Origin of the sequence: Aquincola agrisoli, from assembly GCF_036621135.1 — a bacterium.
Classification (GTDB): Bacteria; Pseudomonadota; Gammaproteobacteria; order Burkholderiales; family Burkholderiaceae_C; genus Aquincola; species Aquincola agrisoli.
In genome coordinates this window covers 166,744-389,104 of the sequence record NZ_JAZIBG010000028.1, presented here as the reverse complement: position 1 = coordinate 389,104, position 222,361 = coordinate 166,744, and the positions used below count along the sequence as shown (strand labels likewise).

Genomic DNA, 222,361 nt, shown 5'->3' with positions numbered 1-222,361 from the left:
CCCGCATGCCCCGCGACGCGGAACTCCACCGACTCGAGGCCGTAGGACTGCGGAGCCTCCTGCGGCAGCAGCGCCACCTCGAAGCGGCCGCCGCCCATGCCGAGCTGCTGCATGGCGAGCGTCACGGCCTCGCCCAGCGGGCCGGCGGCCGCCGCACGGGCACGGCTCACGCGCCGGGCTTCGTCGAGGTAGGCGCGGTGGGCTCCCTCATGGGCCCGCTGCAGCGCCTCGAGGTCGGCCGCGGCGTCGAGCGCGGCGAGTTCGGCGCGCCATTGGCTGAGCAGCGCGGGCAGTTCGGACGGCGGGCGGCGGTAGCGCCGCGCCAGGCTCATCCAGGCGCCCATGCGCTCGTCGAGCGCGGCCAGCCGCTGCGGATCGACCTCCGTGCGGCCCAGGTAGACGTGCAGCGTGTGCGCCGCGTCCTCGAGCTGGGCCTGCGCGCCGCGCAGCACCTCGATCACGTCGGCCAACTGGGGATCGTGGTGCACCACGTCGGCCAGCGCATCGAGGGCCCGCGAGGTGAGGCCGTCGGCGCTGGTGTCGGCCTCGGCGACCGCGTCGAGGGCCTGCCGCGCGGCGTCGAGCAGCGCCTGCGCATGGGAAGAGCGCTGGTGCTCGGTGCTGATCTCGTCCCATTCGCCCTCGCCCGGGGCGAGCTTGGCGACCTCGCCGATCTGCCAGGCGAGCCGCTCCCGTTCGCGTTCGATGCCGTCGTGCTGCGCACGCGCCGCTTCCAGCGCATCCGCCGCCGCACGCACCGCGGACCAGGCATCAGCCAGCGGCCGGGGGTCGACGCCGGCCTGCGCATCCAGCAACGCACGCACCGCCGCCGGCCGCGTCAGGCTCTGCCAGGCGTGCTGGCCGTGGATGTCGAGCAGGTGCTCGGCGGCCTCACGCAACTGCGCCAGCGTGGCCGCGTTGCCGTTGACCCATGCCCGGCTCTTGCCCTGCGCGTCGATCGAGCGGCGCAGCAGCAGCAACCCTTCGTCGGCGCCGGCATCGAAGCCCGCCTGCACCAGCCAGCCGGCCAGCGAGGCAGGCAGGTCGAACTCGGCGGTGATGTCGGCGCGGGCGGCGCCTTCGCGCACCACGCCGGCATCGCCGCGGCTGCCCAGCGCCAGCTGCAGCGCGTCGATCAGGATGGACTTGCCCGCGCCAGTCTCGCCGGTGAGCACGGAGAAGCCGGGCTCGAGGTCGATCTCCAGGGCGGGGACGATGACGAAGTCGCGCAGGGCCAGGCGGCGCAGCATGGGCGGTCAGACCCCTTCGTACCAGCGCAGCTTGCGCCGCAGCGTGGCGTAGTAGCTCCAGCCGCGCGGGTGCAGGAAGCGCACCTTGTGCGCCGAGCGCTGCACACGCACCTCGTCGCCGTGCAGCAGGCTGGTCAGGCTGTGCATGTCGAAGTTGGCCGAGGCGTCGCGGCCGGCGACGATCTCGACCGCGATTTCCGCCGCGTCGGGCAGCACGATCGGCCGGTTGCTCAGCGTGTGCGAGGCGATCGGCACCAGCACCCAGCCGGCGATGCCCGGATGCAGGATCGGCCCGCCCGCCGACAGGGCGTACGCGGTCGAGCCGGTGGGCGACGCGATGATCAGGCCGTCGGCCCGCATGTTCGCGACGAACTCGTCGCCGATGTGGATGCGCAGCTCCACCATGCTGGCCGTCGCGCCCCGGCTCACCACCACGTCGTTGAGCGACATGCTCTCGAAGATCGGGCGTTCGTCGCGCCAGACGCCGCCCTCGAGCATGCTGCGGTGCTCTTCCTCGTAGTCGCCGTCGAGCATCGGCGCCAGCGCCTCGCGGAACTGGCCGACGGTGATGTCGGTGATGAAGCCCAGCCGCCCCTGGTTGATGCCGACCAGCGGCAGGTTGTGCCGGGCCAGCTCGCGGGCGATGCCGAGCATCGTGCCGTCGCCGCCAACCACGACCGCCAGGTCGCAGCGCTCGCCCATCTCCGCCGTGGACAACGCACCGTAGTCGGCCGAGAGGCCGGTGTTGTGCGCCGTGTCACGTTCCATCGAGACTTCGAGGCCGCGGCTCAGCAGGAACTGGGCGATCTCCTCCAGCAGCGCACGCATGCCCTGCGCCTGGTACTTGCCGACGATGGCGGCGTGACGGAAGCGGTTCCCCATAGCGCGTCGATTACACCATCACCGTGTGGCGGCTCCGGGGCGCGGCGCGCTTCCGTACAATGAAAAATCATGCTCGACGAGCGCGCCAAAACCCTCTTGAAGACCCTGGTCGAACGCTACATCGCGGACGGCCAGCCTGTGGGCTCGCGCACGCTGTCCCGCGCCTCGGGCCTCGACCTCTCGGCGGCCACCATCCGCAACGTGATGGCCGACCTGGAGGACATGGGCCTCATCGCCAGCCCGCACACCAGCGCCGGCCGCGTGCCCACGGCGCGCGGCTACCGGCTCTTCGTCGATGCCATGCTGACCGCGCGGCCCCTGGGCCTGGGCGACGTGCCGGCCGACATGGCCGCGGCAAGCGGCCATCTGCAGCCGGACCAGCCCAAGCGCGTGATCGCCACGGCCGCGCAGATGCTGTCCAGCCTGTCGAACTTCGTCGGCGTGGTGACCGCGCCGCGCAAGACCAGCGTCTTCCACCACATCGAGTTCCTGCGGCTGGGCGAGCGGCGCGTGCTGCTCATCCTGGTGGCGCCCGATGGCGACGTGCAGAACCGCGTGATCTTCACCGCGCGCGACTACAGCCAGAGCGAGCTGGTGGAGGCCACCAACTTCCTCAACGCGCACTACGCCGGCCTGACGATCGAGGGCGTGCGCGAGCGCCTGCAGCACGAGATCGAGGCCCTGCGCGGCGACATCGCCGCGCTGATGAAGGCGGCCGTGCAGGCCGGCGGCGAGGCGCTGGAGGAAAACACCGACCGCGTCGTCGTCAGCGGCGAGCGCAACCTGCTGGCGGTGCAGGACTTTGGCAACGACATGGGCTCCTTGCGCAAGATGTTCGATCTGTTCGAACAGAAGACGCAGCTGATGCGCCTGCTCGACGTCAGCAGCCGGGCCGAGGGCGTGCGCATCTACATCGGCGGCGAGAGCCGCGTCGTGCCGTTCGAGGAGCTGTCGGTCGTCAGCGCGCCCTACGAGGTCGACGGGCAGGTGGTCGGCACGCTGGGCGTGATCGGCCCCACGCGCATGGACTACGACCGCATGATCCAGATCGTCGACATCACGTCCCGGCTGGTCGGCAACGCGCTGTCGCAGCCTCGCTGAAGGCCCGCGCCGGCGCTCCTACAATCCGCGGCTTTCCCCAGGGGGCCGTTAGCTCAGTCGGTTAGAGCAGAGGACTCATAATCCTTTGGTCGTTGGTTCAAGTCCAACACGGCCTACCAATAGCGCTGGACGCAGCTCGGCCACGTGCCGTACTTCCGAGCTGGCGGCGTCGGTTGCCAGCGCGTCAACGGCACGCCGCCAAGCACGCCTCCGCGGTTCCATGCCAGGCAAATAGTGGCACGGCTCATCTATGAGACCGGACCGTAACATCTGGTTGCGCCGGAGGGGCGTCAATGGAACTGGCCGACAGCCAGCACGTGCATGAAAAAAATAGTTGGAGCCGCGGCCGCCGTCGTTCTCCTCAACGGCTGCGCATCGATCACCGATGGCACGTCGCAGTCCATCATCATCTCGATGGACCCGAAAGAAGCGCGTTGCGTGGCTTCGCGCGAGGGCGTTGAACTGGGCACCGTCACCCGCTCGCAGCAGACGCTGACGGTGGGCAAGGGAGCGCGCGACATCATCCTGCTCTGCAAGGCGCAGGGCCATGAAGACAAGACCCTTCGTCTGGTCAGCAAGACGCAGGCAGCAGGGGTGGTCGGCGGGATCTTTCTCGACCTCGGCATCGTGGACATGATGACCGGCGCGATGTGGAAGTACCCGGAGTCGGTCAACGTCGTGCTGGATCCGGCTGCTGCCACGGTGCCGGCAGCCCCTGCGCCCGTGGCATCGGCACCTGCGGCCACGGTCGCCGTGCAAGACGGCGCGGCGACCAAGCCATAAGGGTGGGGCTCGACCTCCGGACGGCGCCAAGCCCGGGGTGTTCGCGTCTGTCTGCGGCCCTGGCCGAGCCGGGGCGCTGGGTGGCCGTCCAGCGCCGAGGCGCCCCCGCTACTTCGGCAGCAGATCGTCCAACTGGCCGCTGTTGCGCAGCTTGAGGTACGCGGCGTTCAGCCGGGCCAGCGCGTCCTTCTTGTTCATCGACTTGGGAATGGCCAGGTACAGCGGATCCACGGTGACCGGCCTGGGCAGGACCACGAGCTGTTCCTCCAGCGCCTGGGGCTGCGGCGCTGACTCGACCATCGCCTTCACGCCCGGACGGCCGGTGCCCACGAAGATGGCGTCCACCCGGCCCGCGAGCAGCTTGTTCAACCGGCTCAGCTGGTTCGGGTCGCGGTCCACCTTGATCAGGCCGCTGGCGATCGCTTGGTCCACCTCGTCGCGGTAGCTCGATCCCAGCCCGGCGCCGATGCGCTTGCCGTGCAAATCGGACAGTTTCGTGAACGGGAATTCCTGGCCCTTCTTCACCACGAGCACAACCTCCGCCGGGTAGATCGGCACGGAGAAGTCGAGGAACTTCTCGCGCTCGCTGTTCCAGGAGATGTTGGCGACGGCGCCCTTGCCCTGTTCCGCCATCCAGTAGGCCCTGGCCCAGGGCATGAGCTTGATGTCGTAGCGGTCCCCGGTTTCCTTCTCGAGGCGGGCCAGGATGGCCGGAAACACGCCCTCGGCCTTGCCCTCGGCCAGGTAGGAGACCGGCGGGAACTGGTCGCTGCCGTACACCACGATCGTTTCAGCCCCGGCTTGCGCCTGCGGCGGTCCGGCCACGAGCATGACGGCCAGCGCGAGCATCCTGGCCCAGCCCGATGGCGAGCCGACCAGCCGGGATCGCTTGGTGGTGGGGGAAGGCATCGACACCTCCTGGTGGACCGGTTCATCCATCTTAGGGCCCGCGGCGTGCGGTCCGTGGCTGCTCAAGCCGCCTGGAGGCGGAACACCGTGACCGCCTCGGCCAGGCGCCCGGCCTGCTGCCGCAGGCTGTCCGCGGCGGCGGCCGTTTGCTCGACCAGCGCGGCGTTCTGCTGCGTCGTGGCGTCGAGTCCGGTGACGGTGGCATTCATCTGGCGCACGCCGTCGTCCTGCTGGCCGCTGGACGCCGCGATGTCGGCGATCAGCCGCGTCATGCCCTGCACCTGCGCCACCACGTCGTCCATCGTCCGCCCCGCGCTGCCCACCAGCGCATGGCCGGCTTCCACGCGGGCGTTGCTGGTGTCGACCAGCCGCTTGATCTGCTTGGCCGCCTCGGCGCAGCGCCCGGCCAGCAGGCGTACTTCGCCGGCGACGACGGCGAAGCCGCGCCCCTGCTCGCCGGCCCGGGCCGCCTCCACCGCCGCGTTGAGCGCGAGGATGTTGGTCTGGAACGCGATGCCGTCGATCACGCCCGTGATCTCTGCGATGTGGCGGCTGGCGTCGCGGATCTCGGCCATGGTCGACACGACGCGGCCGACCACCTGCCCCGCCTCGCCCGCCACCCCGCAGGCATTGACCGCGAGCTCGTTGGCACCGCGGGCACGGTCGGCGTTGGCGCGCACCGCGCAGGCCATCTCGTCCATCGACGAGGCCGCCTGCTGCAGCTGCCCCGCCTGCTGCTCGGTGCGCGCACTGAGATCCTGGTTGCCATGCGCGATCTGCGCGGAGGCGGCGGCGATGGCGTCGATGCCGTTGCGCACGTCGCCCACGATGTGCGCGAGCTGCCCCGTCATCTCGTTCAGCGCGGACTGCAGGGCGCCGATCTCGTCGGCCCGCACCACCTGCACCGTGGCGCAGAGGTCGCCGGCGGCCACCGCCCGGGCCTGCGCGGCGCTCTCGCGCAGCGGCGCCAGGATGCTGCGCCGCGACAGCAGGTAGCAACCCATGGCCATGACCACCAGCAGCAGGGTGGTCAGCGGCATCGTGCGCGAACCGTGCAGGCGCGTCTGCTGGAAGCCCGCCATGTTGCGCGTGGCGAAGTCGGTGGCGAGGCGGACGGTCTCGTCGACGCTGGCCCGGTGGGCGCGGTACAGCGCATCGGCTGCGGCCAGGCCGCGGCCCGCCTCGGCGCCGCGGCCTTGCGCCAGCGGCGCCAGCACCTGCTGCCGGGCGGTGTCGATGAAGCGCTCGGCCGTCTCGTGCTGCCGCACCAGCAGCTGGTGGTCGATCTCGGGCGGCAGGCGGCCCTGCCAGTAGGCCACGCGGGCGCCGTAGTCCCGGGTGATCTGCTCGACCTGCTGTTGCGCCTGGCGCAGGCCCATCGTGCCCTCGACCACCTGCGACAGCACCAGGCGCAGCTCGATCAGGTACATCGGCGGCGGCAGGATATCCGCCACCACGTCCTTGCCCAGCAGCGCGGCTTCGGCAGAATCGTTCAGCCGCTCGAAGCTCCACAGCGCCTGGGCCAGCACGCACACCGCGGCCGCCACGCCGGCCAATCCGATCGACAACAGGGACCAACGCAGGGATCGGAACATGGCAGGGCTTTCCACAAGGCTTCACACGGGTTTCGGCGGCATTCGATAGAAGTGAAGGGGTGATTTGCCCGAAGTGGCGGTCTATGTGCCAATCAATGAACCGCCGCGCCGTGCCGCGGCAGGCTGGCGCCTCGGTTCCTGCAGCGCTTATCCTCGGAGGCATCCGTACTCGCTCCAAGGCCCTGCCCATGCAAAAGCCCGCCAGGTTCCTCGTCATCATCGATGCCGGCGGCTCGATGGTGGCCCGGCTCTTCGACGACACCCGTGCGCTGGTTTCGGAGATCGACGCCTCGACGGAAGAGGTCGCCGTGATGACCGCGGCCCTCACCCCGACGCGCACGGCACTCGACGCCGACTGGGACGAGGCGCTGCAAGGCCACAGCCGCGCCGAGCGCGCGGGTGCGGAGGTCTACACGCTCGACGTGTGAGGCCGACGCGAAGGGCCGGTGCCGTCAGTAGCCGCCGGCCGTCGAGCCCGTGCGGTAACGGTTGACCTCGAACGTCGTGATCGGCGAGGCCTGGTGGCCCCAGGCGCTGCGCAGGTAGGTGATGACCGCGGCGATGTCCTCGTCCGGCAGCACGGTCGCGAAGGGGGGCATGCCATAGGGCCGCGGATTGCCTGCCGTGGCCGGCGGAAACCCGCCGCCCAGCACGATGCGCACGAGGTTGGCCGGCGGTTCCATCGTCACCGCGCGGTTGCCCGCCAGCGGCGGGTAGATGCCGGGCGCGCCTTCGCCGCGCGCGCCGTGGCAGGCGACGCAATGGCGCTCGTAGACCGCCTGGCCGCGGGCCTGGCGATCGGCGTTGCGCTCGGCAGGGACGCCGGGGCGTGGGCCGGACGCCCGCTGCGGCAGCGCGCGCAGGTAGGTGGCGATGGCGCCGAGGTCGGCATCGCTCAGGTATTGGGTGCTGTGCAGCACCACCTCGGCCATCGGGCCGATCACCGATGCCTGCCGGGTGCTGCCGGTCTTGAGCAGCTGCACGACGTCGGCCACCGGCCATTCGGCGACGCCGGCTTCGTGCGCGGCGTCGAGCGCCGGTGCATACCAGTTCTGCATCGGTATCAGGCCGCCGCCGAGGTCGAGTGCACTGCGCGTGGCGCCCAGCACGTTGCGGCTGGCATGGCAGGCGTTGCAATGGCCCAGCCCCTGGACGAGGTAGGCACCGCGGTTCCACTCCGCCGGCTGTGCCGGATCGGGCTCGAAGGCGGCCGGGCGGAAATACAGCGTGCGCCAGGCGGCCAGCGCGATCTGCGTGTTGTACGGGAAGCGCAGCGTGTGCGCGGGTGCCGGCTGGTTCACCGGCGGCAGCGTCTGCAGGTACGCGTAGATCGCGTCGGCGTCGGCGCGGGTGGTGTGCGTGATGTTGGGATAGGGAAACGCCGGGTACAGCAGCCGCCCGTCGCGTGACCGGCCTTCGTGCAGCGCATGCCAGAAATCGTCGGCACTCCATCGGCCCAGGCCGGTCGCGGGGTCGGGCGTCAGGTTGGACGCGTACACCGTGCCGAAGGGCGTCGGGATGCCCGCCCCCCCGGCGCCGGGGGCGCCGCCGCGCGCGGTATGACAGGCCAGGCAGTTGCCGGCGCGCGCGAGGTACTCGCCGCGGGCGATCACGTCGGCCGGCGCGTGGGCTGCCGAGGCGGGCGTCGTCGCCGAGGTGGGGCGGGTTTCGCGGGTGTCGCGCAGTTCCAGCACGATGCGCCCGGCCAGCAGCGCCAGCGCGAGGACGAGCAGGCCCAGCAGGGCCCACAGGAGCCGTTTCAGCGACGTCATGGCGTGGCTCCGGGGACGCCGCCGCAGGGCAGGGGCCAGGCCGACGGCGCCTCGACCGCCGGATGCGGGTTGGCCGGCAGCGGCTGGGCCGCCAGCCAATGCGACAGCGAGCCGATGTCTTCCGGTGCCAGCCGCTGCGCGATCTGCGCCATGCAGTCGGGGGCGTGCGCCTTGCGCTGGCCGGTGCGCCAGGCGCCGAGCTGGCCGTTCAGGTAGTCCCGCGGCAGGCCGAGCAGGCCCGGCACGGCCGGCGCCACGCCGGTCAGTGCCGCGCCATGGCAGCTGGCGCAGGCCGGGATGCCGCGCGAAGGATCGCCCTGCAACACCAGGCGCTGCCCGCGGGCACGCTCCTCGGCGCTGCCGGTGGGGGCCTGCGGTGGCGGGTAGGGCAGGTCGAGCGACGCGAAATAGGCGGCGATCTCCTGCAGGTAGGCATCGCTCAGCGGCGCGAGCAGCTCGCCCATCAGCGCGTAATGCCGGCGGCCGTCGCGGAAGTTGGCGAGCTGGTGGTAGAGGTAACCGGCGGGCTTGCCGGCGATGCGGGGGTAGTAGCCATCGCGTGCGGCGCGGCCTTCCTTGCCGTGGCAGGCGGTGCAGGCCTGCATGCGCTGCGCCATCGAGTCTTCGACGCGCGGCGCGGCCTGTGCAGCCGCACTCGCGGTCATGGCGGCTGCGACGAACAGCCCACCCAGGGAACGTATCAGCATGGGCGGGAGGTTAACCCGCCGGCGCAGCGCGCTGGCCGCGTCAGCTGCGCGTGCCGGGGCCGACGGGCGAGTACATCGGCGCCACCGAAGGGGTCGCTGCGGGCGCGTTTGGCGAATACACCGGCGCCGGCGCGCTGCGCGCAGGCACGGTGCCGGCGGGTGCGCGGGTCACGCGGGTCTTGCCGCTGGTGGTGACCAGGATCACCGGATCGCCCGCCTGCAGCGTCTCGTTGCCGCGCGCCTGGACGATGGCGCGCCGCTCGCCGCTGGGCAGCTGCACCAGGATCTCGTAGGCGTCCTCGCGGGTGGCGGTGCGCTCGATGGTGTTGCCGATGACGGCGCCGGCCACCGCGCCGATCACGCCGATCACCGCGGCTTCGGTGCCGTGGCTGCGCGATGCGCCCAGCGCGCCGCCGACGACGGCACCGGTCACGCCGCCGCCGCCACTCTGGCTGCCGTCGACCCTGACCTGTCGGACGGACAGCACGACGCCGTCCTGGACCTGCGACAGGCGCTGCGCGTCACCGCGCTGCACGACGTCGGGGCTGGTGGTGGAACAGGCGGCCACGAGGGCGGCCAGGGTCAGGGCCGTGACACCGGCCAGGCGGCGCGGGGGGCGGGTGCGAAACATCTTGGGTTCTCCGGAACGTGCATGCCCAACGGGCAGAGGCCTCGTGGAGTTGACCTCAACCGGCCGGCGTCGTTCGTTGCCGCCCGGTAAGGGAATGTTGTCGGCGTGGGGCCGCCATCCGAAGGCCGGTTACGTATGGAGCCGGCTGGAGCGGGGCACGCTGGCGAGCAGGAACTCCATCTGGTCGGCCAGGATCCGGCGGCCGCGCAGGATCATGTCCTCGTGCAGGCTCGGCACGTAGGGCAGGTACAGCAGCGTCATGTGCGCCTCCTCGGGCATGCGGTTGCCCTTGCGGCCATTGCAGGCGCGGCATGCGGTGATGCAGTTCATCCATGTGTCGTGCCCGCCGCGCGAGGTGGGCACGATGTGTTCGCGCGTCAGGTCGTCGATCGCGAAGTGCCCGCCGCAGTAGGCGCAGACCTGGCGGTCGCGCGCGAACAGCTTGTGGTTGGAGAGCGCGGGCGACTGCCGCCATGCCCGGCTCGGGATCGCACCGCGCACCGCGATGATGGAATGCACCTCGATCGTCGACTGGCGGCCGGTCGCGCGCTGGATGCCGCCGCGCAGCACCTGCATGGGGTCGCCGAGCGTCCAGGCCACGCCGTCGCTGGCATAGATCACCGCGGCTTCACGCGCGGTGATCCAGGCTTGCGGGCGTCCAGACACATCGAGCTGCAACACGTCCATGGTGGCGAACCTTCCACCGCGCAGGATAGCGCGTCGCTGTGACAGGACTCAACATCAGCTGAATCATCCCTACCACAGCGCTCGGCCTCGGCCCGGCTGGGACGAGAATGCGGCCATGCAGTTCATTCAACGTGCTGCCCTCGCCGCGGCAGTGGCAGCGGTGCTGCCGGCCTGGGCCCAGGGGCCGGCGAGGGGGGAGCCGCCCGCGCCGGCGGCGTCGGCCGGGGGCGCGCCCGCGGCATCGGCAGGCGGGCAGCGGGTCTACGATAGCGCCCGCCAGCGGCTGGTGCAGGTGCGCACGCTGCTGCGTTCGCAGGACAGCCAGGCGTCGGTCGGCTCGGGCTTCCTGGTCAGCGCCGCCGGCCACTTCATCACCAACTACCACGTCGTCAGCATGATGGCGTTGCAGCCGCAGCGCTACCGGCTGGTCTACAGCACCGACGACGGGCAGCGCGGCGCGCTGCAGCTGCTGGCGGTCGATGTCGTCAATGACCTGGCCCTGCTGCGCGCGGTCGATCCGGCGCCGCTGGCCGTGCGCGGCGTGCTCGACTTCCGCGCGGCGCAGCAGCCGCTGGCCCGTGGCGAACGCATCTTCTCGCTCGGCAATCCGCTCGACGTCGGCTTCGCGGTGGTGGAGGGCGCCTACAACGGCATGGTCGAGCGCAGCTTCGTGCCGACGATCTTCTTCGGCGGCTCGCTCAGCTCCGGCATGAGCGGGGGGCCGGCGCTCGACGACCGCGGGCGGGTCATCGGCGTCAACGTCGCTTCGCGGCGCGATGGCGAGCAGGTCAGCTTCCTGGTCCCCGCCGCGCCGGCCCGGGCCTTGTTCGAAGGCCACCGGGAGGCCGCGCCGGTGACGCAGCCGATGGAAGGCGAGATCGCCCGGCAGCTGCTCGTGCACCAGCAGCGGCTCACCGATGCCTTCATCGCGCGGCCGTGGCGCCAGGCCGGCCACCCGCGGTACGCGATCCCGGTGCCGCAGGAGGACTTCATGCGCTGCTGGGGCGGCAGCACGCCGCCGGGCAACCGCGGGCTGGAGTTCGAGCGCTCCGATTGCGCGATGGACAGCCGGGTCTACATCGACGGCAGCCTCTTCACCGGGCACCTGTCGGTGCGCCATGAGGCCTACGACGGCCGGGCGATCGGTGCGTTGCGCTTCGCGGAACGGTACAGCGGGAGCTTCCGCAACGAGTCCTTCGGCCACAAGACGCGGCAGCTGACCGCGCCGGCCTGCCGCGAGGGCGAGGTCCGCGACGGAGCACAGGGCCTGCCGCTGCGGTCGGTGATCTGCCTGCGCGCCTACCGCAAGCTGCCCGGCCTCTACGACGTGAGCGTGCTGGCGGCGACGCTGGACGCCCGGACGTCCGGTGCGCAGGGCCGCTTCGACGCGCACGGCGTGAGCTGGGACAACGCCCAGCGCCTGGCCGACCACTACCTGAAGGGATTCACATGGCTGCCGCCGAAGCCCGCCTCGCACTGATCGAGGTCTTCGACCGCGACGGCCGCCTGCTCCGCCAGCACGACGTCGTGGCCTGGCCGGCATCGATCGGCCGCGGGCTGGACTGCAGCATCGTCCTGGACGACCCGCACGTCGCCGCGCGGCATGCCTGGATCGAGGCCGACGGCGACAACCGGCTCTGGCTGGTGGCGGGGCCGTCGGTCAATGGCGTGTGGGCCGGCCGGCGCCGCCTGCGCGACGGGGCGCGCATGCCGCTCGACGAAGCACGCGGCGGCTGGCAGATCGGCCTGACGCGGGTGCGCGTGCGGCTGGCGGGCGACGTGCTGGCCCCCGAGCAGCCGCTGGCCGGCAGTGCCGCGGGCCGGCGGCGCGCGCTGGCCACGACGGGCTATGCGCTGGCGCTGTGGGCGATGCTGCTCGGCGAGCACTGGGTCCGGCTCGATCCGGGCAGCCGGCCGTCCGACTGGCTGTCGGTGGTGTTCGCGCCGCCGCTGGCCTTGTCGCTGTGGTCGGCGCTGTGGGCGCTGGCGTCCAAGCTGTTCCGCCACCGCTTCGATTTCGAGTCGCATTGGGCGCTGTCGGTGCGTTTTGCGTTCGGCCTGACGCTCGCCGGAACCGTGCTGCCGCTCGCGGCCGCGGCGTTGGCGTGGCCGGGCCTCTTTCGCTGGATCGACCCGCTGATGGCCGTCGGCGCCGTGGCCTGGCTGGTGTGCCATGCCGCGCTGGTGCTGCCGCAGCGCCGGCGCACCCTGACGGCGATGGCCGCGGGCATGCTGGCGGCTGCCGGGGCGGTAGGGATGACGCTGCGCCACCAGAACGAGGCGCCGTGGGTGGGGCCGCTCTACATGAGCGTGCTGCCGCAGCCGGGGTGGCGCCTCGCGCGCCCCGTCGAGTCGTCGGCGTTCGTCGAGTCGACAGGATCGCTACGCGCCACGCTCGACGCCCGCGCGCATGACGAGCCGGACGAGCCGGACGAGGCAGAGCCCGCTGAATCGGAGTGACCGCCCCGTCCGCGTAAAAAAATCCGAAGGGGCCTGTTCACGAGCATCGAATGCCTGCAAAATAGAACGATCGTTCGTTTCTTTTGCCCGCCGTGCCTCCAGCCGTACCGCCGCCTTCGCCCAGCACCGCCGCGCCCTCCCTGCGCTCGGCCCGCGCGCCCTTGCAGAAGGGTCAGCAGACACGCGCGGCCATCCTTGATGCCGCGTTGGGCCTGGCCTCGAGCGCGGGGCTGGAAGGGCTGTCGATCGGCGTGCTCGCCGAAGTGATGCAGATGAGCAAGTCCGGCGTCTTCGCGCACTTCGGATCGCGCGAGGAGTTGCAGATCTCGGTCATCCGCGAGTACCACGCCCGTTTCGAGGAAGAGGTCTTCTACCCGGCGATCCGCGAGCCGCGCGGCCTGCCGCGCCTGCGGGCGCTGTTCGAGCGCTGGGTGCGGCGCGTGTCGGTGGAGGTCGACTCCGGCTGCATCTACATCAGCGGCGCGGTCGAGTTCGACGACCGCCCCGGCCCTGTGCGGGACGCGCTCGCCGACATGGTGCGTTCCTGGCAGGGCGCGCTCGACCGTGCGATCCGGCTGGCGATCGACGCGGGCCACCTGCGCCCCGAGACCGATGCGCTGCAGATGCTGTTCGAGGTGCACGGCCTGATCCTGGCGCTGCACCACGACGCCCGCTTCCTGCGCATTCCAGGCGCGGTGGAGCGCGCGCGCACCGCCTTCGAGCGCATCGTCGACCACTACGCCGCGCCTGCCGGCCCTGCCGCTGCGCCGGGCCGCTGAAGCCCCGCCGCGCGCGCCTGTTCTTGAGCTTCCAGCCACCCCTGTCGAGGAGACACCGCCCATGCCTCAGTACACCCCCCCGCTGCGCGACATGCAGTTCGTGCTCCATGAACTGCTCGACGCCGAAGGCAGCTTGAAGGCCTTGCCCCCGCATGCCGAGATCGACGCGCAGACGATCAACGCCGTGCTGGAGGAGGGGGGCAAGTTCGCATCGCAGGTGCTGTTTCCGCTCAACCAGTCGGGCGACCGCGAAGGCTGCACGCTGGACAAGGCCACGCACGAGGTCCAGGCGCCCGCCGGGTTCAAGCAGGCCTACGCGCAGTACGTGGAGGGGGGATGGCCTTCGCTGAGCTGCGACCCGGCCTACGGCGGGCAGGGCCTGCCGGTGACGCTCAACCAGTGCCTGTACGAGATGATGAACTCGGCCAACCAGGCCTGGACGATGTACCCCGGCCTCTCGCACGGCGCCTACGAGGCGTTGCACGCCCATGGGTCGCCCGAGCTGCAGCAGCGCTACCTGCCCAAGCTCACCAGCGGCGAATGGACCGGCACCATGTGCCTGACCGAGCCGCACTGCGGCACCGACCTCGGCCTGCTGCGCACCAAGGCCGAGCCGCAGGACGATGGCAGCTACCGGATCAGCGGCAGCAAGATCTTCATCTCCGCCGGCGAGCACGACCTGGCCGCCAACATCGTGCACCTGGTGCTGGCCCGCCTGCCCGACGCACCGGCCGGCAGCAAGGGCATCTCGCTCTTCGTGGTGCCCAAGTTCCTGCCGAAGGACGACGGCAGCCTGGGCGAGCGCAACCCGGTGTTCTGCACCGGGCTCGAGCACAAGATGGGCATCCACGGCAACGCCACCGCGCAGATCACGCTCGAAGGCGCGAAGGGCTGGCTGGTCGGCCAGCCGCACAAGGGCCTGGCCGCGATGTTCGTGATGATGAACGCGGCCCGCCTGGGCGTGGGCAACCAGTCGCTGGGCCTCACCGAGGTGGCCTACCAGAACGCGGTGGCCTACGCGAAGGACCGCATCCAGATGCGTGCGCTGTCGGGCCCCAAGGCGCCCGACCAGCCGGCCGACCCGATCATCGTGCACCCCGACGTGCGCAAGATGCTGCTCACCGCACGCGCCTTCGCCGAGGGCGGCCGCGCGATGGCCATCTACACCGCGCTGCAGCTCGACACCGAGCTGGCCAGCAGCGACGACGCGGAGCGCCAGGCCGCGGCCGACGAGGTGGCGCTGCTCACGCCCATCATCAAGGCCTTCATCACCGACAACGCGTGGCTCGCCACTTCGCACTGCATGCAGGTGTTTGGCGGCCATGGCTACATCGCCGAATGGGGCATGGAGCAGTACGTGCGCGATGCGCGCATCAACATGATCTACGAGGGCACCAACACCATCCAGTCGCTCGACCTGCTGGGGCGCAAGGTGCTGGCCGACGGCGGCAAGAAGCTCAAGGCCTTCGGCAAGAAGGTGGCGCAGTTCGTCGAGGACGAAGGCGTGAGCGAGGAGATGCAGGAGTTCATCAACCCGCTGGCCGACCTGGGCGACAAGGTCACCAAGCTCACCACCGAGATCGGCATGAAGGCAATGCGCAACCCCGACGAGGTGGGCGCCGCCGCGGTCGACTACCTGCGCGTGGCCGGCCACCTGGTGTTCGCGTACTTCTGGGCGCGCATGGCCAAGGTGGCGCTGGAGAAGCAGGGCAGCGGTGACCCGTTCTACACCGCCAAGCTGCACACCGCGCGCTTCTACTTCGCCAAGCTGCTGCCGGAGACGGCAGGCCTGATCCGCAGCTGCCGCGCGGGGCTGGAGCCGCTGATGGCGATGGACGAGGCGCTGTTCTGAGCGGCCGCAGGTGCCGGAGACAAGACATGAACCACAAGAAGTTCTGGAGCGGTGCGCTGCTGGCCTGCATGGCTTCGCTGGCGGCCGCGCAAGCAACGCCGGTGGGGCTCTGGAAGACGATCGACGACGCCAGCAAGCAGGAAAAGGCTGTCGTGCGCATCGCGGATGCGGCCGGTGTGCTCAGCGGTCGCATCGAGAAGCTGATGGACCCCGCCAGGCAGGAGGTCGTGTGCGACAAGTGCAGGGGCGACGATAAGGACAAGCCCATCCTCGGCCTGGTGATCGTGCGCAACGTGAAGTCGATGCCGAGCGAGCCGGGTCTGTGGGACGGCGGCGAGATCCTCGATCCCGAGGACGGCAAGACGTACAAGGTGCGCCTCAAGCCCGTCGACGGCGGCAAGAAGCTGGAGGTGCGTGGCTACATCGGCACACCGCTGCTCGGCCGCACCCAGACGTGGCTACGCGTGGAATAACAGGAGAACCCATGACTCGATTCAATGTCCGCAAGGTGGCCGTGCTCGGCGCCGGCGTGATGGGCGCGCAGATCGCCGCCCACCTCGTCAACGTGAAGGTGCCGGTGGTGCTGTTCGACCTGCCCGCCAAGACGGGGCCGAAGAACGGCATCGTCATCAAGGCGATCGACAACCTGAAGAAGCTCAAGCCCGCGCCGCTGGGCGTGCCGGAGGACGCCGCGCTGATCCAGCAGGCCAACTACGAGGAGCACAGCGAGCTGCTGAAGGAATGCGACCTGGTGATCGAGGCGATCGCCGAGCGCATGGACTGGAAGCTCGACCTGTACCAGAAGATGGCGCCGTTCCTGGCGCCGCACGCCATCGTGGCGTCGAACACCTCGGGCCTGTCGATCACCCAGCTCAGCGAGGTGCTGCCCGAGGCCATCAAGCCGCGCTTCTGCGGCATCCACTTCTTCAACCCGCCGCGCTACATGGCGCTGGTGGAGCTGATCCCCACGCCCACCACGCAGCCGGAGATCCTCGACCAGCTGGAGAGCTTCGTCACCACCGCGCTCGGCAAGAGCGTGGTGCGCGCGATCGATACGCCCAACTTCGTCGCCAACCGCGTGGGCGTGGCCGGCATGCTGGCCACGATGATCGAGGCCGAGAAGTTCGGCCTGAGCGTCGACGTGGTGGACGACCTCACCGGCAAGAAGCTGGGCCGCGCCAGCTCGGGCACTTTCCGCACGGCCGACGTGGTGGGCCTCGACACGCTGGCCCACGTCATCAAGACGCTGCAGGACAACCTGAAGGACGACCCGTTCTACGCCAGCTACGCCACGCCGCCGGTGCTGGGCCAGCTGATCGAGCAGGGCGCGCTGGGCCAGAAGACCGGCGCCGGCTTCTTCAAGAAGGAGGGCAAGAACATCCTGCGGCTGGACGCGGCGCAGGGCACCTACGTGCCTTCGGGCGGCAAGGCCGACGAGATCGTCGTGCGCATGCTGAAGAAGCCCGCGGCCGAGCGGCTGAAGCTGCTGCGTGAATCGAAGAATCCGCAGGCGCAGTTCCTGTGGGCCATCCTGCGCGACGGCTTCCACTACGCTGCGGTGCACCTGGCCGACATCGCCGAATCGGCGCGCGACATCGACTTCGCGATGCGCTGGGGCTTTGGCATGAGCCAGGGCCCGTTCGAGCTGTGGCAGTCGGCCGGCTGGCTGCAGGTGGCCGGGTGGATCCAGGAAGACATCGAGGCCGGCAAGGCGCTGTCGAACGCGCCGCTGCCGTCGTGGGTGTTCGAGGGGCCGGTCGCCGAGCGCGGCGGCGTGCACCAGCCGGAGGGCTCGTGGAGCGCGTCGCAGGGCCGCTTCGTGCCGCGCAGCACCTTGCCGGTCTACCAGCGCCAGCCATTCCCCGAGGCCGTGTTCGGCAGCGGCGCGCCCGAGGCGCTGAAGAGCGGCACCGAGGAATTCCGCAACGACGAGATCCGCGTCTGGTCGCTCGACGGCGAGGTGCTGATCGCCAGCATCACCGCCAAGCTGCACCTCATCAGCCCCGCCGTGACCGAAGGCCTGCTGAAGGCGGTGGACATCGCCGAGGCGAAGTACCAGGGCCTGGTGATCTGGTCGCCCGACGACGTGTTCTCGGCCGGCGCCAACCTCGAGGCGCTGATGCCGGTGTTCATGAAGAGCGGCGGCAAGGGCATCGCGCCCGAGGAGAAGAAGCTGCAGGACGCGATGCTGCGCATCCGCTACGCCGCGGTGCCGGTCGTCGCGGCCGTCCGTGGCCTGGCGCTGGGCGGCGGCTGCGAGCTGGCCGTGCACTGCGCCAAGCGCGTCGCGGCGATGGAGAGCTACATCGGCCTGGTGGAAGTGGGCGTGGGCCTGATCCCGGGCGGCGGCGGCCTGGCGTACATCGCCCGCCGCGCGGCGGAGACGGCCGAGAAGGCGCCCGGCACCGATCTGCTCGCCTTCCTGAAGGAGGGCTTCACCGCCGCGGCCACCGCGCGTGTCGCCACCAGCGCGAACGAGGCCCGCAAGATCGGCTACCTGCTCGACGACGACGTGATCGTGCCGCACAAGGACGAGTTGCTGTCGGTGGCCAGCACGCAGGTAAAGGCGATGGCCGCCAGCGGCTGGCGGGCCCCGCAGAAGAAGCCTTTCCCCGTGGCCGGCCGCTCGGGCATCGCGACGATCAAGGCGCAACTCGTCGGCATGCGCGATGGCGGCTTCATCAGCGCGCACGACTTCCACATCGGCAGCCTGATCGCCGAGGTGGTCTGCGGCGGCGAGGTGGACGGCGGATCGCTGGTGACCGAGGAGTACCTGATGACGCTGGAACGCCAGCGCTTCTGCGCGCTGCTCGACCACCCCAAGACGCAGGAACGCATCATGGGGATGCTGCAGACCGGCAAGCCTGTGAGGAACTAGCCCACCCCCGGAGCGCCCAAGGGCGCTTCCCCTCAAGGGGGCGCCATCGACAGACCGGCGCAGAGCCGGATCCGTGACGGCCGCTTGAGAACCCGCAACCGAGCGAAGGACGAACATGAAACAAGTACAGGACGCCTACATCGTCGCCGCGGCGCGCACGCCGATCGGCAAGTCGGGGCGCGGCGCGTTCCGCAACACGCGGCCGGACGACCTGCTGGTCGCGGCCATCCATGGCGCGCTGAAGCAGGTGCCCGGGCTCGACCCGAAGGCGATCGAGGATGCGATCGTCGGCTGCGCCATGCCCGAGGGCGAGCAGGGCCTGAACGTCGCACGCGTCGGCGCGCTGCTGGCCGGCCTGCCCAACACCGTGGGGGGCGTCACCGTCAACCGCTTCTGCGCCTCGGGCCTCACGGCCGTGCAGATGGCGGCCGACCGCATCCGCGTCGGCGAGGCCGACGTGATGATTGCCGGCGGTGCCGAGAGCATGAGCATGGTGCCAATGAGCGGCAACAAGCCGTCGTTCAACCCGGCGATCTTCGAGCGCGACGAGAACGTCGGCATCGCCTACGGCATGGGCCTGACGGCCGAGAAGGTCGCGCAGCAATGGAAGGTGAGCCGCGAGCAGCAGGACGAGTTCGCGCTGCAGTCGCACCTGAAGGCGCTGGCCGCGCAGCAGGCCGGCGAATTCACCGACGAGATCGTGCCGGTGGAGGTGCTCGACCGCCTGCCGAACCTGGCCACCGGCGAGGTGGATGTGCGCACCCGCACGCTGTCGCTCGACGAAGGCCCGCGCCCCGATACCTCGCTGGAAGGCCTGGCCAAGCTGCGCGCCGTGTTCGCGGCCAAGGGCAGCGTGACCGCGGGCAACAGCTCCCAGACCAGCGACGGCGCGGGCTGCCTGATCCTGGCGTCGGAAAAGGCGGTCAAGCAGTTCAACCTGACGCCGCTGGCGCGTTTCGTCAGCTTTGCGTCGAAGGGCGTGCCGCCGGAGATCATGGGCATCGGCCCGATCGAGGCGATTCCCGCGGCGCTGAAGTCAGCCGGCCTGTCGCTCGACGCGATGGACTGGATCGAGCTGAACGAGGCCTTCGCCGCGCAGGCGCTGGCCGTCATCAACACCGTGGGTCTCGACAAGAGCAAGGTCAACCCGATGGGCGGCGCGATCGCACTCGGCCACCCGCTGGGCGCCACCGGGGCGATCCGTGCCGCCACCGTGGTGCACGCGCTGCGCCGGCGCCAGCTCAAGTACGGCATGGTCACGATGTGCGTCGGCACCGGCCAGGGCGCCGCCGGCATCTTCGAGCGGGTGTAAAGGCCCACCCCCGGAGCGCCTTCGGCGCACCCCCTCGAGGGGGCCGCACCAGCGTACCGGCGGAGCCGGATCCGCGGTGCGTGCTGGCGCAGCATCCGTTCCCTGCACGCGTCGTGTGGGGACCGACAGTCGAGCTGAACAGGAGAATGCGATGAGCATCAAGACCGCGATCGTCGACGGCGTGGCGACGCTGGAGATCGCCCGCCCCGAGAAGAAGAACGCGCTGACGCAGGCGATGTACGAGGCGCTGACCGACGGCCTGGCCGCGGCGCAGGCCGACACGTCGGTGCGCGCGCTGCTGATCACCGGCCAGCCGGGCATCTTCACCTCGGGCAACGACCTGGAGGACTTCATGGCGCGTCCGCCGCAGGGCGAGGCATCGGCCGTCTTCCGCTTCATGAAGGCGCTGGCGGCCTTCGACAAGCCGGTGGTGGCCGCCGTCACCGGCGCGGCCATCGGCATCGGCACCACGCTGCTGCTGCACTGCGACTTCGTCTACGTGGCCGACGATGCGCGGCTGGCCATGCCCTTCACGGGCCTGGGCCTGGTGCCGGAGTTCGCATCGAGCCTGCTCGTGCCGCAGCTCATGGGCCACCGTCGCGCTGCCGAGAAGCTGCTGCTCGGCGACCCCTTCACCGGCGAGCAGGCGGTGGAGTGCGGCATCGCCAACGCGGTGCTGCCGGCCTCGGAGGTACTGAAGCACGCACGCCGCGTGGCCGAGCGCTTCAACACGCTGCCGCCCGGCGCGGTGCGCGAGAGCAAGCAGTTGATGCGCCGCTGGTCCGCCGAAGCGGTGCAGCAGGCCATCGGCACCGAGGCGGGCCTCTTCGGGCAGCGCTTGCGCAGCCCGGAGGCGATGGAAGCGTTCCAGGCCTTCTTCCAGAAGCGCAAGCCGGACTTCTCGAAGTTCTGATTCGGCGCGGATTTGCCGGTCCGGGGAACCCCGGCGGCATCCCCCGGTCGCACCTTGCTTGTAGAAACACAGAGGAGGACGACCGGATGGCCGGATTGCCGTTGAACTGGACGCCATGGCTGCAGCCCTTGATGGCTGCGACGGTGGCGGTATTGATCGCGCTCGTCGTGCACCGCCTGGGCCGTGCGGTGCTGCGCCGGGTGACGCGCCCGTCGCGGGTGCTGAGCGCCGTGGTGGCCCAGGCCGACGCGCCCGCGCGCTGGGTGCTGCCATTGGCGGCGCTGCAGGTGGTGTGGCAGGGCGCACCCGATGCGCTGCCCCTGATCGGCAGCGTGCGGCACCTCAACGGCGTGCTGCTGATCGTCGCCCTGACCTGGCTGGCGCTGCGCGCGGTGCGGGGCGTCGCGCAGGGCGTGATCGACCTCTATCCCGCCGATGTCCAGGACAACCTGCAGGCGCGTCGCATCCACACGCAGGCGCGTGTGCTGTCGCGCACGGTGATGGTGGCCGTGCTGCTGGCGGGCCTGTCGTTGATCCTGATGACCTTCCCGGGGGCCAAGCAGGTCGGCGCGAGCCTGCTGGCCTCCGCGGGCGTGGCCGGCCTCGTGATCGGCATCGCGGCCAAGCCGCTCTTCAGCAACCTGATCGCCGGCCTGCAGATCGCGCTGGCCCAGCCGATCCGCATCGACGACGTGCTCATCGTGCAGGGCGAGTGGGGCCGCGTCGAGGAGATCACCGGCACCTACGTGGTGCTGCGCATCTGGGACGAACGGCGGCTCATCATCCCGCTGAACTGGTTCATGGAGAACCCCTTCCAGAACTGGACCCGCAGTTCTTCGCAGATCATCGGCACCGTGTTCCTCTACGTGGACTACGCCATGCCGCTGGAGCCGCTGCGCGCGGAAGCGCAACGCCTGTGCGAATCCTCGCCGCACTGGGACGGCCGCCTGTGCCTGCTGCAGGTGACCGAGGCCGCCGAACGGGCGATGCAGCTGCGCGTGCTCGTCACCGCAGCGGACTCGGGCAAGGCCTGGGACCTGCGCTGCCATGTGCGCGAAGGGCTGCTGACCTTCATCCAGCGCGAGCATCCGCAGCACCTGCCGCTGTGGCGCACGCACCTGTCGCGCGAGGTCGTCCCGGGCGGTGACGACAGTTTCCGCCTGCCCGCCGACGCCCTGCAGGCCCCGGCACCCACGGTGTCGCCCGCGCCATGACGGCCCCGGTCCCGCCCCTCCCGCAGCAGGCGCTGCGCGCCGGGCCGCCGCCCCTGCCGGCGCAGGCGGCCTTGTTCATCGACTTCGACGGCACGCTCGCGCCGCTGGCTCCCCGCCCGCAGGACGTGGTGGTGCCGATCTGGGTGCAGCCGACGCTGCAGCACCTGCACGCCGCGCTGGGCGGGGCGCTGGCGATCGTCAGCGGCCGGCCGGTCGAGCAGATCGACGGCTTCCTCGCGCCGTTGCAGCTGCCCGCCGCGGGAGTCCACGGCGTCGAGCGCCGCGGCAGCGACGGCCGGCTGCAGGTGCTGGGCGGCGAGCCCCCGGCGGCGCTCGTCGCCGCGGCGCAGGCGCTGGCGCAGCAGCATCCCGGCCTGCTGTACGAGCCCAAGACCGGCGGCTTCGCGCTCCACTACCGCAACCGTCCGCTGCTGGCCACGCTGTGCCACGACACGCTGCACATCTCGCTGGGCGGCCTGCCCGAGGCGGCCGCCTGGCAGGTGATGGGCGGGCACTACGTCTTCGAGGTGAAGCAGCGCCGCGTCTCGAAGGGCGTGGCGCTCGCCGCACTGCAGGCGGATCCCTGCTTCGCAGGCCGCGTGCCGGTCTACGTCGGCGACGACGTCACCGACGAGGACGGCATTGCCGCGGCCCAGGCCGCGGGCGGCTTCGGCATCCGCGTGGGCCCCGGTGACACGCAGGCACACTATTGGCTGCAGGATATCGATGCGGTCGCGCGATGGCTGGGCGAGGCGGTCCAGCGTCTGCCGGCCGTGGTTGCAGACCCTCCACCACATCCCTCGCACCCATGAATGCACCGGCATCCCTGAACCTCGGCATCATCGGCAATTGCTCGATCAGTGCACTCGTCGACGACCAGGCCCGCATCGTCTGGTGCTGCCTGCCGCGCTTCGATGGCGATCCGGTCTTCCATGCGCTGCTCGACTCGGCCAATGGCCTGCAAGAGGACGGCAGCTACCAGGTGCAGCTCGACGACCAGGTACGCAGCGAGCAGGCCTACGAGGACAACACCGGCGTGCTGCGCACCCGGTTGTACGACGCACAGGGCGGTGCGATCGAGATCACCGATTTCGCGCCGCGCTACTTCCAGCACGGCCGCCCCTTCCGTCCGATCATGCTGGTGCGGCGCATCCGCGCGCTGCAGGGAGCGCCGCGCCTGCGCATCGTGCTGCGCCCGCGGTGCGACTGGGGCCGCAACGCGCCGGCCCGCACGCGCGGCAGCAACCACATCCGCTTCGTCGGCCCCGACACCACGCTGCGCCTGACGACCAACGCGCCGATCACCTACGTCCTCGACGAGACGCCGTTCACGCTGACCCGCCCGATCAGCCTGGTCCTCGGCCCCGACGAGATGCTGGACGCGAACATCGAGGACACGGCGCGGCAGCTCGAGGAGCGCACCATCGCCTACTGGCGCTCGTGGTCGCGCGCGCTCGCGCTGCCGCTCGAATGGCAGGACGCGGTGATCCGCGCCGCCATCACGCTGAAGATGTGCCTCTACGAGGACACCGGCGCCATCGTCGCGGCGATGACGACCAGCATCCCCGAGGCGCCGGGCAGCGAGCGCAACTGGGACTACCGCTTCTGCTGGCTGCGCGATGCGTTCTTCGTGGTGCGGGCGCTCAACAGCCTGTCCGAAGTCGGCACGATGGAAGATTACCTGCGTTGGATGCGCGACGCGATCGGCGACATGGCCGGCGGCCACGTGCAGCCGCTGTACGGCATCGGCCTGGAGCGCGAGCTGCCCGAGGCCATCGTCGACCACCTCGCCGGCTACCGCGGCCACCGGCCGGTGCGCGTGGGCAACCAGGCGGCCGAGCATTTCCAGCACGACGTCTACGGCAACATCGTGCTGGGCGCGGCACAGGCCTTCCACGACAAGCGGCTGCTGCGCCGCGGCACGCTGCAGGAGTTCCACCTGCTCGAGGCGGTGGGCGAGCGCGCGTTCCTCATCCATGACCAGGCCGACGCCGGCATGTGGGAGCTGCGCACGCGGGCCCGGGTGCACACCTCGTCGGTGCTGATGAACTGGGCGGCCTGCGACCGGCTGGCCAAGATCGCGCAGGTGTTCGGCGAGGCCGACCGCGTGGCGCTGTGGCGCTCGCGCGCGGAAGTGATCCGCGAGAAGATCCTGACGCAGTCGTGGAACGAGGAGCGCCAGGCCTTCGCCGAAAGCTTCGGCGGCCGCGACCTCGACGCCAGCGTGCTGCTGATGGCCGAGGTAGGCTTCATCGACCCGCGCGACCCGCGCTTCGTCGCGACCGTCGATGCGCTGGAGGCCTCGCTGTGCGACGGCCCCTACATGCGCCGCTACGAGGCGCCGGACGACTTCGGCCGGCCCGAGACCTCCTTCAACATCTGCGCCTTCTGGCGCATCGACGCACTCGCGCGCATCGGCCGCAAGGAGCAGGCGCGCGAGATATTCGAGGCGATGCTGGCCGTGCGCAATCCGCTCGGGCTGCTGTCCGAGGACACCCATCCCACCACCGGCGAGCTGTGGGGCAACTTCCCGCAGACCTACTCGATGGTGGGCATCGTGAACGCCGCGGTCCGCCTGTCGGCGCCGTGGGACTCGCGCATCTGAAGCCGTTCTGCCCTTCAAGCCTTCAAGGAGTACCCCCGTTTTGAGTCGTCTCGTCGTCATATCGAACCGCATCGGAGATCCCCGCAAAGTGGCCGCCGGCGGCCTGGCCGTCGCCCTCGGCGACGCCCTGGCCTCGCGGGGCGGCCTGTGGTTCGGCTGGAGCGGCAAGATCATCGAGGGCGGAGCGACGGGCGAGGGCGACCTGCACCAGCAGCGCGCCGGCAACGTCGACCTGGTCACCATCGACCTCTCTCGCGACGACCACGACGCCTACTACACCGGCTACTCGAACCAGGCGCTGTGGCCGGCCTTTCACTACCGGCTCGACCTGGCGGACTTCGGCAGCGGCTTCTTCGCCGGCTACCAGCGGGTGAACCGGCTCTTCGCGCGCAAGCTCGCGCCGCTGCTGCGCGACGACGACATCATCTGGGTGCACGACTACCACCTGATCCCGCTCGCGTCGGAGCTGCGTGCGCTGGGCTGCCGGCAGCGCATCGGATTCTTCCTGCACATCCCGCTGCCGCCGCCGCCCATCCTGGCCGCCATCCCGGGGCACGAATGGCTGATGCGGTCCTTCTTCGCCTACGACCTGGTCGGCCTGCAGACGAACGCCGACGCCGACCACTTCAGCCGCTTCCTGATCGACGAGGCGCATGCCGAGCGCCTGCCCGATGGCCGGTTCCGCGCCTACGGCAGCACCATGCGGGCGCAGGCGTTCCCAATCGGCATCGACGTCGACGAGTTCCGCGGGCTGGCCGAGTCGCCGGAATCACGCGAGACCGAGGCGACGCTGAAGGCGCAGTATGCGCACCGGCGCCTGCTGGTGGGCATCGACCGGCTCGACTATTCCAAGGGGCTGCCGCGCCGGCTCAAGGCCTTCCGGGAGCTGCTGGCCAACTACCCGGAGAACCGCAACAGCGCGACGCTCATCCAGATCGCGTCGCCCACGCGCGAGAGCGTCGACGCCTATGCCGACATCCGCCGCGAGCTGGAGAGCCTGGCCGGCGAGATCAACGGCAACTACGGCGAGCTGGCGTGGATGCCGATCCGCTACATGCACCGCACCTGGGCCCGCAAGCGCCTGCCAGGGCTGTACCGCGCCGCCTGCGTGGCGCTGGTGACGCCGCTGCGCGACGGCATGAACCTCGTCGCCAAGGAGTACGTGGCGATGCAGGACGAGGACAACCCGGGCGTGCTGGTGCTGTCGCGTTTTGCCGGCGCGGCCGAGCAGATGCGCGAGGCGCTGCTGGTCAATCCGTACGACATCCCGGCCACCGCGCAGACGATCCAGCGTGCGCTGCAGATGCCGCTGGCGGAGCGCCGGGAGCGGCACGCGGCGCTGCTGAAGACCATCCGCGAGTACGACGTGCACGCCTGGCGCAGGGATTTCCTGCGCGTGCTGGACGAGACGGTCGAGCCCGGCGCCCCGCCGGCCGCGGCCTGAGTTCAGCCGGCCGAAGCGGCCGGCTGCGGCGGCACGGCGGCTTCGGCGCGTGTGCCGCACTTCGGGCAGTAGTGGAAGAACGCGTTCTTGCGCGTGTCGCACTGCCCGCAACGGTCGAACAGGCGCAAGCCGCAATGCACGCAGAAATCGGGCACCACCTCGCCGGTGGTCATCACCGGGCGCTCGCAGGCCGGGCAGACGTTGGCGGCCAGGTGCTTCAGCGCGGCCTCCGTGCCGAGCGCCTGGCGGCGCTGCTGCTCGGTCTGCTGCTCGACCTGCGCGCGGCGCGCCAGGTAGCGGCGCATCGCCTTCACCACGTAATGGCCGGCCACGGCGGTGAGCACCACCCCGACGCCGTAGCGCACGTAGCCGCCGTAGCTCGGCAGGTAGGGCACCAGCTCGAAGAAGAACGCAAAGGCGGCGAACAGCACGAAGCCGCGCATCAGCGGCCAGTAGTCGCTGCCGCGCTTCCTGGCCAGCAGCCAGCCGGCGACCAGCAGCAGGGGCAGGGTGAGCGCGAGCCGCAGCCCGAAGATCCGCAGCTCCTGCGCTCGCCAGGCGCTGTCGTAGCCCGCGCGTGCATCGGCGAGCAGCTCGGCTTCGGCGCGCTCCTGCGCCTGCCGGGCCTGGCGGGTGTCGAGCAGCTGTTGGTCGACGGCTTCCAGGGCGGCCTGCGCCTGGCGTTCCTTGTCCTTCAGCGCGTCGAGGTCGCGGGTGCGCCGGATGACCTCCGGATCCTGCTGCGGGTCGGTGGTCGCGGTGCGGGTGGCGAGCCAGTTGCCGTAGGCCGCACGCGCCGATTGGTAGGCATTGGACGCCGCCTGCAGCGCGAGCTGTGCCTGCTCGCGCCGGGCGCCGAGTTCGGTCTCGCGCTTGTCGAGCGCCGCGCTCTCGTCCCGCGCGCGGGCGAGCGCGGCCGGATCGGCCACGAAGTCTTCCAGCCGCAGCGGGGCTTCGGCCTGCGGGAGGTCGGCGACGATCTTGCCGCCGAGGCCCACCAGGAACCCGGCGAACACGAAGGACACCAGCCACATCACCAGCCGGAACAGCCGCTCCGGCACGCGCAGGGACTTGAACATGGCCCGTCCGGGGTCAGGGGGCCTTGCGGGGAACCGGGCGCGGCCGGCCTTCGGCGTCGGTCGCCACGTAGGTCAGCGTGGCCTCGGTGACCTTGACGGTCTCTTCCTTCGGGCGCAGCCGCTGGGCGTAGACCTCGACGTCGACGGTGATCGAGGTGGTGCCGACGCGGACGATCTCGGCATAGAAGCTCAGCAGGTCGCCCACGCGCACCGGCTGCTTGAAGACGAATTCCTTGACCGCCACCGTGGCCATGCGGCCCTGGACGAGGCGGGCCGGCAGCACGGCGCCCGCCAGGTCGACCTGGGCCATGACCCAGCCGCCGAAGATGTCGCCGTTGTTGTTGACGTCGGCCGGCATCGGGATCACCCGCAGCACCAGCTCCTTGTCGTCGGGGAGTTGGACGGGCGCACTGGATTCGTCGGACTTCGGCATCATCTGGCCCTTCTGTTCTCGAAAAATCATTCTCACACGATGCGTGCCGCCGCCGACTCGTCCCGACCCCCGCCGCCGGCAGCCTCCGAGCCCTCGGCGCGACGCTCCGACTGGGGCACGCTCGCGCGCCTGATGCCGTACCTGTGGCGCTACCGCTGGCGTGTCGGGTTGGCGCTGTCGTTCATGGTCGCGGCCAAGGTCGCCAACGTCGGCGTGCCGCTGCTGCTGAAGGAGCTGGTCGACCGCCTGTCGATCGCGCCCGGCTCGGTGCAGGCGATGCTGGTGGTGCCGGTGGGGCTGCTCGTCGCCTACGGGCTGCTGCGGCTGTCGACCTCGCTGTTCACCGAGCTGCGCGAGCTGGTGTTCGCCAAGGCGACCGAGGGCACCACGCGCAGCATCGCGCTGCAGGTGTTCCGCCACCTGCATGCGATGAGCCTGCGCTTCCACCTCGAGCGGCAGACCGGCGGCATGACCCGCGACATCGAGCGCGGCACGAAGGCGGTGCAGTCGCTGTTCTCGTACTCGCTCTACAGCATCCTGCCCACGCTGATCGAGATGGTGCTGGTACTGGCGCTGCTCGGGATTAAGTTCGACGCCTGGTTCGCGGGCATCACGGCCGCCGCGCTCGTCGCCTACATCGGCTTCACCGTGGCGGTGACCGAGTGGCGCACGCAGTTCCGCCGGCAGCTCAACGAGCTGGATTCGAAGGCGCACAGCCGCGCGATCGATTCGCTGCTGAACTACGAGACCGTCAAGTACTTCAACAACGAGGAGTACGAGGCGCGCCGCTACGACGAGAGCCTCGACCGCCTGCGCCGCGCGGCCGTCAAGAGCCAGCGTACGCTGTCGCTGCTCAACGCCGGCCAGCAGCTGATCATCGCGCTGGCGCTGATCGCGATGCTCTGGCGGGCGACGGAAGGGGTGGTGGCGGGCCGCATGACGCTGGGCGACCTGGTGATGGTCAACGCCTTCATGATCCAGCTCTACGTGCCGCTGAACTTCCTCGGCGTCATCTACCGCGAGCTGAAGCAGGGGCTGGCCGATCTCGACAAGATGTTCGTGCTGCTCGAGCGCGAGCGCGAGGTGGCCGACGCCCCCGGCGCCCGGCCGCTGGCGGTGACGCAGGGCCGGGTGCGCTTCGAGAACGTCTCCTTCGCCTACGAGTCTGGCGGCCGGCCCATCCTGCACGACCTCAGCTTCGAGATCCCACCGGGCCGCACGGTGGCGGTGGTGGGGCCCTCGGGGGCCGGCAAGTCGACGCTGGCGCGCCTGCTGTACCGCTTCTACGACGTGCCTGCCGGCGCCGGACGCATCACGGTCGACGGGCAGGACATCCGGGAGGTCACGCAGGCCAGCCTGCGCGCCGCGATCGGCATCGTGCCGCAGGACACCGTGCTGTTCAACGACACGGTGGCCTACAACATCGGCTACGGCCGGCCGTCGGCGACGCCGGCGGAGATCGAGGGCGCGGCGCGCTCCGCCCACATCCACGACTTCATCGCCGGCACGCCACAGGGCTACGCCACCATGGTGGGCGAGCGCGGCCTGAAGCTCTCCGGCGGCGAGAAGCAGCGCGTGGCGATCGCCCGCACGCTGCTGAAAAATCCGCCGATCCTCATCTTCGACGAGGCGACCTCGGCGCTCGACTCGGCCAACGAGCGCGCGATCCAGGCCGAGCTGCAGAGCGCCGCGCGCGGCAAGACCGCGCTGGTGATCGCGCACCGGCTGTCGACGGTGGTCGATGCGCACGAGATCGTCGTGCTGGAGCACGGCCGCGTGGCGGAGCGCGGCTCGCACGCGGCGCTGCTGGCGCACGGCGGCGTGTACGCGCGCATGTGGCAGCTGCAGCACGCGCAGGGCGGCGCGGAAGGGGTCGCGGCGCATTGGGCACAATCGCCGGGTCCGAGCCTGTCCACTGCGCCATGAGCTTCCTCGCCATCGACATCGGCAACACCCGTCTGAAGTGGGCGCAGTACTCGTCACCTCAGCCGGGCGCCGCGCTTCTGGCCCACGGGGCCGCCTTCCTCGAAACCATCGACGAACTCGCCGAGGGCGAGTGGGCGAAGCTCGCCGCGCCGACCAGCATGCTCGGCTGCAACGTGGCCGGCGATGCGGTACGCCGCCGCGTCGAGGAGCAGCTCGAGCTGTGGGACTTCACCCCGCGCTGGGTCGTGCCGGGCGCGAGCGAGGGCGGCGTGGTCAACGGCTACGACCACCCGAGCCGGCTCGGGGCCGACCGCTGGACCGCGCTGATCGGCGCGCACTGGCACATGCGCTCGCGCGGATCGCACCGCCCGGTGCTGGTGGTGATGATGGGTACGGCGGTGACGGTCGACGCGCTGGCGCCCGACGGCCACTTCCTCGGCGGCATCATCCTGCCGGGCCACGGGATCATGCTGCGGGCGCTGGAGAGCGGCACCGCGGGGCTGCGCGTGCCGACCGGCGACGTGCGGGACTTTCCGACCAACACCTCCGATGCGCTCACCAGCGGCGGCACCTTCGCCATCACCGGCGCCATCGAGCGCATGCACCGGCACCTGCGAACGCGCACCGGCAAGACGCCGATCGTGCTGGTGACCGGCGGCGCCGGATGGAAGGTGGCGCCCGACCTCGACGTCGACCATGAGCTGGTCGAGTCGCTGATCTTCGACGGGCTGCTGACGATGCAGTCGCACCGCCTCGCGTTGTGAGGGCCCGCCCCGGCGGCGCGGGTCAGAGGATGTAGCGCGACAGGTCTTCGTTCTTCGCCAGCTCGGCGAGCTTGCCGTCGACGGCCGCCGCATCCAGCGTGACGGTCTGCCCGCTGCGGTTGGGCGCATCGAAGCTCACCTCGTCGAGCAGGCGCTCCATCACCGTCGAGAGCCGGCGGGCGCCGATGTTCTCGGTGCGCTCGTTCACGTCGTAGGCGATCTGCGCCAGCCGGCGGATGCCGTCAGCCGTGATGTCGAGCGTGACGCCCTCGGTGGCCAGCAACGCCTCGTACTGCTTGACCAGGCTCGCGTGGGTGCTGGTGAGGATGGCCTCGAAGTCGTCGACCGACAGCGAGCCCAGCTCGACGCGGATCGGGAAGCGCCCCTGCAGCTCCGGGATCAGGTCGCTGGGTTTCGTCAGGTGGAAGGCGCCCGAGGCGATGAAGAGGATGTGGTCCGTCTTCACCATGCCGTACTTGGTGTTCACGGTGGTGCCTTCGACCAGCGGGAGCAGGTCGCGCTGCACGCCCTGGCGCGAGACTTCGCCACCGCCGCCGCCGTGCTCGCCGCGCGAAGCGACCTTGTCGATCTCGTCGATGAAGACGATGCCGTTCTGCTCGGCGTTCTGCAGCGCGGCCGTCTTGATGTCGTCCTCGTTGACCAGCTTGGCCGCCTCTTCGTCGACCAGCAGCTTGCGGGCTTCGCCGATCCTGAGCTTGCGGGTCTTGCGCTTGGCGCCGCCCATCTGCGAGAACAGGCCCTTGAGCTGCTCGGCCATCTCCTCCATGCCCTGCGGGCCGAGGATCTCGAGCGATGGCTTGGCCTCGGCCAGGTCGATCTCGATCTCCTTGTCGTCCAGCGTGCCTTCACGCAGGCGCTTGCGCATCACTTGGCGGGCGGTGTTGTCGGGCGGGGGAGGCGCAGGTTCGACGTCGAAGCCCACCGACGGTGTGCGGGGCGGCGGTACCAGCGCGTCGAGGATGCGGTCTTCCGCGGCGTCCTCGGCCATGGCCCGCTTGCGGCGCACCTGGAGTTCGCGTTCCTGCTTGACGGCCATGTCGACCAGGTCGCGCACGATGCTGTCGACATCCTTGCCGACGTAGCCGACCTCGGTGAACTTGGTGGCCTCCACCTTGATGAACGGCGCGTCGGCCAGCTTGGCCAGGCGCCGGGCGATCTCGGTCTTGCCCACGCCCGTCGGGCCGATCATCAGGATGTTCTTCGGGGTGATCTCGCCGCGCAGCTTCTCGTCGACCTGCTGGCGGCGCCACCGGTTGCGCAGCGCGATGGCGACCGCCCGCTTGGCGGCGGCCTGGCCGACGATATGGCGGTCGAGTTCGGAGACGATCTCCTGAGGCGTCATGCTCATGTCAGCCCCTCGTCCGACGTGTACGTCGGCCGGCCCGCGACGGGAACGTCTGCGTTCGATTCATCCCAGGACCTCGATGGTGTGATGCTGGTTGGTGTAGATGCACAGGTCGCCGGCGATTTCCAGCGACTTCTTGACCAGTTGCTCGGGCGGCAGCTCGGTGTTGTCGAGCAGGGCCTTGGCCGCGGCCTGCGCGTAGGCGCCGCCGGAGCCGATGGCGATGATGCCGTTCTCGGGCTCGAGCACGTCGCCGTTGCCGGTGATGATCAGCGAGGCGTCCTTGTCGGCCACGGCCAGCATGGCCTCGAGCCGGCGCAGCACGCGATCGGTGCGCCAGTCCTTCGTCAGCTCGATCGCGGCGCGCACCAGATGGCCCTGGTGCTTCTCGAGCTTGGCCTCGAAGCGCTCGAAGAGGGTGAAGGCGTCGGCGGTGGCACCGGCGAAGCCGGCCAGCACCTGGTCCCGGTAGAGCTTGCGCACCTTGCGCGCGCTGGCCTTGACGACGATGTTGCCGAGCGTGACCTGTCCGTCGCCGCCCAGCGCGACGCGGTTGCCGCGCCGGACGCTGACGATGGTGGTGCCGTGAAACACCGGGGTTTGTGAGTCCATGGGCTGCATCTGGCGGTGAAGGGCCGGCATTCAAGCGCCGGCGGTGGAAGCGGGCGGGCCGCCGAAGGCGGACCGCGTCAGTTCGTGCGGACCTTGACCCGCGCGTGCTCGTTGATCCCCATCGCACCGAAGAACAACGCGACCAGGCGGTGCGCGTCGGCGAACACGACGTCGCGGCTCTCGCTGCGCTTGGCGAGCACCCAGTTCAGCAGGTCGCCGGCCGCGATGAAGTCGACCCGGATCAGCTTGCTGCAGTTCACGGTGACGAGCGCGGCGCGGCCCAGCTGCTGGTCCAGCATGCGCAGCGTGGCGCCGATGTCGCCCACGAGCTGGCCGGAGAGTTCCACGGTCGCCACCTGCACGCTGTGCGTGTCGTCGACCAGTCCCGATTCGAGGAAGCTGGTGGAGACTTCGCTGATCTGCGACATCGGCGGCGAGTGGGTGCTGTGGCCGCCGCTGCTGCTGCCGCCGCCGCTGTCGCTGAAGCGCACCTTGCAGCGCACCCGCTCCCACGACGGGGGCGACAGCTCGTAGGTGACGCAGTAGTCGATCGCGGTTTCGTCGAACTGGTCGGCGCGGTTGGCCAGGCGCAGCGCGTCGAGGCGTGCGACCCAGAACGCCGGATCCGCGTCGCGCACGCCGGTCGGGGCGGCTTCGGCCAGCACGGACAGGAAATGCTCGCCCGACAGCCAGCGCATGTCGAGCGGCTCCTCGGCCCACTGGCGGAAGAGTTGCGACAGCAGCGTGGCGGCTTCCGCGTCGACCCATTGCAGGCCGCTCCAGTCGAACACCCACGGCAGCGGCATCTGCAGCGTTTGCGAACGCAGCCGCACGACCGACTCCGCGTCCAGCTGCGCCGGGGCGACCCAGCCCACCTCGCCAGCGGAGCGCAAGGTCGTCGGGCGGTCGTTGGCGGCGGCCGCGTCGGCCACCAGCCGCGGCATCGAGAACCATTGCGGCGCCGACCAGCCGAAACGTGGTGCGTACTCGAACGCCAGCTGCTCGAACTTGTGCTGCTGGCCGGTGGCGCGGTAGAGATCGAACAGCACCAGCCAGGTCTCGCCGTGTTCGAGCCGGCTGCCGTCGCCGCTGGTGAGCTGCGTCAGCGATTGCTCGCATTGGTCGAAGTCGGCGTTGGCGAACGCGATGACGGCCTCGTCCAGCTCCGGGTCGTGGACCGCCTCGCTGACCTCGACCGTGAAGGCGCCGCCGAAGTCGGTGCTGGGGGGCGGGGCGAAGCTGCCCGCCGGCACCGACTTCGGCGGTGGCGTGGGACCCGGCGGTGCCACGGGCGTGCGCGGTGGCCATTCGGCAGGCGCCGGCCGGGCGCCCGACAGCGGCGACAAGCCGGGCGCCATCACGGCGCGGCTGGTGCCGGCAGCACGCTCGGCCTCCAGCCTCGTCGGCGGGAGGTCGGGGGCGTGCGCAATGCCCGGGCGCGGGTTTGCAGGCGCGGCCGGCGCGTCCATCGCCGGCGGCGGGGGCAGCGGCTGCTTCGCCGTCGTGTCGAACTGGGAGCTGGCGCGCCGGGTGGATGCCGGCCCGAACTTGCCGGCGCCGACCATCTGCTGCTCGATCTCGTCGATCTTGGCCTTGACGCCGCCTTCGGCGCGGGCGGACGAGGTCTGCTCGTTCAGCCGCGCTTCCGAGTCGTCGAGCCGCGAGGAGCCGCCGAGCGCCGCCAGCTGCTCCGGCGACAAACCTTCGCGCCGCAGCTTGCGCAGCATGTCGAACTCGCGCTTGCGGACGAAATCGTTGCGCCGCTTGCGCTCCACCATCGCCTTCAGCTCGGAGCGCTCGATCTCGAGGGCGCCGTCCTCGGCCTGGCGTGAGTTGAGGTCGGCCCAGTCGGTGGCAGGGTTGGCCACGAAGCGAACGACCTTGCGGAAGAAGCTTTCGTCCTTGGGGTCCGCCATGAACCTGCCTCGACAGCGGTCAGTCGCCGAACATCTTCTGCTTCATCTCGCGGCGCTGCTGGGCCTCGAGGGAAAGCGTGGCGGTGGGGCGGGCCAGCAGGCGGCCGAGGCCGATCGGCTCGCCGGTTTCGTCGCAGAAGCCGTATTCGCCCGATTCGATGCGGGCCAGCGACTGGGAGATCTTCTTGAGCAGCTTGCGTTCGCGGTCGCGCGTGCGCAGCTCCAGCGCGTGCTCTTCCTCGATGGTCGCGCGGTCGGCCGGGTCCGGAACGATCGTCGTGTCTTCGCGCAGGTGCTCGGTGGTCTCGCCGGCGTTGGACAGCAGGTCGTCCTTGAGGCCCACGAGGCGGGCGCGGAAGAACTCGAGCTGCTTGTCATTCATGTACTCCTCGTCCGGCATGGCGAGCAGTTCGGCTTCGGTGAGCTCGCGGCCACTCTTGCTCTTCCAGGCGTTGGCGAGCTTCGGGTCGTGCTTCACGGCGGGTTTCACGGTGTCCATGTCGAAATCTGAATACGTTCTGGCGGGCGGCTTGGCGGGTGCGAAGCGGTCCGCGAAGCGGCTGGCGCTGTCGGAGGGCAAGGGTGCTGCGACGGGTTCCGAGGCGGCCGCCTTGGCGCCAACCTTGCCTGTGGGCTTGCCTGCGGCCGCGCGGCCGTCGCTCTTGGCTGGGGTCTTGCTCACTTCGCACTCCTCTTCACGGTGTTTGTATCCGCTACGCAGGTCCGAGGTGCGTGGACCGCCGCTCGGGGCGCGCGGATTGTAGCCACGCCCCTGGGCATCCATGGTCTCTCAGACGAGGCACTGCGTCAGCCCTTGTTCGAGGATTTCGCGCGGCAGGTCGATGCCGATGAAGACCATCTTGTTCTGGCGCTTTTCGCCCGGCATCCACTTTGGCCCGAGGTCGCTGCCCATCAGCTGGTGCACGCCCTGGAAGATCACCTTGCGATCGCTGCCCTTCATGAACAGCACGCCCTTGTAGCGCAGCAGCTTGGGGCCGTACACCTGGACGATCGAGCCGAGGAAGTCTTCGAGCTTGGTCGGGCTGAAGGCGCGGTCGGCACGGAAGACGAACGACTTGACGTCGTCGTCGTGCGCGTGATGGTGCGGGTGGTCGCAGTGCTCGCCGTGCTCGTGGTCATGGTCATGGTCGTGGTGGTGATGGCCATGACCGTCGTCGGCGTTCAGGAAGTCCGGGTCGATCTCCAGCTTGCTGTTGAGGTTGAAGCCCTTGAGATCGAAGATCTTGTCGAGCGAGACCTCGCCGAAGTGCACGCGGCTCTGCGGCGCGCGCGGATTCATGTGCTTGATGCGGTGCGCCAGCGCGTCGACGGCCGCCGGGTCGGCGAGGTCGGTCTTGCTGATGAAGATCTGGTCGGCGAAGCCGATCTGGCGGCGGGCCTCCTGGCGCGTGTCGAGCTGTTGCTCGGCGTGCTTGGCGTCGACCAGCGTCAGCACGGAGTCCAGCAGGTAGCTCTCGGCGACCTCGTCGTCCATGAAGAAGGTCTGCGCCACCGGACCCGGGTCGGCCAGTCCGGTGGTCTCGATCACGACGCGGTCGAAGCTCAGTTCGCCCTTGCGGCGCTTCTCGGCCAGGTCGGACAGCGTCGAGCGCAGGTCCTCGCGGATCGTGCAGCAGACGCAGCCGTTGTTCATCTGGATGATCTGCTCGCCCTCGTTCGAGACGAGGATGTCGTTGTCGATGTTCTCCTCGCCGAACTCGTTCTCGATCACGGCGATCTTCTGGCCGTGGGCCTCGGTCAGCACACGCTTGAGCAGCGTGGTCTTGCCGCTGCCGAGGAAGCCGGTGAGGATGGTGGCGGGGATCAGGCCTTGTGACATGGCGGGGCTCGTATGGCTGGGGTGCGACAACCGGCGCAGATGGGGGCGGGCGAATGTCCTGCAAGAGGGCGGGTGTGTCAAGCATGGCGCGGCGGCCGTGGCCTTCGGGTATCCTTTCGTGTCCGCTTCGCTCGCCCACCCAGTGCACAAACCGGTAGACCGCGACGCCGCCGAGCGCCGCAGCCTGTTCGACCGCCTCGTCGAGTTCATCTCGCCGGGGCCGGATTCGAAAGACGAATTGATCGAATCGCTCGCCGATGCCGAGGAGCGCGAGCTGATAGACCCGCAAAGCCGCGGCATGCTCGAAGGCGTGATCCGCATGGCCGACATGAGCGCCGGCGACGTGATGGTGGCCGCGCCGCACATCGACCGGCTCGACATCGACGCCGACTACGACGACCTGCTGGCGCAGGTGATCACCACCGGCCACTCGCGCTTCCCCGTCTACGAGGGCCAGCGCGACAACATCATTGGCATCCTGCTCGCCAAGGACCTGCTCAAGCTGCAGCGCGCGCCGTCGCTGAACCTGCGCACGCTGCTGCGCCCGCCGGTGTTCGTGCCGGAGAGCAAGGGCTTGAACGAGCTGCTGCGCGATTTCCGCAGCAACCGCAACCACCTGGCGATCGTCATCGACGAGTTCGGCAACGTGGCCGGGCTGCTGACGATCGAGGACGTGCTCGAAGAGATCGTCGGCGAGATCGAGGACGAGTTCGACGAGGAGGATGCCGAGTCCGGCATCTACACGCTGGCCGACGGCGCGCAGCGCGTGGCCGGCGACGTCGAGATCGAGCAGGTGAACGAGGCCTTCGCCGTGGCCTTGCCGGACGACGAGTTCGACACCATCGGCGGCCTGGTCGCCCATGAGCTGGGCCGCGTGCCGCGCCGCGGCGAGGCGGTGGAGGTCGGCGGCCTGCGTTTCGAGGTGATGCTCACCCGGGGCGGCGCGGTGCGCTGGTTCAAGGTGGTGCGCGCGCCCGATGCCGGTGCGCCGGCATCGACGCGCTGACCGGCCGATCCTGCGCCGATGATTGCGCGCATCCCGGGCTGGGCGGCAGCGCTGGCCGCCCTGGCGAGCGGTGCGCTCTTCAGCCTTCCCTTCGTCCACACGGCCGGCTGGTGGGCCTCCATCGCATTGCTGGTGCTGCTGGCCTCCGCCGTGCAGCGGGTGCCGCCGCGCCGCGCCGCGTTGCTGGGCTGGGCGTTCGGCACCGGCTGGCTGGCGGCGGGCACGTGGTGGCTCTATATCAGCATGCACGTGTACGGCGGCCTGCCGGCGCCGATGGCGGTCGCGGCGGTGCTGGCGCTGTCGGGCGGGCTGTCGCTGTACCTCGCGCTGGCGATGGCCGTCTTCGCGGGGCTGCGCAGCGGGCGTCCGCTGGCCGATGCGGCGCTCTTCGCCGCGTGCTGGCTGCTGGCCGAGCTGGCGCGGGGCGTGCTCTTCACCGGCTTTCCGTGGATCGCGGCAGGCTATGCGCAGATCGACGGGCCGCTGGCGGCCCTGGCGCCGTGGATCGGCGTCTACGGCATCGGCGCGGTGGCCGCCGGGGCTGCGGCGCTGCTGGCCGCTCCGGCGCGCACGCCGATCGCCCGGGCCGGATGGTCGGCGCTGGCCGTCGCCGTGGTGGCCGCCGCGCCGCTGGCGCAGCGGGAGTTCAGCCGGCCCACGCAGCGGCTGGCCGTCACGCTGGTGCAGACCAACGTCGCGCAGGACGAGAAGTTCGCGGTCGAGCACCTGCCCGAAGCGCTGGCCTGGCTGGGCCAGGCCCTGCATGCCGCGGGCGGCGACCTGGTGATCGCGCCCGAAACCGCGGTGCCGCTGCTGCCGTCGCAACTCGGCGAGGAGGGCTGGCGGGCGCTGGTGGCGCCCTTCGCCGGGGGCGATCGCGCGGCCCTCATCGGCCTGCCGCTCGGCAGCTTCGAGGAGGGCTACACCAACTCGGTGGCCGGCATCTCGGCCGGCGCCGCCGGCCTGCCGGGCGGCTTCTACCGCTACGACAAGCACCACCTCGTGCCGTTCGGCGAGTTCATCCCGGCCGGCTTCCGCTGGTTCGTCGCGATGATGAACATCCCGCTCGGCGACTTCAACCGGGGGCCGCTCGCGGCCCCTTCCTTCGAGGTTCGCGGCGAGCGGGTGGCGCCCAACATCTGCTACGAAGACCTGTTCGGCGAGGAACTGGCCCGGCGCTTCACCGACCCGGCGGCGGCGCCGTCGATCTTCGCCAACGTGAGCAACATCGGCTGGTTCGGCGACACCATCGCGGTGGCGCAGCATCTGCACATCTCGCGGATGCGCACGCTGGAGCTGCAGCGGCCGATGCTGCGCGCCACCAACACCGGCGCGACCGCCTTCATCGACCACCGGGCCCGGGTGCTGGCCGAGCTGCCGCCGTTCACCCGGGGCGTGCTGGCGCACGAGGTCGAGGGCCGGCAGGGCCTGACGCCGTTCGCCGCCTGGGCGTCGCGCTTCGGCCTGTGGCCGCTGCTGGCGGCCGGCGGGGCCGTGGTCGCCGCGGCGGCGTTCGGGGCGAGGCGGCGGGCCGGCACACGTACCGCCTCGTAAACTCGCCGGTTTTCCGCGCATCCGAGTGCCTTCATGAGTACGCTGACGTTCCAGCAGATCATCCTCCGCCTGCAGTCCTACTGGGACGCGCAGGGCTGCGCGCTGCTGCAGCCCTACGACATGGAGGTGGGTGCGGGCACCAGCCACACCGCCACGTTCCTGCGCGCGCTGGGCCCCGAGCCCTGGAAGGCCGCCTACGTGCAGCCCAGCCGCCGCCCCAAGGACGGCCGCTACGGCCAGAACCCGAACCGCCTGCAGCACTACTACCAGTACCAGGTGGTCCTGAAGCCGGCGCCGGCCAACATCCTGGAGCTGTACCTCGGCTCGCTGGAAGCGCTGGGCTTCGACCTGAAGAAGAACGACGTGCGCTTCGTCGAGGATGACTGGGAGAACCCCACGCTTGGCGCCTGGGGCCTAGGCTGGGAGGTCTGGCTGAACGGCATGGAGGTGACGCAGTTCACCTACTTCCAGCAGGTGGGCGGCATCGACTGCCGGCCGATCACCGGCGAGATCACCTATGGCCTGGAGCGCCTCGCGATGTACCTGCAGGGCGTGGAGAACGTGTACGACCTGGTCTACGCGCCCGGCCTGAGTTACGGCGACGTGTTCCACCAGAACGAGGTCGAGCAGAGCACCTACAACTTCGAGCACAGCAACGTCGAGTTCCTGCTGCAGGCGTTCGGCGCGCACGAAGGCAACGCCAAGCACCTGATGGCGCAGCAGCTCGCGCTGCCGGCCTACGAGCAGGTGCTGAAGGCCGCGCACACCTTCAATCTGCTGGATGCGCGGGGCGCGATCAGCGTGACCGAGCGCGCGGCCTACATCGGCCGTATCCGCAACCTGGCGCGCGCCGTGGCTGCGGCCTACCTGGCCAGCCGGGCGCGCCTGGGCTTCCCGATGGCGCCCCGCGACTGGGCCGACGAAGTGGTCGCCCAGATCGAACAACAAGCGAAGAAGGCCGCGTGATGGTCGCCGATGTGAAGAACCTGCTCGTCGAACTCTTCGTCGAGGAACTGCCGCCCAAGGCGCTGAGGAAGCTGGGCGAATCGTTCGCCGGCACGCTGGCCGACAGCCTGCGCGGGCAGGGCCTGGCCGCGGCCGGCGCGGCGGTGACGCCGTACGCCTCGCCCCGCCGGCTGGCGGTGCACGTGGCCGGCGTGGCCGCCAAGGCCGCCGACAAGCCGCTGCAGCAGAAGCTGATGCCGGTGGCGGTGGCGCTCGACGCCTCGGGCCAGCCGACGCCCGCGCTGCTGAAGAAGCTGGCCGCGCTCGGCGCCGACGCGTCGGCCGTGCCCTCGCTGCAACGCAAGCCCGACGGCAAGGCCGAGGCGCTGTTCCTCGACACCGTGGTGCCCGGCGTGTCCCTCGCCGAAGGGCTGCAGAAGGCGCTCGACGAGGCGCTGGCCAAGCTGCCGATCCCCAAGGTGATGACCTACCAGCTGGCCGACGGCTGGCACAACGTGAAGTTCGTACGGCCGGCGCACGGCCTGGTCGCGCTGCACGGTGCCGACGTGGTGCCGATCTCGACGCTCGGCCTGCAGGCCGGCCGCACCACGCACGGCCACCGCTTCGAGGCGGCCAAGCCGCTGATCGAGCTGGCCGACGCCGATGCCTACGCCGAAGCGCTGGCGCACGACGGCGCCGTGATCGCCAGCTTCGACGCCCGCCGTGCCGAACTGGTGCGCCAGCTCCAGGCCGCCGCCGGCCGCGAGGGCCTGAAGCCGATCGACGACGATGCGCTGCTCGACGAAGTGACGGCGCTGGTCGAGCGGCCCAACGTGCTGGTCTGCCGCTTCGAGCGCGAATTCCTCGACGTGCCGCAGGAGTGCCTCATCCTCACGATGAAGGCGAACCAGAAGTACTTCCCGCTGCTCGACGCCGCCGGCAGGCTGACCGACCGCTTCCTGATCGTCAGCAACATCCGCCCCGAAGACGCCAGCGCCGTGACCAGCGGCAACGAGCGCGTGGTGCGCCCGCGCCTGGCCGACGCCAAGTTCTTCTTCGACCAGGACCGCAAGAAGACGCTGGCTTCGCGCGTGGAAGGGCTGGCCAAGGTGGTCTACCACGGCAAGCTGGGCACGCAGGGCGAGCGGGTGGAGCGCGTGCGCGCCATCGCCCGCGCGATTGCGGCTGCGCTGGGCGGTGGTGAACTGGCTGCGCAGGCCGACCGCGCCGCGCTGCTGGCCAAGGCCGACCTGCTGACCGACATGGTCGGCGAGTTCCCCGAGCTGCAGGGCATCATGGGCGGCTACTACGCCCGCCACGACGGCGAGGGCGACGTGGTCGCCGAGGCCGTCGAAGACCACTACAAGCCCCGCTTCGCCGGCGACGAGCTGCCGCGCAACCCGGCCGGCGTGGTCGTCGCACTGGCCGACAAGCTGGAAACCCTGGTCGGCCTGTTCGGCATCGGCCAGCTGCCCACCGGCGACAAGGACCCATTCGCGCTGCGGCGCCACGCGCTCGGCCTGATCCGCATGCTGACCGAGCGGGCGCTGCCGGTCGGCGTCGACGCGCTGGTGCAGGCCGCGGTGCCGGTGTTCGGCGGGCTGATCCAAGACCCGAGCGCGGCGCTGGCCGACTTCGTCTACGACCGCCTGGCCGGCCAGCTGCGCGAGCAGGGCTACGGCGCCCAGGAGGTCGATGCCGTCGTGTCGCTGCGGCCGCAGCGACTGGCCGAGGTCGCCCAACGCCTGCAGGCCGTGCGCGCGTTCTCGGCGCTGCCCGAATCGGCCTCCCTCGCGGCCGCCAACAAGCGCATCGCCAACATCCTGAAGAAGAGCGATGCGGCCCCGGCCGCGGCGGTCGATGCCGCGCTGCTGCGCGAGCCGGCCGAGCAGCAGCTCGGCGCCGCGCTGGCGGCCGTGCAGCCGCAGGCCGACGCGCTGTTCGACGCGGGCGACTACACCGGCTCGCTGAAGGCCCTGGCCGCGCTCAAGGCGCCGGTCGATGCCTTCTTCGACGGCGTGATGGTCAACGCCGACGACGCCGCGCTGCGGGCCAACCGCCTGGCGCTGCTGGCAGCGCTGCACGTGGCGATGAACCGCGTGGCCGACCTGTCGAGGCTCGCGGCGCAGTGAGCGGCATCCACCCGTCCTCCTGCGGCGGCGCGGCCGTCCGGCCTGGCGCGAAGGGCTCCGGCTCCGGATACTCCGCGCCATGACACCGCCCAAGCTCATCATCCTCGGCCGCGACGGCATCCTCAACCATTTCCGGGACGACCACGTCAAGGCGCCCGAGGAGTGGTCGCCGATCCCCGGCGCGCTCGAGGCGGTGGCCCGGCTGAACCATGCCGGCTGGCACACGGTGGTGGCGACCAACCAGTCGGGCATCGGCCGCGGCATGATCGACATGGCCTCGCTGAACGCGGTGCATGCGCACATGATGAAGCTGCTGATGGCGCGGGGCGGGCGCATCGATGCGGTGTTTTTCTGCCCGCACGTGCCGGAGGACCGCTGCGATTGCCGCAAGCCGCTGCCCGGGCTGATGAAGCAGGTGGGCCACCGCTACGGCGTCGACCTGGGCGCCGTGCCGATGGTCTGCGACAACCCGCGCGACCTGGAAGCCGCGCACGCCGCCGGCTGCCCGCCGCACCTCGTCCGGTCGGGGCGGGCCGCGTCGCTGGACGACGCGTCGCTCGCCAGCTGGCTCGCCGCGGCGCCCGAGACCCGGGTGCACCCCGATCTCGCCGCCTTCGCCGACCACCTGCTGCGCGGCGCGGGCGGTGACGCCATCGACCTCGACTCCGGCCCGATGGGGCTCGCCTGATGCTCTCCGTCCTGCGCTCCGCGCTGTTCTTCCTGTGGATGACGCTGACCGTCGTCCCGATCGCGATCGTCGCGCTGCTGGCCTCGATCTTCATCCGCGGCGACCGGCTGTACTGGATCTGCGCGTCCTTCCTGCGCCTGTCGGTCTTCGGCGCGCGGGTCCTCTGCGGCGTGCGCTACCGCGTGCAGGGCATGGAGCACCTGCCGTCGGCCGATCGGCTGGCGCCGCTGATCCTGTGCCCCAAGCACCAGTCGACCTGGGAGACCTTCGCCTTCCCCGCGCTGATGGCGCACCCGCTGGCCTACGTGTTCAAGCGGGAGCTGCTCTACATCCCGTTCTTCGGCTGGGCGATGGCGCGGCTCGACATGATCCACATCGACCGCAGCCGCCGCACGCAGGCCTGGGCGCGTGTCGTCGAGCAGGGGCGCGCGCTGCTCGCCCGCGGCGTGTGGGTGATCATGTTCCCGGAGGGCACGCGTGTCGCCCGCGGCGAGCGCGGCGAATACAAGAACGGCGCCACCCGGCTGGCCGTGACGGCCGGCGTGCCGGTGGTGCCCATCGCGGTGACGTCGGCGCGCTGCTGGCCGCGCAAGAGCTTCGTGCTGCGGCCCGGGCTGATCGAGGTCTCCATCGGCCGGCCTATCCCGTCGGTGGGCCGCCGGCCCGATGAGCTGATGCGGGAAGTGGAAACCTGGATCGAGGCCGAGATGCGCCGCCTCGATCCGCAGGCCTATCCGGACACCGCGGCATGAGCGCGCCGGGCCGCCCCCAAGCGCTCATCCCGGAGCACGCAGTGCGGAGGGTTGTCCGGTGAACGCCGCCCGGCTGTCCGCACGCGCTCGCGCCGCAGCCCGTCAGGGCGAAGGTTGCCGGTGAACCCAGGCGCGCCGCCGGAAGGGCAGCTCGCGCTGTTCGACCCCGGCGGTGCCGAGGACGCGGCGCCACGCCGCGCCGACGCGCCAGCGGCTGCGGGGCTGGCGCCCGCCGTATTCCGCCATCCGTCCGCCACGCACGAGCTGGTGCTCGGCGGCCATGTCGTCGGCTACGCCCTGCGGCGCGCGCGCCGACGCAGCATCGGCTTCGTGGTGAGTGCGGAGGGGCTGACGGTGAGTGCGCCGCGCTGGGTCCGCCAGGGTGACGTCGAGGCGGCGCTGCACACCAAGGCGCCGTGGGTGCTGCGCAAGCTGCAGGAGCAGCGCGAGCGTGCGCACCAGCAACTCGCCATGCGGATCGAGTGGCGCGACGGCAGCGCGTTTCCCTTTCTCGGCGGCACCGTGCGCGTGGTGCTGGACGTGCACACCACCGGTGCCGTGCTGCAGCCAGGTGCCGGCGGGGCTGACGCCCGTCTGCACATCGGCCTGCCGCAGCCGGCCGGCCCGGAGCAGATCCGCGATGCGGTGCAGAGCTGGCTGCAGCGCCAGGCCCGCCGGATCTTCGAGGAACGCTGCGCGCACTTCGCCCCGCGCCTGGGCGTCCAGGTGCGGCGGCTATTGCTCAGCTCGGCGGCCACACGCTGGGGCAGCGCCAGCGCCGACCGATCGATCCGCCTGAACTGGCGGCTCGTCCACTTCTCGATGGCCACCATCGACTACGTGGTGGTGCATGAGCTGGCGCACCTGGTCGAGATGAACCACTCGCCGGCGTTCTGGCGTGTCGTGAGCACCGTGCTGCCCGATTACGAGGCGGCGCGCCACCCCCTCAAATCCACCCTGCTCCCATCGTTCGACTGACCCCCTCCAGGTGAGGGGGGGTGCGCGGACGGCTTCGAGCCATCGGCGATGTGAGCACACGCTCGCTCTGTGAGATCAATCACGTTCGGTTGACCAGAAAACGATAAAAAGCCAATTTGTGAGATTTTGAAACCAAAATGAACTCTGTTTTTGTTCTTTTATTCGGCAATTTGGTGCATGAGAATTGATGCACGTCGCAGTTCGAGGCGGCAATTTCTTGCCCCGTAAGCCAACCCCCTGAGCGTTTCCAGGGGCCTGCTGCGGCGTAACCACAAACCGCAGGAGGAATTTCCATGGCCAGTCCGACGTTCAACAACGTGGTTCGTGTCTGCGAGGACACCGACGGGGAGTTCGACATCCCCGCGCTGCTGCAGGAGGTGGGGTACACGCCCGGCACCGGCTCGCGCATCGTCGAGGCGCATGTCCGGGATGCCAGCGGCAACTACGTGCCGGCGCCGACGACGCTGTTCTCTCTGGTCGACGGCGACACGGTGCGGATCACCGCCAGCAACATGCCCGACTGGTTCGGCAGCTTCGATACCCTGATGCTCGTCATCAACGACGGCCAGAACACGGTCAACCTCGAGCTGCAGGTGATCGTCGAACCGGTGAACGACGCACCCGAAGGCGCGGACAAGTCGATCGCGCTCACCGACGGCCTCGACTACGTCCTGACCGAGGGCGACTTCGGCTTCGAGGATCCCGTGGAACGCAACGGCTTCGAATCGGTGGTGATCAGCAGCCTGCCGGCGGCCGGCTGGCTGCTGCTCAACGGCAGCCCGGTGGCGGCCGGGACCGAGGTCGCCGTCGGCGACATCCGCAGCGGTGCCCTGGTGTTCCGTCCCTGGTCGCAGAGCGCCGGCAGCGTCGCCTTCGGCTTCCAGGTGCGCGACGACGGCGGCACGGAAGGCTGCAACGCCGTCGACCTCGATGCCACGCCCAACTACATCACCTTCGAGGTGCCGACCGCCAGCCTGGGCGACCGTGTCTGGTACGACACCAACGGCGATGGCCGGCAGGGCACGGGCGAAGCCGGCGCCGCCGGCGTGCGCGTCGACCTGCTGGGCGCGGGCGCCGACGGCAGCTTCGGCACCGGTGACGACGTCACCGCCACCACCACGACCGACGCCGGCGGCTACTACCGCTTCGACGGCCTCGCCGCGGGCCAGTACCAGGTGACCTTCGGCGGCAAGGCCGGCTACGACTTCACCACCCAGAACATCGGCACCGACGACGCCCACGACTCCGACGCCAATGGCGTGACCGGCGCCTCGCAGGTCGTCACGCTGGCCGCCGGGCAATCGAACATGACCGTGGACGCCGGCCTCGTCAAGGGCAGCGCCTGCCTGGGCGACCGCGTCTGGTATGACAGCAACGGCAACGGCCGGCAGGACAGCGGCGAGGCCGGCGTGTCGGGCGTGACGGTCACGCTGAAGGGCGCGGGGCGCGACGGCGTCTTCGGCACCGACGACGACGTCGGCGCCACGACCACCACCAACAGCGGCGGCTACTACAGCTTCAACGGCCTCGCCGCCGGCCAGTACCAGGTCATCTTCGGCGCCAGGAACGGCTATGCGTTCACCCAGCGGGACGCCGGCAGCAACGACAGCCTCGATTCCGACGCCGACGCGAACGGCGCATCGCAGGTCGTCACCCTGTCGGCCGGCCAGTCGAACATGACGATCGATGCCGGCCTGCTGTGCAAGCCGGCCGTGCCCTGCGCCAAGATCGTCGGCTGCGATACGCTCTACGAGGGCAGCTACGGCGCCTACAGGGTGCAGCTCGACTTCGCGGTGAAGACCGACACCACGTTCTGGGTCAGCGCCAGCGACGGCAGCGCCGGCCGCACCACCACCTGGGCCGGCAACCAGCAGATCGCCGCGGGCGGCTACTGCACCGGCTACGACCGCTACGGCCGCTTCACCTACTACGACAACCAGTACTACGACGCCAACGGCCGCCTGCAGAAGGCGACCGGCCCCGCCGACCAGCGCTGGGACTACGCGCTGTACGACACGGCGGACAACATCGTCGGTGCCTCGGGCGGCTTCTACGTCACCGTCAAGGCGGGGCAGACCAGTTCCGGCAACTTCTGGGTCGATGCCTGGCAGGAGCAGGTCCATGTCGACCGCCGCGTGATGAGCAGCGGCTACAAGGAAGCCGCCTGGGAGAACTTCTCGCTCACCCTCAGCACGTACAGCAAGGATGTGTCGGTCTGCGAGCCGGCCAAGAAGGTGTCGATCGGCGATACCAGCTGCTACCAGCTGTACAGCCCGATCGTGCTCGACCTCGACGGCAACGGCATCCAGACCACCGCGCTGATCGACAGCCGCGGCAGCTTCGACCTGCTGGGCACCGGCCGCGCGGTGCAGTCGGGCTGGATCTCGGCCGGCGATGCGTTCCTCGCCGTCGATGCCAACGGCAACGGCTGCATCGACGGCATCGGCGAACTGTTCGGCGGCGACAAGGGAGAGGGCTTCGCGAAGCTCGCCACCTACGGCAGCAACCACGATGGCGTGCTGGACGCCAACGACGCCGACTTCGCGAAGCTGCTGGTCTGGCAGGACGGCAACGGCAACCATGCCACCGACGCCGGCGAACTGCGCACGCTGGCCGAGGCCGGCATCGCGAGCCTCGACACGGCCTACACCGACCAGGCGGTCAACCAGCTCGGCAACGTCCTCGGCGAAGCCAGCAGCGCCACGCGCACCGACGGTTCCTCCATCGACATGGTCGACGTGTACTTCAACCTCGCGCTCGAGGGCGACGATGCGGCACCCCTGCCCACGCTGCAGGCGCTGCTCGGCAGCGACGACACGCTGCTCGACCAGGCCTTCGGGGCCGCCCCCGACGTGGCCGGCGCGCCGCTGGAGGCGGTCTCCGCCGCCGCCGAGACCGAGGCGCTGCGTGCGCTGGCCGCGGCGATGAAACACGCAGACGCCGGGCTCTCCGCCGTCTGCTGATCCCTTCACCGGCCGCGGCCGGCAGGCAACGCCACCGCGGTCGGGGAGGCCGCGGTGGCGGGGCGCGGCCCTGTCCGTCCTCCCGTTCAGATCCACAGGAACATACGATGAGATCCCTTTCCAAGTCCAAGACCCTGGTCGCCCTGGCCGTGGCGGCCGCTGCATCGGGCGCCCAGGCCGACCTGCTCCAGACGAACCGTGCCTATGTCAGCGGCGGCCTGCCCTTCGAGAGGACGGTCGACGTGGACGGCTTCGACAGCGTCCAGTCCGCCGGGCTGAAGGAGGTGCTGAACCTGACCACGGGGGGCAGCTTCCTGGCGTACTGCCTGCAGGCCGCCATCGATGTCCCGACCACGTCGGCGCAGTACAGCGCTTCCGTGTACGCCGCCTCGGCCGACGTGCAGGAGCTGTACGACCGCTTCTACGGCAGCGTCACCAGCGGGGTCACGCAGGCGGTGGCCTTCCAGCTCGCGCTGTGGGAGCTGGTGGACGGCCCGGCGGTCTCGGCCGTCAAGATGCCGCTCGACGCCAAGGCGGCCGCCACGCAGATGCTCGACACCGTGCGCGCCAGCGGAACGGTGTCCCAGGTCTACACGCTGACCGCGTGGCGCACCGACGGCTACCAGGACGTGCTGCAGGCATCGATGGTGCCCGAGCCCGAGACCTACGCATTGATGCTGGCCGGGGTGGGGGCGGTGGCCTTCCTGTCGCGCCGCCGCTGGCGCAACGACGAGTAAGCAGGCCGGAACGGCCCGGCGCAGGCGGAGCGCCGCGCCGGGCCTTGCGTTGCGCGGCCTTCCCGGCCCCCTTCCCCATGAGCACCCCCTCTCTTGCCGCCGTGCCGGCGGTCGAACGGCTCGACCCGCCGTCCGACCTGCTGCTGGAGGCCGTCGTCTTCCTCGCCCGGTTCTTCGGCACCGCGGGCGATCACCAGGCGTTGTCCGGCGGATGGCCGGCCGGCACCCGGCTCGACCCCGATGGCCTGGCCGCCTGCTGCGCACGCGCGGGGCTCGCGCTCTCGCCGTTGTCCGCGGCCGATGTGCGCCCTGCCATGCTGCCTGCGTTGCTCACCGGCCGGCAGGGCGCTGTGCTGGTCGTGCTCCAGCGCGAGGGCGATCGCTTCGAATGCCACCTGCCCGGCATCGACGGCACCCGCTGCCTGGACCGTGCCGCGCTCGACGCCGAATGCCCGGGCGCCCGGTGGCAGGCGGTGCGCCCCGCGCTCTTCTTCGACCAGCGCAGCCTGCTCTACACGCTGCCGGCCGCGCAGCGCTGGTTCTGGGATGTGTTCGGCCGCAACCGCTGGATCTTCCAGTGGGCGCTGCTCGGCACGCTGGCGCTCAACGTGTTCGGCGCGCTGATCCCTTTCTTCTCGATGGCGGTGTACGACCGCGTCGTGCCCAACAACGCGCTCGACAGCCTCTGGGTGCTGGCGCTGGCCGCCCTGCTGCTGGTGGGCTTCGAGCTGGGGATGAAGGTGCTGCGCGGCGCGCTGGTGGAATCCGCCGCGCGGCGGATGGACATCGCGCTGTCGGCCGCCATCTTCGCCCGCTGCCTGCGGCTGCGCGCAGCGAGCCGGCCCGCATCGGGCGGCGTGCTGGCCAACGTGGTCCGGGATTTCGAGGCGGTGCGCGAGTTCTTCGCGTCGAGCACGCTGGCCGTGCTGGGCGACCTGCCATTCGTGCTGCTCTTCCTGCTGATGATCGGGCTGATCGGCGGCTGGCTCGTGCTGGTGCCGTTGGCGGCGATCCCGGCGATGCTGCTGCTCGCGTGGGCGCTGCAGAAGCCGCTCGCCCGGCACGTCGCCGCGTCCGCGCAGCAGAGCGCCCAGCGCACGGCCCACCTGTTCGAGACGATGAACGGCCTCGACACCGTCAAGGCCCTGGGCGCGGAAGCGTGGAGCCGGCGCAAGTGGGAGCAGCTCACCGTGGCCATCGCCCGCCAGAGCCTGCACACGCGCGAACTGGTGTCGTTCGGTACCTATGCGTCGGCCTCGGTGGTGATGCTGACCAGCATCCTGCTGGTGGTGCTGGGCGCGGTGATGATCGGCGAGCAGGCGCTGACGATGGGCCAGCTCATCGGCGTGACGCTGTTGTCCGGGCGCGCGCTGGCGCCGGTGGGGCAGGTGGCCGGCCTCGTCGTACGCTGGCAGCAGACCCGCTTGGCGATGGGCGCGATCGACCAGGTGATGGCCGCGCCGACCGACGACGGCGAGGGCCCGGCGCTGCAGGCCCCGCCGCTGGAAGGACGCATCGAGTTCCGCGAGGTCAGCTTCGGCTACCCGAACCGCCCGCTGCTGCTCGACCGGCTGAACCTGCGCGTGCGGCCCGGCGAGCGGGTCGGCTTCATCGGCAAGCTGGGATCGGGCAAGAGCACGCTGCTGAAGCTGCTGGTCAACCTGCATGCGGCCAGCAGCGGCAGCGTGCTCGTCGACGACCTGGTGACCACGCAGCTCGACCCGCTGAGCCTGCGCCGGCAACTCGGCTACGTGCCGCAGGACGTCACCCTGTTCCACGGCAGCGTGCGCGAGAACATCGAGCTCGGCCGCACCAACGGCGGCGATGCGGCGCTGCTGGCCGCGGTGCGCAGCGCCTGCCTCGATGAGACGCTGGCGCAGCTCCCCGCGGGCCTGGCGACGCCCGTGGGCGAACGCGGCGAGCTGTTGTCGGGCGGGCAGCGCCAGGCCGTGGCGATCGCGCGGGCGCTGCTGACGCGGCCGCCCGTGCTGCTGCTCGACGAGCCCAGCAGCATGATGGACCCGGCCACCGAGCAGCGCCTGATCGGCCAGCTGCGCCTGCTGGAGGGCACGACGCTGCTGCTCGTCACGCACCGCATGGCGATGCTGCCGCTGGTCGATCGGCTCGTGGTGCTGGACCGCGGCCGCGTGGTGGCCGACGGCCCGCGTGACGAGGTGCTGCGCGCGCTGGCGCAGAGCGGGGCCGCGGGCCCGGGCAAGGCGGCGGCATGACGGTCGCGCGGGTCGACGATGCGGCGGACCTCGATGCGGGGCCGCGCCGGCTGGCGGTGGTGATGGTCGGGTTGATCGTGCTGTTCGGGGCCGTGGCCCTGGCGTGGATGATGCTCGCGCACATCGACGTCGCGGTGACGGCGCGCGGCGCGGTCGTCGCGCCCAGCCGCGTGCAGGAGGTGCAGAGCCTGGAGGGCGGCATCGTCCGGGCGCTGCGGGTGCAGCCTGGCGACAAGGTGCTGCGTGGCCAGCCGCTGGTGCAGCTCGACCGTGTCCAGTACGACGCCGATCTCGGCGAGAGCCGCGAGAACCAGCGTGCGCTGCAGGCCGCGCGCATCCGCATCGACGCGCTGCTCGGCGGGCACGAGCCGGCGTTCGGTGCGCTGGAGGCCGAGGCGCCCGCGGTCGTGCGCGAGGAGCGCCGCCTCTGGTGGGAGGCGCGGCGCGAGTACCAGGCCGCGGAGGCGGCATCGGCCGAGGGCGTGCGCCGCCACGCGGGCGAGCTGGCGGAAGCGCGGGCGCGCATCCAGGCGCTCGAGCCCGGCGAAGCGGCGGCGAGGGAGTCGCTGCAGATCGAGGAGCACCTCTACCAGGAAGGCGCCGGTGCGCGCGCCGACTACCTCGCGGCCCGCCAGCGCTGGTTGCAGCAGAACGGCGAGCTGGCCGCGCTGCGCGAATCGCTGCCCCGGCTGCAGGCGGCACTGGCGGAGGCCCGTGCCCAGGGCATCGGCGTGCAGGCGAGGGCCAGGGCGCAATGGAGCCAGCAGCGCACCGAGATCGAGGGCAAGCTCGCCGCGCTGGAGACGGCGGTCGCGGGGCGCGCGGACAAGCTCGCGCGGCGCGAGCTGGTGTCGCCGATGGACGGCGTGGTCAACCGTGTGCTGATCCCCACGCAGGGCGGCGTCGCGGCGCCCGGCGCGGCCATCCTCGAGATCGTGCCCAGCGAACCGGCGCTGCGCATCAGCGCCCGCGTGAAGCCCTCGGACATCGGCTTCATCCACGTGGGCCAGCAGGCGACGGTGCGCGTGGCGGCGTTCGATGCGTCCATCTACGGAACGCTCGACGGCGAGGTCGAGCGGGTCGGCGCCGACGTGCTGCTCGACGAGAACAAGCAACCCTACTTCGAGGTGCAGCTGCGCAGCGCGCGCGATCACCTGGCGCACGAGGGCCGGCGGCTCGTGCTGTCGCCGGGCATGCCCACCGATGCGAGCATCCTGACCGGCCGGCGCACGGTCATGCAGTACCTGCTCAAGCCCTTGCTGAAGACGCTGGACGCGGCGCTTCAGGAGCGTTGATGGCGACGCGCTGCCGCATCCCCGTGGACAAGGCCCTTCGCATCGCCGGCTGGTGCTTCGCCGCGATGCTCGCGCTGGGCGGTGCGGCTGCCTGGGCCGGCGACGCCGCGCCCCTCGGCCTGCGCGAGGCGATCGACCGCGCGCTGGCCCACGACCCGCAGCTGCGTGGCGCGCGCGCCCTGGCCGAGGCTGTCGATGCCCAGGGGCGGCAGGCCCGTTCCCGCCTGTGGCCAAGCGCCGGCCTCAGCGCGAACTTCGGCCGCAGCACCGACCTCGATCCGCCCACCGTCGTCGAGCGCAGCACGCGGCGCAGCGAGGCCTTCCTGCGCTGGAACCTCTTCAACGGCCTGGCCGACCGCACGCAGATCGACGCGCTGGCGGCCGAGGCGGCGGCTGCCGGAGCCGACTGGCAGCGAGCACTCGACGAGGCCTGCGAGCGCGTGGGCCAGGCGTACCTTGAGCTGTTGCGCCAGCAGCGGCTGGCCGGCCATGCGCGCCAGCGGCTGGCAGAGATCGAGGACCTGGCCCGCCGTGTGGGGCGGCAGGCGGCGCTCGGCAAGGGCTCCGACGCCGATGCCCAGCTCGCCGAGGCGTCGCTGATCGACGCGCGCGTGGCATCGGAGGCCGTCGCCGCCGACGAGGCCGCTGCGCGGACCCAGTTGCGTGTGCTGATGGGCGAGGGCCCGGCGGACCCTGCCGACGCACTGGTGGTGATGGACCCGAAGCCGGCCTTGGGGCCCGAGGGCACGCTCGTGTCGTGGGGGCAGCGTGCGCAGGCGCGCAATGCGCAGTGGCGGGCCGCCGAGGCCAGGGCCGCTGCGGCGCGTGCGCGGGTGGCCGCCGTGGCGCCGGAGTACCTGCCCCGCGTGGACCTGGAGTTGCGCAAGAGCCTGTCCGACCGGACGACGCCGGCCCCCTCCAGCACGCAGCAACGGGGCTGGGCGGTGTCGATCACCTACGAGGTGCCGCTGGGCGGGGGGGCCGGGGCGCGCCGCGACGAAGCCCGGCACCGCGCCGACGTGGCCGAGGCCGAGCTGCGGCGGATCGGCGATACGGTGCAAGCCGAGGTGGCGGCGCTGTGGCAACGGGCGCGGCAGGCTGCCGACGCGGCGCCGCAGCTGGCGCGCCAGCGCGAGCACCTCGACGCCGTCGTGCGGGCCGGCGAGCTGCAGTACGACGCTGGCCGCCGCAGCCTGATGCAGCTCATCGAACAGCGGGACCGCCGCTACGGCGTCCAGCAACGCGAGGTCGACAACGCCTGGCGCCTGGCCGCCGCGCACTGGCGCCTGCAGGTGCTGGGCGGCGGGCTGGCCGAGGTCCTGGGCATCGCCGCGGTGCCGTAGGCCGGCGGGGGGTTGGCCGGCAGGTGCGGCGCTTCAGTCCGCGGCCGTGAAGGACAGGCCGGCCGCCCAGCCCGCATAGGGCTTGGGCAGCGGCGGTGCGTAGTCGCCCCGGCGCGAGGTGCGCAGGCTGAGCGCCGCCAGCGACTCGGCGAACTTCACCGCAGCGGCCACGCCGTCGATCACCGGCACGCCCAGCCGCTGCTGCAGGCGCAGCGCCAGGTCGGCCATGCCGGCGCAGCCGAGCACGATGGCGCCGCTGCGGTCGCGCTCGAGCGCGGTGCGTGCGGCGGCCTCGATGCGGCCCACCAGCGCCTCGCCCATGCTTTCGAGGTCCAGCACCGGGATGTCGGTGCCGTGCACCCCGCGGCAGCGGCGCTCGAAGCCGTACTTGTGCAGCAGGTGGTCGGCGATCGTGCAGGTGCGCGTCATCGTCGTCACGACCGAGAAGCCCGTCGCGAGGAAGGAGGCCGCGTGGAAGGCCGCCTCCGCGATGCCGATCACCGGCGCCGCCGTGGCCTCGCGCGCCGCGTCCAGGCCGGGATCGCCGAAGCAGGCGACCACCACGCCGTCGGCGTCGGCACCGTGCAGGCGTGCCTGCTGCGCGACGCCCGCGGCGGCGAAGGCATCGTCGAAGTGGCCTTCGATCGACGGCGCACCGAAGTCGGGCTGCACCGCGACGATGTCCGTCCCCGGTGCGGCCGCGGCGCGGGCGGCCGCCGCGATCTGCGCGGTCATGCCGGCGGAGGTGTTGGGGTTGATGACGAGCAGCTTCATCGATGGGTCCGTCCTGGTGCGGTTTGCATACAAAGTTGGGCGCGAAGGGTCTGCGTCGCCATGCGGTGGTGCGCTGGGCGGGCCGGTGCATGGCGCGTGCGCCAAGCCGGCGCAAGACGCGCGCCTGCCGGCGGCTTGGCACATGCATTGCATACAAAGCTGCCCACGATGGAACGCACCGACCTGGAACTCGTCTCGCTGGCCAAGCACTACGGCGACGCCGTGGCCGTGGCCGGCATCGACCTGAAGATCGGCGGCGGCAGCTACTGCTGCCTGCTCGGTCCCTCAGGCTGTGGGAAGACCTCGACGCTGCGCATGATCGCCGGCCACGAGGAACCGACGGAGGGCAGCGTCGTGCTCGCCGGCAGGGAGATCACGCACCTGGAGCCCGCGCAGCGCGGCACCGCGATGATGTTCCAGAGCTACGCGCTCTTTCCCCACCTGACGGTGCTCGACAACGTGGCCTTCAGCGCCCGCATGAAGGGCATCGGCAAGGCCGCGCGGGAACAGCGTGCCCGCGAGCTGCTGGAACTGGTGGCGATGACGCCGTATGCGCACCGCCTGCCGGCTGCGCTGTCGGGCGGCCAGCAGCAGCGCGTGGCGCTGGCGCGCGCGCTGATGACGCAGCCGCGCGTGCTGCTGCTCGACGAGCCGCTGTCGGCGCTCGACCCGTTCCTGCGCATCAAGATGCGCGCCGAACTGCAGCGCTGGCACCGCGAGTTGGGCATGACCTTCGTGCACGTCACGCACTCGCAGGAAGAGGCGATGGCGCTGGCCGACCTGGTGGTGGTCATGAACCAGGGCCGCATCGAGCAGGCCGGCACAGCGCGAGACGTGTTCGAGCGCCCGCGCACCGCGTTCATCGCGCGCTTCATCGGTGCGCACAACGTCATCGAGACGCCGTCGGGCGCCGTGGCGGTGCGCAGCGACCGCATCCAGCTCGGCGCGACCGGCGGCCCCGGCATGGCCGTCAGCGTGCGTGCCGTCGAGTACCAGGGCAGCCATGTGCAGGTGCACCTGGCCTCGGGCGCGCCGGCCGCCGGCAGCGCCGACGACGGCCCCGACATGGGCTGGGTGGCGCTGGTGCCGGACGCGCAGTTCCATGCCCGCCCGCTCGAGCCCGGACAGCGTGTCGCCATGAACTGGCACGAGGCCGACGCACACCTGCTGCAGGCCTGAATTCTTTCCACCGAGGAGTACCCGCGATGACCATCGAGAACGACCCGTCCGCCCCTTCGTCCGCCGCGCTGCAGCGCCGCAGCGTGCTCAAGGCCGCCGCCGGCGTGGGCGTGGCCGCCACCGGCCTCGCCGGCTTCCCGTTCGTGCACGCGCAGGAGAAGATCACGCTGCGCTACCTGGGCACCGCGGTGAACCAGGACAAGGCGATCGCCGAGAAGTTCGAGGCCGACACCGGCATCAAGATCCAGTACATCCCCGTCAACACCGACGTGGTGACGCAGCGCGCGGTGACCTCGCCCAACTCGTTCGACCTGATCGACACCGAGTACTTCTCGCTGAAGAAGATCGTGCCCACCGGCAACCTGAAGGGCATCGACACCAAGAAGATCAAGAACGCCGACAAGATCACCCCGCTGTTCACCACCGGCACGGTGGCCGGCAAGGCGGTGGGCGACCAGGGCACCGCGCCCAAGAAGGTGATCTTCCTGGAAGGCGAGAAGTCGAAGAAGTTCGCCGCCGCGCCCACGCAGTTCATGTCGCTGATCCCGACGGTCTACAACGCCGACACGCTGGGCATCCGGCCCGACCTGATCAAGCGCCCGATCGAGAGCTGGAAGGAGCTGCTGAACCCGGAGTTCAAGGGCAAGGCGGCGATCCTCAACATCCCGTCGATCGGCATCATGGACGCGGCGATGGTGGTCGAGGCGATGGGCCTGTACAAGTACCCCGACAAGGGGAACATGACGAAGAAGGAGATCGACCTCACCATCAAGACGCTGATCGAGGCCAAGAAGGCCGGCCAGTTCCGCAGCCTGTGGAAGGACTTCAACGAGTCGGTCAACCTGATGGCGTCGGGCGAGGTGGTGATCCAGTCGATGTGGAGCCCGGCCGTGACAGCGGTGCGCACCAAGGGCATCGACTGCGTGTTCCAGCCGCTGAAGGAAGGCTACCGCGCCTGGGCCGCCGGCTTCGGCCTGCCGGCCACGCTGAGCGGCAGGAAGCTCGACGGCGCGTACGAGTTCATCAACTGGTTCCTCGACGGCTGGGCCGGCGCGTACCTCAACCGCCAGGGCTACTACAGCGCCGTGCTCGACACCGCCAAGGCCAAGATGGAAGCCTACGAGTGGGCCTACTGGATGGAAGGCAAGGCGGCCGAGAAGGACATCAAGGCCCCCAACGGCGAGCTGCTCGCCAAGGCCGGCGCCAAGCGCGACGGCGGCTCGTACGAGCAGCGCATGGGCGGCATCGCCTGCTGGAACGCGCTGATGGACGAGAACACGTACATGGTCCAGAAGTGGAACGAGTTCGTCGCAGCATAGACCCCCCCGGAGCGCCTTCGGCGCACCCCCCAGGGGGCGCCACCAGCGGCCCGGCAAAGCCGGTTCCGCGGTGGCAGCTTGAGCAATGCGCCTTTCCTTGCTTGGTCGAGGCTTCATGAAATCACGGCAATCGCCGCTCGTCGCGTGGCTGCAGGCCGGGCCGCTGGCCGCGGTGTTCCTGGTCTTCTTCGTGGTGCCGCTGCTGCTCATCCTGATGGTGAGCTTCTGGCAGGCGACCGACTACGAGCTGATCCCCGCGTTCACGTTCCAGAGCTACCGCGACATCTTCAACGGCTGCGGCATCGGGGGCAATGACGGGGACCTCTGTGTCACCTTCAAGACCTACCTGTCGACGCTGAAGTTCAGCTTCATCGTCTGGCTGGTCACCGCGCTGCTGGGCTTCGCGCTGGCGTACTTCATGGCCTTCCATGTGAAGAGCACGCTGGCGCAGACGGTGCTCTTCATCGTCTGCACGGTGCCGTTCTGGACGAGCAACGTCATCCGCATGATCTCCTGGGTGCCGCTGCTGGGCCGCAACGGCCTGGTGAACCAGACGCTGCTCGGCATGGGGCTCGTCGACGAGCCGCTCGACTGGCTGCTGTTCTCCGACTTCTCGGTGATCCTTGCCTTCGTGCACCTCTACACGATGTTCATGATCGTGCCGATCTTCAACTCGATGATGCGCATCGACCGCTCGCTGGTCGAGGCCGCGCGCGACAACGGTGCCACGCCGTGGCAGACGGTGGTGCACGTGATCCTGCCGCTGTGCCGCACCGGCATCATCATCGGCTCGATCTTCGTGATCGCGCTGGTGATGGGCGACTTCGTCACCGTCGGTGTGATGGGCGGGCAGCAGATCGCCTCGGTCGGCAAGGTGATCCAGGTGCAGGCGAGCTACCTGCAGTTCCCTGCCGCGGCGGCCAACGCGGTGATCCTGCTGGCGGTGGTGCTGATGATGATCGCGGCCTTGATGCGCCTCGTGAACCTGCGGAAAGAACTTTGACATGGCCGGCACCCGTGAAAAACGCGCCCCCGGCTTCTGGCCGCTGGCCATCGTGTTCGCGCTCTTCGTGCTGTTCCTCTATGGCCCGATGCTCGCGATCTTCGTGCTGAGCTTCCAGGGGCCCGAGGGCGGACTCACGTTCCCGATGCGGGGCTGGTCGCTGCACTGGTTCCGCACGCTGTGGGAGGGCATTGGCGTCATCGACATCGGCGCGGCCTTCCGCCGCTCGCTGCTGCTGGGCGCGGTGGTGATGGCGCTGACGGTGGTGCTGGCGCTGCTGGCCGGCCTCGCGTACCGCAAGAAGCTGCCCGGCGGCACGCCGCTCTTCTATGCGGTGGTGGCCAGCCTGATCATGCCGTCGATCATCGTGTCGCTGGGCATCGGCCTCTTGTTCCGCCTGCTCGACGGCGGCATCAAGGCGGTGCTGGAGGCCTGGTTCCCGAGTCTCTTCGAGACCTACGCCACCGCGCTGGGCATGTTCACCTCGGGCCTGGGCGCGCAGCTCACCTGGACGCTGCCGTTCGGGCTCTTGATCATGTTCGCGATCTTCAACCGCTTCAACCCGGCCTACGAAGAAGCCGCGCGCGACCTGGGCGCCACGCCGTGGCAGCGCCTGGTGCACGTGGTGCTGCCGCTGATCGGCCCCAGCCTCGTCGGCGTGGGCATGTTCGGCTTCACGCTGAGTTGGGACGAGATCGCGCGCTCGTCGCAGGCCATGGGGGACCTCAACACCTTGCCGCTCGAACTGCAGGGCCTGACGACGACGGTCACCACCCCGGTGATCTACGCGCTGGGCACGGTGACGACGGTGGTGTCGTTCGCGGTGATGGCCTTCACGTTGACCGTCGTCTTCCTGTGGCAAGGCAGGCGCAAGGCCTGAGGCGCGCACCGCCGGCCGAGACGGCGGCGAGGGCGGACACGGCCGCCGCGGCGCCGTCGTCCACGCAGCGCATCTACAACGCGGTGTACGCCGCGATCCTGGAGCACCGCCTGCCCCCGGGCGCGCGGCTGCGCGAGGAGGAGCTGGCCGAATCGTTCTCGGTCTCGCGCACGGTGGTGCGGCAGGCCCTGCACCGGCTGGCGCAGGACCGGGTGGTCGAGCTGCAGCACCATCGCGGCGCCGCCGTGCCGCAGCCGGGCCTGTCGGAAGCGGCGCATGTGTTCGACGCGCGCCGCGTCGTCGAATGCGAGATCGCCCGCCGGCTGGCCGGCCAGCTCGACGCGCAGTCGCTCGCGGGCCTGACGGCGGTGGTCGAGGCCGAGGCGCTGGCGGCCGCGCAGGGCGACCGCTCGGCCACCATCCGCCATTCCGGCGCATTCCACCGCGAGCTGGCGCGCCTGGCGGGCAACCCGCTCTTCGTGCGCATGCTCGACGAGCTGCTGCCCACCACGTCGCTGCTGCTGGCGCTGCACCAGCGGCCGGGCCAGCCCGCCTGCGTCGCGCACCGCCACCAGGAGCTGGTCGAGGTGCTGCGCCACGGCACCCCGGCCGCGGCGGCGGCCGAGATGCGCCGGCACCTGCGCGAGCTGGAGCGCTCGGTCGTCGGCGCTGCCGCACCCCGGGCCGAGCCGTTGCGCGACCTGTTCGCCGCCTACCGCGGCGACTGATCCCCCGCCCCGACTGCTGACCGCAGCTTGCGCGCCGCTTGAGGCGCAGGCCGGCGCACGCCTGCCGTGCGCCGCGTGCCCTCGTTTGGCGCAACACACCCCTGGGGTGGGCGTTCGGCGCCGGCCACGGCCGGAAAAACCCCGATTCGGCGGCTGGCACGGTCCGTGCAAACTGTCGTTTCACCAATTGATCGTGTGTTCACTAATGAAACAAACACCGATCGTGTGATCCATCCGAGCCATCCCCCTGGAGTCCAAGCCCATGAAGTCCCGTACCCGATCCCTTCTGCGCACGCTGGCCGCCGCTGCCGCCGCCCTCAGCGCCGGCACCGCCGCGCAGGCGCAGTCCACGGCCCAGGTGTACGGCCTGGTCGACGTCAGCGCGATGTCGTACAAGGAAAGCGGCGGGCGGCGCGTCCAGCAGGTGGCGTCGGGCCGCATGGCGACCAGCTACCTCGGCTTCCGCGCGACGGAAGACCTCGGCGGCGGCCTGCAGGCGCTGGTGACGCTGGAGCATTTCTTCCGTGCCGACACCGGCGAGGCCGGCCGCTTCGCGGGCGACTCGTTCTGGTCGCGCAACGCCAACGTCGGCCTGCGGGGCGATTTCGGCATGGTGCGCCTGGGCCGCATCGGCACGCCGCTGTTCATCAACACGCTGTCGTTCAACCCGTTCTCCGACTCGTTCGGCTTCTCGCCGTCGATCCGCACCATCTACCAGGGCGGCATCGGCAAGCTGTCGGGCGACAGCGGCTGGAACAACGCCATCGGCTACAGCTCGCCCAAGTTCGGCGGCTTCTCGGGCAGCCTGCTGGTGGCGGCCGGCGAGGGCGCCGGCGGCCCCAACGTGGGCGGCAGCCTGCAGTACGCCAGCGGCCCGCTGGCCATCGGCTTCGCGGCGCAGAAGGTGGAAGCGGCCTTCGCCGACGGCGACGAAACCGCATGGCAGCTCGGCGCCTCGTACGACTTCGGCGCCGCCAAGCTCTTCGGCCAGGTCGGCCGCATCAAGGAGGGCGACACCCGCGTGGCCTCCGGCGCCATCGCCGCGGGCAACGACACGCGCGACCGCACGCTGCAGTTCGGCGCCTCGGTGCCGGTGACCACCGCCGGCAGCATCCTGGCCTCGTACGGCGAAGCCAAGACCACCGGCCGCCTGGACACCAAGCGCTCGTTCACCACCGTGGCCTACGACCACAGGCTGTCCAAGCGCACCGACGTCTACGCGGTGGTGATGTTCGACAAGCTGAAGGGCCAGGACCGCGCGGCGACCACGGCCGTCGGCCTGCGCCACACGTTCTGAGCGGAACGGAACGCAATCCGAAGGAAAGGGAAGGTCGGCACTAGGGTTCACCCTGATGGCCGGCTTTCCAGGGTCAACTAAGGTAGTGTCTGGTTTCTGTAATGAATCACTGTTTTATTAGTGAATCAAAGAAAGTCGACGATGAATGAGATCGAGTTCTGCGGCGTGGTCAAGCGCTTTCCCACGAAGCGCAACCCCAACCCGCCCGCGGCCGTCACCGACCTCAGCCTGCAGATCAAGAGCGGCGAGGTGGTCTCGATCATCGGTCCGTCGGGCTGCGGCAAGAGCACGCTTCTTAACATGGGTTCGGGCCTGTACCTGCCCAGCGAAGGCGAGGTCAGGGTCGGCGGCAAGAAGGTGACGGGCCCGGTGCGGCAGGTCGCCTTCATGCTGCAGAAGGACCTGTTGATGCCCTGGCGCACCATCCGCCAGAACGTCGAGCTCGGCATGGAGATCGACGGCGTCGCCGGTTCGCGCCGCCGCCAGGTGGCCGACGAACTGCTGGCCAAGTGCCACCTCGCCGGCTTCGGCGACCACTACCCGTACCAGTTGTCGGGCGGCATGCGCCAGCGCGCCGCGCTGGCCCGCACGCTGGCCGTCGACCCGCAGGTGCTGCTGCTCGACGAGCCCTTTTCGGCCCTGGATGCGCAGACCAAGATGGTCCTGCAGCAGGACCTGGCCAAGACCCTGTACGAACAGAAGAAGACGGCGCTCTTCATCACCCACGACCTGATCGAGGCCATCGCGCTGTCCGATCGCGTGCTGGTGATGAGCGAGCGCCCGGGCACCATCATCGAGGAGATCGTCGTCGACCTGCCGCTGCGCGAGAACCCGCTGGAGCGCCGCAAGCTGCCCGCCATCGGCCCGCTGCAGGGCCGGCTCATGGAGCTGCTGAAGGTCGGCAAACAGGAAGCGCTGCACTGAAGCGCCCCCCCACGCATCACGCAAGGAACGACATGATCCCCAGCTTCACCCGCCTCGTCGCCGCCGGCCTCCTCGCCACCGTGGCGGCCGCGCCCCTCCTGCCCCTGGCCGCGCACGCTGCGCCGGAGGAGGTGACCTACCTGCTGCCCGCGCCGCCGAACTCGCCGGCCTTCGCGCCCTGGATGCTGGCCCAGCAGAACGGCTACTACGCCGACGAGAACATCAAGGTCGCCTTCGTCGCCGCGCGCGGCGGCGTCGACGTCGCCAAGCAGATCGGCGCCGGCAACGCGGTGATCGGCGGCGCCATCGGCGACACGCCCATCATCGTGCGCGCCAACGGCGTGCCGGTGAAGGCGGTGGCCGTGCTCGGCGCCGGCTCGCTGACGATGATCAGCACCTACGAGGGCAGCGGCATCAACGCCGTCAAGGACCTCAAGGGCAAGACGATGACCGTCATGGCCTACACCGACACCACCTACTACGCGCTGCTCGGCTCGCTGAAGAAGGCGGGCCTGCAGAAGGCCGACGTGTCGGCCCAGGCGGCCGGCCCCACCGGCGTGTGGCAGCTCTTCGCCGGCAAGAAGGCCGAGGCGATGGCCGGCGTGCCCGACTGGGTAGTGAACGCGGAAGAGGCCGGCGTGAAGATCAAGCTGCTGCCGCGCGAGGACCATTTCCAGAGCATGGCGCAGGCCATCCTGGCGTCCGACGAGGTCATCCAGAAGAACCCCGATCTGGTCAAGCGCCTGGTGCGTGCCACGCTGCGCGGCATGCAGGACATCATGAAGGATCCGAAGGCCGCGGCCGCCGCCTACGTGAAGGCCGTGCCCGCCTTCGCCGGCAAGGAAGCGCAGATCGAGCGCACCTTCGCCCTCTACAACCAGTACGTCTACGCCAACCAGAAGGTGCTGGGCCAGATGGACGAGAAGCGCCTGGACACGGTGCAGAAGTTTTACGTGGCCGAAGGCATCGTCAGCAAGGCGCAGCCGCTGGCCGATCTCTACACCAACCAGTTCACCGGCGTGAGCCGCTGAGCCCACGGGCGCCGCACCGATCACCACCATGCGACCGAACCTCTCGACCACCCTGGGCAGCGCTGCCGTGCTGCTCGTCTTCCTGGCGCTGTGGCAGTGGGCCCCCGGCGCGCTGGGCATGCCCGAGTTCGTGCTGCCCAAGTTCACCCGCGTCGTCGAAGAGGCCGGCCGCATGTGGACCGACAGCCAGCTGCTGAAGCACTTCGGCATCACCGCGCTGGAGGTCATCGTCGGCTTCGCGCTCGGCTCGCTGCTGGGCGTGATGTTCGGCGTGGCGCTGGGCCTGTCGCCGCGCACCGAGGCCATCCTGTCGCCGTACATCCTGGCGCTGCAGATCGCCCCGAAGGTGGCGTTCGCGCCGCTGTTCGTGATGTGGCTGGGCTACACGGTCTACCCGAAGATCCTGGTCGCGGTGCTGATCGTCTTCTTCCCCGTGATGATCAACGTGCTGTCGGCCGTGCGCACGGTCGACCCCGACATGGTCAACCTGGTGCGCACGCTCAACGCGGGCCGGGTGCAGATCTTCCGCCTGGTCGAGTTCCCCTCGGCCATGCCCGCGCTCTTCAGCGGCCTGCGCATCGCGGCCACGCTGGCGGTGATCGGCGTGACGGTGGGCGAGCTGGTCGGCGGCAACCTCGGCCTGGGCTACCTGCTGGTCGACTCTGAAGGGCAGGGCAACACCGCCGGCGTGTTCGTCGCGATCGTCGCGCTCACGCTGATCGGCATCCTGGCCTACGCGGCGGTGGTCTGGGCCGAGCGCCGGCTGCTGCACTACCTCCCGCGCGCCAGCGTCACGACCGTCTGAACCAAGCCCTGTCATGACCCAGATCACCGGAACCCCCGACACCGCGGCGCTGCAGACGCTGCTCGACGCGCTGCCGCGCGACCTGCTGGCCGGCCGCCGCGTGCTGGTCACCGGCGCCGCGCGCGGCCTGGGCCTGGCCTTTGCGCAGTGCATCGCCCGGGCCGGCGGGCGCGTGGTGCTGGCCGACATCCTCGGCGACCTGCTGCAGACCGAGGTGCAGGCGCTGCGCACGGCCGGTGCCGATGCACACGCCGTCGTCGCCGACCTGGGCGATCCGGCCTCCGTCACCGCCTGCGCCGAAGCGGCCGTGCAGGCGCTGGGTGGGCTCGACGGGCTGGTCAACAACGCGGCCATCACCAATTCCGGCGGGCGCGACGCGCATGCGCTGGAGGTCGACACCTGGGACCGCGTGATGGACGTCAACGTGCGCGGCACCTGGCTGATGAGCCGCGCCTGCCACGCGGCGCTGAAGGCGAGCGGGCAGGGCGCCATCGTCAACCTGGCCTCCGACACCGCCCTGTGGGGCGCCCCCAACCTGCTGGCCTATGCGGCGAGCAAGGGCGCGGTGATCTCGATGACCCACTCGCTGGCGCGCGAATGGGGCGCCGACGGCATCACCGTCAACGCCGTGGCGCCCGGCCTCACGCTGGTGGAGGCCACCGAATACGTGCCCAAGGCGCGCCACGAGAAGTACCTCGAAGGGCGCGCGATTCCCCGCGAACAGCAGGCGGCCGACGTGTGCGGCCCGGTGCTGTTCGCGCTGTCCGGCCTGTCGCGTTTCGTGACCGGCCAGCTGCTGCCCGTCAACGGCGGCTTCGTGATGCATTGAACCCTGAACCGAGCAGAGGACACCCCATGAGCGACCTGTCTGACCAAGCCAAGGCCCTGGCCGACGCACGCGCCCGCGCGGCCGTGGAAGCCGACACCGTCGAAAGCTGGAAGCGCCCGGAAGGCGCCTCCTTCGAGGAGTGGATGAACACGCGCATCGCGCGCTTCGAGACCCGCCGCTACGACTGGGACGCGCTGAAGTTCCAGGCCGACTTCGACCCCGCCTACCGCCGCGCGCAGATGCGCTACCTGGGCACCGGCGGCACCGGCGTCAACGCCGACAACAACACGGTGCGCAACGAGAACTTCACCTTCTCGACCATGCTGATCCCGGCCGGGAACATCGGCCCCTCGCACCTGCACGTCGACGTGGAAGAAGTGTTCTTCGTGATGCGCGGCAAGATGAAGGTCATCCTCGAGAAGGACGGCGAGCGCTTCGAGGCCATCCTCGGCGAGCGCGACCTCATTTCGGTGCCGCCCGGCGTGTACCGCGAGGAGCACAACATCGGCGAGGAAGACGCGCTGATGTGCGTGATGCTGGGCGCCAAGAAGCCCATCACGCCGACGTATCCGCCGGACAGCCCCCTCGCAAAAATCAAGCGCGAGCCGAAGTAAGCGCGCCATGAGCCTGCCGACCGACGACCTCGCGCTGCCTGCCGCCGAATTGGCGCGGCTGGACGCACGTTTCCCGCTGCAGCGCGTGGCAGTGGGCGAGGGCGCCCAGGTGGCGGTGCGCCGCTGCGGCAACGGGCCGGCGCTGGTGTGCCTGCACGGCATCGGCTCGGGCGCGGCGTCGTGGCTCGATGCGGCGCTGTCGCTGGCCGACGTGGCCGACGTGATCGCCTGGGACGCGCCGGGTTACGGCGAATCGACGCCGCTGCCGATGGACGCGCCCAAGGCGACCGACTACGCGCAGCGCCTGCGTGCGCTGCTCGACGCGCTGGGCATCGGACGCTGCACGCTGGTCGGCCATTCGCTGGGCGCGCTCACCGCGGCGGCCGCGGCGCAGGCCGGCGGGGCGTTGGCGGGCCGCATCGAGCAGCTGGTGCTGATCAGCCCGGCGCGCGGCTATGGCGCGGCCGACCGGGCCGAGCAGGGCCGCCGCGTGCGCGCCGAGCGGCTCGACACGCTGGGCCAACTCGGCATCGAAGGCAGTGCGCGCCAGCGCAGCGGCCGGCTGGTGTCGGAGAACGCCAGCGAGCTGGCCCGTCGCTGGGTGCGCTGGAACATGGCGCGCCTGGACGAGGAAGGCTACCGCCAGGCCGTCGAGTTGCTGTGCGGCGACGACCTGCTGGGCTACCTGCCCCCCGCCGCGCCCGTGCGGGTGGCCTGCGGCACGCTCGACGTGGTGACGCCGCCGGCCGACTGCGCGGTGGTGGCCGCAGCCTGCGGCGTGGCGCTGGCGCCGATCGACGGCGCGGGCCATGCCTCTTACGTGGAACAGCCGCAAGCCGTGGCCGCGCTGCTCCGCGATGGATTGACCTGAGGAGACGAAAAAATGTCCACGTCGACCCCCGACGCGAACGACGACGGCAACGACCGCTACATCGTGCCGGCGTTGGAGCGCGGCCTGCGCGTGCTGTGCGAATTCAGCCGCGAGAACCGCAGCCTCACCGCGCCCGAGCTGGCGCGCCGTTTCGACCTGCCGCGCTCCACCGTCTTCCGCCTGCTGTCCACGCTCGAAAGCCTGGGCTTCATCGAGAAGACCGAGGGCGGCCGTGCCTACCGCCTGGGCCTGGCGGTGCTGCGCCTGGGCTTCGAGTACCTGGCGTCGCTGGAGCTCAACGAGCTGGGCCTGCCGATCCTGGAGCGCCTGAGCGAGGAGCTGCGCTACCCCTGCAACCTGGTCGTGCGCGACGGCCGCTCCATCGTCTACGTGGCCAAGGTGTCGCAGCCCACGCCGTTTGCCAGCTCGGTGAGCGTGGGCACCCGCCTGCCCGCGCACGCCACGGTGCTGGGCCGCGTGCTGCTCGAGGACCTGACGCTGCCCGAGCTGCGCGCGATGTACCCCGAAGAGCGGCTGGAGACCTTCTCGCCCAGCACGCCGCAGACGGTGATCGAACTCTTCAACATGGTGCAGGCCGACCGCGAGCGCGGCTACGTGCAGGGCGAAGGCTTCTACGAGTCGAACATCTCCACCATCGCCGCGCCGGTGCGCGACCACCGCGGCCGCGTGGCGGCGGCGCTGGGCGCCACCATCACCTCGGCCCACATCGACAGCGACCGCCTCGAAGACATGGTGCGCCGCGTGCGCGATGCGGCTGAGGAGCTGTCGGCGCTGCTGAACAACGCCACCGCATCGGCCAACCGCAACGTGGTCCCCTTGCGCGGGCCGAAGTCCGGCACCTGATCGCCATGAACGTTCCTTCCAACTTCTTCGCCCCCGATGCGCTGGCCGGCCGCGTGGCCGTGGTCACCGGCGGGTCGTCGGGCATCGGCCTGGCCACCGTCGACCTGCTGCTGGCCTGCGGCGCGGCGGTGGCGCTGTGCGGCCGCAACGCCGAGCGCCTGGACGGTGCCGTCGCCGGCCTGCGCGAGCGGCATCCCGCCGCGACGCTGTTCGCGCAGACCTGCGACGTGCTCGACGCCGCTTCGGTCAAGGCCTTCGCCGCCGCGAGCGAGGCCGCGCTCGGCCCGGCCGCGATGCTGGTCAACAACGCCGGCCAGGGCCGGGTCTCCACCTTCGCCGACACCACCGACGAAGCCTGGACGCAGGAACTGCACCTGAAGTTCTTCTCGGTGCTGCACCCCACGCGCGCCTTCCTGCCGCAGCTCGTGCGGCAGCGCCAGGCGCTGGGCGATGCGTCGGTCACCTGCGCCAACTCGCTGCTGGCGCGCCAGCCCGAGCCGCACATGGTGGCCACCTCGGCGGCCCGCGCCGGCCTGCTGAACCTGGTGCGCTCGATGGCCACCGAGTTCGCGCCGCAGGGCGTGCGCGTCAACGGCATCCTGATCGGCCTCGTCGAGTCGGGCCAGTGGCGCCGCCGCTTCGAGGCACGTGAAGACAAGTCGCTCGACTGGGCGGCCTGGAGCCGCCAGCTCGCGGCCAACAAGCACATCCCGCTCGGGCGGCTGGGCCTGCCGATCGAGGCAGCCCGCGCGCTCGTGTTCCTCGCATCGCCGCTGGCGTCGTACACCACCGGCGGCCACATCGACATCTCCGGAGGCCATTCGCGCCATGCCTAACTCCAACACCCCCGTCACCGTCGGCGCCGTCGTCTCGGCCTTCCTCGAATCGTGTGGCGTCAAGACGGCCTTCGGCGTCATCTCGATCCACAACATGCCGATCCTCGATGCGTTCGCGCAGCGCGGCAAGGTGCGCTTCGTGCCCGCGCGCGGCGAGGCCGGCGCCGGCAACATGGCCGACGCGTACGCCCGTTCCACCGCCAGCCTGGGCGTGTGCCTCACCAGCACCGGCCCGGCCGCGGGCAACATCGCGGGCAGCCTGGTCGAGGCCTACACCGCCGGCTCGCCGCTGCTGCACATCACCGGCCAGATCGAGACCGAGTTCCTCGACAAGGGCATGTCGTACATCCACGAGGCCCCCGACCAGCTGACGATGCTGAAGGCCGTGTCGAAGGCCGCGTTCCGCGTGCGCAGCGTCGACAACGTGCTGGGCGTGCTGAAACAGGCCGTGCAGTGCGCGCTGACGGCGCCCACCGGCCCGGTCAGCGTCGAGATCCCGATCGACATCCAGAGCGCGTTGACGACGATGCCGGCCGACCTGGCGCCGCTGCCCGTGCAGCCGGTGGTGCCGGCCGCCGCCGCGCTCGACGACCTGGCCACCCGCTTCGCCGCGGCGAAGCGCCCGCTGCTGTGGCTGGGCGGCGGCGCGCGCCATGCCGGCGCGGCCGTCAAGCGCCTGCAGGCGCTGGGCATCGGCGTGGTGACGAGCGTGCAGGGCCGCGGCATCGTGGCCGAGGACGACGCGGGCTCGCTGGGCGCGTACAACATCCACAAGCCGGTCGAGGCGTTCTATCAAACCTGCGATGCGATGCTGGTGGTGGGCTCGCGCCTGCGCGGCAACGAGACGCTGAAGTACGAACTGAAGCTGCCGCGCCCGCTGTACCGCGCCGATGCCGACCCGGCCGCCGAAGGCCGCTGCTACGCGACCGATGCGTTTGTCTGCGGCGATTCGTCGCTGGTGCTGCAAGGCCTGGCCGATCGGCTCGAAGCCCGCGACTGGCGCGCCGACCCGGCCCTGCTGGCCGACCTGCGCGCCGCGCACGAGCAGGCCGTGGGCACGCTGCACGACGGCCTGGGCGCCTACAGCGCGCTGGTGCGCGAGCTGCAGCAGGTGGCTGGCCAACAGTTCAACTGGGTGCGCGACGTGACCGTCTCCAACAGCACCTGGGGCAACCGCGAGCTGCGCATCTTCCACCCGACGGCCGGCGTGCACGCCACCGGCGGCGGCATCGGCCAGGGCATGCCGATGGCGATCGGCGCGGCCATCGGCGCGGCCGAGACGAACTCGGGCCGCAAGACCTTCTGCCTGGCCGGCGACGGCGGCTTCATCCTGAACCTGGGCGAGCTGGCCACGATGGTGCAGGAGCAGTGCGACCTGCTGATCGTGCTGATGAACGACAAGGGCTACGGCGTCATCAAGAACATCCAGGACGCGCAGTACGGCGGCCGCCGCTGCTACGTCGACCTGCACACGCCAGACTACGCCAAGCTGTGCGCGTCCATCGAGCTGCCGCACGCCCGCGTCAGCACCCTGAGCGACCTGCCGGCGGTGCTGGCGCAGGCCGCGGGCCGCAAGGGCCCGTTCCTGCTGGAGATCGACATGCTGTCGATCGGCGGCTTCAAGAGCGCCTTCGCCGGCCCGCCGACCAACACGGTCACGCAGATCCCTGCGCTGTCGCAGGGGGGGCGGGCGTGACGCGGGCCGAGCGCCGGGCCGCTCCCAAGCCGGCCCGCATCCCCTCGGGGGATCGATCGGCGTACCCGCCGGGCGAGGGGCTGACATGCTGAGCATTGCACTCGTCGGCTGCGGCGCCATCGGCACCGCGGTGCTGGAGCTGCTGCAGGCCGACGCCGGCCTGTCGGTGGCGGCCATCGTGGTACCGGCCGCCGGAGCGGTCGACGCGCAGGCGGTGGCCAGCCGCCTGGCGCCGCGGGCCCAGGTGGCCGGCGCGGTGCCCACCGAAGGCATCGATCTGGTGGTCGAGGCCGCCGGCCACGCCGCCATCGAAGCGCACGTGCTGCCGGCGCTGAAGCGCGGCGTGCCGTGCATCGTGGCCTCGGTCGGCGCGCTGTCGGCCGAAGGCCTGCCCGAGCAGCTCGAAGCCGCGGCGCGCGACGGGGGCACGCAGGTGCAGCTCATCGCCGGGGCCATCGGCGCGATCGACGCGCTGGCCGCGGCCCGCGTGGGCGGCCTGGCCCTCGTTCGCTACACCGGCCGCAAGCCGCCCCACGCGTGGAAGGGCACGCCGGCCGAGGAAGGCCGCCAGCTCGACACGCTGGCCGAGGCGACGGTGATCTTCGAAGGCAGCGCGCGCGAGGCGGCGCGGCGCTTCCCGAAGAACGCGAACGTCGCCGCCACGGTGTCGCTCGCCGGCCTGGGCCTCGACGCGACGACGGTGCGGCTGATCGCCGACCCGGCCGTGGCCGAGAACGTGCACACGGTGGAAGCCGAAGGCGCCTTCGGCAGCTTCGAGCTGACGATGCGCAACCAGCCGCTGGCCGCCAACCCCAAGACCTCGGCGCTGACCGTCTACAGCGCGGTGCGTGCGCTGCGCAGCCGCGTCGCGCCGCTGGTCATCTGATTCCGACGAGAGAACACCCCGATGGCGAATCTCGAACTGCTCCCGATCAACGTCGCCGGCGAATGGCGCCTGGGCGGCGGCGATGTGTACGACAGCCTCTACCCCGCCACCGGCGAGCCCATCGCGCGCCTGCGGGCTGCGAGCCTGGCCGATGTGGAAGAGGCCATCCAGCGTGCCGACCACGCCTTCCGCACCAGCGGCTGGGCGCAGAAGCTGCCGCACGAGCGCGCCGCGGTGCTGCACCGCGTGGCGCAGCTGATCCGCGAGAACGCCGAGCGCCTGGCGCAGCAGCAGCGGCTGGACAACGGCAAGCCGATCAGCGAAACCCGCGCGCTGGTGGCCAGCGCGGCCGGCACCTTCCAGTTCTTCGCCGCCGCCTGCGAGACGCTGGAAGAGACGATCACGCCGTCGCGTGGCGCGTTCGTCACGATGAGCGTGCACGAGCCGATGGGGGTGGTGGCCGCCATCACGCCGTGGAACTCGCCGATCGCGAGCGAAGCGCAGAAGCTCGCGCCCGCGCTGGCGGCCGGCAATGCGGTGGTGGTGAAGCCCGCCGAGGTCACGCCGCTGATGGCGCTGGAGCTGGCCAAGCTGTGCGAAGAGGCCGGCGTGCCCAGGGGCATCGTCAGCGTGCTGCCGGGCAAGGGCTCGGTGATCGGCGACGCCATCACCAAGCACCCGCTGGTCAAGCGCGTGTCGTTCACCGGCGGCACCACCACCGGCAAGCACATCGCCCACATCGCGGCCGACAAGATGATGCCGGTGTCGCTGGAGCTGGGCGGCAAGTCGCCCACCATGGTGCTGGAAGACGCCGACCTCGACCACGCCGTGGCCGGCGTGCTGTACGGCATCTTCAGCAGCTCGGGCGAATCGTGCATCGCGGGCTCGCGGCTCTTCGTCGCGCGTTCGATCTACGACGAGTTCCTGACCCGCCTGACCGAAGGCGCCGCCGCGCTGCGCGTGGGCGACCCCGCTTCGGAGCGCACGCAGATGGGCCCGCTGATCACGGCGCGCCACCGCGAAGGCATCGAGCGCTACGTGGAACTGGGCGTGTCCGAAGGCGGCCGCATCCGCACCGGCGGCGTGCGCCCGCATGGTGCAGGCTTCGACAACGGTTACTTCTACACGCCCACCATCCTCGAAGGCCTGGGCAACCAGGCCCGCGTGACGCAGGAGGAGATCTTCGGCCCGGTGCTGGTGGCGATGCCTTTTGATACCGAAGAAGCCTTGATCGAGCAGGCCAACGACAGCATCTACGCGCTGGCCGCGGGCGTGTGGAGCCGCGACTTCAAGCGCGCCTGGCGCCTGGGCCGCGCGGTGCAGGCCGGCACCGTCTGGGTCAACACCTACAAGCAGTTCTCGGTCTCCACGCCGTTCGGCGGCTGGCGCGATTCGGGCCTCGGCCGCGAGAAGGGCCGCGAGGGCATCTTCCAGTACATGGAACAGAAGAGCATGTACTGGGGCACGAATGAACAACCTTTGCCGTGGGCAAAATGAAGGAACAACGATGAGCGTTCTCGGCATTGACCAGATCACCTACGTGTCGGACGACCTGCCGACGAGCCGCCGCTTCTTCGGCGACTGGGGCCTGAAGCTGGCGTCGGAATCGGCCGATGCGCTGGTGTTCGAGTGCCTGAACGGCTGCCGCGTGGTCGTCGCGCGGCTGGGCCTGCCTGGCGTGCCGGCCGGCACCGAGGAAGGCCCGACGCTGTGCGAGGTGGTGTGGGGCGTGGAAAGCGCGGCCGACCTCGACCGCTACGCCTCGGCCCTCGCCGACCAGCCGGGTTTCGTCGACCACGAGGCCGAGGGCGCACGCCGCATCGGCTGCACCGACCCCAACGGCCTGGCCGTGCGGCTTCAGGTCACGCGCAAGCAGGCCATCGACGTCGAGTGCGGCGTGATGAACACCTGGGCCAGCAAGCAGCGCATCAACCAGCCGAGCCCGATCTACGAACGCGCCACGCCGATCGAGGTGGGCCACGTGGTGTTCTTCACCCACGACGTGAACACCACCAGCACGTTCTACCGCGAGCGCCTGGGCTTCGTGCAGTCCGACAGCTACCCGAACCGCGGCGCCTTCCTGCGCTGCGCGCCGGACGGCGGCCACCACGACCTCTTCCTGCTGCAGCTGCCCAGCGGCAAGCGCGGGCTGAACCACGTGGCCTTCACGGTGCGCGACATTCACGAGGTGTTCGGCGGCGGCCTGCACTTCTCGCGCTGCGGCTGGGAAACCCAGCTCGGCCCGGGCCGGCACCCGGTGTCGTCGGCGTATTTCTGGTACTTCAAGAACCCGGCCGGCGGCCTCATCGAGTACTACGCCGACGAAGACCAGCTCACCGCCGACTGGCAGCCGCGCGAGTTCGAGCCGGGCCCGACCGTGTTCGCCGAATGGGCGGTGGACGGCGGCCTCGACGGCCACACCCGCCGCCAGAAGAACGCCGATGCGCCGCAAGGCAAGTTCCTGACCGAGAAGAAGTGAGGTTGTCCGTGATGCATCGTCGTCATGCCTGCGCCGGGGTGGCCGCCGCCGTGCTGGCTGCCACCCTTGCGCCGGCCGCCTGGGCGCAGAGCCCGGCCGAGCAGCAACTGGCCGCGGGCCGCTTCACCATCGTGTCGCCGTTCCCGCCGGGCGGGCCGGTCGACACGCTGTCGCGCATCCTGGCCGACGGCCTGGGCAAGCGCTACGGCCAGACGGTGGTGGTCGACAACGTGGCCGGTGCCGCCGGCAACCTGGGCATCGACCGCGTGAAGCGCGCCAAGGGCGACGGCCACACGCTGCTGGTGGTGCCGGCCGGCAACCTGACGATCAACCCGACCTTGATGCCGAACTTCCCGTTCAACATCGAGAAGGACTTCGTGCCCGTCACGATGCTGGCGAAGGCCCCCAACGTGCTGGTGGCCAGCCCCGCGGCCCAGCTGAAGACGGCCAAGGCGCTGGTGGCCGCGGCCAAGGCCAAGCCGGCCACGCTGTTCTACGCCTCGCCCGGCGTGGGCAGCGGCCTGCACCTGGCCGGCGAGCTGTTCAAGCAGCAGGCCGAGGTCGACATCACGCACGTGCCCTACAAGGGCACCGGCCCGGCGCTGAACGACGTGCTGGGCGGCGTGGTGCCGCTGATGTTCAGCAACCTGCCGGCCACGCTGCCCTTCATCAAGGACGGCCGGCTGGTGGCGCTGGGCGTGACCGAAGCCGCCCGCAGCCCGGCCGCGCCGGACATCCCGACGCTGGCCGAGCAGGGCATCCCGGGCGTGGTCGTCACCTCCTGGTACGGCCTGCTGGCCCCCGCGGGCACGCCCGCGCCGGTGGTGGAACAACTGGCCAAGGACGCGGCGCAGATCCTCGGCCAGGCCGACGTGCGCCAGCGCCTGGAAGGGCAGGGCCTGAGCGACGCCACGATGAAGCCGGCCGACTTCGCCACCCACATCCGCAACGAGACCGCCGTGTGGGCCAAGATCATCAAGGCCCGCGCCATCGTCGCCGAGTGAAGAAGATGAGCTGCATCGACACCTGGGCAGGCTTGGCGTGGTCGCGGGGCGGCGGGGCACTGTGGTCCGCGGATGCGCCCGGCCGTGGACGCGGAGCCGGGCACCCTGCGCCCTCGGCCTGCACGACGCCGGCACCAGGGCTGCTGGAGAACCCACGCACATGAGCAACCTCCTTTTGACCGTGGTCCTCAAGCACCACCCCGGCCTCACGCTCGAAGACGTGCAGGCGCGTATGAAGGCGGCCGACTGGTGGGAGCAGTTTCCGCCCGAGGGCACGCGCATCGTCTCGTGGACGGTGGCGATGGGCCTGGGCCAGATCCTCACGCTGGAGCTGCCGCCCGAGCTGCTGCCCGTCGTGAACGTCGAGCTCGAACGCCGCGCCTGGGGCGTGTTCACCACCGAGTGCCACCCGACCTACGACTTCGTCCCTGTGCGCGAACGCATCCGCGAGCGCGTGCGCAACGGCGGCCAGTGAACGTCCGGCGGCCCGCCCCGATCTCCCACTCCCCCATCCCGTCCCAACGCTGACCGCAAGGAGGCCGACGATGCCCACCGACCGCTACCTCGATCCCCACCAGGCGCGCACCCGCACGCCCACCCCCTACGAAGACCTGCTGGGCGACGCCATCGAACGCGCCTTCGCCGCCGGCATCCACGACCTGGCCGGACTGGTCGAGCACCTGAACCGCAGCCACACCACGACGCCCAGCGGCGTGGCCTGGACCGAAGAGAACTACCGCGCCGAGATGGCCGTGCTCGGCGCCTGAACGCGCCCGGAAGGAAACACCATGATTCCCATCGTTGCGGACCCCGTCGACCAGCTGCTCGAAGTCGGCCTGAAGGACCTCTGGTACCCCATCTGCCCCACTGGCTTCATCCAGGAGCGCCCCGTCTCGCTGCGCCGCCTGGGCCGCAAGCTGGTGTTCTGGCGCGATGCGCAGGGCGTGCTGCACGCGCTGGAAGACCGCTGCCCGCACCGCGGCGCGCCGCTGTCGCAGGGCGTGGTGCTGGGCGACCGCATCGCCTGCCCGTACCACGGCGTCGAGGTGCGGTGCGACGGCGTGGTCACCAGCGTGCCGGGCAGCCCCGGCTGCAAGCTCGAGGGCACACGCGCCACCCGGCATTTCCACGTGAAGGAAGCGGCCGGCGCGGTGTTCCTCTACAACTCGAAGGAGCCGGTGGACACGCCGCCGCCGCTGGTGCTGCCCGAGCAACTCACCGACGACAGCCAGTACTCGGCCTTCCTCTGCTATGCCGAGTGGAAGGGCGACTACCGCTACGTGCTCGACAACGTGATGGACCCGATGCACGGCACCTTCCTGCACAAGCAGTCGCACTCGATGGCCGAGGGTGACTCGGTGGCCAAGTTCGGCGTGCGCGCCACCGACACCGGCTTCGTGTTCGAGAAGGAAGGCCAGCGCAACGTCAACTTCGACTGGACCGAATGGGCCGACACCGGCATCCACTGGATGCGGCTGGAGATCCCCTACCCGAAGACCGGCGGCCCCGGCGGCAACTTCATCATCGTCGGCAGCTACACGCCGATCTCGCCGACGCTGTCGTGCGCGTTCCACTGGCGCGTGCGCAAGCTGGCGCCGGGCTGGCAGCGCGACACCTGGCGCTTCCTCTACAAGAACCGCCTGGAGGCGCGCCACTGGCACGTGCTCGAGCAGGACCGCGTGCTGATCGAGAACATGGAGCCCGACGCCAACCAGCACGAGTCGCTGTACCAGCACGACCTGGGCATCGTGCGCCTGCGCCGCCACCTGAAGGGCCTGGCGCAGGCGCAGCTGGCCGCGCAAGCCGCCGAAGCGCCGGCGGCGCGCTGACATCGCCATGACGACGATCGCGACGATGCCGACGTCCGTCCAAAAAGTGGTGTGCGAGGCGGTGCCGGATCTCGGCCACGCCACCTGGTCCAACGCCCTCGTGGTGGGCCAGGAGGTGGTGCTGTCGGGCCAGACCGGCCACCCCGCCACGCGCGCCGCCGCCGAGGCGGGCCAGCCGCTGGATGCCTACGCGCAGGCGATGGTGGTGCTGCGCAAGATCCAGTCGCTGCTCGAAGCGGCCGGCGGCGGCGTGCACAACATCGTCAAGCTCGTCGTCTACGTGACCGACATCGCCGACAAGGATGCGGTGGGCCGCGCCCGGCGCGATTTCTTCGCGGCCGCGCAGCCCGGCGCGCCGTATCCGGCGTCGACCCTGGTGGGCGTCAGCGCGCTCGTGTTTCCCGAACTGCGGGTGGAGATCGACGCCGTGGCCCGGCTCGACGTCGATCTGCGCCAGGCCGCTTGAAAAGAGGCTCCCATGTCTTCCCCGACCCTGAACGCCCTGGTCTACGCGATGCGCCACGAGGCGGACGGCATCGTCAGCGTCGAGTTCCGCCCCGCCGCGCCGGGCGTCGAGTTCCCGCCGTTCGAGGCCGGCTCGCACATCGACCTGCACCTGCCCAACGGCCTGGTGCGCAGCTACTCGCTGTGCAACCCGAGCAGCGACCGCGGCCGCTATGTCGTCGGGATCCTGAACGACCGCAAGAGCCGCGGCGGCTCGCGCTACGTGCACCAGCAGCTGCGCGTGGGCAGCACGCTGCCGATCTCGACGCCGCGCAACAACTTCAAGCTGCAGGAGGAAGCGCCGCGCTCGGTGCTGGTGTCGGGCGGCATCGGCGTCACGCCCATCTGGTGCATGCTGCAGCGGCTGGTGGCGCTGGGCCGGCCGGTGGAACTGGTGTACTGCGCGCGCACCCGCAAGGAGGCGGCCTTCATCGCCGACATCGAGGCACTGGCGGCCGACAAGGGCGTGGCCGTCACCTGGCACTTCGACGAGGAGCGCGGCGCGCCGCCCGCGCTGGCCGAGCTGCTGGCCGGCAAGGGCGCCGACAGCCACTTCTACTGCTGCGGCCCCACGCCGATGCTCGACGCCTTCGAGAAGACCTGCGAGCAGCTGGGCTACGCCAACGCGCACATCGAACGCTTTGCCGCGGTGCACGTGGAGGCGCCTGCCGCCACCACCACCTTCGTTGTCGAATGCGAGCGCAGCGGCAAGACGGTGGAAGTGCCGCCGGGCAAGTCGATCCTCGACAGCCTGCTCGACGCCGGCCTGAGCCCCGACCACAGCTGCAAGGAGGGCGTGTGCGGCGCCTGCGAGACCGCCGTGATCGAGTTCGACGGCGAACTCGACCACCGCGACGGCATCCTTACCAAGATCGAGCGCGAATCGGGCAGGACGATGATGATCTGCGTGTCGAGCTGCAAGGGCAAGCGCCTGGTGCTCGACGTCTGACGCGGCGCACGGCGCACGGCGCGCCGCGCCCCGCGGGGAGTCAGTCCCAGGCCGGTGCCAGCCCCTCGGGGTTGGCCAGCCGCTCGCCGCGGTCCAGCGTGGCGATCTGCGCCATCTCGGCCTCGCTCAGGCGCAGTTGCTGCGCCTTCAGGTTGCTTTCCAGGTTCGCCCGCTTCGTCGACGACGGAATCACCGCGTAACCTTGCTGCAGCGCCCAGGCCAGCGCCACTTGCGCGGGCGTGGCGCCGTGCGCGTCGGCGATCGCCTGGATCACCGGGTCGCCCAGCACCTTGCCGTAGGCCAGGGTCATGTACGAGGTGACATGCAGGCCCTGGCGCTTCGCGAACGCGGCGGCCGTGCGGTTCTGAAGGTAGGGGTGCAGTTCGATCTGGTTGGTGGCGATCTCGGCCGTGCCGAGGATGCCGATCGCCCGCTGCATCAGCGCCACCGTGAAGTTCGAGATGCCGATCTGCTTCGTCAGGCCCTGGCGCTTGGCTTCGGCCAGCGCACCGAGGTACTCGGCCATCGGCACCGCGCCGTTCGGCGAAGGCCAGTGGATCAGCGTCAGGTCGACCTGCTCGGTACGCAGCTTCACCAGGCTGTCCTTCAGGCTCGCGACGAGCTTGTCGCCGCCGAAGTGGTCGGTCCAGATCTTGGTGGTGACGAAGATGTCGCCGCGCGGCACGCCGCTCTCGGCGATGGCCTGGCCGACCTCGGCCTCGTTGCCATAGATCTGCGCGGTGTCGACCGCGCGGTAGCCCAGCTCCAGCGCCTGGCGCACCGAGTCGATGACGACCGCGCCCTTCAGGCGGAAGGTGCCGAGGCCGAAGGCGGGGAGGGTGTTCGTGTTCATGGGGGAAGTCCTTTGCGGTTTTCGACAGAAGTGCGTCAGTGCCCGGCCGGCACCGGGCCGCCGCGCACCGGGATGCCGGCACGGCGGTCGAGCGTGCCGCTCCATTGCGTCAGCAGCAGCGAGACGAGCACCACCAGCGCGCCGATCCAAGGCGTGTGCATCAGGCCCAGGTGGGTGACGATCAGCCCGCCGGCCCAGGCGGCACCGGCGATGCCGAGGTTGAAGGCGGCGATGTTCAGGCCCGAGGCTACATCCACCGCATGCGGCGTGAAGCGCTCGGCCTGCTTGACCACGTAGACCTGCAGGCCCGGCACGTTGCCGAAGGCGACCGCGCCCCACAGCAGCACCGCTGCCACCGCCAGCCACTTGTGGGGCGCCGCGAAGTTGAAGAGCAGCAGCACCGCGGCCAGCAGCGCGAAGATGATGCGCAGCGCCGGCACCGGCCCGAGGCGGTCGGCCAGCCGGCCGCCCCAGAGGTTGCCCACGGCCACCGACACGCCGTAGACCAGCATCACCCAGCCCACCGCGCCGGCCGAGAAGCCCGATACGTCGGTGAGGATGGGCGCGAGGAAGGTGAAGGGGATGAACGAGCCGCCGTAGCCGATGGCCGTCTTGGCGTACACCAGCAACAGCCGCGGCTCGGCCAGCACCCGGGCCTGCGCGGCGAGCGAGGCCGGCGGCTGGTGCGCGATGCCGCGTGGCACGAACAGCGCGCTGCCCACGAAGGCGATCACGCCGAGCGCCGAGACGGCCAGGAAGGTCTCGCGCCAGCCGAAGTGCTGGCCGATGAAGGTGCCCAGCGGCACCCCGGTCACCAGTGCCACCGTGAGGCCGGTGAACATGATGGCGATGGCGCTGGCGGCTTTCTCCTTCGGCACCAGGCCGGTGGCGATGGTGGAGCCGATCGAGAAGAACACGCCGTGCGCCAGCCCGGTGAGGATGCGCGCGGGAACCAGCGACTCGTAGCCCGGCGCCTGCCAGGCCAGCAGGTTGCCGGCCGTGAACAGCGCCATCAGGCCCAGCAGCAGCGCCTTGCGCGGCAGCTTGCCGGTGAGCGCGGTGAGCACTGGCGCGCCGACGGCCACGCCCAGCGCGTACAGGCTGACCAGCAGCCCGGCCGACGGCAGGCTCACGGCCAGGTCGGCCGCCATGGTGGGGATCAGGCCGACGATCACGAACTCCGTCGTGCCGATGGCGAAGGCGCTGAGGGTCAGCGCCAGCAGGGCGATGGGCATGGGGTCACTCCTTGGGAATGGGGCGGAGTGTGGGCCGGCTTGGTTTGCAGAAAAATGGGGTGATGGGTCAGAGATACTTGCTTCCACGTCAAGAATGGACGGAGCCCGCCATGCATCCCTTGCTCGACAACGTCTTCTGGCATGCCCTGACCGGCCCGCATGCCCGCTTTGCGGTAGGCGACGGCGGCGCGCGCCGCTTCGCGCCCGGCTTCTCGCCCATCGTCGCCTTTGCAGATCCGCAGCGGCCCGACCTCGCGGCCCTGGTGCCGCACTGCGCCGTCGGCGAGCGCTTCTACTGCGCCGGCTGGTCAGGGGCCGCGCCCGCCGGCTGGTGCGTGGAGCTGGAGGCCTCGATGCTGTGCATGGCCTGGCAGGGCGAGACGCCCGCGGAGGACGACGCGCCGGATGCCGTGCCGCTGGGCCCCGCGCACGTGGCCGAGGCGATGGCGCTGGCCGAGCTGACCCGGCCCGGCCCGTTCGGCCCGCGCACGCTCGAGCTGGGCGAGTACTTCGGCTGCTTCGAGGGCGGGCGGCTGGTCGCGATGTCGGGCGAGCGCATGGCCGCCGGGCCGCTGCGCGAGATCAGCGGCGTTGCCACCCACCCCGACGCGCAGGGCCGCGGCTTCGCGCGCCGGTTGATGCGCAAGCTGATCCGCCGCGAGCTGCTGCGCGGCGAGACGCCGTTCCTGCACGTGATGGGGGGCAACGCGGGCGCCGTCGCGTTGTACCGGCGCATGGGTTTCGCCTTGGCGCACGAAACGGTGGTGCGGGTGATCGCGCGCGCCTGATGCGCGGCGAGGTGCGATGAAGACGACCCTGGAGGAACTGCTGGTCCTGCGCACCGTCGTGGACACCGGCTCCATCACCGCGGCGGCCGAGCAGCTGGGGCAGACCGTTTCCGGCGTCAGCCGCGCGCTGCGCCGGCTGGAGGACAAGCTCGACACCACGCTGCTGAACCGCACCACGCGCCGCCTGGTGCTGACCGACGAAGGCAGCGTCTTCCTCGCGAAGGCCCGCGCCATCCTGGCGTCGGTCGACGAGGCCGAGGAGCAGATGGCCGTGCGCCGCGAGCAGCCCGCCGGGCGGCTGCGGATCAACGCCGCGCCGCCCTTCATGCTGCACGTCGTGGCGCCGCTGGTGGGCGAGTTCCGGGCGCGCTACCCGCAGATCGACCTGGAGCTGAACACCGACGACCTGCCGATCGACTTGCTGCAGCAGGACACCGACGTCGCGATCCGCATCGGTCCGCTGGGCGACTCGACGCTGCGCGCCCGGCCGCTCGGCCACAGCGCGGTGCGGGTGCTGGCGAGCCCGGCCTACCTGAAGGCGCACGGGCGCCCGAAGGAGGTAGCGCAGCTCGTCGCGCAGCACACGCTGCTCGGCTTCAACCAGCCCGAGTCGCTGAACCTCTGGCCGCTGCGCGGGCCGCACGGCGACCGGCTGCGTGTGGCGCCGGCCGTCAAGGTCTCCAGCGGCGAGACGCTGCGCCGGCTGGCGCTCGAAGGGGCGGGGGTGGTCAGCCTGTCCGACTTCATGACCGCCGAGGATCGCCGCCTGGGCACGCTGGTGCAGGTGCTGCCGCGCGAGACGGTCGAAGTGCTGCAACCCATCCACGCCGTGTTCTACCGAAACACGCAGCTGTCCTCGCGCATTGCCGGTTTTCTCGATTTCCTGTCGGCCCGTATCGCCCAGGCCGACTGGAGCTAGCGGTTTCAAGCCTCCCGCGCCACAACCCCCCGATGGAGGGGTCGCGTGGTTCTAGGGAGATGTGCATCTCACCTTTCACTTTCACTGCTTAGTGCAAGTCCTTATTTTTGAAGTCATTTTTGCTCTTCCTTACTTGGAAATGCGTCTGTAAGTAGTTGATTTCATTGATTTTTCTGACGCTTTGCGTTGACCCACCCTACACCCTCGGCTAAAGTGGGAGATAGTGGCGAATGGTGGGGGGAATTGGTGAGCTTGGTGTTCCAGGGTGGGTCAGCGTTGACGCTGGATGGCAAGGGGCGGATGACCGTCCCGTCGCGCCACCGCGAGCTGCTGTCCGCCATGGCGCAGGACAAGCTGACCATCACCAAGCATCCCAACCGCTGCCTGCTGGTGTTCCCGCGGCCGGCCTGGGAGCAGTTCCGGGACAAGATCATGGCGATGAACGCCGGCGGCGACGTGCTGCGCAGGTTGTTCGTCGGCAGCGCGGTGGATGTCGAGATCGACAGCGGCTCGCGCGTGCTGATCGCGCCCGAGTTGCGCGCTTGGGCCGGGCTGGAGCGCGAGGTGATGCTGGTCGGCACCGGCCACCGCTTCGAGCTGTGGGATTCGGCGCGCCTGGCGGCGCACGAAGAAGAAGAGCTGGCCAAGGGCGAAGTGACCCAGGCCTTCGCGGACCTGGGGCTGTGATGCAGGTGCCCGCGCTCTCGCACGTCAGCGTGATGCTGGAAGAAGCCGTGGACGGCTGGTTCACCCGGGCCGACGGGGTGTACGTCGACGGCACCTTCGGGCGCGGCGGGCATTCCCGGGCGCTGCTGCAGCGGCTGTCCCCGCACGGCCGGCTGATCGCCTTCGACAAGGATCCAGCCGCCATCGCCGCCGCTACTTCAGAGTCAGCGACGCGGGTTTCAGACCCGCGTTTCGCCATCTTCCACGCCAGTTTCCGCGACATGCGGGAGCGGCTGGCCGAGGCCGGCGTGTCCCAGGTCGACGGCATCCTGCTCGACCTGGGCGTCTCCTCGCCGCAGATCGACGACCCGCAGCGCGGCTTCAGCTTCCGCTTCGACGGCCCGCTGGACATGCGCATGGACCCCACCCGGGGCGAGAGCGCTGCGGATTTCCTGGCCCGCGCCGACCAGCGCCAGATTGCACAGGTGGTGAAAGACTATGGGGAAGAACGGTTTGCTCTGCCGATTGCAAAGGCGCTTGTTGCTCGGCGCGAAAGCGGGAATCCTGTTCGAACCACAGGCGAGCTTTCCGAGGTCGTGGCTCGTGCGGTCAAGACCCGCGAGCCGGGCCAGAACCCTGCAACGCGCACATTTCAAGCTCTTCGGATTTTCGTCAACGCCGAGCTTGAAGAGCTCGAGCAGACCCTGAGCGACACGGTCGACCTGCTCGCCCCCGGCGGGCACCTGGCGGTGATCAGCTTCCATTCGCTGGAAGACCGCATCGTCAAGACCTTCATCGCCCGCGAGAGCAAGGCCGAGTACGACCGCCGCGCGCCCTTCGCCGAGCCCAGGCCGACGCGGCTGGTGTCGCTCGGGCGCATCCGCCCCTCGCAGGCCGAGGTGGAGGCCAACCCGCGCTCGCGCTCCGCGATCCTGCGGGTGGCCGAGCGCAAGCCGGCCGGGGAGCAGCCCGCATGACCCGGCTCAACCTGCTGCTGCTGGCGGCGCTGCTGGCGAGCTGCCTCTACCTGGTGAAGACCACCTACGACACGCGGCGGCTGTTCGCCGAGGTCGAGCGTGCGAAGAACGTGCATGCCCGGCTGGAGGTCGACTTCAAGCGCCTGGAGGCCGAGCGCCAGGCGCAGGCGACGCACCTGCGCGTCGAGAAGGTCGCGCGCGACCGGCTGTCTATGCGCACCGCCACGCCCGCCGTCACGCAGTACGTCGGTGATCCGGGCGCGTCCGCGCCCGCCGCGGCCGGGGAGGGGCGCTGATGGGCCTTTTCCGCAACAAGCAGGGCGGCGATGCCCGCCAGCCGCAGAAGGCGCAGGGCGGCGGCCGGCGCCGCACCGCGGCCAACGTGCGCAGCCTGTCGTACTCGTCGAGCCCGCTGCTGGCGGCCAAGACGCCGCCGGGCCGCAGCAAGTTCCTGGTGGCGCTGGTGGGGCTGGGCTTTTGCCTGCTGGTCGGGCGCGCCGTCTACATCCAGGCCATCGGCACCGATTTCTACCTCGCGCAGGGCGAGAAGCGCTACGCGCACACGCTGGAGCTGCGTGCCAGCCGCGGCCGCATCCTCGACCGCAACGGCCTGCTGCTGGCCACCAGCGTCTCCGTGCCGTCGATCTGGGCCATCCCGCGCGACGTGAAGGCCACGCGCGAGCAGCGGCGGGAGCTGGCGCGGCTGCTGGAGATGCCCGTCGCCGAGCTGGACAAGAAGCTCGACGACGGCAGCCGCTTCGCGTGGCTCAAGCGCCAGGTCGACGACGCGCTGTGGCAGAAGATCCGCGCGCTGAAGGTGGAAGGTGTCTACGAGGTCAACGAGTACCGCCGCAAGTACCCCGAGGGCGAAGCGGCGGCCCACCTGGTGGGCTTCACCAACCTCGAGGACAAGGGCCAGGAAGGCATCGAGCTGGCGTTCGAGGACGCGCTGCGCGGGCGCAACGGCTCGCGCGAGGTCGTCAAGGACCGCCTGGGCCGCGTGGTCGAGGACATGGGCGAGCAGGTGGACGCCGCCAACGGGCAGGACATCCAGCTGTCCGTCGATTCCAAGGTCCAGTTCTTCGCCTACCAGCGCGTGCGCGATGCCGTGGCCGAGCACAAGGCCAAGGCAGGCAGCGTCGTCGTGCTCGATGCGCAGACCGGCGAGGTGCTGGCACTCGCCAACTACCCGAGCTTCGATCCCGGCGACCGCCGCAAGCTCACCGGCGCGCAGCTGCGCAACCGCGCACTGACCGACACCTTCGAGCCCGGTTCGGTGATGAAGCCGCTGATCGTCGCCTGGGCGCTCGAGAGCGGCCGCGTCCGTCCCGACACGCCGATCCAGACCGCGCCGGGGCGCATGACCATCACCGGCAGCACCATCAGCGACTCGCATGCATACGGCGTGCTGACGGTGAGCGAGGTCATCCAGAAGTCGAGCAACGTCGGCACCGTCAAGATGGCGATGCAGATGGACCGCAAGGAGATGTGGGACGTCTTCTCCGCCGTGGGCCTCGGCCAGAAGCCGCAGCTGCAGTTCCCCGGCGCCGTCACCGGCCGGCTGCGCCCCTGGAAGACCTGGCGCCCGATCGAGCAGGCGACGATGAGCTACGGCTACGGGTTGTCGGCCTCGCTGTTCCAGCTCGCGCGGGCGTACACCGTCTTCGCCCGCGACGGCGACGTGATCCCGATCTCGATGCTCAAGCAGGACCACCCGGCCGTCGGCATGCAGGTGTTCAAGCCGGAGGTCGCCCGCACCATGCGCCACATGCTGCACACCGTCACCCTGCCCGGCGGCACCGCGCCGCAGGCACAGGCGGTGGGCTACTCGGTGGGCGGCAAGACCGGCACCGCGCACAAGGTCGAGGGCAAGTCGTATTCCAACAAGTACCGTGCCTGGTTCGTCGGCATCGCGCCGATCAGCAATCCCCGCATCGTCGTCGCGGTGATGGTGGACGAACCCAGCAACGGCCAATATTTCGGTGGGCTCGTCGCGGCGCCCGTGTTCAGCCAGGTGGTGCAGAACACGCTGCGGATGATGAACGTGCCCCCCGACATCGACGTGCGGCCGCAGATCGTCACCCGTGACATCCCGGCCGCCCCTGAAAGTTTCTAAGTGTCCCTGACCCGCCTCAAGACCCCCGACGTCGCAGCCCGCTGGCTGCGCGAGTCGGTGACCGGCACCCTGCGCAGCGACAGCCGCCAGGTGCAGCCGGGCGATGGCTTCATCGCCTGGCCCGGCTACGCCACCGACGGCCGCCAGTTCGCGCGGGCGTCGCTGGTGGCCGGCGCCGCGGCCTGCCTGGTCGAGCACGAGGGCGTCGAGGCCTTCGCGTTCGACCACGAGCGCATCGCGTCGCTGCCGAACCTGAAGGCCGCCGCCGGCCCCATCGCCGACGCCTTCTTCGACCGCCCCAGCGCGTCGATGGACGTGGTGGCCACCACCGGCACCAACGGCAAGACCTCCACCGCCTGGTGGACGGCGCAGGCGCTGGCGATGCTGGGGCGGCGCTGCGGCCTGGTCGGCACGCTGGGCATCGGCGAGCCGCCGTCGCAGCAGGCGCCGCAGGGTGTGGTCGCGTTCACCGGCCTCACGACGCCCGACCCGGTCACGCTGCACCGCGCGCTGCGCGACTTCCACGCGGGCGGCGTGCATGCCTGCGCGATCGAGGCCTCGTCGATCGGCATCGCCGAGCACCGGCTCGACGGCCTGCGCATCCGCGTCGCGCTGTTCACCAACTTCACCCAGGACCACCTCGACTACCACGGCTCGATGGAGGCCTACTGGGCCGCCAAGCGCGCGCTGTTCGACTGGCCGGGCCTGAAGGCCGCGGTGATCAATATCGACGACCCGCAGGGCGCTGCGCTGGCGCGCGACCCGATCGCGGCCGAACGCTGGACGGTGTCGCTGCACCAGTCCGCCCGGCTGCGCGCGCAGAACCTGGTCTATGCGGACGGCGGCCTGGCGTTCGAGGTGCTGGAAGGCGAACGCCGCGTCACGGTGCGCAGCACGCTGATCGGTGATTTCAATGCCTACAACCTGCTGGTGGTGATCGGCGGCCTGCGCGCGCTGGGCATCTCGCTGAGCGACGCGGCCAGCGTGGTGCCGTTCCTCACCCCCGTGCCCGGGCGCATGCAGCGTGTGCATGTCGGCCCCCCGGCTGCCGAGTACGGCAGCCGACCCCCCGCGGGGGTCGAGCCGGGCTTGGGGCGGCCCGGCGCTCCGGCTCGCCCTGTCCTGCTGCCGGAGGTGGTGGTCGACTACGCCCACACGCCCGACGCGCTGGAGAAGGCGCTGCTCGCGCTGCGCCCGCTGGCGCAGGCGCGCGGCGGCCGGCTGTGGTGCGTGTTCGGTTGCGGCGGCAACCGCGACGCCACCAAGCGCCCGCTGATGGGGGCCGTGGCCGCCCGCCTGGCCGACCGCGTGCTGCTGACCAGCGACAACCCGCGCGGCGAAGCGCCCGAGGCCATCCTCGCGCAGATCGCCGCCGGCATCGAGCGCGGCCACCGCGACGCGGCGGTCATCGCCGACCGCCGCACGGCCATCGCCGAAGCCGTGGCCTCGGCCGATGCCGCCGACGTGATCCTGCTGGCCGGCAAGGGCCACGAGGACACCCAGGAGATCCAGGGCGTCAAGCACCCGTTCTCCGACGCCGTCGAATCGCTGGCCGTGCTGCAGGTGCGCGCCGCCGCGGGAGCCCAGCCATGATGACGCTCGCCGAAGCGGCCGCCCTGCTGCCCGACGCCACGCTGGTGGGCGACGGCGCCACGCCCCTGCTGCGGGTGCACAGCGACACGCGCACCCTGCAGCCCGGCGACCTGTTCGTCGCGCTGCGCGGCGAGCGGTTCGACGCGCACGACTTCCTGCCCCAGGCGCGCGCCGCCGGCGCGGCCGCGGCGCTGGCCGAGCACGGCCTCGCGGCCGCCGGCCTGCCCGGCCTGCAGGTGCCCGACACGCAGCGCGCGCTGGAATTCCTCGCCGCCGCGTGGCGCCGCCGCTGCGACCTGCCGCTCATCGCGGTGACCGGCAGCAACGGCAAGACCACCGTCACGCAGATGGTGGCGGCCATCCTGAGGGCCTGGCTGGGCGACGATGCCCTGGCCACCGAGGGCAACTACAACAACCACATCGGCGTGCCGCTGACGCTGCTGCGCCTGCGCCAGGATGCGCAGCGCTGGCACCGCGCCGCCGTGGTCGAACTGGGCATGAACCACCCCGGCGAGATCGCGCTGCTCGCGCGCATTGCGGCGCCGACGGTGGCGCTGGTCAACAACGCGCAGCGCGAGCACCTGGAATTCATGGCGACGGTGGAGGCGGTGGCGCGCGAGAACGGCAGCGTCATCGAGGCGCTCGGCCCGACCGGCGTGGCCGTGTACCCCGCCGACGACGCGCACGCGCCCGTCTGGCACGAACTGGCCGGCCCGCGGCCGCAGATCACCTTTGCGCGCCGGGGCACGGCCGACGTGACCTGCGAGGCCCTGTGGCTCGCCGGCGAGGCCCCGCATTGGGCGGTGACGCTGCACACGCCGGCGGGCCCGGCCTCGCTGGCGCTGCACGTGGCCGGCGAGCACAACGTGAAGAACGCGCTCGCCGCGGCGGCGTGCGCGCTGGCCGCGGGCGCGCCGCTCGCCGCGATCGTGCAGGGGCTGCAGGCCTTCCAGCCGGTCAAGGGCCGCTCGATGGTCAGGCCGGTGCAGATCCAGGGGCGCCCCGTCACGCTGATCGACGACACCTACAACGCCAACCCCGACTCGATGCGCGCCGCCGTCGACGTGCTCGCCGCCTTGCCCGGCCCGCGTGCGCTGCTGATCGGCGACATGGGCGAGGTCGGCGAACGCGGCGCCGAGTTCCATGCCGAGGTCGGCGCCCACGCGCAGGCGCAGGGCATCGACTGGCTGTGGGCGGCCGGCGCGGCCAGTGCCGACGCGGCGCGGGCGCATGGGCAGTCGCGCCATTTCGCCACCGTCGACGAACTCATCGCGGCGCTGGGCGAACTGCCCGCGGCCGCGTCCATCGTCGTCAAGGGCTCGCGCTTCATGCGCATGGAGCGGGTCGTCGCCGCACTGCTGGCAGGGGGTCGCGATGCTGCTTAGCCTGGCCCAGTGGCTGCAGACGCTCTACCCGGAGGACCTGGGGTTCCTGCGCGTCTTCCAGTACCTCACCTTCCGTGCGGTGCTCGCGGCGATGACCTCGCTGCTGATCGGCCTGGCCTTCGGGCCCTGGGTCATCCGCCGCCTCACCGCGCTGAAGATCGGCCAGCCGATCCGCGAGTACGGCGTGCAGACCCACCTCGCCAAGAGCGGCACGCCCACGATGGGCGGCGTGCTGATCCTCATCGGCATCGGCGTGTCGACGCTGCTGTGGTTCGACTGGGGCAACCGCTTCGTCTGGATCGTGATGCTGGTGACCTTCGGCTTCGGTGCGATCGGCTGGGCCGACGACTGGCGCAAGGTCGTGCAGAAGAACCCCGAGGGCATGCCCTCGCGCGAGAAGTACTTCTGGCAGTCGGTGATCGGCCTCGTCGCGGCGGTGTACCTGGCGTTCAGCGTCTCCGAGACCTCCAACCTGCGCGTGCTCGAACTCTTCCTGCAATGGGTGAGCAGCGGCTTCTCGAACGAGCTGCCGCCGAGCGCCGACCTGATGGTGCCGTTCTTCAAGACGGTGAGCTACCCGCTCGGCGTGTGGGGCTTCATCATCCTCACCTACCTCGTCATCGTGGGCAGCAGCAACGCCGTCAACCTCACCGACGGGCTGGACGGCCTGGCCATCATGCCGGTGGTGCTGGTGGGCTCGGCCCTGGGCGTGTTCTCGTACGTCGTCGGCAGCTCGGTGTATTCCAAGTACCTGCTGTTCCCCTACATCCCGGGCTCGGGCGAGCTGATGATCTTCTGCGCCGCGATGGCCGGCGCGGGCCTGGCCTTCCTGTGGTTCAACACGCACCCCGCGCAGGTCTTCATGGGCGACGTCGGCGCGCTGGCGCTGGGCGGCGCGCTCGGCACCATCGCGGTCATTACGCGGCAGGAGATCGTGCTCGCGGTGATGGGCGGCGTGTTCGTCGCCGAGGCCCTCTCGGTGATGGCGCAGGTGGCGTACTTCAAGTACACGAAGAAGCGCTACGGCGAGGGCCGGCGCATCCTGAAGATGGCGCCGCTGCACCACCACTTCGAGAAGAGCGGCTGGCGCGAGACGCAGGTCGTCGTGCGCTTCTGGATCATCACGATGCTGCTGTGCCTGATCGGGCTGGCCAGCCTGAAGCTGCGTTGAGGCGGTGACGACGATGGACCACCTCCAAGACCGCTGCGTCCTCGTGCTCGGCCTCGGCGAATCCGGGCTGGCCATGGCGCGCTGGTGCGCGCAGCACGGCGCGCAGGTGCGCGTGTGGGACTCGCGCGAGCAGCCGCCCGGTGCGGCCGTGCTGCGGGCGGAATGGCCGCAGGTGCGCATCGACGGCGGGGCGCTCGTGCCCGCCGCCGCGCTCGAGGGCGTGGACCTGGTGCTGAAGAGCCCCGGGCTGTCGCCGCTCGACGAGCGCGTGGCGCCGCTGCTGGCCGAAGCCCGCGAGGCCGGCATCGCGGTGCAGGGCGAGCTCGACCTGTTCGCGCGCGCGCTCGCCGAGCTGAAGGCCACGCGCGGCTACGCGCCGCAGGTGCTGGCGATCACCGGCACCAACGGCAAGACGACCACGACCGCGATGACGGCGCTGCTCGTCGAGCGCTGCGACCGGCGCGTGGCGGTGGCCGGCAACATCGGCCCGACGATGCTCGACACGCTGGCCTCGCTGCTGGCGCAGGAGCCGGCGCCCGCCGCCGCGGCGCAGGAGGGGGCGCAGGACGCAGCGTCCGACGCCGGTGCGGCGCCGGAGGCGGAGCCCGTGTCCGGGCCGCTCGACGCCGACACGGCGGCCGATGCGGCTGCCGAGCCCGACTCCGAACCGGCCGCGCTGCCCGACGACGCGCCGCTGCAGCTCGCGCCCCCGCCGCCGGCGGCGCCGGTGTTCGAGGTGCTGCCCGAGGTCTGGGTGCTGGAGTTGTCGAGCTTCCAGCTCGACGGCGTGCGCGGCTTCGAGCCGACCGCGGCGGCGATCCTCAACCTCACGCAGGACCACCTCGACTGGCACGGCCACATGAAGGCCTACGGCGAGGCCAAGGCCCGCATCTGGGGCGAGCACGCGACGCTGGTCGTCAACCGCGACGACCCGGCGGTCGAGGCGCTGGTGCCGGCGCCGCGCAGCGTGAAGGTGGCGAAGGGCCGGCCCGCGCGCGTGATCGAACGCAAGGTCGTGCGCTTCGGCCTGGAGGCCCCCCGAGCGCCGGGCGACTTCGGGCTCGTGACCGAGAACGGCATCGCCTGGCTGGTGCGGGCGCTGGAGGCCGATCCCACCGAGAAGCGCCGCAAGGGCGAGGCGCCCGAGATCCACCTGCAGCGGCTGATGCCGGCCGATGCGCTGCGCGTGCGCGGCCGCCACAACGCCGCCAACGCGCTCGCCGCGCTGGCGCTGGCCACGGCGGCCGGCTGCCCGCTGGCGCCGATGCTGCACGGCCTGCGCGAATACCAGGGCGAGCCGCACCGGGTTGCGTTCGTGGCCCGCATCGGCGAGGTCGAGGCCTTCGACGACAGCAAGGGCACCAACGTCGGCGCGACCGTCGCGGCGCTGCTCGGCCTGGGTGCCGACCGTGCGCCGGGCCGGCTGGTGGCCATCCTGGGCGGCGACGGCAAGGGCCAGGACTTCACGCCGCTGGCCGCGCCGCTGGCCCGCCACGGGCGGGCGGTCGCGCTCATCGGCCGCGATGCCGGCACGATCGCCGCGGCGCTGGCGGGCGGCGCCGAGCCGCTGGCCCTGCCGATGCAGCGCCACGACACGCTCGAGGCGGCGACCGCGTGGTGCTTCGAGCAGGCGCAGCCGGGCGACGCGGTGCTGCTGAGCCCGGCCTGCGCCAGCCTCGACATGTTCCGCAACTACACCCACCGCGCCGAAGTGTTCGTGCAGGCGGTGCAGGCGCTGGCCGCCGAACGCGGGGAGCACCTGTGATGGGCAACAAGGTCCAGGCGATGCCGACGCTGCTGGCCGGCCTGCGCGAACGCCTCGGGGCGCTGCGGCCATCCTTCGGCCGCAAGGGCGACGACGACGGCAGCCACCGCGTGCCGGTACGCGACTGGGTGCCCAGCTCGTCGCGGCCCGCCGCCGTGCACGGCATCGACCGGGCACTGATCTGGGTCGTCGTCGGGCTGCTGGCGCTGGGGCTGGTGATGGTGTATTCGGCGTCGGTGGCGCTGCCCGACAACCCGCGTTTCGCCCGCTATGCCTCCACGCACTTCCTGACCCGGCACGTGGTGTCGATCGTGCTGGCCTTCGTCACCGCGCTGCTGGTGCTGCAGATCCCGATGAGCGTGTGGGAGAAGTGGGCGCCCTGGGTGTTCGTGGCGGCGCTGGTGCTGCTGGTGCTGGTGCTGATCCCCGGCGTGGGCAAGGGCGTGAACGGCGCCCGCCGGTGGATTCCGCTGGGCGTCATGAACTTCCAGCCCAGCGAGCTGGCCAAGCTGGGCATCGCGATGTACGCGGCCAGCTACATGGTGCGCAAGATGGATGCGCGGGAGAACTTCTTCCGCGCGGTGACGCCGATGGCCGTGGCGCTGGCCGTGGTCGGCATCCTGCTGCTTGCCGAGCCCGACATGGGGGCCTTCATGGTGATCGCCGCGGTGGCGCTCGGCATCCTGTTCCTCGGCGGCGTCAACGGCCGGATGTTCTTCCTCAGCGTGGCGGTGCTGGTGGGCGCCTTCGTGCTGATGATCGTGTTCAGCGAATTCCGCAGGCAGCGGATCTTCGCGTACCTCGATCCCTGGAACCCCGACTACGCGCAGGGCAAGGCCTACCAGCTGACGCACTCGCTGATCGCCTTCGGCCGCGGCGAGATCTTCGGCCAGGGCCTGGGCGGCAGCCTCGAGAAGCTGCACTACCTGCCCGAGGCGCACACCGACTTCCTGCTCGCGGTGGTGGGCGAGGAGCTGGGCCTGGTGGGGGTGCTGTCGGTGCTGGCGGCCTTCTTCTGGCTCACGCGCCGCATCTTCCACATCGGCCGCCAGTCGATCGCGCTCGACCGGGTGTTCGCCGGCCTGCTGGTGCAGGGCATCGGCATCTGGATGGGCGGGCAGTCGTTCATCAACATGGGCGTGAATCTCGGCGTGCTGCCCACCAAGGGGCTGACGCTGCCGCTGATGAGCTACGGCGGCTCCGCGATCGTGATGAACCTGATCGCGCTCGCCATCGTGCTGCGGGTCGACATGGAGAACCGGGCCATGATGCGGGGAGGGCGGCCATGAGCCACCTGGTCATCATGGCGGCGGGGACTGGCGGGCACATCATCCCGGGCCTGGCCGTGGCGCGCGAGATGCAGGCGCGCGGCTGGACGGTGAGCTGGCTCGGCACGCCCGCGGGCATGGAGAACACGCTGGTGCCCGCGGCCGGCATCCCGATGGACCGCGTGGGCTTCGCCGGCCTGCGCGGCAAGGGCCTGCTCCACACCGTGACCGGCGTGTTCCGGCTGCTGCGGTCCTTCGCCGAGAGCCTGTCCATCCTGCGCCGGCGCGATGCCGATGCGGTGCTGGGCATGGGCGGCTACGTGTGCTTCCCCGGCGGCCTGGTGGCCGGCCTGCTGCGCAAGCCGCTGGTGCTGGTGAACGCCGACGCGGCGCTGCTGATGTCGAACAAGAGCCTGCTGCCGCTGGCCGACCGCGTGGCCTTCGGCTTCGACGGCGCGGCGGCGGCGCGCACGCGGCGCGCGGTCGTCACCGGCAACCCGGTGCGGGCCGAGATCGAGGCGCTGCCGGTGCCCGCGCAACGCTTCGCCGGCCGCAGCGGCCCGCTGCGGGTGCTGGTGGTGGGCGGCAGCCTGGGCGCGCGCGTGCTCAACCAGACGCTGCCCGCCGCGCTGGCGCTGATCGATCCCGAGCGCAGGCCGGTCGTCACCCACCAGACCGGCGCGGCGCACGTCGAATCGGTGCGCGCGGCATATGCCGAGGCGCGGGTGTCGGCCGAGGTGCTGCCCTTCATCGAGGACATGTCGCGCCGACTCGCCGACTGCGACCTGGTGGTGTGCCGCGCCGGCGCAGTGACGGTGAGCGAACTGTGCGCCGCGGGCATCCCCAGCGTGCTGGTGCCGCTGATCGTCAGCACCACCTCGCACCAGCGCGACAACGCGCAATTCATGGCGCAGCACGGCGCGGCGATCCACCTGCCGCAGGCCGAGCTGTCGCCCGAAAAACTGGCCGCGCTGCTGCAGGAGACCGATCGCACGGCCCTGCAGGCGATGGCCGAGAAGGCCCACACGCTGGCGCGCCCCCGGGCCGCGGCGCGGGTGGCCGATGAGATCGAAAGGCTGGTTCAGCGATGAACAGCATTCACAAAAAAGGCCTGCGGGCCGAGCGCCGGGCCGCTCCCAAGCCGGCCCGAGCCAGCCGCGAGACGCGGCTGGCGCTCCAGGCGTCCATGCCGGCGCAGGCCGGCATGGAGCCGCGCCTGTCTCTCCCCTCGGGGGATCGGCAAACGTACTCGTTTGACGAGGGGCTGTCATGAAACACGCCGTCAAGCACATTCACTTCGTCGGCATCGGTGGCGCCGGCATGAGCGGCATCGCCGAGATCCTGCACAACCTGGGCTACCTGGTGTCGGGCTCCGACCAGAACGACAGCACCGTCGTGCGCCGCCTGGCCGAACTGGGCATCCGCGTGGCGGTGGGCCACGACGCCGCCAACATCGCGGGCGCCGAGGCCGTCGTCACGTCCACCGCCGTGCGCGGCGACAACCCCGAGGTGATCGCCGCGCGCTCGCGCCGCGTGCCGGTGGTGCCGCGCGCGGTGATGCTGGCCGAGCTGATGCGCCTGCGCAAGGGCATCGCCATCGCCGGCACGCACGGCAAGACGACCACCACCTCGCTCGTGACCAGCGTGCTGGCGGAGGCCGGCGTGGATCCCACCTTCGTGATCGGCGGCCGCCTCAACAGCGCCGGCGCCAACTCGGCGCTGGGCGCGGGCGAGTACATCGTGGTCGAGGCCGACGAGTCGGACGCCTCGTTCCTGAACCTGTCGCCGATCCTGTCCGTCATCACCAACATCGATGCGGACCACATGGACACCTACGGCCACGACTTCGCGCGGCTGAAGACGGCGTTCGTGGACTTCCTGCACCGCATGCCGTTTTATGGCGCGGCCATCGTCTGCGCCGACGACCCCGGCGTGCGGTCGGTGATCCCGATGGTGTCGCGCCCGGTCGTCACCTACGGCCTGGGCGAGGACGTGCAGATCCGCGCGGTCGACGTGCAGGCGCTGCCCGGCGGGCAGATGCGCTTCACCGCGCAGCGCCGCAACGGCGTGCGCATGCCCGACCTGGAGATCACGCTGAACCTGCCCGGCGAGCACAACGTGCGCAATGCGCTCGCGGCCGTGGCGGTGGCCACCGAGCTGGAGCTGCCCGATGCGCCGATCGTCAGCGCGCTGGCCAGGTTCGGCGGCGTGGGCCGGCGCTTCCAGCGCTACGGCGAGCTGCCGGCGGCCGAGGGCGGCACGTTCACGCTGATCGACGACTACGGCCACCACCCGGTGGAGATGGCCGCGGTGGTCGCGGCGGCGCGCGGCGCGTTCCCGGGGCGCCGGCTGGTGCTGGCCTTCCAGCCGCACCGCTACACCCGCACGCGCGACTGCTTCGAGGATTTCGTGAAGGTGCTCGGCACGGCCGACGCGGTGCTGCTGACCGAGGTGTACGCCGCCGGCGAAGCGCCGATCGTCGCCGCCGACGGCCGGGCGCTGGCCCGCGCGATGCGCGTGGCCGGCCAGACCGAGCCGCTCTTCGTCGACGACGTGGCCGAGCTGCCCGCCACCATCGCCAAGCAGGCGAAGGACGGCGACGTGGTGATCTCGATGGGTGCCGGCAGCATCGGCGCGGTGCCGGGCAAGGTGGTCGAGCTGGTGGGAGCGGGCGCATGACCATCGACGTGAAGGCGCTGGGGAAAACAGCGGTGCTGATGGGCGGCGATTCGGCCGAGCGCGAGGTCTCGCTGATGTCGGGCACCGGCGTGCTGAACGCGCTGAAGAGCCAGGGCGTGGAAGCCTATGCGTTCGACCCCTCGGTGCGCGAGCTGGCGGAGTTGAAGCACGAAGGCTTCGAGCGCGTGTTCATCGCGCTGCACGGCCGCCATGGCGAGGACGGCAGCGTGCAGGGCGCCCTGGAGCTGCTGGGCATCCCGTACACCGGCTCCGGCGTGATGGCCTCGGCCATCGCGATGGACAAGGTGATGACCAAGCGCGTGTGGCTGGCCGAGGGCCTGCCGACGCCGCGCTACGTCAACCTCGCGCCCGGCCAGCAGGGCCGCGAGCGCGTGCGCGCCGTGCCCGACGAACTGGGCCTGCCGCTGATCGTGAAGCCGCCGCACGAAGGCTCGTCGATCGGCGTGACCAAGGTGCAGGGCTACTCGCAGATGCAGGGTGCGGTCGAGCTGGCCGCGCGCTACGACGCCGACGTGCTGTGCGAGGAGTTCATCGAGGGCGAGGAAGTCACCTGCCCGGTGCTGGGCGAGGGCGACGACGCCCGTGCGCTGCCGGTGATCCGCATCGTGGCGCCCGAGGGCGCCTACGACTACCAGAACAAGTACTTCACCGACGACGTGCACTACCTCGTGCCCAGCGGCCTGCCCGAGGCCGAGGAGCGCGAGATCCAGCGCATCGTGCTCGAGGCCTACCGCACGCTGGGCTGCCGCGGCTGGGGCCGTGCCGACCTGATGGTGCGCGCCAGCGACCGCAAGCCCTTCCTGCTGGAGATGAACACGTCGCCGGGCATGACGGGGCATTCGCTGGTGCCGATGTCGGCCCGTGCCGCCGGCATGAGCTACGAGCAGCTGTGCCTGCACCTGCTGGCGGGCGCGCGGCTCGACGCGAAAGGGAGCGCATGAACCTGCCGCTGCCCAACGACGTCCGGCTCACCAACGCGGTGGCGAACACCGTGTTCGTGCTCGCCGGCCTCGTGCTGGCGGCTGCGGCGCTGGCCTGGGTGGCACGGCAGCCGGTGTTCACGCTGCGCGGCATCGTCGTCGACGGCGACCTGGCCCGCAGCAGCGTGGCGACGATCCGCGCCAACGCGATGCCGCAGCTGGCCGGCAACTTCTTCTCGATCAACCTGGCCGCGGCGCGCGCCGCCTTCGAGACGGTGCCATGGGTGCGGCAGGCCGTGGTGCGCCGCGTGTGGCCCAACCGCCTGGCCGTGACGCTGGCCGAGCACGAGGCCGCGGCGCTGTGGGAGGACGAGGCCGGCGACCAGCGCCTGGTCAACGTGCAGGGCGAGGTCTTCGAGGCCAACCTCGGCGACGTGGAGGACGATGGCCTGCCCACGCTGTCGGGCCCCGAGGGCAGTTCAGCCCGGCTGCTGGCGCTGTACCGCCGCCTCTCGCCCGCGCTGGAGCCGCTGGGCTCGCCGCTGGTGGCGCTGCGCCAGTCGGGCCGCGGCTCGCTCAAGGCCGAACTGGACAGCGGCGCCGCCATCGAGATCGGAAGAGGGACCGACGACGCCGTCGTCGAGCGCGCACAGCGCTTCGTGCGCACGCTGCCGCAGGTGATGGCGCAGTACCCGGGGCGCGCGCTGGAGTACGCCGACCTGCGGCATGCCGACGCCTACGCGCTGCGCATCGAAGGCGTCAGCACGCTCGCCGTGCCGCCGCCGCCGGCGCGGCCCAAGCCCGCCCCGCGGCCCGCGGCGCGGCAACGCTAAGAACATACCGGACACATCAGATGGCCAAGGAATACAAGGATCTCGTCGTTGGACTCGACATCGGCACCGCCAAGGTGATGGCGGTGGTGGCCGAGGTGCTGCCGAGCGGGGAGCTGCGCGTCGCCGGGCTGGGCGTCGCGTCGTCGCACGGCCTCAAGCGCGGCGTGGTGGTCAACATCGACGCCACGGTGCAGAGCATCCAGCAGGCCTTGAAGGAGGCCGAGATGATGGCCGACTGCAAGATCACCAGCGTCTACACCGGCATCACCGGCAGCCACATCCGCGGGCAGAACTCCACCGGCATGGTGATCGTGCGCGACAAGGAAGTGACGCCGGTCGACGTGACGCGCGTGGTGGAGACGGCCAAGGCCATCAACATCCCGAACGACCAGCGCCTGCTGCTGGTGGAGCCGCAGGAGTTCGTGATCGACGGCCACGAGGTGAAGGAGCCGATCGGCATGAGCGGCGGCCGCCTCGAGGTGAAGGTGCACATCGCCACCGGCGCGCAGAGCGCGGCCGAGAACATCATCAAGTGCGTGCGCCGCTGCGGGCTGGAGGTGAACCTGCTGGTGCTGAACCCCAGCGCCTCCAGCCACGCGGTGCTGACCGACGACGAGAAGGACCTCGGCGTCGCGCTGGTCGACATCGGCGCCGGCACCACCGACGTGGCGATCTTCACCGACGGCGCGATCCGCCACACGGCGGTGATCCCGATCGCCGGCGACCTGATCACCAGCGACATCGCGATGGCGCTGCGCACGCCCACGAAGGACGCGGAGGAGATCAAGGTCGAGTACGGCGTGGCCAAGCAGCTGCTGGCCGACCCGAGCGAGAACCTGGAAGTGCCGGGCCTGGGCGACCGCGCGCCGCGCATGTTGTCCCGGCAGGCGCTGTCGGGCGTGATCGAGCCGCGGGTGGAAGAGATCTTTTCGCTGGTGCACCAGGTCATCCGCGACAGCGGCTACGAGGAGCTGCTGTCGAGCGGGATCGTGATCACCGGCGGCTCGGCGGTGATGCCGGGCATGGTGGAACTCGGCGAGGACATCTTCCTCAAGCCGGTGCGCAAGGGGCTGCCGACGTACAGCGGGGCGCTGCACGACATGGTGGCCAACCCGCGCTCGGCCACGGTGATGGGCCTGCTCGAGGAGGCGCGGCTGGGGCGGGCGCGCGGGCACAAGGCGGCGGCGCAGGCGGGGTCGGTCGAGACCCTGTTCGGCCGCATCAAGGACTGGTTTTTCGGGGTGTTCTGAAGAAGAAGTAGGGGCCCGGCATGAGGCCCCGTGAGGTGTAGCAAACAGGCGGGACGCAAACAGCGTCGATTTGGATCAACGGCAACTGCAAGTTCAAGGAGTCAACAATGGCCATCGAAATGATCGAAGAATTCGACCAAGGCACTCAAATTCGCGTGATCGGCGTCGGTGGCGGCGGCGGCAACGCTGTCGATCACATGATCGCCAAGGGCGTGCAAGGCGTGGACTTCGTCTGCGCCAACACCGATGCGCAGGCGCTCAGCCGCAGCACGGCCAACAGCGTCATCCAGCTGGGCACGACCGGCCTGGGCGCCGGCGCCAAGCCCGCGGCCGGCCGCGCGGCCGCCGAGGAGGCGGTGGACCGCATCAAGGCGTCGATCGACGGCGCGCACATGCTGTTCATCACCGCCGGCATGGGCGGCGGCACCGGCACCGGCGCGGCACCGGTGATCGCGCGCGTGGCCAAGGAGATGGGCATCCTGACCGTGGGCGTGGTGACCAAGCCCTTCGAGTTCGAAGGCAACCGCCGCCTGAAGGCCGCCGACGAAGGCATCGCCGAGCTGGAAGCCAACGTCGACTCGCTGATCGTGGTGCTCAACGAGAAGCTGCTCGAGGTGCTGGGCGACGACATCACCCAGGAAGAAGCCTTCGCGCACGCCAACGACGTGCTGCGCAACGCGGTGGGCGGCATCAGCGACATCATCCACGTGCCGGGCCTGGTCAACGTCGACTTCGAGGACGTGAAGACCGTGATGAGCGAGCCGGGCAAGGCGATGATGGGCACGGCGCAGGCCGGCGGCCCCGACCGGGCCACCAAGGCGGCCGAGCAGGCCGTGGCCTGCCCGCTGCTGGAGGGGATCGACCTGTCGGGCGCCAAGGGCGTGCTGGTGCTCATCGCCGCGAGCAAGAACACCTTCAAGCTCGCGGAGAGCCGCAACGCGATGAACACCATCCGCCGCTACGCCGCGGACGATGCACACGTGATCTACGGCACCGCCTACGACGACAGCCTGGGCGACCAGCTGCGCGTGACGGTCATCGCCACCGGCCTGTCGCCGGCCCGCCGCCAGCAGGCGCCGATCACCGTCGTGCACAGCGCCCCGGCGCTGCGCACCGGCACCGACAACCTGCCGATCCTGAACAACGTGGCCCAGATGGGCGCGATGGGCGGCGGCGTGGGCGCGCCGATGCAGCACGACTACAGCCAGCTCAGCACGCCCAGCGTCTGGCGCAACGGCCGCACGCAGGCCGCGGCCAAGGTCGACGCGCTGGCCAGCAACGGCATGGACGAGATCGAAATCCCGGCGTTCCTGCGCAAGCAGGCGGATTGATTCGCCCACCCCCTACGGCCTGACGGCCGCCCCCTCGAGGGGGCAACACCAGCGGACCGGCGAAGCCGGATCCGCGGTGTTCGCTGGGTAGCGCCCGGACAGGCCTGACGAGGTCTGCCCGGGCGCATCTGCTTTGGCAGGCTGCTGTTGGTCGTACAGTGGCTGTTTTGGCGCCGCGTCGGCGCCGTGAGCGTTGACGAATGAGCGACTACGGATTCACCACCCGCACTGTGCATGCCGCATGCGATGCCGGCCAGGAGCACGGCGCGGTGCATGCGCCGATCCACACCTCGGTGCAGTACGGCTTCGAGAAGGTCGAGGACCTGATCGGCGTGTTCCAGGGCCGCATCAAGGGTGGCTTCAACTATGCGCGCCAGGGCACGCCGACGACGGCGATGCTGGAGTCCGTCGTCACCCGCATGGAAGACGGCATCGGCAGCGTGAGCTTCGCCACCGGCATGGCGGCCATCACCGCGGTGTTCCTGACGCTGCTGCGCGCGGGCGACCACATCGTCTCCAGCAAGTTCGTGTTCGGCAACACCAACAGCCTGTACGGCACGCTGGGGGACCTGGGCGTCGCGGTCACGAAGGTCGACACGTCCACGGCGGCAGCGGTGGAAGCGGCGCTGCAGCCGAACACCCGCATGGTGTTCGTCGAGACGCTGTCGAACCCCGGCACCCGCATCCCCGACTTCGACGGCATCGGCCGCCTGTGCCGCGAGCGCGGGCTGGTGTTCGTGGTCGACAACACCGTCACCTCGCCGTGGCTGTTCCAGCCGAAGACGGTGGGCGCGAGCCTGGTGATCAACTCGCTGACCAAGTCGATCGCCGGCCACGGCGACGCGCTGGGCGGCGCGGTCACCGACACCGGCCTCTTCGACTGGTCGGGCTACCCGAACATCTTCGCCAACTACCGCAGCGGCGACGCGCGGCAGTGGGGCCTGCAGCAGATCCGCAAGAAGGGCCTGCGCGACATGGGCGGGGCGCTGTCGTCGGACCATGCACACCGCATCCTCGTCGGTGCCGAGACGCTGGAGCTGCGCCTGCAGCGCACCAGCGCCACCGCGCTGGCGCTGGCCAAGCGGCTGCAGGCGCATCCGGCGATCGCGGCGGTGCACTACCCGATGCTGGAGAGCCACCCGCAGCACGCCATCGCGAAGAAGCACTTCCGCGCCGGCTCGTGGCTGCTGGCCTTCGAGCTGGCCGATCCGTCGCGCCTGGTGCCGGTGATCGACCGGCTGCGCCTACCCGTCAGCGCCACCGGCCTGGCCGACACCCGCACGCTGATCATCCCGGTCGCCCCGACCATCTTCTGGGAGGCCGGCGCCGAGGTGCGCGCCGACATGGGCATCGCCGACGGGCTGGTGCGGCTGTCGGTGGGGCTGGAGGACGAGGCCGACCTGATCGCCGATTTCGAGCAAGCCCTGGCCTGACGCAGGTTGCGGCGTTGCCGGACAATCCCGCCATGCTGCGCCAACGCACCCTCCAGTCCCTCACCCGCGCCGTCGGCGTGGGCGTGCACAGCGGCCGCAAGGTCGAGCTGACGCTGCGGCCGGCGCCGCCGGACCACGGCATCGTGTTTCGCCGCGTCGACCTGCCGCAGCCGGTCGACATCCCGGTGTCGGCGGAGGCGGTCAGCGACACGCGCATGGCCTCGACCATCTCGGCCGGCGGCGACCCGGGCGCGCCGAAGGTGCAGACGGTGGAGCACTTGATGTCCGCCTGCTGCGGCCTGGGGCTCGACAACCTGGTGATCGACATCACCGCCGACGAGGTGCCCATCCTCGACGGCTCGGCCGCGAGCTTCGTCTTCCTGCTGCAGAGCGCGGGCATCGTGCTGCAGGATGCGCCGCGGCGCTTCATCCGGGTGCTCAAGCCCGTGGAACTGCGCGAGGGCGACGGTCCGGCGCTGAAGTGGGCGCGGCTGGAGCCGCACCACGGCTACCGGCTCACGTTCGAGATCGAGTTCAACCACCCGGCGGTGGATGCCACCGGCCAGCGCGTGGTGTTCGAGATGGGCAGCGGCCAGTACAAGAAGGAGATCGCCCGCGCACGGACGATCGGCTTCGCGAAGGACGTCGACGTGATGCGCTCGCGCGGCCTGACGCTGGGCGGTAGCATGGACAACGCGATCGTCTTCGGCGACCGCCAGCTGCTCAATGCCGACGGGCTGCGCTACGACGACGAGATCGCCAAGCACAAGATCCTCGACGCGATCGGCGACCTCTACATGGCCGGCAAGCCGATGCTGGCGAGCTACACGTCGTTCAAGGGCGGCCATGCCCTGAACAACAAGCTGCTGCGCCAGCTGATGGCCGACCGCAGCGCCTGGGACATCGTCACCTTCGACGACGAGCGCGATGCGCCGGCCGGCTTCGCCGAGCTGGCGCCGGCCTGGTGATGCCGATGCCTGCCGCGGCCAGGGGACGGCGATGATGGTCTTCCGCCTCGTGTTCGGGCTGCTGGCGCTCGCCAGCGTGCTGTGCTTTGCGATGTACGTCGGCACGCGCGACGTGCGCTGGCGCCGCCGCGGCTGGATCATCATCAAGTGGACGATCGTCGCCGCGCTGGGCTTCTTTGGCGTGCTGATCCTGGAGCGTCTGGCGCTGGCGCTGTAGGCGCCCCCTGGGGGGCCACCTAGAATGCCCGCCTTCCGAATCTTTCCCCATCAAGGACGCCTGTGGACCTGCAAGTACCGATCAAGATCTTCGACGAACTCGCCGACGAGGTGATCGAGTCCACCGGGCTGCTCGATCTCGCCAGTGGCGAGATCCGCGACGTGAAGTACGCCGACTACGACGTTGCCACGCTCGGCCTGCCGGCCGAGAACCCGGAATACGACTTCACCTGCGGCATGCTCTCGAACAACGGCCATGAGGTCGAGTTCCGCGTCGAGGTCGACGCCGCCGGGGGCAAGTACTCGGTGACGGCCAGCGAACTGCTCGAACTGAAAGGCCGTGCGGCGAAACTCTTCACCGAGGGCGCGCGCGCCGACGCGGCCCGCAAGTCCGGCAAGCGCGGCTGACGCCGCCGTCGCCCGCGAGGGGCGGGCACGCCATGTGCCCCATCGGTGGCCCGAAAGGAGTTGCCGATGAACTTGCACAGCGTGCCCCAGCCTCCCGTCGCGCCGCCGCCGGACGTCCTGCCCATCCCGCCGGACGGCGATCCGCCGAGCGACGCGCCGCCGGTGCAGGAGCCCGACGCCCCCCGGGCACCGCGGCCCGACGAAACGGTGCAGTAGCGGCGCGGGGCGCGGCGCCCGTCAGGGCCGCGCCGCGGGGGCGGCCGCCACCGGCCGGGCGGCGGGCCCGGCTTCCTCCTCGGCGCGGCGCGCATAGCGCTTGGCGAGGCTCGCGCACACCATCAGCTGCAACTGGTGGAACACCATCAGCGGCAGCACCAGCAGCCCGACCGGGTGGCCGGCGAACAGGATCTGCGCCATCGGCACGCCGCTCGCCAGCGTCTTCTTCGAGCCGCAGAACACGATCGCCACCTCGTCCTCGCGGCTGAAGCCCAGGCGGCGGCTCACGAACATCAGCGCCGGCATCACGATCGCCAGCAGCAGCGCGCACAGGCCCACCAGGATGCCCAGCGTCGCCAGGTCGATCTGCCGGTAGAGCCCGCCGACCATCGCCTCGCTGAAGGCCGAATACACGACCAGCAGGATCGAGCCCTGGTCGAACCAGCGCAGCACGCCCCGGTGCCGTGCCACCCAGGGACCGATCCAGCGCTGCGCCAGCTGCCCCGCGACGAAGGGCACCAGCAGCAGGCCGACGATGCCGGCCACCGCCTGCCACGACATCACCGGCGCGCCCTGGCTGCCGGCGCTGCCGGCGGTGAGCAGGGCCACCAGCAGCGGCGTCAGCGCGATGCCGGCGATGTTGGAGGTGGAGGCGCTGCACATCGCGGCCGGCACGTTGCCCTTGCCGATGGAGGTGAAGGCAATCGACGACTGCACGGTGGAGGGCAGCGCGCACACGAAGAGCACGCCGAAGTAGAGCGTGGGCCCGACGAGCGGCTCGAACACCGGCCGCAGCGCCAGCCCCAGCAGCGGGAACGCGACGAAGGTGGCGGTGAACACCGTCAGGTGCAGCCGCCAGTGCAGCAGCCCGGCCACCACCGACGCACGCGAGAGCTTCGCGCCGTGCAGGAAGAACAGCATCGCGACCGCGACGTTGGTCAGCACCTTGACGCCCTGCGCGCCGCTGCCGTGGACGGGCAGCACGCTCGCGAGCGCCACCGTGCCCAGCAGCAGCAGCACGAGGTTGTCGGGAAGGAAGGCGGGGCGGCGCATGGCAGCAGGGGTAGAAGCGGGACGAGCCCCGATTGGAGCGTGCCCGCCGGTGTTTGAGAAATGGATTTGTGGGATCATTTGATTGATCCAGCTTATGAGTACCCACCCCCTCAACATCACGCTCAAGCAGCTGCGCGTGCTGCTGTCGGTGGCCGACGAGGGCGGCTTCCGGCGGGCGGGCGATGCCATCGGCCTGTCGCAGCCCGCCGTCAGCCAGTGCGTGCGTGCGCTGGAGGCGGCGCTGGGCGTCAAGCTGCTCGACCGGACCACGCGGGAGGTGCTGCTGACGCCGGCCGGCGAATCCCTGGTCGGCCCCCTGCGCCGTGCGCTGGACGAACTGCAGGACCTGCTCGCGCGCACCCAGGCCCTCGGGGCCCAGTCGCGCGGTGTGGTGCGCGTGGCCAGTGCGCCCACGGTCTCCGCCGGCCTGATGCCGCGCTGCCTGTCGGCGGCGCTGCGGCGGCATCCGGAGATCCAGGTGCTGCTGACCGACCAGGCGCAGCGGCTGGTGCTCGACAGCGTGCGCAGCGGCGCGGTCGACTTCGCGGTGGTGGTCGGCGGCGAGCGGATGGACGACCTGGAGCAGCAAACCGTGTTCGAGGAGGACTTCGTGCTCGTGTGCCCGGCCGCGCATGCGCTGGCGCGGCGCAGGCAGGTGCCGTTGTCCGCGCTGGCGGACCAGCCGCTGGTGCTGCTGGACCACACGTCGGGCAGCCGCCCGCTGATCGACGATGCACTGCGGCACCAGGGTTCGAGGGCGCGGGTGGTGCTCGACGTCGGCAGCGCCGCCACGGCCTTCCGCATGGTGGCGGAGGGCCTGGGCCTGTCGATCCTGCCGTCGCTCTCGCTGCCGCTGCCGGACGCCTCGGCCCTGCGCGCGGTGCCGCTGGCGCCTGCGCTGCGGCGGCGCATCGCGCTGGTGGCGCGGCGCAACCGCTCGCTGTCGCCCGCGGCGCAACGCATCTGGGCGCTGGTTGCCGAGATCGCCGCGCAGCCGCCTTCACCGGCGGCCGGCGGCCCGGCTCACTTGTCCGCCGAGTAGTCCTTCAGGCGGTTGTAGAGCGTCTTCAGGCTCACGCCCAGCGCCGCCGCGGTGCGTTCCTTGTGGTGGTCGAAGCGCTTGAGCGTCGCGAGGATCACCTCGCGCTCGATGTCGGCTAGCGGCTGGCCGATGCGCACGGTGATCGTGTCCTCGCCGGCGGCCGCTTCCTCGGGCACATCCGCGGCGGCAGCGCCGGTGGTCCGGGCATGCACGGCGGTGTTGGAGGCGCCCGGGTGGATCCACTCGTCGCCGATCTCGCGGCCGTCGGCCATCAGGTAGATGCGCTGCACCACGTTGCGCAGGTCGCGCACGTTGCCCGGCCAGCGCTGGCGGGCGAGCGCGGCGACCGCCGCGGGGCTCAGCCGCTTGGTGACGCCTTCGCGGCGGCAGATGTCCTGCAGGAAGTGCTCGGCCAGCATCGGGATGTCGTCCGGCCGCTCGTGCAGCGACGGCATGCGGATCGGGAAGACGTCGAGGCGGTACATCAGGTCCTCGCGCAGCTTGCCGCTGGCCACCGCCTCGGTCGGGATGCGGTTGGTCGCGGCGATCACGCGAACGTCGGTTTCCACCGGCGTGGTGGAGCCCACGCGCATGAAACTGCCGGTTTCCAGCACCCGCAGCAGCTTCACCTGCAGTTCGGGTGGCATCTCGGTCACTTCGTCGAGGAAAAGGGTGCCGCCGTGGGCGCGCTCGAAGAAGCCCAGGTGCTGCCGGTCGGCGCCGGTGAAGCTGCCCTTCTCGTGGCCGAAGATCTCGCTCTCGATCAGGTGCGGCGAGATCGCGCCGCAGTTCACCGCCAGGAAGGGCTGGTGCCGGCGCCGGCTCAGGTCGTGGATGGTGCGCGCGGCCACTTCCTTGCCGCTGCCGCTCTCGCCGGTGATCAGCACGGTGACGGCCGAGCCGGCGACGCGCGCGATCTGCTCGTACACCTGCCTCATCGGCGCCGAACGGCCCACCATGTGGCCGAAGCGGCCGCTGCGCTCGAGCTCGGCCCGCAGGTCTTCAAGCTCGGCCTTCAGCGTCGACGGCTGCATCAGCCGCGAGAGGATGCCCTGCAGCTGCTTGATGTTGAACGGCTTGACGAGGTAATCCGCCACGCCCAGGCGCAGCGCCTGGATCGACGTCTCGATGCTGGCGTGGCCGGTGACGAGCACCACCTCGGTGTTGGCCAGCTGTTCGGTGTCCCGCAGCAGGTCGAGGCCCTGGCCGTCCGGCAGCTGCAGGTCGAGCAGCACCAGGTCCGGGGCGCGCGTGGCAAGCTGCCTGCGGGCGTCGCGCAACGAACGCGCCGTCACGGCGGAAAAGCCCTCCGCTGCGATCAAGGCCGCCATGGCTTCCGCCACGGCGGGGTCGTCCTCGACGATCAATGCGTGTCCCATAACTACCCGACACGCGGCACAGCCGCGCAAAAGGCCTGATTATGGGACTCGCCGCAGGCCGCCGGGCACATGCGTTGCCCGGACCGGGCACCTTCCCTTCCCAGGAGACGACCCTATGCAAACCATGCCACCCGACGGCGGGACCGGGGCCCGCATCCAGGGCATCGAGCCCCTCCAGGACGCTGCCGGCGCCGGCCCGGCCCTGCTCACCGCCTCGACGCTCACAGGCAACAACGTGGTCAACCTCGCGGGCGACACGCTGGGCGAGATCGAGGAGATCATGCTGGACGTGCAACGCGGCAGCATCGCCTACGCGGTGATGGCCAGCGGCGGGTTCCTCGGCATCGGCGAAAAGCGCTTCGCCATTCCGTGGAGCGCGCTGGTGCTCGACGCGGACCGGCATGTGTTCGTGCTGGACGTCGACAAGTCGCACTTCGACACGGCGCCCGGTTTCGACAAGACGCATTGGCCGACCCAGCTCAACGGCGGCGAGGCCTGGCACCGCGACGTGCACGCCTTCTACCGAACCCCGGTGTACTGGGAGAAGTCATGACGGCGCTGCCTTGGATGTGGCTCACGGGGGCCGCCGCCGCGCTCGCGGGCACCGTGCTGGTCCAGCACCGGCGCCGCGAGGAGGCGCGTGCGCGCCGGCGCTCGACCGCGGCGCCGGCGGCACGGCAGGCGCCACAGGGCGAGGGCGCGGCCGCCCAGGGCGCGACACCTCTGCGCCAGCACGGCGTGCAGCCGGGCGGCAGCGGCGCCTCAGGCTGAGCGCCGCGGCGCCCGCGCGGCGGGGGCGGGCAGGCGGTGCTGCGCCGCCATCAGCGCCAGCAGCCGTCCCTCCCGGGCGAGCAGGCCGCTCGGAGCGCGCCGACCGGCGCGGCACAGCGCGGCGAGGCAGCCCTGCTCGAACCCCTGCAGCACCGCGCCATGCACGTAGGACTGGCGGCACACGGCCACGGTATGGCCCATCTGCGCCGCCACCTCGGAGATCACCTCGCGCGTGACGATGCGCGCCTGCCGCGCGCTCACCGGCTGGCCGCAGGGGAGCAGGCGCTCCAGCGCCAGCGCGCTGGCGTGCCAGGTACGGAAGTCCTTGGCGCTGAAGTCGTCCCCGGCCACCTCGCGCAGGTAGCCGTTGACGTCGGCCGAATCGACGCGGCGCACCTCGCCCGCGTCGTCGAGGTAGGCGAACAGCGACTGGCCCGGCAGCGCCTGGCACCGGCGCACGATGCGCACCAACCGCGGATCGTCCACCTCGACCTGCTGGGGCACGCCGCTCTTGCCGCGGAAGGCCAGCGTCAGCACGCCGCCCCGGACCGTGGCGTGCCTGCGGCGCAGCGTGGTGAGGCCGAACGATCCGTTCTGGCGGGTGTATTCGTCATTGCCGATGCGCAGGTAGGTGGTGTCGAGCAGGTGCACCAGCGCGGCGAGTACCTTGGTGCGCGTGAGCCCCGGTTGGCGCAGGTCGCGCCGCACGCGGCGCCGCAGCGCAGGCAGCGCCATGCCGAAGGCCCGCAGCCTCTCGAACTTGGACTGCCCCTGCTGGGCCTGCCACAGCGGGTGGTAGCGGTACTGCTTGCGTCCGCGCGCGTCGCGGCCCGTGGCTTGCAGGTGGCCGTCGGCACGCGGGCAGATCCACACCGACTGGTAGGCGGGCGGGATGGCGAGCGACCGGATGCGCGCAAGGTGGCCGGCATCGCGCACGGGGTGCCCCGCCTCGTCGAGCACCGTGAAGCCGCGGCCGCGCCGCACGCGTCGCCAGCCGGGCATGTCGTCGCTGACGTAGACGAGCGGAGAGGGGAGAGGGCTCATGGCTCGCCCCGTCGCAGCCAGCGTGCCCGCATGCCGGGCCGCGCCGCGGGCCCCTTGCACGGCACGCCTGCACTTTTTGCAGCAAGCGGTCCAGGCGCTGTCGGAGCATGCCTACAAGAAGCGACCGCATCCGCCTAGGCGTCGGAGGGAGGGGCGCGCTGACACTGTTTGCAACGCCTACCGGCTCAGGAGATTGCATGACCGCCTTGCACATGCGCATCGAGCGCCGCCAGACCCAGACCGTGACCCCCCGACTGCAGCACGCGGTGCGGCTGCTCCAGCTGTCTTCGATGGACTTTGCGCAAGAGGTGCAGCAGGCGCTCGATGGCAATCCGTTCCTGGAGGAGGAGGCCGACGAAGCGCCCCAGGCCGCCGACGGCGGGGACGTCGCGGCGCCGCCGTGGGAAGCCCAGGCCTGGACCGTGTCCGCCGGCGGCGGCAGCACCGGCTCGGCCGACAGCGACGTGTCGCTGATCGACCTGCTGCCGCAGAGCGTCTCGTTGCGCCAGCACCTGCACACCCAGCTCAACGTGATGCCGCTGTCCGAACGGGACCGCGCGCTCGCGGCGATGATCGTCGAGTCGCTCGACGACGACGGCTACCTGCGCCAGGCGCTGGAAGACCTGTGCGCGCTGGCAGAACTCGATCCGCCCACCGGCATCGGCGAGATGCGCGTGGCCCTGTGCCGGGTGCAGGCGCTGGATCCGCTCGGCGTGGGCGCACGCGACCTCGCCGAGTGCCTTCAGCTACAGACCGTCACCATCGAGGATGCGCACCAGCGGGCGCTGGCCCGCCGCATCCTGGCGCAGCCGTTGCAGCGCCTGGCGATGCGCGAGTTCCACAAGCTCGCCACGCTGGTCGACGCCAGCCCGGCCGAGGTGGAAGCCGTGTGCGAGCGCATCCGCCAGTTCGATCCACGCCCGGGCGGACACTTCGACGCCGCCCGCACGCCCTATGTGACGCCCGACGTGATCGTGCGCCGCGGCCGGGGCCAGAACTGGATCACGACGCTGAACCCCGAGGTGGTGCCGCGCGTGCGCCTCAACCGCCTGTATGCCGACCTGTTCCAGCGCCATCGCGACACCGGCCAGACCGATCTCGCCGCGCACCTGCGCGAGGCGCGCTGGACGCTGCGCAACGTGGAACAGCGCTTCGCGACCATCCTTGACGTTTCCAACGCCATCGTGCGGCACCAGCGGCACTTCTTCGAGTACGGCCCGATGGCGATGAAGCCGCTGGCCCTGCGCGACATCGCGCAGGAGGTGGGCCTGCACGAGTCGACGGTGTGCCGGGTCACCAACAACAAGTACATGGCCACGCCGTCCGGCGTCTTCGAGCTGAAATACTTCTTCTCGCGTGCGCTGCCGACCCAGAGCGGCGGGCAGGCCTCCACGACCGCGATCCGCGGCGTGATCCGCGAGCTGATCGACGAGGAATCGCCTGCGCAGCCGCTGTCGGACGTGCAACTCGCCGCGCTGCTGAAGCGGCAGGGCTTCCATGTGGCCCGCCGCACGGTGACCAAGTACCGCCAGCAGCTGAAGCTGCCCGCGGTCGAGCAGCGGCGCCAGCGCGCGGCGGCTCCGGCGATGGCAGGCGCACGCTGCTGACGCATCGCTCGCCGACGCGGGCGCCAGGCCCGCGAGGGCGGCTGTGCCGGGCCGGTGCGGGTCAGTGGCCGTCGGGGCCGAGACGCTGCGGGTCGGGAGGCGGGGACTCGGTGTCCTGCGAGGCGGCAGCGACGCGGTAGCGGTCTTCCGCCCAGGCGCCGAGGTCGGCGGTGCGGCAACGCTCGCTGCAGAACGGCCGCCAGCGGTTCTCCGGCGAGAAGAGGCTGGGGCCGCCGCAGCCGGGGCACTTGACCGTGCGGCCCGCCGGTGCGCTGTTGCCCGTCGTCATGCGCACAGCGTCAGCTCGAAGCTGCAGTCGTCGGCGGCGGGGCGCAGCCGGCCTTCCTCGTCGCTGCGCATCATGCGCACCGACACCATCAGCCGGTGGCCGGTGATCTCGGGCACGAGCTCTTCCTCGGTCAGCGGCATGCGCACGCGCAGCAGGTGGTAGGTCTTGCCGGGAGGCAGCCCGCGCTGGAACTGGCCGCCCACCGCCACCACCTTGTGCGGCACGCCGCTGTCGCGCAGCAGGCCGAGCAGCACGCGCAGGGCGTCGGCCAGCGGCGCCATCGTGCCGGCCCATCCCGCCAGGTCGGCGCGCCGCCGCTCCGGCGAGCGCTGCTGCCACGAGTGGTAGGCGGGGAGATCGAATTCGCAGGTGCCGCCCGGGATGCCGATGCGGCTGCGGATGCTCATCAACCACTCGTTGGCCGTGAGCTGGTGCCCCGCCTTGCCGTTGAGCTCGTTCAGGCCGGTGAATGCGCGATCGAGCCGGGAGGTGACGGCGTCGAGCACTTCCTCGGAGATGGACGGATTGCCGCGGTAGGCCTCGAGCTGCGCGCGGTGGCGGTCGAGCTCTTTCAGCAGGTCGGACTTCAGGTCGGCGCGCGAGGCGACGTCCATGATCTCGAACAGCGTGGCCAGCGCGAAGTGGTGGTCCATCGGGGCCTCGCGCACGATGAGCTGGCCGAGCCTGTTGAACAGGTGCTCCAGGCGCAGCATCGTGCGGATGCCTTCGTTGAACGGGTATTCGTAGAGAACCAAGGTGCAGGCCGGTGAAGTGGCGCTGCTTATTGTTTCACAGGGTCCGCGTGCCAGCAGTGCCACAGGCGGTGTACCTGCGTATCGAGCTGTTCGAGCGTCAATCCTTCGTTGTGGAGGACGGCATCGGCGATCGCCCGGCGTGCGGCCCGCGTGGCCTGCTGCGCGATCACCCGCTCGACGGTGTCCCGCGCCCAGCCGGACCGGCGCATCACCCGGGCGAGCTGCGTGGCTTCGCTGCAGTCGACCACCAGCACCTTGTCGACCCGGCCGCGCCAATGGCCCGACTCGGCCAGCAGCGGCACATCGAAGACGACGGTGTGCTCACCCGCAGCGGCCGCCTGGCGCAGCGTCTCGGCGCCGATCATGGGGTGGAGGATGCCCTCGAGGCGATGGCGTGCCGCGGGGTCGGCGAACACGAGCTGGCGCATGTGGTCGCGGTCGAGCGCGCCGTCGGCGCCGATGGCGGCCGCCCCGAACGCGGCGGCCAGCGCCGGCAGGGCCGCGCCGCCCACGGCAGTGAGCGCGCGGGAGATGGCATCGGTGTCGACCAGGACCGCGCCGCGGGCCACCAACCGGGCCGCGACCGTGCTCTTGCCGCTGCCGATGCCGCCGGTGAGGCCGATCTTCAGGCCCATCCGATCCAGCCCAGCACAGTCCGGGTGCCCGCGAGCATCACCACCAGACCGGCCCCCGCGAGGAACGGGCCGAAGGGCACGTAGCGGCCCTCGCGCAGCGACGAGCGCATCTTCATGCCGATGCCGACCACCGCGCCGAGCACCGACGACATCAGCAGGATGGGCACGATCGCCTGCCAGCCCAGCCAGGCGCCGAGCGCCGCGAGCAGCTTGAAGTCCCCGTAGCCCATGCCCTCCTTGCCCGTGGTGAGCTTGAAGAGCCAGTACACCGACCACAGCGACAGGTATCCGGCGGCCGCGCCGCCCAGCGCGGTCTGCAGCGCGTCGGGCGGCGGCAGCGTCCAGCCGAGGGCCGCGGCGACCAGGCCGGCCCACAGCAGCGGCAGCGTGAGCGCATCGGGCAGCACCGTGGTGTCCCAGTCGATCGCGGCCAGCGCCACCAGCACCGCGGCCACCGCGCACCACAGCAGCGCTGCCGGCTGGGCGCCGAAGCGCCAGCCGATCGCGGCGAACAGCAGGGCGGTGGCCCCTTCGATCACCGGATAGCGGGCCGGGATGCGGCTGCCGCAGGCCGAGCAGCGGCCCTTGAGCCGCAGCCAGCCCAGCACCGGCAGGTTCTCGTGCCAACGGATGGCGTGGCCGCAGGCAGGGCAGCGCGAGCGCGGCCGTGCGATGCCCAAGGGCGGCAGGGCCTCGATCGACTGGGCGAGCGCCGCCGCGGCCTGGTGCTGGGCCGCGGGCGGCTTGGCTTTGCTGCCGAAGACCCGGTGCCACGAGTCCGTGTCGCCCAGTTGGTGCGCGACATCGCCCCACCACTGCCGCTCCAGCATCAGCGGCAGGCGGTGGATCACGACGTTGAGGAAGCTGCCGATGCACAGCCCCAGCAGCGCCAGGGCCCAGGGGGAGAGCAGCAGGTCGAGCGGCAGGCCGGACACCGGGCTCACACCACCGAGCCGAGCTTGAAGATCGGCAGGTACATCGACACCACGATGCCACCGATCAGCGTGCCCAGGATCACGATGATGAAAGGCTCCATCAGGCTCGACAAGCCCTTGACCATCTCGTCGACCTCATCCTCGTAGAACTCGGCCGCCTTGCCCAGCATGTGGTCGAGCGAACCCGACTCCTCGCCGATGGAGGCCATCTGCAGGACCATGTTCGGGAAGACGCCGGTGGCCTGCATCGAGCTGGTGAGGGCCGAGCCGGTGGAGACGTCCTTCTGGATCTTCTCGGTGGCCTCGGCGTAGACCGCGTTGCCCGAGGCGCCGCCGACCGAATCGAGCGCTTCCACCAGGGGCACGCCGGCGGCGAACATCGTCGACAGCGTGCGTGTCCAGCGCGCGATGACCGACTTGTTGATCAGGTCGCCGAACACCGGGATGCGCAGCAGCAGGCGGTCCATCGCCATCTGCATCTTCTCGGAGCGGCGCCACGACTGCATGAACATGTAGCCGCCGCCAAACATCACGCCGAAGATCACCCACCAGTACGCGACGAAGAACTCGGACATCGCGATCACCGCCAGCGTCGGGGCGGGCAGGTCGGCGCCGAAGGAACTGAACACGTCCTTGAACGCCGGGATCACGAAGATCATGATCACCGTGAGCACGACGAAGGCGACGACCATCACCGCCACCGGGTACATCAGCGCCGACTTGATCTTCGACTTGAGCGCCAGCGTCTTTTCTTCGTAGAGCGCCAGGCGGTCGAGCAGCTGCTCCAGGATGCCGCCCGCCTCGCCGGCTTCCACCAGGTTGGCATAGAGCGCATTGAAGTACAGCGGATGCTTGCGGAATGCGGCCGACAGGCTGGTGCCGGTCTCCACGTCGGAGCGGATGTCGTTGAGCAGCCGCGTGAGCTTGGGGTTGGTGCTGCCGCGCGCGACGATGTCGAAGGCCTGCAGCAGCGGCACGCCCGCCTTCATCATCGTGGCGAGCTGCCGGGTGAAGATGGCGATGTCCTTCTGCTTGATGGACTTGCCGCCGGACATGCGGCGCTTCTTCACCTTCGTGATCATCACGCCCTGGCGGCGCAACATCGCGCTGACGGCCGCCTCGCCGCCCGAGCGGATCTCGCCCCGGACGGTCTTGCCGTTCTTGTCCTTGCCTTCCCACTCGAAGACAAATTCCTTGATGTTTCTCGCGGCTGACGCTGTCGCCATACGAAGCCTTCCCGAACGTCTGTCTATTCGTTGGTGACGGTGATTACTTCTTCCAGCGTGGTCACCCCTGCGCGCACCTTCACCAGCCCGGCCTGCCGCAGGTCGCGCACGCCTTCCAGCTGAGCCTGCTTGGCGATGTCGAGCGCGGTGCCTTCGGACAGGATGATCCGCTGGATGGGCTCGGTGATCGGCATCACCTGGTACAGGCCCACCCGGCCCTTGTAGCCGTTGTTGCAGGCCGAGCATCCGATCGCCCGGTAAGGCTTCCAGGTGCCATCGAGTTCTTCGTCACGAAAGCCCGCGCGCTTGAGCGCTTCGCGCGGAAACTCGGCCGGTGCCTTGCAGTTTTCGCACAAGCGCCTCGCCAGCCGCTGCGCGGTGATGATCAACACGCTCGAGGCGATGTTGAACGGCGCGACGCCCATGTTGAGCAGGCGCGTCAGCGTGGTCGGCGCATCGTTGGTGTGCAGCGTCGACATCACCAGGTGGCCCGTCTGGGCGGCCTTGATCGCGATGTCGGCGGTCTCCAGGTCGCGGATTTCGCCGACCATGATGATGTCCGGATCCTGCCGCAGGAAGGACTTCAGCGCAGCCGAGAAGGTCAGGCCGGCCTTCTCGTTGACGTTGACCTGGTTGATGCCGGGCAGGTTGATTTCCGCCGGATCCTCCACCGTGGCGATGTTCACCCCCGGCTGGTTGAGCAGGTTCAGGCAGGTGTAGAGGGACACCGTCTTGCCCGATCCGGTCGGGCCGGTGACCAGGATCATCCCGTAGGGCCGTTGGATGGCGTGCATCAGGCGGTCCTTCTCGGCCTTCTCGTAGCCGAGCGCCTCGATGCCCAGCTTGGCCGAGGACGGGTCGAGGATCCGGATCACGATCTTTTCGCCGAAGAGCGTGGGCAGCGTGCTGACGCGGAAGTCGATCGCCTTGTTGCCGAACTTCAGCTTCATGCGGCCGTCCTGCGGCACGCGTTTCTCGGAGATGTCGAGCCGGCTGATGACCTTGATGCGCGAGGCCAGCTTGTCCTTGATCGCCACCGGCGGCTGCGTGATCTCGCGCAACTCGCCGTCGATGCGGAAGCGCACACGGTAGTGGTATTCGTAGGGCTCGAAGTGCAGGTCGGAGGCGCGGGCGTTGATCGCGTCGATCAGCATCTTCTGCAGGAAGCGCACGACGGGCGCGTCCTCGACTTCGGCCACCACGTCGGCGGCCTGCTCTTCCGGGTTGGCTTCGTCGTTGACGTCGAAGTCGAAGTCGGCGCCAGCCAGGCTCTCCAGGGCTTCGCTGACGGTGGCGCCCTGCGCCTCGAGCAGGGCGGCCAGCTTGTCGTATTCGACCAGCACCCATTCTGGAGAGAGCTGCGTCGCGAACTTGATGCGCTCGATCGCTTCCTGGTCGGTGGGGTCGGCGCCGCCGATGAACAACCGATTGCCGCGACGTCCCAGCACCACCACCTGGTACTGGTTGGCGAGCTTGCTGTCGATGACGTTGCGCGGCAGGCGCTCGAGGTCCAGCGCCTTCAGGTCCAGCAGGGGCACGGCCAGCGCGGTGGACAAGGTGTGCGCGAGGTCGGCCGGGGAGACGGCCCCGGCACCGATCAGCGCCGACACGAAGCTGACGCGCCGCTCCCGCGCCTGGGCCGCCAAAGCCTCGGCCTGCTTGGACGGCAGCTTCCCAGCGTGCACGAGCACGCGGGCGACGCCTGAAAGGCTGGAAGGGGCGGTGTCGGCGAGGGTATCCACAGGCTGCGGGTCGTGTTCCGCCTGCAGTGTAAGACCCACCACCTGCGTCAAGCCCAAGCCAGGGGGCCTCTCTGCGGGCTGCAATGCAAAAGGGCCGCATCGCTGCGGCCCTCTTGGCTTTGGTTTTGGTCGGGGTGAGAGGATTCGAACCTCCGGCCTCTACGTCCCGAACGTAGCGCTCTACCAGGCTAAGCTACACCCCGATGACTGTTGACCGCCTAAAAAGATCGGTCAGCAGACTGAACGCATAAGTCTAACAGGGCTTCACGGAATGCGCTAGTGGGGAGCGCTTCAAGACATGCGCGTGCCTTGTCCGCTTCCTTGCGGGCGGCTTCCCGGGTCACATCGAGCGCGCCCGTGCGCCGGACGATGGCGACGATGTCGTCTAGCCGCTGCACCTCGCCTTGCTCGATGGCGTGGCGGATCAGCTGGCGTTCATCGTCGGTGCCGCGCTCCATGGCCACCAGGAGCGGCAGCGTGGGTTTGCCTTCCCGAAGGTCGTCGCCCACGTTCTTGCCCAGTTCGGCCGTGGCGCCCTGGTAGTCCAGCAGGTCGTCGACGAGCTGGAAGGCGGTCCCCAGGAAGCGGCCGTAGTCGGCGCAGCGCTCTTCCACCTCGCGCGGCGCATCGGCGAGCACCGCGCCCAGGCGTGCGCTGGCTTCGAACAGCTTGGCCGTCTTGTAGCGGATCACGCGCAGGTAATCGTCCACCGCCAGGTCGGGGTCGTGCATGTTCATCAGCTGCAAGACCTCGCCTTCGGCGATCACGTTGGTCGCGTCGGCCAGCACCTCGAGCACGCGCATGCGGTTGACCGAGACCATCAGCTGGAACGCGCGCGAATAGAGGAAATCGCCGACCAGCACGCTTGCGGCGTTGCCGAACACCGCATTGGCCGTCTGCCGGCCGCGGCGCAGCGACGACTCGTCGACGACGTCGTCGTGCAGCAGCGTGGAGGTGTGGATGAACTCCACCGTCGCGGCCAGCGTGAGCCGTTGCGGCCCGGTGAAGCCCAGTGCGTTGGCGAACAGCAGCACCAGTCGCGGCCGGATGCGCTTGCCGCCGGCACTGATGATGTACTGCGAGATCTGGTTGATCAGGACCACATCGGACCGCAGCTGCTCCGTGATGACCTCGTCCAGGGCCTGCATCTCCTTGGCCATCAGGGCGGCAGCGAGCGGCGGTTGAGAGGCGGAGGGGGTCACGGCAAAGGAACGGTGTCGATGGATGAGCCTGCGATTATAGGAACACCGGGTCTTGCAATCAGGGTTGCAGCGCTGCTGACTTGTCCGCTCCACGGCTTCCGCTATAATGCTCGGTTCCGTGCGTGCTGGCTCAGAGGGTTGGCGTGGAGCACGGTACGTTTGAAAGGTCTCACATGTACGCGGTCATAAAAACCGGTGGCAAGCAATACAAGGTTGCTGCCGGCGAGAAGATCAAGGTAGAACAGATTGCTGCGGACGTTGGCCAGGAAATCGTGATCGACCAAGTGCTCGCCGTCGGCAACGGCGCGGAGCTCACGGTCGGCACGCCCCTGGTTGCCGGCGCCAGCGTGAAAGCCACCGTCGTGGCGCAAGGCAAGCACGACAAGGTGCGCATCTTCAAGATGCGTCGCCGCAAGCACTATCAGAAGCACGGTGGTCATCGCCAGACCTACACCGAGCTCGAGATCGGTGCCGTGACGGTCTGATCCGTCGTCGTCAACTCAGGAGCATTTGAACCATGGCACAGAAAAAAGGCGGCGGTTCCACACGGAACGGCCGCGACTCCAAACCGAAGATGCTGGGCGTGAAGGCCTTTGGCGGCCAAGCCGTTTCGGCAGGCTCGATCATCGTGCGCCAGCGCGGTACCAAGTTCCATCCCGGCACGAACGTCGGCATCGGCAAGGACCACACGCTGTTTGCGCTGGTCGACGGCCAGGTGTCTTTCAGCACCAAGGGCTCGCTGAATCGCCAGACGGTTTTTGTCACGCCCGTGTGATGTGTTTCGGGGCTGCGTCGGCAGCCTCGCATGCAGTGAAGCCCCGGCTTGCCGGGGCTTTTTGCTTCTAAGATCGACTGACCATGAAGTTCGTAGACGAAGCCACCATCGACGCAGCGGCCGGCAACGGCGGCGCCGGCTGTGCGAGCTTTAGGCGCGAGAAGTTCATTCCGTTCGGCGGCCCGAACGGCGGCGACGGCGGCCGGGGCGGAAGCGTCTACGCGGTCGCCGATCGCAACCTCAATACGCTGATCGACTATCGCTATGCGCGACGGCACGAGGCCAAGAACGGCGAGGCGGGGCGCGGCTCCGACCAGTTCGGTGCCGCCGCCGAGGACATCGTCCTGCGCATGCCGGTGGGCACGATCATCACGGACCTCGAGACGAACGAGGTCATCGCGGAACTGCTGGTGCCCGGGGAGCCCGTGCTGATCTGCAAGGGCGGCGACGGCGGCTTCGGCAACCTGCACTTCAAGAGCAGCACCAACCGCGCGCCGAGGCAGAAGACGCCGGGCTGGCCCGGCGAGCAGAAGAAGCTCAAGCTCGAACTGCGCGTGCTGGCCGATGTCGGCCTGCTGGGCATGCCGAACGCCGGCAAGAGCACGCTGATCGCGGCCATCTCCAATGCCCGGCCGAAGATCGCGGACTATCCCTTCACGACGCTGCATCCCAACCTCGGCGTGGTGCGCGTCGCGCCGGAGAAGAGCTTCGTCGTCGCCGACGTGCCGGGGCTGATCGAAGGCGCGGCGGATGGCGCTGGCCTCGGCCACCGGTTTCTGCGCCACCTGCAGCGCACGCGCCTGTTGCTGCACCTCGTCGACATGGCGCCGTTCGACGACGCGGTCGATCCGGTGGCCCAGGCCAAGGGCATCGTGGCGGAACTCAAGCGCTACGACGAGGAACTGCACGACAAGCCGCGCTGGCTGGTGTTGAACAAGCTCGACATGGTGCCGGCGGACGAGCGGGCCGCGCGTGTCAAGGACTTCGTCAAGCGCATGCGCTGGAAGGGCCCCGTCTTCGAGATTTCGGCGCTCACGCGCGAAGGCCTGGAGCCGCTGATCCATTCCGTCTATGAGCACGTGGCGGCGCTCAACAACGCGCCGATCCCGGATCCCGATCCGCGCTTCGACACGCCTGGCACCGACCATGAATGACGTGCTGAAGACCGCCCGGCGCATCGTCGTCAAGGTCGGATCGAGCCTGGTCACCAACGAGGGGCGGGGCGTCGACGCCGACGCCATCAGCAACTGGTGCCGGCAACTGGCCGCACTGGCGGACGATGACCGCGAGGTGGTGATGGTGTCGAGCGGCGCGATCGCCGAGGGCATGAAGCGGCTCGGTTGGCGCACCCGGCCGAAGGAACTGCACGAACTGCAGGCCGCGGCGGCAGTCGGTCAGATGGGCTTGGCGCAGATGTACGAGAGCAAGCTCTCGGAGCGCGGCATGGGCAGTGCGCAGGTCCTGCTCACGCATGCCGATCTCGCCGACCGCGAGCGGTACCTCAACGCACGGTCCACGCTGCTGACGCTGCTCGCACTGAAGGTCATCCCCGTCATCAACGAGAACGACACCGTCGTCAACGACGAGATCAAGTTCGGCGACAACGACACCCTCGGGGCGCTGGTCGCCAACCTGATCGAGGCGGATGCGCTGGTGATCCTCACCGACCAGCGCGGCCTCTACACGGCCGATCCGCGCAGCCAGCCGGACGCCCGCTTCGTCGATGTCGCCGAAGCCGGCGACCCGGAGCTCGAGCGCATGGCGGGCGGGGCAGGCTCGAGCATCGGCCGGGGCGGCATGATCACCAAGATCCTCGCCGCCAAGCGCGCCGCGCGCAGCGGGGCCAGCACGGTGATCGCCTGGGGCCGCGAGCCCGACGTGCTGCTGCGGCTGGCCGACGGAGAGCCGATCGGCACGCTGCTCGTCGCGCGCACCGCGAAGCGGGCAGCCCGCAAGCAATGGATGGCCGATCACCTCCAACTCCGCGGCGCCGTCATGGTCGACGAGGGCGCGGCGCGGGCGCTCCTGGGCGAAGGCAAGAGCCTCCTGCCGATCGGCATGCACGAGGTGCAGGGCGAGTTCCATCGAGGTGACGTGATCGCCATCCGCGCGCTCGACGGCCGCGAGATCGCACGGGGCCTGGCCAACTATTCCAGCGCCGAGGCGCGGCTCATCGCACGCAAGCCGTCATCGCAGATCGAGGTGCTCCTCGGGTTCACCAACGAGCCCGAGATGGTCCACCGCACGAACCTCGTGCTCACCTGACGGGCGCCGCCGCGCGGCGCCTCACTCCGGCGCGGTGTGCTTCGGATCGTCTGGCGGCAAGGCGGCGCGTGTGCCGTCGTCGTTGCGATGGGGCCGCATGCCTGAGCGCAGATAGCGGTTGTGGTGGTTCGGCCGCGGCAGGAAGCGGGCCAGCTCGGTCAGGGCCATCTGGTAGACGTCGCGCTTGAATTCGATCACCACGTCGAGCGGCACCCAGTATTCGTTCCAGCGCCAGGCGTCGAACTCTGGATGGTCCGTCGCCCGCAGGTTCATGTCGCTGTCGCGGCCGATGAGCCGCAGCAGGAACCAGATCTGCTTCTGTCCTCGGTAGTGGCCCCGGGCATCGCGGCGGATGAAGTGCTCCGGCACTTCGTAGCGCAGCCAGTCGCGCGTGCGCGCCAGTATCCGCACTTGCTCAGGGAACAGCCCCACTTCTTCATGGAGTTCCCGGAACATGGCCTGCTCGGGCGTCTCGCCGTGCTTGATGCCGCCCTGGGGGAATTGCCAGGAATGCGTGCGAAGGCGCTTGCCCCAGAACACCTGGTTCCGGGCGTTGAGCAGGATGATGCCGACGTTCGGCCTGAAGCCTTCACGGTCGAGCATAATCAAACCTCAAATCTATAAGTTGAAATCATTATTGCACCGGGCCGGTGCGGCGTGCGAAGTCTCGCTTTCCCGCATCCCTGCGCCACGGTGCCGGCAGCGCGCCACGCGTTCGCCCATGACGGATCCAGACCTCCCATGAAAGCCAGCCAGTTCTTCATTTCGACGCTGAAAGAAGCGCCTGCCGATGCGGAAATCGTCAGCCACAAGCTGATGCTGCGCGCCGGCTTCATCAAGCGCCTGGGCGCCGGCATCTACAACTACATGCCCATGGGGCTGCGGGTCATCCGCAAGGTCGAGCACATCATCCGCGAGGAGATGAACCGGGCGGGTGCCGTCGAGCTGCTGATGCCGGTGGTGCAGCCGGCGGAGCTGTGGCAGGAGACGGGCCGCTTCGACAAGATGGGCCCCGAACTGCTGCGCGTCAAGGACCGCCATGAGCGCGACTTCATCATCCAGCCGACCAGCGAGGAGGTCATCACCGACATCGCCCGGCAGGAGCTGCGCAGCTACAAGCAGTTGCCGAAGAACTTCTATCACATCCAGACGAAGTTCCGTGACGAGCGCCGGCCGCGCTTCGGCGTGATGCGGGGACGCGAGTTCACGATGAAGGATGCGTATTCCTTCGACCGCGACGTGGCCGCTGCAGGCAAGAGCTACGACGCGATGTACGCCGCCTACTGCGCCATCTTCGATCGCCTCGGCCTGCAGTACCGTGCCGTGGCCGCCGACACCGGTGCGATCGGCGGCGACCGCTCGCACGAGTTCCAGGTCATCGCCGAGACGGGCGAGGATGCGATCGTCTACTGCCCCACCAGCAGCTACGCGGCCAACATCGAGCTCGCCGAGAGCGTGGCCCTGCTGCCCCAGCGCGCGGCCGCAGCCCAGGCGCTCGAGAAGACGCCGACGCCCGGCAAGAGCACCTGCGAAGATGTCGCCGAACTGCTGGGCCTGCCGCTGGCGCGGACGGTCAAGTCGCTGGTGCTGGCCACCGACGAGTGCAACGAGCAGGGCGACATCGTCAAGGCGACGGTGTGGCTGCTGCTGGTGCGCGGGGACCACGCCCTGAACGAAGTCAAGGCCGGCAAGCTCGACGGGCTGAAGGCCGGCTACCGCTTCGCGACCGCCGCCGAGATCGATGACCACTTCGGCTGCAAGCCGGGCTACCTGGGCCCGATCGGGCTGAAGAAGCCGGTGAAGGTCATCGCCGACCGCACCGTCGCGAACATGAGCGACTTCGTCTGCGGCGCCAACGACGCGGACTTCCACTTCACCGGCGTCAACTGGGGCCGCGACCTGCCCGAGCCCGACTTGGTCGCCGACATCCGCAACGCCGTGGCGGGCGACCCGTCGCCCGATGGCCAGGGCGTGCTGGCGATCCAGCGCGGCATCGAGGTCGGCCATGTGTTCTACCTCGGCACCAAGTATTCGAAGGCGATGAACGCCACCTACCTCGACGAGTCCGGCAAGCCGCAGTTGATGGAGATGGGCTGCTACGGCATCGGGGTCACGCGCATCCTGGGCGCCGCGATCGAGCAGAACCACGACGAACGCGGCATCGTCTGGCCCGACAGCATCGCGCCCTTCACCGTGGTGGTCTGCCCGATCGGCTACGACCGCAATGCCGAGGTCAAGGCGGCCGCCGACACGCTGCATGACCGGTTGGCCGCACTCGGCATCGACGTGCTGCTCGACGATCGCGGCGAGCGTCCGGGCGCCATGTTCGCCGACTGGGAACTGATCGGCGTGCCGCACCGCCTGGTGCTCTCCGACCGTGGCCTGAAGGAGGGCCAGGTCGAGTACCAGGGCCGGCGCGATGCGGCTGCCACCAAGGTGGCATGGGCCGACGCGGTGGCGCACCTGCAGAACCGCCTGTCGCCGGGCTCCTGATGTCGGCAGCGTGATCCCTCTGTCGCCGCGCCGCGAGCCGCTGCTGGATGCATTGCGGGCGCTGGCGATGGTGGGTGTGCTCGTGGTCAACGCCTTGTCGTATCCCGTCGCACCGTGGGGAGCGCCGCTCGGCGAACTCGATCCCCCCGGCATCGCCACCTTCGGCGCCCATGCGTTGGCAGCCTTGCTGCTGCACGGCAAGGCGTACCCGTTGCTGGCCTTCCTTTTCGGAGCGGGCCTGGTGCTGGCCGTGCGGCGGCGAGGGGCGCCGTCCGACGGGCGCGCGCGCCTGCGCCGGCTGCTGCTGCTGGGGGTCCTGCACGGGGCCCTGGTCTACTGCGGCGACATCCTCACGATGTACGCGGTCTGCGGCTTCACGGTGCTGGCGCATGCGGGAGATCGGCCCACGGCGCTGTACCGCCGGTGGATCGCGGCCTGCGCCTGGGCGGCCGGCGCGGTGCTGCTCAGCCTGCTGCTGGCGGTCTATGCGGGGCCGAGCGGCGTCGCGGATCCGTCCGATGGCTTCGGCGCGGTGACCTCGTGGGTCGAACAGGCATGGCTCAACGTCACGGCCTATGCCACGCTGCAGGTGGCGGCGCTGGTCCTCTTCCTGCCCGTGCTGCGCGCGGCGATGCTGGCGGGCATGCTGGCGGCCCGGCTGCGGCTGCTCACGCACCGCCGCTGGCGGCCTTCGTGGCAGCGCTGGTCCTGGCGCCTGCTGCCTGCTGGCCTGCTGCTCAACTCGGTCTATGCGCTGGGCATGACGGATGCGATGGCCCAGCGCGACCCCGCCGTATCCCTGTGGCTCGCACTGGCACCGGCGGTGGGATGGTCGCTGACCGTGCCGCTCGTCGGCCTGGCCGTTCTGCATGCGGGCCGCTGGGCTTCGCTGCTGGCACCGCTCGGCCGGCGCACCTTGAGCCTCTACCTGCTGCACTCGATGCTGTGCGTGGCGCTCTTCAGCGGCGCGGGCGCCGGCTGGCCCTTGTCCATCCTCGGAGGCTGGGCCTGGTCGCTGGGCATGTGGCTGGCTGCTTGGGGGCTGTCGGCCTGGGCCGAGTCGCGTGGCTGGCGAGGCCCTTTCGAACCATGGCTCGTGCATCGATGAGTCTCACCCGTCGGCGGTGGCTCGCCCTTCAGGCCGGTGCGGCCTTGTTGCCCATGGCGGCGAGGCCGGCGTGGGCAGGAGCCCAGGTGGAGGAGCCGCTGGCCAACGCGGTGCGCTCCGCGCTTTCAGCGGCGATCGCGAGCGATGCGCCGCCCAAGCCGGTGTTTGCCTCTCTGGAGGCGCGCCTGGCCTACGCACGGTGGCTGGACATGATGAGCGGCCGGTTGCAGCGCATCAAGACCGAACGCCTCACCCGGACGGAGTTCCTCGAGACGGTCTGGTACGAAAGCACCCGTGCCGGCCTGGAGCCAGCGCTCGTGCTGGGGCTGGTGCAGGTGGAGAGCGGCTTCCGCAAATACGCCATCAGTTCCGCGGGGGCCCGCGGCTACATGCAGGTGATGCCGTTCTGGTCACGCCTGATCGGCGACGGCGATCCCAGCCGGCTGTTCCACATGCAGACCAACTTGCGCTTCGGCTGCGTGATCCTGCGCCACTACCTCGCCATCGAGCGCGGCGACCTGTTCCTGGCGCTGGGCCGCTACAACGGCAGCCGGGGCCGCGCGGAATATCCCAACGCGGTGTTCGCGGCCCGGCGGCGCTGGCAGCCTCTACCGCCTGCGCCGGCCTGAGCCGACCGGGGCGCCGCTCAGAGGCCTTGCCACTCGCGCGGCCGGGCGGCGTCCAGCCCCAGCAGCGCCAGCGCCCGTTCCACGGTGTCGTCCACCAACTCGTCGATGCTCGCCGGCCGGTGGTAGAAGGCGGGCAGCGGGGGATAGACGATCGCACCCATCTCCGTCGCCGCCGTCATGTTGCGCAGATGCGCGAGGTTGAAGGGCGTCTCGCGCACCATCAGCAGCAGCCTCCGCCTTTCCTTCAAGGTGACGTCTGCGGCGCGGGTGAGCAGGTTGTCGCCGAAGCCATGGGCGATGGCGGCCAGCGACTTCATCGAGCAGGGTGCCACCGCCATCGCCGCCGTATCGAAGCTGCCGCTGGCGATGCAGGCGCCGACGTCGCCCGGCGCATGGGCATGGCTGGCAAGCGCTTCGAGCGACGCGCGGTCGAGCCCGAGTTCGTGGTGCACGTTCAACACCCCGGCGGGTGTGACGACGAGGTGCGTCTCGATCCCCAACGTGCGGGCCCGCTGAAGCAGCCGCACGCCGTAAACGGCGCCGCTCGCACCGGTGATGCCGACGACGAGCCGCGGCATGCGGACGCCGTCGGCCGGCGTGGCCATCAGGCCGTCAGCGCCTGCTGCAGTTCGCCGCTCTGGTACATCTCCATCATGATGTCCGATCCGCCGACGAACTCGCCGTTGACGTAGAGCTGCGGGATGGTCGGCCAGTTGGCGTATTCCTTGATCCCCTGGCGCACGTCTTCATCTTCCAGGACATTGAAGGTGGTGAGGTCGGACACGCCGCAGGCCTTCAGGATCTGGATCGCGCGGCCGGAAAAGCCGCACATCGGGAACTGCGCGGTCCCCTTCATGAAGAGCACCACGCGGTGGCCCTTCACGAGGCTGTCGATGCGTTGCTGAACGTCGCTCATGGTATGTATCCGGGTTGCAGGAAATGTCTCGAACCCGCGGTTATACGGCATGCCGGCGGCTCACGCGCGCCGCGGCCGCCATACCCCTGCCCGACGCGCCGCGGCCGCCGTCAGAACGAGTACGACACGCCCAGTTGCAGCACCGGCGTGAGGCGGATGTCGCGTGCGAGGTCATCGATCGTGGTCGCGTTCGATCTCCCCACACGCAGGCCGCCACCCAGCGCCATCAGGCCCACGTCGGCCGTGAAGCCCCAGCCGCCCCGGACCGACAGGCCCGTGTAGCCCACCCCCACGTAGGGCACCGTGCCGCCTGATTCGGCGGACGGGTCGGCCCAGGAGCGCGTCACCGACAGGCCCTCGGCCGAGGGCAGCGCGGCCGCGCTCAGCGCGGCGCTGCGGCTGCCGAGCAGCAGGCCGCTGGTGGCGCGGAATCCGCCGGCGATGCGCTGGGCGTCGAAGCCGGTGCCGGCGAAGTAGTAGTCGCCCAGCACCTGCGCGCTGTGCAGCCTGGGGAGCGCGGCGGCGAGCGACAGATCGCTGCGCGCCGCCGGGCCGACCACGCCGATGCGGGTGTGCCAGCGGGGCCAGGCGTCTGCCGCGTCGTCGACGCGCAGCCCCTGGTCGGCACCGGCTCCGAGGGCCGCCAGCATCAGCAGTGGCCCGAAGCCCTGGCGGAGATGGATGGTCATCGGCATCGCGTGCTCCTTTCCTCGCCTGCGCAGAAGGTGCGGTCGATGCTACGCCGGCTGCATGCCGCGTGTACACCGATCAAGGGGGCGATGCGGGGTTGTTTTTGGCGATTCAGGCGCGCCCGGGCCAGCGGCCGCCGCTGCAGCGCAGGTGCCCGGCCAGGTCGTGCCGGCCTTGGATGTCGACGAAGCCGGCGGCCGCCAGGAGCGCCTGCACGGCGGCCGCCTGATCGTGGCCGTGCTCCAGCAGCAGCCAGGCGTCGGCGCGCAAGCGGGGTGGCGCGCCAGCAACGATCCTGCGGATGGCATCGAGGCCGTCGCCTTCCGGGGTCAAGGCCATGCGGGGCTCGTGGCGCAGCGCAGGCAGGTGCGGATCGTCGCCGGCGATGTAAGGTGGATTGCTCAGGGCCAGGTCGAGCAGCGGCGGGGCGAACCCCTCCCACCAATCCGCCTGCAGGAACACCACCTCCAGGCCCAGCCGTTCCGCGTTGCGCCGGGCCACCGCCAGCGCGCCCGGACTGGCGTCCAGCGCGCGCACCTGCGCCGCCGCGCAGCCGTGCTTGATGGCCAGCGCGATCGCGCCGCTGCCCGTGCCGAGGTCGGCCACCTGTGCCCGGTCGGCGCCCGCGGGCCGGGCGGCCAGGCGCTCGAGCGCCCAGTCCACCAGCGTTTCGGTGTCGGGGCGCGGGTCGAGCACGTCCGGGGTGACCTCGAGCAGCAGCCCGTGGAACTCGTGCTGCCCCGTCAGGTAGGCCAGCGGCATGCCCTCGGCGCGCAGGCGGCAGTCGCCGGCGTAGGCCGCGTCGAGCACGGGCGGCAGCAAGTCGTCGCCGTGGGTGAGGAGCCAGGTGCGCGGCTGCCGCAGGTGAAACGCCAGCAGCAGCTGGGCGTCGAGGCGGCCGAGTCCTGCCGCCCGGGCATCCGCGAGTGCACGCGCGACGGTGCGCGGCGCGGCGGCCGCCGGCGGTTCAGCCGCCATGAACGCCGCTCTCCAGCGCGGCGAGCTGCTCGGCCGCACGTGCGGCCTGCAGCGCAGCGATGACATCGTCGAGGTCGCCGTCCATCACCGCGCCGAGCTTGTAGAGCGTCAGGTTGATGCGGTGGTCGGTCAGCCGGCCCTGCGGGAAGTTGTAAGTGCGGATGCGGTCGGAGCGGTCGCCGCTGCCCACCAGGCTCTTGCGCGTGGCGGCCTCCTTCGCGGCGCGCTCGTTGCGGTCCTTGTCGCGCAGCCGCGCCACCAGCACCGACATCGCCTTGGCCTTGTTGCGGTGCTGCGAGCGGTCGTCCTGGCATTCGGCCACGATGCCGGTGGGCAGGTGGGTGATGCGGATCGCGCTGTCGGTCTTGTTGATGTGCTGGCCGCCGGCGCCGCTGGCGCGGAAGGTGTCGATGCGCAGGTCGGCCGGGTTGAGCTGGACCTCTTCGGCTTCGTCGGGCTCGGCCATCACCGCCACCGTGCAGGCGCTGGTGTGGATGCGGCCCTGGCTCTCCGTCACCGGCACCCGCTGGACGCGGTGGCCGCCCGACTCGAACTTCAGCCGCTCGTACACCCGCTCGCCCTCGACGCGGATCACCACTTCCTTGTAGCCGCCGAGTTCCGATTCGCTCTCGCTCATCAGCTCGGTGCGCAGGCCCTGGCGCTCGCACCAGCGCAGGTACATGCGCGCCAGGTCGCCGGCGAACAGCGCCGACTCGTCGCCACCCGTGCCGGCCCGGATTTCGAGGAACGCGTTGCGCTCGTCGTCGGGGTCGCGCGGCAGCAGGGCGGTCTGCAGTTCGGTCAGCAGCCGTTCGAGGTCGGCCTCGGCGCCGCCGATCTCCTCGCGTGCCATGTCGGCCATCTCGGGGTCGTCGAGCATCTCGCGCGCGGCGGCGAGGTCGCGCTCGCGCTGTTCGTACTGGCGGAAGCGGTCGACCACGCCGGCCACCTCGGCCTGTTCGCGCGAGAGCGCCCGGTAGCGCTTCATGTCCGACGCCACCTGCGGATCGGCCAGGCTGGCATCGAGCTCGGCCAGCCGCATCACCAGGCGTTCGAGAGAGTGGCGGAGGGTGTCTTTCATGGGCGGGCGAAGTGGGCACGGGGCGCCGCGCGCGACGGCGGCAGGACAACGGGGGCGGGAGAAAGGCCGTCGGGGGCAGGGCGGCCCGGCCGGCGTCGCTTGCAGCGCCGCTAACGCGAGGGCCCGCCCGGCGTGCGTGCGCTGTGGCGCAGGAACAGGCGCGAAATGGTCTGCGCGGTCTGGTCCCGCTGGGCCTGGTCGGCGGCGTGCAGCTCCGCCAGCGCGCCGTGCAGCATCTTCTGCGTGAGGCCGCGCGACAGCGCCTCCAGCACCGCCTCGACGTCGTCGCCACGTGCCAGCAGCTTGCGCGCGCGCGCCAGCTCGGCCGCGCGCCAGTCGTCGGCCTGCCGGTTGAGGGCCTGGATCAGCGGCACGCTGGCGCGCTGGTCGAGCCAGTGGGCGAAGCTTTGCACGCCGGCATCGATGATCACTTCGGCCTGCTGCACCGCGGCCTGGCGGCGCTCGCCGGCCGTCTGCACCAGCGTCGACAGGTCGTCGACGGTGTAGAGGTAGACGTCGTCCAGGCGCGCGACCTCGGGTTCGATGTCGCGCGGCACGGCCAGGTCGACCATGAACATCGGGCGGTGGCGGCGCAGCTTCAACGCCCGCTCCACCGCGCCGAGGCCAATGATCGGCAGCGAACTGGCGGTGCAGGAGATCACCGCGTCGTACTCGTGCAGGCACTGCGGCAGGTCGGCCAGCCGCAGCGCCTGCGCGCCGAAGCGCGAGGCCAGCTTCTCGCCACGCTCCAGCGTGCGGTTGGCCAGTGCCATGCCCTTCGGGTTGCGGGCCGCGAAGTGCGTGGCGACCAGTTCGATCATTTCACCGGCGCCGACGAACAGCACGCGGATGTCGCCCAGGTCTTCGAACAGCTGCGCTGCCAGCCGGACGGCGGCGGCGGCCATGCTGATCGAGTGGGCGCCGATCTCGGTGGAAGTGCGCACCTCCTTGGCGACCGAGAACGAGCGCTGGAAGAGCTGGTGCAGCGTGGTGCCCAGCGTGCCGGCCGCATCGGCCTCGCGCACGGCCTGCTTCATCTGGCCGAGGATCTGCGGCTCGCCGAGCACCATCGAGTCGAGGCCCGACGCCACGCGGAAGGCATGCCGGGCGGCGGCACGGTTTTCCTGGACGTAGGTGTGCGACATCAGCTCGCCACCGCTCACCCCGCCCTGGGCGGCGAGCCATTCGATGGCCGGGCGCACCAGCTCCGGCGTGCCGGCCGGGTCGGCCGCGACGTACAACTCGGTGCGGTTGCAGGTGGAGAGCAGGGCGGCTTCGGCCCCGCTGCGCTGCACGCGCTCGCGGAATCCGCGCAGCGCGGGCGGCAGCTGCTCCGGCGCGAACGCAAAACGGCCCCGCAGGTCCAGCGGGGCGGTCGTGTGGTTCAGGCCGAGGGCAAACACGCTCATAAGCTCGAATTATAAAATTCCGCGCCCTCACAAGCGCAGATCCAGGTTGATCGCCCCGATAGTTCAACCGCACCGGCTTTGCGCTGCATCAAACCTTCGCTCCATGGATCTTCTCGACGCGCTCTGGCACGTGCTGAACCTGTTCGCGCCCGCACTGGGCGTGGGCGTGATCTCCGCGGCCGCGGCCAAGCTGCTGTGGCGGCGCGAGCTGGCCGGCGTGCGCTTCACCCGGCTGGCCGGGTGGGCCTTTGCCGCGGGGGCGCTGGTGCTGCTCGGCGGGCTGGTGCTGCTGGGCCAGGACGGCCGCATGGCCACCTACGGCGCCATGGTGCTGGCCTGCGCGCTGGCGTTGTGGTGCGCCGGCTTTCTGCGCCGGCGCTGACGACGGGCGCCGCTGCGGGCCTGGCGGCGGCGCTCAGGCCGCCAACGGCGCCTCGCTGGTCACCACCTCGGCGCGCAGCGAGTGCGGATAGGCCTCGGTGATCGTCACGTCGATCATCTGCCCCGCCAGCCGCGCCGGCCCGGCGAAGTTGACGATGCGGTTGCACTCGGTGCGGCCCATCAGCTCGCTGGCGTCGCGGCGCGAGGGCCCTTCGACCAGGATGCGCTGCACGGTGCCGACGCGGCTGGCGCTGATGCGGCGCACGTTGGCCTCCAGCGCGGCCTGCAGCTGCTGCAGGCGCTTGAGCTTCACCTCATGGGGCGTGTCGTCGTGCAGCGCGGCCGCCGGCGTGCCGGGGCGGGCGCTGAAGATGAAGCTGAACGACGCGTCGTAGCCGATGTCTTCCACCAGCTTCATCGTCTTCGCGTGGTCCTCGTCGGTCTCGCCGGGGAAGCCGACGATGAAATCGGTCGACAGGCTGATGTCGGGCCGGATCGCGCGCAGCTTGCGGATCGTGCTCTTGTATTCGAGGACCGTGTAGCCGCGCTTCATCGCACCCAGGATGCGGTCGCTGCCGTGCTGTACGGGCAGGTGCAGGTGGTTCACGAGCTGCGGCACGCGGGCGTAGACGTCGACCAGCCGCTGGGTGAACTCGTTCGGGTGGCTGGTGGTGTAGCGGATGCGCTCGATGCCCGGGATCTCGGCCACCACCTCGATCAGCATCGCGAAGTCGGCCACCTCGGCCGTGTCGCCCATCGTGCCGCGGTAGGCGTTGACGTTCTGGCCCAGCAGCGTCACCTCCTTCACGCCCTGCGCGGCCAGTTCGGCCACCTCGGTCAGCACGTCGTCGAACGGGCGGCTGACTTCCTCGCCCCGGGTGTAGGGCACGACGCAGTACGAGCAGTACTTGGAGCAGCCCTCCATGATCGAGACGAACGCAGTGGCGCCTTCGACGCGCGCCGGCGGCAGGTGGTCGAACTTCTCGATCTCGGGGAAGCTGATGTCGACCTGCGGGCGGCGCTCGCGCGTGCGCGCCTCGATCATCTGCGGCAGGCGGTGCAGCGTCTGCGGCCCGAACACCATGTCGACGTAGGGCGCGCGCTCGATGATGGCCGCGCCTTCCTGGCTGGCCACGCAGCCGCCTACGCCGATCAACACGCCCTTGCTCTTCAGGTGCTTCACCCGGCCGAGGTCGCTGAACACCTTCTCCTGCGCCTTCTCGCGGATGGAGCAGGTGTTGAAGAGGATCAGGTCGGCCTGCTCCACGTCCTGCGTGGGCTCGTAGCCCTCGGCGGCGCGCAGCACGTCGGCCATCTTGTCGGAGTCATATTCGTTCATCTGGCACCCGAAGGTGCGGATGAACACTTTCTTCTTGTGGTCGGCGGCGGGCGTGTCGCTCATGGCTTGGTCCAGGTTTGCGCGTCGTAGTTGAAGGACCAGGTGCCGGCTTCCTTCAGGTTGACCGGCCAGGGCCGTTTGGCGCGCTCTTCGGCGGTGAGGATCCACACGTCCTTCACGTAGCCCATCGGGTCGAGCGTGTAGTGCACGACGTACTTGGGGCCGACGAGGCTGCCCGAGAGCTGGATCATGTTGTCCTGCCCGCGGATGCGCGAGCCGGGCGCGAGCATCGCGGCACGGCCGTTCAACAGTGCTTGCGGCGGCTGCACGATCTGCAGCTCGCCGCGCAGGGCGTTGCCGGGGAAGTTGCGCGGCACTTGGCCGAACGCGGACGACATGACGGCCGCGGCCAGGAGGCCGGCGGCAACGACACAGCGGGGCATGGTGTAGATCCAGGGGCTGTGCTGGCGCGGCGGGAGTGCTGCGCCATGCGGGAAGTGCGGAATTATCGCAGCACGGTCAGACCGCCATGCCGCCCGAGACCTCGATCACCGCGCCGTTGACGTAGCTGGCCTCGTCGCTCGCCAGGAACGCGTAGACGTTGGCGATCTCCTCCGGCCTGCCGAGGCGGTGCAGCGGCACCTGCTCGCGCATGTGGTCGAGCACCTTCTCGGGAATGGTCGAGAGGATCGGCGTCTCGACGAAGCCCGGCGCCACCGCGTTCACGCGCACGCCCTTCGGGCCCAGCTCGCGGCTCCAGGTCTTGGTGAAGCCGATCACGCCGAACTTGCTGGCGGCGTAGTTGGTCTGGCCAAAGTTGCCGTAGATGCCCACCACCGACGAGGCGTTCAGGATCACGCCGGCGCCCTGCGCCGCCATCGTGTCGGCCACGGCCTGCGAGCAATGGAACACGCCGCGCAGGTTCACGTCGATCACGGCGTCGAACTGCTCGATCGACATCTTCACCAGCCGTGCGTCCTTCGTGATGCCGGCGTTGTTCACCAGCACGTCGATGCGGCCATGCCGGGCTTTCACCGCGGCCACCATCGCATCGACCTGCACGCGGTCGGTCACGTTCAGCACGAAGCCTTCGGCACGGCCGCCGGCCTCGATGCACTGGGTCACTGCTGCGTCGATGGCCGCGGCCTTCAGGTCGCAGACGATCACGGTCGCGCCCTCGCGCGCGAACTTGACGGCGGTGGCCAGGCCGATGCCCTGCGCGGCGCCGGTCACGATGCAGATCTTGTCTCTGAGTCTCATGGTGTTCTGGGGTCAGGTCAGCTTCAGGAAATCGAGCACGAACGGCAGGTGCTCGTCGAAATCGGAGATCGCGTGGTCGCCGCCTTCCAGCAGGCGGATCGTGGCGCCGGGGTAGCGGCCGGTCATCTCGCGCCAGTCGAGCACCTCGTCGCCCTTGCAGATCACGGCCGCGTAGCGCCCGGGCCGCGTGATCGCGGGCACGGCGAGGGCGCGCAGCTCATCGACGAATTCGGCTCGGAAGTAGAAACGCTCGGCCGGATCGTGGAAGGCGGTCTGCTCGCCGATGTACTGGGCCAGGTCGCGCGCCGGATCGACGGCGGGGTTGAGCAGCACGGCCGGGCAGCCGGTGCGTTCGGCCACCGCGGTGGCGTAGAAGCCGCCCAGCGAGCTGCCCACCACCGCCATGCGGCCCTCGGGCCAGCCGGCGATGCCGCACGCCACCTGCGCCATCGCCTCCTGCGGCGAAGGCGGCAGCTGCGGGCACCACCAGTGCACCGCCGGCCGGTGCGCCCGCATCCATGCGGCGACCCGCCGTGCCTTGAACGACTGCGGGGAGGAACGGAAACCGTGCAGGTACAGCAGGTGGGTGGGCGGGGCGGTCGGGGAACGGTCCATGGCGGCACGAGTCTATCGGCCGCCGGCGCCAGACCCCCGGGCGTGGGAACATCGGCCATCGGCACCCCCGCCGCCGCCCCCCGGGGCGCCGGCGTGCAACCTTTTTGCGTCGAAAGCTGACATGCGTTCTTGCGTCCTTCCCCTCCGTGTCACTGCCGCCGCCGCGGCCTTGATGGTGCTTTCGGGCTGCGCTGCGCTGCGTCCCGCTGCCTCGCCCTCTGCCGTGGCAGGCACGGCCCCTGCGCCCGCGGCCGCCGCCGGCGGCGCACCCGCCCCTGCCGCGTCGGGTGCGGCACCCACCGGGCCGGCGGCCGCCGCCCGCCCCGATCCCACGGCGCCGCGCCCCTTCGCCGACGTGGTCCGCGACGCCAAGCAGGATGATGGTTTCTTCCCTGTCTGGCGCAAGGACGAGAAGGTCTGGCTGGAGATTCCCGCCGACCGCTTCGGCAAGCCCTTCCTGCTGACCGCCAACGTCAGCCAGTCGGTCGGCGAGCGCGGGCTCTATGCCGGGCAGATGGCGGGCAACTGGATGGTCGAGTTGCGGCGCATCGGCAACACGGTGCAGCTGGTCGCCAAGAACACCGACTACGTCGCCTCCGGCGACCCGGCGCTCGCACGCACCGTGCGCCAGGGCTTCTCCGACAGCCTGCTCGGGGCGACGCCGGTGGCCAGCGCCGAGCATCCGCAGCGCAAGTCGGTGCTGGTGGACGCCGCCTTCCTGATGTCGGACCTGCTCGGCTACTCCACCTACCTGGAGATGGCCTACCGGCTGCCGTACGGCCTGGACCGCGGGAACTCGTTCTTCGACGCTGCGCGGGCCGACTCGCGGGTGACGGTGCTCAACGTCAACCTGCACTACGCCACGCCGCGCATCCCGGCGCCGCCGCTGGTGCGGCCCCCCACCGCCGTGCCCACGCCGCCCAGCACGACGCCCGACCCGCGCAGCCTCTTCGTCGGCATCGTCTACAGCCTGCAGCAGCTGCCGGATCAGCCGATGGCGCCCCGCGCCGCCGATCCGCGCCTGGGGCACTTCACCGACGCCTACACCGATTTCGGCAACGAGATGAAGCCGAACCTGCGCGTGCACCACGTGGCGCGCTGGCGGCTCGAGAAGAAGGACCCGCAGGCCGTGCTGTCCGAGCCGGCCGTGCCCATCACCTACTGGCTCGACCGCAACATCCCGCAGCGCTACCGCGCGTCGGTCGAGGCCGGTGTGCTCGAGTGGAACAAGGCCTTCGAGCGCATCGGCTTCAAGGATGCGATCGTCGTGAAGCAACAGCCCGACGACGCCGCCTTCGACACGCTCGACAGCGCCCATGCGTCGATCCGCTGGTTCGTCGGCGCCGACGTCGGCTTCGCGCGCGGGCCGAGCGTGCGCGATCCGCGCACCGGCGAGATCCTCGACGCCGACATCGCGATGAGCGACGTGTTCGCCCGCGGCGCGCGCCGCGTCCTCACCGAAGACCTGGGCGCACGCCCCGCGGCGCTGCAGGGCCTCGCGTCCGCGTTCGGGCACCGGCACACGGAGCGGTGCACCTTCGCGCACGAGGCGGCCGACGAGGCGGCCTTCGCGTTCGACCTGCTGGAAGCCCGCGACGACCTGCCGCCCGGCAGCCCCGAGGCGGAGGCGGTGGTGCAGGCCTACGTGAAGGAAGTCGTCATGCACGAGGTCGGCCACACGCTGGGCCTCAAGCACAACTTCAAGGGCTCGACCACCGTGAGCGCGGCACAGCTGCAGGACAAGGGCTACACCGCCGCCAACGGCATCGGCAACTCGGTGATGGACTACACGCCGTTCAACATCGCGCTGGCCGGTGAACGGCAGGGCAACTTCGTCGCCGCCACGCTCGGCGCCTACGACTACTGGGCGATCGAGTACGCATACAAACCGTTCGAGCGCGCGCAGGAGCCCGTCGAACTCGGCCGCATCGCCGCACGCAGCACCGAGCCCGCGCTGGCCTACGCCGACGACGCCGATGCCGATGGCAACCGCGGCGGCGGCATCGACCCGTACACCAACCGCTTCGACCTGGGCGACGACCCGCTGGCCTGGTACCGCAAGCGCTTCGCGCTGTCGCGGGAACTGTGGGAGCGTGTGCAGGCGCGGGGCGCGCGGCCGGGCGACGATCCGCTGCGCGAGCGCCGGGTGCTGGCCAGTGGTTTCCGGCAGCTGCGCGACCTGCCGCAGCTCACGGCCAAGTACGTCGGCGGCATGGTGGTGCACCGCGACCTGCCGGGCACCACGGGCCGGCCCACCTACCGGCCGGTGGAGCCCGAGCGCCAGCGCGAGGCCCTGCGCTTCCTGGCCGACAGCGTTTTCAGCATCGACAGCTTCCGCTTCCGACCCGAGTTCCTCGCCGGCCTGAGCCCCGACTTCAACGAGTGGGAGCGGGCCCAGCCGGTCAGCATCCCGTCGCTCGTGCTGGGGCTGCAGACGCAGGCGCTCGACCGGCTGATGGCTGCCGGCACCGCGCAGCGCGTGCTTGACCTGCCGGCGTACCTGCCCACCTACCAGCGGGCCGGCGCGCTCACGCTCAACGAGGTCTACATGACGCTGCAATCCGCCATCTGGCGCGAGCTCAAGCAGGGCGGCGAGATCGACGGCATGCGCCGCAACCTGCAGCGTGAGCACCTCAAGCGCGTGCAGGCGCTGCTGACACGGCCCAGCGACCTGCCGGCCGACGCGCTGAGCCTCGTGCGCATGCACGCCACCGAGCTGCAGGCGCAGCTGCGCGGCGCCGGGGCGCGCACGGGCCTGACGCCCGAGACCCGCGCCCACCTGCAGGAGAGTGCGTCGACGCTGACCGAGGCGCTGCGCGCGACGATGGTCAGGAGTTAGGGCCGGCCGGCTTCTGCAGTGCGACCAGCAGCCTGGCGTGCACGCCGCCGAAGCCGCCGTTGCTCATGCACAGCACGTGGTCGCCCGGCCTGGCGGCGCGCACCACGGCGGTGACGAGGGCATCGATGCTGTCGTGCACCGAGGCCTGCGCGCCCATGGGCGCCAGCGCCTCGCGGGCATCCCAGCCCAGGCCGCCGCCGTGGCAGAAGGACAGGTCGGCCTCTTCCAGAGACCACGGCAGCTGGGCCTTCATCGTGCCCAGCTTCATCGTGTTGGAGCGCGGCTCGAACACCGCCAGGATGCGCGCCAGCCCCACCTTGCGCCGCAGGCCGTTGACGGTGGTGCGGATCGCGGTCGGGTGGTGCGCGAAGTCGTCATAGACCTTCACCCCGCCGGCCTCGCCACGCAGTTCCAGCCGGCGGCGCACGTTCTCGAAGCTGCCCAGGGCCCGGGCCGCGATCTCCGGGTCCACGCCCACGTGCTCGGCCGCGGCGATCGCCGCCAGTGCGTTGAGCTGGTTGTGTTCCCCCAACAGCGCCCATTCGACGCGGCCGATCTTCAGGCTGCCGCGCAGCACGTCGAAGGCATGCGGCTCGCCGCGGGCCCGCAGCGCACCGGTTTCCTCGCGCGGCGGGCCGAAGCGCACCACCTCGCTCCAGCAGCCCTGTTCGAGCACCCGCTGCAGCGTGGCTTCCCGCGCATTCACGACCAATCGGCCGCTCGCCGGCACGGTGCGCACGAGGTGGTGGAACTGGCGTTCGATGTCCTCGATGCGGTCGAAGATGTCGGCGTGGTCGAACTCCAGGTTGTTCAGCACCGCGGTGCGCGGGCGGTAATGCACGAACTTGCTGCGCTTGTCGAAAAACGCGGTGTCGTATTCGTCGGCCTCGATCACGAACGGCCTGCCCACGCCCAGCCGGGCGGACACCCCGAAGTTCTGCGGCACGCCCCCGACGAGAAAGCCCGGCTGCAGCCCGGCGTGCTCGAGGATCCACGCGAGCATCGACGTGGTGGTGGTCTTGCCGTGCGTGCCGGCCACCGCCAGCACGTGGCGGCCCTGGAGCACGTGCTCGGCCAGCCATTGGGGGCCGCTCGTGTAGGGCAGGCCGGCGTCGAGGATCGCCTCCATCAGCGCGTTGCCGCGGCTGACCACGTTGCCGACCACGAAGAGGTCAGGCTTCAAGGCGAGCTGGCCGGCATCGAAGCCCTCGATCAGGTCGATGCCGAGCGCGCGCAGCTGGTCGCTCATCGGCGGGTAGACGTTGGCATCGCAGCCGGTGACGCGGTGACCCGCCTCGCGCGCCAGCGCGGCGAGGCCGCCCATGAACGTGCCGCAGATGCCGAGGATGTGGATATGCATGGAAAAGATTCTAGGAGCGGGTGGCAGGCGCTAAGGTACGGCCATGGGGCGAGGATGGACCTGGATCGCCGAGCATGCCTGGCTGTATCCCGCGCTGGAGGCGGTGCACATCGCCGGCATCGCGCTGCTGGTCGGCAGCCTGATGCTGCTGGAGCTGCGCATCTGGGGCTGGGGCGCCGCGGTGCCCGTGCGCCCGCTCGCGCGGCTGGCGTTGCCGGTCACGCTCGGCGGCTTCGCGATCGTTGCTGCCAGCGGGCTGCTGATGTTCGCCAGCCAGCCCGCCGAACTGCTGGCCCACCGGCTCTTCCTGTGGAAGCTGGGGCTGGTCGGCCTCGCCGGGGTGAACGCGGTGCTCTTCCATGCCCGCGGCGGCCTGTCGAAGCTCGATGTGCTCGCCCGGGCGCAGACCGCGCTCTCGGTGGGGCTTTGGCTTGCGGTGATCATCTGCGGCCGTTGGCTGGCGTATTGAACTGAACGACGGAGGTTGTCATGCGACGCAGAACGGTTCTCGCAATCGGCGTGCCCGCCGCGCTGGCGATGGTGCGCGGCGCCTGGGCGCACCACGGCTGGAGCGGCTTCGACCAGCAGCGCCCGCTGTACCTCGAGGGCAAGGCGGCCAAGGTCGCCTGGCGCAATCCGCATGCCGAGCTGACGCTGGAACGCGCGGGCGATCTGCGCCTGCCCGCCGACCTCGCGCAGCGTGCGCTGCCGGCCCAGTCCGCGCCGGTGGAGGGCCCGGCGCTGCTGGCCGCCGCGCGCTTGCCCACCCGCACCGACAAGCTGTGGACGGTCGAGCTGGCGCCGCTGACGCGGCTGGAGGCCTGGAAGATGGCCCCCATCGCCGTGGGTACGCCGCTGGCGGTGCTCGGGTTCGCGGCGCCGGGCGAAAAGGGCGAGCCGGTGCTGCGTGCCGAGTACGTCTGGGTGGCCGGCCAGGTGTATGGCCTGCGCTCTTCGCCCGCCTGACGGCCGCACCGCGGCGCGGCTGCCATCGGCGGTGCCTTTAGGCGCCGGGTGACGGCGCGCCCTGGACCAGATCGAGGCGGAAGGCCGCGACGGCCGCCGACAGCCTTTCCGCCTGCTCGCGCAGGCTGCTCGAGGCCGCGGCCGACTGCTCCACCAGCGCCGAGTTCTGCTGCGTCATCTGGTCGAGCTGCGCCACCGACTCGTTGACGCTGCCGATGCCCGACGACTGCTCGCTGGCGGCGGCGCTGATCTCCGAGATGACGCTGTTGACGTGGCGCACGCTGGCGACGATCTGCTCCATCGCGGTGCCCGCGTCGCCCACCAGCTGGGCGCCGGTCTCCACCTTGCCGCCTGACAGCGCGATCAGCGTCTTGATCTCGCCCGCGGCCTGCGCGCTGCGCTTGGCGAGGCTGCGCACCTCGCTGGCCACCACCGCGAAGCCGCGGCCTTGCTCGCCGGCGCGGGCCGCCTCGACCGCGGCGTTCAGCGCGAGGATGTTGGTCTGGAACGCGATGCCGTCGATCAGGCCGATGATGTCCGTGATCTTGCGCGAGGCGGCGTTGATCTCGTTCATGTTGTCGACCACCTGGGCGACGATGTCGCCGCCGCGCTGCGCGGCCTCGGCGGCGTTGTCGACCAGCGAGCGCGCCTGCATCGCGGCGCCGGCCGTCTGGCCCACCGTGCCCGTGAGCTGCTCCATCGCGCTGGCTGTCTGCTGGAGGTTCGACGCGGTGTGCTCGGTGCGCGCGCTGAGGTCCTGGTTGCCCGCCGCAATCTCGCTCGAGGCCGTGGTGATCGAGTCGGTCGCGAGGCGGATCACGCCGACCGTGTCGCTCAGCCGACGGGCCATCGCGGCGAGCGCGGCGCTCACCGATTGAGCGTGGGCCCCCGGCGCCGGCGTCGAGATCTCGGACGACAAGTCGCCGTCGGCGATGCGCCGCATGGCGTGGCCGAGGTGCTCGGGTTCGTCGCCCAGGTCGCGCCAGACCGACGCCACGATCAGCTTGGACGCGATGCCCAGCGAGGCCAGTGCCGCCAGGCAGGTCGCCAGCACGACCAGCAGGTTGCGCTGCACGCCTTCGGCCATGATGTTCTGCGCCTCGGCCACCGCGGCCTGCGCCGCCTCCTTGCTGGTGGCGAGCTGGGTGTCCAGCACCTCCATGGTCGCCTGCATGTGCGTCAGCTGGCCCGTGACGTCACCCTTGTAGAGCATGGTGCGGGTGACGTCCAGCGCTGCCATCTGGTAGGCGGAGACGTTCCTGCGCAGCGCGATCACCAGCTCGGCCTGCCCCTCGATGCGGCCGAGCGCGTCCACGGCCTCCAGTGTGGCGTTGGCGAGCTCCTCGGTGTCCTTCAGGCGGGTGTCGTCGCCTTCTGCGGCCGCAGCCTGCAGCGTCCTGCGGAAGTTGTCGATGGCGCGTTCGACCTTCTCCACCGCCTCCTGCAGCGGATAGTCCTGCGTTCGCAGGCGTTCCAGTGTCGCGGACGTGTGCGCGCCCACGGCATAGCTGATGGCGCAGCCGATCAGGAAAACGGCGGCTGCGCTGATGGGCAGCACCCAGATCTTGGTTCTCAACTTCATACCTTGTCCTGGTGTTGGGGGCGCGGGGGTGCCGGGCGACGGCATCGCGGCCGCCCGGCTCGTCCTGCAGGCGCCGTCAGTCGATGTCGGCGATGACCTTGACGCTGCCGTCGACAGCGGATTTCTCGATGTAGCCGACCGCCTTCGGGTCGGCGGCGACGGCCTTCTTCACGGCCGCCGCGTCGGGCAGCTCCTTGGGCGGCTGGCCCTTGCCGGTGAAGGCGAGGCGCGACCAGGTCGACTTGACCTGCGCGAGATCGCGGCCCGTCGCCTTCTTGTAGAACTCGGCGCGGATCGCGGCGGTGTCGGCCTGGTCCAGCGGGGTCAGGCTCTGGTTCTTGCCCAGGAAGATGTCGGCGACTTGTTCCTTGCTCAGCGCGGCGCTGCCGGGGTGGCCGATCACCACGATGTCGGCGGCGAGCGCGCCGGTGCTCCAGGCGGCCAGCGTCAGCGCGGCCAGTCGTGCGTAGGTCTTGATCATCCGGGCCTCCGTCAGAACACGAAGTCGACGGCGATGCCGTAGACGTTCACTTCGGGCCGCTTGGCGAGGAAGCCGGGCGTGGCCTTGACGAACGCGGCGGCGCTGTCGACGCGCTGCACCTGGGCCTTGATCGCGACGTTTTTCATCGCGTCCCAGCGCACGCCGACGGCATCGGTCGAGTCCTTCTGGCGTGTGCCGTACATCACGCCCTTGGGCGTGAAGCGCGAAACGGTCGCGTAGGGCATCCAGGCGCCGAACCGCCAGCCGCCGCTGAGGTACCAGCCGTCGCTCTCGAAGGGCTTGCCACCCCCCTGGCGGCGGACCGCGTACTCGGCCATCACAAGCGCCGTGCCGTTGTCGTACTGCAGGCCGAGGCCGGAGAACTGGTCATCGGTGGGCGGGATGCCCAGCCCCTTGAGCTCGGCGTCCGGGGCGACGGTGTGGCCGAGCCGCACCAGCCAGTTGCCCGACTCCAGCAGCAGGTTGAGCGAACGCAGCTTCGACATCTCGAGGGGGGCCTTCACGCCGCCCACGTGGATGTCGGTCTCGGTGCGGCCGATCGACAGCTGCAGGGTCGCGTTGACCGGCCCGAAGGCATTGCGGTATTGCAGCTGCCCGCCATCGAAGTAGCTCGGCGGATAGGAGCCATAAACCTCCTGGGGCGCTCGCAGCCAGTGCGATGCATACCCGACCGCGCGGGAATCCGAAATCATGAAGGTCGGCAGCACCATGCGCCCCAATTTCACCGAGAACCCCGCGGGAAGTTGCGCCTGGCCGTAGAGCCATTCGACGACGGGGCGGTCCGACATGCGGCGGCTGGTCAGTATCTGCCCGACTGCGCTGAAGGTCTCGTTGAATTTGACGTTGGCCTGCACGCCGAGTTTGCTGTCGACGCCGAAGTCCACCGAATCATCGGCGCCGCGCGGCTGCCTCGATTCGGTACGGAATTGCGCCTCGTCGTTGTCAGTGACCACTGCTCCCAGCGTGCCGAAGCCGCTGAGGGTGACATGCTCGCCCAGCTGGATGCCGGCGAACGCGGTCGGCGCGCCCAGGGCGAGAGGGAGTATTGCCGCGGCAATGGCGTGGGGTTTCATGATGGTTTTCTTACCTCAAACCGATTAATGATTGGAAACGCACCGGAGTGGCACGCAGCCCGTTATCGACGGACCATTAACGGTGCTGAACAGGCCAGAATGGCTGGCGGCGCTTTTCCTCCAATCACCCGATTTTTGTGATTGGGTTTATTGATTGGAAATGTGGCGCGGCAAAAGCGCCGAAGGGCGCCTGGAGGCGCCCTTCGGGAGAAGCAGGAAGTCGTGTGGCTCAGCCGCAGGCCAGGGCGGCACGGGCGGCCAGCAGCGTGGCGTCGATGTCCTCGGCCGTGTGCGCGGCGCTGACGAAGCCGGCCTCGTACAGCGCCGGTGCCAGATACACGCCGCGGTCGAGCATGGCGTGGAAGAAGCGGTTGAAGCGCTCCTTGTCGGTCGCGAGCACGGCGTTGTAGTGCTGGGGCAGCTCGCTGCCGAAGAAGAAGCCGAACATGCCGCCCTCGCAGTCGGTGACCAGCGGCACGCCTGCGTCACGTCCGGCGGCCGCCAGGCCGTCGGCCAGCGTGCGGGTCCGGCTGGCCAGGGCCTCGAAGAAACCGGGCCGGCGTATCTCGTGCAGCGTGGCCAGCCCGCAGGCCGTCGCCACCGGGTTGCCCGACAGCGTGCCGGCCTGGTAGACCGGGCCGAGCGGCGCCAGCAGGCCCATCACCGCGCGCGACGCGCCGAATGCCGCGAGCGGCATGCCGCCGCCGATCACCTTGCCGAAGACGCTGATGTCGGGCGCGAAGCCGGGGATCAGCTGGGCGTAGAGGCTCTGCGCACCGCCGAGCGCGACGCGGAAGCCGGTCATCACCTCGTCGAACGCGAGCAGCGCGCCGTGCTGCGTGCACAGCTCGCGCAGGCGCTTGACGAAGGGCACCTGCGCACGCACGAAGTTCATGTTGCCGGCGATCGGCTCCAGGATCACGCAGGCGATCTGCGCGCCGTGCAGGCGGAAGGCCTCCTCGATCTGCTCGACGTTGTTGTACTCGAGCACCAGCGTGTGCTGCACCACCTCGGGCGGCACGCCGGCGCTGGTCGGGTGGCCGAAGGTCGCCATGCCGGAACCGCCCTTGACGAGCAGCGCATCGGCATGGCCGTGGTAGCAGCCCTCGAACTTGACCAGCATGGGCCGGCCGGTGGCGCCGCGGGCGAGGCGGATCGCGCTCATCGCCGCCTCGGTGCCCGAGCTGACGAGGCGCACCTGCTCGATGCTCGGCACCAGCGAGGCGATCTCCTCGGCCAGCTCGATCTCGCGCTCGGTCGGCGCGCCGAAGCTGAAGCCTTCGGTGGCGGCCCGTTGCACGGCCTCCAGCACGGCGGGATGGCCGTGGCCGAGGATCATCGGGCCCCAGGAGCCGATGTAGTCGATGTAGCGCCGGCCTTCGGCGTCGAACATGTATGGGCCCTGCGCCCGTGCGATGAAGCGCGGCGTGCCGCCGACCGCGCGGAAGGCGCGCACGGGCGAGTTCACGCCGCCGGGGATCACGCGCTGCGCGCGCTCGAAGAGTTCAGCGTTCCTGTCGTTGCTCATGCCTGTGTGCGCCGGCGGGTCAGTGCACCTGGCGCGGTGCGGTCTTGCCTTCGGGCTCGCCCTGGGGGCCGGAGCCGGGATCCTCGCCCGGCTCGCCTTCCTCGCCGGGCGGCAGCGCCCAGAAGAAGCGGTCGGGGATGACGTTGCCCATGCCGGGGCGGAAGCCTGCATCGAGGCTGTTGTCCAGGAAGGCCAGCGCCTCCCCGACGGCCGCCTGCAACTCGCTGCCGGCCGCCAGCAGCGAGGCCAGCGCGGCCGACAGCGTGTCGCCCGCGCCGACGAAGCTGGCGTCGAAGCGCTCGAACTTCTCGCCGGTCAGCGCCCCTTGCGGCGAGGCCAGCACGTTGTCGACCCACTGCTCGCTGCCCTTGCCCTTGGAGGGCAGCATCACCCCGGTGACCAGCACGAAGCGCGTGCCGTGCTCGCCGGCCGCCACGGCCAGCTCGCGCGCCGACGGCGGGCGTTCGTTGTCCCACTCCGGCAGCAGGAAGTCGGTGAGCGTCTTGTGGTTGCCCACCAGCACCTCGGTCTGCGGCAGGATCAGCTCGCGGTAGGCGTCGAGGTAGCTTTGGTGCTCCTCGTCGTCGAGCCAGCCGACATTGGGCATGTACGAGACGAGCGGCACGTCGGGGTAGTCTGAAAGGACCTCGGCGACGGAGCTGACGGCCTCGGCCGAGCCCAGGAAGCCGACCTTCCAGCCGGCGATCGTCACGTCTTCCAGGATGCCGCGCGCCTGTTCGACAACCACGTCGCCTTCGATCTCGTGGCGGTCGAAGATCTCGGCCGTGTCGCGCATGACGATGGCGGTGACCACCGGCAGCGCATGCGCGCCCATCGCGGCGATGGTGGCGATGTCGCCGGCCAGGCCGCCGGCCCCGCTCGCGTCGCTGGCGTTGAAGCTCATCACGCAGGCGGGCGCGACACCTTCCTCGGCCGCATCGTCTTCGGCCGCTGGCGGTTGGTTTTGGGGGTTCATGGGTGGGATCCGGTACGTCCTCTCAAGGGCAGCAGCGTGATGCCGATAACCTCCAGAGGAGTTTCAAGAATGTGTTGCATGTGCCTGCACGGTCTCGGCTTTTGGCAAAACTGCGTGGCTACAATGCCCGCTCATTGTAGTGATTGACTGCATAACGTGAGCGAACCCGCAACCTGGATGTGCCTGATCTGCGGCTGGATCTATGACGAATCCGCCGGTGACCCCGACCACGGCATCGCGCCGGGTACCAAATGGGCCGATGTCCCGATGAACTGGGTGTGCCCCGAATGTGGCGCTCGCAAGGAAGACTTCGAGATGGTCCAGATCTGAGGGGCCTTCCCGAGGGTGGCCCGCACGCCGCCTGCCTGGGCCATGCGAAGGCGCGAACGTGCATGAAGGAGAGTCGCCCGTGAGCGATCCGTTTCCCACCCTGGTCGACCCCGCCTCGCCGCTGCCTGCGGCGAAGGTGCTGGTGATCGACGACAGCAACACGATCCGCCGCAGTGCCGAGATCTTCCTGCGCCAGGGCGGCCACGAGGTGGTGCTGGCCGAGGACGGCTTCGATGCGCTGGCCAAGGTCAACGACCACGAGCCCGAGTTGATCTTCTGCGACATCCTGATGCCGAGGCTCGACGGCTACCAGACCTGCGCCATCATCAAGCGCAACCCGCGTTTTGCGCACGTGCCGGTGATCATGTTGTCGTCGAAGGACGGGCTGTTCGACAAGGCGCGCGGCCGCATGGTCGGTTCGCAGGACTACCTGACCAAGCCGTTCACCAAGGAACAGTTGCTGCGCGCCGTTGAACAGCACCGGCGCTCCGCCTGAAGGCCGCCGTCGAGAGGAACAACAAGATGACGATCCGGAAGATCCTGGTGGTGGACGATTCGAAGACCGAGCTCTACCACCTGTCGGACCTGCTCGGCAAGCACGGCTACCACGTGCGCACCGCGGAGAACGGCGACGAGGCCATGCGGCGCCTCGGCGAAGACCTGCCCGACCTGATCCTGATGGACGTGGTGATGCCCGGCCAGAACGGCTTCCAGCTCACCCGCTCGATCACGCGCGACCCGCGCTTCGCCGGTGTGCCCGTCATCATGTGCACCAGCAAGAATCAGGAGACCGACAAGGTCTGGGGCCTGCGCCAGGGCGCGCGCGACTACGTGGTCAAGCCGGTCAACGCCGACGAGCTGATCGCGAAGATCCGCGCCTTCGACTAGCGTGCGCCATGGCTGACCGCGAAGCCTTGCGCGAACTGCATGCCCGCCTGGCGGAGCGCCTGCTGGCGGCCCGCACCCAGGAGCGCGTGGCATCCTGGCTGGCGGTCGAATGCCGCGGCCATGGATTGCTGTTCCCGCTGCAGCAGGCCGGCGAGATCTTTCCGCTCGTGCCGCTGCTGCCCGTGCCGCATGCGCGGCCGTGGTTCGTGGGCGTGGCCAACCTGCGCGGCGGCCTGCACGGGGTCGTCGACCTGGCGGCCTTCCTGGGCTTCGGGCGCACCGAGGCGACGCGCGAGGGCGTGCGCGATCCGGCGCGGCTGGTGGTGCTGAATCCGTCGGGCGGGCTCAATTGCGCCCTGCTGGTGGAGCGCCTGGCTGGCCTGCGCAACGAGACCCAGCTCCAGCGCGACGGCGCGGGGGCCGAAGATCCGCAGTCCGCCGTGCGGCCAGCCTTCGCGGGGGCCCTCTACCGGGACGCGGAAGGGCGTGCCTGGCAGGAGATCCTCCTGTCCGCCCTCGCCGACGATCCGCAGTTTCTTGCCATCGCGGGCTGAACGCCCCGCGCACATGAGCCAAGCCCAGGGTGAAGCAATGAGTGTCCAGGATCCATACCAGCCCAAGGGCGACGACAGCACGGCCGGGCCGGACGGCCCGGCCACGCAGGTGAGCGACCTGTCCGCCGACGCGGCCGACATCCAGCTCGACATGAACATCGATGCTCCCTACGAAGCCGCACGGCCGGCCGCGGCGGGTGAGCCGTTCGCGGCGACAACGACGCAGTTCCCGCGCCCGGGTGCCGGCTTGGCACCGCCCGCGCGCCTGCCGGAGCCCTCGCTCATCGCGGAGAGCCGGCCCTCCGAGCTCAACGACGATTTCCTGGAGAGCCGCCAGTTCGAGCCGGATGAGCCCGCCTCGTCCGCGCCCCCCGGTGCCGGCGGGCTGCCGCTGATCGGCGGGTGGCCAGCGGCGCGGCAGCGGCGGATGCTGGGCCTGCTCATCCTCGCGGGCCTGCTGGCGTTGATCGCCGGCGTCGTGCTGGCCCTCGGATCGGCCCATCGCGATGCGGACCATGCGGCATCGGTTGCGCAGGCGCTCACTCAGACCCAGCGCCTGGCGCGGTCGGTCTCGCTGGCGGTCGTGGGCCAGGCGCCGGCCTTCGCCGACGTGGAGGACAGCGCCGGCGTGCTGGCGCGCAACGTGCGCGGCCTGCTCGAAGGGGCCGGCGGCATCGCGGCGCTGGCGGCGCCGCTGCGCGACGAGGTCGCGCCGCTGCTGCCGCTGGTCGAACGCACCGAAAAGAACGCACGTGCCGTGCTCGAGCAGCGCGAGGCGCTGGTGCAGGGCGGCCAGGCGCTGCGCCGCATCGCGCGCCAGTCGGGCCAACTGCTCGAGTCGGCCGAGGCGGTCGTCGCGTCCAAGCTCCAGCATGGCGGCACGCCGGCGGAGGTGGCCGCCGCGGGCCAGCTCGTGATGCTGACCCAGCGCCTGGGCAAGAACGCCGGCGAATTCCTGGCCGCCGAAGGCCTCGCTCCAGAGGCGGTGTTCCTGCTCGGCAAGGACCTGCCCGCCTTCCGCGACACCGCGCTGGCGCTGCAGGACGGGAATGCCGACCTCGGCCTGCCCGGCACACGCGACCCCGCGACGCGCGAGCGCCTGGCGATCCTGCTGGCCGAGTACGAGCCGATCCGCGTGCAGGCCGAGGCCGTGCTGCCCCGCCTGCCCGCCATGGTGGCGGCGCGGCAGGCCCAGGCGGCCGTGCTGGCCGACAGCGAGCCGCTGCGCCAGGGCCTCGAGGCCTTGCAGCAGCGCGTGGGCGCCGCACCGGTTGCCAGCGGCCTGGCCCTGCCGCTGCCGCTGATGCTCGGCGGTGTGCTGCTGGCGCTGCTGGGCGGCGCCGGCGCGCTGCGCTTGTACGTGCGCGACCAGGCGCAGCAGGCCCGGCTGGCCCAGGCGCAGCGCGCCGAGGCCGAGCGCCAGGAACAGCAGGCCAAACGCGTCAACGACGCCAACCAGGCCGCGATCCTGCGGCTGATGAACGAGCTGCAGTTGGTGGCCGAGGGCGACCTGACGCAGCAGGCCACGGTGACCGAGGACATCACCGGCGCCATCGCCGACTCGGTCAACTACACCGTCGAGGAATTGCGCTCGCTCGTGTCGCAGGTCCAGGGGGCCGCCGGCCGGCTGGCGGACACGACGCAGAAGGTCGAGGCCACCTCCACCGAGCTGCTGGCCGCCTCGACCGAACAGCTGCGCGAGATCCACGAGACCGGCGAATCGGTGCTGCAGATGGCCGGCCGCATCAACGAGGTGTCGGGCCAGGCGCAGCAGACGGCGGAAGTGGCGCGCCAGTCGCTGGCGGCGGCCGAGTCGGGCCGCGCCGCGGTGCAGAACACCATCGGCGGCATGAACGCGATGCGCGACCAGATCCAGGAGACGTCCAAGCGCATCAAGCGGTTGGGCGAGAGCTCGCAGGAGATCGGCGAGATCACCGAGCTGATCTCCGACATCACCGAGCAGACGAACGTGCTCGCGCTCAACGCCGCGATCCAGGCGGCGTCCGCGGGCGAGGCCGGCCGCGGCTTCACCGTGGTGGCCGAGGAAGTGCAGCGCCTGGCCGAACGCTCGGCCGACGCCACGCGCCAGATCGCCGCGCTGGTCAGGACCATCCAGGCGGACACGCAGGATGCCGTGGCGGCGATGGAGCACTCCACGCAGGGCGTCGTCGAGAGCACGCGGCTGTCCGACGCCGCGGGCTCGGCGCTGGCCGACATCGAACGGGTGACGCGGCAGCTGTCCGACCTGATCGCCCAGATCTCCAGCCAGGCGCTGAGCGAGGCGCAGCTGGCCAACGTGATGGCGACCAACATCCAGCACATCTTCGCGGTGACCGAGCAGACCGGGGAGGGCACGCGCTCGACCTCGCAGATGGTGCGCGAGCTGTCGCGCACGGCGGATGAACTGAGCCAGTCGGTGGCGCGGTTCAAGATCGACTGACGCCGACGTCCCGGACCCGACATCATGTCCGCTGCCCTGCCCGCGCACCTCTCGCGCGACAAGACCGATGACCTGACCGCCCTAGCCTGGGTGCATGAAGAACTGCGCCGCTCGCTGGAGATCGCCCACAAGTCGCTGCGCCGGCATCTGAAGGAGGCCGACGGCATCGAAGGGGCCGACGGCGACGCGGCCGACCTTGCGCTGCTGCGCCAGGCACAGGCCCACCTCCACCAGGGCGTGGGCGCCCTCGAACTCGTCGGGCTGCCGTCGGCCGCGCTGCTGCTGCGCGCCGCCGAAGGCGCCCTGGACAAGCTCGCCGGCGCCCGGCGCCTGACGGGCGCTGCGGTCGACACGCTGGAGTTCGCGTCGTTCGCGCTGATGGACTACCTGCAGCGGCTGCTGGCCGGCAAGCCGGTGTCGCCGCTGCTGCTGTTCCCGCAGTACCGCGCGGTGCAGGAGATGGCCGGCGCCGAGCGTGTGCATCCGGCGGACCTGTGGCCGGTGGAGTGGCGCTGGCGCGAGATTCCCGCCGACTCCGCCGCCCAGCCGAGGCTGCTCGACGCGGAGGCCCGTACCGCGATCGAAGGCCAGACGCTGGCCTTGATGCGGCAGCCCGACGGCCCCGCCGCGCAGCAGCTGAGCGACCTGTTCGCGGGCCTGGGCGCCGGCGCGCGTGAGCTGCACGCGGTCACGCTGTGGAAGCTGGCCGGCGCGTTCTTCGAGGCGCAGGCGCATCGGCTGCTGCGCCCCGACGTGCACACCAAGCGCATCGCCGCACGGCTGCTGGCGCAGCTGCGCCTGGGCGAGCGCGACCCTGCGTCCCTGGCGGCCGGCGAGCCCACGCAGCGGCTCGCCCATGACCTGCTGTTCTTTTGCGCCCAGTCGCTCGAGGGCGTGGATGCCGTGCGCACGCCGCGGCTGGTCGCGGTGCGTTCGGCCTGGTCGCTGCCGACCGAGCCGGCCTACGACTACGAGAGCAGCCGCCTCGGCCGGTTCGATCCGGCCTGGGTGGCGCAGGCGCGCAAGCGTGTGGCGGCCGCGCGCGATGCCTGGTCGGCCGTGGCCGGCGGCGAACTGCTGCGCCTGCCCAGCCTGACCGAGCTGTTCTCGCTGGCCGGCGAATCGCTGCGCCGCCTGTATCCATCGGGCGACCGCCTTGCGGCCGCGCTGCACGACGCCGTGGCGCAGACCGCCGACAGCGGCCAGGCGCCGCCGGCCGGCCTCGCGATGGAGGTCGCGACCAGCGTGCTGTACCTCGACGCGTCGCTCGAGGATGCCGATTTCGACCGGCCCGACGAAGCGCAGCGTGTGGAGCGCCTGGCGCAGCGCATCGACGCCGCACGACAGGGGCTGCCCGCCCAGCCGCTGGATGCGTGGATGGAGGAGCTGTACCGCCGCGTCTCCGACCGCCAGACGATGGGCAGCGTGGTGCAGGAGCTGCGTGCGTCGATCGCCGAAAGCGAGAAGCAGATCGACCAGTACTTCCGCAGCCCCGCGCAGCGGGACCTGCTCGTCCCCGTGCCCGGCCAGCTGCAGGCCATGCGCGGCGTGCTGTCGGTGCTGGGCCTGGACCAGGCCTCGCAGACCGTGCTGCGCATGCGCGACGACGTCGACGCGCTGCTGCAGGCCGACGCGCAGGCCTTGCCCGACACCGCGCTCTTCGACCGGCTGGCGGCCAACCTCGGCATGCTGGGCTTCCTGATCGACATGCTCAGCGTGCAGCCGCATGTGGCGAAGTCCCTCTTCGCATTCGATGCCGACAGCGGGCTGCTGCGGTCGATCGTGGGCGGCGGCGCGGCGTACCGCGTGGCGGCGCCCGCGGCCGCGGCGGCCGAGCCGGTACGTGAACCGTTCGAAGCGGGCGCGCTGCCCGATCTGTCGCTGCCCGATGTGCCGGCCATTGCCCTGCCGGAAGCGGCGCCGCTGCCGGACGCCTTCGCCGGCGAGGACGACGACCTGCGCGAGGTGTTCCTCGAAGAGGCGCGCGAGGTGCTCCAGGGCGCCTGTGGCGCGCTGGAGGGGCTCGACCAGCAGCCCGACGACCTCGGCCGCCTGACCGTGCTGCGGCGCGCCTTCCATACGCTGAAGGGCAGCGGCCGCATGGTGGGGCTGACCGATCTCGGCGAGGCCGCCTGGTCGGCCGAACAGCTCTACAACGCCCGCCTCGCCAGCGACCCGCAGGCGGACGCGCCGCTGCTCGGTGCGACGGCGGACATCCTCAGCTACCTGAGCGACTGGGTGGAATGCGTGGCGGTCGGCCGTGACGGCGGCCACCGGGCGTCGGCCGTGCAGCAGGTGGCCGACGCGTTGCGCCTGCAGGACCGCCGCGAGCCGCTGGCGCTGCCGTCCGCCGCGTTGCCGGTGTCCCAGGTCGTGCCGGAGCCCACCGGGCCCGTGCCGCTGATCGACGTGGGCGGGGGCTCCGAGTACGGCGCGCTGGAATCCGTGCTCACCGAGCCGGTGGACCGCAAGCCGCCGGACGTCTGGACGCCGGAGGACACCGTGCCCGCAGCGCCGTCGCCGCTGCTGGCGGCCGTGCCCGACCTGCCGGCTGCGCACGATCTGGATCTCGATTTTTCCTTCGAGCTGGGGGGCGACGGCCCCGCCCCCGCAGTGCCTTCGCACGGCGAGGCCGCCGCGCTGTCGGATCCTGAGGACGGGGTCGACCTGGTGTTCGAACCGCTGATGACCTCGCCCATGCCGCTGGTCGGCGTGGCGGAGGAGCCGGCCCCTGCACCGGCCCCGCAGGACGCGCCGCTGCCGGCGCCCGAGGCCTCGGTGCTGGTCGATGCGTGGCCGTCGATCGCCGTCGCCGAGGCGCCGGCCGACCTGGCGCTGCCCGAGCTGCCGGCCGTGGTGCCGCTGCCCGAGTCGCAGGCCTTCCTGCCGGAAGAGGCACTTCGGCTGCAGCCGATGGAGGACTGGCTCACCCTCGACCTCGGCGACGCGGCGGATCTGGCGGCCCCGGCGCCGCCGACGCACGAGCCGCTGCCGGAAGCGTCCGGGCCCGCGCATGCCCGGGACGACGTCAAGCACATCGGCCCGCTCGCGGTGCCGCTGCCGCTGTTCAACATCTTCCTGTCGGAGGCCGACGAGCAGTCGCGCCGGCTCGGCATCGAGCTGGCGGAGTGGGCGCTGGAACTGCACCGGCCCGTCGGCGAAGCCGCGGTATCGCTGGCGCACTCGCTGGCCGGCAATTCCGCCACCGTCGGCTTCGCCGAGCTGTCGCAGCTGGCGCGGCTGCTCGAGCACACGCTGGCGCACGCCCAACGCGTGGGCCGGGGCGACGGCGCCACGTCGCGCCTGTTCAATGAAGCGAGCGACGAGATCCGTGGCCTGCTGCACCAGTTCGCCGCCGGGTTCCTGAAGGGGCCGTCGCCCGAGCTGATGGCGCGCCTGCAGGCCTGCGAGCAGCGGCTGGCCGAGGCGGCGGCGCCGGCGTCGGCGGGCGTGGACACGGCCAGCGGCCTCGAGGGCGGCACCGGCACCGTGCCCGGCACGCTGAGCGGGTTGCTGGACGAGACGCCCGCGCAGCGTCCGCCCGAGGACGCGGCGGTGCCCCAGCCACCGGCCGAACCGCCTGCGCCGCCGCTGGCCGCCTCGTCGGTCTTCGGTGAGCTTCAGCCGGAGATCAAGCCGTTGCTGCCGGCCGAAGAGCCGTCGATGCCGCAGGCCGGCCCGCAGGCGCTGGATGCGGAGGACGGCATCGATGCCGTCGATGCGGTGGACGGCGACCTCTTCCCCATCTTCGATGAAGAGGCCCAGGAGTTGCTGCCGCAGCTGGCGGCGCGGCTGCGCGACTGGGCCCAGCGGCCCGATGATCCTGCCGGTGCGTCCGCCTGCATGCGCACGCTGCACACGCTCAAGGGCGGCGCCCGCCTGGCCGGCGCGATGCGCCTGGGCGAGATGGCCCATCGCCTGGAAACGGCGATCGAGCACCTGCTGGCCCGGGGCGACGCGTCGACGGCGGAGATCGACATGCTGCAGGGGCGGGTCGATGCGCTGAATGCCGCCTTCGAGGCGCTGCAGCGGCGCGACAGGCCGCCGGCCGTGGCCGCGGAGTCGCCGCTCGATCCCATGCCCGCGCCGGTGCCCGAGGCCGCCGCGCCTGCGGACGCCGCGCCGCCCGAATGGCCGCAGCCCCTTCTGCAGGCGCCCGCCGAGCCCATGGCCTGGGCCCCGGGGCCGGCCGAGCCGCCGGCGATCGACTGGTCGCGCTTCGCGGCGCCGCCCGCGGAAGCACTGGTGCCGGCCGTGCCCGCGCAGCCCGCGGCATCGCAGGCGCCCGTGCGGGTGCGCGCACCGCTGCTCGACAGGCTGGTCAACCATGCCGGCGAGGTGTCCATCACCCGCACGCGCATGGAGGCCGACCTCGGCACGATGAAGGGCTCGCTCGGCGACCTGACCGACAACCTCGAGCGCCTGCGCCGCCAGCTGCGCGACCTGGAGCTGCAGTCCGAAACACACATCAGCTCGCGCATCGAGGCGACCAAGGCCGCGGCGGAAGTCTTCGATCCGCTGGAGCTGGACCGCTTCACGCGCTTCCAGGAGCTGACGCGCATGATCGCCGAGTCGGTCAACGACGTCGCCACGGTGCAGCGCAGCCTGCAGCGCGCGCTGCAGTCCGCCGAGGACGAGCTGGCGGCCCAGGCCCGCCTCACGCGCGACCTGCAGGACGACCTGCTGCGCACGCGCATGGTGGAGTTCGAGAGCATCGCCGACCGCCTCTACCGCGTCGTGCGCCAGGCCAGCAAGGAGACCGGCAAGCCGGTGCGGCTCGACATCGTCGGCGGCGCGATCGAGGTCGATCGCGGCGTGCTCGACCGCATGACAGGGGCATTCGAGCACCTGCTGCGCAACTGCGTCGTCCACGGCATCGAGGAGGCCGGGCTGCGCGCCGAGCGCGGCAAGGATCCGGCGGGCCGCATCACCATCTCGCTGACGCACGCCGGCAACGAGGTCGGCGTCGAGGTGCGCGACGACGGCGGCGGCCTCGACCTGCTGGGCCTGCGCCAGCGCGGCGTCGAGCTGGGGCTGCTCGCCGAGCACCAGCAGCTCAACGACGCCGAGCTGGCCCAACTCGTGTTCTCGCCCGGCCTGACCACGGCGCGCGAGGTGACCGAGCTGGCCGGCCGCGGCGTGGGCATGGACGTGGTGCGCAGCGAGGTGCTCGCGATGGGCGGGCGCATCGAGACGGCCACCGCCTGGGGGCAGGGCACGAGCTTCCGCCTCGTGCTGCCGCTGACCACCGCGGTGACGCAGGTCGTCATGCTGCGCGCCGGCCGCCTCACCGTGGCGGTGCCGTCGCCGCTGGTCGAGGCCGTGCGCCGCGTGCCGGCCGAGGAGGTGACGCAGGGCCATGCAGAAGGCCACCACCGGGTGGGCGAGCAGTCGCTGCCCTTCTTCTGGCTGGGTGGGCTGCTGCAGGACAGCCCCCGTGGCGCCGATGCGGCCGGCACGCAATCGGTCGTGGTGATCCGCAGCGCCCAGCAGCGCGTGGTGGTGCATGTGGACGAGGTGCTCGGCAACCATGAAGTGGTCGTCAAGAACCTCGGCCCGCAGCTCTCGCGTCTGCCCGGCCTGGTGGGCGTGACGCTGCTGGCCACCGGCCTGCCCACGCTGATCTACAACCCGGTGGCGCTGGCGGCGCTCTACGGCGACGCGGCGCAGGCCGAGGCCCGCGGCGCGGCCGGCCGACCGTCGGCCGAGGCGGCGGCCACCCCACGGCGGCCGCAGGCGCCGCTGGTGCTGGTGGTCGACGATTCACTCACCGTGCGCCGCGTGACGCAGCGCCTGCTGCTGCGCGAGGGTTACCGCGTCGAGCTGGCGAAGGACGGCGTCGAGGGCCTGGAGAAGCTGGGGCAGGAGCGGCCCGCCGTGCTGCTGACCGACATCGAGATGCCCCGCATGGACGGCTTCGACCTCGTGCGCCAGCTGCGTGGCGAGGCCCGGCTGCAGGGCCTGCCGGTGATCATGATCACCTCGCGCATCGCGCAGAAGCACCGCGATGTGGCGGCGGAGCTGGGCGTGGACCATTACCTGGGCAAGCCGTACTCGGAAGAGGAGCTGCTGGCCCTGGTGGCGCGTTACGCGGGCACCGGCGCGACGCAGGCGGCCTGATCGGGCGGGGCGGGCAGGCTGCCACGCCCGGGCTTCAGCCGCGGGCGCGCGCCGCGTGCTGCTTCGCGGCGGCGAAGCGCTCCATCGTCTTGCCGCGCGCCTCGCCGTGGTCGACGATGGGCGCCGGGTACTGCTTGCCCAGCGCCAGGTCGGCCGCGGCCAGGTCGACCGGCCGTGCCAGCCACGGCGCGTGGATCAGCTTGTCGGGCAGGTTGGCCAGCTGCGGCAGGTAGCGGCGGATGAACTTGCCCTCGGCGTCGAACTTCTCGCTCTGCGCCACCGGGTTGAAGATGCGGAAGTAGGGCTGCGCGTCGCAGCCTGTCGAGGCCGCCCACTGCCAGCCGCCGTTGTTGCTGGCGAGCTCGTAGTCGTTCAGGTGCGTGGCGAAGTAGGCCTCGCCGCGGCGCCAGTCCAGGCCCAGGTCCTTCGTCAGGAAGCTCGCCACCACCATGCGCAGCCGGTTGTGCATGTAGCCGGTCTGGTTGATCTGGTGCATGGCCGCGTCCACCAGCGGGTAGCCGGTGCGGCCCTCGCACCATGCGGCGAAGAGCGCGTCGGCGTGCTTGCCGTGCTCCCATTTCAGCGTGTCGTACTCGGGCTTGAAGGCATGGTCGACGACGTGCGGGTGGTGGTGCAGGATTTGGTGGTAGAAGTCGCGCCACACCAGTTCCGACAGCCATGTGGCCGCCCCCTTGGAGCCCTTCGCGGCGCGCCGGTGCGCCTCGTGCGCCAGCCGGCGGATCGACACCGTGCCGAAGCGCAGGTGCGGGCCGAGGTAGCTCGGGCCCTTCACCGACGGGAACTCGCGCGCCTGGTCGTAGTGGTCGATGCGCTCGAGGAAGTCCTCGAGCAGCTCGTCCGCACCCACCGGTCCGCTGGGCAGCTTCAACGTGTGCAGGTTGGTCTTCTCGAAGCCGATGGCTTCCAGCGACGGAATCGGCGAACGGCAGCCTTCGGGCCGCTCGGCCAGCGCGCCCGCGTAGCGCTTGACGGGGTAGGCGCCGAGGTAGAAATCGTCGAGCTTCTTCAGCCAAGCGTTCTTGTAGGGCGTGAAGACGCTGTAGGGGCTGCCGGTGGCGGTGAGCACTTCGGAGCGCTCGAACACCACGTGGTCCTTGCTGCTGTGGAAGGCGATGCCGAGGTTCGACAGCCTGCCGCGCACGCGGGCGTCGCGCTCGATGGCGGCGGGGTCGTCGTCGTGGTTGGCGTAGACGGCCTGCACGTGCAGCTCGTCGGCCAGGCGCGGCAGTTCGTGCGCCGCGTCGCCGTGGCGCACGATCAGGCCGCCGTGCTCGATGCCGTGCGCCGCGGCCATCGCGCGCAACTGCGCGTCGAGGCCGGCGAGGCTGCCGCGGATGAACTCCACGCGGCGGTCGGCGCGCGGCAACGGGTCGAGGATGGCGGTGTCGAAGACGAAGGCGCAGTACACCTGCCGCGCGGCCTTCAGCGCGTGGTACAGCGCGGCCTGGTCGTCGGCACGCAGGTCGCGGCGGAACCAGACCAGCGCGCCGTCGAGGGACTTCATGCGGGCACGGCCGCGGACGGCGAGGCTTGCGGCGCGGGCGCGTCCAGCAGGGTTTCGAGGCAGTGCTCGGCGATGCCGTAGAAGGCCTTGATCTCGCGGATCTGCGCCCGCAGCGCCTCGGCCCGGGAGGGCGACACGCCGGGCCGCTTCACCGCCAGGATCATCTTGTTCTTGCTGGTGTGTTCCAGCGAGACGAACTCGAACACCTGCGTCGCGTAGCCGTGCGCCTCGAGCAGCAGCGCACGCAGGCTGTCGGTGACCATTTCGGCCTGCTGGCCCAGGTGGATGCCGTGCTGCAGCATCGGCTGCAGCAGCGAGGGGCTCTTCATCTGCGGGCGGATCTGCTTGTGGCAGCACGGCGCGCTGAGGATCACCGAGGCACCGGCCACCACGCCGTGGTGCAGCGCGTGGTCGGTGGCGGTGTCGCAGGCGTGCAGCGCGATCATCACGTCGACCGGCGCGGGCTGCACGCTGCCCACGTCGCCCTGGTGGAAGTGCAGGCCGGCCAGGCCGAGCCGGCGCGCCGCGCCTTCGCAGAGCTGCACCATGTCCTGGCGCAGCTCGATGCCGTGGACGTCGGCCGCGCGGCCGCGCGTGTGGCTCAGGTAGTCGTGCACGGCGAAGGTGAGGTAGCCCTTGCCGGCGCCGAAGTCGAGCACGCGCACGGGGCCTTCGCGCCGTGCGAGCGTGCTGTCGTCGAAGGCATGGTCGAGCACCTCGACGAACTTGTTGATCTGCTTCCACTTGCGCGACATGGCCGGCACCAGCTGGCCTTGTGCGTCGGTGACGCCCAGCGCGCGCAGGAAAGGGCGGTCGAGCGCCAGGAAGCGGTGCTTCTCGCGGTCGTGCGCGGCGGCACCCGCGGCACGCGCATGCTGGGCCGGGCGCCGCACGAGGCCCGGCTTGCCCTTGCGGCTGAAGAGCAGCTGCACGTCCTCGTCGGTCGTCAGCAGGTGCACGTGGCCGAAGGCCGGGCCCGCCAGCCCGCGCAGCAGCGCCAGGCCGTCGTCCAGCGGATGGTTCTTCGTCACGTCGCGCGTGCGGTACGTGGAAACGAAGCTCAGGTGCGGTTCCCCGCGCAGCGCCAAGGGCCGCACGGTCAGGCGCTGCAGGTCGGGCTCCTCGCCGTGGTACTTGCCCAGCACCAGCTTGGCCAGCGTGCCGGCGGCGAGGCTCGCCTGCAGCAGGTCGAAAAAGCGGTCGACGGGGGAGACTTCGGAGTTCGGGTACACGGCGCCGATTATCGCGGGCACTAGAATCGGCCGCATGGCCGACAGCGCCCGCATCAACCTCACCAATCAGTTCCTGATCGCCATGCCCGGCATGGCCGACGAGAACTTTGCAGGTGCCGTGGTGTACCTGTGCGAGCACACCGAGAAGGGTGCGCTCGGGCTGGTCATCAACAAGCCCATCGACATCAAGCTGAAGAACCTCTTCGAGAAGGTGGAGCTGTCGCTCGACCGCGAAGACCTGGCCGAGACGCCGGTCTACTTCGGCGGCCCCGTGCAGACCGAGCGCGGCTTCGTGCTGCACGAGAAGCTCTCGGAGGAGGGCGGCCACTACAACTCGACGATGGCCATCCCCGGCGGCCAGCTGGAGATGACGACGAGCAAGGACGTGCTGGAGGCGCTGTCGCACGGCGCCGGGCCGCGCAAGATCCTGGTCACCCTCGGCTACAGCGGCTGGGGCGCCGGGCAGCTGGAAGACGAGATCGGCCGCAACGGCTGGCTGACGGTCGATGCCACGCCGGAGGTGATCTTCGACACCCCGATCGCCCAGCGTTATGACAAGGCCCTGTCGCTGCTGGGCATCGACCCGCGCATGCTGAGCGGGGAGGCGGGGCACGCGTGAGCGAGCCGTCCGCCAGCCGCCCGGTTTCCCTTTCCTTCCTGGCTTTCGATTTCGGCACCAAGCGGGTCGGCGTCGCGGTCGGCAACACGCTGCTGCGCGCTGCGCAGCCGTTGAAGACCATCGCCGCCGAGGGCGACGCGCGCTTCGCTGCGATCGAGGCCCTGCTGCGGGAGTGGCAGCCCGACGCGCTGGTGGTCGGGGTGCCGCTACATCCCGACGGCACGCCGCATGACAATACGCGCCGTGCACAGCGCTTCGCGCGCCAGCTCCATGGCCGCTTCCGGCTGCCGGTGCACGAGGTGGACGAGCGCTACAGCACCACCGAGGCCCTGGCCGGCGGCGCCGCCGATGTCGACGCGGCGTCGGCCGCGATCATCCTCGACCAATTCCTGAGAACCCATCCATGAGCACACTCTCTCTCGACGCAGAGGCGCTGTACGCCGAGCTGCGCGGCGGCGTGCGCAGCCTGCTGCCGCCCGGCGGCGTGCTGGTCGGCGTGTGGTCCGGCGGTGCCTGGCTGGCCGAGCGCCTGCAGGCCGACCTGGGCCTGGCCGGCGGGCACGGCGTCATCTCCAGCGCGCTGCACCGCGACGATTTCGGCCAGCGCGGGCTGGCGGCCGGCGTCGACGCCACCAAGCTGCCCTTCGATATCGACGGCAAGCACGTGGTGCTGGTCGACGACGTGCTGTACACCGGCCGCACGATCCGCGCGGTGATCAACGAGCTGTTCGACTTCGGCCGCCCCGCGAGCGTCACGCTGGCCGTGCTGGTGGACCGCGGCGGGCGCGAGCTGCCGATCCAGCCCGCCTTCGCCGCCGCGCGCGTGGCGCTGCCCGCGGCGCAGCGGCTGTCGCTGGCGCGGGCCGAGGATGGCCGCCTGCGCTTCGCGACGGAGGGAGACGCCTGATGCGCAACCCGCAACTCAACCGCCACGGCGAGCTGATCCACCTGCTGTCGATCGAAGGCCTGCCGCGCGACGTCGTCACGCACATCCTCGACACCGCGGGCACCTTCCTCAGCGTGAACGACCGCGACGTGAAGAAGGTGCCGCTGCTGCGCGGCAAGAGCGTGTTCAACCTGTTCTTCGAGAACAGCACGCGCACGCGCACCACGTTCGAGATCGCCGCCAAGCGGCTGTCGGCCGACGTGCTGAACCTCGACATCGCGCGCTCGTCCACCGCCAAGGGCGAGAGCCTGCTCGACACCATCGCGAACCTGAGCGCGATGCACGCCGACATGTTCGTGGTGCGCCACAGCGAGAGCGGTGCGCCGTACCTCATCGCACAGCACTGCGCGCCGCACGTGCATGTGGTGAACGCCGGCGACGGCCGCCACGCGCACCCGACGCAGGGCCTGCTGGACATGTACACGATCCGGCACTTCAAGAAGGACTTCACCCAGCTGACGGTCGCGATCGTCGGCGACATCGTGCACTCGCGCGTCGCGCGCTCCGACATCCACGCGCTGACCACGCTCGGCGTGCCCGAGATCCGCGCCGTCGGCCCGAAGACGCTGGTGCCTGGCGATCTGCGCGAGATGGGCGTGCGCGTGTGCCACGACCTGGCCGAAGGCATCCGCGACGCCGACGTGATCATCATGCTGCGGCTGCAGAACGAGCGCATGAGCGGCGCGATGCTGCCCAGCGCCGGCGAGTTCTTCAAGAGCTTCGGCCTGACGGAAGAAAAGCTCGCGCTGGCCAAGCCCGACGCGATCGTGATGCACCCGGGGCCGATCAACCGCGGCGTGGAGATCGATTCCTCGGTGGCCGACGGCAAGCAGAGCGTGATCCTGCCGCAGGTGACCTTCGGCATCGCGGTGCGCATGGCGGTGATGTCGATCATTGCAGGGAACGAGGCATGAAGATCCTGATCCACGGCGGCCGGGTGGTCGATCCCGCCACCGGCCGCGATGAACTGGCCGATGTGGCCATCGCGTCCGACCGCATCGTCGCGATCGGCGCGGCAGGCGATTTCCGCGCCGACCGCCGCATCGACGCGACCGGTCTCATCGTCGCGCCGGGGCTCGTGGACCTGGCCGCGCGCCTGCGCGAGCCGGGCTACGAGCACGAGGGCATGCTCGAGAGCGAACTGGCCGCCGCCGCGGCCGGGGGCGTCACCAGCCTGGTGTGCCCCCCCGACACCGACCCGGCGCTCGACGAGCCCGGCCTCGTCGAGATGCTGAAGTTCCGCGCCCGCAAGCTCAGCCGGTGCCGCCTGTTCCCGCTGGGGGCGCTGACACGCGGCCTGGCCGGCGACGTGCTCACCGAGATGGCCGAGCTGACGGAAGCCGGCTGCATCGGCTTCTCGCAGGCCGAGGTGCCGATCGCCGACACGCTGGTCATGCAGCGGGCGCTGCTCTACGCCGCCACCTACGGCTACACGGTCTGGGTCCGTCCGCAGGATGCGTGGCTGGGCAAGGGCGTGGCGGCCAGCGGCGCGGTGGCCACGCGCCTGGGCCTGTCGGGCGTCCCCGCGATGGCCGAGACGATCGCGCTGCACACGTTGTTCGAGCTGGTGCGCGCCACCGGCGCGCGGGTGCACCTGTGCCGCATCTCGAGCGCGGCGGGCGTGGCGCTGGTGCGCGCCGCCAAGGCCGAGGGCCTGCCGGTGACCGCCGACGTCAGCATCAACTCGCTGCACCTGACCGACGTCGACATCGGCTACTTCAATGCCGCGATGCGCGTCACGCCGCCGCTGCGCCAGGGCCGCGACCGCGACGCGCTGCGCGCGGGCCTGGCCGACGGCACGATCGATGCGCTGGTCAGTGACCACAACCCCGTCAGCGCCGACGAGAAGAACCTGCCGTTTGCCGAGGCGACGCCCGGCGGCACCGGGCTGGAGCTGCTGCTCAGCCTGGCGCTCAAGTGGGGCGAGGACAGCGGCGCCGGCCTGTCGCGTGCACTCGCGACCATCACCAGCGAGCCGGTGCGTGTGCTGGGTCCGGCGCTGGGTTCGTTGTCGGCCAGCGCGGGCCGGCTGGTGGCGGGGGGCGTGGCGGACGTGTGTGTGTTCGACCCGGGCGAACGCTGGCAGGCGAGCCCGGCGGCGCTGAAGAGCCAGGGCAAGCACACGCCGTTCGCGTTCGAGCACACCGGCTTCGAGCTGCCGGGCCGCGTGAAGGCCACCCTGGTGGCCGGCACGGTGGCGTACGAAGACGCCGCGGCTTGAGCGCGCTCACGAGGAGGGGCGCGCGATGAGGGCGCCCCGGGGCGCGTGGCGCCTGCTGCGCGCGGTGCTGCACCTGCTGCAGGGCGTGCTGATCGTCGCGCTGCGCTTCCCGTCGCTGGACGCGGCGGGGCGCGAGGCGCAGATCGGGCGCTGGTCGGCGGGGTTGCTTGGGGCCCTGGGCATCAGGCTGGTCGTCGAGGGCCGGCCGCGGGCCGGGGCCGCGCTGGTGGTGTCCAACCATGTCTCGTGGCTGGACATCGCGGCGCTGCACGCGAGCTGCCCGCGCGCGCGGTTCGTGTCGAAGGCGGACGTACTGGGGTGGCCGCTGATCGGATGGCTGGTGAAGAGCGTCGGCACGCTGTTCATCGAGCGCACCAGCAAGCGCGATGCGCTGCGGGTGGTGCACCAGGTCGCCGGCGCCCTGCAGGCGGGCGGGTGCGTGGCGGTCTTTCCGGAAGGCACCACCTCCGGCGGCCACGGCGTGCTGCCGTTCCATGCCAACCTGCTGCAGGCGGCGATCGCCACCGGCGTGCCGGTGCAGCCGGCGGTGATCCGGTTCTCGGATCCGCAGCACGCGGTGAGCCCCGCGGCGGAGTTCATCGGCGAGACGACGCTGCTGCAGAGCCTGTGGCGCGTGGCCAGCGCGGAAGGCCTGCAGGTGCGGGTGCGATGGCTGCTCTCGGAAGACTCGGCCCATGCCGACCGCCGCGCGTTGGCCGCGCACCTGCAGCAGCAGATCGAGGCGGCGCTGGGCTGCTAGGCAGGCTGCGCCGCGTGGCCGCGGCGCCCGGGTGTGCGTGTCAGGCCTTGCCCTGGTTCGCGACGGCCGCGGCGGCCTTGGCGGCCGCTTCGGCGTCGCCGAGGTAGTAGTGGCGGATCGGCTTCAGGTCGGCATCCAGCTCGTACACCAGCGGGATGCCGTTGGGGATGTTGAGGCCGACGATGTCGTCGTCGCTGATGCCGTCGAGGTACTTCACCAGCGCGCGGATGCTGTTGCCGTGCGCGGCGATCACGAGGCGCTCGCCGCGCTGGATGGCCGGGGCGAGGGTCTCGTGCCACAGCGGCAGCACGCGGGCCACCGTGTCCTTCAGGCATTCGGTCAGCGGGACCTGGCCAGGCTGCAGCTCGCGGTAGCGCAGGTCGCCGCGCTCGCTGCGCGGGTCGTCGGCCGCCAGCGGCGGCGGCGGGGTGTCGTAGCTGCGGCGCCAGACCAGCACCTGCTCGTCGCCGTACTGCTTGGCGGTTTCGGCCTTGTTCAGGCCTTGCAGGCCGCCGTAGTGGCGCTCGTTCAGGCGCCAGTCCTTCACCACCGGCAGCCAGGTGCGCTCCATCTTGTCCAGGCAGTGCCAGAGGGTCCAGATGGCGCGCTGGAGCACCGAGGTGTAGGCCACGTCGAACTCGTAGCCGGCTTCCTTCAGCAACGCGCCGGCCTGCTGCGCCTGCGCGACGCCGGTGGCGGTGAGGGGGACGTCGGTCCAGCCGGTGAAGCGGTTCTCGAGGTTCCAGGTCGACTCGCCGTGGCGAATCAGCACAAGCTTGTACATGGGGGCGAAGAGGCCTCGGTCGGCCGGTCGGGGGTGAGGGAAGGGGCGAATTCTATAATTCGCCCTTTTCGCTTCCTGTCGGCCTACCCGTGCAATTCCTGCTTGCCAATTGGTATCTCGTGCTCGTCGCGCTCGTCTCCGGCGCATTGCTGCTGTGGCCCACGCTGCGCCAGGCCACGGCGGGCGGCGGCCCGAACGCGGTGGCGACCGCCGAGGCGGTGCGCCTCATCAACCGCGAGAAGGCGGTGCTGATCGACGTGAGCGAGCCGCAGGCCTATGCCGCCGGCCACGCCATGGGCGCGCGCAACGTGCCGATCGGCTCGCTCGAAGGCGCCAAGGGCCTGCCCGCCAACAAGGCGCTGCCGCTGATCGTGATGGGCGGCGCGGGCGTCAACGTCAACCGTGCAGCGGGCATGCTCCGCAAGGCGGGTTACACCGATGTGCGCACCGTGGCCGGCGGCCTCGCGGCCTGGCGCGAAGCCAGCCTGCCGGTCGAAAAATCGGCCTGAGAACCAGCACGGTGGATGCGGATTTGTGCGGCGCCGGTGCCCACCCCGCAGCCATTCGGGACAATCCGGGCATGAACAACGTCCGGATGTACACCACCCAGGTCTGCCCCTACTGCGTGCGGGCCAAGCAGTTGCTGCAGCAGCGCGGCGTCACCCAGATCGACGAGATCCGTGTTGACCTGAAGCCCGCCGAGCGCGACACCATGATCGAGCTGACCGGCCGCCGCACGGTGCCTCAGATCTTCATCGGCGACAAGCACGTCGGCGGCTGCGACGACCTGATCGCGCTGGATCGCGCGGGCGGCCTGCTGCCGCTGCTCGGCGGCTGATTCAGCGGTCCGCGGGTGTCATCCGCTCACGCCATAATCCCCGAAAGCCCGCAAGCCTGCGGGTTTTGTTTTCTTGGATGAACAACCCATGGCCGAGCAAGAACTGACCCCCGTCTTCCAGATCCAGCGCATGTACCTGAAGGACCTGTCGCTGGAGCAGCCCAATTCGCCCCAGATCCTGCGCGAGCAGCAGGTGCAGCCGCAGGTGGACATCAACCTGGGCGTGTCGGCCGAGCCGATCGCAGAGGGGGTGTTCGAGGTGTGTGTCACCGCCACGGTCACCACCAAGATCCAGGACAAGACGCTGTTCCTGATCGAAGCCAAGCAGGCCGGCATCTTCGAGATCCGCAACCTGCCGCAGGACCAGATGCAGGCCATCGTCGGCATCGCCTGCCCGGGCATGGTGTACCCGTACCTGCGCGCCATCGTCTCCGACGTCTGCACGCGCGCCGGCTTCCCGCCCGTGATCCTGTCGGAAGTCAACTTCCAGGCGATGTTCGAAGCCCAGCAGCAGCAGCAGGCGGCCCAGGCCAACGGCTCGGGCATCATCACCAGCGCCAACTGAGTCCACGTCGCGGTGTGAGGGCGCTGCCATGCGCATGAACATCGCCGTGCTCGGTGCCGGTGCCTGGGGAACGGCCTTGGCGGCCCAGGCCGCGCTGCGCCACGACGTGTGCCTGTGGGGGCGTGACGCGGCGCAGATCGCGCGCATGGCCGCCACGCGCCGCAATGATCGCTACCTGCCGGGCGTCGAACTGCCCGATGCGCTGCGGTTCACCGCCGATTTCGAGCCCTGCACTGCGTCTGCTGCCGCGAGCGGCCTTGTCATCGTCGCCACGCCGATGGCCAGCCTGCGCGACATGCTGGCCCGCGTGCCGGCGCGGGCGCGCGTGGCCTGGCTGTGCAAGGGTTTCGAATCCGGCACGGGGCTGCTCGGCCACGAGGTCGCGCAGGCATTGCGGCCGCAGGGTGCCGCCGGCGTGCTGTCCGGCCCCAGTTTTGCGGAGGAGGTGGCGATCGGGCAGCCGACGGCGCTGGTCGCCGCGAGCTTCGATGCCGATCTCCGCGACGCGATGGTCCAGGCCTTCCACGGTGACGCGCTGCGCGTCTATACCTCGTCCGATCCGGTAGGGGTGGAGGTCGGTGGTGCGGTGAAGAACGTGCTCGCGATCGCCACGGGGCTGTGCGACGGGCTCGCCGCGGCCGGCGTGCCGGGCGCGCCGGGGCTGAACGCCCGGGCCGCGCTGGTCACCCGCGGCCTGGCCGAGATGACGCGGCTGGGGGTGGCGCTGGGGGCTCGCGCCGACACCTTCATGGGCCTGTCGGGTCTCGGCGACCTGGTGCTGACGGCCACCGGCCATCTCTCGCGCAACCGCAAGGTGGGCCTGCGGCTGGCGCAGGGCGTGCCGCTGGCGCAAATCCTCGCGGAGCTCGGCCACGTGGCCGAAGGCGTCTACAGCGCCACCACCGTGTGCCGCCGGGCCGACGCGCTGGGGGTCGAGATGCCGATCTCGAAAGCGGTGGTGGCGGTGCTGGAAGGCCGGCTGGCCCCGCACGAGGCCGTGGCGCACCTGATGGCCCGCAATGCCCGGCCCGAGCAGGAAGGCTGATCAGGCGCCGCCAGCGTAGCCGTGCTGCCGCCAGGCCTCGAACACCGCCACGGCGACGGCGTTGCTGAGGTTCAGGCTGCGCTGCCCGGCGCGCATCGGCAGTCGCACGCGCTGGGCGGGCGGGAATCCCTCCCGCAGCGCGGGTGCCAGGCCGGCCGATTCGCTGCCGAAGATCAGCCAGTCCCCCGGCTGCCAGGCCACCGAGCCCAGCGGTTGGCTGCCGTGCGTTGTGAACGCGAAGCAGCGCCGCGGGTCGGGTGCCTGCCGGTCGACGAAGGCTTGCCACGATGCATGCCGGCGCACGTCGGCGTACTCGTGGTAGTCCAGGCCCGCACGCTGCAGCAGCTTGTCCTCCATCAGGAAGCCGAGCGGCTCGACCAGGTGCAGTTCGCAGCCGGTGTTGGCGGCCAGACGGATGACGTTGCCGGTGTTCGGCGGGATCTGCGGCTCGACGAGGACGATGCGGAACATGCGGCCATTGTGGTTCATGCATCCGACGGCGGCGGCGTGCGGGCGAAGGCCCAGACCTGTACCGACGCCGCGCCTGCAGCCCGCAGCGAGCGGGCCGCTTCGCCGGCCGTCGCGCCGCTGGTGACCACGTCGTCCACGACGGCGACCGTGCGGCCGCGCAGGGGATGGCTGTGCGCCGGGTCGACGCCGAAGCAGCCGAGCAGGCTGGACCGCCGCGCCTGCAGCGGCAACTGCGCCTGGTGCGGCGTGTCGACGAGCCGCTGCAGCAGCGTGGTGTCGCAGGCCAGCCCGAGCCTGCGCGCCGATCGTGTGGCCAGCTCGGCCGACTGGTTGTAGCCGCGCTGCGCGAGGCGTTCGGGCCCGAGCGGCACCGGCAGGACCAGCGCAGGCGCCGGGGCGGCGGCCGCCGCGACGGCCCGGGCGAGCAGGGCGGCGAGGGCATCGGCGAGGTCGAGCCCGTCATGGAACTTGAAGCGGCCGATCACGGCGTCCCACGGGAAGCCGTAGTCGGCCACGACGATGCAGCGGTCGAACGGCGGCGGTTGCCGCTGGCAGTTGGCGCAGACGCTGACGCCCTCGGGGGTGCGCGATGCGCAGCGCGGGCAGCGTGCGGCAGGCGGGGCGAAGCGCGATTCGCAGGGACCGCAGATGCGGCTGCGTCCCCAGGCGCGGCAGATGCAGCACAAGGTCGGCCATTGCAGCCGGGCAGGGCGGGCGTCCATCCCCGTCAATATACTGAGCCGCATCATGTCGACCCCTGTGCCAGCCGCGAGCCCGGCGACCTCCTCGACCGCGCGCGACCTGGACGGCGCCGCCGTCGCACGTGCGCTCGCACGCTGGTCTGCGGCCCCGCAGGCGCCCTGGCTGCACGGCGAGGTGGCGCGCCGCATGGCCGAGCGCCTGCCCGTCATCCGCAGCCAGCCCGAGGCCGTGCTGCAGTGGTGGGCACATGCCGGCGGCAGCGACGCCGTGTTGCGCGAGACCTACCCCAAGGCCCGCCAGCTGAAGGTGGAGCCGACCGCCGCACTGCTCGGCCGCAGCCTGGAGGGTGCCGCCGCACCCTGGTGGAGCGCACGCCGATGGACGGGTGCCGAACCATCGGCCTGGCTGGAGGATGACGTGCCGGCGGCCTGCGGCGGCCTGCTGTGGGCGAACATGGTGCTGCATGCCGTGGTGGATCCGCCCGCGCTGCTGGCGAAATGGCGTCGGGTGCTCGCCGTCGACGGTTTCCTGATGTTCTCGACGCTTGGCCCGGGTACGCTGCCCGAGCTGCGGGCGCTGTACCGCGAACTGGGGTTTGGCAGCCCCGCGGCGGCGCTGGTCGACATGCACGATATCGGGGACATGCTGGTCCATGCCGGCTTTGCCGACCCGGTGATGGACCAGGAGCAGCTGACGATCACCTGGCCCACGCCGCAGGCCTTGCTTGCAGAACTGCGCCACCTGGGGGGGAACGCCGATCCGCAGCGGATGGCCGGCCTGCGCACGCCGCGGTGGCACGCTCGCCTGCTGCAGGCCTTGCAGGCCCGGGCTGCGCCGGACGGACGCATCGCGCTGCGGTTCGAGGTCGTATACGGCCACGCATTCAACCCGCCGCCGCGGCCGGCGCTGGCCGCGCAGACGTCGGTGTCGCTCGACGAGATGCGTACCATGGTTCGCGCCGGCGCCACGAGGACGAAGCCGCCGTAGCCGGCTTCGCGACGGAAAGTCACGCGGGCCTTCGATGCCGCTAGAATCCCGCGGCTTTTGGTGAGCGCACGTCAATCCCTGAAGCGCCTCCCCATTTGCCAGCATTTCGCACGCAACCATGTCCGCCACCCTTGCCTCCAGCCCATGGCCTGCGCCCTTGCAGGAAGCCGGTGGGCGCGCCGGATGGCGGTGGGCTCGCATGCTCGACATCGATGGGGTTCCGGCGTTGCAGTGGGTCCTTCGCCGCAACTGCTCGCTGACGCCGCGCCAAGTGCTGCTGGCCTACCTGTCGGTGTGCACGGTGTCGCTCGGGGTGGCGGGCGCCTTCGCATGGCTCGGTGCCATGCCGGTGCTGGTATTTGCGGGACTGGAGCTGCTGGTGTTGGGCGTCGCTCTGCTGCTGCATGCACGCCATGCCGGCGACCGCGAGACGATCACGCTGTCTGGCGAGGCGTTGCGGATCGAGCATTGCTGCGGCAGCAGCGTGGAACGGATGGATTTCCGGTCGGCGTGGGTGCGCGTCGAGCCGGTGCATGGCGAAGGCTCCTTGCTCGAGTTGTCGGGACAGGGCCGTCGCATGCGTGTGGGCCGCTATGTGAGGCCGGAATTGCGCGGGTCGCTGGCCCAGGAACTGCGGCTCGCACTGCGGGCCGGGGCAGCGACACACGACGGCGGGAACGATCTGGGAATGGAGCACAAGTGACAATGAAGACGACAAAGATGCACCTGAGCCGATGGAGTCAACGGCTGGCGGGCGCCGGGCTGGCGTTGGGCGCTTCGCTCGCGGCGCACACGGCGTGGGCCGTCAACAGCCTGCCCGGCGGTCCGGCCGTCAACCAGATCGACCTGCATCCGCCCGTCACGCGCATCGCCGCGGAACAGCAGTGGCTTCACAACTTCGTGATGATCATCTGCGTGGTGATCTTCGTCGCCGTCTTCGGCGTGATGTTCTATTCGGTGTTCAAGCACCGGAAGTCGCGCGGCGCCAAGTCGGCCAACTTCCACGAGAGCGTGGCGGTCGAAGTGGCCTGGACCGTGGTGCCGTTCATCATCGTGATCTTCATGGCGCTGCCGGCCACGAAGGTGGTGGTCGCGATGAAGGACACCACCAACGCCGACCTCACCATCAAGGCGACCGGGTACCAGTGGAAGTGGGGCTACGACTACCTGAAGGGCGAGGGCGAAGGCCTGGGCTTCCTGTCGACGCTCGACGTCGCGCAGCGCGAGGCCTCGAACAGCGGCAAGCCGGAACCGGTCGACGACTACCTGCTGAAGGTGGACAACCCGCTGGTCGTTCCCGTGGACAAGAAGGTCCGCGTGATCACCACGGCCAACGACGTGATCCACGCCTTCATGGTGCCGGCCTTCGGCATCAAGCAGGATGCGATCCCCGGCTTCGTGCGCGACACGTGGTTCCGGGCCGAGAAGGTCGGCGACTACTACGGCCAGTGCGCTGAGCTGTGCGGCAAGGAGCATGCGTACATGCCGATCCACGTGAAGGTGCTGTCGCAGGAAGACTATTCCAAGTGGGTCGACACCAAGCGCAAGGAAGCCGCGGCCAAGGCCGACGACCCGAACAAGGAATGGAAGCTCGAGGAGCTGATCGCCCGCGGCGAGAAGGTCTACAACGCCAACTGCGCGGCCTGCCACAAGGCGGATGGCTCGGGTGCCGGTCCGATCAAGGCATTGGTCGGATCGCCCAAGGTGCTTGACGCCGACCACAACGTGCAGCTCGATGTGCTGCTGAACGGGCAGAACAACGGTGCCATGCCCGCATGGAAGCAGTTGTCGGATACCGAGCTGGCCGCCGTGGCGACGTACACCAAGAACGCGTGGACCAACAAGACCGGACAGATCGTGCAGCCGAAGGAAGTGGCTGCGCAGCGCGCCAAGTGACCGGCGAACGTAGACCGAACGAGGAAACCCCATGAGCGCAGTTCTCGACCACCACGGCCATGCCGGTCACGACGATCACGCCCACGATCATCCGCACGGCTGGCGCCGCTGGGTCTTCGCGACCAACCACAAGGACATCGGGACGCTGTACCTGCTGTTCAGCTTCACGATGCTGATGATCGGCGGCGTGCTCGCGCTGATGATCCGGCTCGAGCTGTTCCAGCCCGGCCTGCAGTTCTTCAATCCTGAACTGTTCAACCAGTTCACGACGATGCACGGCCTGATCATGGTGTTCGGCGCCATCATGCCGGCCTTCGTCGGCTTCGCGAACTGGATGATCCCGCTGCAGATCGGCGCGTCCGACATGGCCTTCGCGCGGATGAACAACTTCAGCTTCTGGCTGATGATCCCCGCGGCGATCATGCTGGTGGCGTCGTTCTTCATGCCCGGCGGCGCCCCCGCGGCCGGCTGGACGCTTTACGCGCCGCTGACGCTGCAGATGGGCCCGTCGATGGACGCGGGCATCTTCGCGATGCACATCCTCGGCGCGAGCTCGATCATGGGCTCCATCAACATCATCGTCACGGTGCTGAACATGCGCGCACCCGGCATGACGCTGATGAAGATGCCGCTGTTCTGCTGGACCTGGCTGATCACCGCGTACCTGCTGATCGCCGTGATGCCCGTGCTGGCAGGCGCGATCACGATGACGCTGACCGACCGCCACTTCGGCACGAGCTTCTTCAGCCCGGCCGGCGGCGGCGACCCGATCATGTACCAGCACATCTTCTGGTTCTTCGGGCACCCCGAGGTCTACATCATGATCCTGCCGGCTTTCGGCATCGTGAGCGCCATCATCCCGGCGTTCGCGCGCAAGCGCCTGTTCGGCTACACCTCCATGGTGTACGCCACGGCGTCGATCGCCATCCTGTCGTTCATCGTGTGGGCGCACCACATGTTCACGACCGGCATGCCGGTGACGGGCCAGCTGTTCTTCATGTACGCGACCATGCTGATCGCGGTGCCCACGGGCGTGAAGATCTTCAACTGGGTCGCCACGATGTGGCGCGGCTCGATGACCTTCGAGACGCCGATGCTGTTCGCGGTCGGCTTCATCTTCGTGTTCACGATGGGCGGCTTCACCGGCCTGATCCTGTCCACCGCGCCGGTCGACATCCAGCTGCAGGACACTTACTACGTGGTGGCGCATTTCCACTACGTGCTGGTGGCCGGTTCGCTGTATGCGCTCTTTGCCGGCGTGTACTACTGGGGCCCGAAGTGGACCGGCGTGATGTACAGCGAGACACGCGGCAAGATCCACTTCTGGCTGTCGCTGATCTTCTTCAACATCACGTTCTTCCCGATGCACTTCCTGGGCCTGGCCGGCATGCCCCGCCGTTATGCCGACTACCCGATGCAGTTCGCCGACTTCAACATGATCGCGTCGATCGGCGCGCTGGGTTTCGGCCTGATGCAGGTGTACTTCTTCCTGTTCGTCGTCGTCCCGATGATGCGCGGCAAGGGTGAGCCGGCTTCCCAGAAGCCCTGGGACGGTGCGGAAGGCCTGGAGTGGGAAGTGCCTTCGCCGGCGCCTTTCCATACTTTCGAGAACCCGCCCAAGCTCGACGCGACGGCGACCCGCATCGTTGGTTGAGAGCGGCATGGCAGCGTCGACACCCGAGCAGCGCAAGGCGAACGTCCGGCTGGGCCTGATCCTGGCGTCCGTTGCCCTGGTGTTCGCGCTCGGTTTCATGGCCAGGATCTGGCTGGCGGGGGGCTGAGCCTTGAGCAGGCCGAGTGAATCGTCACGGACGTCCGCCATGCGCGGCGACAACCTGCGCATGGTCGGCAAGCTCGCGGTCATCGCGGGCCTGATGTTCGGCTTCGGCTACGGGCTGGTGCCGATGTACCGGCACATCTGCGCGGCGCTGGGCATCAACGTGCTGTCCCTGACGGAGCGCCAGGCCACCGCCTACAACGCCGGGTCGTCCGGCAAGGTCAACACGCAGGTCGACACGACGCGCACGATCACCGTGGAGTTCGATGCCAACGCACGCGGGCCCTGGGACTTCAAGCCCGCCGTGCGTTCGATGCAGGTGCATCCGGGCGAGATGTCCACCGTGATGTACGAGTTCCGCAACATCCAGCAGCGCGAGATGGCTGCGCAGGCCATCCCGAGCTACGCCCCGAAGCAGGCCACGGCCTACTTCAACAAGCTCGAGTGCTTCTGCTTCAACGAGTACAAGCTCCAGCCCGGCGAGGCCAAGAACTGGCCGGTGGTGTTCGTGATCGACCCGAAGCTGCCGAAGGACGTGACGACGATCACTTTGTCGTACACCTTCTTCGAAGTGCCGGGCAAGGACAAGAGCGCTGCGGCCGAAGCGGGTGCCGGGGAGCCCCGGTCATGACGTCCGGGCTGCGTGAAGCGGCTCGGCGCAAGGGCTCGTTCCTGCACGCGCTGAAGGCGGTGGCCTGGTCGTTCTTCGGCGTACGCAAGAACAGCGAGTATGAGAAAGACGTGAACCGGCTCAATCCGCTGCACGTCATCGTGGCAGGCCTGCTGGCCGCCGCGGTGTTCGTGGCGGGCCTGGTTCTCTTGGTGAAATGGGTGGTGGGCAGCGGCGTCGCCGCCTGACCATCGCGACAACAGAGTAGGTTCGAGGAGAAGCGAGCATGTCGGCAGCGACGCATCAAGGGACAACACCCTACTACTTCGTTCCGGGCCCATCGAGGCATCCGGTGATGGCCGCGATCGGCCTGTTCTTCGTGATCCTGGGTGCGGGCCAGTGGGTCAACGGCCACCAGTGGGGCGCGTACTCGGTGCTGTTCGGCCTGATCTGGTGGGCCGTGATCCTGTTCCAGTGGTTCGGCGACGCGATTCGCGAGAGCGAAGGCGGCCTCTACGGCGCACGCATTGACGTGTCGTTCCGTTGGAGCATGGCCTGGTTCATCTTTTCCGAGGTGATGTTCTTCGGTGCGTTCTTCGGCGCGCTGTACTGGGCCCGGGTCCATTCCGTGCCCAGCCTGGGCAGCCTGGAAAACGCGTTGCTCTGGCCTGATTTCAAGGCGGTCTGGCCGAGTGCCGGCGGTGGCGTCACCGCGTCGCCCGCGGGCACCGTGGAGCCGTTCTCGACGATCGGGCCGTGGCCGTTGCCCACGATCAACACGGCGCTGCTGCTGACCTCGGGCGTCACGCTCACCATCGCCCACCATGCGCTGATCGCCGGCCATCGTGCCAAGACGATCCTGTGGATGTGGATCACGGTGTTGCTGGGCCTCGTCTTCTTGTTCGTCCAGGGCTATGAGTACGCACACGCCTACAAGGACCTGAACCTCAAGCTCAGCTCTGGCGTCTTCGGTTCCACCTTCTTCCTGCTCACCGGCTTCCACGGTTTCCACGTGTTCGTCGGCATGCTGATGCTGCTGTTCATCACCCTGCGGCTGATGAAGGGGCATTTCACGCCGGAGCGCCATTTCGGCTTCGAAGGGGCCGCGTGGTACTGGCACTTCGTGGACGTGGTGTGGCTGGGCCTCTACATCGTCGTGTACTGGTTGTGACGACGCAGGCCGCCGGCCTTCCTGCATGAGAGCGCCGCCCGGCGCTCTTTTTCATCGTGGGATGCCGGTCGGCTCGATCCAGCCCATCCAATAGGAAAACAGGATGAACAGGAACAGGGCGACCGACAACCCGACGCGCACGGCCAGGGCGCGTGCCATCCGGTTGTCGCGTCGTGGCTGGCCGGGGCGGGGCCTGCGCAGCATGAACAGCCCCGCACTGGCCAAGGCCGCCAGGATGCCGAGCAGCACCAGCGCAATGATGATTTTCATGGGGCAGGATTGTCTCTGATGCGCGTTCACCGCCGCCGGCTCGTGGCCGCCATCGCCGCCTTGCTGGCCGTGGTGCTGACCGCGCGGTTGGGCTTCTGGCAGGTCGACCGGGCGGCGGAGAAGACCGCGCTGCAGTCCGCCATCGACGACAGGGGGGCCCAGCCCCCGTTGCCGGCCGAGGCGCTCGCGCGCACGCCGGCGGAAGCCGACAGCCAGTACCACCGGCGGGTGCAGCTCACGGGCCGCTGGGCCGCTGCGTCGACGGTTTACCTCGACAACCGGCAACTGCATGGCCGTCCGGGGTTTTTCGTGATGACGCCCCTGGTGCTGCCGGACGGCTCGGCCGTGGTGGTGCAGCGGGGCTGGCAGCCGCGCGACCAGGCCGATCGCACGAAGGTGGTCCCAACCCCGACGCCCGCCGGCGAGGTGGCCGTCGCCGGCCGCATCGCCCCGCCGCCGGCCCGGTTGTACGAATTCGAGCAGCCCGGCGCGGAACGCATCCGGCAAAATCTGGATCTCGATGCGTACGCGCGTGAAACGGGTTTGACGCTGCGCCCCCTGTCGGTCTGGCAGACCGATGGCCCCCCCGATGGTCTCGAACGCGATTGGCCGCAGCCGGCGGCCACGGTGGCCCGCCATCAGGGGTATGCCTTCCAATGGTTCGCGCTGAGCGCGCTCGTCGCAGGTCTTTATGTCTGGTTCCAACTCTTCCGCCCCTGGCAGCAGCGTCGTCGGCGTGCCGGCTGACCCGGTCAGCTTCACCGTGCACTCGATGCCGGACCCCCGTGCGGCGGCATCGGACGCCTCGCAGCAGCGCCGCACGGCCCTGGGCCGGCTCAAGATGCTGATGGTGCTGCTGGTGTGCGCGTCGCCGGTGATCGCCTCGTACTTCACGTACTTCGTGATCCGCCCGCAGGGTCGCACGAACTACAGCACACTGATCCAGCCGGTTCGGGAGCTGCCCGCCGCGCTGCCGTTGGCGAACCTCGAGGGCCAGCCGGTGCCTGCCACGTCGTTGAAGGGGCAGTGGCTGCTGGTGGTGGTGGGTGACGCGGCGTGCAGCGAGGCCTGCGAGAAACGCTTGTTCCTGCAGCGTCAGCTGCGCGAGATGATGGGCCGCGAGCGAGAGCGCATCGACAAGCTGTTCATCGTCGACGACGTTGCGGCGCTGCGGCCCGAGCTTCGGGAGGCGCTGGCCGCGACGCCCCCGGCCACCGTGCTGCGCGCGCCGCGCGATGCGCTGGCGCAGTGGCTCGCACCGGAGGCGGGCCAGCCGCTGGAAGCGCACCTGTACATCGTCGATCCGATGGGCAACTGGATGATGCGTGCGCCGGCCGATCCGGACCCGGCCAAGCTCAAGAAGGATCTCGAGCGGCTGCTGCGGGGCTCGTCGAGCTGGGATCAACCGGGGCGCTGAGCCATGACGCTGGTCGATTGGTCACCCATGCTGCACCTGGCCGTGCTGGGCCTGGTGCTGGCTGCCGCGCCGCTGGCGTGGATTCGGGCCCGCCACCGTGGCGCGTCGCCCGCCCAGCGGCTGCGGGCGCTGACGCTGCTGACGCTCTTCTTCACCTTCGACCTCATCGTCATCGGTGCCACGACGCGGCTCACCGACTCGGGCCTGGGCTGCCCGGACTGGCCCGGCTGCTACGGCAGCGCCAGCCCGCTGGGCGCGCGCGAGGAGATCCACGCGGCGCAGACCGCCATGCCGACAGGCCCGGTGACGCACGGCAAGGCCTGGATGGAGATGGTCCACCGCTACGTGGCGATGGGGGTCGGCGTCCTGATCATCGTCATCGCTGCCGGCAGCTGGCGGGATCGCCGCCGGCGCGCCGGGCATGCACCGTCGCCCTGGTGGGCCACCACGACGCTGGTCGCCGTGTGCCTGCAGGGCGCCTTCGGGGCGCTGACCGTGACGATGAAGCTGTACCCGGCCATCGTGACGCTGCACCTGCTGTTCGGGCTCGGTCTGCTCGCTCTACTGGCGGTACAGGCGGAGGCCTTCGATCCCCGCCCCCTCCGGCTGTCGCGTGCCCTGCAGGCCGGCGTGGTCGCCGTGGCGCTGCTCAGCGTGCTGCAGATCGCGCTCGGCGGCTGGGTCAGCACGAACTACGCGGTGCTGGCCTGCCGCGATTTCCCCACCTGCCAAGGCAGCTGGTGGCCGGAGATGGATTTCGAACATGCCTTCACGCTGCGCCGGGAGCTGGGGCAGACGGCGTCAGGGGCCTACCTGCCGTTCGCCGCCTTGACGGCGATCCACATGGCGCACCGGCTGATGGCGGTGGTGGTCCTGCTGGCGCTCGGGCTGCTCGCCTGGCGCCTGCATGCCCATGCCGACAGGTCGGCGCGCCGGATGGCGCTCGGCCTGTTGGCGATCATGGCCTGGCAATTCACCACCGGCCTGTCCAACATCGTGCTGGGCTGGCCCATCGTCGCCGCTGTGTGCCATACGGCAGGCGCTGCGGCGCTGGTGTTGCTGCTGGCCCGCCTGATGGCCCGTTCGCTGCAGGCCCTGCCGCTGGCCGATCCTTCCGCCGATGCGCGCGCCATCCGCGCGCCGGCCTGAGCGCCTTCCTACAATCGTGTCCCTCATGACCGCCTCCTCGCCTGCTGCTCCGAGCTCCGCTCCCGGCCGCCCGACCGGTCCGCTCGCCTCTCCGGCGCAGCCGGCCTCCCGCGTGCGGCAGTTCTATGCGCTGACCAAGCCGCGCGTGGTGCAGCTCATCGTCTTCTGCGCCGTGATCGGCATGCTGCTGGCGGTGCCGGGCATGCCCCCGCTGGTGGTCGTGCTGCCCGCGGCCGTCGGCATCTGGCTCGTCGCCGCGGCCGCGGCGGCGTTCAACTGCGTCGTCGAGCAGCAGATCGACGCGAAGATGGCCCGCACCGCCTGGCGGCCCACCGCCAAGGGCGAACTGACAAACGTCCAGACGCTGCTGTTCTCGGCCACGCTCTGCGCCGCCGGGTGCGCGATGCTGTACCTGCTGGTGAATCCGCTGACGATGTGGCTGACGCTGGCGACCTTCGTCGGCTACGCCGTGATCTACACGGTCGTGCTCAAGCCGATGACGCCGCAGAACATCGTGATCGGCGGCGCTTCGGGCGCGATGCCCCCGTTGCTCGGATGGGCGGCGATGCGCGGCGAAGTCGGCGCCGAGGCGTGGCTGCTCGTGCTGATCATCTTCCTGTGGACGCCGCCGCACTTCTGGGCGCTGGCGCTGTACCGCGTCGAAGACTACGCACGGGCGGGGCTGCCGATGCTGCCGGTGACCCACGGCGCCGAATTCACGCGCCTGCAGGTGCTGCTGTACACGCTGGTACTGTTCCCCGCCACGCTGCTGCCCTACCTCTACGGCATGAGCGGCCTGATCTACCTGGCGGCGGCCTCGGCGCTGGGCGTGGCTTTCATCGCCTATGGCTTCCGACTCTGGCGCTCTTACAGCGATGCGCTGGCGCGCCGTACCTTCCGTTTTTCCATCCTGCACCTGGCGCTGCTGTTTGCTGCGCTGCTGCTGGACCACTACCTTGGCCCATGGCTCTCCATCTGACCCTTTCACGACGTGCGTGCCTCGCCGCCGGCGTCTCCGCCTTGCTGGCGCTGGCGGGCTGCGACAAGCTGTCGCCGACGCCGAAAACCGCGTTCAGCGGCGTCGACATCACCGGCGCGGAGTACGCGCAGAAGCTCGCGCTGCCCGACCCGGACGGCAAGCTGCGCACGCTCGACGAATTCAAGGGCAAGGTCGTGGTCGTGTTCTTCGGTTTCACCCAGTGCCCGGACGTGTGCCCGACCACGATGGCCGAGCTGGCCGAGGTGAAGCGCTCGCTGGGGGCTGACGGTGACAAGGTGCAGGGTGTGTTCGTCAGCGTGGATCCGGAACGTGACACGCCCGAGCTGCTGAAGGCCTACGTCACGAACTTCGATCCCAGCTTCGTCGCGCTGCGCGGCACGCCGGAAGAGACGAAGGCCGTCGCCCGGGAATTCAAGGTCTTCTACAGCAAGGTCCCGGGCAAGACCGAAGGCAGCTACACCGTCGACCACACGGCGGGTTCGTACCTCTTCGATCCGCAGGGCAAGGTGAGGTTGTTCACCCGCTACGGCAGCGGTGCGCAGTCGCTGGCTTCCGACATCAAGGCGCTGATCGCCGGCGCATGATGAAAAACGGCCCCCGCAGGGGCCGTCAGGCAACGAGGAACGAGCAGGCTCAGCCGGCGATCGGTTCCAGCGCCTTGCGCATCTTCTTCATGGCTGCGACTTCGATCTGCCGGATCCGCTCGGCACTCACGCCGTATTCGGCCGCCAGCTCGTGCAACGTCATGCCGCCGGTGGTGTCGTCGTTCACCTTCAGCCAGCGTTCCTCAACGATGCGGCGGCTGCGGGCATCGAGCGCATCGAGCGCACGCACGATGCCGTCGCCGGACAGCGCATCGCGGCGCCGGCTCTCGAGCACCCGCGTCGGCTCCTGGCTGTCATCGGCCAGGTAGGCGATCGGCGCGTAGCTCTCCTCGCCGTCGTCGTTCTGCGGCTCGAGTGCCACATCGCCACCCGACAGCCGGGTTTCCATTTCCAGCACTTCTTCGGGCTTGACGTTCAGCGCTTCTGCCACCGACGCCACCTCGGCGCTGGTGAGCGTGCTGCGGTGGGTCTGGCCTTCGGCGGCATCACCCTTCAGGCCCTGCTTCATGGAGCGCAGGTTGAAGAACAGCTTGCGCTGGGCCTTGGTTGTCGCCACCTTCACCATGCGCCAGTTCTTCAGGATGTACTCGTGGATCTCGGCCTTGATCCAGTGCATGGCGTAGCTAACCAGCCGTACGCCCTGATCGGGATCGAAGCGCTTGACGGCCTTCATCAGCCCCACATTGCCTTCCTGGATCAGGTCGCTCTGCGGCAGGCCATAGCCCAGGTACTGCCGCGACAGCGACACCACCAGGCGCAGGTGCGACATCACCAGGCGTCCGGCGCTCTCGAGGTCGCCGTTGTCGCGCAGGTTGCGCGCGAAGCGGCTTTCTTCCTCCTGCGTCAGCAGGGGGATGCGGTTCACCGCCGAGATGTAGGCGTCGAGGTTGCCGATAGGCGGCACCAGCGCCCAGGGGTCACGCACGGCGATCGCGGAGGCATTGGTCATGTTCATGGTGTTTCGAGGGGAGGATCCCCAGAAGGTTCCAGGCATATTAGCACTCGACATCGAAGAGTGCTGACGGGACCATCTATCGCAACAATAGCCTCGGATGAAATCAGCCAAGTAGACGCCGATGCTGATAGCAACTACTCACATTCAAGCCAAACCCGCTCAACCGAAGCGGGTTTCCAGGGCCTCCAATTGCTCGTCCAGCACCGCCAGGATTTCCGCGACGTTCACGGGCTTGGTCAGGTACTGCGCGGCGCCGGCGACCAGCGCTTCCTGGATGCGGGCCGTCGTCGCGTCGGCCGACACCACGACCACCGGGATGTCCGCCGTGTCGGGGTCGGCCTTCAGGTGGTGCAGCAGCTCCAGCCCGTCGATGTCGGGCAGGTGCATGTCGAGCAGCACCAGGCTCGGACGCTCGATGCGGATGGCGGCGAGGCCGTCCAGGCCGGTGCTGGAGATCTCGAGCTGGATCTGCGGCCGCTGCGCGAGGATGCCGCGCATCACCTCCGCATTGGTCTCGTTGTCCTCGACGTAGTGGACGATGCGCCGCCGGTAGAACGCCTGCGTGGGCAGATCGCCTTCCGCGAGCGAGCGCGGCAGGCCGCCGTCGCGCGCCCTCGGCAGCTGCAGCACGAAGGTGGAGCCCACACCCTCGACGCTGCGGGCCCGCAGCGTGCCGCCCATCAGCTCGGCGAGCCGCTGGCTGATCACCAGGCCGATGCCGGTGCCTTCCTCGCCCGAGGCCTCCCGGCCCAGCCGGTTGAACGGCTGGAACAATTCCGCGAGCTGCTGCTCGTTCATGCCGAGGCCGGTGTCGCTGACCTCGACCTGGACCGTTTGCGCATCGTGCAGCCGCGTCGTGAGGGTGACGCGGCCGCCGTGCTCGTTGTACTTGATCGCGTTCGACAGCAGGTTGGTCATGATCTGCTTGACACGCGTCAGGTCGCCGGTGACCACACGCGCCTGCGGATCGAGCTGTTCGTGGACCACGATGCCCTTGCGCTGCGCGGTGTGCTCGAGCAGCGAACGGGTCGCACGCAGCAGCTCCGGCACGTCGAGCGTTTCGGTCTGCAGCTTCAGCGTGCCGGACTCGATGCGCGACAGGTCGAGCGTGTCGTTGATCATGTGCAGCAAGTGCCAGCCCGCATGCTGGATCTGCGCGGTCCATTCGGTCTGGTGCGCGGCGAGCGGCTGCTGGCGGTCCAGCTCGAGCAGTTGCGCAAAGCCGAGCATCGCGTTCAGCGGCGTGCGCAGCTCGTGGCTCATCCGGGAGAGGAAGTCGCTCTTCGCGCGGTTGGCCGCCTCGGCGCTCTCGCGTGCGCGTTCCGCCTCCTGCAGCCGCAGGTGCTCGGTGATGTCCTCGACCACCCCCACCAGTCGGTGCGGCAGGCCGGCGGCATCGCGCAGCACGGTGATCACCACCGACACCCACACCGTGCGGCCGTCGCGCGTCACGTAGCGCTTCTGCCGCCGCACCATCGGCATCTCGCCCCGCACCAGCCGCTGGTTCAGCTCGACGTCGAACGCGCGGTCGTCCTGGTGCGTCAGCAGCATCGCGTCCATGGACTGCAGTTCCTCGGCGCTGTAGCCCGTCATCTCGCGCAGCCGGGGGTTGGACTCGCGGATGCTGCCCTCCAGGTCGGTGTAGATGACGCCGATCGGGACGTGATCGAGCATGTTGCGGAAGCGCTGCTCGCTCTCCCGCAGCGCCGCTTCGGTGCGCTTGCGCTCGCCCACCTCGCGCAGCAGGTCGGCCGTGCGCTCCGTCACCGCCATCTCGATGCGGCGCGCCCGGCCGGTCACCGTCAGCAGCAGCGCGCCCACCATCGCGGTGGCCAGCAGGCCCACGACGGAGAACGGCCAGGCATTGCCCAGCCCGCTGCTGCCAGCGGCGCTGCCGTCCTGCGGGCGCACCCGGATCTCCCATTGCCGGCCGGCGAATTCGACCGGATGCACGTGCACATGCATGCGCTTGCGCTGCCGGCCGTGCTCGCAGCCCTCGTCGCCCGCCAGCCGCACCATCGGTGCCTGCGGGGATGTGTCCACGATGCACAGCGCCATCGGCGCGGCCAGCGTTGCCGCCACGGCGCGCACGTGGTCCTCCAGCCGGAGCGTCACGAACGCCACGCCCCGCGCGGCCTGCGCACGCTGGGCGTCGGTGGCGGGTGCCCCGTCGTAGATCGCCTGGTACACGACGAGGCCGACGCCGCCCTGGGTCAGCAGGAAGCCGGGGCTGGCGGCCGGCTGGCCGCTGCGCATCGCTTCATGGATGGCGTCGCGCGCCGGGGCGACCGACAGCGCGTTGGCGCCGACGGCGCGCCGGTTGCGCTCCAGCGGCTCGATGTAGCGGATCGCCACCACGTCCGGCTGGCTGGCAGCGTCGGCGACGCCGCCGTCGGACCGGTCGAAGATACGGAAGTCAGGCTGGCCCTCGGCGCGCACCCGGGCTTCGAAGGATGCGATCTCGTGGCGCGACAGCCGCTCGCTCCAGCCGATCGCCTGCAGGCCGAGCGACGGCGCCAGCCAGGCGGAGGTGGCCCGCTGGAATTCCGCCGCCGACACCGCTTCCGACGCGACGAAGATGCCGTTGACCGCTTCGAGCGCCCGCAGCGGCTCGCGCAGCCGCGCGATCATCGCGCTGGAAGCGCTGGCCGCCTCCCGCTCGAACGCGGCCCGCTCGCGGTCTTCGTCGAACTGCGCCATCTGCCGGATGCCCAGGGCCATCAGCAAGGTCACGACCAGCAGCGGCAAGCCGACGGTCAGGCGCCGCGGGGCCCAGTCGGTGCGGGGGCGGCCGATCAAGGTCAGCGCGATCGGCGCGCCGATCATCGTGCCGAGCGTGTCGCCGGCCATCCAGGTCCACCACGTGACCAGCCGCGCGCCCGCTGGCAGGTAGCCCGCCGCGCTCATCGACGCCACGGCCACCGTCGCGCTGATCTGGCAGCCGACCACCGCCCCCAGGAGGTAGAAGCGCAGCAGGTCGCGGGGCTCGGTCAGCACCACGGGCTGGCTGACGCAGCGGCGCACCAGCCATGCGCCCACCATCGCCTGCAGCATCGCTCCGATCCCTGACAGGGCGGGCACGAGCATGGCCGCCGGCTCGGCATGGGCCCGGTAGGGGCCGAAGAGGTAGTTGATGGCCGTCGAACCGATGGCCACCGCGATGGCCGCCGGGACGCCCCAGGCCAGGACGGCGACCAGGGCGATGCCCGCGGCCGGATAGAGCGGCGAGGCGAGGCTGGGCGGAATCGCCACCAGCATGCCCAGCATGCCCGCCGCCACGTAGGCGGCCAGCGTGGTGGCGCCGTGCCGCCAGCGTGTCGCGGCCGTGGGAGGCTCCGATTCGAAGGGTGCGTGGCCGGTGTCGGCGGGGCGCAAGGGAGGGATCGGCGAAGGGATGCCGTCGTCGGCCTGGGACTGCGCCGCGGACATGGCCCGGCGTCGGCTAGACGTTGAACAGGAAATTCATCACGTCGCCGTCCTTGACCACGTATTCCTTGCCCTCCGCGCGCATCTTCCCCGCATCCTTGGCACCCTGCTCGCCCTTGAAGGCGACGAAGTCGTCGAAGGCGATGGTCTGGGCGCGGATGAAGCCGCGCTCGAAGTCGGTGTGGATCACGCCGGCGGCCTGGGGCGCGGTGTCGCCGATGTGGATCGTCCAGGCGCGAACTTCCTTCACGCCGGCGGTGAAGTAGGTCTGCAGGCCAAGCAGCTTGAAGGCGGCGCGGATCAGGCGGTTCAGGCCGGGCTCGTCCTGGCCCATCTCGGCGAGGAAGAGGGCGCGGTCCTCGTCGGCCATGTCGGCCAGCTCCGCCTCGGTCTTGGCGCAGATGGCCACCACCGGCGCCTTCTGCGCGTCGGCGTAGGCCTTCAGGCGGTCGAGCAGCGGGTTGTTCTCGAAGCCGCTCTCCGACACGTTGCCGACGAACATCGCCGGCTTGGCGGTGATCAGGCACAGGGGCTTCAGGATGGCGAGTTCTTCCTTGCTGAAGTCGATGCTGCGCACGGGCTGGGCCTGGTCGAGCGCGGCCTGGCACTTTTGCAGCACGGCCACCAGCTTGGCGGCTTCCTTGTCGTTGCCCGACTTGGCGGCCTTGATCGAGCGCTGCAGCGTCTTCTCCACCGTGCCGAGGTCGGCCAGGCACAGTTCGGTCTGGATGACCTCGATGTCGGCGATCGGGTCGACCTTGCCCGCCACGTGGATGACGTTCTCGTCCTCGAAGCAGCGCACCACGTTGACGATGGCGTCCGTCTCACGGATGTGCGACAGGAACTGGTTGCCCAGGCCTTCACCCTTGCTGGCGCCGGCCACCAGGCCCGCGATGTCGACGAACTCGACGATCGCCGGCACCACGCGCTCGGGCTTCACGATGTCCGACAGCGCCTGCAGGCGCGGGTCGGGCAGCTCCACGATGCCCACGTTGGGCTCGATCGTGCAGAAGGGGTAGTTCTCCGCGGCGATGCCCGCCTTGGTGAGGGCGTTGAACAGGGTGGACTTGCCGACGTTGGGCAGGCCGACGATGCCGCACTTGAGGCTCATAGGGAGGTTCCAGACAAACGAGGCGGGAGTTTAAGTGTTGCCGGATACTGCCCGGACCTCCTGCGGCTTCAAGGATCGCGATGAACGGCATCACCCTGCTCTCGGCACACACCAAGGACCTCGGCGGCGGATTCCACGTGCGCCGCTCGCTGCCCTCGCTGCCCAAGCCGGCCGTCGGGCCCTTCGTCTTCTTCGACCACTTCGGCCCGGTGGACGCCAGCGACGTGCACGACGTGCGGCCCCACCCGCACATCGGCCTGGCCACGGTGACCTACCTGTTCCAGGGCGCGATGATGCACCGCGACTCGATCGGCGCGGTGCAGCGCATCGAGCCGGGCGCCGTCAACCTGATGGTGGCAGGCAGCGGCGTGGTGCATTCGGAGCGCATGCCCGACGACCTGCGGGGCCGCGTCGACGTGCGCCACGGCCTGCAGCTGTGGCTGGCGCTGCCCGAAGCCGACGAGGAGATCGATGCCTGCTTCTCCCATACCGCGGCCGAGGCGATCCCGCAGGTCGACCTGGGGGGCGGCGTCACCGCCCGCGTGCTGATGGGGCGTGCGTTCGGCGTGGCATCGCCGGTTCCGCAGCGCTCCGAAACGCTGTACGTCGACCTGGCGTTCGCCCCCGGCGCGGCACTGGCGCTGCCGGCGCTCGCGCCCGAACAGGCGCTCTATGCCGTCGACCAGGCCTTCGTGCTCGACGGCGAGCCGGTGCCTGCGCAGACCATGGCGGTGCTGCCCGCGGGCGCCGGCGCGCGGCTGCAGGCGCCGGTGGGCGCACGGATCGCCGTGGTCGGGGGTGCACCGCTGGGCCATCGCTTCATGTGGTGGAACTTCGTCTCCAGCCGCAAGGAGCGCATCGTCCAGGCGGCCGACGACTGGGCGGCGCAGCGCTTCGCCCAGGTGCCGGGCGAAACGGAATTCATCCCGCTGCCGGACAAGCGTCCGGCCTGAGCGCTGGCTCAGAACGCGATGGTCGCCTCGCCCCGCGCGCCCACGCGCAGCACATGGTCGATGCCGGAGACGATCACCGCGTTCATGCCGAAGGTGAGGGCGCCGCCCAGCCGCGGGTCGGCACGGTAGCCGGCCAGCGTGTCGCCGATGGCGTGGCCGGTCTGGGCCGTCGCGGGGTCGACGTCGGGGATGCTGCAGCGTGAGCACGGCTTCACCATCTTCAGCGTCACCGGGCCCTGGGGCGATTCGAGCACCAGCTCGTCGATGAAGTCCTCGCCGTGCGGTTCGCCGAGCCCGTCGAGCACGAGGTTGGGCCGGAAGCGCTCCATCGTCGCCGCCGGCGCGCCGGCCGCCGCCAGGCGGCGGTTCAGCTCGGCCAGCGACGCAGTGGACGCGACCAGCAGCGGAAAGCCGTCGGCAAACGCCGTCTGCGCCTGCATGTCGCCCGTCCAGCGCGTGTCGCAGAGGCGGCGCTCGTCGGGGTCGAAGCGCACCAGCCGCGCCGGGCGGCCCAGGTAGTCGCTGAACCACTGCGCCGCCACGGCACCCATGTCGTAGGCGCGCACCTCGTCGCCCCACACCCTGGCGCGGCAAGGCGCCTCGACGCCGTCCAGCGACAGGTGCAGGGCCAGCATGCCGGGGGCCCGCAGCACCATGTCGTCGGTGCGCAGCGTCGGGCGCACGAGCTGCATGCGCGGCAGCTCGCGCTGGGTGAGGAATTCGCCGTGCTCGTCCACCACCATCCAGGCCCGGTCGAGTTGAAGGCCGGTCTCGATGAGCAACCCCTCCTGCACCGACAGCCCGGCGCACGACTTGATCGGGTGGATGTGCAGCGAATGCAGCGATACGGAATAGTCGCTCACGGTGGGGGAGGGGTGGTGGGAGGAGCGCGCATTCTGCACCTGCCGCCTGCTCCCTCCGGCGGGCGAGCCCGCGTGGGCGAGGCAGCCCGCGGGGCGCTACCTACAATGTCCTGCATGAATGCCTCGAACCCCGATCGCCAGGTCGATGTCTGCGTCCGCGGCGCCGGTGCCGTGGGCGGCAGCCTGGCGCTGGCGCTGTCGCGTCAGGGGTTGCGGGTGGTACTGCAGCAGGGGCCGGCGCACGGCCACGGGCCCGATGTGCGCGCCTATGCGCTGAACGCGGCCTCCGTGTCGCTGCTGCGCTCGCTCCGGGTGTGGGACGCCCTGCCAGCCGACGCGGTGACGCCGGTGCACGACATGAAGGTCGAGGGCGATGCGGCGCCGGGCGCGCTGTCGTTCTCGGCCTGGGAGCAGTCGGTCGAGGCGCTGGCCTGGATCGTCGACGCCGCGGCGCTGGAGGAGGCGCTCGACGCCGCGCTGCGCTTCGCGCCCCATGTCCGGCGCGTCGGCCTGGACCAGCCGGTGGATGCACCGCTGACCGCGCTCTGCGAGGGCAAGCATTCGGCCACGCGGCAGCGCCTGGGCATCGATTTCGACCTGCACTGGTACGGCCAGCGCGCGATCGCCGCCCGGCTGGTCGCCGATCGGCCGCACCACGGCACGGCACGGCAGTGGTTCCGCTCGCCGGACATCCTCGCGCTGCTGCCGTTCGAGCGGCCGCAGGCCGGCGCGTCCTACGGCCTCGTGTGGTCGCTGCCCGAGGCGCGCGCCGCCGAGATGATGGCGTTCGACGCCGCGGCCTTCGAGCAGGCGCTCAACGAGGCCACCGGCGGCGCCGCCGGCCGGCTGGTGCTGGGCAGCGACCGCGCCGCCTGGCCGCTCGGCCTCGGCCGCGCCAGCCGCTTCAGCGGACCCGGCTGGGTGCTGCTCGGCGACAGCGCGCATGTCGTGCACCCGCTGGCCGGCCAGGGGCTGAACCTGGGCCTCGCCGACGTGCAGGCGCTGGTCGAAACGCTGTCTTCGCGCGAACCGTGGCGCGGCCTGGGCGACGAGCGCCTGCTGGCCCGCTATGCGCGCAGGCGCCTGGGGCCCACCACCGCGATGGCCACGGTCACCGACGGCCTGCTGCACCTCTTCGCCCCGCCGACGCCCTGGCTGCGGGAACTTCGCAACCGCGGCCTGAGTCTGGTCGATCACCTGCCGGGCGCCAAGCGCTGGCTTGCCGGGCGCGCGCTCGGCCTTTGAAGGACACCCCATGATGAACCGCTCGCTCCTTGCCGCCGCGCTGATCGCCGCGGCCCTTCCGCTGGCTGCGCAGGAAGACGTGATCCGCAAGAACCTCGCGGAGCGCCTGCCGCAGATGCCGAAGATCGACGAAGTCACCAAGACCACGATCCCCGGCCTCTACGAGGTGCGCATGGGCACCGAGGTGCTGTACGCCGACGAATCGGGCAACCACGTCATCCAGGGCTCGATCTTCGACACCCGCAGCAAGACGAACCTCACCGACCAGCGCATCCAGAAGCTCACCGCGATCGACTTCGCCTCGCTGCCGCTGAAGGACGCGATGGTGCAGAAGCAGGGCACCGGTGCGCGCAAGCTCGCGGTGTTCGCCGACCCGAACTGCGGCTACTGCAAGCGCTTCGAGCGCGACCTCGCCACCGTCAAGGACGTGACGATCTACACCTTCCTGTACCCCATCCTCGGCGCGGATTCCGACGCCAAGGCCAAGGCCATCTGGTGCAGCAAGGATGCGCAGAAGACCTGGCGTGCCTGGATGATCGACGGCACCAGCGTCCCCAAGCAGATGGGCCAGTGCGACGCCGCCGCGATCACGCGCAACGTGGCCTTCGGCCAGAAGCACAAGCTCAACGGCACGCCGGCGCTGGTGTTCCAGGACGGGCGCCGCCTGCCGGGCGCGATTCCCGCCGCCGAGATCGAACGCCAGCTGGCCGAGGCCACCGCGCCGAAGTCCTGAGGGCCCGAGGCCCTTCGCGCGCGGTCACAATGCGCGCGCATGTCCCGGATGTCCACCGTTCCGATTCCGTCGCCCCAGGCACTGCGCCTGGGGTATGCCGGCCTGGTCCCCTTCGTGGCCGGCGCGCTGCTCGTCTGGATCGTCCTGCCCGACGCCCATCCCTACGCGACGATGGCGCTGTCGGGCTATGCCGCGGTGATCGTCTCCTTCCTCGGCGGCATCCACTGGGGCGTCTGTTTCCGCGACGGCGCGCCGGCCTCGTTCGGCTGGGGCGTGGTGCCGCCGCTCGTCGCCTGGATCGCCGTGCTGATGCCGCCCTACGCGGGCCTGGTCGTGCATGGTGCGATGCTGGCCGCCTGCTACCTCGTCGACCGCCGGATGTACCCGCGCCACGGCCTCGCCGCCTGGCTGACCCTGCGCTTCCGGCTGAGCGCCGTCGCGTCGCTCAGCTGCTTCGTGGGCGCCGCGGGCGCCTGAACCCCCTGCCGCCAGACTGCCCGACCCCAACGATGATCCGTTACCGCATCGACATCGCCGACGTCCACGCCCACCTGTACCGCGTCACGCTGACGGTGCCGCAGCCCTCGTCGCCGCTCAAACTGTCGCTGCCGGTGTGGATCCCCGGCAGCTACATGGTGCGGGAGTTCGGGCGGCACCTGTCGCACCTCGAGGCGCGCCAGGGGCACACCGCCGTGCCGCTGGAGCAGCTCGACAAGACGACCTGGCTGGCCCGGCCGGCGGGCCGCGGCGCGCTGACCGTCACCTACCTCGTGTACGCGTTCGACACCTCGGTGCGTACCGCCTTCCTCGACGCCTCCCGCGGCTTCTTCAACAACACCAGCCTGTGCCTGCGTGTGGAGGGGCGCGAAGCCGAGCCGCACCGCATCGAACTGGGCAGCCTGCCGCGCGGCTGGCAGGTGGCCACCAGCATGCGCAGCGACGGCCGGCGCGGCCACGTGGCGGCCGACTACGACGAACTGGTCGACCACCCGTTCGAACTGGGCACCTTCTGGCGCGGCGAGTTCAAGGCGGCCGGCGCGACGCACGAGTTCGTCGTGGCCGGCGCCTGGCCCGGCTTCGACGGTGAACGGCTGCTGGCCGACACGCGGCGCCTCTGCGAGGCGCAGATCGCGTTCTGGCACGGTGCGCGCGGCAAGCCGCCGTACGAGCGCTACGTCTTCATGCTCAACGCCGTCGACGACGGCTACGGCGGCCTGGAGCACCGGGCCAGCACCGCGCTGATCGCCGCGCGCCGCGATCTCCCGCGCGTCGGCGCGGCCGCCACCCCCGACGGCTACGTGACCTTGCTGGGGCTGATCAGCCACGAGTTCTTCCACACCTGGAACGTGAAGCGCTTGAAGCCTGCGCCGTTGGCCCGGATCGACTACACCCGCGAGAACTACACCGAGCTGCTGTGGTTCTTCGAGGGCTTCACCTCGTACTACGACGACCTGTTCCTCGTGCGCACCGGCCTGGTCGACGCGGGGCGCTACCTCAAGCTGGTCGGCAAGACCCTCAACGGCGTGCTCGCCGCGCCGGGGCGGCGGGTGCAGAGCGTCGCGCAGTCCAGCTTCGACGCCTGGGTCAAGTACTACCGTGCCGACGAGAACACGCCGAACGCCACCGTCAGCTACTACACCAAGGGCGCGCTGGTCGCGCTGGCGATCGACCTGACGCTGCGCACCGAGGGCCGGGGCACGCTGGACGACGTGATGCGGGCGCTTTGGTCGTCCAGCGGCGGCGGGCCTATCGACGAAGCGGCGATCGCCGGCGCGCTGCAGCAGGTCGGCGGCCGCTCCTACGCGGCCGAACTGGCCGCCTGGGTCCATGGCACGGACGACTTGCCGCTGCAGCCCTTGCTGGAGCAGGCGGCCGTCACCGTGAAGCCAGAGCCGGCCGCCTGGGCGGCTGGCCTGGGCCTGCGGCTGTCGGAAGGCCCGGTGACCGGCGTGCAGGTGCGGCAGGTGATGCGCGGCAGCGTCGCCGAGCGCGCGGGCCTGTCCGCCGGTGACGAACTGCTGGCCGTCGACGGCTGGCGTGTGCGCCGGCTGGACGACGCCCAGCAGTGGGTGCGCGCGGGCGAGCCTTTCGAACTGCTGCTGGTGCGCGACCAGCGCCTGCGCACCGTGCGCGTGGCGCCCGAGGCTGGCTCGGCCGGCGCGTTGTCGCTCGCACCGGCCGACAAGCCCGGCAAGTCCGCTGCGGCGCTGCGCCGCGCATGGCTGGGCCACTGACCTCCCGGCGGCGCCGCGCGGCGGCGCTGGCGGTCGTGCTGGCGGTGGTGGGGGTGCACCTGTGGCTGAGCTCGCGCGTGGCCGAGGTGGTTGGCGCCATGCACCGCGGCGCGCCGCCTGCGATGCAGCGGATGGACGTGGCTTTTGTGCGCGAGCTCGCCCCGGCCGCCCCGCCGCCGCCGCCCGCGCGGACCGCCGCAGCGCCCGCCGCCCCGCGGCGCCCGGCCACGCCGCGTCCTCCGGTGCCGCCGGCCTCCGCGGCCAGCGCGCCCGCCGCCGCGGCCGCGGCGGCTTCGGAGGTTCCGCAGGAGCCGCCCGTCGAAGCCACCACCGAGACCGAGACCGTGGCCGAGGCCGCCGGCACGGCCGCCTCCGAGCCCGCGGCGGCGGAGCCCGCCGCGTCGTCGGCCCTGGCGGCCGCCTCGGCGCCCGTGCCGGCGGCCTCGCAGGCGCAGGCGGGCTTCGAATGGCCGCCGTCGACACGGCTCGACTACGTGCTCACGGGCAACTACCGGGGCGAGGTGCACGGCCATGCGCGGGTGCAGTGGATCCGCGTCGGCACGCGCTACCAGGTGCATGTGGACATCGTGGTCGGGCCGGGTTTCGCGCCGCTCGTGTCGCGCCGCATGACGAGCGAGGGCGAGATCACCGCCCAGGGCCTCGAGCCCCGGCGCTACGAGGAAGAGACGACCTCGTTGTTCGGCCAGCCGCGGCGCCGCGCGGTGCGCTTCGATCCCGAGCGGATCGTGCTGGACAGGGGCAGCTCCGAACCGTGGCCCGGCGTGCAGGACACCGCCAGCCAGTTCGTGCAACTGACCTGGCTCTTCACCACGCAGCCGGAGCTGCTCCGGGTGGGCCGGACGCTGGACTTCCCGCTCGCCCTGCCGCGCCGCGTCGACCGATGGCGCTACGACGTGGTGGCCGAGGAGACGCTCTACACGCGCATCGGCGAGGTGCAGGCGTTCCACGTCAAGCCGCAGCGGGAGTCCAGCCGGCCGGGGGAATTGACCGCCGAACTGTGGTTCGCCCCGTCGTTCCAGTACCTGCCGGTGCGTGTGCTGATCCGGCACGAAGGCGATACCTATGTCGACCTGATGGTGCAGTCGCCGCCGCTGCAGGGTGAGTGACCGCGGCGGCGCCGGCATCCCCCTATAGTGGCCGCACGTGCATTCTCAGGAACCGCGATGGCCTACGACAACATCCTCACCGAACTGCGCGGCGACGGGCCGCTGAAGACGGCGCTCATCACGCTGCACCGGCCCAAGCAGCTCAATGCGCTCAACGATGGCTTGATGGACGACCTGGGCCATGCCCTGCTGGCCTTCGACGCCGACCCCGGCGTGGGCTGCATCGTCGTCACCGGCAGCGAAAAGGCCTTCGCCGCCGGCGCCGACATCGCCGCGATGGCGAAGTACGGTTTCCAGGACACCTACGGCGGCAACTTCATCACCCGCAACTGGGAGACCATCCGCTCGGTGCGCAAGCCCGTCATCGCGGCCGTGGCCGGCTTCGCGCTGGGCGGCGGCTGTGAGCTGGCGATGATGTGCGATTTCATCATTGCGGCCGATTCCGCCAAGTTCGGCCAGCCGGAAATCAAGATCGGCATCATGCCCGGCGCAGGAGGGACCCAGCGGCTGCCGCGGGCGGTGGGCAAGAGCAAGGCGATGGACATGATCCTCACCGCCCGCATGATGGACGCGGCGGAGGCGGAGCGGTCGGGGCTGGTGTCGCGCGTCGTGCCGGCCGACAGGCTGATCGACGAGGCCTTGGCCGCCGCTGCGGTGATCTGCAGCTACGGCATGCCCAGCGTGATGATGGCCAAGGAGTGCGTGAACCGGGCCTTCGAAGGCACGCTGTCGGACGGCGTCGCGTACGAGCGGCGCCTGTTCCACGCGATGTTCGCCACCGAGGACCAGAAGGAAGGCATGGACGCCTTCCTGACGAAGCGCGCGCCGGTGTTCAGGCACCGGTGACGCGGCGCGGCGCTCAGGCCGGCAGGGCCTCGGCGCGCTGCCAGAGCTCGGCCACCTGGCGCGCCCAGGCCTGGTAGTGCGCATCGGCCGGGGCGTAGTAGGGCACTCCGCGCTCGACGACCTGGTGCACACGCTGCACCAGCGCACGTTCGCCGCGCCGGCTGTCGACCATCTTCTCGAGCTCGTGCAGCAGGTGCTGGCGCGCCATGGGGGACTGGGCGGCGGTCAGTCGTTCAAAGACGGGGTGGGTGGAGGCTTGCATGGTGTTCGGGCATGTCGACAACAAGGTCTCCGTATATCGGATGAGCCCGGATCCGGTTGACAGGCGCACCCCTCGCCGAGGCCGCAAAAAGCAGCCTGTTCCGGGGGTAGTTGGCGGCCTGCCCGGCCTCAGGGCTGGACCCAGGTCCCTTGGGACGCCTCGAAGAGGGCCCGCCGGTGGCCATCGGGATGGAGTTCCATCCAGTCGAGCGACTGCACCTGCGCCGTGACGACGGCGAAATGCTCGCGCGTGGCGCGTTCCGGCACAAGCGGCGACAGCGCGCTGCCCGGCGCGGCGCCCGCCAGGTAGTCGGCTGCGGCGGAGGTCAGCCGCACCTGTGCCCAGCGGGAGGTCACGTCCGCGCCGCTGGTCGCCACCTGCATCCGCACGCGCAGCCGCAACTGCCAGCCGAGTTCGCTGGACCACATCACCAGCGTGCCCTTGGGCTGCTGTTCGATCTGGCGCACCTTGCCGGCCCGGGCGTCGCTGTAGAAAACGAGCGATTGCGAGGCGCGGTGCGCCTCGCGCAGCACGATGGTGCGGGCGTCGGCCTCGTCGCCGTTGACGGTGGCCAGCGTCATCAGGCGCCAGGCGTGCTGGCGGTCGGACGCCGCCCGCTCCAGTTCCTGCCAGCAGGCGGCCTCGAGGATGTGCAGGGATTCGATGCGTGAAGTGAACATCCGTCCGTCCGTACTGCGGGCCGGTCGTCGTCGGCGCTTCGCTCAGGCCTCGCGCCGCAGCGCCGGGAACAGGATCACGTCGCGGATGCTGGGCGAATCGGTCAGCAGCATCGCGAGCCGGTCGATGCCGATGCCGCAGCCACCGGTGGGGGGCATGCCGTACTCGAGCGCGCGGATGTAGTCGGCGTCGTAGTACATCGCCTCCTCGTCGCCGGCTTCCTTGTTGGCGGCCTGGGCCTGGAAGCGGGCGGCCTGGTCCTCGGGGTCGTTCAGCTCCGAGAAGCCGTTGGCGACCTCGCGGCCCGTGATGAACAGCTCGAAGCGCTCGGTGACCGAAGGATCGGCATCGGACGCCCGGGCCAGCGGGCTCACCTCGACCGGGTAGTCGATGATGAAGGTGGGCTGCCAGAGCTGGTGCTCGACCGCCGCCTCGAAGAGGCCGAACTGCAGCTCCGGCAGTTTCCAGTGCGCGGGCGCTTCCTCGCCGGCAGCCTTGAGCCGCGCACGCAGCACCTGGGCGTCGCCGGCTTCCGCGTCGCTGAGGCCGGCGTGCGCCACCAGCGACTGGCGCACCGTCAGCCGCGCGAAGGGCTGGTCGAGGTGCACCGGCTTGCCGGCGTAGCTGACGTTGGCCGAGCCGGTGGCGATGCGCGCCGCATGGCGCAGCACCTGCTCGGTGAAGTCCATCAGGTCGTGATGGTTCCAGTACGCCGCATAGAACTCCATCATCGTGAATTCCGGGTTGTGCCGGACGCTGATGCCTTCGTTGCGGAAGCTGCGGTTGATCTCGAACACCCGCTCGAAGCCGCCGACGATCAGCCGCTTCAGGTAGAGCTCGGGCGCGATGCGCAGGAACATCTCCTGGTCGAGCGCGTTGTGGTGCGTGACGAAGGGCTTGGCGTTGGCACCGCCGGGGATGGGGTGCAGCATCGGCGTCTCCACTTCCATGAAGTGGTGCTCCACCATGAAGTGCCGGATCGCCGACAGCGTCTTGCTGCGGGCGGCGAAGCGGGCGCGAGCGTCGTCGTCGGTGATCAGGTCGACGTAGCGCTGGCGGTACTTCTGCTCCTGGTCGGTCATGCCGTGGAACTTGTCCGGCAGCGGCCGCAGGCTCTTGGTGAGCAGGCGCAGCGTCGTCACCTTGACCGACAGCTCGCCGGTCTTGGTGCGGAAGAGCGTGCCCTCGGCGCCGAGGATGTCGCCCAGGTCCCAGTGCTTGAACGCGGCGTAGACGGCTTCTCCGACGTTGTCGCGCGCGATGAAGAGTTGGATGCGGCCGGTGGCGTCCTGCAGCGTGCCGAAGCTGGCCTTGCCCATCACGCGCTTGAGCATCAGGCGGCCGGCCACGCTCACCGCGATGGCCTGCGGCTCCAGCGTCTCGTTCGATTCCTCGCCGTGGCGGCGCTGCAGCTCGGCCGCGTGGTGCCCCGGCTTGAAGTCGTTGGGGAAGGCGACGCCCTCGCGGCGCAGGGCAGCAAGTTTCTCGCGGCGTTCGGCGATCAGCTTGTTGTCGTCGGAGGCGGTCGGCTGGGAGGTGGCTTGATCGTTCATTCGGCTGCGGCGCGCGCGAGGGGGGCCAGATTCTAGGGGCTGACCCTAGGCAAGGCATACTTCCCGGGTTTCTACCGCCCCGTTTGGCAGCGCTTCGAACGGTGGCATCGGCCAACCTTACCGACGCAATCCATGACCATCCTCGTGACAGGCGGTGCCGGCTTCATCGGCAGCAATTTCGTGCTCGACTGGCTGGCGCAGTCCGACGAGCCGGTCGTCAACCTCGATGCGCTGACCTACGCCGGGAACCTCGGCAACCTGAAGTCGCTGGACGGCGACGCGAGACACGTGTTCGTGCAGGGCGACATCTGCGACCGCGACCTCGTCGAGGGCCTGCTGGCCAGGCACCAGCCGAGGGCGGTGGTGCACTTCGCGGCCGAGAGCCACGTGGACCGCAGCATCCACGGCCCCGGCATGTTCATGCGGACCAACATCGACGGCACCTTCGCGCTGCTCGAAGCCTCGCGCTCCTACTGGAGCAAGCTCGAAGGTGACGCCAAGGCGGCCTTCCGTTTCCACCACGTCAGCACCGACGAGGTGTACGGCTCGCTGAAGCCCACCGACCCGCCGTTCGCCGAGACCAACCCCTACGAGCCGAACAGCCCGTATTCGGCCAGCAAGGCGGCCAGCGACCACCTCGTGCGCGCCTGGCACCACACCTACGGGCTGCCGGTCGTCACGACCAACTGCTCCAACAACTACGGCCCGTACCACTTCCCCGAGAAGCTGATCCCGCTGATGATCGTCAACGCACTGGCCGGCAAGCCGCTGCCCGTGTATGGCGATGGCCAGCAGATCCGCGACTGGCTCTACGTCAAGGACCACTGCAGCGGCATCCGCGCGGTGCTGGCCGGCGGCCGGCTCGGCGAAACCTACAACATCGGCGGCTGGAACGAGAAGGCCAACATCGACATCGTCAAGACGGTGTGCGCGCTGCTTGACGAGCTGAAGCCTGACCCGGCCGGCCCCTACAGCCGGTTGATCACCTACGTGACGGACCGCCCCGGCCACGACCGCCGCTACGCGATCGATGCCCGCAAGATCGAGCGCGAACTCGGCTGGCGCCCCGCGGAAACGTTCGACACCGGCATCCGCAAGACGGTGCAGTGGTACCTCGACAACGCCGCGTGGGTGGCCGACGTGCAGAGCGGCGCCTACAAGGACTGGATCGGCACGAACTACGGCGGCCGGACATGAAGATTCTGCTCTTCGGCAAGGGCGGCCAGGTCGGCTGGGAACTGCAGCGCTCGCTGCAGCCGCTCGGCGAGCTGGTCGCGCTGGGTTCCCGCAGCACCACGCTGCACGCCGACTTCGGCCGGCCGGAGGCGCTGGCCGACACCGTGCGGCAGGTGAAGCCCGACGTCATCGTCAATGCCGCGGCCCACACCGCCGTCGACAAGGCCGAGAGCGAGCCGGCGCTGGCCGAGGCGCTCAACGCCACCGGCCCGGCCGTCCTCGCCCGCGAGGCGGCGGCGCTCGGCGCGCTCCTGGTGCACTACGGCACCGACTACGTGTTCGACGGCAGCGGCAGCGCGCCCCGCGACGAAGACGCGCCCACGGCGCCGCTTTCCGTCTACGGCCGCACCAAGCTGCAGGGCGAGCAGGCCATCCGCGCCAGCGGCTGCCCGCACGTCATCCTGCGCACGAGCTGGGTCTACGGCGCGCGCGGCGGCAATTTCGCGCGCACGATGCTGCGCCTGGCCGGCGAACGCGAGAAGCTCACCGTCATCGACGACCAGGTCGGCGCGCCGACCGGTGCCGACCTGCTGGCCGACGTCACCGCGCATGCGATCCGCGCCTGCCGCGCCAACCCGGCGCTGGGCGGCACCTACCACTGCGTGGCTGCCGGCGAGACGAGCTGGCACGGCTACGCCAGCTTCGTGATCGACTGGGCGCGTGCCAACGGCCTGCCGCTGAAGGTGGCGCCCGGCGCCATCGAGCCGGTGCCTACCACCGCGTTCCCGACCCCCGCCCGGCGCCCGCTCAACTCCCGCCTGTCCACCGCCAGGCTGCAGTCGGCCTTCGACCTCGTGATGCCGCCGTGGCAGCAGGGCGTCGAGCGCATGCTGACCGAAGCCTTCCGCTGACCCGATCACCGACTCCAGCCGACTCACCATGACGACATCTCGCAAGGGCATCATCCTCGCCGGCGGCTCGGGCACACGCCTGCACCCGGCCACGCTCGCCATCAGCAAGCAGCTGCTGCCGGTGTTCGACAAGCCGATGGTCTATTACCCGCTCGCCTCGCTGATGCTGGCCGGCATCCGCGACGTGCTGATCATCAGCACCCCGCAGGACACGCCGCGCTTCGAGTCGCTGCTCGGCGACGGCAGCCGCTGGGGCCTGAACCTCAGCTACTGCGTGCAGCCCTCGCCCGACGGCCTGGCGCAGGCGTTCATCCTCGGCAAGCAGCATGTGGGCACCTGCCCGAGCGCGCTGGTGCTGGGCGACAACATCTTCCACGGCCACGACTTCCAGGGCCTGCTGAAGAGCGCGGCCGAACGCGAGACCGGCGCCACCGTGTTCGCGTATCACGTGCACGACCCGGAGCGTTACGGTGTCGTCGCCTTCGACGGTGAGCAGCGCGCCCTCAGCATCGAGGAAAAGCCCAAGCAGCCCAAGAGCAACTACGCCGTCACGGGCCTCTACTTCTACGACGAGCAGGTCTGCGACATCGCCGCCTCGATCAAGCCCAGTCCGCGCGGCGAGTTGGAGATCACCGACCTCAACGCCGTCTACCTGCAGCAGGGCCAGCTCAAGGTCGAGATCATGGGCCGCGGTTATGCCTGGCTCGATACCGGCACGCACGACAGCCTGCTGGAAGCCGGCCAGTTCATCGCGACGCTGGAGAAGCGCCAGGGCCTGAAGGTCGCGTGCCTGGAAGAAATCGCTTATCGCAGCGGCTGGATCGATGCCGCGGCGCTCGAGAAGCTCGCCGCCCCGATGCTGAAGAACGGCTACGGCCAGTACCTGATGAAGGTGCTGCAGGACAAGGTGTTCTGATGAAGCTCATCCCCACCGCACTGCCCGGCGTCGTCGTGATCGAGCCGGCCGTCTTCGGCGACGACCGGGGCTGGTTCATGGAGAGCTACAACGAGCCGCGCTTCCACGCCAGGCTGGCCGAACTCGGGCTGCCGGCGCCGCGGCCCTTCGTGCAGGACAACCATTCCGTCTCCGCCGCGTGGGTGCTGCGCGGCCTGCACTACCAGCGCGCGCCGCATGCGCAGGGCAAGCTGGTGCGCGTGGTCAAGGGCTCGGCGTTCGACGTCGCCATCGACATCCGCCGCGGCTCGCCCACCTTCGGCCAGTGGGTCGGCGAGACGCTGAGCGCCGCCAACCACCGCCAGCTCTGGATTCCCGAGGGCTTCGCGCACGGCTTCGTCGCATTGGAAGACGATACGCACTTCCTCTACAAGACCACTGACGTCTACGCGAAGGACTGCGAAGGCTGCATCGTCTGGAGCGACCCGACGATCGCCATCGACTGGCCGATCCCGGCCGGCGTGAGCCCCCGCCTCGCGCCCAAGGACGCCGCCGCGCCGCTGCTCGGCGACGCCGTCATCGACTGAATCTCCGCCGGTCTCCCATGTCGCCCGCCACCGCCGTCGAGCTGCCGATCACCGACCGCCGCATCCGCTTCGCGCTGGTGGGCTGCGGCCGCATCGCGCGCAACCACGTCGCCGCCTTGGCCGCGCACGGCGAGCGTGCCGAACTGGTGGCGCTGTGCGACAAGCGGCCGGACGCCATCGACGCGCTCGCCGCCCACGCGCCCGCGCTCGGCGGCCTGCCGCGCTTCGGCTCGCTGGCCGCGCTGCTGGCTGGCTGCGATGCCGACGTGATCGTGCTGGCCACGCCCAGCGGGCTGCATTCGCGCCAGGCCATCCAGGCGGCCGAGGCGGGCCGCCATGTGCTCACCGAAAAGCCGATGGCCACCAAGTGGGACGAGGGCATGGCGATGGTGCGCGCCTGCCGCGACGCCGGCGTGAAGCTCTTCGTCGTCAAGCAGAACCGTCTCAATGCCACGCTGCAGTTGCTGAAGCAGGCGATCGACGCCGGCCGCTTCGGCCGCATCGCGATGGTGAACGTCAACGTGTTCTGGACGCGCCCGCAGAGCTACTACGACGAGGCGCCCTGGCGCGGCCGCTGGGACATGGACGGCGGCGCCTTCATGAACCAGGCCAGCCACTACGTCGACATGGTCGACTGGCTGGTCGGCCCGGTCGACAACGTGCACGCCTACACCGCGACGCTGGGCCGCGACATCGAGGCGGAGGACACCGGCGTGATGGGCCTGCGCCTGCGCCGCGGCGGCCTGGCGTCGGTCAACGTCACGATGCTGACGCACGGCCGGAATTTCGAGGGCAGCATCACCGTGCTGGGCGACAAGGGCACCGTGCGCATCGGCGGCGTGGCCGTCAACGAGATCCAGCACTGGGCCTTCGACGACCAGCGGCCGGAGGACGAGGCGGTGAAGGCCGCCAACTACGCGCCGCCCTCGGTCTACGGCCACGGCCACCCGCTGTACTACGCCAACGTGATCGACACGCTGCGCGGCCAGGCCAGCGCCGAGGTCGACGGCTACGAGGGCCTGCGGTCGCTCGAAGTCATCATCGCCGCCTACCGCAGCGCGCGCGACGGCGTGCGCGTGGGCCTGCCGCTGGTGTTCTGATGGCCTGGTGGAAGCACGACAGCGCCGTCGTCGACGACGGCGCGCAGATCGGCGAGGGCACCAAGGTCTGGCACTTCAGCCACGTCTGCGCCGGCGCACGCATCGGCCCGGGCGGCTCGCTCGGCCAGAACGTGTTCGTCGGCAACGACGTGGTGATCGGCGCCAATGCACGCATCCAGAACAACGTGTCGGTGTACGACGCCGTCACGCTGGAAGACGACGTGTTCTGCGGCCCGAGCATGGTGTTCACCAACGTGATGAACCCGCGTGCCGCCGTCTCACGCAAGAGCGAGTACCGCCGCACCCTGGTGAGGCGCGGTGCCACGCTCGGCGCCAACTGCACCATCGTTTGCGGCGGCACGGTGGGGGCCTGGGCGTTCATCGGTGCGGGGGCGGTGGTGACCGGCGACGTGCCGGATTTCGCGCTGATGGTCGGCGTGCCGGCGCGGCGCATCGGCTGGATGAGCCGCCACGGCGAGCGGCTGGCCCTGCCCGCCAGCGGCCACGGCGAAGCCGCCTGCCCGGCGACGGGCGACCGCTACCGCCTGGATGGCGATACGCTCACGGCCTTGTGAGCCTTCTGGCGGCCGGTGCGCCGCCGCCCGCGATGCAATTCACCGACCTCAAGACCCAGTACGCCGCGCTGAAGACGAGCATCGACGCGCGCATCCAGCGCGTGCTCGACCATGGCCAGTACATCATGGGCCCGGAAGTGGCCGAGCTGGAACAGGCGCTGGCCGCCTTCGCCGGCACGCGGCATTGCATCACCGTGGCCAGCGGCACCGAGGCGCTGCTGATCGCGCTGATGGCCGCGGGCGTGAAGGCCGGCGACGAGGTCATCACCACGCCGTTCACCTTCGCCGCCACCGCGGAAACCATCGTGCTGCTGGGCGCGGTGCCGGTGTTCGTCGACATCGAGCCCGACACCTGCAACATCGACGTGTCGCAGGTCGAGGCTGCCGTCACGCCGCGCACCCGCGCCATCATGCCGGTGAGCCTGTATGGACAAGTGCCCGACATGGACGCGCTGAACGCCATCGCCGCGCGCCACGCAGACCTGGCGGTCATCGAGGACGCGGCGCAGAGCTTCGGCGCGCGCTACGGGGCGCGCCGCTCGTGCGCGCTGTCCACCTTCGGCGCGACCAGCTTCTTCCCCAGCAAGCCGCTCGGCTGCTACGGCGACGGCGGTGCGCTGTTCACCGACGACGACGCGCTGGCGCAGGCGGCGCGCGAGATCCGCGTGCATGGCCAGAGCGCCCGCTACACGCATACGCGCGTGGGCGTCGGCGGCCGCATGGACACGCTGCAGTGCGCGGTGGTGCTGGGCAAGCTGGAGCGCTTCGAGTGGGAGCTGCAGCAGCGTGCGCGCATCGGCCAGCGGTACCGCGAGGCCTTGGCCGACGTGCCCGGCCTGGGCCTCACCGCCGTGCGCGCCGACCGCGATTGCGTGTGGGCGCAGTTCACCGTGTTCGTCGAGCAGGGGCGCGACGAGGTGGCCGCGGCGTTGAAGACCGCCGGCATCCCGACCGCCGTGCACTACCCGAAGCCGCTGCACCGGCAGCCGGCCTACGCCGCCTGGGCGCCCGCCGGCGGCTGCCCGCAGGCCGAGCGGGCGGCGGCGCGGGTGCTCAGCCTGCCGATGAGCGCCGATCTTGCCGAGGCCGACCAGGCGCGCGTGGTGGACGCCGTGCGCACCGCCGTCGCGGCGCATCGCTGATCTCTGCCGCCGTGGGCCTGCGCCGCGCGACCTTCACGCTGCTCGCTGGCGGCCTGGCCGCACAGGCCGTGCCGCTGCTGCTGGGTCCGTGGCTGACGCGGCTCTACACCCCGGCCGACTTCGGCACCTACCACCTCTTTGCCGCGGTCGCCGCCAACCTGGCCGTGGTGGCCTGCGCACGCTACGAGTTCGCCTTGCCGGTGGCGCGTGACGACGACGAGGCCGCCGCGCTGCGCGCGCTGGCGCTCTGGCTGCTGGCCGGGAGCACGGCGCTGGCGGCGCTGGGCGGGGCCGCCTGGGCGCTGGCGAGTGGGCAGGGCTGGCCGCTTTGGCTGCCATTGGCTGTGCTGGCGCTCGGGGCGGTGTCGCTCGCCACGCTGGCGGCCACGCGGGCGCAGCGCTTCCGTGCGCTGGCAGCGAGCCGGGTGCTGCAGCACGGCGGCGGCGCCCTGGCGCAGGCGCTGGCCGGCTGGGCACAGGCGGGGGTGACGGGGCTGATCGTCGCGCCGCTGCTGGCCGCGCTGGCCGCCGCGGCGCTGCTGCGCCTGCGGCTGGCGGGCTGGTGGCAGGTCTCGCGCGAGCGCCTGCGCGACGCGGCGCGGCGCCACCGGGAGTTTCCGCTGCTGAACACGCCGCACGCCTTCACCGGCGCGCTGCAGGACACGGTGGCCGTGTCGCTCGTCGCGGCGGTGCTGGGGCCCGCCGCGGCGGGCTTCTGGGGCCTGACGCTGCGTTACCTGAAGGCGCCCGCCACGCTGGTGGGCGGTGCCGTGTCGCAGGCGCTGTATCCGCGGCTGGCGGCCGCGGGGCAGGGCGGCGCCACACGCGCCGGCCGCGCCGACGTGCGGCGCGTGATGCTGGCGCTGGCCGCCGTGGCGGCCCCGCTGGTGCTGGCGCTGTGGATCGGGGCGCCCTGGGCCTTCGCCGCCGTGTTCGGCGCCGAGTGGCGGGGCGCGGGCGACCTGGCGCGTGCACTGGCGCTCTACATCGGCCTTCATTTCGTCGCTTCGCCGCTGGGGGTGGTCACGATGGCCTGGAACGCGCAGGGCTGGGCGCTGAAGCTGGCGCTCGCGGGCCAGGGCCTCTTCGTCGCGGCGCTGGCCGTCGGCCTGGTGCTGGGCGGGCTGCGGGGCGCCGGGTGGGCGGTCTCGGCCACGATGGCCGTGTACTTCGGCTGGTATTTTTGGCGCCTGGCCTCCTGGCCGGTGGAGGCCGCATGAACGTCGGGCTGCGCGCGGCGTTCAACCGGCTGCGCCGCCGCGTGCTGCGCGGGGCGCTCGGCCGCATCGTCTTCGGCGAGCGCTCGCAGGGGCGCGACCTGCCCTACACCCGCATCGCCCCCACGGTGGTGATCGAACACGAAGGCCGTCTCACGCTGGGCGACCACGTCTACATCGGCCCCTTCACGTACCTGGAGGCCAGCGGCGGCATCACGCTGGGCGAGGGCGTGCAGATCACCAGCCACGTCAGCATCGTCACGCACAGCTCGCACCGCGCGATGCGGCTGCTCGGCCGCGCGTTCGTCAGCTGGGAAGGCCGGCGGCCGGGCTGGATCGCGGGGCCGGTGGAGATCGGCGCCTACAGCTTCATCGGGCCGCACAGCGTGATCGAGGCCAACACCCGGCTCGGGCGCGGCAGCCTGGTGCGGGCGGGCAGCGTCGTGCGGGGCAGCTTCCCCGACTTCGCCGTGCTGGAAGGCCGGCCGGCCCGGGTGGTGGGCGACACGCGGGAGGCCGATGCCGCGCTGCTCGAGCGCCACCCGGAAGCGCGCGAGCACCACCGTCCGTGGGCCGGATGAACGGCCGGACGCCGGCGATGCGGCTGGCCCTGCTGGGCGACGGCGAGAGCCCGCACCTGCTGAAGTGGGCGCGGGCGCTGTCGGCCGAGGGCGTGGACCTGTGGGCCGCATCCAGCCGGGGCTTCGCGCCGGCGTTCGACGAGGTGCTGCCGTCGGCGCGCCGCCTCGCGCTGGGCACGCGGCCGGACTTCGATGGCGGCAACGCCGCGGTTTTGCGCACCCTGCCGCGCCTGGCGCGCTGGCTGCGGGCGGTGCAGCCCGACTGGGTGCACGCGCACTACCTCACCTCGCACGGCACGCTGGCGTGGCTTGCGCAGTCGTGGCTGGGCGCGCCCGGGCGCATCGTCGGGTCGGCCTGGGGCTCCGACATCCTCGTGACCCCGCAGCGCCATGCCGCGATGCGCTGGCTCACGCGCCGCGTGCTGCGGGCCTGCACGCTCACCACCAGCGATTCGCAGCACATGGCCGGGCGCATGCAGGCGCTCGGTGCCCGCGAGGTGATGACCTTCCCCTTCGGCCTCGACGCCATGCCGCCGGCCCCGGCCTCCAAGGACGGCATGCTCTTCTTCGCCAACCGCGGCCTGGAGCCGATCTATGCGCCCGAGCGGGTCATCGACGCGTTCGGGGCCGTCGCGTCGCAATGGCCCGCCGCACGGCTCGTCGTGGCCAACGACGGCTCGCTGCGCGCCGCGCTGCAGGCGCGCGCAGATGCCGCCGGCCTGGCCGGCCGGGTGCGCTTCACCGGCCGGCTCGACGCACAGGCGCAGGCCGGCTGGTATGCGCGGGCGCGCTGGTACCTCAGCCTGCCGCGCAGCGATTCGGTCTCCGTCTCGGTGCTGGAGGCGATGGCGCACGGCTGCGTGCCCATCCTGTCCGACCTGCCGGCCAACCGCGAGCTGGTGCGGCACGGCGACAACGGCTGCTTGCTGGCCGACGGCGCGCTGCCCGACGCCGCCCAGCTGCAAGCCCTGGCGGCACGGGCCGATGCCGTGGCCGGCGACAATCGTGCGTGGGTGGCCGAACATGCGCTGTTCGGGCCGTGCGTCAGGCGCTTCGTCGATCGCCTCGTGTCACTGGCCGACGCGCCCGCGCTGCCATGAACATCCTCTACATCAACCACTACGCGGGCAGCCCGTCGCTGGGCATGGAGTACCGGCCGTACTACCTGGCACGGGAATGGGTGCGGCTCGGCCACGAGGTGCAGCTGCTGGCGGCCAGCCAATCCCACGTGCGCGCACGCCAGCCCGAGGGCGTGGGGCGCGCGCCGCGCGATGAGCGGATCGACGGCATCGCCTACCGCTGGTACCCCACCCCCGCCTACCAGGGCAACGGCCTGGGCCGCGTGCGCAACATCGCGAGCTTCCTGTGGCAGGTGTGGCGCGACGGCCCGCGGCTGGCGCGCGGCTTCCGGCCCGACGTGGTGATCGCCTCCAGCACCTACCCGATGGACATCTGGGTGGCCCGGCGCATCGCGCGGCTGGCGGGGGCGGTGCTCGTGTACGAGGTGCACGACCTGTGGCCGCTGTCGCCGATCGAGCTGGCAGGCATGTCGAAGTGGCATCCGTTCGCGCTGGTGTGCCAGGCCGCGGAAGACGCCGGCTACCGCGATGCCGACGTGGTGGTCTCGATGCTGCCGAAGGTGCACGGGCACATGGCGGCGCACGGGCTCGACCTGGCGCGCCTGGCCATCGTGCCCAACGGCATCTCGCCGGACGACTGGCCGGCCCCGGGCGAGCCCGGCACGCCCCTGCGTGACGACGTGGCGCAGGCGCTGGCGGCCGCCCGCGCCGCGGGGCGGACCGTGGTGGGCTACGCCGGCTCGATGGGCCTGCCCAACGCGCTCGACACCCTGCTCGACGCCGTGCCGCAGGCGGGGCCGGGCCTGCACTTCGTGCTCGTCGGCGACGGCCACGAACGCGCGCGGCTGGCGCAGCGCGTGGCCGCCGAGGGCCTGCACAACGTGACGATGCTGCCGCCGATCCCGAAGGCCCAGATCCCCACCTTCCTGCAGGCGCTGGACATCGCCTACATCGGCTGGCAGCACATGCCCATCTACCGCTTCGGCATCGCCGCCAACAAGCTGATGGACTACCTGATGGCCGGCTGCGCCGTGCTGCATTCGGTGGAGGCCGGCAACGATCCGGTGGCCGAGGCGGGCTGCGGGCTGACGGTGCCGCCCGAGGATGCCGGCGCCGTCGCCCAGGGCCTGCGCCGCCTGGCGGCGCTGCCACCCGGCGAGCGTGCCGCGATGGGCGAACGCGGCCGGGCGTTTGTCCAGTCGCAGCACACCTACCCGGTGCTGGCGCGCCGCTTCCTCGCCGCCGTGTCGCACGGCGGCGCGCTGGCGATGCATGCGCGCGCGCCGCGCGATGCCTGAGGCCCGCCGTGACTGAGGCCGACCGCATCGCGGAACGCTACGCCCGGCGCGGCGATGCCGGCCGCTACAGCCCGCTGAAGCCGGACGTGGCCTGCACGCTGCAGGAACGCCAGCGCGCGATGCTGGCGCTGTGGGCGGCGGCCGGCTGGCACGAGCTGGGCTCGCGCCGCATCGTCGAGGTGGGCAGCGGCGCCGGCGGCAACCTGCTGGAGCTGCTGCGCCTGGGCGCCGCCCCCGAGCGCCTTACCGGCATCGAGCTGCTGCCCGAGCGCCATGCCCAGGCGCGGCAGCTGCTGCCGCCGTCCCTCACCCTGCTGCAGGCCAATGCGATCGAGGCGCCGATCGCGCCTGGCAGCCAGGACATGGTGCTGCAGTCGACGGTGTTCTCCTCGCTGCTCGACCCTGCGGCCCGCAGCGCCCTGGCCGATGCGATGTGGCGCTGGCTCCAGCCGGGCGGCGCCGTGCTCTGGTACGACTTCACCGTCGACAATCCCCGCAACCCCGACGTGCGCGGCGTGCCGCTCGCCGAGCTGCGCGGGCTGTTCCCGCAGGGCCGGCTGCAGCACCGGCGCGTGACGCTGGCGCCGCCGCTGGCGCGTGCGCTGTGCCGCGTCAGCCCGGCGCTGTACCCCGTCTTCAACGCCGTGCCGCTGCTGCGCACGCACGTGCTGGCCTGGATCGCCAAACCATGACTGCCGACAAGCTGCCCTTCCTGCCCTTCGCGCTGCCCGAGATCGGGGAGGAGGAGATCGCCGAGGTCGTCGAGACGCTCCGGTCGGGCTGGGTCACCACCGGCCCCAAGACGCAGCGCTTCGAGCGCGAGTTCAGCGAGTTCCTCGGCGAGCCGTCGCTGCACAGCATCGCCGTCAATTCGGCCACCGCCGGGCTGCACGTGGCGCTGGAGGCGCTGGGCATCGGCCCCGGCGACGAGGTGATCACCACCACGCACACCTTCACTGCCACGGCCGAGGTGGTGCGCTACCTCGGGGCCGATGTGGTGCTGGTCGATTGCGACCCGGCCACGCTGAACATCGACCCGAAGGCGGTCGAGGCCGCGATCACGCCGCGCACCAAGGCCGTGATGCCGGTGCATTTCGGCGGGCTGGCGGCCGACATGCCGGCCCTGCTCGACATCGCGCGCCGCCACGGCCTGAAGGTGGTGGAAGACGCGGCGCATGCGCTGCCCGCCACCGTGGGGGGGCGGCTCGTCGGCACGCTGGGCAGCGACGCCACGGTCTTCAGCTTCTACGCCAACAAGACCATGACGACCGGCGAGGGCGGCATGCTCGTCACGCGCGACGCGGCGCTGGCCCGGCGCGCGAAGGTGATGCGCCTGCACGGCATGAGCCGCGACGCGTTCGACCGCTTCACCGCGACCGTGCCGAGCTGGTACTACGAGATCGTGGCGCCCGGCTTCAAGTACAACCTCACCGACATCGCCGCGTCGCTCGGCCTGCACCAGCTGAAGAAGGCGCAGCGCTTCCGGCAGCGCCGGGCCGAGATTGCCGCGCAGTACCACGCGGCGCTGGCCGGGCTGCCTGTGGTGCTGCCGGCCGAGGCGCCGGCCGGCGAGCTGCATGCCTGGCACCTGTACGCCGTGCGGCTGGCCGAGGGCGCGCCGGTGGATCGCGACCAGATGGTGCAGGCGCTCTTCGACGCAGGCATCGGCTGCAGCGTGCACTACATCCCGCTGCACCGGCAACCGTACTGGCGGGACCGCTACGGCCTGGAGCCCGGCCGGTTCCCGAACAGCCAGCAGGCCTACGAGCGCCTCGTCAGCCTGCCGATCTACACGCGCATGACCGATGCCGACGTGCAACGCGTGGCGGGCGTGCTGCGGCGCGTGCTGGGCTGACGCCTCCCGATGGCCAAGCGCCTCTTCGACCTGCTGTTCGGCGGCTTGGCCCTGCTGCTGCTGGCCCCCGCCGGCCTGGCCGTGGCGCTGTGGATCAAGCTCGACTCGCGCGGGCCGGTGTTCTTCCGCCAGGAGCGTGTTGGCCGGCACGGCCGCACCTTCCGCATCCACAAGTTCCGCACGATGGCCCTCTCGACCGCGGCGGGCGGGCCGCTGTTGACGGTGGGCGACGACCCGCGCATCACCCGCGCCGGTCGCTGGCTGCGGCGCCACCGCGTCGACGAGCTGCCGCAGCTCATCGACGTGCTCAAGGGCGACATGAGCCTCGTCGGCCCGCGCCCCGAGGTGCCGAAGTACGTCGCGCTGTATCCCGAGGCGCTGCGGGCGCGCGTGCTGTCGGTGCGCCCCGGCATCACCGACCCGGTGTCGCTGGAGCACCGCGACGAAGGCGAGCGCCTGGCGCGCGCCGCCGATCCCGAACAGGAATACGTGCAGGTGATACTGCCCGCCAAGCTGCGCGGCGCCGCGGCCTACGCCGAACGCGCGACGCTGTGGACCGACCTCTGCGTGCTCGTGCGCAGCGTGCGGGTGCTGCTGGCGGCCTGAACCCCCATCCCCATGGACACCCGCACCATCTGGCACCGCCTCGACCATTTCCTGGTCCGCCTGCGCCCGCACCGCGAAGCCTTGTCGCTCGCGATCGACGGCGGCGTGGTGGCCGTGTGCTGGAACGTCACCTACCTGTTCCGCCTCGGCTTCGAGCGCTGGATCAGCGCCCGGCCGGCATATGACTTCTGGGTGATGCTGGGGGTCATCGGCCTGTACCTCGTCGCCTTCGCGGCGGCCAAGGTGCCGCAGAGCATCTGGCGCTTCTCCGGCTTCGGCGAGGTCAAGCGCCTGACGATGGCCTGCCTTGCGGCCGGGCTGCTGAGCGGCGCGCTGGTGCAGCTTGCCGGGCTGCGCGGCATACCGCGCGCGGTGCTGGCGCTGCACCCGGGCGTGGTGCTGATGGGCGTGTGCCTGCTGCGGGTGGGCTACCGCATGCTCTACGAGCATGCGCGCGCGCAGATCACCGGCGGTGACGGCGAGATCCGCCGTGCGCTGGTGCTGGGCGCCGGCGAGGCCGCCAAGCGCCTGCTGGCCGGCATCCACCAGCAGGGCTGGACCGTGCTGGGCCTGCTCGACGACGACCCCGCCAAGCAGCGCGCCCGCATCGCCAACCTGCCGGTGGTCGGCACGCTCGACACCGTGCGCGACCGTGCCCGGCGCGGCGCCGCCACCCACCTGATCATCGCGATCCCCTCCGCCCGGCCGGCGGAGCGCCGCCGCGCGCTGGACCTGGCGGCCGCCACCGGCCTGCCGGTGCTGACCGTGCCTTCGGCGCAGGAACTGCTCGACGGCCGCGCCAGCGTCGACCGCGTGCGCGACATCGAACCGGACGACCTGCTGGGCCGCGAGCCGGTGCAACTCGACGAAGCCGGCATCGGGGAGACGCTGCGCGGCAAGACGGTGCTGATCACCGGCGCGGGCGGCTCGATCGGCAGCGAGTTGTGCAGACAAGTGGCCCGCTACCGGCCGGCGCGGCTGGTGCTGTACGAGCTGAGCGAGTTCAACCTCTACACCATCGAGCAGGCGCTGACCGAGCGCTTCCCGGCGCTGCCGCTGGTGCGGCTGATCGGCGACGTGAAGGACCTGGCGCACCTGCGCCACACCTACGGCCGCTGGCAACCGCAGGTCGTCTTCCATGCCGCGGCCTACAAGCACGTGCCGCTGATGGAGGAAGAGAACGCCTGGGCGGCGCTGCGCAACAACACGCTGGGCACCTACCACGCGGCGCTGGCCGCGGCCGAGCACGGGGTGGAGCGCTTCGTGCTCATCAGCACCGACAAGGCGGTGAACCCGACCAACGTGATGGGTGCGACCAAGCGCGCGGCCGAGATGGTCATCTCCTCGCTGGCGGCGGAGCATGCCGGCACGCGCTTCATGGCGGTGCGCTTCGGCAACGTGCTGGGCAGCAGCGGCAGCGTGATCCCGAAGTTCAAGGAGCAGATCGCCAAGGGCGGGCCCGTCACGGTGACGCACCCGGACATCATCCGGTACTTCATGACCATCCCCGAGGCGGCGCGGCTGGTGCTGCAGGCCGCGGCCATCGGGGAGAGCGGGCAGGTGCTGGTGCTGGACATGGGCGAGCCGGTGAAGATCGTCGACCTGGCGCGGGACATGATCCGGCTGGCCGGGCGCAGCGAGGCGGAGATCGGGATCACGTTCACCGGGTTGCGGCCGGGGGAGAAGTTGTATGAAGAATTGCTCGCGGACGCGGACCGCACGGTGCCGACGCGGATCGAGCGGGTTCGGATCGCCGAGTTGAGCAGTACGGTGTCGGCCGGTGCCTTCGCGCTGGACCTGGAACGGCTTCTCTCGCATGTCGACGCGGACCGCGGTGCAGCGATGTCGTGGCTGGCACTGCGTGTTCCGGAGTTCACGCCTGCTGATGCGGCCCTCTCCGGGTGACTCCCCTCCAATTTTTCAGACACTGAGATGACCAAAGTTGCACTGATTACCGGCGTGACCGGCCAAGACGGGGCGTACCTGTCGGAACTGCTGCTGAGCAAGGGCTATGAGGTGCATGGCATCAAGCGCCGGTCGTCGCTGTTCAACACCGACCGGGTGGACCACCTGTACCAGGACCCGCACGTCGACAACCAGCGCTTCAAGCTGCACTACGGCGACCTGACGGACTCGACCAACCTGATCCGCATCATCCAGCAGGTGCAGCCCGACGAGATCTACAACCTGGCCGCGATGAGCCACGTGGCCGTCTCGTTCGAGACCCCCGAGTACACCGCCAACGCCGACGGCATCGGCACCCTGCGCATCCTGGAAGCCATCCGCATCCTGGGCCTTGAAAAGAAGACCCGCTTCTACCAGGCCAGCACCTCCGAGCTCTACGGTCTGGTGCAGGAGATCCCGCAGAAGGAAACCACCCCCTTCTACCCGCGCAGCCCCTACGCGGTGGCGAAGATGTACGCCTACTGGATCACGGTCAACTACCGCGAAGCCTACGGCCTGTACGCCTGCAACGGCGTGCTCTTCAACCACGAGAGCCCGCTGCGCGGCGAGACCTTCGTCACCCGCAAGATCACCCGTGCCATCGCGCGCATCGCGCTCGGCCTGCAGGACTGCCTGTACCTGGGCAACATGAGCGCGCTGCGCGACTGGGGGCACGCCCGGGACTACGTCGAGATGCAGTGGCTGATGCTGCAGCAGGACCAGCCCGAAGACTTCGTCATCGCCACCGGTGTGCAGTACAGCGTGCGCCAGTTCGTCGAGTTCGCTGCGAAGGAGCTGGGCATCACGCTCGCCTTCACCGGAGAGGGTGACCAGGAGATCGGTACGGTGGTGAAGATCGAACCCGTTGCAGGCCTGGTCAAGGACAAGCCCCGTTGCAAGGTCGGCGATGTGATCGTCAAGGTCGATCCGCGCTACTACCGTCCCACCGAGGTCGAGACCCTGCTCGGGGACCCGACCAAGGCCAAAGACAAGCTTGGCTGGGTGCCCAAGACCACGCTGCCCGAGCTGGTGAAGGAAATGGTGGAGGCCGACTACACGTCAGCGCGGAGAGATGGCCTCGTCAAGATGGCCGGCTTCCAGGCCTACGACTACAACGAGTGACGCCGATGGACGACCGCAACGCCCGCATCTACGTCGCCGGCCACCGCGGCCTCGTCGGCTCGGCCATCGTGCGCAAGCTGCAAAGCGACGGCTACACCAACCTGCTCACCCGCACCCATGCGGAGCTGGACCTCACCGACGAACACGCCACCCGGGCCTTCTTCGCGCAGGAGAAGCCCGAGTACGTGTTCCTTGCCGCGGCCAAGGTCGGCGGCATCGTCGCCAACAACAGCTTCCCGGCCGAGTTCATCCGCGACAACCTGGCGATCCAGACCAACGTCATCCACGCGGCGTACCTGAACCAGGCCACGCGGCTGCTGTTCCTGGGCTCGAGCTGCATCTATCCGAAGCTCGCGCCGCAGCCGATGAAGGAAAAGGACCTGCTGACCGGCCCGCTGGAGCCGACCAACCGGCCCTATGCGCTGGCCAAGATCGCCGGCATCGAGATGTGCTGGAGCTACAACCGCCAGTACGGCACGAAGTACCTGGCGGCGATGCCGACCAACCTGTACGGTCCGGGCGACAACTACCACCCGACCAACAGCCACGTCATCCCGGCGCTGCTGAGGAAGTTCCACGAGGCCAAGCTGAGCGGGGCCGAGGAAGTCACCGTGTGGGGCACGGGCACGCCGCGCAGGGAGTTCCTGTACTCGGACGACATGGCCGATGCGTGTGTGTTCCTGATGAACCTGGGGGACGAGAAGTACCAGGGGCTGCTAGGCAGTGATGAAAGCCAGACAGGCAGGTTCGAGCCGCCGTTGGTGAATATCGGGGTGGGGGAGGATGTGACGATCGCTGAACTGGCGAGGCTGGTGGCTGAGACCGTGGGCTTCGAGGGCAGGATCGCTTACGACACCAGCAAGCCCGATGGCACGCCGAGGAAGCTGATGGATGTCGGTCGACTCAGTGAGGCAGGCTGGCAGGCGGCGACGCAACTCAGGCATGGATTGCTGGCTTCTTACGACGAATTTCGATCTCGCGCCGACACTGAGCGCAGTGTGGGCATTGCGGCGCGAGGAGACATCGCTTGAACTCGGCCCCCATCGGCGCGGCGACGGGCGAGGGCGCGTGATGAACCGCGTGTTGACGGCGGTGATCGCGGGGACGGCCATTGCTGTCAGCGTCGCGATCAGCCTGGCCGCGACAGCGGTGGGACGCCAATGGTTGCATGGCGTTGACGCCGTGCTACTGGGCGAGCGCGTGATGGACACGCTGGCGCGCCTGCGTTCGGACGAGGACTGGGCGACGGCTCAGGCGCTGCGGCCGGGTCAGAACTACGCATGGCTGCATGCCGGTGGCGCACCGGTGCGCATCGCGCACGCGCTCGGGGATTCGGGCGCAGTCACCGCCAACACGCTGGCGGCCGCGCGCCGCGCCTATGCGGCCGGCTTCCGTCTGCTTGAGGTCGATCTGGTTCTTGAGCGCGGCGAACTGCGTTGTCAGCATGATCCGGGGCCTCAGGGCGATCTGGTGAAGGACGGCTGCACGTTTGACACGCTGGTTGGGGCGGTGCCTCCCGATGTCTGGCTGGTGTTGGACATCAAGACGGATTTCGCGGCGGCCGGGCAGTACGTCGTCGATCGTGCAATGGCCACCGGCGACGCACGCCGGATCGTGTTCCAGTTGTACCGACCCGAAGATGTCGCGTTGTTCAATCGCTGGCAGGCGCACAATCAGGCCCCGCTGCCGGGGCCGATCTTGACCGCATACCTCGCGCATCGCCGCATCGATCACGTTGCCGAGCAGGCGGCACGGATCGGAGTCCAGGCGTTCACCTTGCCGCTGAGCAGGCTACCGGCACTGTCGCGCAGACTAAGCAGTGGCGTGGTGCTCGTGCATCCCGTTCACAATTGCGCTTCTTGGGCGCGGGCGCTGCGTCGCGCTGACGGTGTCTACACGGTCTCGTCGTTGCGTTGTAGCACGCCTTCTTCGATGAAGTCTCCATGAGTTCCAGTTCTACGGCCCGCCGAGCGATGAGCGCCCCCTTCGCTGCGCGCATGTCATCGCGGACGTGGTTCGGAGTCCGGTTCTTATGCATCGTCGTGGCGCTGAATGCGCCGTCGTGGCTCACCGCTTGGATCTTCCAGGCGCCGCTGGCCGAGGAGCGGCCACTGTTCAATCTCGACCTGTTGGCAGCCGCTGCGCTGGCTTGCGTGTCGACGCTGGCGGGCGGCGCCGCGCTGGTGCTGGCTTGGGCGGCGGACTTCATCCGGTTGGCGGCCAAGAACTATCACTTTATGTCGGCGCTGGACTTCGTCGATGCGGCGCGCTTCGTCGACATGCTGAACCTGCAGACCTTTCTGTCCGCATCAGTGCTCGGACTGGCGCTCGGCTTCGTCACGTGCGTCTGGCTCGTACTGTGGCTGACGCGGAGTTCAGTGCGGTTGGTCTGGCCATTGATGAGCCTGGCGGCGCTGGTGGCCGTGTTCGATGTCTCCAACGGATCCTTCCACATCTTCGGATTGGACAAGGACAGCCGCGTTGTCAACATGAACTTCGCCGGCAGCCCGGGATGGAACGTCTGGCGCTCGGAGCGGCAAAGCCTGCTGGCTGCGGGGCCGCTGGTACCAATGCGCCAGCCGAAGGCATTCCAAGCGTTGCAGGGCTGGCAGGCGACGCATCCCGGGCGTACGTCGATGCTGGTACTGGTCGAATCGATGGGCCTGCCGCGTGACCCGGCGCTGCAGGTGTGGTTGAAGGAGCGGCTGGCGACCCCTCGCGTGACGGCGCGCTGGGACATCCAGATGACGGACGAGGAATTCGTCGGAGCGACCACCTCCGGCGAACTGCGCACGCTGTGCGGCCTGCAGGGGCACTACTCACGACTGGACGATACGATGGCTTCTGGCTGCCTGCCGAGGCGGCTGGCGAGCCGGGGGGTGACCTCCATCGGTATTCACGGATTTGGGCTGCGGATGTTCGATCGCGCTGAGTGGTGGCCGAAGATTGGCCTGACGCCCTGGCATTGGCCTGCGGGCGGCGCGCCGATGCAGATGAATTGCAACCGGGCCTTCCCGGGCGTGTGTGACAGCGCGTTGCTGGAGCAGGCCATGAAGCAGGCGCAGACGCCGGGGCGGTTCATCTATGCATTGACCTTGGACACGCACCTCCCGCTGGATCTGCGTCAGACGGCGCCGCTGCCCGCTGCGCTGCGTAGCGTGTGCGCCGCGTCAGCGACGCCGGAGCAGGCTTGCCAGCTCGTGAACAAGCTGGGCGATCTGCTGGCGCTGCTGGAATCGACGCTGGCCGCATCGGAAACGACGCCGTTCCTGGTCGTCGTGGGAGATCACATGCCGCCGTTTGGCGAGGTGACGAACCGCGAGGCCTTTATCGCGCACCGCGTGCCGATGTTCGTGATGACGCCCCGCTGAAGTCCCGCCTGTTCGTCCGCCCGCGCTTCAGCGACCGTCTTCGTAGATCGCCGTGATCTTTTCCATGCGGGCTGACAGCGTGTAACTCGCGAGTATCTTGGAACGGGCCTGAGCAGAGAAACGAGAGCGCTTAGCGTCGTCGTCGACGAGATCGATCAGTGCCGCCGCCAGGGCCTCGTCATCGTCCACTGGGAATAGCCGCCCGTCGCTCCCGTCCTCAACAAGGTGGTGATTGCCGGGGATGTCGCTGGCGACGACAGGCACGGCAGACGACATGGCCTCGAGGATCGCTAGCGGCATGCCCTCCCAACGCGACGGCAGCACCATCACATCGAGCGCCTTCAGGAGATCGGGCACGTCGCTGCGCCAGCCGAGGATGCGGATGCTGTCCGCGTGGCCGGAGGCCTCGATCGCGGCGACCAGTTCGGCACGGAATTCGCCATCGCCGACCATGAAGAAGCTGACGTTGCGCCGCTGCGCGGTCACGCGGATCGCGGCACGGACGAAGCATTGTGGATTCTTCTGGAGCCACAGGCGGCCAACCATGCCGACGATGACGCGGTCCGGCGCGTCGATTCCGAAAGCCGATTGCCGCAAGGCTTGACGCCGCTCGGGCGTCGCCGGCGCGTAGGTGTCGACGTCCACGCCGTTGGGCAGCAACGCCAATCGGCGCTCGGGCACGCCAAGCAGGTCCCGGGCGATGGCCGCGTCGGCGTCGTTGAGCACGATCATCCGGTCTGTGACGCGACCTGCGCGCTTTTCCAGGAACGTGAAGATGGTCTTGATCGCCCAGCGCGACTCGGCGGGAAACGCGTAGCCATGGACGGTGTGGACGATGATCGGCACCCGGGCAGCGCTGGCGGCAAGGCGCCCGAGGATGCCGGTCTTGGACGAGTGCGTGTGGACGATGTTGGGCCGTTCAGCGCGGAAGAAGTCGCGCAGGGCGACGTAGGCTTGCACGTCGCGCTTGGGGGAAATGGCGCGCTCGAGCTCGGGGATCAGGTGCACGCGCACGCCGATCTTGCGAAGTTGCTCGGTGAACTCGCCTTCGCACTTGCAAACGGCGACCCGGTCGTATCGCGCCGGATCCAGGTGCGCTAGTTCATCGAGGGACACCTTCTGCACGCCACTCATCAGCGGCAGCAATTGCAGATGAACGATCTTTTTGCGAGCAGTCATGAAGGAAGTGTTCTCGTGGCGGGCGCCATGAACCGCGCGCCCGCTGACCGGCGAAGGACCGCGGGTTTAGACGCGCGTCTGCCGAGGCTGCATCACACCGGCCTCGATCAGGACGCGGAGGAGGCTCAACGCGGCGTTGTGCCATGTGAAGGTCTCAGCGCGCACGCCGCCGGCACGGCGAAGCTCCTCGAGCCAAGCGTCGTCATGCAGGGCACGTTGCATCGAGGCGCGGATGTCGTCCACCGAGTACGGATCGAAGAAGGCGGCACCGCTGTCGCAAATCTCTGGGATGGACGCGGCGCGCGCAGCGAGGACAGGGCAGTCGCAGAACATCGCCTCAACGGGCGGCAGGCCGAAGCCTTCGTAAATGGACGGGAAGACATAGACGCGTGCGTGGCTGTACAGCGCTTTGATCTCGTCATCGGTGAGACGGCCGGCGCGCACGATGCGGGGATCCTCGCGCGCTGCGTGGGAGCTGTCGGCAAACACCGTGGCGTTGCTGCCGCCCACGACGACGAGACGGGCGTGCGGGTCCTGCAGGCCCGCGAAGGCCTCGATGAGGCGCGCGAAGTTCTTGTTGGGGTTGGCACTGCCGACGGCCAAGAAATACCGGCCGGATTCGACGCCGAGCTTGCTGAGCACCGCGAGGTTAGCGGGTTGACGGCGCATATGGTCGGCTCCGCAATAGACGACGGCGATCTTGTCAGCGTCGATGCCGAGGTGGTAGACGAGCCGTTCTTTGGAGAAGTGCGAGACCGTGAGCACGCGGCGGCTTAGGCGGCCTTGCGCGTTGAACAGAAGGCGGTACCAGCGGACGAAGTTGGCGCTGAACGAGGTCGGCACATCGAAGACGGCAGTGTCGTGGAAGGTGCAGACTTGGCCGAACTTGATTAACGGGGTACTGCCGGCCAGGTTGATCAGCATGGCGCCGCGTGCGGCCCAGGGCAGGTGGACCTGTTCCCAAAGATGCAAGTTGCCCGAGGGGATTTCGCGTATCTGGATTCGGCGTAGCGTGGGCAGCGGCTGGATGCGCTGGGAGGGCACGAGCAGCACGACGGGGCTGGGCACAACGCAGAAACCGTCTGCGAGCAACGCATCGAAGGCCTGCAGCAACTCGATCGCGTAGCGTTGGACGCCTGTCAGTGATTGGGCGAGGAATTTGCCGTTGATGTACGCAGCCTGGTACATGGCTTTAGAAGTCGGTTGGCGCAAATTGTTTTAGGGACGGGCGAGGCGCTTCGCTACAGCGGTTCCCATGACGGCCCGGCTAGCCAGTAGCCAGAGTCCGAAGATTGCCGCGATGTAGAGCAGCGACCCTAGGATGTTGCTATGGATGCCCTCGTTGACGAGTTGCATGGGAAACGTGAACGCCATCAGTGCAAGGGCCTGGGCGCGCAGGGAGCCGCGCAGTAAGGCCTGCTCGTAAAGTCGAGACAGGCCGGCCAGCGCCGTGCCGATTAGGAAAACGCCGGCCCAACGGAGGTTCATGTAGGCCTCCAGCATGGCGGAGGAGTAGACGTTGACGCCGTCCGCAAACGCATACGGCTTAACCAGTTCGGTCACATAGGCGGCCGTCAGCGGCGGCTTGTCCGGCCAAATGTTTCGCGGCACGGCATGCAGAAACGCGTAGACGTAGGACATGCCGCCCTCGAACTTCAATTGTCCCAGGCGAGCCAGTTCGAAGCCGTCCGCCATCTGGGGCAGCATATCCATTCGACCCATGAAGACCTTGAAAATCAATTCGCGGTCTTCGACAAGCGTGTTCAACGTTTGGGCATAGACATCGAGGCTGCCGACTTGGATGTCACGCACTAGCCCAAAGAACGCTACGATGAAGATGAGCAACGGACCCAATAGCATGAGGTAAAGCATACGGACCCGGCGCACATACAAGTGGCACAACAAAAGGTGAATCAGCGCGGTCGAAACCAGCGTGAAGCGGGCCGCGCCCACTACGGCTTCGAGGAAGACGAGCAGGGTCAATGCTATGGCCGTGCGTCGGTACAGGCGATGCTTGTACGCCAGCAGAATCAGGAGAAAGTAGCTGGCGGTCGCCAAGGTCGGGATCTTGAAGAGGTAGGACGCGCCCGCGTTCTGCGTGGCTTGGGCTAGCTCCAGCGCTGTCTCGCCACCGCCTACCGCCATCAGCAGCACGATATTGAGCGCCTTGAACGCGAAGAACGACATTACCAGCCAGACGTACAGTCCACGCGATCCCGGTGCATTTGGCCTGGGGGTCACATGTAGTAGGTGTTGTGTAGGCCACAGAAGCTGTCCGGCGACATAACCAAGCAAGAACAGGAGCGCCGAGAGCAGCGCCATTTGCATTGGCCGTGCGGGAGCCTCATCGAACACGGCTAGCGCCTTCAAGACGATGTAGAAGAGAAAGTCGACCGTGACCCAGAAGGCACACGAAAACAGGAAGCGATGAGAGCTGCCGGTGTTCGATGCGACCAGACCCATGAGCCCGACGATTGCCCAGAGCAGCGCCTCGGTCAGCCGGTCGTCGCCGCCGTTCACTCCGAAGTCGAGCAGTGCGTAACCGCAGCCGGTGAACATGGCCGCTGCCAGCCAGAGCATCCGAGTGGAGAATTGGTCGCGAGCGGGCCGCGCACGCTTCCGCCCCTCTGGGGCGGCGTCGGAGCGGAGAGTGGCGACAGTCATTCGTCAGGCTCCACATCAAAGGCCAAGTTTGCGACGAACACGACTCCACCATTCATGAACGTTCAGGTAAGTCGTCCAGCGAGGGCCAGCATTGGTCGGAACCACGCAACCCACCTCGCCAATCGCACCCGAGAGCCTGTGTTCGAAGTAAATGGTCCGGGCTTTGCTCGACAATTGTTCCGGCGTGAATGTCGCTTCGCGCAATCGATACCAGAGGTACGGGGACGCAGCGTAGGTCAGGTTCGCCTTCAGGAACTGTCGGAATGCCGAGGGCAGGCCTGCTCCCCATGCTGGACTATCGACCCGGAGGCTCAGGGTCACACCGTCCCGCTCGGCCATCTCGCGCAATTGCAACATGAGCGCTAGGGCTTGGCGGTTCAGCGCGAAACAGAACGTCGTCACGTAGCGGTCGAGCCCGCTCCACGGACTGCGCAGGCAGATAGTCGTGTAGAGGTCGGCCTTGCCCGCGATCGCCGGCAGTTCCAGTGCCTTCACCAATCCGACCTGACGCCATAGTGCACGGAAATTGGCGACGGCGGCATGGTTGGTGAATAGCGTGTCGTTCACGAAGACGATGGCGCGTGCGCCGGGATGCTGACGGTTCACCCTTTCGGCGCCAGTCAGGTAGGCGGAAAAGTCGAAATCGAGATTGTCGGTTGGCAGGAGCATCCACCCGTCGTCCATCGTGCACTCGCTCGACGCCGAGGCGGAGACCACATAGCCCCGTACGCCAGCACCTGGAGCCATCACACCTTCGAGGCGGGTACGCATTTCCTGTGGCGTGAGGCGGTAACTGCAGGCGACGATGACAACCTCGTCTTCCATCATGGTGCCGAGGGGGAGCTTTGAAGGCATAGATTCAGGCGGCATGCACCAGGCGTCGTTGCAGGCGATCCTGGTTGGTTCGCGCCGAAGCGGCGATTGACGTCACCGTCCGCTGGTTGTGTGCACGCATGGCGGCGCGTGTCGCCGCGTCAGGGAACTCGCCGCGCTTGAACTGCTCCAGGGTGATGCTGCGGAGTGTTTCTGCAGTGAAGTCGCCGATGCGTGGGGTGATGACGACGGGCAGCACGCCCCAGTACAGGTACTCCACCAGCTTGGTCGGGCAGGCCACCAGATTCACAAGTACTTCGTCGCGCAGGATGAAGCCGTATTCGTGCTTGAGATAGAAGTCCTTCACGGACTCGGGCGCGACCGAACGGCATGTGACGTCCTTCAGGCCGATTCTAGACAGGCGAGCCTCGAAGCGCTGAAGATCCCCGGTAAGGAAGGTGTACTTCAGGTCGGACCGGGCCTGCGCGGCATCGAGCATCTTGTCGACGTTCTGCCAAGCTTGCATGCCGCCGGCGTAGATGACCGCGTGTGAATCGCGCGTTGCCTGCAGCGCCCGGGCTGCGTCGTCGTCCTGACCAAGCCGGGGCAGGATTGGCAGGACGATCTCGTCGCGACCCGGGCGGTCGCCGTGCTTGGCTTTGAAGTGCGCCAGCATGGAACGTGTCACGCAGACGAGCGTGTTGCAACGGCGGAGCACGCGTCGCTCGGCGAAAGCGAAGACACGCGCGGCGCGCGTGTGACCCTCTTGTGCAAGCTCCTCGGGCACGATGCCATGGGCGTCGAAGACCACATGGGCCCTCGTGGGAAATGCCATTGCCTTGAGTGCGTTATAGGCCGAATGGATGTACACCAAATCGGCCTGCTTGAGCAGTCGTGCTATCAGGAAAATATGTGCGAACAGGTTGAGCCGATAGATGGTCACGCACCCTTCAACCAACAATTCCTTGCGGACGAAGCGGCGAAAGGACAGATCCAGGTAGACGCGCGGCGACGACGCCATCAGTGCATCAATGTGAGCGACACGTTGGATCATGCCGTCCTTCTGGTTCTCGGTCGAAGGATTCGGGGCGACGACGACGATCATGCGTTGTGTTCGACGAACGCCTCGACCCGGCGCGCAATGCGCATCGAGGCGGAGCCGTCCCCATAGGGATTCGCGCGGTTGGACATCGCCGTGTAGGCGGCGCTGTCGTCCAGCAGTTCCTCTATGCCCGCAATGATGTTGGCTGCAACTGCGCCTACCAGGCGCGCGGTACCCGCATCGACGGCCTCGGGGCGCTCCGTCGTGTCTCGCATCACCAGCACAGGTTTGCCCAGCGACGGGGCCTCCTCCTGGATGCCGCCACTGTCGGTGAGTATGATGTGGCTGCGCATCATCAAATAGACGAAGGACAGGTAATCCTGGGGTGGAATCAGATGGATGTTGGGCAAGTTGCCAAGGCTTGTCTCGACGGGACCCTTCACGTTCGGGTTCAGATGCACCGCGTAGACGATCTGCACGTCGTCCCGTTTCGAGAGCTGGAGCAGCGCTTCGCAAATCTCCCGCATGCCATCGCCGAAATTCTCGCGGCGATGACCGGTGACCAGCACGAGTTTCTTGTCCTGGTGCAGAAACGCAAAGCGGTCGTTCAGCGGCGCCCGCAGTGCCTTGTCCTGCGTCAGGCGCCCCGACACTTGCAGCAATGCGTCGATGACCGTGTTGCCGGTGACTTCGACGTTTGTTGCATCGACCTTCTCGGCGAGGAGGTTGACCCGCGATGCCTCGGTGGGAGCGAAGTGCAGATGCGCCACCAAGCCGGTGAGGCGGCGGTTGAGCTCTTCCGGCCAGGGCGAGTAGAGATTGCCGGTGCGCAAGCCCGCCTCCACGTGAGCAACCGGAACCCGCTTGTAGAAGCAGGCAAGCGACGCCATCGAGGTCGTGGTCGTGTCGCCATGGACAAGCACGAGGTCCGGACGATAGCTGTCAAGTACCGCGGATAGCGATTCGAGGATGCGCGCGGATATGCTTTCCAGCGTCTGCGACGTGGACATCAGGTTGAGGTCGAAGTCGGGAACGATTTCGAACAACGACAGCACCTGGTCCAACATCGACCGGTGCTGCGCGGTCACGCACACCTGGGTCTCGAACGCATCGTGGCTGGCTAGCGCGCGCACCACGGGCGCCATCTTGATCGCTTCGGGACGAGTGCCGAAGACAACTAGGACTCTCTTGTTCATGCGGGTGAACCTTGGGACTTGATTTTCTTGAATGCTCGACGACGCGAGTCGAGCAGCCACTTGACGGTGGAGAGCAGCTTCAGTCGTTCCAGCAGCATCAGTCCGTCCAGCAGTGTCTTCGAGTGACCGAGCCGAAGCAGGGCTTCGCGGCTTTCCTTGATGTAGTGGAGCCCACCGTTGGCCGCGACGTGTATCAGGGCCTTGGCCGGATAGGACCTTCGGAAGGGCTCGCCGATTGCCTGCCAGAGCGCCGGGCGATCGCCGTGGACCTCTCGTATCAACCTCGTGATGGTGCGGGCGTCGAGAGCGATGAAACGACCCGGGATCGTGTTGAATTCGTTCGGATTGCCGCCGCGCGCAACGACGAGGCAATCCGCAATGGCTGCCAGCGACGCGCCGGCCGCCAGCGCGGAATGCATCGCGAACATCTGGATGTAGTATGTCCCGATCCAGGTCCGAACGAGTTCCTGGCGGGCCATCCAGACGGTTCGCCGGAAGGCATACGCCGAGATGAACGTGAACAGCAGGCTCATGTTCGGTTGCGCGGCCAGATGCGCGGAAAACGCCTCCGAGGTTGCGCCGACGTGTCCTGCCGGCGGAGCGGCGCGGTGCAGCGGGAGCAGATGCAGATCGCCCTGGATGTAGCCGAACTGCACGATGTCCGTCCGCAGCGACGTCAGTGCTGCGACGAGCTTGCGGATGCCGCCGGGTTCAACCACGTCGTCGCTGCCGAGCAACCAGCAGTATTCGCCTTGTGCCGACGCGACGACCGCATCGAAATTTCGGTCCGGCCCGAAGTTCTCGGACTGCACGAAGTAGCGCAGGGGCAGCGTGGCCTTGAATCCTTCCAGCACGGCCAGCGTGGTATCGGTGGAGGCGTTGTCGCTCACGACGACCTCGACGCTGCCTTCCAGTTCCGCCGGATCGATGGACGACAGACACTCGCGCAGAAATCCCGCCCGGTTGTACGTCGGGATGCAGATGGACAAGAGGGGCTGTGGGTTCATGAAATCCTGGAACGGTACTTCGCGTAGAGCAGTGCGCACCACGGTAACGAGACGAACAGCGTTGCCGCTGCGTAAGCCGTGACAGTGGCCTGCAGACTGTGATGAGCTCCGACGAAGACGCCGACCCCGATCAGCGCGGCGGTCACCATCGACTGAAGCAGCAGTGGCTCCTCCTTGTGCGCGCGCATATACGCGGCCATCGCGAAGACCACGCCGTTCGCGACCGTGACGACGGCGAGCATTAACAGACTGCTCAATGGGGGCAGGCGGTCCAGAATCTTCGGTGCGAACTCGCCTGCCACGAACGCACCGGCGGTTACGGCGAGCGAGCACACGAGCGTGGCGCCGACAGAGCGTCGCAGTTGATGATCGAACAGCGTGTTCAGCGCCGAGCGCTCATGTCGGGCGATATGCGCGGCGAAGTTCGGAATCTTCGCCGCGATCCAGCTGATGCCCACCGTGGAGATGGCAGAGAAGATCGTGAGCGCCAGACCGAGTCGTCCGGCCGCGACCGGGCCCTGCAGCGCGAAGACGACCGGCGTCAGGAAGTTGAATATGAAATAGCCGCTGGCCCAGCTGAGTGCGATCTTCCACTGCAACGGGAAAATGTCGCGCCGCCATTCAAACTCCTCGGTGCTGATGCGCGGCTCCTGAGCGACCTCCGCGCGCAACAGACGCAGATTAGGATGACGCCACAGCCACCAGACCGTGGAGACGGCTGAGGTCATCGGTACGGCGACGACGGACGACAGGCCCTGTCCCGACAACAGCAACGCCCAGAGCAGCAGGTATCCCACCATGGATTGGCGCAGCCGCAGCTTCGCGACATCCGCGACCTCCCCGATGCCTTCGCAAATGGCGAGGCGGGCGCTGAGCGCGAGGTTGATAGCGGCCGCGACAATCAGCGTGATCCACGGCCCGATCCACTCGTTGACCGGCAGCGTACCGCGGCGCTCGAAGAAGTAGACACCCCCGGTAAGCAGCGCGATAGCGAAGAGAGTGGCCATGACGGTGTTCCACTTCTGCGACAGCGCGAGCAGCGATGCGACAGCGCGACGCCACCGCAGAGCGCCTTCGAGCCGGCCGCCCGGCCCACGCTGCAAGTGCGCCGCCGAGTGGCCCGCCAACTGGGTCAGCACGTGGTTGAGGCCCAGTTCGAAGAAGACCTGCAGGGCCAGTACGCTGCCGAACGTGTAGTAGAACCCCTGCTCGGTCGGCGAGAGGAACAGCGGCAGCAAGACCGTAGTCGCCGCGCCCGCGACGATGCCCCACCCGCGGAATAGCACAGTCGCGAGCACATGAATGTCTAGACCCGCGAAGGTCCGCAAACGCGCCAGCACGGCGGTTTCCTTTAGAGCCGCCATGCGGTGCGCCTCCTGATCCCGGAAGACGCGCAATCAGCGTGCCAGCGAGCGGTGCGGACGATCGCCTCATCGAGTGACAGGGGAGCCGCAACCCCCAATTCATGTCTAGCCCGGGAAATGTCCGGCACATAGTGCGGCGGGAGCGCGCCAGGTTTGGCTTGCTTCTGTACGATGACTTGGGACGGACGCGCCAGAGCAAGGCAGACACGGTCTGCAAGGGCAGCGATCGAAAGGCTCTCGTCTGCCCCCACGTTGTAGGCTCGACCTGAATGACCCCGCAGCAGCACGGCCCATAGCCAAGCCGCCATGTCGGCCGCATACAGGTAGCTGCGATACGGTGTGCCGTCGCCCTCGATAACGATTTCGTCGCCCGCCATGGCAGCGCGCAGGAAATTGCCGATCGCGAAATGCTTGTCCAGCGGGAGATGCGGGCCCACAAGTGCGAAGACGCGGGCAATTTTTACCGACAGGTTATTGCTGGCTGCTATGGAGGCCAGCCACTCGGATACGCGCTTTCCCTCGCTATAGGCCGAACTGCTCAGAAGCGGATCCGGTCCGCCCAGGTGGTTTTCCGGCACATGGGTCATGCCGGCGGGCAATGGCCCGTACACCGCGCCGGAGCTCACCAGCAGCAGTTGGCTTGCTCCGCAACGGCGAGCCAGTGTCAGCACCCGTCGCGTGCCGTCGAGGCAAGTCGAGAACACATCTTCGGGTGAAGCGTGCGCGGCCACGTCCGTCGCGGCATGGACGATCACATCGAATCGGTCCGTGTTGATGGGAAAGTCACGCACGTCTCCTGTGACCCACTCGACACGGTCTGCTATGGCGGGCCACTTGCATTGGAAGGCGGAGGGGTTGCGACTCAGTATCGTGACCTGGCAATCCAATCCAAACTTCTCGTCAGCGTCGAGCAGCGTCGCCAACAACCATTTGCCTACGAAGCCGGTGCCGCCGGTCACGAAGAGGCGTCGGCCAGCAAGCGCGTGCCACGACGCTTGTCCTAGCAGGTTGTGGCAGCGCTGCAGGTCTTCCGCTGGGATGTCCAGCGGCGACGGCCGTTCCAGCAGCCCGTTGTTCATGACAATGCGGTAGACGTAGCTCGAGGCTGCAACGACAGGCAAAACGCCGAAATGCGCCGACGCACCGACTCGGCATCCAGCCCATGCTCCCGCAGCAGATAGGCATGTGTGCCGCAATGCTCCGAGAACCGATCCGGCACGCCGATGCGCAGCACGCGCACGGGTTCGTACTCGCTGGTGATCTCAGTCACCGCAGCGCCCAGGCCGCCGAGCACCGAATGCTCCTCCAGCGTGACCAAGCCCGATGTCACGCGTGCCGCGGCGCATACATCCTCGAAGCGCAGCGGTTTGAGCATCGGCGCGCTCCACACCGCAAGATCCAGCTCTTGCGCGATATCCATGGCGGTGCGGACCATCGAGCCAGTCGCGATCAGCCCTGGTCTGTCTACGCGGCCTGCGCGCACCGACAGCAAAGTGCCCGCCAGCAACTGATCCACCGGACCCGTATGCACGTCGCCGCGGTCGGACTTACCCATGCGCAGGTACACCGGGCCGTTGGTCGCATAGGCGTAGTCCATGCTGGCCGTCATCTCGAAACGATCCGCTGGCGACAGTACCTCTAGCCCCGGGATGGCACGCGTGCACGCAATGTCCTCGGTCGACTGATGGCTGGTCCCCAGATGGCTGTATACGAAGCCCGCACCGTCGCCCAGCAGCACGACTGGCAGGGCGTCATGCGCGATGTCGAGCTTGATCTGCTCGACTGTGCGAACTGGCACGAACGCCGCAAGGCCGTACACGAACGGTCGGAAGCCGACGCGCGCCAGCCCGGCCGCCATGCCGACCATGTTCTGCTCGGCGATGCCTGCGTTGATGTATTGGTCCGGGCAGCGCTTCCGAAACTCGTCGAACAACGCATACCCGTGATCGCCGGTCAGGAGAAGGACCTTAGGATCCGCCAGTGCCAGACGCACCAGTGCGTTTGAAAAGGCTTCTCTCACGTCGCTGCTCCCGGGAGGCCCAGCGCGTCGATGGCTTCGGCAAAGGTTTGCGGGTTCAGCCGGGTGTAGTGCCAGCGATTGTCAGACTCCATAAACGGCACTCCCTTGCCTTTGACCGTGCGTGCGATCAGCGCCTTGGGCTTGCCCGTTCCGCTGGACCAGAGCCGGCGCACCGCGGCGTCGACCGCCGCTTCGTCGTGGCCGTCCACTTCCAGAGTAGCGAAACCGAAGCTCGCGAACTTGGCAGACAGATCGCCTAGCGTTAGCACATCGTCCGTCGTGCCCATCGCCTGAAACCCGTTCTTGTCGACAATCACCATCAGGTTGTCCATCCTGTGGTGCGCCGCCACCAGCGCGCCCTCCCAGATCGGCCCTTCGTTGAGCTCACCGTCGCCGACGATGGCATAGACCTTCTGGTCCGTGCCCTTGCGTTGCAGTCCCATCGCAATGCCGACCCCGACCGAGAAACCATGACCCAGTGATCCGGATGTGACTTCCAGGCCAGGCACTCGCGAGTCCGACAGCCCCTTCAGCCCGCTACCGTCCTTGAAATAACCCTGAACGTGTGTGTCGTCCAGCCAGCCTAGCTCGCGCATGCAGGCGTATTGCGCCATCACGCCGTGGCCCTTGCTCAGCACCAGGAAGTCGCGACCCTCGGCACGCGGGTCGTTGGCCGGATATCGCAGGTAACTGCGGTACAGCACCGTCAGCAACTCGATGATCGAGAACGCGCATGCGATATGCACCGTCGAGCCGGCGTAAGCCATCTCTAGCACGGTGCGACGCATGCGCGCGGGCGCGAACCGCTGCTCGGCAGCAGTATTCGCGCGGGCGGTCGCGAGGTGATTCATCAGAAGTTCACTCCGAAAAACTCTTCCAACTTGTCCGCGATGTAGTCCAGCTGCTCCTGGCCCAGTGCGGGGAAGGTGCCCAACCAGAACGTCTGGTTCATCACCACATCGGTGTTGGTCAGCTCCCCGCTCACGCGGAACTTGCGTCCCGCCATGTAGGGCTGCTTGGTCAGGTTGCCCGCGAAGAGCAGGCGGGTGCCGATCTTGTTCTGCTCGAGGAAGTTGATCAGGTCGCTGCGCTGCACGCCGGCGCTGGCCTTGACGACCAGCGGGAAGCCGAACCACGAAGGCTCGGAGTTGGGCGTCGCTTCCGGCAGGTGCAGGAACTCGGCAACGCTGGCCAAGCGGTTCTTCAGGTACGCGAAGTTCGCGCGCCGCTTGGCGATGAACTCGTCCACGCGGTCCATCTGCGCCAGCGCGCAGGCCGCCTGCATGTCGCTGATCTTCAGGTTGTAGCCCAGGTGGCTGTAGGTGTACTTGTGGTCGTAGCCGTCGGGCAGGTCGCCGCCCAGCTCCTTCTTCGACCAGCAGAAGCGCTTGTTGCAGGTGTTGTCCTTGCCAGGCGGGCAGTAGCAGTCGCGGCCCCAGTCGCGGAACGATTCGGCGATCAGTTTCAGCTCGGCGTTGTTGGTGAACACCGCGCCGCCTTCGCCCATCGTGATGTGGTGCGCCGGATAGAAGCTGAGCGTGCCGATGTCACCGAAGGTGCCCACGAGCTGGCCGTTGTAGGTGGCGCCGAGGGCGTCGCAGCAGTCTTCCACCAGCCA

216 protein-coding genes and 2 tRNA genes (2 of these 218 running past the window's edge) are annotated in these 222,361 nt (G+C 70.0%); 146 read left to right on the top strand and 72 right to left on the bottom strand.

What is annotated here, in order from left to right; all coding sequences use genetic code 11:
• Together recN and V4F39_RS13535 are read right to left on the bottom strand one after the other, a co-directional pair.
• Nucleotides 1–1,250, bottom strand: partial view of a DNA repair protein RecN gene (gene recN, locus V4F39_RS13540; protein WP_332290030.1) — the 5' portion only. It extends 508 nt beyond the left edge of the window; the window shows 1,250 of its 1,758 coding nt (coding positions 1–1,250); its start codon is at nt 1,248–1,250; the stop codon falls past the left edge of the window.
• A 6-nt stretch (nt 1,251–1,256) separates the two neighbouring features.
• Complete coding sequence (locus tag V4F39_RS13535) at nt 1,257–2,132, bottom strand: NAD kinase (protein ID WP_332290029.1); 876 nt, start codon at nt 2,130–2,132, stop codon at nt 1,257–1,259.
• A gap of 69 nt (nt 2,133–2,201) precedes the next feature.
• On the opposite strand from V4F39_RS13535, the gene hrcA reads away from it, so the two are divergent.
• The 3 genes from hrcA (at nt 2,202) to V4F39_RS13520 (ending at nt 4,016) form a co-directional block, all read left to right on the top strand.
• Nucleotides 2,202–3,233, top strand: a complete 1,032-nt coding sequence (gene hrcA, locus V4F39_RS13530; RefSeq protein ID WP_332290028.1) for a heat-inducible transcriptional repressor HrcA — start codon at nt 2,202–2,204, stop codon at nt 3,231–3,233.
• 42 nt (nt 3,234–3,275) lie between these two features.
• A tRNA-Ile gene (locus V4F39_RS13525) sits at nt 3,276–3,352 on the top strand.
• Nucleotides 3,353–3,647: 295 nt separating this feature from the next.
• On the top strand, nt 3,648–4,016 hold the full coding sequence (locus tag V4F39_RS13520) for a hypothetical protein (RefSeq protein ID WP_332290027.1): 369 nt from the start codon (nt 3,648–3,650) through the stop codon (nt 4,014–4,016).
• Nucleotides 4,017–4,124: 108 nt separating this feature from the next.
• Here V4F39_RS13520 and V4F39_RS13515 read toward each other — a convergent pair whose 3' ends face one another.
• Nucleotides 4,125–4,925, bottom strand: a complete 801-nt coding sequence (locus tag V4F39_RS13515) for a substrate-binding periplasmic protein (RefSeq protein ID WP_332290026.1) — start codon at nt 4,923–4,925, stop codon at nt 4,125–4,127.
• 62 nt (nt 4,926–4,987) lie between these two features.
• Nucleotides 4,988–6,520: a methyl-accepting chemotaxis protein gene (locus V4F39_RS13510; protein ID WP_332290024.1), complete on the bottom strand. Its 1,533-nt coding sequence runs from the start codon at nt 6,518–6,520 to the stop codon at nt 4,988–4,990.
• 188 nt (nt 6,521–6,708) lie between these two features.
• On the opposite strand from V4F39_RS13510, the gene V4F39_RS13505 reads away from it, so the two are divergent.
• Nucleotides 6,709–6,948, top strand: coding sequence for a hypothetical protein (locus tag V4F39_RS13505; RefSeq protein ID WP_332290023.1), 240 nt, complete (start codon nt 6,709–6,711; stop codon nt 6,946–6,948).
• A 24-nt stretch (nt 6,949–6,972) separates the two neighbouring features.
• On the opposite strand, the gene V4F39_RS13500 is transcribed toward V4F39_RS13505, so the two are convergent.
• The 4 genes from V4F39_RS13500 to V4F39_RS13485 all read right to left on the bottom strand — a co-directional run bounded on the left by V4F39_RS13500 (nt 6,973) and on the right by V4F39_RS13485 (nt 10,317).
• Nucleotides 6,973–8,292 (bottom strand): c-type cytochrome, encoded by a 1,320-nt coding sequence (locus tag V4F39_RS13500; RefSeq protein ID WP_332290022.1) that lies wholly within the window; start codon nt 8,290–8,292, stop codon nt 6,973–6,975.
• Nucleotides 8,289–8,999 (bottom strand): c-type cytochrome, encoded by a 711-nt coding sequence (locus tag V4F39_RS13495; RefSeq protein WP_378234950.1) that lies wholly within the window; start codon nt 8,997–8,999, stop codon nt 8,289–8,291. Before V4F39_RS13495 ends, V4F39_RS13500 begins: the two co-directional genes overlap by 4 nt.
• A gap of 40 nt (nt 9,000–9,039) precedes the next feature.
• Nucleotides 9,040–9,630 (bottom strand): outer membrane lipoprotein, encoded by a 591-nt coding sequence (locus V4F39_RS13490; RefSeq protein WP_332290021.1) that lies wholly within the window; start codon nt 9,628–9,630, stop codon nt 9,040–9,042.
• 129 nt (nt 9,631–9,759) lie between these two features.
• On the bottom strand, nt 9,760–10,317 hold the full coding sequence (locus V4F39_RS13485) for an HNH endonuclease (protein ID WP_332290020.1): 558 nt from the start codon (nt 10,315–10,317) through the stop codon (nt 9,760–9,762).
• A 115-nt stretch (nt 10,318–10,432) separates the two neighbouring features.
• Here V4F39_RS13485 and V4F39_RS13480 point away from each other — a divergent pair, with 115 nt between their 5' ends.
• The 12 genes from V4F39_RS13480 to V4F39_RS13425 all read left to right on the top strand — a co-directional run bounded on the left by V4F39_RS13480 (nt 10,433) and on the right by V4F39_RS13425 (nt 25,774).
• Nucleotides 10,433–11,797, top strand: coding sequence for a S1 family peptidase (locus V4F39_RS13480; protein ID WP_332290019.1), 1,365 nt, complete (start codon nt 10,433–10,435; stop codon nt 11,795–11,797).
• Nucleotides 11,767–12,777 (top strand): FHA domain-containing protein, encoded by a 1,011-nt coding sequence (locus V4F39_RS13475; protein WP_332290017.1) that lies wholly within the window; start codon nt 11,767–11,769, stop codon nt 12,775–12,777. Before V4F39_RS13480 ends, V4F39_RS13475 begins: the two co-directional genes overlap by 31 nt.
• 83 nt (nt 12,778–12,860) lie before the next feature.
• Nucleotides 12,861–13,556, top strand: a complete 696-nt coding sequence (locus V4F39_RS13470) for a TetR/AcrR family transcriptional regulator (RefSeq protein WP_425606867.1) — start codon at nt 12,861–12,863, stop codon at nt 13,554–13,556.
• Between the two features lie 61 nt (nt 13,557–13,617).
• Nucleotides 13,618–15,408, top strand: a complete 1,791-nt coding sequence (locus V4F39_RS13465) for an acyl-CoA dehydrogenase C-terminal domain-containing protein (RefSeq protein ID WP_332290016.1) — start codon at nt 13,618–13,620, stop codon at nt 15,406–15,408.
• Nucleotides 15,409–15,434: 26 nt separating this feature from the next.
• Entirely contained in the window at nt 15,435–15,881 is a 447-nt protein-coding gene (locus tag V4F39_RS13460; RefSeq protein ID WP_332290015.1) for a DUF2147 domain-containing protein, read from the top strand.
• 11 nt (nt 15,882–15,892) lie between these two features.
• Entirely contained in the window at nt 15,893–18,286 is a 2,394-nt protein-coding gene (locus tag V4F39_RS13455) for a 3-hydroxyacyl-CoA dehydrogenase NAD-binding domain-containing protein (protein WP_332290014.1), read from the top strand.
• 115 nt (nt 18,287–18,401) lie between these two features.
• Nucleotides 18,402–19,598, top strand: a complete 1,197-nt coding sequence (locus tag V4F39_RS13450) for an acetyl-CoA C-acyltransferase (protein ID WP_332290013.1) — start codon at nt 18,402–18,404, stop codon at nt 19,596–19,598.
• Nucleotides 19,599–19,749: 151 nt separating this feature from the next.
• Nucleotides 19,750–20,511 carry an enoyl-CoA hydratase gene (locus V4F39_RS13445; protein WP_332290012.1) on the top strand — a complete coding sequence of 254 codons (762 nt, stop codon included), beginning with the start codon at nt 19,750–19,752 and terminating at the stop codon, nt 20,509–20,511.
• 86 nt (nt 20,512–20,597) lie between these two features.
• Nucleotides 20,598–21,725, top strand: a complete 1,128-nt coding sequence (locus V4F39_RS13440; protein WP_332290011.1) for a mechanosensitive ion channel family protein — start codon at nt 20,598–20,600, stop codon at nt 21,723–21,725.
• The gene (gene otsB / locus V4F39_RS13435) at nt 21,722–22,537 is read left to right on the top strand and encodes a trehalose-phosphatase (RefSeq protein WP_332290010.1); all 816 of its coding nucleotides are present in this window, start codon (nt 21,722–21,724) and stop codon (nt 22,535–22,537) included. Before V4F39_RS13440 ends, otsB begins: the two co-directional genes overlap by 4 nt.
• Nucleotides 22,534–24,330: a glycoside hydrolase family 15 protein gene (locus V4F39_RS13430; RefSeq protein ID WP_332290009.1), complete on the top strand. Its 1,797-nt coding sequence runs from the start codon at nt 22,534–22,536 to the stop codon at nt 24,328–24,330. The genes otsB and V4F39_RS13430 overlap by 4 nt, the downstream gene beginning before the upstream one ends.
• Before the next feature lie 40 nt (nt 24,331–24,370).
• Entirely contained in the window at nt 24,371–25,774 is a 1,404-nt protein-coding gene (locus V4F39_RS13425) for an alpha,alpha-trehalose-phosphate synthase (UDP-forming) (RefSeq protein WP_332290008.1), read from the top strand.
• A 2-nt stretch (nt 25,775–25,776) separates the two neighbouring features.
• Here V4F39_RS13425 and V4F39_RS13420 read toward each other — a convergent pair whose 3' ends face one another.
• On the bottom strand, nt 25,777–26,853 hold the full coding sequence (locus V4F39_RS13420; RefSeq protein ID WP_332290007.1) for a serine endopeptidase: 1,077 nt from the start codon (nt 26,851–26,853) through the stop codon (nt 25,777–25,779).
• 13 nt (nt 26,854–26,866) lie between these two features.
• Nucleotides 26,867–27,289, bottom strand: a complete 423-nt coding sequence (locus tag V4F39_RS13415; protein WP_332290006.1) for an acyl-CoA thioesterase — start codon at nt 27,287–27,289, stop codon at nt 26,867–26,869.
• A 36-nt stretch (nt 27,290–27,325) separates the two neighbouring features.
• Here V4F39_RS13415 and V4F39_RS13410 point away from each other — a divergent pair, with 36 nt between their 5' ends.
• Nucleotides 27,326–29,212, top strand: a complete 1,887-nt coding sequence (locus V4F39_RS13410) for an ABCB family ABC transporter ATP-binding protein/permease (RefSeq protein WP_332290005.1) — start codon at nt 27,326–27,328, stop codon at nt 29,210–29,212.
• Nucleotides 29,209–29,976 (top strand): type III pantothenate kinase, encoded by a 768-nt coding sequence (locus tag V4F39_RS13405; protein WP_332290004.1) that lies wholly within the window; start codon nt 29,209–29,211, stop codon nt 29,974–29,976. Before V4F39_RS13410 ends, V4F39_RS13405 begins: the two co-directional genes overlap by 4 nt.
• A 22-nt stretch (nt 29,977–29,998) precedes the next feature.
• Here the strand turns inward: V4F39_RS13405 and hslU are convergent, their stop codons facing one another.
• From hslU to V4F39_RS13380, 5 genes are all read right to left on the bottom strand, one after another.
• A complete protein-coding gene (gene hslU, locus V4F39_RS13400) occupies nt 29,999–31,339 on the bottom strand; it encodes an ATP-dependent protease ATPase subunit HslU (protein WP_332290561.1) in 1,341 nt (446 codons plus the stop codon).
• A 66-nt stretch (nt 31,340–31,405) separates the two neighbouring features.
• A complete protein-coding gene (gene hslV / locus V4F39_RS13395) occupies nt 31,406–31,954 on the bottom strand; it encodes an ATP-dependent protease subunit HslV (protein WP_332290003.1) in 549 nt (182 codons plus the stop codon).
• A 77-nt stretch (nt 31,955–32,031) separates the two neighbouring features.
• The gene (locus V4F39_RS13390) at nt 32,032–33,870 is read right to left on the bottom strand and encodes an STAS domain-containing protein (RefSeq protein ID WP_332290001.1); all 1,839 of its coding nucleotides are present in this window, start codon (nt 33,868–33,870) and stop codon (nt 32,032–32,034) included.
• Between the two features lie 19 nt (nt 33,871–33,889).
• Nucleotides 33,890–34,552 (bottom strand): RNA polymerase-binding protein DksA, encoded by a 663-nt coding sequence (dksA, locus tag V4F39_RS13385; protein WP_332290000.1) that lies wholly within the window; start codon nt 34,550–34,552, stop codon nt 33,890–33,892.
• Nucleotides 34,553–34,660: 108 nt separating this feature from the next.
• Nucleotides 34,661–35,710 (bottom strand): CobW family GTP-binding protein, encoded by a 1,050-nt coding sequence (locus tag V4F39_RS13380; RefSeq protein ID WP_332289999.1) that lies wholly within the window; start codon nt 35,708–35,710, stop codon nt 34,661–34,663.
• 142 nt (nt 35,711–35,852) lie between these two features.
• Here V4F39_RS13380 and V4F39_RS13375 point away from each other — a divergent pair, with 142 nt between their 5' ends.
• The 7 genes from V4F39_RS13375 to V4F39_RS13345 all read left to right on the top strand — a co-directional run bounded on the left by V4F39_RS13375 (nt 35,853) and on the right by V4F39_RS13345 (nt 43,765).
• Nucleotides 35,853–36,716, top strand: coding sequence for a CorC family transporter (locus tag V4F39_RS13375; protein ID WP_332289997.1), 864 nt, complete (start codon nt 35,853–35,855; stop codon nt 36,714–36,716).
• An 18-nt stretch (nt 36,717–36,734) separates the two neighbouring features.
• Nucleotides 36,735–38,270, top strand: a complete 1,536-nt coding sequence (gene lnt, locus V4F39_RS13370; RefSeq protein ID WP_332289995.1) for an apolipoprotein N-acyltransferase — start codon at nt 36,735–36,737, stop codon at nt 38,268–38,270.
• 33 nt (nt 38,271–38,303) lie between these two features.
• Complete coding sequence (glyQ, locus tag V4F39_RS13365; protein ID WP_332289994.1) at nt 38,304–39,236, top strand: glycine--tRNA ligase subunit alpha; 933 nt, start codon at nt 38,304–38,306, stop codon at nt 39,234–39,236.
• The gene (gene glyS / locus V4F39_RS13360; protein ID WP_332289992.1) at nt 39,236–41,347 is read left to right on the top strand and encodes a glycine--tRNA ligase subunit beta; all 2,112 of its coding nucleotides are present in this window, start codon (nt 39,236–39,238) and stop codon (nt 41,345–41,347) included. Before glyQ ends, glyS begins: the two co-directional genes overlap by 1 nt.
• 19 nt (nt 41,348–41,366) lie before the next feature.
• A complete protein-coding gene (gene gmhB, locus V4F39_RS13355) occupies nt 41,367–42,035 on the top strand; it encodes a D-glycero-beta-D-manno-heptose 1,7-bisphosphate 7-phosphatase (protein ID WP_332290559.1) in 669 nt (222 codons plus the stop codon).
• Nucleotides 42,035–42,787 carry a lysophospholipid acyltransferase family protein gene (locus V4F39_RS13350; RefSeq protein WP_332289990.1) on the top strand — a complete coding sequence of 251 codons (753 nt, stop codon included), beginning with the start codon at nt 42,035–42,037 and terminating at the stop codon, nt 42,785–42,787. Before gmhB ends, V4F39_RS13350 begins: the two co-directional genes overlap by 1 nt.
• A gap of 114 nt (nt 42,788–42,901) precedes the next feature.
• Nucleotides 42,902–43,765, top strand: a complete 864-nt coding sequence (locus tag V4F39_RS13345; RefSeq protein ID WP_378234949.1) for a M48 family metallopeptidase — start codon at nt 42,902–42,904, stop codon at nt 43,763–43,765.
• 79 nt (nt 43,766–43,844) lie between these two features.
• On the opposite strand, the gene V4F39_RS13340 is transcribed toward V4F39_RS13345, so the two are convergent.
• Nucleotides 43,845–44,060 (bottom strand): hypothetical protein, encoded by a 216-nt coding sequence (locus V4F39_RS13340; RefSeq protein ID WP_332289987.1) that lies wholly within the window; start codon nt 44,058–44,060, stop codon nt 43,845–43,847.
• On the opposite strand from V4F39_RS13340, the gene V4F39_RS13335 reads away from it, so the two are divergent.
• The 5 genes from V4F39_RS13335 (at nt 44,059) to V4F39_RS13315 (ending at nt 52,334) form a co-directional block, all read left to right on the top strand.
• Nucleotides 44,059–46,728 carry an SdrD B-like domain-containing protein gene (locus V4F39_RS13335; RefSeq protein WP_332289986.1) on the top strand — a complete coding sequence of 890 codons (2,670 nt, stop codon included), beginning with the start codon at nt 44,059–44,061 and terminating at the stop codon, nt 46,726–46,728. The two genes, V4F39_RS13340 and V4F39_RS13335, sit on opposite strands and share 2 nt — an antisense overlap.
• Before the next feature lie 107 nt (nt 46,729–46,835).
• Nucleotides 46,836–47,465 (top strand): PEP-CTERM sorting domain-containing protein, encoded by a 630-nt coding sequence (locus V4F39_RS13330; RefSeq protein WP_332289985.1) that lies wholly within the window; start codon nt 46,836–46,838, stop codon nt 47,463–47,465.
• A gap of 77 nt (nt 47,466–47,542) precedes the next feature.
• Entirely contained in the window at nt 47,543–49,696 is a 2,154-nt protein-coding gene (locus V4F39_RS13325) for a type I secretion system permease/ATPase (protein ID WP_332289984.1), read from the top strand.
• Nucleotides 49,693–50,991: an HlyD family type I secretion periplasmic adaptor subunit gene (locus V4F39_RS13320; RefSeq protein WP_332289983.1), complete on the top strand. Its 1,299-nt coding sequence runs from the start codon at nt 49,693–49,695 to the stop codon at nt 50,989–50,991. Before V4F39_RS13325 ends, V4F39_RS13320 begins: the two co-directional genes overlap by 4 nt.
• On the top strand, nt 50,991–52,334 hold the full coding sequence (locus V4F39_RS13315) for a TolC family protein (protein ID WP_332289981.1): 1,344 nt from the start codon (nt 50,991–50,993) through the stop codon (nt 52,332–52,334). Before V4F39_RS13320 ends, V4F39_RS13315 begins: the two co-directional genes overlap by 1 nt.
• A gap of 33 nt (nt 52,335–52,367) precedes the next feature.
• Here the strand turns inward: V4F39_RS13315 and V4F39_RS13310 are convergent, their stop codons facing one another.
• Nucleotides 52,368–53,108, bottom strand: a complete 741-nt coding sequence (locus V4F39_RS13310; protein WP_332289980.1) for an aspartate/glutamate racemase family protein — start codon at nt 53,106–53,108, stop codon at nt 52,368–52,370.
• Nucleotides 53,109–53,276: 168 nt separating this feature from the next.
• Here V4F39_RS13310 and V4F39_RS13305 point away from each other — a divergent pair, with 168 nt between their 5' ends.
• The 24 genes from V4F39_RS13305 (at nt 53,277) to V4F39_RS13190 (ending at nt 75,635) form a co-directional block, all read left to right on the top strand.
• A complete protein-coding gene (locus tag V4F39_RS13305) occupies nt 53,277–54,287 on the top strand; it encodes an ABC transporter ATP-binding protein (RefSeq protein ID WP_332289979.1) in 1,011 nt (336 codons plus the stop codon).
• A gap of 26 nt (nt 54,288–54,313) precedes the next feature.
• Complete coding sequence (locus tag V4F39_RS13300) at nt 54,314–55,606, top strand: ABC transporter substrate-binding protein (protein WP_332289978.1); 1,293 nt, start codon at nt 54,314–54,316, stop codon at nt 55,604–55,606.
• Nucleotides 55,607–55,721: 115 nt separating this feature from the next.
• Nucleotides 55,722–56,609: an ABC transporter permease gene (locus tag V4F39_RS13295; protein ID WP_332289977.1), complete on the top strand. Its 888-nt coding sequence runs from the start codon at nt 55,722–55,724 to the stop codon at nt 56,607–56,609.
• A gap of 1 nt (nt 56,610) precedes the next feature.
• The gene (locus tag V4F39_RS13290; RefSeq protein ID WP_332289975.1) at nt 56,611–57,489 is read left to right on the top strand and encodes an ABC transporter permease; all 879 of its coding nucleotides are present in this window, start codon (nt 56,611–56,613) and stop codon (nt 57,487–57,489) included.
• The gene (locus tag V4F39_RS13285) at nt 57,465–58,217 is read left to right on the top strand and encodes a GntR family transcriptional regulator (RefSeq protein WP_332289974.1); all 753 of its coding nucleotides are present in this window, start codon (nt 57,465–57,467) and stop codon (nt 58,215–58,217) included. The genes V4F39_RS13290 and V4F39_RS13285 overlap by 25 nt, the downstream gene beginning before the upstream one ends.
• 262 nt (nt 58,218–58,479) lie before the next feature.
• Nucleotides 58,480–59,514, top strand: coding sequence for a porin (locus V4F39_RS13280; RefSeq protein ID WP_332289973.1), 1,035 nt, complete (start codon nt 58,480–58,482; stop codon nt 59,512–59,514).
• A gap of 141 nt (nt 59,515–59,655) precedes the next feature.
• Complete coding sequence (locus V4F39_RS13275; protein ID WP_332289972.1) at nt 59,656–60,438, top strand: ABC transporter ATP-binding protein; 783 nt, start codon at nt 59,656–59,658, stop codon at nt 60,436–60,438.
• A gap of 32 nt (nt 60,439–60,470) precedes the next feature.
• Nucleotides 60,471–61,469: an ABC transporter substrate-binding protein gene (locus tag V4F39_RS13270; protein ID WP_332289971.1), complete on the top strand. Its 999-nt coding sequence runs from the start codon at nt 60,471–60,473 to the stop codon at nt 61,467–61,469.
• Nucleotides 61,470–61,497: 28 nt separating this feature from the next.
• Complete coding sequence (locus V4F39_RS13265) at nt 61,498–62,274, top strand: ABC transporter permease (protein WP_332289970.1); 777 nt, start codon at nt 61,498–61,500, stop codon at nt 62,272–62,274.
• A 13-nt stretch (nt 62,275–62,287) separates the two neighbouring features.
• A complete protein-coding gene (locus V4F39_RS13260; RefSeq protein WP_332289968.1) occupies nt 62,288–63,103 on the top strand; it encodes an SDR family oxidoreductase in 816 nt (271 codons plus the stop codon).
• A gap of 26 nt (nt 63,104–63,129) precedes the next feature.
• Nucleotides 63,130–63,717 (top strand): cupin domain-containing protein, encoded by a 588-nt coding sequence (locus V4F39_RS13255; protein ID WP_332289967.1) that lies wholly within the window; start codon nt 63,130–63,132, stop codon nt 63,715–63,717.
• A 7-nt stretch (nt 63,718–63,724) separates the two neighbouring features.
• The gene (locus V4F39_RS13250) at nt 63,725–64,588 is read left to right on the top strand and encodes an alpha/beta fold hydrolase (RefSeq protein ID WP_332289965.1); all 864 of its coding nucleotides are present in this window, start codon (nt 63,725–63,727) and stop codon (nt 64,586–64,588) included.
• A 12-nt stretch (nt 64,589–64,600) separates the two neighbouring features.
• The gene (locus V4F39_RS13245) at nt 64,601–65,452 is read left to right on the top strand and encodes an IclR family transcriptional regulator (RefSeq protein ID WP_332289963.1); all 852 of its coding nucleotides are present in this window, start codon (nt 64,601–64,603) and stop codon (nt 65,450–65,452) included.
• 5 nt (nt 65,453–65,457) lie between these two features.
• Complete coding sequence (locus V4F39_RS13240; RefSeq protein ID WP_332289962.1) at nt 65,458–66,288, top strand: SDR family oxidoreductase; 831 nt, start codon at nt 65,458–65,460, stop codon at nt 66,286–66,288.
• Nucleotides 66,281–67,984, top strand: a complete 1,704-nt coding sequence (locus V4F39_RS13235; RefSeq protein WP_332289960.1) for a thiamine pyrophosphate-binding protein — start codon at nt 66,281–66,283, stop codon at nt 67,982–67,984. The genes V4F39_RS13240 and V4F39_RS13235 overlap by 8 nt, the downstream gene beginning before the upstream one ends.
• Nucleotides 67,985–68,069: 85 nt before the next feature.
• Nucleotides 68,070–68,870 carry an aspartate dehydrogenase gene (locus tag V4F39_RS13230; RefSeq protein ID WP_332289959.1) on the top strand — a complete coding sequence of 267 codons (801 nt, stop codon included), beginning with the start codon at nt 68,070–68,072 and terminating at the stop codon, nt 68,868–68,870.
• A gap of 21 nt (nt 68,871–68,891) precedes the next feature.
• The gene (locus tag V4F39_RS13225) at nt 68,892–70,367 is read left to right on the top strand and encodes an aldehyde dehydrogenase (protein WP_332289957.1); all 1,476 of its coding nucleotides are present in this window, start codon (nt 68,892–68,894) and stop codon (nt 70,365–70,367) included.
• A 10-nt stretch (nt 70,368–70,377) separates the two neighbouring features.
• Complete coding sequence (locus V4F39_RS13220) at nt 70,378–71,349, top strand: VOC family protein (protein WP_332289956.1); 972 nt, start codon at nt 70,378–70,380, stop codon at nt 71,347–71,349.
• Between the two features lie 11 nt (nt 71,350–71,360).
• Nucleotides 71,361–72,353, top strand: coding sequence for a Bug family tripartite tricarboxylate transporter substrate binding protein (locus tag V4F39_RS13215; protein ID WP_332289955.1), 993 nt, complete (start codon nt 71,361–71,363; stop codon nt 72,351–72,353).
• Nucleotides 72,354–72,513: 160 nt separating this feature from the next.
• Complete coding sequence (locus V4F39_RS13210; protein WP_332289954.1) at nt 72,514–72,828, top strand: hypothetical protein; 315 nt, start codon at nt 72,514–72,516, stop codon at nt 72,826–72,828.
• A gap of 70 nt (nt 72,829–72,898) precedes the next feature.
• The gene (locus tag V4F39_RS13205) at nt 72,899–73,120 is read left to right on the top strand and encodes a recombinase-like helix-turn-helix domain-containing protein (protein WP_332289953.1); all 222 of its coding nucleotides are present in this window, start codon (nt 72,899–72,901) and stop codon (nt 73,118–73,120) included.
• A 21-nt stretch (nt 73,121–73,141) separates the two neighbouring features.
• Nucleotides 73,142–74,182, top strand: coding sequence for an aromatic ring-hydroxylating dioxygenase subunit alpha (locus tag V4F39_RS13200; RefSeq protein WP_332289951.1), 1,041 nt, complete (start codon nt 73,142–73,144; stop codon nt 74,180–74,182).
• 7 nt (nt 74,183–74,189) lie between these two features.
• A complete protein-coding gene (locus V4F39_RS13195) occupies nt 74,190–74,648 on the top strand; it encodes a RidA family protein (protein ID WP_332289950.1) in 459 nt (152 codons plus the stop codon).
• Between the two features lie 12 nt (nt 74,649–74,660).
• A complete protein-coding gene (locus V4F39_RS13190; RefSeq protein WP_332289949.1) occupies nt 74,661–75,635 on the top strand; it encodes a PDR/VanB family oxidoreductase in 975 nt (324 codons plus the stop codon).
• A 40-nt stretch (nt 75,636–75,675) separates the two neighbouring features.
• Here the strand turns inward: V4F39_RS13190 and dkgB are convergent, their stop codons facing one another.
• Complete coding sequence (gene dkgB, locus V4F39_RS13185) at nt 75,676–76,488, bottom strand: 2,5-didehydrogluconate reductase DkgB (protein ID WP_332289948.1); 813 nt, start codon at nt 76,486–76,488, stop codon at nt 75,676–75,678.
• A gap of 35 nt (nt 76,489–76,523) precedes the next feature.
• Nucleotides 76,524–77,723, bottom strand: coding sequence for an MFS transporter (locus V4F39_RS13180; RefSeq protein ID WP_332289947.1), 1,200 nt, complete (start codon nt 77,721–77,723; stop codon nt 76,524–76,526).
• 110 nt (nt 77,724–77,833) lie between these two features.
• On the opposite strand from V4F39_RS13180, the gene V4F39_RS13175 reads away from it, so the two are divergent.
• From V4F39_RS13175 to V4F39_RS13070, 22 genes are all read left to right on the top strand, one after another.
• Nucleotides 77,834–78,511 (top strand): GNAT family N-acetyltransferase, encoded by a 678-nt coding sequence (locus tag V4F39_RS13175; protein ID WP_332289945.1) that lies wholly within the window; start codon nt 77,834–77,836, stop codon nt 78,509–78,511.
• Between the two features lie 16 nt (nt 78,512–78,527).
• Nucleotides 78,528–79,430, top strand: coding sequence for a LysR substrate-binding domain-containing protein (locus V4F39_RS13170; RefSeq protein WP_332289944.1), 903 nt, complete (start codon nt 78,528–78,530; stop codon nt 79,428–79,430).
• Nucleotides 79,431–79,685: 255 nt separating this feature from the next.
• Nucleotides 79,686–80,117: a division/cell wall cluster transcriptional repressor MraZ gene (gene mraZ, locus V4F39_RS13165; RefSeq protein WP_332290558.1), complete on the top strand. Its 432-nt coding sequence runs from the start codon at nt 79,686–79,688 to the stop codon at nt 80,115–80,117.
• On the top strand, nt 80,117–81,073 hold the full coding sequence (gene rsmH, locus V4F39_RS13160; RefSeq protein WP_332289942.1) for a 16S rRNA (cytosine(1402)-N(4))-methyltransferase RsmH: 957 nt from the start codon (nt 80,117–80,119) through the stop codon (nt 81,071–81,073). Before mraZ ends, rsmH begins: the two co-directional genes overlap by 1 nt.
• A complete protein-coding gene (gene ftsL, locus V4F39_RS13155; protein WP_332289940.1) occupies nt 81,070–81,369 on the top strand; it encodes a cell division protein FtsL in 300 nt (99 codons plus the stop codon). Before rsmH ends, ftsL begins: the two co-directional genes overlap by 4 nt.
• Nucleotides 81,369–83,189 (top strand): peptidoglycan D,D-transpeptidase FtsI family protein, encoded by a 1,821-nt coding sequence (locus V4F39_RS13150; protein ID WP_332289938.1) that lies wholly within the window; start codon nt 81,369–81,371, stop codon nt 83,187–83,189. Before ftsL ends, V4F39_RS13150 begins: the two co-directional genes overlap by 1 nt.
• Nucleotides 83,190–84,782 carry a Mur ligase family protein gene (locus V4F39_RS13145; RefSeq protein WP_332289937.1) on the top strand — a complete coding sequence of 531 codons (1,593 nt, stop codon included), beginning with the start codon at nt 83,190–83,192 and terminating at the stop codon, nt 84,780–84,782.
• Nucleotides 84,779–86,167, top strand: coding sequence for a UDP-N-acetylmuramoyl-tripeptide--D-alanyl-D-alanine ligase (locus V4F39_RS13140; protein WP_332289936.1), 1,389 nt, complete (start codon nt 84,779–84,781; stop codon nt 86,165–86,167). Before V4F39_RS13145 ends, V4F39_RS13140 begins: the two co-directional genes overlap by 4 nt.
• On the top strand, nt 86,157–87,338 hold the full coding sequence (gene mraY / locus V4F39_RS13135; RefSeq protein WP_332289935.1) for a phospho-N-acetylmuramoyl-pentapeptide-transferase: 1,182 nt from the start codon (nt 86,157–86,159) through the stop codon (nt 87,336–87,338). The genes V4F39_RS13140 and mraY overlap by 11 nt, the downstream gene beginning before the upstream one ends.
• A 13-nt stretch (nt 87,339–87,351) precedes the next feature.
• Entirely contained in the window at nt 87,352–89,103 is a 1,752-nt protein-coding gene (murD, locus tag V4F39_RS13130; RefSeq protein WP_332289933.1) for a UDP-N-acetylmuramoyl-L-alanine--D-glutamate ligase, read from the top strand.
• On the top strand, nt 89,103–90,392 hold the full coding sequence (gene ftsW / locus V4F39_RS13125; protein WP_332289932.1) for a putative lipid II flippase FtsW: 1,290 nt from the start codon (nt 89,103–89,105) through the stop codon (nt 90,390–90,392). Before murD ends, ftsW begins: the two co-directional genes overlap by 1 nt.
• Entirely contained in the window at nt 90,389–91,462 is a 1,074-nt protein-coding gene (gene murG, locus V4F39_RS13120; protein WP_332289929.1) for an undecaprenyldiphospho-muramoylpentapeptide beta-N-acetylglucosaminyltransferase, read from the top strand. The genes ftsW and murG overlap by 4 nt, the downstream gene beginning before the upstream one ends.
• 178 nt (nt 91,463–91,640) lie before the next feature.
• Complete coding sequence (gene murC, locus V4F39_RS13115; RefSeq protein ID WP_332289928.1) at nt 91,641–93,050, top strand: UDP-N-acetylmuramate--L-alanine ligase; 1,410 nt, start codon at nt 91,641–91,643, stop codon at nt 93,048–93,050.
• On the top strand, nt 93,047–94,012 hold the full coding sequence (locus V4F39_RS13110) for a D-alanine--D-alanine ligase (RefSeq protein WP_332289927.1): 966 nt from the start codon (nt 93,047–93,049) through the stop codon (nt 94,010–94,012). The genes murC and V4F39_RS13110 overlap by 4 nt, the downstream gene beginning before the upstream one ends.
• On the top strand, nt 94,009–94,824 hold the full coding sequence (locus V4F39_RS13105) for a cell division protein FtsQ/DivIB (protein ID WP_332289926.1): 816 nt from the start codon (nt 94,009–94,011) through the stop codon (nt 94,822–94,824). The genes V4F39_RS13110 and V4F39_RS13105 overlap by 4 nt, the downstream gene beginning before the upstream one ends.
• Nucleotides 94,825–94,844: 20 nt before the next feature.
• Entirely contained in the window at nt 94,845–96,074 is a 1,230-nt protein-coding gene (gene ftsA, locus V4F39_RS13100) for a cell division protein FtsA (protein WP_332289924.1), read from the top strand.
• A gap of 107 nt (nt 96,075–96,181) precedes the next feature.
• Nucleotides 96,182–97,405, top strand: coding sequence for a cell division protein FtsZ (gene ftsZ / locus V4F39_RS13095; RefSeq protein WP_332289922.1), 1,224 nt, complete (start codon nt 96,182–96,184; stop codon nt 97,403–97,405).
• 200 nt (nt 97,406–97,605) lie between these two features.
• On the top strand, nt 97,606–98,838 hold the full coding sequence (locus V4F39_RS13090) for a cystathionine gamma-synthase family protein (protein WP_332289921.1): 1,233 nt from the start codon (nt 97,606–97,608) through the stop codon (nt 98,836–98,838).
• A gap of 32 nt (nt 98,839–98,870) precedes the next feature.
• The gene (gene lpxC, locus V4F39_RS13085) at nt 98,871–99,806 is read left to right on the top strand and encodes a UDP-3-O-acyl-N-acetylglucosamine deacetylase (protein ID WP_332289920.1); all 936 of its coding nucleotides are present in this window, start codon (nt 98,871–98,873) and stop codon (nt 99,804–99,806) included.
• Between the two features lie 31 nt (nt 99,807–99,837).
• The gene (locus V4F39_RS13080; protein ID WP_332289918.1) at nt 99,838–100,023 is read left to right on the top strand and encodes a hypothetical protein; all 186 of its coding nucleotides are present in this window, start codon (nt 99,838–99,840) and stop codon (nt 100,021–100,023) included.
• Between the two features lie 62 nt (nt 100,024–100,085).
• Nucleotides 100,086–100,430: a hypothetical protein gene (locus V4F39_RS13075; RefSeq protein ID WP_332289917.1), complete on the top strand. Its 345-nt coding sequence runs from the start codon at nt 100,086–100,088 to the stop codon at nt 100,428–100,430.
• A 66-nt stretch (nt 100,431–100,496) separates the two neighbouring features.
• A complete protein-coding gene (locus V4F39_RS13070; protein ID WP_332289916.1) occupies nt 100,497–100,646 on the top strand; it encodes a hypothetical protein in 150 nt (49 codons plus the stop codon).
• A gap of 21 nt (nt 100,647–100,667) precedes the next feature.
• Here the strand turns inward: V4F39_RS13070 and V4F39_RS13065 are convergent, their stop codons facing one another.
• Entirely contained in the window at nt 100,668–101,699 is a 1,032-nt protein-coding gene (locus tag V4F39_RS13065) for a bile acid:sodium symporter family protein (protein ID WP_332289914.1), read from the bottom strand.
• Between the two features lie 94 nt (nt 101,700–101,793).
• Between V4F39_RS13065 and V4F39_RS13060 the strand changes: the two genes are divergently transcribed.
• On the top strand, nt 101,794–102,741 hold the full coding sequence (locus tag V4F39_RS13060; RefSeq protein ID WP_332289913.1) for a LysR family transcriptional regulator: 948 nt from the start codon (nt 101,794–101,796) through the stop codon (nt 102,739–102,741).
• Here V4F39_RS13060 and V4F39_RS13055 read toward each other — a convergent pair.
• Complete coding sequence (locus V4F39_RS13055; protein WP_332289911.1) at nt 102,723–104,120, bottom strand: sigma-54-dependent transcriptional regulator; 1,398 nt, start codon at nt 104,118–104,120, stop codon at nt 102,723–102,725. The genes V4F39_RS13060 and V4F39_RS13055 overlap by 19 nt on opposite strands.
• 115 nt (nt 104,121–104,235) lie before the next feature.
• On the opposite strand from V4F39_RS13055, the gene V4F39_RS13050 reads away from it, so the two are divergent.
• Together V4F39_RS13050 and V4F39_RS13045 are read left to right on the top strand one after the other, a co-directional pair.
• Entirely contained in the window at nt 104,236–104,673 is a 438-nt protein-coding gene (locus V4F39_RS13050; protein WP_332289909.1) for a PRC-barrel domain-containing protein, read from the top strand.
• A complete protein-coding gene (locus tag V4F39_RS13045) occupies nt 104,670–104,891 on the top strand; it encodes a hypothetical protein (RefSeq protein WP_332289908.1) in 222 nt (73 codons plus the stop codon). The genes V4F39_RS13050 and V4F39_RS13045 overlap by 4 nt, the downstream gene beginning before the upstream one ends.
• Here V4F39_RS13045 and V4F39_RS13040 read toward each other — a convergent pair.
• Nucleotides 104,883–105,935, bottom strand: a complete 1,053-nt coding sequence (locus V4F39_RS13040) for a DNA topoisomerase IB (protein ID WP_332289907.1) — start codon at nt 105,933–105,935, stop codon at nt 104,883–104,885. The genes V4F39_RS13045 and V4F39_RS13040 overlap by 9 nt on opposite strands.
• A gap of 197 nt (nt 105,936–106,132) precedes the next feature.
• Between V4F39_RS13040 and rpoN the strand changes: the two genes are divergently transcribed.
• Nucleotides 106,133–107,542 carry an RNA polymerase factor sigma-54 gene (rpoN, locus tag V4F39_RS13035; protein WP_332289906.1) on the top strand — a complete coding sequence of 470 codons (1,410 nt, stop codon included), beginning with the start codon at nt 106,133–106,135 and terminating at the stop codon, nt 107,540–107,542.
• Nucleotides 107,543–107,603: 61 nt separating this feature from the next.
• On the opposite strand, the gene V4F39_RS13030 is transcribed toward rpoN, so the two are convergent.
• The 8 genes from V4F39_RS13030 to ispB all read right to left on the bottom strand — a co-directional run bounded on the left by V4F39_RS13030 (nt 107,604) and on the right by ispB (nt 114,284).
• The gene (locus V4F39_RS13030; RefSeq protein WP_332289905.1) at nt 107,604–107,831 is read right to left on the bottom strand and encodes a DNA gyrase inhibitor YacG; all 228 of its coding nucleotides are present in this window, start codon (nt 107,829–107,831) and stop codon (nt 107,604–107,606) included.
• A complete protein-coding gene (gene zapD, locus V4F39_RS13025; RefSeq protein WP_332289904.1) occupies nt 107,828–108,586 on the bottom strand; it encodes a cell division protein ZapD in 759 nt (252 codons plus the stop codon). Before zapD ends, V4F39_RS13030 begins: the two co-directional genes overlap by 4 nt.
• 26 nt (nt 108,587–108,612) lie before the next feature.
• Nucleotides 108,613–109,221, bottom strand: a complete 609-nt coding sequence (gene coaE / locus V4F39_RS13020) for a dephospho-CoA kinase (RefSeq protein ID WP_332289902.1) — start codon at nt 109,219–109,221, stop codon at nt 108,613–108,615.
• On the bottom strand, nt 109,212–110,156 hold the full coding sequence (locus V4F39_RS13015; RefSeq protein WP_332290556.1) for a prepilin peptidase: 945 nt from the start codon (nt 110,154–110,156) through the stop codon (nt 109,212–109,214). The genes coaE and V4F39_RS13015 overlap by 10 nt, the downstream gene beginning before the upstream one ends.
• A gap of 5 nt (nt 110,157–110,161) precedes the next feature.
• Nucleotides 110,162–111,382, bottom strand: a complete 1,221-nt coding sequence (locus V4F39_RS13010; protein ID WP_332289901.1) for a type II secretion system F family protein — start codon at nt 111,380–111,382, stop codon at nt 110,162–110,164.
• A 23-nt stretch (nt 111,383–111,405) separates the two neighbouring features.
• Nucleotides 111,406–113,124, bottom strand: coding sequence for a type IV-A pilus assembly ATPase PilB (pilB, locus tag V4F39_RS13005; RefSeq protein WP_332289899.1), 1,719 nt, complete (start codon nt 113,122–113,124; stop codon nt 111,406–111,408).
• Between the two features lie 126 nt (nt 113,125–113,250).
• Nucleotides 113,251–113,327, bottom strand: a tRNA-Pro gene (locus V4F39_RS13000).
• A 15-nt stretch (nt 113,328–113,342) separates the two neighbouring features.
• Complete coding sequence (ispB, locus tag V4F39_RS12995; protein ID WP_332290554.1) at nt 113,343–114,284, bottom strand: octaprenyl diphosphate synthase; 942 nt, start codon at nt 114,282–114,284, stop codon at nt 113,343–113,345.
• Between the two features lie 215 nt (nt 114,285–114,499).
• Here ispB and rplU point away from each other — a divergent pair, with 215 nt between their 5' ends.
• The 4 genes from rplU (at nt 114,500) to proB (ending at nt 117,366) form a co-directional block, all read left to right on the top strand.
• Nucleotides 114,500–114,811: a 50S ribosomal protein L21 gene (rplU, locus tag V4F39_RS12990; protein ID WP_332289898.1), complete on the top strand. Its 312-nt coding sequence runs from the start codon at nt 114,500–114,502 to the stop codon at nt 114,809–114,811.
• A 32-nt stretch (nt 114,812–114,843) separates the two neighbouring features.
• Complete coding sequence (gene rpmA / locus V4F39_RS12985) at nt 114,844–115,101, top strand: 50S ribosomal protein L27 (protein ID WP_332289897.1); 258 nt, start codon at nt 114,844–114,846, stop codon at nt 115,099–115,101.
• A gap of 83 nt (nt 115,102–115,184) precedes the next feature.
• Complete coding sequence (gene cgtA, locus V4F39_RS12980; protein ID WP_332289896.1) at nt 115,185–116,255, top strand: Obg family GTPase CgtA; 1,071 nt, start codon at nt 115,185–115,187, stop codon at nt 116,253–116,255.
• A complete protein-coding gene (gene proB / locus V4F39_RS12975; protein ID WP_332289895.1) occupies nt 116,248–117,366 on the top strand; it encodes a glutamate 5-kinase in 1,119 nt (372 codons plus the stop codon). The genes cgtA and proB overlap by 8 nt, the downstream gene beginning before the upstream one ends.
• 21 nt (nt 117,367–117,387) lie before the next feature.
• Here proB and V4F39_RS12970 read toward each other — a convergent pair whose 3' ends face one another.
• Nucleotides 117,388–117,969: an RNA pyrophosphohydrolase gene (locus V4F39_RS12970; RefSeq protein ID WP_332289893.1), complete on the bottom strand. Its 582-nt coding sequence runs from the start codon at nt 117,967–117,969 to the stop codon at nt 117,388–117,390.
• Nucleotides 117,970–118,107: 138 nt separating this feature from the next.
• On the opposite strand from V4F39_RS12970, the gene V4F39_RS12965 reads away from it, so the two are divergent.
• Genes V4F39_RS12965 through V4F39_RS12955 form a run of 3 tightly spaced genes read left to right on the top strand, consistent with a single transcriptional unit; the run spans nt 118,108 to nt 121,596 of the window.
• Nucleotides 118,108–119,859, top strand: coding sequence for a proline--tRNA ligase (locus V4F39_RS12965; RefSeq protein WP_332289892.1), 1,752 nt, complete (start codon nt 118,108–118,110; stop codon nt 119,857–119,859).
• Nucleotides 119,860–119,869: 10 nt separating this feature from the next.
• Nucleotides 119,870–120,967 carry a DUF418 domain-containing protein gene (locus V4F39_RS12960; RefSeq protein WP_332289890.1) on the top strand — a complete coding sequence of 366 codons (1,098 nt, stop codon included), beginning with the start codon at nt 119,870–119,872 and terminating at the stop codon, nt 120,965–120,967.
• Nucleotides 120,964–121,596, top strand: a complete 633-nt coding sequence (locus V4F39_RS12955) for a lytic transglycosylase domain-containing protein (RefSeq protein ID WP_332289889.1) — start codon at nt 120,964–120,966, stop codon at nt 121,594–121,596. Before V4F39_RS12960 ends, V4F39_RS12955 begins: the two co-directional genes overlap by 4 nt.
• 17 nt (nt 121,597–121,613) lie before the next feature.
• Here V4F39_RS12955 and V4F39_RS12950 read toward each other — a convergent pair whose 3' ends face one another.
• From V4F39_RS12950 to hemA, 6 genes are all read right to left on the bottom strand, one after another.
• The gene (locus tag V4F39_RS12950) at nt 121,614–122,201 is read right to left on the bottom strand and encodes a UbiX family flavin prenyltransferase (RefSeq protein WP_332289887.1); all 588 of its coding nucleotides are present in this window, start codon (nt 122,199–122,201) and stop codon (nt 121,614–121,616) included.
• Complete coding sequence (gene grxD, locus V4F39_RS12945; protein WP_332289886.1) at nt 122,201–122,512, bottom strand: Grx4 family monothiol glutaredoxin; 312 nt, start codon at nt 122,510–122,512, stop codon at nt 122,201–122,203. Before grxD ends, V4F39_RS12950 begins: the two co-directional genes overlap by 1 nt.
• A gap of 110 nt (nt 122,513–122,622) precedes the next feature.
• Complete coding sequence (locus tag V4F39_RS12940; RefSeq protein WP_332289885.1) at nt 122,623–123,207, bottom strand: hypothetical protein; 585 nt, start codon at nt 123,205–123,207, stop codon at nt 122,623–122,625.
• 106 nt (nt 123,208–123,313) lie between these two features.
• Entirely contained in the window at nt 123,314–124,180 is an 867-nt protein-coding gene (gene prmC / locus V4F39_RS12935) for a peptide chain release factor N(5)-glutamine methyltransferase (RefSeq protein WP_332289883.1), read from the bottom strand.
• A complete protein-coding gene (prfA, locus tag V4F39_RS12930) occupies nt 124,170–125,261 on the bottom strand; it encodes a peptide chain release factor 1 (RefSeq protein WP_332289882.1) in 1,092 nt (363 codons plus the stop codon). Before prfA ends, prmC begins: the two co-directional genes overlap by 11 nt.
• Before the next feature lie 110 nt (nt 125,262–125,371).
• A complete protein-coding gene (hemA, locus tag V4F39_RS12925; RefSeq protein ID WP_332289880.1) occupies nt 125,372–126,670 on the bottom strand; it encodes a glutamyl-tRNA reductase in 1,299 nt (432 codons plus the stop codon).
• A gap of 103 nt (nt 126,671–126,773) precedes the next feature.
• Here hemA and V4F39_RS12920 point away from each other — a divergent pair, with 103 nt between their 5' ends.
• The gene (locus V4F39_RS12920; protein ID WP_332289878.1) at nt 126,774–127,052 is read left to right on the top strand and encodes a hypothetical protein; all 279 of its coding nucleotides are present in this window, start codon (nt 126,774–126,776) and stop codon (nt 127,050–127,052) included.
• A 33-nt stretch (nt 127,053–127,085) separates the two neighbouring features.
• Here the strand turns inward: V4F39_RS12920 and miaB are convergent, their stop codons facing one another.
• The 4 genes from miaB to V4F39_RS12900 form a co-directional block, all read right to left on the bottom strand.
• The gene (gene miaB / locus V4F39_RS12915; RefSeq protein WP_332289877.1) at nt 127,086–128,453 is read right to left on the bottom strand and encodes a tRNA (N6-isopentenyl adenosine(37)-C2)-methylthiotransferase MiaB; all 1,368 of its coding nucleotides are present in this window, start codon (nt 128,451–128,453) and stop codon (nt 127,086–127,088) included.
• Nucleotides 128,450–128,833, bottom strand: a complete 384-nt coding sequence (locus tag V4F39_RS12910; protein WP_332289876.1) for a hypothetical protein — start codon at nt 128,831–128,833, stop codon at nt 128,450–128,452. Before V4F39_RS12910 ends, miaB begins: the two co-directional genes overlap by 4 nt.
• Before the next feature lie 76 nt (nt 128,834–128,909).
• Nucleotides 128,910–129,650: a 3-oxoacyl-[acyl-carrier-protein] reductase gene (gene fabG / locus V4F39_RS12905; RefSeq protein ID WP_332289875.1), complete on the bottom strand. Its 741-nt coding sequence runs from the start codon at nt 129,648–129,650 to the stop codon at nt 128,910–128,912.
• Between the two features lie 12 nt (nt 129,651–129,662).
• On the bottom strand, nt 129,663–130,265 hold the full coding sequence (locus tag V4F39_RS12900; RefSeq protein ID WP_332289874.1) for a YqiA/YcfP family alpha/beta fold hydrolase: 603 nt from the start codon (nt 130,263–130,265) through the stop codon (nt 129,663–129,665).
• A gap of 223 nt (nt 130,266–130,488) precedes the next feature.
• On the opposite strand from V4F39_RS12900, the gene V4F39_RS12895 reads away from it, so the two are divergent.
• A complete protein-coding gene (locus V4F39_RS12895) occupies nt 130,489–133,104 on the top strand; it encodes a zinc-dependent metalloprotease (protein WP_332289873.1) in 2,616 nt (871 codons plus the stop codon).
• On the opposite strand, the gene mpl is transcribed toward V4F39_RS12895, so the two are convergent.
• The gene (mpl, locus tag V4F39_RS12890) at nt 133,094–134,464 is read right to left on the bottom strand and encodes a UDP-N-acetylmuramate:L-alanyl-gamma-D-glutamyl-meso-diaminopimelate ligase (protein WP_332289872.1); all 1,371 of its coding nucleotides are present in this window, start codon (nt 134,462–134,464) and stop codon (nt 133,094–133,096) included. The two genes, V4F39_RS12895 and mpl, sit on opposite strands and share 11 nt — an antisense overlap.
• Before the next feature lie 43 nt (nt 134,465–134,507).
• On the opposite strand from mpl, the gene V4F39_RS12885 reads away from it, so the two are divergent.
• Nucleotides 134,508–134,933, top strand: coding sequence for a hypothetical protein (locus tag V4F39_RS12885; RefSeq protein ID WP_332289871.1), 426 nt, complete (start codon nt 134,508–134,510; stop codon nt 134,931–134,933).
• A 20-nt stretch (nt 134,934–134,953) separates the two neighbouring features.
• Entirely contained in the window at nt 134,954–135,430 is a 477-nt protein-coding gene (locus V4F39_RS12880; protein WP_332289870.1) for a DUF6152 family protein, read from the top strand.
• 37 nt (nt 135,431–135,467) lie between these two features.
• Here the strand turns inward: V4F39_RS12880 and V4F39_RS12875 are convergent, their stop codons facing one another.
• From V4F39_RS12875 to thiD, 5 genes are all read right to left on the bottom strand, one after another.
• The gene (locus tag V4F39_RS12875) at nt 135,468–137,012 is read right to left on the bottom strand and encodes a methyl-accepting chemotaxis protein (protein ID WP_332289869.1); all 1,545 of its coding nucleotides are present in this window, start codon (nt 137,010–137,012) and stop codon (nt 135,468–135,470) included.
• Nucleotides 137,013–137,088: 76 nt separating this feature from the next.
• Complete coding sequence (locus V4F39_RS12870) at nt 137,089–137,493, bottom strand: hypothetical protein (protein WP_332289868.1); 405 nt, start codon at nt 137,491–137,493, stop codon at nt 137,089–137,091.
• An 11-nt stretch (nt 137,494–137,504) separates the two neighbouring features.
• Nucleotides 137,505–138,587 carry a porin gene (locus V4F39_RS12865; RefSeq protein WP_332289867.1) on the bottom strand — a complete coding sequence of 361 codons (1,083 nt, stop codon included), beginning with the start codon at nt 138,585–138,587 and terminating at the stop codon, nt 137,505–137,507.
• Between the two features lie 229 nt (nt 138,588–138,816).
• Nucleotides 138,817–140,115, bottom strand: coding sequence for a glutamate-1-semialdehyde 2,1-aminomutase (hemL, locus tag V4F39_RS12860; RefSeq protein WP_332289866.1), 1,299 nt, complete (start codon nt 140,113–140,115; stop codon nt 138,817–138,819).
• Between the two features lie 19 nt (nt 140,116–140,134).
• Nucleotides 140,135–141,091: a bifunctional hydroxymethylpyrimidine kinase/phosphomethylpyrimidine kinase gene (gene thiD, locus V4F39_RS12855; protein WP_332289864.1), complete on the bottom strand. Its 957-nt coding sequence runs from the start codon at nt 141,089–141,091 to the stop codon at nt 140,135–140,137.
• A 177-nt stretch (nt 141,092–141,268) separates the two neighbouring features.
• Between thiD and V4F39_RS12850 the strand changes: the two genes are divergently transcribed.
• The 6 genes from V4F39_RS12850 to V4F39_RS12825 all read left to right on the top strand — a co-directional run bounded on the left by V4F39_RS12850 (nt 141,269) and on the right by V4F39_RS12825 (nt 151,423).
• Nucleotides 141,269–141,421 (top strand): rubredoxin, encoded by a 153-nt coding sequence (locus V4F39_RS12850; protein WP_332290553.1) that lies wholly within the window; start codon nt 141,269–141,271, stop codon nt 141,419–141,421.
• Between the two features lie 79 nt (nt 141,422–141,500).
• Entirely contained in the window at nt 141,501–141,917 is a 417-nt protein-coding gene (locus V4F39_RS12845; protein WP_332289862.1) for a response regulator, read from the top strand.
• Between the two features lie 26 nt (nt 141,918–141,943).
• Nucleotides 141,944–142,309 (top strand): response regulator, encoded by a 366-nt coding sequence (locus tag V4F39_RS12840; RefSeq protein ID WP_332289861.1) that lies wholly within the window; start codon nt 141,944–141,946, stop codon nt 142,307–142,309.
• An 8-nt stretch (nt 142,310–142,317) separates the two neighbouring features.
• Nucleotides 142,318–142,863 (top strand): chemotaxis protein CheW, encoded by a 546-nt coding sequence (locus V4F39_RS12835; protein WP_332289860.1) that lies wholly within the window; start codon nt 142,318–142,320, stop codon nt 142,861–142,863.
• Nucleotides 142,864–143,014: 151 nt separating this feature from the next.
• Nucleotides 143,015–145,303: a methyl-accepting chemotaxis protein gene (locus tag V4F39_RS12830; RefSeq protein WP_378234970.1), complete on the top strand. Its 2,289-nt coding sequence runs from the start codon at nt 143,015–143,017 to the stop codon at nt 145,301–145,303.
• 24 nt (nt 145,304–145,327) lie between these two features.
• A complete protein-coding gene (locus V4F39_RS12825; protein WP_332289857.1) occupies nt 145,328–151,423 on the top strand; it encodes an Hpt domain-containing protein in 6,096 nt (2,031 codons plus the stop codon).
• A 34-nt stretch (nt 151,424–151,457) separates the two neighbouring features.
• On the opposite strand, the gene V4F39_RS12820 is transcribed toward V4F39_RS12825, so the two are convergent.
• Both V4F39_RS12820 and V4F39_RS12815 read right to left on the bottom strand, forming a co-directional pair.
• Complete coding sequence (locus V4F39_RS12820) at nt 151,458–152,948, bottom strand: cryptochrome/photolyase family protein (RefSeq protein WP_332289855.1); 1,491 nt, start codon at nt 152,946–152,948, stop codon at nt 151,458–151,460.
• Nucleotides 152,945–154,180 (bottom strand): class I SAM-dependent methyltransferase, encoded by a 1,236-nt coding sequence (locus V4F39_RS12815; protein ID WP_332289853.1) that lies wholly within the window; start codon nt 154,178–154,180, stop codon nt 152,945–152,947. Before V4F39_RS12815 ends, V4F39_RS12820 begins: the two co-directional genes overlap by 4 nt.
• A gap of 34 nt (nt 154,181–154,214) precedes the next feature.
• Here V4F39_RS12815 and V4F39_RS12810 point away from each other — a divergent pair, with 34 nt between their 5' ends.
• Genes V4F39_RS12810 through V4F39_RS12785 form a run of 6 tightly spaced genes read left to right on the top strand, consistent with a single transcriptional unit; the run spans nt 154,215 to nt 158,726 of the window.
• Nucleotides 154,215–154,799 carry a YqgE/AlgH family protein gene (locus V4F39_RS12810; RefSeq protein WP_332289852.1) on the top strand — a complete coding sequence of 195 codons (585 nt, stop codon included), beginning with the start codon at nt 154,215–154,217 and terminating at the stop codon, nt 154,797–154,799.
• Complete coding sequence (gene ruvX, locus V4F39_RS12805; protein ID WP_332289851.1) at nt 154,796–155,206, top strand: Holliday junction resolvase RuvX; 411 nt, start codon at nt 154,796–154,798, stop codon at nt 155,204–155,206. The genes V4F39_RS12810 and ruvX overlap by 4 nt, the downstream gene beginning before the upstream one ends.
• Entirely contained in the window at nt 155,203–155,706 is a 504-nt protein-coding gene (gene pyrR, locus V4F39_RS12800) for a bifunctional pyr operon transcriptional regulator/uracil phosphoribosyltransferase PyrR (RefSeq protein ID WP_332289850.1), read from the top strand. Before ruvX ends, pyrR begins: the two co-directional genes overlap by 4 nt.
• On the top strand, nt 155,706–156,659 hold the full coding sequence (locus tag V4F39_RS12795; protein WP_332289849.1) for an aspartate carbamoyltransferase catalytic subunit: 954 nt from the start codon (nt 155,706–155,708) through the stop codon (nt 156,657–156,659). The genes pyrR and V4F39_RS12795 overlap by 1 nt, the downstream gene beginning before the upstream one ends.
• The gene (locus V4F39_RS12790; protein ID WP_332289848.1) at nt 156,656–157,966 is read left to right on the top strand and encodes a dihydroorotase; all 1,311 of its coding nucleotides are present in this window, start codon (nt 156,656–156,658) and stop codon (nt 157,964–157,966) included. The genes V4F39_RS12795 and V4F39_RS12790 overlap by 4 nt, the downstream gene beginning before the upstream one ends.
• Before the next feature lie 25 nt (nt 157,967–157,991).
• Entirely contained in the window at nt 157,992–158,726 is a 735-nt protein-coding gene (locus V4F39_RS12785; protein WP_332289847.1) for a lysophospholipid acyltransferase family protein, read from the top strand.
• Nucleotides 158,727–158,766: 40 nt separating this feature from the next.
• Here V4F39_RS12785 and gpmA read toward each other — a convergent pair whose 3' ends face one another.
• Nucleotides 158,767–159,510 (bottom strand): 2,3-diphosphoglycerate-dependent phosphoglycerate mutase, encoded by a 744-nt coding sequence (gene gpmA, locus V4F39_RS12780; protein WP_332289845.1) that lies wholly within the window; start codon nt 159,508–159,510, stop codon nt 158,767–158,769.
• 89 nt (nt 159,511–159,599) lie between these two features.
• Between gpmA and V4F39_RS12775 the strand changes: the two genes are divergently transcribed.
• The 4 genes from V4F39_RS12775 (at nt 159,600) to V4F39_RS12760 (ending at nt 161,958) form a co-directional block, all read left to right on the top strand.
• Nucleotides 159,600–160,019 carry a rhodanese-like domain-containing protein gene (locus tag V4F39_RS12775; RefSeq protein WP_332289843.1) on the top strand — a complete coding sequence of 140 codons (420 nt, stop codon included), beginning with the start codon at nt 159,600–159,602 and terminating at the stop codon, nt 160,017–160,019.
• Nucleotides 160,020–160,090: 71 nt separating this feature from the next.
• The gene (grxC, locus tag V4F39_RS12770; RefSeq protein WP_332289842.1) at nt 160,091–160,348 is read left to right on the top strand and encodes a glutaredoxin 3; all 258 of its coding nucleotides are present in this window, start codon (nt 160,091–160,093) and stop codon (nt 160,346–160,348) included.
• An 88-nt stretch (nt 160,349–160,436) separates the two neighbouring features.
• A complete protein-coding gene (gene secB, locus V4F39_RS12765) occupies nt 160,437–160,913 on the top strand; it encodes a protein-export chaperone SecB (RefSeq protein ID WP_332289841.1) in 477 nt (158 codons plus the stop codon).
• 34 nt (nt 160,914–160,947) lie between these two features.
• On the top strand, nt 160,948–161,958 hold the full coding sequence (locus V4F39_RS12760; RefSeq protein ID WP_332290552.1) for an NAD(P)H-dependent glycerol-3-phosphate dehydrogenase: 1,011 nt from the start codon (nt 160,948–160,950) through the stop codon (nt 161,956–161,958).
• Here V4F39_RS12760 and V4F39_RS12755 read toward each other — a convergent pair whose 3' ends face one another.
• Both V4F39_RS12755 and V4F39_RS12750 read right to left on the bottom strand, forming a co-directional pair.
• Nucleotides 161,959–162,429, bottom strand: coding sequence for a tRNA (cytidine(34)-2'-O)-methyltransferase (locus V4F39_RS12755; protein ID WP_332289839.1), 471 nt, complete (start codon nt 162,427–162,429; stop codon nt 161,959–161,961).
• Between the two features lie 14 nt (nt 162,430–162,443).
• Nucleotides 162,444–163,151 carry a ComF family protein gene (locus V4F39_RS12750; RefSeq protein WP_332289838.1) on the bottom strand — a complete coding sequence of 236 codons (708 nt, stop codon included), beginning with the start codon at nt 163,149–163,151 and terminating at the stop codon, nt 162,444–162,446.
• A 25-nt stretch (nt 163,152–163,176) separates the two neighbouring features.
• Between V4F39_RS12750 and V4F39_RS12745 the strand changes: the two genes are divergently transcribed.
• The 8 genes from V4F39_RS12745 (at nt 163,177) to V4F39_RS12710 (ending at nt 169,572) form a co-directional block, all read left to right on the top strand.
• Entirely contained in the window at nt 163,177–164,118 is a 942-nt protein-coding gene (locus V4F39_RS12745) for a methyltransferase domain-containing protein (RefSeq protein WP_332289837.1), read from the top strand.
• A gap of 199 nt (nt 164,119–164,317) precedes the next feature.
• Nucleotides 164,318–164,821: a DUF2244 domain-containing protein gene (locus tag V4F39_RS12740; RefSeq protein ID WP_332289836.1), complete on the top strand. Its 504-nt coding sequence runs from the start codon at nt 164,318–164,320 to the stop codon at nt 164,819–164,821.
• Between the two features lie 2 nt (nt 164,822–164,823).
• A complete protein-coding gene (gene coxB / locus V4F39_RS12735; protein WP_332289834.1) occupies nt 164,824–166,014 on the top strand; it encodes a cytochrome c oxidase subunit II in 1,191 nt (396 codons plus the stop codon).
• 31 nt (nt 166,015–166,045) lie between these two features.
• On the top strand, nt 166,046–167,668 hold the full coding sequence (gene ctaD / locus V4F39_RS12730) for a cytochrome c oxidase subunit I (protein ID WP_332289833.1): 1,623 nt from the start codon (nt 166,046–166,048) through the stop codon (nt 167,666–167,668).
• A 7-nt stretch (nt 167,669–167,675) separates the two neighbouring features.
• Nucleotides 167,676–167,795, top strand: a complete 120-nt coding sequence (locus V4F39_RS12725; protein ID WP_332289831.1) for a cytochrome oxidase small assembly protein — start codon at nt 167,676–167,678, stop codon at nt 167,793–167,795.
• 39 nt (nt 167,796–167,834) lie between these two features.
• A complete protein-coding gene (locus tag V4F39_RS12720) occupies nt 167,835–168,422 on the top strand; it encodes a cytochrome c oxidase assembly protein (RefSeq protein WP_332289830.1) in 588 nt (195 codons plus the stop codon).
• The gene (locus tag V4F39_RS12715; RefSeq protein WP_332289829.1) at nt 168,419–168,649 is read left to right on the top strand and encodes a DUF2970 domain-containing protein; all 231 of its coding nucleotides are present in this window, start codon (nt 168,419–168,421) and stop codon (nt 168,647–168,649) included. The genes V4F39_RS12720 and V4F39_RS12715 overlap by 4 nt, the downstream gene beginning before the upstream one ends.
• Nucleotides 168,650–168,687: 38 nt before the next feature.
• Nucleotides 168,688–169,572, top strand: a complete 885-nt coding sequence (locus V4F39_RS12710) for a cytochrome c oxidase subunit 3 (protein ID WP_332289828.1) — start codon at nt 168,688–168,690, stop codon at nt 169,570–169,572.
• Between the two features lie 51 nt (nt 169,573–169,623).
• Here V4F39_RS12710 and V4F39_RS12705 read toward each other — a convergent pair whose 3' ends face one another.
• Nucleotides 169,624–169,842 (bottom strand): twin transmembrane helix small protein, encoded by a 219-nt coding sequence (locus V4F39_RS12705; protein WP_332289827.1) that lies wholly within the window; start codon nt 169,840–169,842, stop codon nt 169,624–169,626.
• Nucleotides 169,843–169,860: 18 nt separating this feature from the next.
• Between V4F39_RS12705 and V4F39_RS12700 the strand changes: the two genes are divergently transcribed.
• The 5 genes from V4F39_RS12700 to V4F39_RS12680 are packed head-to-tail and all read left to right on the top strand — an operon-like array spanning nt 169,861 to nt 173,992.
• Entirely contained in the window at nt 169,861–170,589 is a 729-nt protein-coding gene (locus V4F39_RS12700; protein ID WP_332289826.1) for an SURF1 family protein, read from the top strand.
• Nucleotides 170,534–171,259: an SCO family protein gene (locus V4F39_RS12695; RefSeq protein ID WP_332289824.1), complete on the top strand. Its 726-nt coding sequence runs from the start codon at nt 170,534–170,536 to the stop codon at nt 171,257–171,259. Before V4F39_RS12700 ends, V4F39_RS12695 begins: the two co-directional genes overlap by 56 nt.
• A 3-nt stretch (nt 171,260–171,262) precedes the next feature.
• The gene (locus tag V4F39_RS12690; RefSeq protein ID WP_332289823.1) at nt 171,263–172,408 is read left to right on the top strand and encodes a COX15/CtaA family protein; all 1,146 of its coding nucleotides are present in this window, start codon (nt 171,263–171,265) and stop codon (nt 172,406–172,408) included.
• A gap of 25 nt (nt 172,409–172,433) precedes the next feature.
• Nucleotides 172,434–173,387 (top strand): heme o synthase, encoded by a 954-nt coding sequence (gene cyoE / locus V4F39_RS12685; protein ID WP_332289821.1) that lies wholly within the window; start codon nt 172,434–172,436, stop codon nt 173,385–173,387.
• Entirely contained in the window at nt 173,372–173,992 is a 621-nt protein-coding gene (locus V4F39_RS12680) for an SCO family protein (protein WP_332289820.1), read from the top strand. Before cyoE ends, V4F39_RS12680 begins: the two co-directional genes overlap by 16 nt.
• Before the next feature lie 49 nt (nt 173,993–174,041).
• Here the strand turns inward: V4F39_RS12680 and rpoH are convergent, their stop codons facing one another.
• From rpoH to ychF, 3 genes are all read right to left on the bottom strand, one after another.
• Nucleotides 174,042–174,962 (bottom strand): RNA polymerase sigma factor RpoH, encoded by a 921-nt coding sequence (gene rpoH, locus V4F39_RS12675; protein WP_378234945.1) that lies wholly within the window; start codon nt 174,960–174,962, stop codon nt 174,042–174,044.
• 165 nt (nt 174,963–175,127) lie between these two features.
• Entirely contained in the window at nt 175,128–178,397 is a 3,270-nt protein-coding gene (locus V4F39_RS12670) for a CHASE domain-containing protein (protein WP_332289818.1), read from the bottom strand.
• 13 nt (nt 178,398–178,410) lie between these two features.
• Nucleotides 178,411–179,505 carry a redox-regulated ATPase YchF gene (ychF, locus tag V4F39_RS12665; protein ID WP_332289817.1) on the bottom strand — a complete coding sequence of 365 codons (1,095 nt, stop codon included), beginning with the start codon at nt 179,503–179,505 and terminating at the stop codon, nt 178,411–178,413.
• Between the two features lie 80 nt (nt 179,506–179,585).
• On the opposite strand from ychF, the gene V4F39_RS12660 reads away from it, so the two are divergent.
• Nucleotides 179,586–180,458, top strand: a complete 873-nt coding sequence (locus V4F39_RS12660) for a pirin family protein (protein WP_332289816.1) — start codon at nt 179,586–179,588, stop codon at nt 180,456–180,458.
• A gap of 8 nt (nt 180,459–180,466) precedes the next feature.
• On the opposite strand, the gene V4F39_RS12655 is transcribed toward V4F39_RS12660, so the two are convergent.
• The gene (locus V4F39_RS12655) at nt 180,467–181,321 is read right to left on the bottom strand and encodes an MOSC domain-containing protein (protein ID WP_332289815.1); all 855 of its coding nucleotides are present in this window, start codon (nt 181,319–181,321) and stop codon (nt 180,467–180,469) included.
• A 105-nt stretch (nt 181,322–181,426) separates the two neighbouring features.
• Here V4F39_RS12655 and V4F39_RS12650 point away from each other — a divergent pair, with 105 nt between their 5' ends.
• The 6 genes from V4F39_RS12650 to V4F39_RS12625 are packed head-to-tail and all read left to right on the top strand — an operon-like array spanning nt 181,427 to nt 187,506.
• Nucleotides 181,427–182,566, top strand: a complete 1,140-nt coding sequence (locus V4F39_RS12650) for an FAD-dependent monooxygenase (RefSeq protein WP_378234944.1) — start codon at nt 181,427–181,429, stop codon at nt 182,564–182,566.
• A 13-nt stretch (nt 182,567–182,579) separates the two neighbouring features.
• Nucleotides 182,580–183,299, top strand: a complete 720-nt coding sequence (locus tag V4F39_RS12645) for a DsbC family protein (protein WP_332289813.1) — start codon at nt 182,580–182,582, stop codon at nt 183,297–183,299.
• Nucleotides 183,300–183,347: 48 nt separating this feature from the next.
• Nucleotides 183,348–183,776 (top strand): DUF3429 domain-containing protein, encoded by a 429-nt coding sequence (locus V4F39_RS12640; protein WP_332289812.1) that lies wholly within the window; start codon nt 183,348–183,350, stop codon nt 183,774–183,776.
• Nucleotides 183,777–183,808: 32 nt separating this feature from the next.
• Nucleotides 183,809–185,533 (top strand): M61 family metallopeptidase, encoded by a 1,725-nt coding sequence (locus tag V4F39_RS12635; RefSeq protein ID WP_332289811.1) that lies wholly within the window; start codon nt 183,809–183,811, stop codon nt 185,531–185,533.
• Nucleotides 185,518–186,660 (top strand): DUF3108 domain-containing protein, encoded by a 1,143-nt coding sequence (locus V4F39_RS12630; protein WP_332289810.1) that lies wholly within the window; start codon nt 185,518–185,520, stop codon nt 186,658–186,660. Before V4F39_RS12635 ends, V4F39_RS12630 begins: the two co-directional genes overlap by 16 nt.
• 57 nt (nt 186,661–186,717) lie before the next feature.
• On the top strand, nt 186,718–187,506 hold the full coding sequence (locus V4F39_RS12625; RefSeq protein ID WP_332289808.1) for an enoyl-CoA hydratase: 789 nt from the start codon (nt 186,718–186,720) through the stop codon (nt 187,504–187,506).
• A gap of 13 nt (nt 187,507–187,519) precedes the next feature.
• Here V4F39_RS12625 and V4F39_RS12620 read toward each other — a convergent pair whose 3' ends face one another.
• The 3 genes from V4F39_RS12620 to lysS form a co-directional block, all read right to left on the bottom strand.
• Nucleotides 187,520–187,768: a hypothetical protein gene (locus tag V4F39_RS12620; RefSeq protein WP_332289807.1), complete on the bottom strand. Its 249-nt coding sequence runs from the start codon at nt 187,766–187,768 to the stop codon at nt 187,520–187,522.
• 128 nt (nt 187,769–187,896) lie between these two features.
• Entirely contained in the window at nt 187,897–188,448 is a 552-nt protein-coding gene (locus V4F39_RS12615) for a pyridoxamine 5'-phosphate oxidase family protein (RefSeq protein WP_332289806.1), read from the bottom strand.
• Nucleotides 188,449–188,490: 42 nt separating this feature from the next.
• Entirely contained in the window at nt 188,491–189,999 is a 1,509-nt protein-coding gene (gene lysS, locus V4F39_RS12610; RefSeq protein WP_332289805.1) for a lysine--tRNA ligase, read from the bottom strand.
• Between the two features lie 132 nt (nt 190,000–190,131).
• Here lysS and rfbB point away from each other — a divergent pair, with 132 nt between their 5' ends.
• From rfbB to V4F39_RS12515, 19 genes are read left to right on the top strand one after another with little or no spacing between them, the layout of a single operon-like run.
• Entirely contained in the window at nt 190,132–191,196 is a 1,065-nt protein-coding gene (rfbB, locus tag V4F39_RS12605) for a dTDP-glucose 4,6-dehydratase (RefSeq protein ID WP_332289804.1), read from the top strand.
• Complete coding sequence (rfbD, locus tag V4F39_RS12600; RefSeq protein WP_332289802.1) at nt 191,193–192,086, top strand: dTDP-4-dehydrorhamnose reductase; 894 nt, start codon at nt 191,193–191,195, stop codon at nt 192,084–192,086. Before rfbB ends, rfbD begins: the two co-directional genes overlap by 4 nt.
• 28 nt (nt 192,087–192,114) lie before the next feature.
• Nucleotides 192,115–193,002 (top strand): glucose-1-phosphate thymidylyltransferase RfbA, encoded by an 888-nt coding sequence (rfbA, locus tag V4F39_RS12595; protein WP_332289800.1) that lies wholly within the window; start codon nt 192,115–192,117, stop codon nt 193,000–193,002.
• Nucleotides 193,002–193,568 carry a dTDP-4-dehydrorhamnose 3,5-epimerase gene (rfbC, locus tag V4F39_RS12590; RefSeq protein ID WP_332289799.1) on the top strand — a complete coding sequence of 189 codons (567 nt, stop codon included), beginning with the start codon at nt 193,002–193,004 and terminating at the stop codon, nt 193,566–193,568. Before rfbA ends, rfbC begins: the two co-directional genes overlap by 1 nt.
• Before the next feature lie 17 nt (nt 193,569–193,585).
• A complete protein-coding gene (locus V4F39_RS12585; protein ID WP_332289798.1) occupies nt 193,586–194,668 on the top strand; it encodes a Gfo/Idh/MocA family protein in 1,083 nt (360 codons plus the stop codon).
• Nucleotides 194,668–195,243, top strand: a complete 576-nt coding sequence (locus V4F39_RS12580) for an acyltransferase (RefSeq protein ID WP_332289797.1) — start codon at nt 194,668–194,670, stop codon at nt 195,241–195,243. Before V4F39_RS12585 ends, V4F39_RS12580 begins: the two co-directional genes overlap by 1 nt.
• Before the next feature lie 32 nt (nt 195,244–195,275).
• Entirely contained in the window at nt 195,276–196,385 is a 1,110-nt protein-coding gene (locus V4F39_RS12575) for a DegT/DnrJ/EryC1/StrS family aminotransferase (protein ID WP_332289796.1), read from the top strand.
• Between the two features lie 11 nt (nt 196,386–196,396).
• Nucleotides 196,397–197,605 carry a lipopolysaccharide biosynthesis protein gene (locus V4F39_RS12570; protein WP_332289795.1) on the top strand — a complete coding sequence of 403 codons (1,209 nt, stop codon included), beginning with the start codon at nt 196,397–196,399 and terminating at the stop codon, nt 197,603–197,605.
• Nucleotides 197,602–198,183, top strand: coding sequence for an acyltransferase (locus V4F39_RS12565; RefSeq protein ID WP_332289794.1), 582 nt, complete (start codon nt 197,602–197,604; stop codon nt 198,181–198,183). The genes V4F39_RS12570 and V4F39_RS12565 overlap by 4 nt, the downstream gene beginning before the upstream one ends.
• Nucleotides 198,180–199,283, top strand: coding sequence for a glycosyltransferase (locus tag V4F39_RS12560; protein ID WP_332289793.1), 1,104 nt, complete (start codon nt 198,180–198,182; stop codon nt 199,281–199,283). Before V4F39_RS12565 ends, V4F39_RS12560 begins: the two co-directional genes overlap by 4 nt.
• The gene (locus tag V4F39_RS12555) at nt 199,280–200,560 is read left to right on the top strand and encodes a glycosyltransferase family 4 protein (protein ID WP_332289792.1); all 1,281 of its coding nucleotides are present in this window, start codon (nt 199,280–199,282) and stop codon (nt 200,558–200,560) included. The genes V4F39_RS12560 and V4F39_RS12555 overlap by 4 nt, the downstream gene beginning before the upstream one ends.
• Nucleotides 200,561–200,568: 8 nt before the next feature.
• Entirely contained in the window at nt 200,569–201,252 is a 684-nt protein-coding gene (locus V4F39_RS12550; protein ID WP_332289790.1) for a class I SAM-dependent methyltransferase, read from the top strand.
• Nucleotides 201,249–202,415: a DegT/DnrJ/EryC1/StrS family aminotransferase gene (locus V4F39_RS12545; protein WP_332289789.1), complete on the top strand. Its 1,167-nt coding sequence runs from the start codon at nt 201,249–201,251 to the stop codon at nt 202,413–202,415. The genes V4F39_RS12550 and V4F39_RS12545 overlap by 4 nt, the downstream gene beginning before the upstream one ends.
• A 9-nt stretch (nt 202,416–202,424) precedes the next feature.
• On the top strand, nt 202,425–203,021 hold the full coding sequence (locus V4F39_RS12540) for a sugar transferase (RefSeq protein ID WP_332289788.1): 597 nt from the start codon (nt 202,425–202,427) through the stop codon (nt 203,019–203,021).
• A gap of 12 nt (nt 203,022–203,033) precedes the next feature.
• The gene (locus V4F39_RS12535) at nt 203,034–204,926 is read left to right on the top strand and encodes a polysaccharide biosynthesis protein (RefSeq protein ID WP_332289787.1); all 1,893 of its coding nucleotides are present in this window, start codon (nt 203,034–203,036) and stop codon (nt 204,924–204,926) included.
• Between the two features lie 27 nt (nt 204,927–204,953).
• Entirely contained in the window at nt 204,954–206,087 is a 1,134-nt protein-coding gene (gene gmd, locus V4F39_RS12530) for a GDP-mannose 4,6-dehydratase (protein WP_332289785.1), read from the top strand.
• Nucleotides 206,088–206,092: 5 nt separating this feature from the next.
• Nucleotides 206,093–207,118: a GDP-L-fucose synthase family protein gene (locus V4F39_RS12525; RefSeq protein ID WP_332289784.1), complete on the top strand. Its 1,026-nt coding sequence runs from the start codon at nt 206,093–206,095 to the stop codon at nt 207,116–207,118.
• A gap of 40 nt (nt 207,119–207,158) precedes the next feature.
• Nucleotides 207,159–208,034: a hypothetical protein gene (locus V4F39_RS12520; RefSeq protein WP_332289783.1), complete on the top strand. Its 876-nt coding sequence runs from the start codon at nt 207,159–207,161 to the stop codon at nt 208,032–208,034.
• A gap of 26 nt (nt 208,035–208,060) precedes the next feature.
• Nucleotides 208,061–209,458 (top strand): sulfatase-like hydrolase/transferase, encoded by a 1,398-nt coding sequence (locus tag V4F39_RS12515; protein WP_332289782.1) that lies wholly within the window; start codon nt 208,061–208,063, stop codon nt 209,456–209,458.
• 27 nt (nt 209,459–209,485) lie between these two features.
• Here V4F39_RS12515 and V4F39_RS12510 read toward each other — a convergent pair whose 3' ends face one another.
• The 12 genes from V4F39_RS12510 to rfbH form a co-directional block, all read right to left on the bottom strand.
• On the bottom strand, nt 209,486–210,637 hold the full coding sequence (locus V4F39_RS12510; protein WP_332289781.1) for a glycosyltransferase family 4 protein: 1,152 nt from the start codon (nt 210,635–210,637) through the stop codon (nt 209,486–209,488).
• A 66-nt stretch (nt 210,638–210,703) separates the two neighbouring features.
• The gene (locus tag V4F39_RS12505; RefSeq protein WP_332289780.1) at nt 210,704–211,825 is read right to left on the bottom strand and encodes a glycosyltransferase family 4 protein; all 1,122 of its coding nucleotides are present in this window, start codon (nt 211,823–211,825) and stop codon (nt 210,704–210,706) included.
• A 30-nt stretch (nt 211,826–211,855) separates the two neighbouring features.
• Nucleotides 211,856–213,301, bottom strand: coding sequence for an O-antigen polymerase (locus tag V4F39_RS12500; RefSeq protein WP_332289779.1), 1,446 nt, complete (start codon nt 213,299–213,301; stop codon nt 211,856–211,858).
• 15 nt (nt 213,302–213,316) lie between these two features.
• Entirely contained in the window at nt 213,317–214,129 is an 813-nt protein-coding gene (locus tag V4F39_RS12495; RefSeq protein ID WP_332289778.1) for a hypothetical protein, read from the bottom strand.
• Nucleotides 214,130–214,160: 31 nt separating this feature from the next.
• The gene (locus tag V4F39_RS12490) at nt 214,161–215,219 is read right to left on the bottom strand and encodes a glycosyltransferase (RefSeq protein ID WP_332289777.1); all 1,059 of its coding nucleotides are present in this window, start codon (nt 215,217–215,219) and stop codon (nt 214,161–214,163) included.
• A complete protein-coding gene (gene wecB / locus V4F39_RS12485; RefSeq protein WP_332289775.1) occupies nt 215,216–216,352 on the bottom strand; it encodes a non-hydrolyzing UDP-N-acetylglucosamine 2-epimerase in 1,137 nt (378 codons plus the stop codon). The genes V4F39_RS12490 and wecB overlap by 4 nt, the downstream gene beginning before the upstream one ends.
• On the bottom strand, nt 216,349–217,359 hold the full coding sequence (locus tag V4F39_RS12480; RefSeq protein WP_332289774.1) for a glycosyltransferase family 2 protein: 1,011 nt from the start codon (nt 217,357–217,359) through the stop codon (nt 216,349–216,351). Before V4F39_RS12480 ends, wecB begins: the two co-directional genes overlap by 4 nt.
• Complete coding sequence (locus V4F39_RS12475; protein WP_332289773.1) at nt 217,356–218,699, bottom strand: hypothetical protein; 1,344 nt, start codon at nt 218,697–218,699, stop codon at nt 217,356–217,358. Before V4F39_RS12475 ends, V4F39_RS12480 begins: the two co-directional genes overlap by 4 nt.
• An 11-nt stretch (nt 218,700–218,710) precedes the next feature.
• Complete coding sequence (locus V4F39_RS12470) at nt 218,711–219,802, bottom strand: NAD-dependent epimerase/dehydratase family protein (protein ID WP_332289772.1); 1,092 nt, start codon at nt 219,800–219,802, stop codon at nt 218,711–218,713.
• Entirely contained in the window at nt 219,799–220,743 is a 945-nt protein-coding gene (locus V4F39_RS12465; protein WP_332289771.1) for a transketolase family protein, read from the bottom strand. The genes V4F39_RS12470 and V4F39_RS12465 overlap by 4 nt, the downstream gene beginning before the upstream one ends.
• Nucleotides 220,740–221,594: a transketolase gene (locus V4F39_RS12460; protein ID WP_332289769.1), complete on the bottom strand. Its 855-nt coding sequence runs from the start codon at nt 221,592–221,594 to the stop codon at nt 220,740–220,742. Before V4F39_RS12460 ends, V4F39_RS12465 begins: the two co-directional genes overlap by 4 nt.
• On the bottom strand, nt 221,594–222,361 hold the 3' portion of the coding sequence (gene rfbH, locus V4F39_RS12455) for a lipopolysaccharide biosynthesis protein RfbH (protein ID WP_332289768.1). 585 nt of this gene lie beyond the right edge of the window; only the last 768 of its 1,353 coding nucleotides appear in the window; the start codon falls outside the window, past its right edge; it ends in the stop codon at nt 221,594–221,596. Before rfbH ends, V4F39_RS12460 begins: the two co-directional genes overlap by 1 nt.

What these genes read in the sequence shown, in the direction of transcription:
- dkgB (WP_332289948.1), bottom strand. Translation starts at nt 76,488, where the DNA reads ATGAACACGAACACCCTCCCCGCCTTCGGCCTCGGCACCTTCCGCCTG.
- fabG (WP_332289875.1), bottom strand. Translation starts at nt 129,650, where the DNA reads ATGAGACTCAGAGACAAGATCTGCATCGTGACCGGCGCCGCGCAGGGC.
- V4F39_RS13455 (WP_332290014.1), top strand. Translation starts at nt 15,893, where the DNA reads ATGACTCGATTCAATGTCCGCAAGGTGGCCGTGCTCGGCGCCGGCGTG.
- V4F39_RS13505 (WP_332290023.1), top strand. Translation starts at nt 6,709, where the DNA reads ATGCAAAAGCCCGCCAGGTTCCTCGTCATCATCGATGCCGGCGGCTCG.
- V4F39_RS12875 (WP_332289869.1), bottom strand. Translation starts at nt 137,012, where the DNA reads ATGAAGTTGAGAACCAAGATCTGGGTGCTGCCCATCAGCGCAGCCGCC.
- V4F39_RS12660 (WP_332289816.1), top strand. Translation starts at nt 179,586, where the DNA reads ATGAACGGCATCACCCTGCTCTCGGCACACACCAAGGACCTCGGCGGC.
- V4F39_RS13170 (WP_332289944.1), top strand. Translation starts at nt 78,528, where the DNA reads ATGAAGACGACCCTGGAGGAACTGCTGGTCCTGCGCACCGTCGTGGAC.
- V4F39_RS12510 (WP_332289781.1), bottom strand. Translation starts at nt 210,637, where the DNA reads ATGACTGCTCGCAAAAAGATCGTTCATCTGCAATTGCTGCCGCTGATG.
- ftsA (WP_332289924.1), top strand. Translation starts at nt 94,845, where the DNA reads ATGGCCAAGGAATACAAGGATCTCGTCGTTGGACTCGACATCGGCACC.
- grxC (WP_332289842.1), top strand. Translation starts at nt 160,091, where the DNA reads ATGAACAACGTCCGGATGTACACCACCCAGGTCTGCCCCTACTGCGTG.
- V4F39_RS13315 (WP_332289981.1), top strand. Translation starts at nt 50,991, where the DNA reads ATGGCGACGCGCTGCCGCATCCCCGTGGACAAGGCCCTTCGCATCGCC.
- V4F39_RS12575 (WP_332289796.1), top strand. Translation starts at nt 195,276, where the DNA reads ATGCAATTCACCGACCTCAAGACCCAGTACGCCGCGCTGAAGACGAGC.
- V4F39_RS12545 (WP_332289789.1), top strand. Translation starts at nt 201,249, where the DNA reads ATGACTGCCGACAAGCTGCCCTTCCTGCCCTTCGCGCTGCCCGAGATC.
- V4F39_RS13190 (WP_332289949.1), top strand. Translation starts at nt 74,661, where the DNA reads ATGTCTTCCCCGACCCTGAACGCCCTGGTCTACGCGATGCGCCACGAG.
- thiD (WP_332289864.1), bottom strand. Translation starts at nt 141,091, where the DNA reads ATGAACCCCCAAAACCAACCGCCAGCGGCCGAAGACGATGCGGCCGAG.
- V4F39_RS13195 (WP_332289950.1), top strand. Translation starts at nt 74,190, where the DNA reads ATGACGACGATCGCGACGATGCCGACGTCCGTCCAAAAAGTGGTGTGC.
- V4F39_RS13250 (WP_332289965.1), top strand. Translation starts at nt 63,725, where the DNA reads ATGAGCCTGCCGACCGACGACCTCGCGCTGCCTGCCGCCGAATTGGCG.
- V4F39_RS13380 (WP_332289999.1), bottom strand. Translation starts at nt 35,710, where the DNA reads ATGTCACAAGGCCTGATCCCCGCCACCATCCTCACCGGCTTCCTCGGC.
- ychF (WP_332289817.1), bottom strand. Translation starts at nt 179,505, where the DNA reads ATGAGCCTCAAGTGCGGCATCGTCGGCCTGCCCAACGTCGGCAAGTCC.
- V4F39_RS13290 (WP_332289975.1), top strand. Translation starts at nt 56,611, where the DNA reads ATGGCCGGCACCCGTGAAAAACGCGCCCCCGGCTTCTGGCCGCTGGCC.
- glyS (WP_332289992.1), top strand. Translation starts at nt 39,236, where the DNA reads ATGGTCGCCGATGTGAAGAACCTGCTCGTCGAACTCTTCGTCGAGGAA.
- V4F39_RS12900 (WP_332289874.1), bottom strand. Translation starts at nt 130,265, where the DNA reads ATGGACCGTTCCCCGACCGCCCCGCCCACCCACCTGCTGTACCTGCAC.
- rfbB (WP_332289804.1), top strand. Translation starts at nt 190,132, where the DNA reads ATGACCATCCTCGTGACAGGCGGTGCCGGCTTCATCGGCAGCAATTTC.
- V4F39_RS12885 (WP_332289871.1), top strand. Translation starts at nt 134,508, where the DNA reads ATGGGGCGAGGATGGACCTGGATCGCCGAGCATGCCTGGCTGTATCCC.
- V4F39_RS13410 (WP_332290005.1), top strand. Translation starts at nt 27,326, where the DNA reads ATGCGTGCCGCCGCCGACTCGTCCCGACCCCCGCCGCCGGCAGCCTCC.
- V4F39_RS13150 (WP_332289938.1), top strand. Translation starts at nt 81,369, where the DNA reads ATGGGCCTTTTCCGCAACAAGCAGGGCGGCGATGCCCGCCAGCCGCAG.
- rplU (WP_332289898.1), top strand. Translation starts at nt 114,500, where the DNA reads ATGTACGCGGTCATAAAAACCGGTGGCAAGCAATACAAGGTTGCTGCC.
- V4F39_RS13040 (WP_332289907.1), bottom strand. Translation starts at nt 105,935, where the DNA reads ATGAGCCCTCTCCCCTCTCCGCTCGTCTACGTCAGCGACGACATGCCC.
- V4F39_RS13235 (WP_332289960.1), top strand. Translation starts at nt 66,281, where the DNA reads ATGCCTAACTCCAACACCCCCGTCACCGTCGGCGCCGTCGTCTCGGCC.
- V4F39_RS12820 (WP_332289855.1), bottom strand. Translation starts at nt 152,948, where the DNA reads ATGAAGTCCCTCGACGGCGCGCTGGTCTGGTTCCGCCGCGACCTGCGT.
- rpoN (WP_332289906.1), top strand. Translation starts at nt 106,133, where the DNA reads ATGACCGCCTTGCACATGCGCATCGAGCGCCGCCAGACCCAGACCGTG.
- lysS (WP_332289805.1), bottom strand. Translation starts at nt 189,999, where the DNA reads ATGAACGATCAAGCCACCTCCCAGCCGACCGCCTCCGACGACAACAAG.
- V4F39_RS12970 (WP_332289893.1), bottom strand. Translation starts at nt 117,969, where the DNA reads ATGCTCGACCGTGAAGGCTTCAGGCCGAACGTCGGCATCATCCTGCTC.
- V4F39_RS12585 (WP_332289798.1), top strand. Translation starts at nt 193,586, where the DNA reads ATGTCGCCCGCCACCGCCGTCGAGCTGCCGATCACCGACCGCCGCATC.
- V4F39_RS12700 (WP_332289826.1), top strand. Translation starts at nt 169,861, where the DNA reads ATGCGCGTTCACCGCCGCCGGCTCGTGGCCGCCATCGCCGCCTTGCTG.
- V4F39_RS13270 (WP_332289971.1), top strand. Translation starts at nt 60,471, where the DNA reads ATGATCCCCAGCTTCACCCGCCTCGTCGCCGCCGGCCTCCTCGCCACC.
- hslU (WP_332290561.1), bottom strand. Translation starts at nt 31,339, where the DNA reads ATGACGCCTCAGGAGATCGTCTCCGAACTCGACCGCCATATCGTCGGC.
- V4F39_RS13495 (WP_378234950.1), bottom strand. Translation starts at nt 8,999, where the DNA reads ATGCTGATACGTTCCCTGGGTGGGCTGTTCGTCGCAGCCGCCATGACC.
- V4F39_RS13090 (WP_332289921.1), top strand. Translation starts at nt 97,606, where the DNA reads ATGAGCGACTACGGATTCACCACCCGCACTGTGCATGCCGCATGCGAT.
- mpl (WP_332289872.1), bottom strand. Translation starts at nt 134,464, where the DNA reads ATGCATATCCACATCCTCGGCATCTGCGGCACGTTCATGGGCGGCCTC.
- V4F39_RS12480 (WP_332289774.1), bottom strand. Translation starts at nt 217,359, where the DNA reads ATGAACCCACAGCCCCTCTTGTCCATCTGCATCCCGACGTACAACCGG.
- V4F39_RS13010 (WP_332289901.1), bottom strand. Translation starts at nt 111,382, where the DNA reads ATGGCGACAGCGTCAGCCGCGAGAAACATCAAGGAATTTGTCTTCGAG.
- V4F39_RS13500 (WP_332290022.1), bottom strand. Translation starts at nt 8,292, where the DNA reads ATGACGTCGCTGAAACGGCTCCTGTGGGCCCTGCTGGGCCTGCTCGTC.
- V4F39_RS12840 (WP_332289861.1), top strand. Translation starts at nt 141,944, where the DNA reads ATGACGATCCGGAAGATCCTGGTGGTGGACGATTCGAAGACCGAGCTC.
- glyQ (WP_332289994.1), top strand. Translation starts at nt 38,304, where the DNA reads ATGAGTACGCTGACGTTCCAGCAGATCATCCTCCGCCTGCAGTCCTAC.
- V4F39_RS13105 (WP_332289926.1), top strand. Translation starts at nt 94,009, where the DNA reads ATGAACCTGCCGCTGCCCAACGACGTCCGGCTCACCAACGCGGTGGCG.
- V4F39_RS13320 (WP_332289983.1), top strand. Translation starts at nt 49,693, where the DNA reads ATGACGGTCGCGCGGGTCGACGATGCGGCGGACCTCGATGCGGGGCCG.
- V4F39_RS13210 (WP_332289954.1), top strand. Translation starts at nt 72,514, where the DNA reads ATGAGCAACCTCCTTTTGACCGTGGTCCTCAAGCACCACCCCGGCCTC.
- V4F39_RS13055 (WP_332289911.1), bottom strand. Translation starts at nt 104,120, where the DNA reads ATGGGACACGCATTGATCGTCGAGGACGACCCCGCCGTGGCGGAAGCC.
- V4F39_RS12790 (WP_332289848.1), top strand. Translation starts at nt 156,656, where the DNA reads ATGAAGATCCTGATCCACGGCGGCCGGGTGGTCGATCCCGCCACCGGC.
- hrcA (WP_332290028.1), top strand. Translation starts at nt 2,202, where the DNA reads ATGCTCGACGAGCGCGCCAAAACCCTCTTGAAGACCCTGGTCGAACGC.
- V4F39_RS13440 (WP_332290011.1), top strand. Translation starts at nt 20,598, where the DNA reads ATGGCCGGATTGCCGTTGAACTGGACGCCATGGCTGCAGCCCTTGATG.
- V4F39_RS13335 (WP_332289986.1), top strand. Translation starts at nt 44,059, where the DNA reads ATGGCCAGTCCGACGTTCAACAACGTGGTTCGTGTCTGCGAGGACACC.
- proB (WP_332289895.1), top strand. Translation starts at nt 116,248, where the DNA reads ATGAATGACGTGCTGAAGACCGCCCGGCGCATCGTCGTCAAGGTCGGA.
- V4F39_RS13510 (WP_332290024.1), bottom strand. Translation starts at nt 6,520, where the DNA reads ATGTTCCGATCCCTGCGTTGGTCCCTGTTGTCGATCGGATTGGCCGGC.
- V4F39_RS12630 (WP_332289810.1), top strand. Translation starts at nt 185,518, where the DNA reads ATGGCTGGGCCACTGACCTCCCGGCGGCGCCGCGCGGCGGCGCTGGCG.
- V4F39_RS12645 (WP_332289813.1), top strand. Translation starts at nt 182,580, where the DNA reads ATGAACCGCTCGCTCCTTGCCGCCGCGCTGATCGCCGCGGCCCTTCCG.
- V4F39_RS12560 (WP_332289793.1), top strand. Translation starts at nt 198,180, where the DNA reads ATGAACGGCCGGACGCCGGCGATGCGGCTGGCCCTGCTGGGCGACGGC.
- V4F39_RS13140 (WP_332289936.1), top strand. Translation starts at nt 84,779, where the DNA reads ATGATGACGCTCGCCGAAGCGGCCGCCCTGCTGCCCGACGCCACGCTG.
- V4F39_RS13255 (WP_332289967.1), top strand. Translation starts at nt 63,130, where the DNA reads ATGAGCGACCTGTCTGACCAAGCCAAGGCCCTGGCCGACGCACGCGCC.
- gmd (WP_332289785.1), top strand. Translation starts at nt 204,954, where the DNA reads ATGACCAAAGTTGCACTGATTACCGGCGTGACCGGCCAAGACGGGGCG.
- V4F39_RS13475 (WP_332290017.1), top strand. Translation starts at nt 11,767, where the DNA reads ATGGCTGCCGCCGAAGCCCGCCTCGCACTGATCGAGGTCTTCGACCGC.
- rfbA (WP_332289800.1), top strand. Translation starts at nt 192,115, where the DNA reads ATGACGACATCTCGCAAGGGCATCATCCTCGCCGGCGGCTCGGGCACA.
- V4F39_RS12835 (WP_332289860.1), top strand. Translation starts at nt 142,318, where the DNA reads ATGGCTGACCGCGAAGCCTTGCGCGAACTGCATGCCCGCCTGGCGGAG.
- V4F39_RS12740 (WP_332289836.1), top strand. Translation starts at nt 164,318, where the DNA reads ATGCTCGACATCGATGGGGTTCCGGCGTTGCAGTGGGTCCTTCGCCGC.
- V4F39_RS12495 (WP_332289778.1), bottom strand. Translation starts at nt 214,129, where the DNA reads ATGATGGAAGACGAGGTTGTCATCGTCGCCTGCAGTTACCGCCTCACG.
- murG (WP_332289929.1), top strand. Translation starts at nt 90,389, where the DNA reads ATGAGCCACCTGGTCATCATGGCGGCGGGGACTGGCGGGCACATCATC.
- pyrR (WP_332289850.1), top strand. Translation starts at nt 155,203, where the DNA reads ATGAGCACACTCTCTCTCGACGCAGAGGCGCTGTACGCCGAGCTGCGC.
- V4F39_RS12745 (WP_332289837.1), top strand. Translation starts at nt 163,177, where the DNA reads ATGTCGACCCCTGTGCCAGCCGCGAGCCCGGCGACCTCCTCGACCGCG.
- V4F39_RS13415 (WP_332290006.1), bottom strand. Translation starts at nt 27,289, where the DNA reads ATGATGCCGAAGTCCGACGAATCCAGTGCGCCCGTCCAACTCCCCGAC.
- V4F39_RS12760 (WP_332290552.1), top strand. Translation starts at nt 160,948, where the DNA reads ATGAACATCGCCGTGCTCGGTGCCGGTGCCTGGGGAACGGCCTTGGCG.
- V4F39_RS13265 (WP_332289970.1), top strand. Translation starts at nt 61,498, where the DNA reads ATGCGACCGAACCTCTCGACCACCCTGGGCAGCGCTGCCGTGCTGCTC.
- V4F39_RS13390 (WP_332290001.1), bottom strand. Translation starts at nt 33,870, where the DNA reads ATGGCGGACCCCAAGGACGAAAGCTTCTTCCGCAAGGTCGTTCGCTTC.
- V4F39_RS13310 (WP_332289980.1), bottom strand. Translation starts at nt 53,108, where the DNA reads ATGAAGCTGCTCGTCATCAACCCCAACACCTCCGCCGGCATGACCGCG.
- V4F39_RS13450 (WP_332290013.1), top strand. Translation starts at nt 18,402, where the DNA reads ATGAAACAAGTACAGGACGCCTACATCGTCGCCGCGGCGCGCACGCCG.
- miaB (WP_332289877.1), bottom strand. Translation starts at nt 128,453, where the DNA reads ATGAGCGACACGCCCGCCGCCGACCACAAGAAGAAAGTGTTCATCCGC.
- V4F39_RS13325 (WP_332289984.1), top strand. Translation starts at nt 47,543, where the DNA reads ATGAGCACCCCCTCTCTTGCCGCCGTGCCGGCGGTCGAACGGCTCGAC.
- V4F39_RS12580 (WP_332289797.1), top strand. Translation starts at nt 194,668, where the DNA reads ATGGCCTGGTGGAAGCACGACAGCGCCGTCGTCGACGACGGCGCGCAG.
- V4F39_RS13480 (WP_332290019.1), top strand. Translation starts at nt 10,433, where the DNA reads ATGCAGTTCATTCAACGTGCTGCCCTCGCCGCGGCAGTGGCAGCGGTG.
- V4F39_RS12940 (WP_332289885.1), bottom strand. Translation starts at nt 123,207, where the DNA reads ATGCCGATGACCATCCATCTCCGCCAGGGCTTCGGGCCACTGCTGATG.
- wecB (WP_332289775.1), bottom strand. Translation starts at nt 216,352, where the DNA reads ATGAACAAGAGAGTCCTAGTTGTCTTCGGCACTCGTCCCGAAGCGATC.
- V4F39_RS13045 (WP_332289908.1), top strand. Translation starts at nt 104,670, where the DNA reads ATGACGGCGCTGCCTTGGATGTGGCTCACGGGGGCCGCCGCCGCGCTC.
- V4F39_RS12505 (WP_332289780.1), bottom strand. Translation starts at nt 211,825, where the DNA reads ATGTACCAGGCTGCGTACATCAACGGCAAATTCCTCGCCCAATCACTG.
- V4F39_RS12920 (WP_332289878.1), top strand. Translation starts at nt 126,774, where the DNA reads ATGGATCTTCTCGACGCGCTCTGGCACGTGCTGAACCTGTTCGCGCCC.
- V4F39_RS13230 (WP_332289959.1), top strand. Translation starts at nt 68,070, where the DNA reads ATGCTGAGCATTGCACTCGTCGGCTGCGGCGCCATCGGCACCGCGGTG.
- V4F39_RS13275 (WP_332289972.1), top strand. Translation starts at nt 59,656, where the DNA reads ATGAATGAGATCGAGTTCTGCGGCGTGGTCAAGCGCTTTCCCACGAAG.
- V4F39_RS13220 (WP_332289956.1), top strand. Translation starts at nt 70,378, where the DNA reads ATGAGCGTTCTCGGCATTGACCAGATCACCTACGTGTCGGACGACCTG.
- V4F39_RS13485 (WP_332290020.1), bottom strand. Translation starts at nt 10,317, where the DNA reads ATGGACGTGTTGCAGCTCGATGTGTCTGGACGCCCGCAAGCCTGGATC.
- V4F39_RS13215 (WP_332289955.1), top strand. Translation starts at nt 71,361, where the DNA reads ATGCATCGTCGTCATGCCTGCGCCGGGGTGGCCGCCGCCGTGCTGGCT.
- cgtA (WP_332289896.1), top strand. Translation starts at nt 115,185, where the DNA reads ATGAAGTTCGTAGACGAAGCCACCATCGACGCAGCGGCCGGCAACGGC.
- grxD (WP_332289886.1), bottom strand. Translation starts at nt 122,512, where the DNA reads ATGAGCGACGTTCAGCAACGCATCGACAGCCTCGTGAAGGGCCACCGC.
- V4F39_RS12620 (WP_332289807.1), bottom strand. Translation starts at nt 187,768, where the DNA reads ATGCAAGCCTCCACCCACCCCGTCTTTGAACGACTGACCGCCGCCCAG.
- V4F39_RS12470 (WP_332289772.1), bottom strand. Translation starts at nt 219,802, where the DNA reads ATGAACAACGGGCTGCTGGAACGGCCGTCGCCGCTGGACATCCCAGCG.
- V4F39_RS13280 (WP_332289973.1), top strand. Translation starts at nt 58,480, where the DNA reads ATGAAGTCCCGTACCCGATCCCTTCTGCGCACGCTGGCCGCCGCTGCC.
- ctaD (WP_332289833.1), top strand. Translation starts at nt 166,046, where the DNA reads ATGAGCGCAGTTCTCGACCACCACGGCCATGCCGGTCACGACGATCAC.
- V4F39_RS12830 (WP_378234970.1), top strand. Translation starts at nt 143,015, where the DNA reads ATGAACATCGATGCTCCCTACGAAGCCGCACGGCCGGCCGCGGCGGGT.
- V4F39_RS12710 (WP_332289828.1), top strand. Translation starts at nt 168,688, where the DNA reads ATGTCGGCAGCGACGCATCAAGGGACAACACCCTACTACTTCGTTCCG.
- V4F39_RS13330 (WP_332289985.1), top strand. Translation starts at nt 46,836, where the DNA reads ATGAGATCCCTTTCCAAGTCCAAGACCCTGGTCGCCCTGGCCGTGGCG.
- V4F39_RS12715 (WP_332289829.1), top strand. Translation starts at nt 168,419, where the DNA reads ATGACGTCCGGGCTGCGTGAAGCGGCTCGGCGCAAGGGCTCGTTCCTG.
- V4F39_RS13175 (WP_332289945.1), top strand. Translation starts at nt 77,834, where the DNA reads ATGCATCCCTTGCTCGACAACGTCTTCTGGCATGCCCTGACCGGCCCG.
- V4F39_RS12670 (WP_332289818.1), bottom strand. Translation starts at nt 178,397, where the DNA reads ATGTCCGCGGCGCAGTCCCAGGCCGACGACGGCATCCCTTCGCCGATC.
- V4F39_RS12690 (WP_332289823.1), top strand. Translation starts at nt 171,263, where the DNA reads ATGACGCTGGTCGATTGGTCACCCATGCTGCACCTGGCCGTGCTGGGC.
- V4F39_RS12555 (WP_332289792.1), top strand. Translation starts at nt 199,280, where the DNA reads ATGAACATCCTCTACATCAACCACTACGCGGGCAGCCCGTCGCTGGGC.
- V4F39_RS12720 (WP_332289830.1), top strand. Translation starts at nt 167,835, where the DNA reads ATGCGCGGCGACAACCTGCGCATGGTCGGCAAGCTCGCGGTCATCGCG.
- V4F39_RS13225 (WP_332289957.1), top strand. Translation starts at nt 68,892, where the DNA reads ATGGCGAATCTCGAACTGCTCCCGATCAACGTCGCCGGCGAATGGCGC.
- V4F39_RS12870 (WP_332289868.1), bottom strand. Translation starts at nt 137,493, where the DNA reads ATGATCAAGACCTACGCACGACTGGCCGCGCTGACGCTGGCCGCCTGG.
- V4F39_RS13180 (WP_332289947.1), bottom strand. Translation starts at nt 77,723, where the DNA reads ATGCCCATCGCCCTGCTGGCGCTGACCCTCAGCGCCTTCGCCATCGGC.
- V4F39_RS13460 (WP_332290015.1), top strand. Translation starts at nt 15,435, where the DNA reads ATGAACCACAAGAAGTTCTGGAGCGGTGCGCTGCTGGCCTGCATGGCT.
- V4F39_RS12635 (WP_332289811.1), top strand. Translation starts at nt 183,809, where the DNA reads ATGATCCGTTACCGCATCGACATCGCCGACGTCCACGCCCACCTGTAC.
- V4F39_RS12810 (WP_332289852.1), top strand. Translation starts at nt 154,215, where the DNA reads ATGGCCGACAGCGCCCGCATCAACCTCACCAATCAGTTCCTGATCGCC.
- hslV (WP_332290003.1), bottom strand. Translation starts at nt 31,954, where the DNA reads ATGGACTCACAAACCCCGGTGTTTCACGGCACCACCATCGTCAGCGTC.
- rsmH (WP_332289942.1), top strand. Translation starts at nt 80,117, where the DNA reads ATGCAGGTGCCCGCGCTCTCGCACGTCAGCGTGATGCTGGAAGAAGCC.
- lnt (WP_332289995.1), top strand. Translation starts at nt 36,735, where the DNA reads ATGATTGCGCGCATCCCGGGCTGGGCGGCAGCGCTGGCCGCCCTGGCG.
- V4F39_RS13340 (WP_332289987.1), bottom strand. Translation starts at nt 44,060, where the DNA reads ATGGAAATTCCTCCTGCGGTTTGTGGTTACGCCGCAGCAGGCCCCTGG.
- V4F39_RS12460 (WP_332289769.1), bottom strand. Translation starts at nt 221,594, where the DNA reads ATGAATCACCTCGCGACCGCCCGCGCGAATACTGCTGCCGAGCAGCGG.
- V4F39_RS12535 (WP_332289787.1), top strand. Translation starts at nt 203,034, where the DNA reads ATGGACACCCGCACCATCTGGCACCGCCTCGACCATTTCCTGGTCCGC.
- V4F39_RS12825 (WP_332289857.1), top strand. Translation starts at nt 145,328, where the DNA reads ATGTCCGCTGCCCTGCCCGCGCACCTCTCGCGCGACAAGACCGATGAC.
- cyoE (WP_332289821.1), top strand. Translation starts at nt 172,434, where the DNA reads ATGACCGCCTCCTCGCCTGCTGCTCCGAGCTCCGCTCCCGGCCGCCCG.
- V4F39_RS13080 (WP_332289918.1), top strand. Translation starts at nt 99,838, where the DNA reads ATGATGGTCTTCCGCCTCGTGTTCGGGCTGCTGGCGCTCGCCAGCGTG.
- rpoH (WP_378234945.1), bottom strand. Translation starts at nt 174,962, where the DNA reads ATGACCAATGCCTCCGCGATCGCCGTGCGTGACCCCTGGGCGCTGGTG.
- V4F39_RS13430 (WP_332290009.1), top strand. Translation starts at nt 22,534, where the DNA reads ATGAATGCACCGGCATCCCTGAACCTCGGCATCATCGGCAATTGCTCG.
- ispB (WP_332290554.1), bottom strand. Translation starts at nt 114,284, where the DNA reads ATGGCCAAGGAGATGCAGGCCCTGGACGAGGTCATCACGGAGCAGCTG.
- V4F39_RS13465 (WP_332290016.1), top strand. Translation starts at nt 13,618, where the DNA reads ATGCCTCAGTACACCCCCCCGCTGCGCGACATGCAGTTCGTGCTCCAT.
- V4F39_RS12500 (WP_332289779.1), bottom strand. Translation starts at nt 213,301, where the DNA reads ATGACTGTCGCCACTCTCCGCTCCGACGCCGCCCCAGAGGGGCGGAAG.
- V4F39_RS12880 (WP_332289870.1), top strand. Translation starts at nt 134,954, where the DNA reads ATGCGACGCAGAACGGTTCTCGCAATCGGCGTGCCCGCCGCGCTGGCG.
- V4F39_RS12850 (WP_332290553.1), top strand. Translation starts at nt 141,269, where the DNA reads ATGTGCCTGATCTGCGGCTGGATCTATGACGAATCCGCCGGTGACCCC.
- V4F39_RS13420 (WP_332290007.1), bottom strand. Translation starts at nt 26,853, where the DNA reads ATGTTCAAGTCCCTGCGCGTGCCGGAGCGGCTGTTCCGGCTGGTGATG.
- V4F39_RS12615 (WP_332289806.1), bottom strand. Translation starts at nt 188,448, where the DNA reads ATGTTCACTTCACGCATCGAATCCCTGCACATCCTCGAGGCCGCCTGC.
- hemL (WP_332289866.1), bottom strand. Translation starts at nt 140,115, where the DNA reads ATGAGCAACGACAGGAACGCTGAACTCTTCGAGCGCGCGCAGCGCGTG.
- V4F39_RS13445 (WP_332290012.1), top strand. Translation starts at nt 19,750, where the DNA reads ATGAGCATCAAGACCGCGATCGTCGACGGCGTGGCGACGCTGGAGATC.
- V4F39_RS12695 (WP_332289824.1), top strand. Translation starts at nt 170,534, where the DNA reads ATGTCTGGTTCCAACTCTTCCGCCCCTGGCAGCAGCGTCGTCGGCGTG.
- V4F39_RS12785 (WP_332289847.1), top strand. Translation starts at nt 157,992, where the DNA reads ATGAGGGCGCCCCGGGGCGCGTGGCGCCTGCTGCGCGCGGTGCTGCAC.
- V4F39_RS13305 (WP_332289979.1), top strand. Translation starts at nt 53,277, where the DNA reads ATGGAACGCACCGACCTGGAACTCGTCTCGCTGGCCAAGCACTACGGC.
- gpmA (WP_332289845.1), bottom strand. Translation starts at nt 159,510, where the DNA reads ATGTACAAGCTTGTGCTGATTCGCCACGGCGAGTCGACCTGGAACCTC.
- V4F39_RS12650 (WP_378234944.1), top strand. Translation starts at nt 181,427, where the DNA reads ATGTCCTGCATGAATGCCTCGAACCCCGATCGCCAGGTCGATGTCTGC.
- V4F39_RS13240 (WP_332289962.1), top strand. Translation starts at nt 65,458, where the DNA reads ATGAACGTTCCTTCCAACTTCTTCGCCCCCGATGCGCTGGCCGGCCGC.
- V4F39_RS12955 (WP_332289889.1), top strand. Translation starts at nt 120,964, where the DNA reads ATGAGTCTCACCCGTCGGCGGTGGCTCGCCCTTCAGGCCGGTGCGGCC.
- V4F39_RS13205 (WP_332289953.1), top strand. Translation starts at nt 72,899, where the DNA reads ATGCCCACCGACCGCTACCTCGATCCCCACCAGGCGCGCACCCGCACG.
- prfA (WP_332289882.1), bottom strand. Translation starts at nt 125,261, where the DNA reads ATGAAAGACACCCTCCGCCACTCTCTCGAACGCCTGGTGATGCGGCTG.
- coxB (WP_332289834.1), top strand. Translation starts at nt 164,824, where the DNA reads ATGAAGACGACAAAGATGCACCTGAGCCGATGGAGTCAACGGCTGGCG.
- ftsL (WP_332289940.1), top strand. Translation starts at nt 81,070, where the DNA reads ATGACCCGGCTCAACCTGCTGCTGCTGGCGGCGCTGCTGGCGAGCTGC.
- V4F39_RS13245 (WP_332289963.1), top strand. Translation starts at nt 64,601, where the DNA reads ATGTCCACGTCGACCCCCGACGCGAACGACGACGGCAACGACCGCTAC.
- V4F39_RS13490 (WP_332290021.1), bottom strand. Translation starts at nt 9,630, where the DNA reads ATGTTTCGCACCCGCCCCCCGCGCCGCCTGGCCGGTGTCACGGCCCTG.
- V4F39_RS12565 (WP_332289794.1), top strand. Translation starts at nt 197,602, where the DNA reads ATGAACGTCGGGCTGCGCGCGGCGTTCAACCGGCTGCGCCGCCGCGTG.
- V4F39_RS12540 (WP_332289788.1), top strand. Translation starts at nt 202,425, where the DNA reads ATGGCCAAGCGCCTCTTCGACCTGCTGTTCGGCGGCTTGGCCCTGCTG.
- V4F39_RS13295 (WP_332289977.1), top strand. Translation starts at nt 55,722, where the DNA reads ATGAAATCACGGCAATCGCCGCTCGTCGCGTGGCTGCAGGCCGGGCCG.
- V4F39_RS13070 (WP_332289916.1), top strand. Translation starts at nt 100,497, where the DNA reads ATGAACTTGCACAGCGTGCCCCAGCCTCCCGTCGCGCCGCCGCCGGAC.
- V4F39_RS12795 (WP_332289849.1), top strand. Translation starts at nt 155,706, where the DNA reads ATGCGCAACCCGCAACTCAACCGCCACGGCGAGCTGATCCACCTGCTG.
- ftsZ (WP_332289922.1), top strand. Translation starts at nt 96,182, where the DNA reads ATGGCCATCGAAATGATCGAAGAATTCGACCAAGGCACTCAAATTCGC.
- V4F39_RS13050 (WP_332289909.1), top strand. Translation starts at nt 104,236, where the DNA reads ATGCAAACCATGCCACCCGACGGCGGGACCGGGGCCCGCATCCAGGGC.
- V4F39_RS12725 (WP_332289831.1), top strand. Translation starts at nt 167,676, where the DNA reads ATGGCAGCGTCGACACCCGAGCAGCGCAAGGCGAACGTCCGGCTGGGC.
- V4F39_RS13260 (WP_332289968.1), top strand. Translation starts at nt 62,288, where the DNA reads ATGACCCAGATCACCGGAACCCCCGACACCGCGGCGCTGCAGACGCTG.
- V4F39_RS13110 (WP_332289927.1), top strand. Translation starts at nt 93,047, where the DNA reads ATGACCATCGACGTGAAGGCGCTGGGGAAAACAGCGGTGCTGATGGGC.
- V4F39_RS13405 (WP_332290004.1), top strand. Translation starts at nt 29,209, where the DNA reads ATGAGCTTCCTCGCCATCGACATCGGCAACACCCGTCTGAAGTGGGCG.
- rpmA (WP_332289897.1), top strand. Translation starts at nt 114,844, where the DNA reads ATGGCACAGAAAAAAGGCGGCGGTTCCACACGGAACGGCCGCGACTCC.
- rfbD (WP_332289802.1), top strand. Translation starts at nt 191,193, where the DNA reads ATGAAGATTCTGCTCTTCGGCAAGGGCGGCCAGGTCGGCTGGGAACTG.
- V4F39_RS12750 (WP_332289838.1), bottom strand. Translation starts at nt 163,151, where the DNA reads ATGGACGCCCGCCCTGCCCGGCTGCAATGGCCGACCTTGTGCTGCATC.
- secB (WP_332289841.1), top strand. Translation starts at nt 160,437, where the DNA reads ATGGCCGAGCAAGAACTGACCCCCGTCTTCCAGATCCAGCGCATGTAC.
- V4F39_RS12625 (WP_332289808.1), top strand. Translation starts at nt 186,718, where the DNA reads ATGGCCTACGACAACATCCTCACCGAACTGCGCGGCGACGGGCCGCTG.
- V4F39_RS13065 (WP_332289914.1), bottom strand. Translation starts at nt 101,699, where the DNA reads ATGCGCCGCCCCGCCTTCCTTCCCGACAACCTCGTGCTGCTGCTGCTG.
- mraY (WP_332289935.1), top strand. Translation starts at nt 86,157, where the DNA reads ATGCTGCTTAGCCTGGCCCAGTGGCTGCAGACGCTCTACCCGGAGGAC.
- V4F39_RS13350 (WP_332289990.1), top strand. Translation starts at nt 42,035, where the DNA reads ATGCTCTCCGTCCTGCGCTCCGCGCTGTTCTTCCTGTGGATGACGCTG.
- V4F39_RS13030 (WP_332289905.1), bottom strand. Translation starts at nt 107,831, where the DNA reads ATGACGACGGGCAACAGCGCACCGGCGGGCCGCACGGTCAAGTGCCCC.
- ftsW (WP_332289932.1), top strand. Translation starts at nt 89,103, where the DNA reads ATGGGCAACAAGGTCCAGGCGATGCCGACGCTGCTGGCCGGCCTGCGC.
- V4F39_RS12950 (WP_332289887.1), bottom strand. Translation starts at nt 122,201, where the DNA reads ATGGCCACGCCGGCCGACGGCGTCCGCATGCCGCGGCTCGTCGTCGGC.
- V4F39_RS13535 (WP_332290029.1), bottom strand. Translation starts at nt 2,132, where the DNA reads ATGGGGAACCGCTTCCGTCACGCCGCCATCGTCGGCAAGTACCAGGCG.
- V4F39_RS12640 (WP_332289812.1), top strand. Translation starts at nt 183,348, where the DNA reads ATGTCCACCGTTCCGATTCCGTCGCCCCAGGCACTGCGCCTGGGGTAT.
- V4F39_RS12910 (WP_332289876.1), bottom strand. Translation starts at nt 128,833, where the DNA reads ATGCCCCGCTGTGTCGTTGCCGCCGGCCTCCTGGCCGCGGCCGTCATG.
- V4F39_RS12520 (WP_332289783.1), top strand. Translation starts at nt 207,159, where the DNA reads ATGAACCGCGTGTTGACGGCGGTGATCGCGGGGACGGCCATTGCTGTC.
- V4F39_RS13060 (WP_332289913.1), top strand. Translation starts at nt 101,794, where the DNA reads ATGAGTACCCACCCCCTCAACATCACGCTCAAGCAGCTGCGCGTGCTG.
- V4F39_RS12705 (WP_332289827.1), bottom strand. Translation starts at nt 169,842, where the DNA reads ATGAAAATCATCATTGCGCTGGTGCTGCTCGGCATCCTGGCGGCCTTG.
- V4F39_RS12490 (WP_332289777.1), bottom strand. Translation starts at nt 215,219, where the DNA reads ATGATCGTCGTCGTCGCCCCGAATCCTTCGACCGAGAACCAGAAGGAC.
- rfbC (WP_332289799.1), top strand. Translation starts at nt 193,002, where the DNA reads ATGAAGCTCATCCCCACCGCACTGCCCGGCGTCGTCGTGATCGAGCCG.
- V4F39_RS13300 (WP_332289978.1), top strand. Translation starts at nt 54,314, where the DNA reads ATGACCATCGAGAACGACCCGTCCGCCCCTTCGTCCGCCGCGCTGCAG.
- hemA (WP_332289880.1), bottom strand. Translation starts at nt 126,670, where the DNA reads ATGAGCGTGTTTGCCCTCGGCCTGAACCACACGACCGCCCCGCTGGAC.
- lpxC (WP_332289920.1), top strand. Translation starts at nt 98,871, where the DNA reads ATGCTGCGCCAACGCACCCTCCAGTCCCTCACCCGCGCCGTCGGCGTG.
- V4F39_RS12755 (WP_332289839.1), bottom strand. Translation starts at nt 162,429, where the DNA reads ATGTTCCGCATCGTCCTCGTCGAGCCGCAGATCCCGCCGAACACCGGC.
- V4F39_RS13515 (WP_332290026.1), bottom strand. Translation starts at nt 4,925, where the DNA reads ATGCCTTCCCCCACCACCAAGCGATCCCGGCTGGTCGGCTCGCCATCG.
- prmC (WP_332289883.1), bottom strand. Translation starts at nt 124,180, where the DNA reads ATGGCGGCTGAACCGCCGGCGGCCGCCGCGCCGCGCACCGTCGCGCGT.
- otsB (WP_332290010.1), top strand. Translation starts at nt 21,722, where the DNA reads ATGACGGCCCCGGTCCCGCCCCTCCCGCAGCAGGCGCTGCGCGCCGGG.
- coaE (WP_332289902.1), bottom strand. Translation starts at nt 109,221, where the DNA reads ATGGGCCTGAAGATCGGCCTCACCGGCGGCATCGGCAGCGGCAAGAGC.
- V4F39_RS12680 (WP_332289820.1), top strand. Translation starts at nt 173,372, where the DNA reads ATGGCTCTCCATCTGACCCTTTCACGACGTGCGTGCCTCGCCGCCGGC.
- V4F39_RS12525 (WP_332289784.1), top strand. Translation starts at nt 206,093, where the DNA reads ATGGACGACCGCAACGCCCGCATCTACGTCGCCGGCCACCGCGGCCTC.
- V4F39_RS12515 (WP_332289782.1), top strand. Translation starts at nt 208,061, where the DNA reads ATGAGCGCCCCCTTCGCTGCGCGCATGTCATCGCGGACGTGGTTCGGA.
- murC (WP_332289928.1), top strand. Translation starts at nt 91,641, where the DNA reads ATGAAACACGCCGTCAAGCACATTCACTTCGTCGGCATCGGTGGCGCC.
- murD (WP_332289933.1), top strand. Translation starts at nt 87,352, where the DNA reads ATGGACCACCTCCAAGACCGCTGCGTCCTCGTGCTCGGCCTCGGCGAA.
- V4F39_RS12865 (WP_332289867.1), bottom strand. Translation starts at nt 138,587, where the DNA reads ATGAAACCCCACGCCATTGCCGCGGCAATACTCCCTCTCGCCCTGGGC.
- V4F39_RS13520 (WP_332290027.1), top strand. Translation starts at nt 3,648, where the DNA reads ATGGACCCGAAAGAAGCGCGTTGCGTGGCTTCGCGCGAGGGCGTTGAA.
- V4F39_RS13200 (WP_332289951.1), top strand. Translation starts at nt 73,142, where the DNA reads ATGATTCCCATCGTTGCGGACCCCGTCGACCAGCTGCTCGAAGTCGGC.
- V4F39_RS12965 (WP_332289892.1), top strand. Translation starts at nt 118,108, where the DNA reads ATGAAAGCCAGCCAGTTCTTCATTTCGACGCTGAAAGAAGCGCCTGCC.